The 230,686-nt window shown below is 43.1% G+C and carries 239 protein-coding genes and 8 tRNA genes (2 of these 247 only partly in view); 165 read left to right on the plus strand and 82 right to left on the minus strand.

Features of this window, described 5'->3' with window-relative positions; genetic code table 11:
* The 8 genes from RMO68_RS00910 to RMO68_RS00945 form a co-directional block, all read left to right on the plus strand.
* On the plus strand, positions 1–468 hold the 3' portion of the coding sequence (locus RMO68_RS00910) for a hypothetical protein (protein ID WP_310438838.1). It extends 402 nt beyond the left edge of the window; the window shows 468 of its 870 coding nt (coding positions 403–870); its start codon lies off the left edge, out of view; it ends in the stop codon at positions 466–468.
* A gap of 60 nt (positions 469–528) precedes the next feature.
* Positions 529–1,038, plus strand: coding sequence for a Rieske 2Fe-2S domain-containing protein (locus tag RMO68_RS00915; RefSeq protein WP_310438839.1), 510 nt, complete (start codon positions 529–531; stop codon positions 1,036–1,038).
* A 1-nt stretch (position 1,039) separates the two neighbouring features.
* Positions 1,040–2,290, plus strand: a complete 1,251-nt coding sequence (locus RMO68_RS00920; protein WP_310438840.1) for a cytochrome bc complex cytochrome b subunit — start codon at positions 1,040–1,042, stop codon at positions 2,288–2,290.
* Positions 2,290–3,168 (plus strand): c-type cytochrome, encoded by an 879-nt coding sequence (locus RMO68_RS00925; protein WP_310438841.1) that lies wholly within the window; start codon positions 2,290–2,292, stop codon positions 3,166–3,168. The genes RMO68_RS00920 and RMO68_RS00925 overlap by 1 nt, the downstream gene beginning before the upstream one ends.
* 10 nt (positions 3,169–3,178) lie before the next feature.
* A complete protein-coding gene (locus RMO68_RS00930) occupies positions 3,179–3,574 on the plus strand; it encodes a hypothetical protein (RefSeq protein ID WP_310438842.1) in 396 nt (131 codons plus the stop codon).
* Positions 3,575–3,677: 103 nt separating this feature from the next.
* Entirely contained in the window at positions 3,678–4,643 is a 966-nt protein-coding gene (gene moaA / locus RMO68_RS00935; RefSeq protein WP_310438843.1) for a GTP 3',8-cyclase MoaA, read from the plus strand.
* A 2-nt stretch (positions 4,644–4,645) separates the two neighbouring features.
* Positions 4,646–5,404, plus strand: coding sequence for a 7-carboxy-7-deazaguanine synthase QueE (locus RMO68_RS00940; protein WP_310438844.1), 759 nt, complete (start codon positions 4,646–4,648; stop codon positions 5,402–5,404).
* Between the two features lie 53 nt (positions 5,405–5,457).
* Positions 5,458–6,039, plus strand: coding sequence for a 6-pyruvoyl tetrahydropterin synthase family protein (locus RMO68_RS00945; protein ID WP_310438845.1), 582 nt, complete (start codon positions 5,458–5,460; stop codon positions 6,037–6,039).
* Here the strand turns inward: RMO68_RS00945 and glp are convergent.
* Positions 6,036–7,253 (minus strand): gephyrin-like molybdotransferase Glp, encoded by a 1,218-nt coding sequence (glp, locus tag RMO68_RS00950; RefSeq protein ID WP_310438846.1) that lies wholly within the window; start codon positions 7,251–7,253, stop codon positions 6,036–6,038. The genes RMO68_RS00945 and glp overlap by 4 nt on opposite strands.
* 103 nt (positions 7,254–7,356) lie before the next feature.
* Between glp and RMO68_RS00955 the strand changes: the two genes are divergently transcribed.
* From RMO68_RS00955 to RMO68_RS01065, 23 genes are all read left to right on the plus strand, one after another.
* Positions 7,357–7,770: a hypothetical protein gene (locus RMO68_RS00955; protein ID WP_310438847.1), complete on the plus strand. Its 414-nt coding sequence runs from the start codon at positions 7,357–7,359 to the stop codon at positions 7,768–7,770.
* A complete protein-coding gene (locus RMO68_RS00960) occupies positions 7,767–8,435 on the plus strand; it encodes a 16S rRNA (uracil(1498)-N(3))-methyltransferase (protein WP_310438848.1) in 669 nt (222 codons plus the stop codon). Before RMO68_RS00955 ends, RMO68_RS00960 begins: the two co-directional genes overlap by 4 nt.
* Positions 8,436–8,538: 103 nt before the next feature.
* A complete protein-coding gene (rpmE, locus tag RMO68_RS00965) occupies positions 8,539–8,742 on the plus strand; it encodes a 50S ribosomal protein L31 (protein ID WP_299935407.1) in 204 nt (67 codons plus the stop codon).
* A 42-nt stretch (positions 8,743–8,784) separates the two neighbouring features.
* The gene (rsmI, locus tag RMO68_RS00970) at positions 8,785–9,594 is read left to right on the plus strand and encodes a 16S rRNA (cytidine(1402)-2'-O)-methyltransferase (RefSeq protein WP_310438849.1); all 810 of its coding nucleotides are present in this window, start codon (positions 8,785–8,787) and stop codon (positions 9,592–9,594) included.
* 13 nt (positions 9,595–9,607) lie between these two features.
* The gene (gene rlmB / locus RMO68_RS00975) at positions 9,608–10,285 is read left to right on the plus strand and encodes a 23S rRNA (guanosine(2251)-2'-O)-methyltransferase RlmB (RefSeq protein WP_310438850.1); all 678 of its coding nucleotides are present in this window, start codon (positions 9,608–9,610) and stop codon (positions 10,283–10,285) included.
* Positions 10,282–11,112, plus strand: a complete 831-nt coding sequence (locus tag RMO68_RS00980) for a hypothetical protein (protein WP_310438851.1) — start codon at positions 10,282–10,284, stop codon at positions 11,110–11,112. Before rlmB ends, RMO68_RS00980 begins: the two co-directional genes overlap by 4 nt.
* A gap of 10 nt (positions 11,113–11,122) precedes the next feature.
* The gene (locus tag RMO68_RS00985) at positions 11,123–11,755 is read left to right on the plus strand and encodes a hypothetical protein (protein ID WP_310438852.1); all 633 of its coding nucleotides are present in this window, start codon (positions 11,123–11,125) and stop codon (positions 11,753–11,755) included.
* 72 nt (positions 11,756–11,827) lie between these two features.
* Positions 11,828–13,051: an LL-diaminopimelate aminotransferase gene (locus tag RMO68_RS00990; protein WP_310438853.1), complete on the plus strand. Its 1,224-nt coding sequence runs from the start codon at positions 11,828–11,830 to the stop codon at positions 13,049–13,051.
* A complete protein-coding gene (locus tag RMO68_RS00995; protein WP_310438854.1) occupies positions 13,048–14,307 on the plus strand; it encodes a homoserine dehydrogenase in 1,260 nt (419 codons plus the stop codon). Before RMO68_RS00990 ends, RMO68_RS00995 begins: the two co-directional genes overlap by 4 nt.
* A 195-nt stretch (positions 14,308–14,502) precedes the next feature.
* Positions 14,503–14,616 carry a 50S ribosomal protein L36 gene (gene rpmJ / locus RMO68_RS01000; RefSeq protein ID WP_015654591.1) on the plus strand — a complete coding sequence of 38 codons (114 nt, stop codon included), beginning with the start codon at positions 14,503–14,505 and terminating at the stop codon, positions 14,614–14,616.
* A 2-nt stretch (positions 14,617–14,618) separates the two neighbouring features.
* A complete protein-coding gene (gene rpsM / locus RMO68_RS01005; RefSeq protein ID WP_299804420.1) occupies positions 14,619–14,990 on the plus strand; it encodes a 30S ribosomal protein S13 in 372 nt (123 codons plus the stop codon).
* 11 nt (positions 14,991–15,001) lie between these two features.
* On the plus strand, positions 15,002–15,394 hold the full coding sequence (rpsK, locus tag RMO68_RS01010) for a 30S ribosomal protein S11 (RefSeq protein WP_013461152.1): 393 nt from the start codon (positions 15,002–15,004) through the stop codon (positions 15,392–15,394).
* Between the two features lie 11 nt (positions 15,395–15,405).
* The gene (gene rpsD / locus RMO68_RS01015; RefSeq protein WP_013461151.1) at positions 15,406–16,032 is read left to right on the plus strand and encodes a 30S ribosomal protein S4; all 627 of its coding nucleotides are present in this window, start codon (positions 15,406–15,408) and stop codon (positions 16,030–16,032) included.
* A 23-nt stretch (positions 16,033–16,055) separates the two neighbouring features.
* Positions 16,056–17,048: a DNA-directed RNA polymerase subunit alpha gene (locus tag RMO68_RS01020; RefSeq protein ID WP_310438855.1), complete on the plus strand. Its 993-nt coding sequence runs from the start codon at positions 16,056–16,058 to the stop codon at positions 17,046–17,048.
* Positions 17,049–17,151: 103 nt separating this feature from the next.
* Positions 17,152–17,502, plus strand: a complete 351-nt coding sequence (gene rplQ / locus RMO68_RS01025) for a 50S ribosomal protein L17 (protein WP_294894092.1) — start codon at positions 17,152–17,154, stop codon at positions 17,500–17,502.
* Positions 17,503–17,630: 128 nt separating this feature from the next.
* Positions 17,631–17,906 carry a NifU family protein gene (locus tag RMO68_RS01030; protein ID WP_310438856.1) on the plus strand — a complete coding sequence of 92 codons (276 nt, stop codon included), beginning with the start codon at positions 17,631–17,633 and terminating at the stop codon, positions 17,904–17,906.
* A gap of 46 nt (positions 17,907–17,952) precedes the next feature.
* Positions 17,953–18,546 (plus strand): hypothetical protein, encoded by a 594-nt coding sequence (locus RMO68_RS01035; RefSeq protein ID WP_310438857.1) that lies wholly within the window; start codon positions 17,953–17,955, stop codon positions 18,544–18,546.
* A complete protein-coding gene (locus tag RMO68_RS01040) occupies positions 18,536–19,831 on the plus strand; it encodes a UDP-N-acetylmuramoyl-L-alanyl-D-glutamate--2,6-diaminopimelate ligase (RefSeq protein ID WP_310438858.1) in 1,296 nt (431 codons plus the stop codon). Before RMO68_RS01035 ends, RMO68_RS01040 begins: the two co-directional genes overlap by 11 nt.
* A 106-nt stretch (positions 19,832–19,937) precedes the next feature.
* Positions 19,938–20,312, plus strand: a complete 375-nt coding sequence (locus RMO68_RS01045; protein ID WP_310438859.1) for a (2Fe-2S) ferredoxin domain-containing protein — start codon at positions 19,938–19,940, stop codon at positions 20,310–20,312.
* Positions 20,313–20,315: 3 nt separating this feature from the next.
* On the plus strand, positions 20,316–20,681 hold the full coding sequence (gene panD, locus RMO68_RS01050; RefSeq protein ID WP_310438860.1) for an aspartate 1-decarboxylase: 366 nt from the start codon (positions 20,316–20,318) through the stop codon (positions 20,679–20,681).
* Positions 20,682–20,724: 43 nt separating this feature from the next.
* Positions 20,725–21,573 (plus strand): polyprenyl synthetase family protein, encoded by an 849-nt coding sequence (locus RMO68_RS01055; RefSeq protein ID WP_310438861.1) that lies wholly within the window; start codon positions 20,725–20,727, stop codon positions 21,571–21,573.
* Positions 21,574–21,576: 3 nt separating this feature from the next.
* On the plus strand, positions 21,577–23,493 hold the full coding sequence (gene tkt, locus RMO68_RS01060; RefSeq protein WP_310438862.1) for a transketolase: 1,917 nt from the start codon (positions 21,577–21,579) through the stop codon (positions 23,491–23,493).
* Positions 23,493–24,245 carry an RNA methyltransferase gene (locus RMO68_RS01065; RefSeq protein ID WP_310438863.1) on the plus strand — a complete coding sequence of 251 codons (753 nt, stop codon included), beginning with the start codon at positions 23,493–23,495 and terminating at the stop codon, positions 24,243–24,245. Before tkt ends, RMO68_RS01065 begins: the two co-directional genes overlap by 1 nt.
* On the opposite strand, the gene RMO68_RS01070 is transcribed toward RMO68_RS01065, so the two are convergent.
* Positions 24,229–24,552 carry a thioredoxin family protein gene (locus RMO68_RS01070; RefSeq protein WP_310438864.1) on the minus strand — a complete coding sequence of 108 codons (324 nt, stop codon included), beginning with the start codon at positions 24,550–24,552 and terminating at the stop codon, positions 24,229–24,231. The genes RMO68_RS01065 and RMO68_RS01070 overlap by 17 nt on opposite strands.
* A gap of 12 nt (positions 24,553–24,564) precedes the next feature.
* On the opposite strand from RMO68_RS01070, the gene RMO68_RS01075 reads away from it, so the two are divergent.
* The 22 genes from RMO68_RS01075 (at position 24,565) to fusA (ending at position 46,013) form a co-directional block, all read left to right on the plus strand.
* Positions 24,565–25,446, plus strand: coding sequence for a radical SAM/SPASM domain-containing protein (locus tag RMO68_RS01075; RefSeq protein WP_310438865.1), 882 nt, complete (start codon positions 24,565–24,567; stop codon positions 25,444–25,446).
* Complete coding sequence (mgtE, locus tag RMO68_RS01080; RefSeq protein ID WP_310438866.1) at positions 25,446–26,798, plus strand: magnesium transporter; 1,353 nt, start codon at positions 25,446–25,448, stop codon at positions 26,796–26,798. The genes RMO68_RS01075 and mgtE overlap by 1 nt, the downstream gene beginning before the upstream one ends.
* A 12-nt stretch (positions 26,799–26,810) precedes the next feature.
* Positions 26,811–27,962 carry a sodium:proton exchanger gene (locus RMO68_RS01085; protein WP_310438867.1) on the plus strand — a complete coding sequence of 384 codons (1,152 nt, stop codon included), beginning with the start codon at positions 26,811–26,813 and terminating at the stop codon, positions 27,960–27,962.
* 3 nt (positions 27,963–27,965) lie between these two features.
* The gene (locus RMO68_RS01090) at positions 27,966–28,703 is read left to right on the plus strand and encodes a YaaA family protein (RefSeq protein WP_310438868.1); all 738 of its coding nucleotides are present in this window, start codon (positions 27,966–27,968) and stop codon (positions 28,701–28,703) included.
* Between the two features lie 66 nt (positions 28,704–28,769).
* Positions 28,770–28,846, plus strand: a tRNA-Thr gene (locus RMO68_RS01095).
* Between the two features lie 56 nt (positions 28,847–28,902).
* Positions 28,903–28,988, plus strand: a tRNA-Tyr gene (locus tag RMO68_RS01100).
* 3 nt (positions 28,989–28,991) lie between these two features.
* A tRNA-Gly gene (locus tag RMO68_RS01105) sits at positions 28,992–29,068 on the plus strand.
* Between the two features lie 101 nt (positions 29,069–29,169).
* A tRNA-Thr gene (locus RMO68_RS01110) sits at positions 29,170–29,244 on the plus strand.
* Positions 29,245–29,340: 96 nt separating this feature from the next.
* Positions 29,341–30,540 carry an elongation factor Tu gene (tuf, locus tag RMO68_RS01115; protein WP_310438869.1) on the plus strand — a complete coding sequence of 400 codons (1,200 nt, stop codon included), beginning with the start codon at positions 29,341–29,343 and terminating at the stop codon, positions 30,538–30,540.
* A 38-nt stretch (positions 30,541–30,578) separates the two neighbouring features.
* A complete protein-coding gene (gene rpmG, locus RMO68_RS01120) occupies positions 30,579–30,731 on the plus strand; it encodes a 50S ribosomal protein L33 (RefSeq protein ID WP_015654572.1) in 153 nt (50 codons plus the stop codon).
* A gap of 29 nt (positions 30,732–30,760) precedes the next feature.
* Positions 30,761–30,836, plus strand: a tRNA-Trp gene (locus RMO68_RS01125).
* Positions 30,837–30,900: 64 nt separating this feature from the next.
* Positions 30,901–31,086, plus strand: coding sequence for a preprotein translocase subunit SecE (gene secE, locus RMO68_RS01130; RefSeq protein WP_310438870.1), 186 nt, complete (start codon positions 30,901–30,903; stop codon positions 31,084–31,086).
* 9 nt (positions 31,087–31,095) lie between these two features.
* Positions 31,096–31,626: a transcription termination/antitermination protein NusG gene (nusG, locus tag RMO68_RS01135; RefSeq protein ID WP_299930882.1), complete on the plus strand. Its 531-nt coding sequence runs from the start codon at positions 31,096–31,098 to the stop codon at positions 31,624–31,626.
* A 21-nt stretch (positions 31,627–31,647) separates the two neighbouring features.
* Positions 31,648–32,073, plus strand: a complete 426-nt coding sequence (gene rplK / locus RMO68_RS01140) for a 50S ribosomal protein L11 (RefSeq protein ID WP_310438871.1) — start codon at positions 31,648–31,650, stop codon at positions 32,071–32,073.
* Positions 32,074–32,141: 68 nt separating this feature from the next.
* Positions 32,142–32,837, plus strand: coding sequence for a 50S ribosomal protein L1 (rplA, locus tag RMO68_RS01145; RefSeq protein WP_310438872.1), 696 nt, complete (start codon positions 32,142–32,144; stop codon positions 32,835–32,837).
* Between the two features lie 122 nt (positions 32,838–32,959).
* Positions 32,960–33,442 (plus strand): 50S ribosomal protein L10, encoded by a 483-nt coding sequence (rplJ, locus tag RMO68_RS01150; protein WP_310438873.1) that lies wholly within the window; start codon positions 32,960–32,962, stop codon positions 33,440–33,442.
* A 72-nt stretch (positions 33,443–33,514) separates the two neighbouring features.
* Complete coding sequence (gene rplL / locus RMO68_RS01155; protein WP_295052846.1) at positions 33,515–33,886, plus strand: 50S ribosomal protein L7/L12; 372 nt, start codon at positions 33,515–33,517, stop codon at positions 33,884–33,886.
* A gap of 164 nt (positions 33,887–34,050) precedes the next feature.
* Positions 34,051–38,196 (plus strand): DNA-directed RNA polymerase subunit beta, encoded by a 4,146-nt coding sequence (gene rpoB / locus RMO68_RS01160; RefSeq protein ID WP_310438874.1) that lies wholly within the window; start codon positions 34,051–34,053, stop codon positions 38,194–38,196.
* Positions 38,189–42,697 (plus strand): DNA-directed RNA polymerase subunit beta', encoded by a 4,509-nt coding sequence (gene rpoC, locus RMO68_RS01165; RefSeq protein ID WP_310438875.1) that lies wholly within the window; start codon positions 38,189–38,191, stop codon positions 42,695–42,697. The genes rpoB and rpoC overlap by 8 nt, the downstream gene beginning before the upstream one ends.
* Before the next feature lie 231 nt (positions 42,698–42,928).
* The gene (rpsL, locus tag RMO68_RS01170) at positions 42,929–43,309 is read left to right on the plus strand and encodes a 30S ribosomal protein S12 (protein WP_013461125.1); all 381 of its coding nucleotides are present in this window, start codon (positions 42,929–42,931) and stop codon (positions 43,307–43,309) included.
* Between the two features lie 74 nt (positions 43,310–43,383).
* On the plus strand, positions 43,384–43,851 hold the full coding sequence (rpsG, locus tag RMO68_RS01175; protein ID WP_294894170.1) for a 30S ribosomal protein S7: 468 nt from the start codon (positions 43,384–43,386) through the stop codon (positions 43,849–43,851).
* Between the two features lie 77 nt (positions 43,852–43,928).
* Positions 43,929–46,013 (plus strand): elongation factor G, encoded by a 2,085-nt coding sequence (fusA, locus tag RMO68_RS01180; RefSeq protein ID WP_310438876.1) that lies wholly within the window; start codon positions 43,929–43,931, stop codon positions 46,011–46,013.
* Between the two features lie 39 nt (positions 46,014–46,052).
* Here fusA and RMO68_RS01185 read toward each other — a convergent pair whose 3' ends face one another.
* Positions 46,053–46,649 (minus strand): superoxide dismutase, encoded by a 597-nt coding sequence (locus RMO68_RS01185; RefSeq protein ID WP_310438877.1) that lies wholly within the window; start codon positions 46,647–46,649, stop codon positions 46,053–46,055.
* Positions 46,650–46,767: 118 nt separating this feature from the next.
* On the opposite strand from RMO68_RS01185, the gene RMO68_RS01190 reads away from it, so the two are divergent.
* Entirely contained in the window at positions 46,768–49,413 is a 2,646-nt protein-coding gene (locus RMO68_RS01190; RefSeq protein ID WP_310438878.1) for a PhnD/SsuA/transferrin family substrate-binding protein, read from the plus strand.
* Here the strand turns inward: RMO68_RS01190 and RMO68_RS01195 are convergent.
* The 3 genes from RMO68_RS01195 to prfB are packed head-to-tail and all read right to left on the minus strand — an operon-like array spanning position 49,410 to position 51,853.
* Entirely contained in the window at positions 49,410–50,021 is a 612-nt protein-coding gene (locus RMO68_RS01195; protein ID WP_310438879.1) for a fumarylacetoacetate hydrolase family protein, read from the minus strand. The two genes, RMO68_RS01190 and RMO68_RS01195, sit on opposite strands and share 4 nt — an antisense overlap.
* A complete protein-coding gene (locus RMO68_RS01200; protein WP_310438880.1) occupies positions 50,002–50,784 on the minus strand; it encodes an arginyltransferase in 783 nt (260 codons plus the stop codon). The genes RMO68_RS01195 and RMO68_RS01200 overlap by 20 nt, the downstream gene beginning before the upstream one ends.
* Positions 50,744–51,853 carry a peptide chain release factor 2 gene (gene prfB, locus RMO68_RS01205; RefSeq protein WP_310438881.1) on the minus strand — a complete coding sequence of 370 codons (1,110 nt, stop codon included), beginning with the start codon at positions 51,851–51,853 and terminating at the stop codon, positions 50,744–50,746. Before prfB ends, RMO68_RS01200 begins: the two co-directional genes overlap by 41 nt.
* A 56-nt stretch (positions 51,854–51,909) precedes the next feature.
* Between prfB and panC the strand changes: the two genes are divergently transcribed.
* Both panC and RMO68_RS01215 read left to right on the plus strand, forming a co-directional pair.
* Entirely contained in the window at positions 51,910–52,731 is an 822-nt protein-coding gene (panC, locus tag RMO68_RS01210; protein WP_310438882.1) for a pantoate--beta-alanine ligase, read from the plus strand.
* Position 52,732: 1 nt separating this feature from the next.
* On the plus strand, positions 52,733–53,257 hold the full coding sequence (locus tag RMO68_RS01215) for a hypothetical protein (RefSeq protein ID WP_310438883.1): 525 nt from the start codon (positions 52,733–52,735) through the stop codon (positions 53,255–53,257).
* On the opposite strand, the gene RMO68_RS01220 is transcribed toward RMO68_RS01215, so the two are convergent.
* Genes RMO68_RS01220 through flgB form a run of 4 tightly spaced genes read right to left on the minus strand, consistent with a single transcriptional unit; the run spans position 53,244 to position 56,302 of the window.
* A complete protein-coding gene (locus RMO68_RS01220; RefSeq protein ID WP_310438884.1) occupies positions 53,244–55,043 on the minus strand; it encodes a penicillin-binding protein 2 in 1,800 nt (599 codons plus the stop codon). The two genes, RMO68_RS01215 and RMO68_RS01220, sit on opposite strands and share 14 nt — an antisense overlap.
* Before the next feature lie 14 nt (positions 55,044–55,057).
* Entirely contained in the window at positions 55,058–55,360 is a 303-nt protein-coding gene (gene fliE, locus RMO68_RS01225; protein WP_310438885.1) for a flagellar hook-basal body complex protein FliE, read from the minus strand.
* 8 nt (positions 55,361–55,368) lie between these two features.
* Positions 55,369–55,863 (minus strand): flagellar basal body rod protein FlgC, encoded by a 495-nt coding sequence (gene flgC, locus RMO68_RS01230; RefSeq protein WP_304741810.1) that lies wholly within the window; start codon positions 55,861–55,863, stop codon positions 55,369–55,371.
* 10 nt (positions 55,864–55,873) lie between these two features.
* Entirely contained in the window at positions 55,874–56,302 is a 429-nt protein-coding gene (flgB, locus tag RMO68_RS01235) for a flagellar basal body rod protein FlgB (protein ID WP_310438886.1), read from the minus strand.
* Between the two features lie 126 nt (positions 56,303–56,428).
* On the opposite strand from flgB, the gene RMO68_RS01240 reads away from it, so the two are divergent.
* The 9 genes from RMO68_RS01240 to RMO68_RS01280 all read left to right on the plus strand — a co-directional run bounded on the left by RMO68_RS01240 (position 56,429) and on the right by RMO68_RS01280 (position 68,056).
* Positions 56,429–57,607, plus strand: a complete 1,179-nt coding sequence (locus tag RMO68_RS01240) for an FtsW/RodA/SpoVE family cell cycle protein (RefSeq protein WP_310438887.1) — start codon at positions 56,429–56,431, stop codon at positions 57,605–57,607.
* Positions 57,604–58,617, plus strand: coding sequence for an undecaprenyldiphospho-muramoylpentapeptide beta-N-acetylglucosaminyltransferase (gene murG / locus RMO68_RS01245; protein WP_310438888.1), 1,014 nt, complete (start codon positions 57,604–57,606; stop codon positions 58,615–58,617). Before RMO68_RS01240 ends, murG begins: the two co-directional genes overlap by 4 nt.
* A gap of 103 nt (positions 58,618–58,720) precedes the next feature.
* Complete coding sequence (gene leuA / locus RMO68_RS01250) at positions 58,721–60,388, plus strand: 2-isopropylmalate synthase (protein WP_310438889.1); 1,668 nt, start codon at positions 58,721–58,723, stop codon at positions 60,386–60,388.
* A gap of 192 nt (positions 60,389–60,580) precedes the next feature.
* Positions 60,581–63,130, plus strand: a complete 2,550-nt coding sequence (gene alaS, locus RMO68_RS01255) for an alanine--tRNA ligase (RefSeq protein ID WP_310439105.1) — start codon at positions 60,581–60,583, stop codon at positions 63,128–63,130.
* The gene (locus RMO68_RS01260; RefSeq protein ID WP_310438890.1) at positions 63,130–63,669 is read left to right on the plus strand and encodes a hypothetical protein; all 540 of its coding nucleotides are present in this window, start codon (positions 63,130–63,132) and stop codon (positions 63,667–63,669) included. Before alaS ends, RMO68_RS01260 begins: the two co-directional genes overlap by 1 nt.
* Positions 63,670–63,701: 32 nt before the next feature.
* On the plus strand, positions 63,702–64,247 hold the full coding sequence (gene maf / locus RMO68_RS01265; RefSeq protein ID WP_310438891.1) for a septum formation inhibitor Maf: 546 nt from the start codon (positions 63,702–63,704) through the stop codon (positions 64,245–64,247).
* Positions 64,247–65,353 (plus strand): aminotransferase class I/II-fold pyridoxal phosphate-dependent enzyme, encoded by a 1,107-nt coding sequence (locus tag RMO68_RS01270; protein ID WP_409574817.1) that lies wholly within the window; start codon positions 64,247–64,249, stop codon positions 65,351–65,353. Before maf ends, RMO68_RS01270 begins: the two co-directional genes overlap by 1 nt.
* Before the next feature lie 4 nt (positions 65,354–65,357).
* Positions 65,358–66,056 (plus strand): ATP-binding cassette domain-containing protein, encoded by a 699-nt coding sequence (locus RMO68_RS01275; protein WP_310438893.1) that lies wholly within the window; start codon positions 65,358–65,360, stop codon positions 66,054–66,056.
* A 35-nt stretch (positions 66,057–66,091) separates the two neighbouring features.
* The gene (locus RMO68_RS01280) at positions 66,092–68,056 is read left to right on the plus strand and encodes a PBP1A family penicillin-binding protein (protein WP_310438894.1); all 1,965 of its coding nucleotides are present in this window, start codon (positions 66,092–66,094) and stop codon (positions 68,054–68,056) included.
* On the opposite strand, the gene RMO68_RS01285 is transcribed toward RMO68_RS01280, so the two are convergent.
* The 3 genes from RMO68_RS01285 to RMO68_RS01295 form a co-directional block, all read right to left on the minus strand.
* Positions 68,053–68,616, minus strand: a complete 564-nt coding sequence (locus RMO68_RS01285; protein WP_310438895.1) for a DedA family protein — start codon at positions 68,614–68,616, stop codon at positions 68,053–68,055. The two genes, RMO68_RS01280 and RMO68_RS01285, sit on opposite strands and share 4 nt — an antisense overlap.
* 3 nt (positions 68,617–68,619) lie before the next feature.
* Entirely contained in the window at positions 68,620–70,593 is a 1,974-nt protein-coding gene (uvrB, locus tag RMO68_RS01290; RefSeq protein WP_310438896.1) for an excinuclease ABC subunit UvrB, read from the minus strand.
* Between the two features lie 70 nt (positions 70,594–70,663).
* Complete coding sequence (locus tag RMO68_RS01295) at positions 70,664–71,119, minus strand: DUF2721 domain-containing protein (RefSeq protein WP_310438897.1); 456 nt, start codon at positions 71,117–71,119, stop codon at positions 70,664–70,666.
* A 132-nt stretch (positions 71,120–71,251) separates the two neighbouring features.
* Here RMO68_RS01295 and RMO68_RS01300 point away from each other — a divergent pair, with 132 nt between their 5' ends.
* From RMO68_RS01300 to RMO68_RS01320, 5 genes are all read left to right on the plus strand, one after another.
* On the plus strand, positions 71,252–71,524 hold the full coding sequence (locus RMO68_RS01300; protein ID WP_310438898.1) for a hypothetical protein: 273 nt from the start codon (positions 71,252–71,254) through the stop codon (positions 71,522–71,524).
* Positions 71,521–71,742, plus strand: coding sequence for a hypothetical protein (locus RMO68_RS01305; RefSeq protein ID WP_310438899.1), 222 nt, complete (start codon positions 71,521–71,523; stop codon positions 71,740–71,742). Before RMO68_RS01300 ends, RMO68_RS01305 begins: the two co-directional genes overlap by 4 nt.
* A 92-nt stretch (positions 71,743–71,834) precedes the next feature.
* The gene (locus tag RMO68_RS01310) at positions 71,835–72,164 is read left to right on the plus strand and encodes a hypothetical protein (protein WP_310438900.1); all 330 of its coding nucleotides are present in this window, start codon (positions 71,835–71,837) and stop codon (positions 72,162–72,164) included.
* A gap of 28 nt (positions 72,165–72,192) precedes the next feature.
* Complete coding sequence (locus RMO68_RS01315) at positions 72,193–72,486, plus strand: c-type cytochrome (RefSeq protein WP_310438901.1); 294 nt, start codon at positions 72,193–72,195, stop codon at positions 72,484–72,486.
* Between the two features lie 154 nt (positions 72,487–72,640).
* Positions 72,641–73,465, plus strand: coding sequence for a serine hydrolase (locus tag RMO68_RS01320; protein ID WP_310438902.1), 825 nt, complete (start codon positions 72,641–72,643; stop codon positions 73,463–73,465).
* Here RMO68_RS01320 and RMO68_RS01325 read toward each other — a convergent pair.
* From RMO68_RS01325 to RMO68_RS01340, 4 genes are all read right to left on the minus strand, one after another.
* Positions 73,460–74,656 (minus strand): HAMP domain-containing sensor histidine kinase, encoded by a 1,197-nt coding sequence (locus RMO68_RS01325; RefSeq protein ID WP_310438903.1) that lies wholly within the window; start codon positions 74,654–74,656, stop codon positions 73,460–73,462. The two genes, RMO68_RS01320 and RMO68_RS01325, sit on opposite strands and share 6 nt — an antisense overlap.
* Entirely contained in the window at positions 74,619–75,287 is a 669-nt protein-coding gene (locus RMO68_RS01330; protein WP_310438904.1) for a response regulator transcription factor, read from the minus strand. Before RMO68_RS01330 ends, RMO68_RS01325 begins: the two co-directional genes overlap by 38 nt.
* Entirely contained in the window at positions 75,284–76,570 is a 1,287-nt protein-coding gene (locus tag RMO68_RS01335; protein ID WP_310438905.1) for a Na+/H+ antiporter NhaC family protein, read from the minus strand. Before RMO68_RS01335 ends, RMO68_RS01330 begins: the two co-directional genes overlap by 4 nt.
* Positions 76,571–76,666: 96 nt before the next feature.
* Positions 76,667–77,305 (minus strand): acyl-CoA acyltransferase, encoded by a 639-nt coding sequence (locus RMO68_RS01340; RefSeq protein ID WP_310438906.1) that lies wholly within the window; start codon positions 77,303–77,305, stop codon positions 76,667–76,669.
* Between the two features lie 55 nt (positions 77,306–77,360).
* On the opposite strand from RMO68_RS01340, the gene RMO68_RS01345 reads away from it, so the two are divergent.
* Entirely contained in the window at positions 77,361–78,041 is a 681-nt protein-coding gene (locus RMO68_RS01345; RefSeq protein WP_310438907.1) for a L,D-transpeptidase, read from the plus strand.
* 5 nt (positions 78,042–78,046) lie between these two features.
* Here the strand turns inward: RMO68_RS01345 and RMO68_RS01350 are convergent, their stop codons facing one another.
* The 3 genes from RMO68_RS01350 to glyQ all read right to left on the minus strand — a co-directional run bounded on the left by RMO68_RS01350 (position 78,047) and on the right by glyQ (position 82,262).
* Positions 78,047–79,066: a cytochrome-c peroxidase gene (locus tag RMO68_RS01350; protein WP_310438908.1), complete on the minus strand. Its 1,020-nt coding sequence runs from the start codon at positions 79,064–79,066 to the stop codon at positions 78,047–78,049.
* A gap of 74 nt (positions 79,067–79,140) precedes the next feature.
* On the minus strand, positions 79,141–81,381 hold the full coding sequence (locus tag RMO68_RS01355; RefSeq protein ID WP_310438909.1) for an AAA family ATPase: 2,241 nt from the start codon (positions 81,379–81,381) through the stop codon (positions 79,141–79,143).
* Positions 81,381–82,262, minus strand: coding sequence for a glycine--tRNA ligase subunit alpha (gene glyQ, locus RMO68_RS01360; RefSeq protein WP_310438910.1), 882 nt, complete (start codon positions 82,260–82,262; stop codon positions 81,381–81,383). The genes RMO68_RS01355 and glyQ overlap by 1 nt, the downstream gene beginning before the upstream one ends.
* Positions 82,263–82,368: 106 nt before the next feature.
* On the opposite strand from glyQ, the gene RMO68_RS01365 reads away from it, so the two are divergent.
* The gene (locus tag RMO68_RS01365; RefSeq protein WP_310438911.1) at positions 82,369–84,633 is read left to right on the plus strand and encodes an ABC transporter substrate-binding protein; all 2,265 of its coding nucleotides are present in this window, start codon (positions 82,369–82,371) and stop codon (positions 84,631–84,633) included.
* On the opposite strand, the gene RMO68_RS01370 is transcribed toward RMO68_RS01365, so the two are convergent.
* The 5 genes from RMO68_RS01370 to RMO68_RS01390 are packed head-to-tail and all read right to left on the minus strand — an operon-like array spanning position 84,630 to position 88,588.
* Entirely contained in the window at positions 84,630–85,487 is an 858-nt protein-coding gene (locus RMO68_RS01370; RefSeq protein WP_310438912.1) for a damage-control phosphatase ARMT1 family protein, read from the minus strand. The genes RMO68_RS01365 and RMO68_RS01370 overlap by 4 nt on opposite strands.
* Positions 85,484–85,957 carry a DUF3972 domain-containing protein gene (locus tag RMO68_RS01375; RefSeq protein WP_310438913.1) on the minus strand — a complete coding sequence of 158 codons (474 nt, stop codon included), beginning with the start codon at positions 85,955–85,957 and terminating at the stop codon, positions 85,484–85,486. Before RMO68_RS01375 ends, RMO68_RS01370 begins: the two co-directional genes overlap by 4 nt.
* A gap of 43 nt (positions 85,958–86,000) precedes the next feature.
* Entirely contained in the window at positions 86,001–86,495 is a 495-nt protein-coding gene (purE, locus tag RMO68_RS01380; protein ID WP_310438914.1) for a 5-(carboxyamino)imidazole ribonucleotide mutase, read from the minus strand.
* Between the two features lie 31 nt (positions 86,496–86,526).
* Positions 86,527–87,819, minus strand: a complete 1,293-nt coding sequence (locus RMO68_RS01385; protein ID WP_310438915.1) for a peptidase U32 family protein — start codon at positions 87,817–87,819, stop codon at positions 86,527–86,529.
* 52 nt (positions 87,820–87,871) lie between these two features.
* Complete coding sequence (locus RMO68_RS01390) at positions 87,872–88,588, minus strand: chemotaxis protein (protein WP_310438916.1); 717 nt, start codon at positions 88,586–88,588, stop codon at positions 87,872–87,874.
* Positions 88,589–88,663: 75 nt separating this feature from the next.
* On the opposite strand from RMO68_RS01390, the gene RMO68_RS01395 reads away from it, so the two are divergent.
* Both RMO68_RS01395 and glnA read left to right on the plus strand, forming a co-directional pair.
* Positions 88,664–89,443: a histidinol-phosphatase gene (locus RMO68_RS01395; RefSeq protein ID WP_310438917.1), complete on the plus strand. Its 780-nt coding sequence runs from the start codon at positions 88,664–88,666 to the stop codon at positions 89,441–89,443.
* Positions 89,444–89,515: 72 nt separating this feature from the next.
* Positions 89,516–90,946 carry a type I glutamate--ammonia ligase gene (gene glnA, locus RMO68_RS01400; RefSeq protein ID WP_310438918.1) on the plus strand — a complete coding sequence of 477 codons (1,431 nt, stop codon included), beginning with the start codon at positions 89,516–89,518 and terminating at the stop codon, positions 90,944–90,946.
* Positions 90,947–91,144: 198 nt separating this feature from the next.
* On the opposite strand, the gene pckA is transcribed toward glnA, so the two are convergent.
* On the minus strand, positions 91,145–92,728 hold the full coding sequence (gene pckA / locus RMO68_RS01405) for a phosphoenolpyruvate carboxykinase (ATP) (protein WP_310438919.1): 1,584 nt from the start codon (positions 92,726–92,728) through the stop codon (positions 91,145–91,147).
* 123 nt (positions 92,729–92,851) lie between these two features.
* Complete coding sequence (locus tag RMO68_RS01410; RefSeq protein WP_310438920.1) at positions 92,852–93,244, minus strand: hypothetical protein; 393 nt, start codon at positions 93,242–93,244, stop codon at positions 92,852–92,854.
* A gap of 169 nt (positions 93,245–93,413) precedes the next feature.
* Here RMO68_RS01410 and RMO68_RS01415 point away from each other — a divergent pair, with 169 nt between their 5' ends.
* The 6 genes from RMO68_RS01415 to RMO68_RS01440 all read left to right on the plus strand — a co-directional run bounded on the left by RMO68_RS01415 (position 93,414) and on the right by RMO68_RS01440 (position 100,157).
* Positions 93,414–93,866 (plus strand): prepilin-type N-terminal cleavage/methylation domain-containing protein, encoded by a 453-nt coding sequence (locus RMO68_RS01415; protein ID WP_310438921.1) that lies wholly within the window; start codon positions 93,414–93,416, stop codon positions 93,864–93,866.
* Between the two features lie 115 nt (positions 93,867–93,981).
* On the plus strand, positions 93,982–94,458 hold the full coding sequence (locus RMO68_RS01420; RefSeq protein WP_310438922.1) for a type II secretion system protein: 477 nt from the start codon (positions 93,982–93,984) through the stop codon (positions 94,456–94,458).
* Positions 94,459–94,503: 45 nt separating this feature from the next.
* A complete protein-coding gene (locus RMO68_RS01425; RefSeq protein ID WP_310438923.1) occupies positions 94,504–96,348 on the plus strand; it encodes a primosomal protein N' in 1,845 nt (614 codons plus the stop codon).
* 30 nt (positions 96,349–96,378) lie between these two features.
* Entirely contained in the window at positions 96,379–97,440 is a 1,062-nt protein-coding gene (ispG, locus tag RMO68_RS01430; RefSeq protein WP_310438924.1) for a flavodoxin-dependent (E)-4-hydroxy-3-methylbut-2-enyl-diphosphate synthase, read from the plus strand.
* Entirely contained in the window at positions 97,441–98,895 is a 1,455-nt protein-coding gene (locus RMO68_RS01435) for a replicative DNA helicase (RefSeq protein WP_310438925.1), read from the plus strand.
* A complete protein-coding gene (locus RMO68_RS01440; protein WP_310438926.1) occupies positions 98,895–100,157 on the plus strand; it encodes a ComEC/Rec2 family competence protein in 1,263 nt (420 codons plus the stop codon). The genes RMO68_RS01435 and RMO68_RS01440 overlap by 1 nt, the downstream gene beginning before the upstream one ends.
* Here RMO68_RS01440 and RMO68_RS01445 read toward each other — a convergent pair.
* The 3 genes from RMO68_RS01445 to RMO68_RS01455 are packed head-to-tail and all read right to left on the minus strand — an operon-like array spanning position 100,113 to position 103,096.
* Entirely contained in the window at positions 100,113–100,913 is an 801-nt protein-coding gene (locus tag RMO68_RS01445; protein ID WP_310438927.1) for a YihY/virulence factor BrkB family protein, read from the minus strand. The two genes, RMO68_RS01440 and RMO68_RS01445, sit on opposite strands and share 45 nt — an antisense overlap.
* Positions 100,914–102,299, minus strand: coding sequence for an FAD-linked oxidase C-terminal domain-containing protein (locus tag RMO68_RS01450; protein ID WP_310438928.1), 1,386 nt, complete (start codon positions 102,297–102,299; stop codon positions 100,914–100,916). It abuts the gene before it with no gap.
* 2 nt (positions 102,300–102,301) lie between these two features.
* A complete protein-coding gene (locus tag RMO68_RS01455) occupies positions 102,302–103,096 on the minus strand; it encodes a plasminogen-binding N-terminal domain-containing protein (RefSeq protein ID WP_310438929.1) in 795 nt (264 codons plus the stop codon).
* Positions 103,097–103,220: 124 nt separating this feature from the next.
* Here RMO68_RS01455 and RMO68_RS01460 point away from each other — a divergent pair, with 124 nt between their 5' ends.
* The 6 genes from RMO68_RS01460 (at position 103,221) to RMO68_RS01485 (ending at position 109,634) form a co-directional block, all read left to right on the plus strand.
* Complete coding sequence (locus RMO68_RS01460; RefSeq protein WP_310438930.1) at positions 103,221–104,414, plus strand: peptidoglycan DD-metalloendopeptidase family protein; 1,194 nt, start codon at positions 103,221–103,223, stop codon at positions 104,412–104,414.
* A gap of 9 nt (positions 104,415–104,423) precedes the next feature.
* The gene (locus tag RMO68_RS01465) at positions 104,424–104,978 is read left to right on the plus strand and encodes an NUDIX hydrolase (protein ID WP_310438931.1); all 555 of its coding nucleotides are present in this window, start codon (positions 104,424–104,426) and stop codon (positions 104,976–104,978) included.
* Positions 104,979–105,227: 249 nt separating this feature from the next.
* Positions 105,228–105,674 (plus strand): cytochrome c, encoded by a 447-nt coding sequence (locus RMO68_RS01470; protein WP_310438932.1) that lies wholly within the window; start codon positions 105,228–105,230, stop codon positions 105,672–105,674.
* Between the two features lie 8 nt (positions 105,675–105,682).
* Positions 105,683–107,065, plus strand: coding sequence for a cbb3-type cytochrome c oxidase subunit I (locus RMO68_RS01475; RefSeq protein ID WP_310438933.1), 1,383 nt, complete (start codon positions 105,683–105,685; stop codon positions 107,063–107,065).
* Complete coding sequence (locus RMO68_RS01480) at positions 107,065–108,831, plus strand: VWA domain-containing protein (protein WP_310438934.1); 1,767 nt, start codon at positions 107,065–107,067, stop codon at positions 108,829–108,831. Before RMO68_RS01475 ends, RMO68_RS01480 begins: the two co-directional genes overlap by 1 nt.
* Before the next feature lie 11 nt (positions 108,832–108,842).
* The gene (locus tag RMO68_RS01485; RefSeq protein ID WP_310438935.1) at positions 108,843–109,634 is read left to right on the plus strand and encodes a CbbQ/NirQ/NorQ/GpvN family protein; all 792 of its coding nucleotides are present in this window, start codon (positions 108,843–108,845) and stop codon (positions 109,632–109,634) included.
* Positions 109,635–109,636: 2 nt separating this feature from the next.
* Here RMO68_RS01485 and RMO68_RS01490 read toward each other — a convergent pair whose 3' ends face one another.
* The gene (locus tag RMO68_RS01490) at positions 109,637–110,050 is read right to left on the minus strand and encodes an Rrf2 family transcriptional regulator (protein WP_310438936.1); all 414 of its coding nucleotides are present in this window, start codon (positions 110,048–110,050) and stop codon (positions 109,637–109,639) included.
* A 103-nt stretch (positions 110,051–110,153) separates the two neighbouring features.
* Between RMO68_RS01490 and RMO68_RS01495 the strand changes: the two genes are divergently transcribed.
* Positions 110,154–110,624 (plus strand): HPP family protein, encoded by a 471-nt coding sequence (locus RMO68_RS01495; RefSeq protein WP_310438937.1) that lies wholly within the window; start codon positions 110,154–110,156, stop codon positions 110,622–110,624.
* A 12-nt stretch (positions 110,625–110,636) separates the two neighbouring features.
* Here RMO68_RS01495 and RMO68_RS01500 read toward each other — a convergent pair whose 3' ends face one another.
* Positions 110,637–111,836: an NnrS family protein gene (locus RMO68_RS01500; protein ID WP_310438938.1), complete on the minus strand. Its 1,200-nt coding sequence runs from the start codon at positions 111,834–111,836 to the stop codon at positions 110,637–110,639.
* 181 nt (positions 111,837–112,017) lie between these two features.
* Here RMO68_RS01500 and RMO68_RS01505 point away from each other — a divergent pair, with 181 nt between their 5' ends.
* From RMO68_RS01505 to RMO68_RS01580, 16 genes are all read left to right on the plus strand, one after another.
* Positions 112,018–114,132: a ribonucleoside triphosphate reductase gene (locus RMO68_RS01505; protein ID WP_310438939.1), complete on the plus strand. Its 2,115-nt coding sequence runs from the start codon at positions 112,018–112,020 to the stop codon at positions 114,130–114,132.
* Complete coding sequence (nrdD, locus tag RMO68_RS01510; protein ID WP_310438940.1) at positions 114,129–114,305, plus strand: anaerobic ribonucleoside-triphosphate reductase; 177 nt, start codon at positions 114,129–114,131, stop codon at positions 114,303–114,305. Before RMO68_RS01505 ends, nrdD begins: the two co-directional genes overlap by 4 nt.
* Positions 114,271–114,954, plus strand: coding sequence for an anaerobic ribonucleoside-triphosphate reductase activating protein (locus RMO68_RS01515; protein WP_310438941.1), 684 nt, complete (start codon positions 114,271–114,273; stop codon positions 114,952–114,954). The genes nrdD and RMO68_RS01515 overlap by 35 nt, the downstream gene beginning before the upstream one ends.
* A 70-nt stretch (positions 114,955–115,024) precedes the next feature.
* Entirely contained in the window at positions 115,025–115,327 is a 303-nt protein-coding gene (locus tag RMO68_RS01520) for a c-type cytochrome (RefSeq protein WP_310438942.1), read from the plus strand.
* A 264-nt stretch (positions 115,328–115,591) separates the two neighbouring features.
* Positions 115,592–118,378 (plus strand): nitrate reductase catalytic subunit NapA, encoded by a 2,787-nt coding sequence (gene napA / locus RMO68_RS01525; protein ID WP_310438943.1) that lies wholly within the window; start codon positions 115,592–115,594, stop codon positions 118,376–118,378.
* 2 nt (positions 118,379–118,380) lie between these two features.
* Positions 118,381–119,193: a ferredoxin-type protein NapG gene (napG, locus tag RMO68_RS01530; protein WP_310438944.1), complete on the plus strand. Its 813-nt coding sequence runs from the start codon at positions 118,381–118,383 to the stop codon at positions 119,191–119,193.
* Entirely contained in the window at positions 119,194–120,012 is an 819-nt protein-coding gene (gene napH, locus RMO68_RS01535; protein ID WP_310438945.1) for a quinol dehydrogenase ferredoxin subunit NapH, read from the plus strand.
* A 3-nt stretch (positions 120,013–120,015) separates the two neighbouring features.
* Positions 120,016–120,600 (plus strand): nitrate reductase cytochrome c-type subunit, encoded by a 585-nt coding sequence (locus tag RMO68_RS01540; RefSeq protein WP_310438946.1) that lies wholly within the window; start codon positions 120,016–120,018, stop codon positions 120,598–120,600.
* Position 120,601: 1 nt separating this feature from the next.
* A complete protein-coding gene (locus tag RMO68_RS01545) occupies positions 120,602–121,105 on the plus strand; it encodes a 4Fe-4S binding protein (protein ID WP_310438947.1) in 504 nt (167 codons plus the stop codon).
* Positions 121,102–122,037: a hypothetical protein gene (locus tag RMO68_RS01550; protein ID WP_310438948.1), complete on the plus strand. Its 936-nt coding sequence runs from the start codon at positions 121,102–121,104 to the stop codon at positions 122,035–122,037. The genes RMO68_RS01545 and RMO68_RS01550 overlap by 4 nt, the downstream gene beginning before the upstream one ends.
* Positions 122,034–122,381, plus strand: a complete 348-nt coding sequence (locus RMO68_RS01555) for a chaperone NapD (RefSeq protein ID WP_310438949.1) — start codon at positions 122,034–122,036, stop codon at positions 122,379–122,381. The genes RMO68_RS01550 and RMO68_RS01555 overlap by 4 nt, the downstream gene beginning before the upstream one ends.
* Positions 122,381–122,902, plus strand: a complete 522-nt coding sequence (locus tag RMO68_RS01560) for a PAS domain-containing protein (protein ID WP_310438950.1) — start codon at positions 122,381–122,383, stop codon at positions 122,900–122,902. Before RMO68_RS01555 ends, RMO68_RS01560 begins: the two co-directional genes overlap by 1 nt.
* Before the next feature lie 4 nt (positions 122,903–122,906).
* On the plus strand, positions 122,907–123,560 hold the full coding sequence (locus RMO68_RS01565; protein WP_310438951.1) for a Crp/Fnr family transcriptional regulator: 654 nt from the start codon (positions 122,907–122,909) through the stop codon (positions 123,558–123,560).
* Positions 123,561–123,572: 12 nt separating this feature from the next.
* Positions 123,573–124,583 carry a type IV pili methyl-accepting chemotaxis transducer N-terminal domain-containing protein gene (locus RMO68_RS01570; protein ID WP_310438952.1) on the plus strand — a complete coding sequence of 337 codons (1,011 nt, stop codon included), beginning with the start codon at positions 123,573–123,575 and terminating at the stop codon, positions 124,581–124,583.
* Between the two features lie 64 nt (positions 124,584–124,647).
* A complete protein-coding gene (gene moaA, locus RMO68_RS01575; RefSeq protein ID WP_310438953.1) occupies positions 124,648–125,613 on the plus strand; it encodes a GTP 3',8-cyclase MoaA in 966 nt (321 codons plus the stop codon).
* Between the two features lie 92 nt (positions 125,614–125,705).
* Positions 125,706–126,146 (plus strand): hypothetical protein, encoded by a 441-nt coding sequence (locus RMO68_RS01580; protein WP_310438954.1) that lies wholly within the window; start codon positions 125,706–125,708, stop codon positions 126,144–126,146.
* Positions 126,147–126,314: 168 nt separating this feature from the next.
* Here the strand turns inward: RMO68_RS01580 and RMO68_RS01585 are convergent, their stop codons facing one another.
* The gene (locus tag RMO68_RS01585; RefSeq protein WP_310438955.1) at positions 126,315–126,698 is read right to left on the minus strand and encodes a hypothetical protein; all 384 of its coding nucleotides are present in this window, start codon (positions 126,696–126,698) and stop codon (positions 126,315–126,317) included.
* Between the two features lie 158 nt (positions 126,699–126,856).
* Between RMO68_RS01585 and RMO68_RS01590 the strand changes: the two genes are divergently transcribed.
* The gene (locus RMO68_RS01590) at positions 126,857–127,456 is read left to right on the plus strand and encodes a hypothetical protein (protein ID WP_310438956.1); all 600 of its coding nucleotides are present in this window, start codon (positions 126,857–126,859) and stop codon (positions 127,454–127,456) included.
* A gap of 191 nt (positions 127,457–127,647) precedes the next feature.
* Here RMO68_RS01590 and RMO68_RS01595 read toward each other — a convergent pair whose 3' ends face one another.
* A complete protein-coding gene (locus RMO68_RS01595) occupies positions 127,648–129,702 on the minus strand; it encodes a TonB-dependent receptor (RefSeq protein WP_310438957.1) in 2,055 nt (684 codons plus the stop codon).
* Between the two features lie 162 nt (positions 129,703–129,864).
* On the minus strand, positions 129,865–130,878 hold the full coding sequence (locus RMO68_RS01600) for an agmatine deiminase family protein (protein WP_310438958.1): 1,014 nt from the start codon (positions 130,876–130,878) through the stop codon (positions 129,865–129,867).
* Between the two features lie 27 nt (positions 130,879–130,905).
* On the opposite strand from RMO68_RS01600, the gene RMO68_RS01605 reads away from it, so the two are divergent.
* Positions 130,906–131,922 (plus strand): alanine racemase, encoded by a 1,017-nt coding sequence (locus tag RMO68_RS01605; protein WP_310438959.1) that lies wholly within the window; start codon positions 130,906–130,908, stop codon positions 131,920–131,922.
* Here the strand turns inward: RMO68_RS01605 and RMO68_RS01610 are convergent.
* The 4 genes from RMO68_RS01610 to ribA are packed head-to-tail and all read right to left on the minus strand — an operon-like array spanning position 131,919 to position 133,699.
* Complete coding sequence (locus RMO68_RS01610; protein WP_310438960.1) at positions 131,919–132,311, minus strand: hypothetical protein; 393 nt, start codon at positions 132,309–132,311, stop codon at positions 131,919–131,921. The two genes, RMO68_RS01605 and RMO68_RS01610, sit on opposite strands and share 4 nt — an antisense overlap.
* A gap of 1 nt (position 132,312) precedes the next feature.
* Positions 132,313–132,522, minus strand: coding sequence for a PP0621 family protein (locus tag RMO68_RS01615; RefSeq protein ID WP_310438961.1), 210 nt, complete (start codon positions 132,520–132,522; stop codon positions 132,313–132,315).
* Between the two features lie 2 nt (positions 132,523–132,524).
* Positions 132,525–133,103 carry a 16S rRNA (guanine(527)-N(7))-methyltransferase RsmG gene (rsmG, locus tag RMO68_RS01620; RefSeq protein ID WP_310438962.1) on the minus strand — a complete coding sequence of 193 codons (579 nt, stop codon included), beginning with the start codon at positions 133,101–133,103 and terminating at the stop codon, positions 132,525–132,527.
* The gene (gene ribA, locus RMO68_RS01625; RefSeq protein WP_310438963.1) at positions 133,100–133,699 is read right to left on the minus strand and encodes a GTP cyclohydrolase II; all 600 of its coding nucleotides are present in this window, start codon (positions 133,697–133,699) and stop codon (positions 133,100–133,102) included. The genes rsmG and ribA overlap by 4 nt, the downstream gene beginning before the upstream one ends.
* An 82-nt stretch (positions 133,700–133,781) precedes the next feature.
* Between ribA and hemB the strand changes: the two genes are divergently transcribed.
* Positions 133,782–134,747: a porphobilinogen synthase gene (gene hemB / locus RMO68_RS01630; protein ID WP_310438964.1), complete on the plus strand. Its 966-nt coding sequence runs from the start codon at positions 133,782–133,784 to the stop codon at positions 134,745–134,747.
* A gap of 46 nt (positions 134,748–134,793) precedes the next feature.
* On the plus strand, positions 134,794–135,714 hold the full coding sequence (argF, locus tag RMO68_RS01635) for an ornithine carbamoyltransferase (RefSeq protein ID WP_310438965.1): 921 nt from the start codon (positions 134,794–134,796) through the stop codon (positions 135,712–135,714).
* A gap of 43 nt (positions 135,715–135,757) precedes the next feature.
* On the opposite strand, the gene RMO68_RS01640 is transcribed toward argF, so the two are convergent.
* Positions 135,758–135,961 (minus strand): hypothetical protein, encoded by a 204-nt coding sequence (locus tag RMO68_RS01640; RefSeq protein ID WP_310438966.1) that lies wholly within the window; start codon positions 135,959–135,961, stop codon positions 135,758–135,760.
* 326 nt (positions 135,962–136,287) lie between these two features.
* On the opposite strand from RMO68_RS01640, the gene RMO68_RS01645 reads away from it, so the two are divergent.
* Positions 136,288–137,874, plus strand: coding sequence for a DEAD/DEAH box helicase (locus tag RMO68_RS01645; protein WP_310438967.1), 1,587 nt, complete (start codon positions 136,288–136,290; stop codon positions 137,872–137,874).
* Here the strand turns inward: RMO68_RS01645 and RMO68_RS01650 are convergent.
* The 9 genes from RMO68_RS01650 to RMO68_RS01690 all read right to left on the minus strand — a co-directional run bounded on the left by RMO68_RS01650 (position 137,871) and on the right by RMO68_RS01690 (position 143,477).
* The gene (locus RMO68_RS01650) at positions 137,871–138,242 is read right to left on the minus strand and encodes an HIT domain-containing protein (RefSeq protein ID WP_310438968.1); all 372 of its coding nucleotides are present in this window, start codon (positions 138,240–138,242) and stop codon (positions 137,871–137,873) included. The genes RMO68_RS01645 and RMO68_RS01650 overlap by 4 nt on opposite strands.
* A gap of 41 nt (positions 138,243–138,283) precedes the next feature.
* Positions 138,284–139,285: a beta-ketoacyl-ACP synthase III gene (locus RMO68_RS01655; protein WP_310438969.1), complete on the minus strand. Its 1,002-nt coding sequence runs from the start codon at positions 139,283–139,285 to the stop codon at positions 138,284–138,286.
* A gap of 27 nt (positions 139,286–139,312) precedes the next feature.
* Positions 139,313–140,302: a phosphate acyltransferase PlsX gene (gene plsX / locus RMO68_RS01660; RefSeq protein ID WP_310438970.1), complete on the minus strand. Its 990-nt coding sequence runs from the start codon at positions 140,300–140,302 to the stop codon at positions 139,313–139,315.
* Between the two features lie 3 nt (positions 140,303–140,305).
* On the minus strand, positions 140,306–140,455 hold the full coding sequence (gene rpmF / locus RMO68_RS01665) for a 50S ribosomal protein L32 (RefSeq protein ID WP_013461018.1): 150 nt from the start codon (positions 140,453–140,455) through the stop codon (positions 140,306–140,308).
* A 26-nt stretch (positions 140,456–140,481) separates the two neighbouring features.
* On the minus strand, positions 140,482–140,853 hold the full coding sequence (locus tag RMO68_RS01670; protein ID WP_310438971.1) for a YceD family protein: 372 nt from the start codon (positions 140,851–140,853) through the stop codon (positions 140,482–140,484).
* A 5-nt stretch (positions 140,854–140,858) separates the two neighbouring features.
* Positions 140,859–141,272 (minus strand): nucleoside-diphosphate kinase, encoded by a 414-nt coding sequence (gene ndk, locus RMO68_RS01675; protein ID WP_310438972.1) that lies wholly within the window; start codon positions 141,270–141,272, stop codon positions 140,859–140,861.
* 151 nt (positions 141,273–141,423) lie between these two features.
* On the minus strand, positions 141,424–141,708 hold the full coding sequence (locus RMO68_RS01680) for a 4Fe-4S dicluster domain-containing protein (RefSeq protein ID WP_310438973.1): 285 nt from the start codon (positions 141,706–141,708) through the stop codon (positions 141,424–141,426).
* Positions 141,709–141,820: 112 nt separating this feature from the next.
* On the minus strand, positions 141,821–142,978 hold the full coding sequence (gene metK, locus RMO68_RS01685; RefSeq protein WP_310438974.1) for a methionine adenosyltransferase: 1,158 nt from the start codon (positions 142,976–142,978) through the stop codon (positions 141,821–141,823).
* A gap of 43 nt (positions 142,979–143,021) precedes the next feature.
* Positions 143,022–143,477: a phosphoribosyltransferase domain-containing protein gene (locus RMO68_RS01690; RefSeq protein WP_310438975.1), complete on the minus strand. Its 456-nt coding sequence runs from the start codon at positions 143,475–143,477 to the stop codon at positions 143,022–143,024.
* A 127-nt stretch (positions 143,478–143,604) separates the two neighbouring features.
* On the opposite strand from RMO68_RS01690, the gene der reads away from it, so the two are divergent.
* Complete coding sequence (der, locus tag RMO68_RS01695) at positions 143,605–145,137, plus strand: ribosome biogenesis GTPase Der (RefSeq protein WP_310438976.1); 1,533 nt, start codon at positions 143,605–143,607, stop codon at positions 145,135–145,137.
* Positions 145,138–145,221: 84 nt separating this feature from the next.
* Here der and RMO68_RS01700 read toward each other — a convergent pair whose 3' ends face one another.
* The 3 genes from RMO68_RS01700 to hpf are packed head-to-tail and all read right to left on the minus strand — an operon-like array spanning position 145,222 to position 146,497.
* Positions 145,222–145,668 carry a CopD family protein gene (locus RMO68_RS01700; RefSeq protein ID WP_310438977.1) on the minus strand — a complete coding sequence of 149 codons (447 nt, stop codon included), beginning with the start codon at positions 145,666–145,668 and terminating at the stop codon, positions 145,222–145,224.
* Positions 145,669–145,721: 53 nt separating this feature from the next.
* Entirely contained in the window at positions 145,722–146,153 is a 432-nt protein-coding gene (gene trxC, locus RMO68_RS01705) for a thioredoxin TrxC (protein ID WP_310438978.1), read from the minus strand.
* A gap of 5 nt (positions 146,154–146,158) precedes the next feature.
* Positions 146,159–146,497 (minus strand): ribosome hibernation-promoting factor, HPF/YfiA family, encoded by a 339-nt coding sequence (gene hpf / locus RMO68_RS01710; RefSeq protein WP_310438979.1) that lies wholly within the window; start codon positions 146,495–146,497, stop codon positions 146,159–146,161.
* A gap of 105 nt (positions 146,498–146,602) precedes the next feature.
* On the opposite strand from hpf, the gene trpS reads away from it, so the two are divergent.
* Genes trpS through ccoS form a run of 6 tightly spaced genes read left to right on the plus strand, consistent with a single transcriptional unit; the run spans position 146,603 to position 151,761 of the window.
* Positions 146,603–147,568 (plus strand): tryptophan--tRNA ligase, encoded by a 966-nt coding sequence (gene trpS, locus RMO68_RS01715; protein ID WP_310438980.1) that lies wholly within the window; start codon positions 146,603–146,605, stop codon positions 147,566–147,568.
* A gap of 11 nt (positions 147,569–147,579) precedes the next feature.
* Positions 147,580–148,167: a D-sedoheptulose 7-phosphate isomerase gene (locus tag RMO68_RS01720; RefSeq protein WP_310438981.1), complete on the plus strand. Its 588-nt coding sequence runs from the start codon at positions 147,580–147,582 to the stop codon at positions 148,165–148,167.
* Entirely contained in the window at positions 148,160–148,663 is a 504-nt protein-coding gene (gene gmhB, locus RMO68_RS01725) for a D-glycero-beta-D-manno-heptose 1,7-bisphosphate 7-phosphatase (RefSeq protein WP_310438982.1), read from the plus strand. Before RMO68_RS01720 ends, gmhB begins: the two co-directional genes overlap by 8 nt.
* Entirely contained in the window at positions 148,663–149,142 is a 480-nt protein-coding gene (locus RMO68_RS01730) for an asparaginase domain-containing protein (RefSeq protein WP_310438983.1), read from the plus strand. The genes gmhB and RMO68_RS01730 overlap by 1 nt, the downstream gene beginning before the upstream one ends.
* Positions 149,135–151,528, plus strand: coding sequence for a heavy metal translocating P-type ATPase (locus RMO68_RS01735; protein WP_310438984.1), 2,394 nt, complete (start codon positions 149,135–149,137; stop codon positions 151,526–151,528). The genes RMO68_RS01730 and RMO68_RS01735 overlap by 8 nt, the downstream gene beginning before the upstream one ends.
* A 14-nt stretch (positions 151,529–151,542) precedes the next feature.
* Positions 151,543–151,761, plus strand: coding sequence for a cbb3-type cytochrome oxidase assembly protein CcoS (ccoS, locus tag RMO68_RS01740; protein ID WP_310438985.1), 219 nt, complete (start codon positions 151,543–151,545; stop codon positions 151,759–151,761).
* Positions 151,762–151,791: 30 nt separating this feature from the next.
* Here ccoS and RMO68_RS01745 read toward each other — a convergent pair whose 3' ends face one another.
* Together RMO68_RS01745 and RMO68_RS01750 are read right to left on the minus strand one after the other, a co-directional pair.
* Positions 151,792–152,226, minus strand: a complete 435-nt coding sequence (locus tag RMO68_RS01745) for a heme-binding domain-containing protein (protein ID WP_310438986.1) — start codon at positions 152,224–152,226, stop codon at positions 151,792–151,794.
* Between the two features lie 139 nt (positions 152,227–152,365).
* Positions 152,366–152,662, minus strand: a complete 297-nt coding sequence (locus tag RMO68_RS01750; RefSeq protein WP_299805256.1) for a c-type cytochrome — start codon at positions 152,660–152,662, stop codon at positions 152,366–152,368.
* A 122-nt stretch (positions 152,663–152,784) separates the two neighbouring features.
* On the opposite strand from RMO68_RS01750, the gene rfaD reads away from it, so the two are divergent.
* Genes rfaD through RMO68_RS01765 form a run of 3 tightly spaced genes read left to right on the plus strand, consistent with a single transcriptional unit; the run spans position 152,785 to position 155,806 of the window.
* Positions 152,785–153,795: an ADP-glyceromanno-heptose 6-epimerase gene (gene rfaD, locus RMO68_RS01755; protein ID WP_310438987.1), complete on the plus strand. Its 1,011-nt coding sequence runs from the start codon at positions 152,785–152,787 to the stop codon at positions 153,793–153,795.
* Entirely contained in the window at positions 153,792–155,225 is a 1,434-nt protein-coding gene (gene rfaE1, locus RMO68_RS01760) for a D-glycero-beta-D-manno-heptose-7-phosphate kinase (protein ID WP_310438988.1), read from the plus strand. The genes rfaD and rfaE1 overlap by 4 nt, the downstream gene beginning before the upstream one ends.
* Positions 155,219–155,806, plus strand: a complete 588-nt coding sequence (locus tag RMO68_RS01765; RefSeq protein WP_310438989.1) for a YfaZ family outer membrane protein — start codon at positions 155,219–155,221, stop codon at positions 155,804–155,806. The genes rfaE1 and RMO68_RS01765 overlap by 7 nt, the downstream gene beginning before the upstream one ends.
* A gap of 106 nt (positions 155,807–155,912) precedes the next feature.
* Here RMO68_RS01765 and waaF read toward each other — a convergent pair whose 3' ends face one another.
* Both waaF and RMO68_RS01775 read right to left on the minus strand, forming a co-directional pair.
* Entirely contained in the window at positions 155,913–156,872 is a 960-nt protein-coding gene (waaF, locus tag RMO68_RS01770; RefSeq protein WP_310438990.1) for a lipopolysaccharide heptosyltransferase II, read from the minus strand.
* Positions 156,869–158,137 (minus strand): glycosyl hydrolase, encoded by a 1,269-nt coding sequence (locus tag RMO68_RS01775; RefSeq protein ID WP_310438991.1) that lies wholly within the window; start codon positions 158,135–158,137, stop codon positions 156,869–156,871. Before RMO68_RS01775 ends, waaF begins: the two co-directional genes overlap by 4 nt.
* A 65-nt stretch (positions 158,138–158,202) precedes the next feature.
* Between RMO68_RS01775 and RMO68_RS01780 the strand changes: the two genes are divergently transcribed.
* The gene (locus RMO68_RS01780) at positions 158,203–159,174 is read left to right on the plus strand and encodes a glycosyltransferase family 9 protein (RefSeq protein ID WP_310438992.1); all 972 of its coding nucleotides are present in this window, start codon (positions 158,203–158,205) and stop codon (positions 159,172–159,174) included.
* On the opposite strand, the gene RMO68_RS01785 is transcribed toward RMO68_RS01780, so the two are convergent.
* A complete protein-coding gene (locus tag RMO68_RS01785; RefSeq protein WP_310438993.1) occupies positions 159,134–159,901 on the minus strand; it encodes a lipopolysaccharide kinase InaA family protein in 768 nt (255 codons plus the stop codon). The genes RMO68_RS01780 and RMO68_RS01785 overlap by 41 nt on opposite strands.
* A 70-nt stretch (positions 159,902–159,971) precedes the next feature.
* Between RMO68_RS01785 and RMO68_RS01790 the strand changes: the two genes are divergently transcribed.
* Genes RMO68_RS01790 through RMO68_RS01800 form a run of 3 tightly spaced genes read left to right on the plus strand, consistent with a single transcriptional unit; the run spans position 159,972 to position 162,548 of the window.
* Positions 159,972–160,715 carry a polysaccharide deacetylase family protein gene (locus RMO68_RS01790; protein WP_310438994.1) on the plus strand — a complete coding sequence of 248 codons (744 nt, stop codon included), beginning with the start codon at positions 159,972–159,974 and terminating at the stop codon, positions 160,713–160,715.
* The gene (locus tag RMO68_RS01795; RefSeq protein ID WP_310438995.1) at positions 160,712–161,473 is read left to right on the plus strand and encodes a glycosyltransferase family 2 protein; all 762 of its coding nucleotides are present in this window, start codon (positions 160,712–160,714) and stop codon (positions 161,471–161,473) included. Before RMO68_RS01790 ends, RMO68_RS01795 begins: the two co-directional genes overlap by 4 nt.
* Positions 161,463–162,548: a glycosyltransferase family 4 protein gene (locus RMO68_RS01800; protein WP_310438996.1), complete on the plus strand. Its 1,086-nt coding sequence runs from the start codon at positions 161,463–161,465 to the stop codon at positions 162,546–162,548. Before RMO68_RS01795 ends, RMO68_RS01800 begins: the two co-directional genes overlap by 11 nt.
* On the opposite strand, the gene RMO68_RS01805 is transcribed toward RMO68_RS01800, so the two are convergent.
* The gene (locus RMO68_RS01805) at positions 162,549–163,613 is read right to left on the minus strand and encodes an O-antigen ligase family protein (protein WP_310438997.1); all 1,065 of its coding nucleotides are present in this window, start codon (positions 163,611–163,613) and stop codon (positions 162,549–162,551) included.
* 349 nt (positions 163,614–163,962) lie between these two features.
* Between RMO68_RS01805 and RMO68_RS01810 the strand changes: the two genes are divergently transcribed.
* From RMO68_RS01810 to RMO68_RS01850, 9 genes are all read left to right on the plus strand, one after another.
* Entirely contained in the window at positions 163,963–165,102 is a 1,140-nt protein-coding gene (locus tag RMO68_RS01810) for a glycosyltransferase family 4 protein (RefSeq protein WP_310438998.1), read from the plus strand.
* Positions 165,103–165,190: 88 nt separating this feature from the next.
* Positions 165,191–166,042: a glycosyltransferase gene (locus RMO68_RS01815; protein WP_310438999.1), complete on the plus strand. Its 852-nt coding sequence runs from the start codon at positions 165,191–165,193 to the stop codon at positions 166,040–166,042.
* Positions 166,039–166,911, plus strand: coding sequence for a glycosyltransferase family 2 protein (locus RMO68_RS01820; RefSeq protein ID WP_310439000.1), 873 nt, complete (start codon positions 166,039–166,041; stop codon positions 166,909–166,911). The genes RMO68_RS01815 and RMO68_RS01820 overlap by 4 nt, the downstream gene beginning before the upstream one ends.
* A 47-nt stretch (positions 166,912–166,958) precedes the next feature.
* On the plus strand, positions 166,959–167,732 hold the full coding sequence (rfbF, locus tag RMO68_RS01825) for a glucose-1-phosphate cytidylyltransferase (protein WP_310439001.1): 774 nt from the start codon (positions 166,959–166,961) through the stop codon (positions 167,730–167,732).
* Positions 167,717–168,829 carry a CDP-glucose 4,6-dehydratase gene (gene rfbG, locus RMO68_RS01830; protein WP_310439002.1) on the plus strand — a complete coding sequence of 371 codons (1,113 nt, stop codon included), beginning with the start codon at positions 167,717–167,719 and terminating at the stop codon, positions 168,827–168,829. Before rfbF ends, rfbG begins: the two co-directional genes overlap by 16 nt.
* Positions 168,820–170,574 (plus strand): thiamine pyrophosphate-binding protein, encoded by a 1,755-nt coding sequence (locus tag RMO68_RS01835; protein WP_310439003.1) that lies wholly within the window; start codon positions 168,820–168,822, stop codon positions 170,572–170,574. Before rfbG ends, RMO68_RS01835 begins: the two co-directional genes overlap by 10 nt.
* The gene (locus RMO68_RS01840) at positions 170,575–171,498 is read left to right on the plus strand and encodes an NAD-dependent epimerase/dehydratase family protein (protein WP_310439004.1); all 924 of its coding nucleotides are present in this window, start codon (positions 170,575–170,577) and stop codon (positions 171,496–171,498) included.
* A 2-nt stretch (positions 171,499–171,500) separates the two neighbouring features.
* Positions 171,501–172,835, plus strand: coding sequence for a lipopolysaccharide biosynthesis protein RfbH (gene rfbH, locus RMO68_RS01845; protein ID WP_310439005.1), 1,335 nt, complete (start codon positions 171,501–171,503; stop codon positions 172,833–172,835).
* 8 nt (positions 172,836–172,843) lie between these two features.
* Positions 172,844–173,746, plus strand: a complete 903-nt coding sequence (locus RMO68_RS01850; RefSeq protein WP_310439006.1) for a hypothetical protein — start codon at positions 172,844–172,846, stop codon at positions 173,744–173,746.
* On the opposite strand, the gene RMO68_RS01855 is transcribed toward RMO68_RS01850, so the two are convergent.
* From RMO68_RS01855 to gyrA, 20 genes are all read right to left on the minus strand, one after another.
* Positions 173,736–175,211 carry an MBOAT family protein gene (locus tag RMO68_RS01855; protein ID WP_310439007.1) on the minus strand — a complete coding sequence of 492 codons (1,476 nt, stop codon included), beginning with the start codon at positions 175,209–175,211 and terminating at the stop codon, positions 173,736–173,738. The two genes, RMO68_RS01850 and RMO68_RS01855, sit on opposite strands and share 11 nt — an antisense overlap.
* The gene (locus RMO68_RS01860; RefSeq protein WP_310439008.1) at positions 175,212–176,234 is read right to left on the minus strand and encodes a hypothetical protein; all 1,023 of its coding nucleotides are present in this window, start codon (positions 176,232–176,234) and stop codon (positions 175,212–175,214) included. It lies immediately after the preceding gene.
* Positions 176,231–177,061 (minus strand): glycosyltransferase, encoded by an 831-nt coding sequence (locus tag RMO68_RS01865; protein WP_310439009.1) that lies wholly within the window; start codon positions 177,059–177,061, stop codon positions 176,231–176,233. The genes RMO68_RS01860 and RMO68_RS01865 overlap by 4 nt, the downstream gene beginning before the upstream one ends.
* Positions 177,062–177,080: 19 nt before the next feature.
* Positions 177,081–178,313, minus strand: a complete 1,233-nt coding sequence (locus tag RMO68_RS01870) for an O-antigen ligase family protein (protein ID WP_310439010.1) — start codon at positions 178,311–178,313, stop codon at positions 177,081–177,083.
* A 14-nt stretch (positions 178,314–178,327) separates the two neighbouring features.
* Entirely contained in the window at positions 178,328–179,356 is a 1,029-nt protein-coding gene (locus RMO68_RS01875) for a glycosyltransferase family 9 protein (RefSeq protein WP_310439011.1), read from the minus strand.
* Positions 179,357–180,379: a dTDP-glucose 4,6-dehydratase gene (rfbB, locus tag RMO68_RS01880; protein ID WP_310439012.1), complete on the minus strand. Its 1,023-nt coding sequence runs from the start codon at positions 180,377–180,379 to the stop codon at positions 179,357–179,359.
* Positions 180,376–181,245, minus strand: coding sequence for a dTDP-4-dehydrorhamnose reductase (gene rfbD / locus RMO68_RS01885; RefSeq protein ID WP_310439013.1), 870 nt, complete (start codon positions 181,243–181,245; stop codon positions 180,376–180,378). Before rfbD ends, rfbB begins: the two co-directional genes overlap by 4 nt.
* Positions 181,238–181,828, minus strand: a complete 591-nt coding sequence (gene rfbC / locus RMO68_RS01890; protein ID WP_310439014.1) for a dTDP-4-dehydrorhamnose 3,5-epimerase — start codon at positions 181,826–181,828, stop codon at positions 181,238–181,240. Before rfbC ends, rfbD begins: the two co-directional genes overlap by 8 nt.
* On the minus strand, positions 181,825–182,715 hold the full coding sequence (gene rfbA / locus RMO68_RS01895; RefSeq protein ID WP_310439015.1) for a glucose-1-phosphate thymidylyltransferase RfbA: 891 nt from the start codon (positions 182,713–182,715) through the stop codon (positions 181,825–181,827). Before rfbA ends, rfbC begins: the two co-directional genes overlap by 4 nt.
* Positions 182,716–182,791: 76 nt before the next feature.
* A complete protein-coding gene (locus tag RMO68_RS01900; protein WP_310439016.1) occupies positions 182,792–184,012 on the minus strand; it encodes an EAL and HDOD domain-containing protein in 1,221 nt (406 codons plus the stop codon).
* Between the two features lie 107 nt (positions 184,013–184,119).
* Positions 184,120–184,194, minus strand: a tRNA-Asn gene (locus tag RMO68_RS01905).
* A 28-nt stretch (positions 184,195–184,222) separates the two neighbouring features.
* Positions 184,223–184,297: transfer RNA gene (locus RMO68_RS01910), tRNA-Asn, on the minus strand.
* Positions 184,298–184,356: 59 nt separating this feature from the next.
* Entirely contained in the window at positions 184,357–185,295 is a 939-nt protein-coding gene (locus RMO68_RS01915; RefSeq protein ID WP_310439017.1) for a radical SAM protein, read from the minus strand.
* A 2-nt stretch (positions 185,296–185,297) separates the two neighbouring features.
* Entirely contained in the window at positions 185,298–186,341 is a 1,044-nt protein-coding gene (gene hemE / locus RMO68_RS01920) for a uroporphyrinogen decarboxylase (protein ID WP_310439018.1), read from the minus strand.
* On the minus strand, positions 186,334–186,858 hold the full coding sequence (locus tag RMO68_RS01925; RefSeq protein WP_310439019.1) for a YqhA family protein: 525 nt from the start codon (positions 186,856–186,858) through the stop codon (positions 186,334–186,336). Before RMO68_RS01925 ends, hemE begins: the two co-directional genes overlap by 8 nt.
* A 1-nt stretch (position 186,859) precedes the next feature.
* The gene (locus tag RMO68_RS01930) at positions 186,860–187,888 is read right to left on the minus strand and encodes an aspartate-semialdehyde dehydrogenase (RefSeq protein ID WP_310439020.1); all 1,029 of its coding nucleotides are present in this window, start codon (positions 187,886–187,888) and stop codon (positions 186,860–186,862) included.
* An 87-nt stretch (positions 187,889–187,975) separates the two neighbouring features.
* On the minus strand, positions 187,976–189,130 hold the full coding sequence (locus RMO68_RS01935; protein WP_310439021.1) for a sigma-54 dependent transcriptional regulator: 1,155 nt from the start codon (positions 189,128–189,130) through the stop codon (positions 187,976–187,978).
* Positions 189,131–189,144: 14 nt separating this feature from the next.
* On the minus strand, positions 189,145–189,552 hold the full coding sequence (locus RMO68_RS01940; RefSeq protein WP_310439022.1) for a hypothetical protein: 408 nt from the start codon (positions 189,550–189,552) through the stop codon (positions 189,145–189,147).
* Positions 189,501–189,959 carry an LPP20 family lipoprotein gene (locus RMO68_RS01945; RefSeq protein ID WP_310439023.1) on the minus strand — a complete coding sequence of 153 codons (459 nt, stop codon included), beginning with the start codon at positions 189,957–189,959 and terminating at the stop codon, positions 189,501–189,503. The genes RMO68_RS01940 and RMO68_RS01945 overlap by 52 nt, the downstream gene beginning before the upstream one ends.
* Before the next feature lie 49 nt (positions 189,960–190,008).
* On the minus strand, positions 190,009–192,501 hold the full coding sequence (gene gyrA, locus RMO68_RS01950) for a DNA gyrase subunit A (RefSeq protein WP_310439024.1): 2,493 nt from the start codon (positions 192,499–192,501) through the stop codon (positions 190,009–190,011).
* A gap of 129 nt (positions 192,502–192,630) precedes the next feature.
* Here gyrA and RMO68_RS01955 point away from each other — a divergent pair, with 129 nt between their 5' ends.
* From RMO68_RS01955 to RMO68_RS02010, 12 genes are all read left to right on the plus strand, one after another.
* The gene (locus RMO68_RS01955; RefSeq protein WP_310439025.1) at positions 192,631–192,969 is read left to right on the plus strand and encodes a P-II family nitrogen regulator; all 339 of its coding nucleotides are present in this window, start codon (positions 192,631–192,633) and stop codon (positions 192,967–192,969) included.
* A 197-nt stretch (positions 192,970–193,166) separates the two neighbouring features.
* Entirely contained in the window at positions 193,167–194,498 is a 1,332-nt protein-coding gene (locus tag RMO68_RS01960; protein WP_310439026.1) for an ammonium transporter, read from the plus strand.
* 13 nt (positions 194,499–194,511) lie between these two features.
* On the plus strand, positions 194,512–194,850 hold the full coding sequence (locus RMO68_RS01965) for a P-II family nitrogen regulator (RefSeq protein WP_310439027.1): 339 nt from the start codon (positions 194,512–194,514) through the stop codon (positions 194,848–194,850).
* A gap of 92 nt (positions 194,851–194,942) precedes the next feature.
* Positions 194,943–196,121 carry an ammonium transporter gene (locus RMO68_RS01970; protein WP_310439028.1) on the plus strand — a complete coding sequence of 393 codons (1,179 nt, stop codon included), beginning with the start codon at positions 194,943–194,945 and terminating at the stop codon, positions 196,119–196,121.
* A 213-nt stretch (positions 196,122–196,334) separates the two neighbouring features.
* Entirely contained in the window at positions 196,335–197,708 is a 1,374-nt protein-coding gene (locus RMO68_RS01975) for a phosphomannomutase/phosphoglucomutase (RefSeq protein ID WP_310439029.1), read from the plus strand.
* On the plus strand, positions 197,708–198,715 hold the full coding sequence (gene pyrC, locus RMO68_RS01980) for a dihydroorotase (RefSeq protein ID WP_310439030.1): 1,008 nt from the start codon (positions 197,708–197,710) through the stop codon (positions 198,713–198,715). The genes RMO68_RS01975 and pyrC overlap by 1 nt, the downstream gene beginning before the upstream one ends.
* A complete protein-coding gene (locus tag RMO68_RS01985; RefSeq protein ID WP_310439031.1) occupies positions 198,705–199,361 on the plus strand; it encodes a response regulator transcription factor in 657 nt (218 codons plus the stop codon). The genes pyrC and RMO68_RS01985 overlap by 11 nt, the downstream gene beginning before the upstream one ends.
* Complete coding sequence (locus tag RMO68_RS01990) at positions 199,351–200,187, plus strand: HAMP domain-containing sensor histidine kinase (protein WP_310439033.1); 837 nt, start codon at positions 199,351–199,353, stop codon at positions 200,185–200,187. Before RMO68_RS01985 ends, RMO68_RS01990 begins: the two co-directional genes overlap by 11 nt.
* The gene (exbB, locus tag RMO68_RS01995; protein WP_310439034.1) at positions 200,187–200,639 is read left to right on the plus strand and encodes a TonB-system energizer ExbB; all 453 of its coding nucleotides are present in this window, start codon (positions 200,187–200,189) and stop codon (positions 200,637–200,639) included. The genes RMO68_RS01990 and exbB overlap by 1 nt, the downstream gene beginning before the upstream one ends.
* A gap of 3 nt (positions 200,640–200,642) precedes the next feature.
* Positions 200,643–201,032, plus strand: a complete 390-nt coding sequence (locus RMO68_RS02000; RefSeq protein WP_310439035.1) for a biopolymer transporter ExbD — start codon at positions 200,643–200,645, stop codon at positions 201,030–201,032.
* Positions 201,033–201,034: 2 nt separating this feature from the next.
* Complete coding sequence (locus RMO68_RS02005; protein ID WP_310439036.1) at positions 201,035–201,730, plus strand: 2OG-Fe(II) oxygenase; 696 nt, start codon at positions 201,035–201,037, stop codon at positions 201,728–201,730.
* Between the two features lie 36 nt (positions 201,731–201,766).
* On the plus strand, positions 201,767–202,741 hold the full coding sequence (locus RMO68_RS02010; RefSeq protein ID WP_310439037.1) for a DUF475 domain-containing protein: 975 nt from the start codon (positions 201,767–201,769) through the stop codon (positions 202,739–202,741).
* Between the two features lie 18 nt (positions 202,742–202,759).
* Here RMO68_RS02010 and RMO68_RS02015 read toward each other — a convergent pair whose 3' ends face one another.
* The 3 genes from RMO68_RS02015 to groES form a co-directional block, all read right to left on the minus strand.
* Positions 202,760–204,133 carry a diguanylate cyclase gene (locus RMO68_RS02015; RefSeq protein WP_310439038.1) on the minus strand — a complete coding sequence of 458 codons (1,374 nt, stop codon included), beginning with the start codon at positions 204,131–204,133 and terminating at the stop codon, positions 202,760–202,762.
* A gap of 106 nt (positions 204,134–204,239) precedes the next feature.
* Positions 204,240–205,871, minus strand: a complete 1,632-nt coding sequence (gene groL, locus RMO68_RS02020; protein ID WP_310439039.1) for a chaperonin GroEL — start codon at positions 205,869–205,871, stop codon at positions 204,240–204,242.
* Positions 205,872–205,901: 30 nt separating this feature from the next.
* Entirely contained in the window at positions 205,902–206,162 is a 261-nt protein-coding gene (gene groES / locus RMO68_RS02025) for a co-chaperone GroES (RefSeq protein ID WP_182749321.1), read from the minus strand.
* 207 nt (positions 206,163–206,369) lie between these two features.
* On the opposite strand from groES, the gene RMO68_RS02030 reads away from it, so the two are divergent.
* From RMO68_RS02030 to RMO68_RS02130, 21 genes are all read left to right on the plus strand, one after another.
* Positions 206,370–206,446: transfer RNA gene (locus RMO68_RS02030), tRNA-Met, on the plus strand.
* Positions 206,447–206,539: 93 nt separating this feature from the next.
* A complete protein-coding gene (locus tag RMO68_RS02035; RefSeq protein ID WP_310439040.1) occupies positions 206,540–208,306 on the plus strand; it encodes a proton-conducting transporter membrane subunit in 1,767 nt (588 codons plus the stop codon).
* The gene (locus tag RMO68_RS02040; RefSeq protein ID WP_310439041.1) at positions 208,303–209,121 is read left to right on the plus strand and encodes a complex I subunit 1 family protein; all 819 of its coding nucleotides are present in this window, start codon (positions 208,303–208,305) and stop codon (positions 209,119–209,121) included. Before RMO68_RS02035 ends, RMO68_RS02040 begins: the two co-directional genes overlap by 4 nt.
* Entirely contained in the window at positions 209,118–209,648 is a 531-nt protein-coding gene (locus RMO68_RS02045) for an NADH-quinone oxidoreductase subunit NuoB (protein WP_310439042.1), read from the plus strand. Before RMO68_RS02040 ends, RMO68_RS02045 begins: the two co-directional genes overlap by 4 nt.
* On the plus strand, positions 209,635–209,979 hold the full coding sequence (locus RMO68_RS02050; RefSeq protein WP_310439043.1) for an NADH-quinone oxidoreductase subunit C: 345 nt from the start codon (positions 209,635–209,637) through the stop codon (positions 209,977–209,979). The genes RMO68_RS02045 and RMO68_RS02050 overlap by 14 nt, the downstream gene beginning before the upstream one ends.
* Positions 209,976–211,061, plus strand: coding sequence for a nickel-dependent hydrogenase large subunit (locus RMO68_RS02055; RefSeq protein ID WP_310439044.1), 1,086 nt, complete (start codon positions 209,976–209,978; stop codon positions 211,059–211,061). The genes RMO68_RS02050 and RMO68_RS02055 overlap by 4 nt, the downstream gene beginning before the upstream one ends.
* Positions 211,062–211,072: 11 nt before the next feature.
* Positions 211,073–211,504: a 4Fe-4S dicluster domain-containing protein gene (locus RMO68_RS02060; protein ID WP_310439045.1), complete on the plus strand. Its 432-nt coding sequence runs from the start codon at positions 211,073–211,075 to the stop codon at positions 211,502–211,504.
* A gap of 3 nt (positions 211,505–211,507) precedes the next feature.
* The gene (locus tag RMO68_RS02065) at positions 211,508–213,931 is read left to right on the plus strand and encodes a hydrogenase small subunit (protein WP_310439046.1); all 2,424 of its coding nucleotides are present in this window, start codon (positions 211,508–211,510) and stop codon (positions 213,929–213,931) included.
* Position 213,932: 1 nt separating this feature from the next.
* Positions 213,933–215,621: a nickel-dependent hydrogenase large subunit gene (locus RMO68_RS02070; RefSeq protein WP_310439047.1), complete on the plus strand. Its 1,689-nt coding sequence runs from the start codon at positions 213,933–213,935 to the stop codon at positions 215,619–215,621.
* Positions 215,622–215,653: 32 nt separating this feature from the next.
* Positions 215,654–216,247 carry a TetR/AcrR family transcriptional regulator gene (locus tag RMO68_RS02075; protein WP_310439048.1) on the plus strand — a complete coding sequence of 198 codons (594 nt, stop codon included), beginning with the start codon at positions 215,654–215,656 and terminating at the stop codon, positions 216,245–216,247.
* Positions 216,228–217,124 (plus strand): hydrogenase, encoded by an 897-nt coding sequence (locus RMO68_RS02080; RefSeq protein ID WP_310439049.1) that lies wholly within the window; start codon positions 216,228–216,230, stop codon positions 217,122–217,124. The genes RMO68_RS02075 and RMO68_RS02080 overlap by 20 nt, the downstream gene beginning before the upstream one ends.
* Positions 217,111–218,400, plus strand: a complete 1,290-nt coding sequence (locus tag RMO68_RS02085; protein WP_310439050.1) for a nickel-dependent hydrogenase large subunit — start codon at positions 217,111–217,113, stop codon at positions 218,398–218,400. The genes RMO68_RS02080 and RMO68_RS02085 overlap by 14 nt, the downstream gene beginning before the upstream one ends.
* A gap of 198 nt (positions 218,401–218,598) precedes the next feature.
* The gene (locus RMO68_RS02090; RefSeq protein WP_310439051.1) at positions 218,599–219,837 is read left to right on the plus strand and encodes a hydrogenase small subunit; all 1,239 of its coding nucleotides are present in this window, start codon (positions 218,599–218,601) and stop codon (positions 219,835–219,837) included.
* Positions 219,830–221,605: a nickel-dependent hydrogenase large subunit gene (locus RMO68_RS02095; protein WP_310439052.1), complete on the plus strand. Its 1,776-nt coding sequence runs from the start codon at positions 219,830–219,832 to the stop codon at positions 221,603–221,605. Before RMO68_RS02090 ends, RMO68_RS02095 begins: the two co-directional genes overlap by 8 nt.
* A 10-nt stretch (positions 221,606–221,615) precedes the next feature.
* Positions 221,616–222,314, plus strand: a complete 699-nt coding sequence (locus tag RMO68_RS02100; protein WP_310439053.1) for a cytochrome b/b6 domain-containing protein — start codon at positions 221,616–221,618, stop codon at positions 222,312–222,314.
* Between the two features lie 79 nt (positions 222,315–222,393).
* Positions 222,394–224,316: a hypothetical protein gene (locus RMO68_RS02105; protein WP_310439054.1), complete on the plus strand. Its 1,923-nt coding sequence runs from the start codon at positions 222,394–222,396 to the stop codon at positions 224,314–224,316.
* Positions 224,294–226,555, plus strand: a complete 2,262-nt coding sequence (gene hypF, locus RMO68_RS02110; RefSeq protein ID WP_310439055.1) for a carbamoyltransferase HypF — start codon at positions 224,294–224,296, stop codon at positions 226,553–226,555. Before RMO68_RS02105 ends, hypF begins: the two co-directional genes overlap by 23 nt.
* A 55-nt stretch (positions 226,556–226,610) precedes the next feature.
* Complete coding sequence (locus RMO68_RS02115; RefSeq protein WP_310439056.1) at positions 226,611–227,390, plus strand: DUF4238 domain-containing protein; 780 nt, start codon at positions 226,611–226,613, stop codon at positions 227,388–227,390.
* A gap of 45 nt (positions 227,391–227,435) precedes the next feature.
* Positions 227,436–228,260 carry a DUF3800 domain-containing protein gene (locus RMO68_RS02120; protein ID WP_310439057.1) on the plus strand — a complete coding sequence of 275 codons (825 nt, stop codon included), beginning with the start codon at positions 227,436–227,438 and terminating at the stop codon, positions 228,258–228,260.
* 166 nt (positions 228,261–228,426) lie between these two features.
* Positions 228,427–228,984, plus strand: a complete 558-nt coding sequence (locus RMO68_RS02125) for a hydrogenase maturation protease (protein WP_310439058.1) — start codon at positions 228,427–228,429, stop codon at positions 228,982–228,984.
* Positions 228,984–229,514, plus strand: a complete 531-nt coding sequence (locus tag RMO68_RS02130; protein ID WP_310439059.1) for a HyaD/HybD family hydrogenase maturation endopeptidase — start codon at positions 228,984–228,986, stop codon at positions 229,512–229,514. The genes RMO68_RS02125 and RMO68_RS02130 overlap by 1 nt, the downstream gene beginning before the upstream one ends.
* On the opposite strand, the gene RMO68_RS02135 is transcribed toward RMO68_RS02130, so the two are convergent.
* Positions 229,495–230,196 carry a transposase gene (locus RMO68_RS02135; RefSeq protein ID WP_310439060.1) on the minus strand — a complete coding sequence of 234 codons (702 nt, stop codon included), beginning with the start codon at positions 230,194–230,196 and terminating at the stop codon, positions 229,495–229,497. The genes RMO68_RS02130 and RMO68_RS02135 overlap by 20 nt on opposite strands.
* Before the next feature lie 92 nt (positions 230,197–230,288).
* Between RMO68_RS02135 and cbiM the strand changes: the two genes are divergently transcribed.
* Positions 230,289–230,686: the 5' portion of a cobalt transporter CbiM gene (gene cbiM / locus RMO68_RS02140; RefSeq protein WP_310439061.1), read on the plus strand. The gene runs 271 nt beyond the window's last position; the window shows 398 of its 669 coding nt (coding positions 1–398); its start codon is at positions 230,289–230,291; its stop codon lies beyond the right edge, outside the window.

The raw sequence follows: 230,686 nt of genomic DNA on the forward strand, positions 1-230,686 counted from the left end.
GAATCTCTCTCTAAAACGATTCCCCTTGCTTTATTCTTTGGTGATGACGATTATGAAAAGGATTTGGAAAAATATCAAGCACTTTTTAAACCTTTTAAGATGGAACTTGTAATGGGCTTTTACCATTTTATGGGGTATGAAAAGGCTTTAAAAGAGAGCTTTAGCGTGATCCATGAGTGTGAAGCATACGATGAGGTAATTCGACATACGGATATTTTAGTGAGTGCATCGCCTCAGGCCGTTTTACAAAGTCTTGTTGGAGGAGGAAGGCCTGTTTTTCTCCAACGCGCCGACTATGTCAGAGATTTTATCCCGCTATTTCAATCTCTGAATATTCCGATTGTTGAGCAATTTACTCAAGAACAGCTTATGCAAGCCATAAGTACAGCTTCATCAAATAACTATCACAACATCGAGAAAAGTAACAGCAAAGTAATTGAATTCATAAGAAAAAGTTTCAATTTATAGAAACTTAAACCTTTTTAACTTATGATGCAGGGTTAAATTTCTAACTTAAGTGAGATGAAAATGATGGATGAAAGCAGAAGAGGGTTTATCGGTAAAGCCTTTGGTGCCGTCGCCGCTGTGGGAGGGATTGCCTCGCTCATTGCGATGAAGAAGACATGGGATCCGCTCCCGAGTGTCATGTCAGCCGGTTTTACGATGGTAGACGTGTCAGGCTTAGAAGCCAATAAATTAGAAATCGCTGTATGGCGCGGTAAACCGGTGTTTATCCTAAAATACACCGAAGATATGAAACCGACCGATGGACGTAACGTCAAAATCGGCGATCACTATTTTTCAGTTATGATTGGTCTTTGTACCCATCTTGGCTGTATTCCGGCCTATCGTGCAGATCAGCATGATTTTAAATGTGCGTGTCACGGCGGTGAATTCACCGATGCGGGTGTTCATAAATTCGGACCTCCTCCACGACCTCTTGATATACCGCCGTTTAAATTAGACGGTGTAACGCTTGTATTAGGTGAAGAAGGACCTGAATACAAAGCTATGATGGCAAAAGCAGGGGGAGCATAAGATGGCAGAATTTAAAAAAGCAGACTCGATGCTCGAGTGGTTTGATCAGCGTTTAGGTGTTGTTAATTTTGTAAAAGTAATGATGACCGAGTATTGGATTCCGAAAAATATTAACTTTTTGTGGGCGATGGGTGTTTTGCTGACCGTATTGTTCACTTTTCTCGTAGTATCCGGAATTTTTCTTTTGATGTATTACAAACCGGACGTTAATATGGCGTTTGACAGTGTTAACTACACGATTATGCAAGAAGTTGCGTACGGTTGGTTGTTCCGACATATTCACGCAGTAGGTGCTTCGGTTGTTTTCTTGGTGATTTATGTCCATATGTTTACCGGTATCTATTACGGCTCTTATAAAAAAGGGCGTGAGATGATTTGGGTATCAGGTATGCTCTTATTCGTCCTTTTCTCTGCAGAAGGATTCAGCGGATATATGCTTCCATGGGGACAAATGTCATACTGGGCGGCGTACGTTATTACCGAAATTTTCGGCGGTATCCCGTTTATCGGGGATGAATTGGTTGTTTGGATTCGCGGTAACTTCTATGTTTCCGATTCTACTTTAACCCGTTTCTTTATGCTTCACGTGTTGTTATTGCCGTTAGCTATTATCGGTGCGATTGTATTTCACTTTTACGCACTTCGATTTCCACACGTTAATAATGAAGAGGGTGAGTTTTTCGATTTTGACGAAGAAGCGGAAAAATACCTTGCAGGAAACAAAAAAGAGTCTAAAGTTGTCCCTTTTTGGCCTGTATTCTTGTCAAAAGATTTCTTTGTTCTCGGTTTCTTTATGTTGTTCTTTTTCTATTTGGTTTTCTTCCATTACAACTTTGCGATGGATCCGGTAAACTTTGATAAAGCAGACGGTCTTAAAACTCCGGCACACATCTACCCTGAATGGTATTTCTTGTGGAGCTATGAAGTATTACGCGGATTCTTCTTTGAAATTGCCGGTATTTCAGGTAAATCGTTAGGTTTGATCGCGTTTGCAATTGCAAATGCTATTTTCTTTGTCATGCCATGGTTGGATCGCTCACCGATGGTAAAACCGGCAAATCAACGTCCGTATTTTAAATACTGGTTCTGGTTTTTGATGGTGGATTTGATCGTCCTTACCGTGTACGGTAAATTACCTCCGACCGGTGCAAATGCATGGGTAGGTTTTGCTTCATCAATGACATTCTTGGTATTGTTTGCTGCATTGCCGTTTATTACCAAAGCAGAAGCCAAAAAAGTGGGAGGCAAATAATGAAAGAGTTTAAGATTTTAGCAGTTATTGCCGCACTTGTCGGCATTACCTATTACGGTATTGAGCCATACGCTCACCATATTATGCACCCTGAAGTTTCTCCGGCAGACTTCAGTTTTAAGACACTGAAAAATGTTGATACTTCTTTGGCGGGTAATGTTGAGAACGGTAAAGTACTTGTCGAAGCAAACTGTATTGCATGTCATGCTATTGATGCGGCAGGATATCCACAAATGATGCCTAATGCGGACGCAGCGGCATCGTACGGTGTTGTTCCGCCGGATTTAAGCAGTGCGGGCCGAATTTATGATAAAAATTATTTGGCTAACTTTATATTTGATCCGGTCACGGCGATGCATTTAGAAGGAAAATATACTCCTGAAAGCGGCAAAGCGTTCCCGATGCCTTCGTATAACTGGATGTCACCTCAAGAGATTATGGATATCGTGGCCTATTTGCAATCGGTTACTCCAAAAGTAGCAGAGGGTAAAGAAGCGAACAAAGCGACATTTGAAGCGGCGTGCGGACGTTGTCATGATATGAAATATGCCGGAATCCAAGCAACAACCCCTAAAGATAATTTAAAAGCGTATATGGGTGCGACTCCTCCGGATTTATCTCAATACATTAAAAGTCGCGGGGAGCACTATCTGCACAGCTTTATCAATGATCCGCAAGTATTGCTACACGGTACTTCTATGCCACGTGTCGGTTTGACTGAAAAATCGCAGGAAGAAGTTATCGCGTACATGGAAGAGATCGGCGATTCTAAAAAAGCGGAACGTGAGACTACCGGTCTATGGGTAATGCTTTATACGTTGATTTTTGCTATCTTGGCATGGTTGTGGAAACGCAAAATCTGGTCAGAAGTTCACTAAGGAGTAATGGATGAAAATGGTTAAAATTTTAGCATTATCGGCACTCCTTAGTGTCGGTGCAATGGCAGATGAGACATTGGCACTTAATATGAGCCAAATGGAAAACGGTTTGAGCAATGTTCAAAAAGGGTTCCTTTACAATGCACCCGCATTGATCAAGGGGGGCGTCAGTGAAATTCAAAAAGCTAATGCCCTTTTTCATAATGTCGATGCAAGCAAAAAATATCTCCCAAAAGATAAACAGCATATGAGTAATATTGCTTTTAATGCGGCAAAACGTATCGATTCAGCTTCGGCTGATTTGCTCAAAGCGCTTAACAAAAAAGAGTATTCAAAAGCAAGTCAATCGTATTCTGAAATCGTGAATGCCTGTACGGCATGTCACGCAGTCGTTCGCGGCTGGTAAAAGTTTCCCCTTTCGGGGATTCTTCCTCTTAACTCTCACAATAAATAAAACTCAAAACAACTTTTAGATACCATCCGAACACTTTCCTCTTGCAAGGACAATTGTGTTAATAGATAGCTATGGCAGAACAGTCGATTATTTACGTGTTTCGGTAACGGAACGGTGTAATTTTAGATGTCAGTATTGTATGCCCGAAAAACCCTTTTCATGGGTACCGAAAGAAAATTTACTCAGTTTTGAAGAATTATTTGAATTTATTAAAGTAGCCATAGACGAAGGGGTGAAAAAAATTCGGATAACCGGCGGGGAGCCGCTGCTTCGTGAGGACCTCGATAAGTTTATTAAAATGATTTATGACTATAAAAACGATATTGATCTTGCGATGACGACCAATGCTTTTTTACTCAAAGGTCACGCTCAAAAGCTCTATAATGCAGGTCTTCGCCGTCTTAATGTCTCCATTGATTCGCTCAAACCGGAGGTTGCAGAAAAGATTGCTAAAAAAGATGTTTTGCGTCAAGTGCTTGAGGGGATAGAAGAAGCTCTAAAAGTGGGGCTAAAGGTCAAAGTCAATATGGTTCCGATGAAGGGGCTAAATGATATCGAAGTCTTGGATGTTTTGGAATACTGTAAAGAGCGTGGAATGACGGTTCGGTTTATCGAATACATGGAAAACGTCCATGCCGAAGTGGATATCAAAGGGATGCAAAGCCCTGAACTGCTTAGTATCATCGGAAATCGCTATCACTTCAGTGACGAGGGCTTTGACGGTCATTCGCCGTCTCATTATTATAAGCTTGAGGATGGATATGAGTTTGGGATTATCGAACCGCACAAAGACGACTTTTGTACCAAATGCAATCGTATCCGTCTTACCGCAGAGGGGAATCTGATTCCGTGTTTGTATTTTGATGAAGCGATGTCTATCCGCGATGCGATTCGCCGAGGTGACATTAAAGAGGCAGCTTTAGTCCTCAAAGAGGTGATCCGAACCAAGCCGGAAAAAAACCGCTGGAGCGATGGGGATACTGAGCTCTCAAGCCGTGCATTTTATGAGACGGGGGGATAAAGATGCTATATCTGGTTGAGCATTTTTATTCGGTACAAGGTGAGGGGAAATACGTCGGAACCCCGTCGCTCTTTTTCCGTTTCGGAGGGTGCAATCTCAAATGTGAGGGATTCGGGTGCACTGAAATCACCCCTGATGGGCGCGAAGTGCTCGGATGCGATACGGTCTATGCAGTCGATCGCAAAGGATTCGGCGATTTGTGGATGGAGATCGAAGAGCTGCAAAGCCTCATTTGGATCATGAACGGCTATCGCTTACCGCCTCATGTGGATGTCGTATTGACGGGCGGTGAGCCTCTTATCTATGCCAATGAGCCGATTTTTGTCGAATTTATCGAGCATCTGATCTCTCAGGGGCATCGTGTGACGTTTGAGACCAATGCGACGATTGCTCCCGATTTTGTTCGATATCCGTTTTATCGTGAGGCGACCTATGCCCTCTCGGTGAAACTCTCCAACAGCGGCGAGCCCTGTGAGCGTCGGGTCAAACCGGAGGTGTACGGTGCTATTATCGCTAACACCAAAGAGAGTTTTTTTAAATTCAGTGTGGATGAGCCTTCGCTGGGATCACACATGGAAGAGGAGATTGATGCGATCATTGCTTCCCACCCTTTTACCCCTGTTTATTGTATGCCGTTAGGGGGTGATAAAGCCCATATCGAAGCGAACTGCGAAGCGGTGATCGAGCTATGTAAACGACGCGGGTTTATCTATTCCGATCGTCTTCATATCCGTATCTGGGATCAAAACCACGGTGTATAATACGTATAACACTTGAGGTCGCATTGTTTGACCTCAAAATGGTAAGGTAGATTATGATAATTCGTAAATTATTTAAATTTGAAAATGCTCATGTTGTGCGAGGGTGTTCCACTCAGCGGTGCCGTGCCTCCATTCACGGACATTCGTATAAAGTCGAAGTGCTGTTTGAATCAGCATATCTGGACAATGGACAGATGATTTATGATTTTGGATTAATGAAGCAGGGGATCAAAGAACTGATAGACAGTTTCGATCATGCCGTAGCCATTTGGGATGGGGATGAGACAGAGTACATTGAAGCGATGAAGTCTCACTCGAATCGTTGGGCGATGCTTCCTGTTTCCCCCTCTTGCGAGCAATTTAGCCGTATCATGTTTGTTATGATCGACAAACTCATATGGTTTACTAAAATGGTTAACGGCGAAAAGATGGTACGCCTTAGCAGTATCATCGTTCATGAAACCGAGACAGGATACGCGCAGTGCTTTCGTGAAGACGCCTATTCCGAACTGATGGGATTAATTAAACTGGAAGATATCCATTTTAGTGATGAAGTACGTCAAGGGTGGAGTGACCCGCAGCTGTGGGAGAAAGTTTTAGCGGGAGAGACGTTCGTTAACCCCATGAGTGTTTAAAGTGTTATCAGAGAAGTTTGTTTCTCTGAACTCATGCACCAGCGAGTCGGAATAATTTTCACAACAGCATCTTTTTCAAATCCCTCCACCGAAGCATCCACCATCATGTATGCATTGGCACGTGAAAGCGGCAACACCATTCCCGGACCGAATTTTTCACTCGGGGTAAAGGAAGAGCCATCAAACCATCCCGGGATCAGAGAACGTCTCCCCTTTTTCATTTTAAACGGTTCAGCCATTTTTGTTGTAATGGTGGAGAGATATTTATCCGAACGGCCGCTCAGTGCTAAAATACCACTTTGACCGAACACCTCGAAACATAGAGCTGCTGCGAGGGGATTTCCCGGAAGATTAAGGATGAGCGTCGTGCCGATTCGCCCGAATGTCGTCGGTTTACCGGGTTTAATGTCTACCGATTCAAAAGCACTCTCGAAGCCAAGGGTTTGAAAAGCTTCTTTGGTAAAATCGGCATCCCCGACACTGACTCCTCCTGAAGTGATGATCAAGTCAGCATTGAGTGCACGTTGAATATGCTCTTGGATAGAGGCAAGGGTATCTTCTGCGGTTCCGGTAAAGATCACATCACACCCCAGCTCTTCGGCACGTGCGGCAAACGTAGGGGTATTAGTATTGTAAAGCTGATTGGCTCCCAGAGGTTCATAATGCATTTTGAGCTCATTTCCGGAAGAGAAAAGGGCGACACGCGGACGTCGATAGAGCTTAACGTGGGTAATCCCCTGTGATGCCAAAAGAGAAATATGGTGGGCATGAAGCATTGTTCCGCTCTCAAGCAAGCTCATTCCCGCCTGAATATCTTCCCCTTTAAGACGAATATGTTGAGAAGGTTTAATAGCGGCAGGCAAAGTGATTTGATCTTCTGTGATATGTACCTCTTCAATAGGGACAATGGCTGCACACCCTTGCGGTATTTTAGCTCCGGTCATAATCCGAATACATTGATCTTCTATCATCCGTATTTCATTTCCGTCTCCGGCAAAAATAACACAGGATTGTTTCAGCGTTTTACCCGCATCTTCGGTGCGTACGGCATAGCCGTCCATTGCCGAATTATCAAAAGAGGGGAGAGAGTGTTGCGCAATAATCGGTTCTGATAAGATTCGATGAACAGCGTTTTCAATCGGTACGATTTCAGTTTGTGTCGGCGACACAAACGAGTAAACCAAATTGAGTGCCTCTTCTACACTGATCGCCATTTCATCTCCTTGGAGTATCTCTCTTCCTCAATGCATAAAATATTCAATGATCGGGGAGTGATTTTGTGAGTCATTATAGGCAATTTAAGGTAAAATCCACTTTATGGAAGCTATGTATACAACCGGACTTAATATCCACTATTTCGGGGTGATTGTGTTGATGGGGGTCGTAGTGTTTAACATCGTTATGTTGACACTCTCTCATCATCTTATCCGCTATGCCAAACGGATGCGGATTGTAATGCCGATTTCAGGCTCATTGATCGCGTTGATCCTTTTTACCGGTGCCGTGATGATGGCCGCAAAACATCTTGAATTTACCTTTGCCAATCTTGCCATGATTGCCATCGCCATTATTATGATCATCCTTGAAGCTAAACGGTATAAAACGCTCAAACGTAAAACCGATATTAGCCAAGAGGGCGCATTTGAGCTTTATAAGAAAAAAGCATTTCGTTTTTTAGGTATTGAGATGGGATTGTTGGGGACAATGACTATTTGGATGATGCTGCAATGAAATTTCTTCTTCATAATGAGGTCGGGGCAGAGGAACTGAGTGTTTCAGGGGATGATTATAAATATCTCATCAAAGTACGACGCCATAAAACGGGAGACTTAATCGCGTTTCGTTCCGGCGAGCGTTTACGTGAAGAGTATCGCTATCGTATGGAACGAACCGATGGACGCAATGCTTATTTCTCGTTACAAAGTCATCATAATGCACCGTGTGAGAGTGAGAAATCTCTTCATATCGGATGGTGTCTGATTGATCCAAAAACCGTTGAAAAAACATTACCGATGCTCACTGAACTCGGAGTTGCTAAAATCACCTTTATCCATTGCCGCCGCTCACAACAAAATTTTCGTCTCGATTTTGAACGATATAAACGGATTATGGAGAGTTCGATTATGCAGTGCGGACGAACGTCATTGATTGAGATGAGCGAATCTCCGAATTTGAGCACTTTTCTAAAAAGTAATCCTCAGGCGGTTATTTTTGATTTCGGAGGAGAGCCTCTTTCGGGCAATGAAGCGATCGATACGGTTGTGATCGGGTGTGAGGGGGGATTTGATGAGAGTGAACGGAAATTGTTTAGTGATCATCGTATTCGCCTCTTTCCTTTGCCGATGATTCTCCGTTCTGAAACGGCTGCGGTAGCGGTAGCATCACGTTTATTGTAAAAAAAGAAATTTTTCGTTATAATTCGCCTCCAATTATCCGCCCCCGTACGGATATAAAACTATACAGACCGACGTACAACGCCGTCGATCACAAGGCAAACCTATGAAAAAAGATCTTCACCCGAACGTTGTTGAATGTACAGCAAGCTGCGCATGCGGTAACTCATTCACAACAACCAGCACAAAAGATACCATCCGTGTCGATATCTGCAGCGCATGTCATCCGTTTTATACCGGTTCTGAACGTCAAGTAGATACTGCAGGTCGTATCGATAAATTCAAAAAACGTTACGCATTAAATTCGTAATTTAAACCTTTGCCTCTTTGGGGGCAGAAACTGAGCACTCTTATGCTAAGCCTCGTCCCCACTCCTATCGGAAATATTTCTGATATCTCACTTCGTTCTCTTGATGTTTTATCTACTGCCAATACTATTCTTTGTGAAGATACCCGTGTCACCAAAAAACTGATTCATTTGCTCAAAGAGCGTCATAATCTTACGACGAGCGAACCCCATTTTCTAAGTCTTCATTCCCATAATGAAGCGGAGTTTATTTCCAAACTCACCCCCGATTTTTTTGATCAAAATGTAGTCTATGTGAGTGATGCTGGGATGCCGGGAATAAGTGATCCGGGACAGATGTTGGTTCGTTATTGTCTGGATAAGGGAATTGCGTATGATATTTTACCGGGGGCGAATGCGGCATTGACCGCTTTTGTCGCGAGCGGATTTGTGGAAACAAAAATGCTTTTCTTCGGCTTTTTGCCCCATAAAGGGAATGATCGTAGCACAGCACTTCAAGAAGCACTCTTTAACGGATACACTACGATACTTTATGAATCACCGAAACGCCTTGATAAATTGCTTATCGAGCTCTCCGTAGCCGTTCCTGATCGTAAGATCTTTTTGGCCAAAGAGTTGACAAAACGGTATCAGCGGTTTTATCGAGGAGTGGCCTCGGAATTGATTCCTCAGATGGAAAAAGAGATCAGAGGAGAGTGGGTTGTGGTGATCGAAGCCTCAGAGACTCAAGGTTCGTCGTTGAATGAACAGGATATCCTCGCCCTTGATATCCCTAAAAAAGCGGCTTCAAAACTGATCGCAAAAATTACGGGTGAAAATCCCAAAGAGTGCTATACACGCCTCATGAAATCTTAGGATATAATACTTCATGCTTATTTATGGAAAACAACCGGTTTATTATGCAATCGAACGTCACAAAGACCGTATTAAGGTTCTTTACCTGGCAAAAGAGGTCGACAAAAAAGAGTACTCTGCCCTAATGAAAATGGGGTTTGAGATTAAGCGAATCCCTGAAAAAGCGGCACAATCGATGGTAAAAGGGGGAAATCATCAAGGTTTTATCGCCGAGATTTCACAGGTAGTCCCGTACGCTTCTCCCTTTCTCAAAAAATGTGATTTTGTTGTGGTACTGAGTTCTATTACCGATATGGGTAATATCGGCTCTCTGATTCGAAGTGCGTACGCACTAGGGGTTCAAGCATTAGTCATTAGCGGGATTAAAGAGCCGAATTTAGAGGCAATGATCCGTACCAGCAGCGGTGCCGCACTCGATATGCCGTTAGTGGTGGTTCACAATATCCATGATGTGCTGCATGAGATGAAACAATCAGGGTTTCAGATATATGGAGCGGTTATGGATGGTGTGGATGTACGTGAAGCTACTTTTGCAACGAAGCGGGTTTTGGTATTGGGTAATGAGGGTGAGGGCTTAAGCGGCAGAGTCCAAAAAAGCCTTGACGTCGGTATTTCTATTCCGATGGCACATGATTTTGATTCTTTAAATGTCGGTGTTGCCGGCGCAATTTTGATGGAGAGAATGAGATGAAACAATGTAACACGTTCGAAGATTTACAGGCTCTGGGAACAGAGAAAATTCATGAGAGAACTCATATTTCTCGTGATAAGGTAGATTTGGTTCTTACTAAATCGTACGGTGAAATTGGGCGAGTTCAGTTCATGGGATACATATCAATCTTCGAACGTGAGTACGGTATTGATCTAAGCGAAATCAAAGAAGAATATACTGCATTTTGCCAGAATAACGCAAACATTCTTACTCCAAAACAATCGGTTATTTTACAATCTACCTCTAACTCAAAGCCCAAATGGGTCGCGGCAGGAATAGCGTTAATTATCATTTTGATGGTAGGAGGATATTTTTTACAGGGAAATATGTCTACTGAACCGCGTGAAGAGGTAATGAAGCTTACAACTTTAGCGGTAGAAGTGATGGAAGATGCTAACAGTGCCGAAGATATCAATATCAGTGAAAACAATGAGACAAACATTACAACCGTGCCGATTGTAAGCCCAGCCGTCAATAATGAGCTCAATAAAAGTGTACCGACGGTGTCAAAATCGCTGATTTCGGGGAAAGAAATTGCTATCTACCCGACCTTCAAAGTGTGGTATGGGATGATCAATATAGCGAGCGGAGAAAAAACGCAAAGTATTACAAGCGACCCCATTGCTATCGATTCAACGAAAGATTGGCTAATCGTTCTCGGACACGGAAGAGTTGAAATCGGATCTCCCGAAGATAAAAAGGTATTCAATGAAAAAAATTCTGTTCACTTTATATGTGAAAAAGGTATTTTAAAACAAATTAATGAAAAAGAATTTATCCAACGTAACGGCGGAAAAAACTGGTAAATAACCGGTGATGAAACGCTTACTCATACTTTTCTCCGCCCCGCTTCTCCTTTTTGGAGACTCCATCAACACAAATATTACTTTTACAGGTGATCTTAGAGTGAGTATACGTACGATCACCCAAGCATTTTCTACCCTCGGGTACAGGGTTGATATCGATTCCTTACGTATGCAAGAGGATAAAGGGATATTGAACGCTACGGTAATTTCGAATAAAGTTTTAACTCCCTCACTTTTAGCAGAAAATTTACAAGAACAGAATATACGTATCGAAAAGGCCCATTTTGACCCTAAAAAAGGCCTTTCATTGGTACTTGATACACGAAATGCTATCTGGAATACTGTTTTACTGGGACGTGATGAGGGGACTGAACTCAAAAGGGCGAGCACTGCGCAATGGTTTCGTGTAGAAGAGGCTCAGCATATTAGAATAGAACCCCCTTATGTCGGCAAATGGTATCCGGAAATTGCGGTTTTCGATGGAGCAATGAATCTATTATCCTCCTTTCGTTCTTTGGATACGAAGGAGGAGTTTAGGTTTGAACTCCCCAAAGGGGCTTATTATCTTAAAATCTCAAACGCGCAGGGGATGAAAGTACTGAAAGAGGGGATGTGGATAGAGTCAATTACTTCGGGACGATAAGTCACTCGTATTATATAAAAACTAAGCCTCTTATGTTAAAATGGCGCAATTTTTTAATCACAGGTTGTAGCCATGTTTGATGAAATCCAATTTGACCGGATTAAACGCCTTCCAAAATATGTATTCGCTGAAGTAAACGAGCTTAAAATGGCACGTAGACGCTCAGGTGCCGACGTTATCGATTTCAGTATGGGAAATCCTGATGGAGATACTCCTGAGCATATCCGTAAAAAATTGGTTGAATCGGCAGAAAAGACTAAAACACACGGCTATTCGGTCTCCAAAGGGATTCCGAAACTCCGTCAAGCAATTTGTGACTGGTACAAACGCCGTTATGATGTCGATCTCGATCCTGATACCGAAGCGGTTGCAACTATGGGTTCCAAAGAGGGATATGCCCATTTGGCGTACGCTATCACGAATCCGGGTGATGTTGTCGTCGTTCCTGACCCGACCTATCCGATTCACTCATACGGGTTTATTTTGGCAGGGGGAAATGTTCAAAAAATGGAATTGCCGTTTGATGAAGATTATAAAGTTGATGAAGACCTCTTTTTCGAGCGACTTGAACACGCATTTCATGTCTCATTCCCAAAGCCGAAATACCTTGTCGTCAACTTTCCGCATAATCCGACGACCGCTACGGTAACACCGGAGTTCTATACTCGTGTCGTTGCGATGGCAAAACGGGAACGTTTTTATGTTATCAGCGACATTGCGTACGGTGATTTGACGTTTGATGGCTATAAAACCCCCTCTATTCTCTCTGTACCGGGGGCAAAAGATGTTGCGGTTGAAGCATTCACCCTCTCAAAAAGCTACAATATGGCGGGATGGCGTGTCGGTTTCTTCGTCGGAAACGCAAAACTCATCGGAGCGCTCCAAAAGATCAAAAGCTGGCTCGATTATGGGATGTTTACTCCGATTCAGGTTGCCGCAACGGTAGCTCTTACCGGTGATCAAGCGTGTGTTCAAGAGATTACGGACAAATATGATCACCGCCAAAATGTTTTGATCGAAGCGTTTAACCGTGCCGGATGGCCGGTACGCCGTAATCAGGCATCGATGTTCGTCTGGGCAAAAATCCCTGAGTGCGCACTTCACATGGGAAGTTTGGAATTTTCAAAACGTCTTTTGGTGGAAGCAAACGTTGCGGTAGCTCCGGGGATCGGATTCGGTGACTACGGTGACCAATATGTCCGCATCGCCTTGATCGAAAATGATCAGCGTATTCGACAAGCGGCTAAAAATATCAAACAGTTTTTGAGTACCTTGAATTGTAAGGCTCCTGAGTGACCCGTATCGGTGTTATCGGTGTCGGTACGGTAGGACGTGCCGTCGTTCAAATATTAGAAGAGAACAAAACCATTATTACGGCACGTTCGGGTGATGAAATCGTGGTTAAAAGCGGTGTCGTACGTGATCTCTCAAAAGTGAGTGATCTTTCTATCGCTGTTTCCCAAAACCCCTATGATGTTGTGGATGATCCGGAAATCGACATTGTTGTAGAGTTAATGGGGGGAATAGAACTTCCGCTGGAGATCGTTAAAAAAGCGCTCCAAAACGGTAAAGCGGTAGTAACGGCAAATAAAGCCCTTTTAGCCTATCATCGCTATGAGCTTCAAGAGATTGCGGGAGATATCCCATTTGAGTTTGAAGCGAGCGTTGCAGGGGGAATTCCGATTATCAATGCGTTGCGTGACGGACTCTCTGCGAACCATATTCTCTCCATTATGGGGATTATGAACGGTACCTGTAACTTCATGCTGACCAAAATGATGAATGAGGGTGCTTCGTTTGAGAGTGTTTTAGCCGAAGCGCAGGCATTAGGGTATGCAGAAGCCGATCCAACCTTCGACATCGGCGGTTTTGATGCGGCACATAAACTTCTTATCTTAGCTTCGATTGCCTACGGTATCGATGCGAAACCCGAAGAGATTTTGATTGAGGGGATTGAAGGGATCAGTGCGGCAGATATTGCTTTTGCCAAAGAGTTCGGCTATACAATCAAGCTTTTGGGAATCGCAGCGCGTGATAATGCCGAAGTGGAGCTTCGCGTCCATGCGGCATTGGTTAAAGAAGATGCGATGATTGCTAAAATCGACGGTGTTATGAACGGTATCAGTGTCGTCGGTGATCGTGTCGGCGAAACCCTCTACTACGGGCCGGGTGCGGGCGGGAATGCGACCGCGAGCGCTGTAGTTGCTAATATTATCGACATCGTTCGCTCGGGAAAACGCTCTCCGATGCTCGGGTTTAACCATCCGCTCGAAGAGGGACTTCGACTAAAAGATCAAAACGATATCCGATCAAAATATTATCTTCGTTTGAGAGTTTTGGATAAACCGGGGATTTTGGCACAGATTACGAGTCTTTTTGCTGAACATGCGATTTCGATCGAAGCGGTGATTCAGCGTCCCTCCGAAACCGAATGTGCCCATCTGCTCTTTGCTACTCATGAAGCGACGGAACGATCCATCCATGCACTTATGCGTGAGCTTAAGTCATTAGATGCTGTTTTGGAATCCCCTTTTATGATTCGAATTGTGTAAGCGCACTCCGAATCATCCTCCTGTTTTATACCTTAATAAAAATTTAACATTATTTACTGTAATATACGCGTCCACTTTGCCCTTTCGGACAAATAGAATTGAATGTTTCTAACTGCGTTCAATCGTAGTTACAAGTATTGGTGTGATCAATCGCACCTACGAAAAGCAAGTGATTTAAATCAACGGAGCCTACCGATGAAAGTACGTTCTTCAGTGAAGAAAATGTGCGATGATTGCAAAATCATTAAGCGCAAAGGGGTCGTTCGCGTAATCTGCAAAACCCCAAAACATAAACAGAGACAAGGATAAGCATGGCACGTATTGCTGGTGTGGACTTACCTAAGAAAAAACGTTTGGAGTATGCATTAACTTATATCTACGGTATCGGTTTACATACTTCACGCAAAATTTTGGATGCTACAGGGCTCGATTACAATAAACGTGTATTCGAACTCAGCGAAGATGAAGCGGCAACGCTTGCTAAAGAGATCCGAAGCAGCGGTATCGCTGTAGAGGGTGACCTTCGTAAACAAGTTGCTATGGATATTAAAGCGTTGATGGATCTTGGTTCTTACCGTGGTCTTCGTCATCGTAAAGGTCTCCCATGCCGTGGTCAAAAAACCAAAACCAATGCTCGTACACGCAAAGGTAAAAAGAAAACCGTCGGCTCAGCCACAAAGTAAGGGATTAGAGTATGGCAAAAAGAAAAGCAACCCGTAAAAAAATCGTAAAGAAGAATATTGCTCGAGGTATCGTACATATCTTGGCTTCATTCAACAATACCCTTGTAACGGTAACAGATGAAATGGGTAATATGATCGCATGGAGTTCGGCTGGTGCCCTTGGTTTCAAAGGTTCTAAAAAGTCAACTCCGTTTGCTGCGCAACAAGCAGTAGAATCTGCGATGGAAAAAGCAATGGTCCACGGAATTAAAGAAGTGGGAATTAAAGTTCAAGGTCCAGGTTCTGGCCGTGAAACAGCAGTTAAAAGTGTTGGTGCGATCGAAGGTCTCCGTGTTTCTTTCATGAAAGACGTTACTCCACTACCACACAATGGATGTCGTGCGCCTAAGCGCCGACGAGTCTAAGGAGTTTAGCAATGGCAAGATATAGAGGACCCGTAGAAAAAATCGAAAGAAGATTCGGTGTAAGCCTTGGACTAAAAGGTGAACGTCGTCTTGCAGGTAAAAGTGCCCTTGACAAACGTCCTTACGGACCAGGACAACACGGTCAACGCCGTACAAAAATTTCTGAATACGGTACACAACTTCGTGAAAAACAAAAAGCGAAATTTATGTACGGTTTGAGCGAAAAACAAATGCGTTCATTGTTCGGTGAAGCAAAACGTCGTACAGGTAACACCGGTACGAACTTAGTAATGCTTCTTGAGCAACGTCTTGACAATGTTGTTTACCGTATGGGATTTGCAACGACTCGTCGTTTTGCACGCCAATTGGTAAACCACGGTCACGTATTGGTTGACGGGAAACGTGTTGATATTCCATCTTACCGTGTAAAACCGGGTCAAAAAGTGGAAATTCACGAGAAAAGTAAAAAAAACAACCAAATCGTTCGTGCGATTGAGTTGACCAACCAAACCGGTCTTGCGGCATGGGTTGACATCGATCAAGATAAAGCGTTCGGTATTTTCACACGTCTTCCAGAGCGTGAAGAGGTTGTTATCCCTGTTGAAGAACGTCTAATCGTCGAGCTTTACTCGAAATAATCATTAAAGAAAGGGCGTTCAGCATGAAAAAAATTAAGACATCACCGCTTCTTCCGAAAGAGTTTGTCGTCGAGCAAATCAGCGCGAACGAAGCGAATATCATTGCTTATCCGTTTGAAACCGGATTTGCGGTTTCACTCGCCCATCCGATCCGCCGCTTTTTGCTAAGCAGCTCGGTCGGATTCGCACCGATCGGTATTAAAATTGAGGGTGCTAAGCATGAGTTCGACTCTGTGCGCGGTATGCTCGAAGACATTTCGGATTTCATTATTAACCTTAAAGGTGTCCGCTTCAAATTGAAAAACGGCCTTAAAGAGAAAGAGATCACTTACAGTTTTGCAGGCCCTTGTGAAATTAATGGAAGTGATTTGGATAATGATGATGTTGAAGTGGTAACCCCAAATGCATTTTTGGCAACTTTGAATGAAGATGCGACGTTGACATTCAGCGTTAAAATTCATCAGGGTATCGGATACGCTCCGAGTGAAGATGTACGGGACAGTTTGGGTGATGGATACATCGCGTTGGATGCTTATTTTACACCGGTTCGCCGTGCAACATACGCTATTGAAAACGTTCTTGTTGAAGATAACCCGAATTTTGAAAAAGTCGTTATAAATATCGTTACCGACGGACAAATTTCTCCGGTTGACGCATTTAAAAACGCGCTTGAAGTAATGTACGCACAAATGGCTGTATTTAACAGCGAAGTGAGTATCAAAGCTCCTGCTGCAACTGAGCGCGGTGACGAACATCCTGAACTTAAACGTTTGGGTGCCCGTATTGAAGATCTTGGGCTAAGTGCTCGCAGTTTCAACTGTTTGGATCGCTCAAACATCAAATACATCGGTGAAATCGTAATGATGAGCCAAAATGATTTGAAAGAGGTTAAAAACCTCGGCAAAAAATCGTTTGAAGAGATTTTAGAAAAAATCACGGAATACGGTTATGCTGTCGGACAAGATCTCGCGGATGATCTCATCAGCGCTATCAAAAAGAAAATCGAAGCTGAATAATCCAATTATTTAGCTTTTGGGCTTACTGCCGAAGTAAACCCAGTGTTAACGTAGATAAAGGGATATGTTCCTTTATCGTCTAAAATAATAAAGAGGAAGTATCATGAGACATCGTCACGGATACCGCAAGCTAGGTCGAACGAGCGCACATCGTGAAGCTTTGTTGACCAACCTTAGCATTGCGTTGATTGAACACGGTAAAATTGAAACTACGTTGATCAAAGCAAAAGAACTTCGTTCATTTGCAGAAAAATTGATTACAACTGCACGTGCAGGTGATGCAAATGCTCACCGTGCTGTGTTCGCTGTTTTGCAAAACAAAGAGGCGACTAAATTGCTTCTTAATGAAGTTGCTCCAAAATATACAGAGCGTAACGGTGGGTATACCCGTATCGTTAAAACGCGTATTCGCCGTGGTGATGCTACACCAATGGCATACATTGAACTCGTCTAACGAGTTCAATAAACCATCACCCCCTTAAATCGAGCTTCACTCGAAAACTATCCTTTTCATATTAGTACATGTTTAGCCCACTTCTTATAATATAGCGTCATACTTGAGCTTTTAAAGGTACAATAGCCATGATTCCATTTAGTGATGAAGAATTGATGCAACCCGTTCGCAACGTCATAGATAAAATACGACCAAGTTTGGCATTAGACGGCGGTGATATAGCATTTTTACGAGTAAAAAACGGTACGATATACGTACAGCTTCAAGGCGCGTGTATTGGATGTTCAAGTAGCGGAAATACATTGAAATACGGAGTTGAGCGTCAATTGCGGATGGATATTCACCCTGAATTGGTCGTTATTAACGTACCGCACGGTATGGAACATCAAATCGACGCGCTATAATTTAATAAAATTGAGCCGATATTAGAATAACATAGGAGGGATTACTATGAAAACTATCAATTTAACCAAAACCCTCAAACAAGCAAATGAACTTTTTTTGGCGGGACAGTACAGTGAAGCTTTGCGTGATTATTCATTAGCACTCAAAGATTTCCCTGATTCAAAAGAGGCTTATAACGGAGCGATACTCTCTGATATGGCAATGAGCGGTGAGAGCGCCGGCGAGGCGTTATTTGATTATTATACGATTTTGCGAAGTGAAGATATTGAGACGGCAGATACGGTAATTTCAGAGATTTTACAGACAATGGACGGCACTCTCGATCAATTATCCGGTTTGTTTGATGAGACGATTAAGCAGCGTTTGGCTTATGAAGACGGCATCATGTATACCGAATTTAAAGAGCTTGTCCAAAATGATAATGATTTTAACCGTATTTTTGAGAACATCATGTTCTCGACACGCGTTATTATTACCGAAAAAGAGGACTTTGTCGACTTTCTGGATAATTTGATTGATCACGGATATCAAGAGATGGCACTCAGCTATTTAGAGAGTGCACTTGGCGTCTACCCAAATGATAGACAGCTTCGCAATTTATTACGACGTTTAGCCAAAGGGAAAAGCCTTGAAAGTTGAGATTGTAGGTCAGCCGTATCGCTATATCAGTGAGAATTCCGGTGATTGTGGTCAAGATTGTGCCTTTTTACTCACTAAACAAAATGAAAAGTACAAAGAGGATGCGATAGCGCGCGGGGCACATTCCATTATAACACCCGATGAGTGTTGGAGTCTTTTTGGATTAAATCGAATATGTGTTATCGGTATAACCGGAACCAACGGAAAAACGACAACGGCGAGCGCTATTTATTCATTACTTCTCGATTTGGATCATAAAGTGGCGATGCAGGGTACGCGCGGATTTTTTATGAACGATGCGCCGGTAGAGGGAAAAACACTAACGACACCTACCGTACTCAATACCTATCGCCATATGGCACAAGCGATAGAAGCGGGATGCGAGTATTTCGTGATGGAAGTGAGTTCTCACGCCATTGAGCAAGAACGGATCGCTGGGATTACGTTTGGTCTTAAAATTCTGACCAATATCACCCAAGATCACCTTGATTATCATACAAGTATCGAAGAGTATATTCGGATCAAAAATCTTTTTTTCCAAGATGAGACGAAAAAACTGATCAATAAAGATGAGCTGCGTGCAGAGTTTAATTTCAAAAACGCTTTCACTTACGGAGTTGAAAATCCTGCAACGTATAAAATCATTGCTTATTCTCTCAATAACGGGGTGAGCGGCGTCATGAAACATTTCGAGGATCATGTTCCGTTTGTCACCTCATTGCACGGCTTTTTTAACTTATACAATATTACCGCCGCTATGGCTGCGGTCCATTTGGTGAGTACGGAAACTCTTGAGAAAATCGCTGATGCCGTTGAAAATTTCGGCGGAGTCAGCGGTCGTATGGAAGTGGTGAGTGAAGATCCGCTTGTTATTGTTGATTTTGCCCATACGCCGGATGGAATGGAGCAAGTCCTTAATGCTCTCAAAGAAAAAGAAGTGCTTGTTGTTTTCGGGGCGGGTGGGGATCGAGATCGTACCAAACGTCCGATAATGGGAAGAGTCGCATCGGCTTATGCTAAACGACTTTATGTGACGAGTGATAATCCTCGCTTTGAAGATCCTGATGCGATTATAGAAGATATTTTGGCCGGCATTGAAGATAAAAGCAATGTGTATGTCGATGTTAATCGTCGAAATGCGATTGCACAAGCACTTCGCGAACGTAGCGGAGATGAAGTAATTTTGATTTTGGGCAAAGGGGATGAGACATCACAGATTATTTATGATCAGCACTTGCCGTTCGATGATCGTGTTGTGGCTCGTGAGTTGTTAAAAGAGATTTAAAGAGATAAATTGCTTACTGGAGCTTAATATGCACTGGTAGTATTTGGCTATAATGCCGTAATTATTTTCCGGTGAACAAACTCACCGAAGCCATAAGGAGTAGTTGATGGGTCTTCCACAACCGGCGTTTTATATTTTCAAGTGTGAGCAAAGCTCTCCTCCGGGGATGCCAAAACCAAGCTGTGTTAACCCACAGACTCAGGATTTGTTTCAACACTTAGCGCAGACATTGATGCAAAAAGGGTTAATCGCGACGGTACAGCCGATCCGTACGTCATGTATGAATCGTTGTAATGTAGGACCGATTATGTTAGTAGAACCGGGTCACGTAATGTATGCGGGTCTTACAAAAGAGCGTATCAATGAAATTATTGATCGCCATATTATTGGCGGTGAAGTGGTTCAAGAGTATGTTATCCCCTCAGAACTTTGGGATGCACCGATCAGCCCTGCCGACATGATGAAGCAGATGGGACGCTAATCGATGTTGATCGAAATGCTCTACAGTAAAATACACCGCGCTACGGTCACCGACGCTAATCTTAATTACGTCGGCTCGATCACGATAGATGAGGAACTTTTAGAAGCTTCCAAAATGCGTGTAGGTCAAAAAGTGGAAATCCTCAATATCAATAACGGGGAGCGTTTTTCGACCTACATTATCCTCGGAGAGCGCGGGAAACGCGATATTTGTCTCAACGGTGCGGCAGCACGTAAAGTACACAAAGGCGATAAGATTATTATTGTCGCCTATGCAACCTACAATGATCAAGAACTTGAAAAGTACAAACCTACGGTTGTATTGCTCGATGATGAGAATAGTATCACCGATATAATCGAGAAGATATAAGCTCCCTCATGGTACTATTTCGCTAAAAAATAGTGGGATAATTATGGAGCAGTTTGAAGCCTTTTTAGCAGCACACCTTCCTTCTGTCCCATCTTTTCATCCTCATTATGAAAATTCTATGCATCAGATGCTAATCGGCGGCGGAAAACGGTTCCGTCCTGCACTTCTTTTAGGAGTAGTTCGGGCCTACAACCCCCTCTTAACTCAAAGTGCATTTCATGCCGCATTGGCGATTGAATTACTTCATACCTATTCATTGATCCATGATGATCTCCCCGCAATGGATAATGCCGATTTGCGTCGCGGAATTCCGACTCTCCATAAAACATATGATGAAGTGAGTGCGATTTTAGCGGGAGATGCACTTAATACGTACGCGTTTGAAGTACTCTCCAATGCACCGCTATCGGATCGGGTAATTGTGAAACTGGTTCGCGCTTTAGCACATAACGGCGGAATGAAAGGGATGGTTTTGGGGCAAGCAATTGATTGCCATTTTGAAAATCAACGTTTAGAACTCGATCAGGTGAAAATGCTTCACATCCATAAAACAGGAAAACTTATAGCCGCATCGCTCCAAATGGGAGCATTTATTGTTGGACGTGATGAAATCGCGAATGCGCTATATGATTTCGGTATTGACTTAGGATTGCTCTTTCAAATACAAGATGATATTTTAGATGTGACCCAAAATGATGAACAAGCGGGTAAAACAACCAATAATGACCAATCAAAAAATAGCTTTGTTACCTTACTCGGATTTGATCAAGCTATGGAAGAAGCAAATGTTTTAGCCGATAAAATTATTCAACAAATGATGAGTTTTGATGAGAATTTGCAACGTGAATTGTCACCAACACTTAACCACTACATTAACCGACATAAGGACTAAACGATGAGTAATGCAATGCGCCAAAAGATGGCAGATACAATCCGCTTTTTAGCGGCAGATATGGTTCAACAAGCAAATTCGGGGCATCCGGGTGCACCGATGGGATTGGCGGACATTGCAGTAGTCCTTTCAGAGCATCTCAATCATAATCCGAAAAATCCTAAATGGCTGAACCGTGACCGTTTAGTCTTTTCCGGCGGACACGGAACGGGGCTCATCTATTCTCTCTATTATCTTTGGGGATACGGATTGGAGATCAATGATCTTAAAAATTTTCGTCAGCTCGATTCTAAAACTCCGGGACATCCTGAGTACGGACACACGGCGGGTGTAGAGATTACAACGGGACCTTTAGGGCAGGGGATCGCGAATGCCGTCGGTTTTGCTATGGCCTCCGCGTATGTCGGAAACAAAGTCAACTCGGAAACTGCACGGATGATTGACCATAACGTCTACTGCTTATGCGGTGACGGTGACTTAGAAGAGGGGATCAGTTACGAAGCGTGTTCGATTGCCGGACATATGGGATTGGATAACTTGGTATTGATTTACGATTCAAACCGTATTACGATTGAGGGTTCTACGGAGCTTAGTCTCAGTGAAAATATACGGGATCGTTTCGAGTCTCAGAATTGGGCGGTATTAGAGATTGACGGGCATAATTTCGATGAAATTGATAGCGCATTGACGCAAGCCAAAACGATTAGCCGTCCGGTACTTATCATCGCCAACACCGTTATCGCCAAAGGGGGCGGTAAAATGGAAGGGTCTCACCATGCTCACGGTGCGCCGTTGGGTCACGATGTCATCAAAACCGCTAAAGCTGCCGCAGGGTTTGATCCTGAAGCGACATTTGCCGTTGATGCGGACGTAATGGAGCGTTTCCGATGCGCAATCGAAAAAGGAGATTTAGCCGAGCGTGAATGGAATCACCGTCAGAAAGAGCTCCCTCTTTCTGAACAAAATGAAGCATATGAACAACTTTTGAATCCGGATTTCGGACGTATTGAATGGCCGACATTTGAAAAAGCCGATGCAACGCGTAATACGAACGGTAAAATTTTGAATGCGATTGCGAAAGCGATTCCGGGCTTTTTGGGTGGATCGGCTGACCTCGGCCCTTCTAATAAAACGGAACTCACCAATATGGGCGATTTCCCTAAGGGCAAAAATATCCATTTCGGTATCCGTGAACATGCGATGGCCTCGATTACCAATGCGATGGCCTTGTATGGACCGATTATCCCCTTTAGTGCTACCTTTTTTGTCTTCAGTGATTACCTTAAACCATCGGCTCGTATTGCGGCGTTAAGCGGTATCCAACACTTCTTTATTTGGACGCACGATAGTATCGGTGTCGGTGAGGATGGTCCTACCCATCAACCGATTGAGCATTTGAGTCAATTTAGAGCATTGCCGAACTTCTATGTCTATCGTCCGGCAGACGGTGCGGAAAATGTCAAATGCTGGCAAAAAGCTCTATCCATGAAACATTCACCCTCAGCGTTTGTCTGTTCACGTCAAAATCTTCCGATTCTCCCCGATGCGCTCAAAGGGGATGTTGAAAACGGCGGATATTTATTGGTAGAGCGTCCTAATGCAACCGTGACCCTTATGGCTTCGGGCTCTGAGGTTGGTTTAGCCATCGAGAGTGCCGAACTTCTTCAAACACGCGGGATTGCAGTGAACGTGGTGAGTGTCCCATGTTTCGATTTATTATTAGAACAGCCTCTAAGTTATATTGACGCTATTATTAAACCCCACACGAAAAAAATTGCGATTGAAGCAGCGCGCGGACTGGAATGGTACCGTTTTGCCGATACGGTAGTCGCAATGGAGGGATTTGGCGCAAGTGCTCCGGCGGAGAAATTGTTTGAAAAATTCGGCTTTAGTGCCGATGCCATTGCATCAATACTTTGATGAACGATTCGCCTGAATACCTAGAAAAAAAGCGTTTCTTTGATTCGCTGATTACCCTTTACGGTCGTAATGTAGCGGTTGAAGTGTTGCGCGATGATGCCGTGCAGATTCATAAACTGCATCTCTCCAAAAGCAACCGTACCGACGAGACGATCGAAGAGATTATGATGTTAGCCGAAATGCGGGGAGTGGAGATCAAATACCATACCAAAGAGTCATTGTCCCGTATCTCGAAAAATAGCGCTCAGGACCAAGGGGTTGCGATTGATGTCGTAAGTCAAAATTACCGAGGTGCCTCCAATATTGCAACCGATTTACCGGATTCATTTCGTCTTTTAGCTCTCGATGGGATCAATAACCCTCAAAATTTGGGGATGATTGTCCGATCCGCCGCAGCGAGTAAAATCGACGGGATAATATTACCGCGTCGTAATAGCACGAAGCTCTCTCCGTTAGTGATGAAAGCGTCCGCCGGGACACTGTTTAAAATCCCGATTTATTATTGTGAAGATTTGTCTGAAATATTGGGATTGAGAGATGCGGCAATTATTACCCTCTCTTCCCATGCCGCACAAGATATTCATACATTGAAAATTCCACATCGGGCTATTTTTGTATTGGGGAATGAAACCGAAGGGGTTAGTGATGCGGTGATGAGAGCTTCTACCCACAGCGTGAGTATCCCAATGTATCGCGGAGTGGAATCGCTCAATGTTGCCGTAACGGCAGGGATCGTCAGCTTTCTACCATAAGGTTATAAGGACGCGCTATGGCGTCAGTCACTTCACTAACGCTCATGTGGCGGCTTTTCCGTAAAAATTCCCGCCCCTGAAAAAAGATAAGTACCGTCGGAATGGCAAAGACGCTAAAATGGGATGCGATTTCAGGGGTTTCAGAGATGTCGATACTTTCAATAACAAAAGTCGGAAATTCTGTCCTAATCGCCTCAACCAATTTTGGTTTTAGGGCATGGCAGACGTTACAGGTGGGTGCGCTGAAATAGAGCATAACCGCATCATTGGTGTGGAGTGTTTGGGTGAGTGAATCTAATGTTTGCATAAAGGAATTATAATGAAATTCAGCCGTACCTACGTTGAAATAACTAATATTTGCGGACTTTCGTGCAGTTTCTGTCCCCCTAAAACAGATTCAAACATTACGATGGAACTCCCATTTTTCAAAAAAATAGTTGAAGAGTTAACCCCTTATACGGATGAGATTGCGTTGCATGTTATGGGAGATCCTATGGTATTGAGCAATCTGAAAGAATATCTCGATATTGCGTATGCGTCCGGATTAAAAGTAATGATTACCACCAGCGGATTTTATCTTGACCCTATACGGCGTGAAGCCGTATTTCATCCGGCGCTTCGTCAGCTCAATATTTCACTGAACAGCTTTAATAAAAATAGTGTGGCTCGCTCTTTTGAAACCTATATGGAACCTATATTGCAGCTATGCAATGAGAAATTATTGCGGGAGAAAGATTTTTTTATTAACTTGCGATTGTGGAATTTGGATGATGAGAGAAGTGAGAGCGCTTTTAATGAGCGATTATTTGAACTTTTGGAGAGCCATTTTGATTTGGCAGAGGGGATGATTGCCTCACAGATCAGCGGGGAGCGCCAATCGATACGGTTGGCCTCCAAAATACTGCTCCATTTTGATCACTATTTTGAATGGCCGAATCTGGAGAATGCGTTTGTTGGAGATGGCTATTGCCAAGGGTTGAGCAAGCAAATCGGGATTTTATCGGATGGACGTGTAGTACCGTGTTGCTTGGACTCAGAGGGGATTATGGAACTGGGTAACCTTAGAGAGACAAATTTGGGTAAAATTCTGACATCAAAACGCTCTTCCGCGATAACCGACGGTTTTTCCAAGGGAATCTGCAGTGAAGAGTTGTGCCAAAAGTGCTCCTACAAAGAGCGATTTACTACAAAGGAGCAATGATGTCAGAAAACATACTGGAATCGATTAATAATCGTGTTGCCCTTTTTAATGAAGGTATTGACGAAAGCGTTCACATTTATGAGATTGCAAGTTTGCTCAAAACCCTCCATGATGACGATGAAGAGCTGTATGCTCAAACCTTAGAGACTCTTCCCCATGAAATTTTGGCAGAGGTTCTACTTGAGATGCCTCAGCAGCATATGGAAGAGGCGTATGAGCAGCTAGGGGCGGAACACCTTGCGAGTTTGGCTTCGGAACTTGATACCGATGATGCTGCCGACTTTATTCAAAACATTGAAGAGGTGAATGAAGAGCTTGCGGAAGAGGTTCTCTCCAAACTCTCAGATGATGACCGTGCTACCATCGAAACCCTGATCTCGTATGAAGATAACGAAGCGGGTGCATATATGCAGACCGAGCTTTTTGAAGCACGTGCCGAAGAGAGTGTCGGAGAGTCGATCAAACGTCTACGGGCAATGAAAGCGGATGAATTGATCGATAACGTTCATCAGGCATTTGTCGTGGATAAGCATCGTCGTTTAATCGGCGCAATTTTGTTGGAGGATTTGATTCTCCATGAATCGCATGAACTCTACGGAGATATTTTACATGACGGGCATAATACGATCCATGTCCATGCCCATGATGATATTTATGATGTTGTCGAAGTATTTGCGAATTATAATCTCAATACCCTTGCGGTTGTTGACGAAAATCAAATTCTTTTGGGTCGTATTACCGCCGATGATATTCATGACGTTATGGAAGAGCGGGCTACGGAGCAGATCTACCACATGGCAGGGGTTAATGACGAAGCGGAACAAGACGAAGAGTTTTGGAGCATCGGGAAAACCCGTGCAATCTGGCTGGGGATTAATCTCTTAACGGCTATCGCCGCATCTGTGGTTATCGGAATGTTTGATGCAACACTCGAAGCAATTGTGGCATTGGCCATTTTAATGCCGATTGTCGCTTCGATGGGGGGAAATGCGGGGACGCAGACCCTTACTGTTACCGTACGTAAAATTGCTCTGGGGGAAATTGAGGGAAAAGAGGCGTACGCCACAGTGAAAAGAGAGGTTCTTTTGGCTCTTTTTAACGGATTTGTTTTTGCTATTTTGATTGGAGCCGTAGCTTATTTATGGTTTAAAATCCCATTGTTGGGCTTAGTAATCGCATTATCGATGATTATTAATCTTTTCTTTGCGGGATTTTTTGGTACTATTATTCCACTGGGACTTCGCCGTGCCGGAATTGATCCGGCAATCGGTTCAACCGTTATATTGACAACCGTAACGGATGTCGTCGGATTTTTGAGCTTTTTAGGGCTCGCTACGATCATATTACTTTAAAAGGATACTCTCTTGGACAGGCGGATACGCTATTTTATTGAAGACTACTGGGATATCTTTATCGGTATCACGTCTATTACTCTCGCTTTTATTTTCCATGCTCAGCATGATTCTTTGATGGCGACCCTCTTTGCCGCTATTGGGATCGCAGCCCTCTCTCTTACCGTTGCCGAAGTGGCCGATATCCTCTCAGAACGCCTCCAAGAACCGTATGGCAGTTTTGTCCTTACTTTTAGTGCCGTAGCGGTTGAAATCATCCTTCTTTATGTTATTTTACTCGAGGTGAAACATTCTCCCGAAGTACTAGAAACGGTCAAAGGGGGAATTATTTCCGCAGTCATCGTTGATTTGAATGTTCTCCTTGGACTAGCGGTATTTTTAGGGGGGCTTGCTTATACGCAACAGCAACACAACAAAGAGACCTCCAGTGCCTATAGTACCGTCTTGTTTGTTGCTTCAAGTGCGTTATTGGTACCGGGGCTATTGAGCCATACCGAACATGGAAGTGCAGCACTTACCCATGTGAGCCATTTGATCGCAGGGGTATTGCTCCTTTTTTACATCATTATTTTTATTTTTCAGACACGTACCCATACCCACTTTTTTAAAGCAACGGCCCGCAGCCGTTTTTTTCGTCTCAAACGAAAGCTTCAAGAAGAGGAAGACGCGGAGATCGATGAAAATGAATCAAGTGATTATATTTTTGAGCATCTCAGTACCCCTATCAACTTTATGGCAATATTCGGCTTCATTGCCATTATCGCTTTTGGGGCGGAGATTTTTGCAGGCGAAGGTGTAGGACTTGCAAAGGAGTATGGTATTTCTGCCGGATTAGCCGGATTGGTTATCGCGATTATCAGCGTCTCTCCTGAAATATTTACTGCAGTCCGTGCTGCTCGTAATGATCAGATTCAGCGGGTTGTCAATATCGCGATGGGTGCTTCTACGGTATCGATCATCTTGACGGTTCCTATTTTGATGATGTTAGCCTACTTCTCAGGGATCAATCTTACCCTTGATTTTAATCCGCTTCAAATCGGTGCCTTATTGTTGACGATCCTCTTGGTATGGAAAACGACCGATGAGGGAGAGACCAACTACTTTGAAGGTGCTTCACATATGATGTTTTTTCTCAGTTATGCCATTATCGCTGCGTATTATTAAACGATGATTATTCTTTTTGCTCCAAGTGAAGGGAAACGGGAGGGGGGAACTCTGGCTCCACTGAACCCCGAGAGTCTTCTTTTCCCCCATCTGTATTCCAAACGCTTCGAAGTGATTGAGCAATACGAAAAGTTGGCCCAAAGCGGTAGTGACGAGCAACTGTACGAACTTTTCGGAATCAAAGATACCAAAGCGTACGAACGTTACCGAAACACTTTTGCATATGCTCCGACCATGAAAGCGATTGAACGTTATGACGGAGTAGCGTACGATTATCTAGATTATCAGAATCTTTCATTTGAAGCGCAACACTATATTGATCATAGCGTTATACTTTTTTCTAACCTATTCGGTCCGATTTGTGCGGGTGATTCTATTCCCGATTACAAACTTAAGCAAGGCTCACAAATCGGCAGCTTTGCACCTGAAAAATATTATAAAGAACATTTCTCAGCCCATTTGGATGAAATGATTGGTGAAGAAGAAATTTTAGATATTCGTGCCGGATTTTACGATAAGTTTTATATTCCGTCCAAACAAACGACAACCTTGAAGTTTTTAAAAGAGGGAAAAGTGGTTAGCCACTGGGCAAAAGCGTATCGCGGAACCCTTTTGCGTGAAGCTGCTATCCATCAAGTTCGATCAATTCAAGAACTCTTGGCCTTGAATATCGAAGGGCTGTTTTTAAGTGAAATTGTTGAGACGAAAAAGAAAAAAGAGGTTATTTATACAATCGTATGAGTTTCTTTAAAATACGCTTGACATTTTAGGAAAGAGTGTATATAATTTCGGCTCCATTTCACCAATGCCGGCATAGCTCAGTTGGCTAGAGCAATTGATTTGTAATCAATAGGCCCGGGGTTCAAATCCTCGTGCCGGCACCATTGAATGAAATCGGAAACGCATTACATTTATCAGTGTTAGACCAGATTATGGCCGTGGTGAGATACTCAAGTGGCCAACGAGGGCAGACTGTAAATCTGCTGATTTTTATCTTCGAAGGTTCGAATCCTTCTCTCACCACCATCTGCGGGAATAGCTCAGTTGGCTAGAGCGTCAGCCTTCCAAGCTGAATGTCGCGAGTTCGAGTCTCGTTTCCCGCTCCACTGGGAGCTGAAGTATACATTTCATAATTACTACTTCATCATTACCTTAAAACGTAAAATAGTTTTTAAGCTTCCAAAATACACATTTATCATTGTTTTATGCTCACGTGGCTCAGGGGTAGAGCACTTCCTTGGTAAGGAAGAGGTCGGCGGTTCAAATCCGCTCGTGAGCTCCAGTAATAATATTGTAATATTTTTGAAAGCTTGAAAGCTATTTCAGCTGTTTTTTGGTATAATTCCAAATTCATTTACACATTCAGTCGGAGGACACTATGGCAAAAGAGAAATTTGAACGTACAAAACCACATTGTAACATCGGTACAATCGGTCACGTCGACCACGGTAAAACTACGTTGACTGCAGCAATTACAGCTGTACTTGCGGTAACAAACGGCGCAAAAATGATGGATTACGATGCAATCGATAATGCACCAGAAGAGCGTGAGCGCGGTATTACGATCGCAACTTCACACGTTGAGTACGAAACAAACAATCGTCACTATGCACACGTTGACTGTCCTGGACATGCCGACTATGTTAAAAACATGATTACCGGTGCTGCTCAAATGGACGGTGCTATTCTTGTTGTTTCTGCAGCGGACGGCCCAATGCCACAAACACGTGAGCACATCCTTCTTTCTAAACAAGTCGGTGTTCCGTACATCGTTGTTTTCATGAACAAAGAAGATATGGTTGATGATGAAGAACTTCTTGAGCTTGTAGAGATGGAAATTCGTGAACTTCTTGATACCTATGATTTCCCGGGTGACGATACTCCAATCGTAGCAGGTTCTGCTCTTCGTGCACTTGAAGAAGCAAAAACTGGTACTCTTGGTGAGTGGTCAGCAAAAATTCAAAAATTGATGGCGGAAGTGGATCGTTATATCCCTCAACCAGTTCGTGAAACAGATAAAGATTTCTTGATGCCGGTAGAGGACGTTTTCTCTATCTCTGGTCGTGGAACCGTTGTTACTGGTCGTATCGAGCGTGGTACAATCAAAATTGGTGAAACTATCGAAATCGTTGGTATTCGTGATACACAAACAACTACCGTAACCGGTGTTGAAATGTTCCGTAAAGAGATGGAAATGGGTGAAGCGGGTGACAACTGTGGTCTTCTTCTCCGTGGTACGAAAAAAGAAGATGTTGAGCGTGGACAAGTTCTTTGTAAACCTAAATCAATCACTCCTCACACAAAATTTGAGGCTGAGATTTACGTATTGAGCAAAGAAGAGGGTGGACGTCATACTCCATTCTTCAACGGTTACCGCCCACAATTCTACGTTCGTACAACAGACGTAACTGGTGCGATCACTTTGCAAGAAGGTACTGAAATGGTTATGCCAGGCGACAACGTTAAAATTGTTGCTGAATTGATCCATCCGATCGCGATGGAAGAAGGTACTCGTTTCGCTATCCGCGAAGGTGGACGTACTGTAGGTGCTGGGGTTGTTTCTAAAATCCTTGCATAATTTTCCCCAACCTTAGGGTTGGACTATTAAGGTAAAACATGCGCGAAAATATCCATTTAGCTTGTGAGAAATGTACTCGACGTAACTATCACACAAGTAAAAATAAAAAAACTCATACTGAGAAATTCTCAGTTCGTAAGTTTTGTAAATTTTGCCGTGAACACACGGTTCATAAAGAAGCAAAACTTTAATTTTGGTTCCCCCTTGGGGGTTTTATAATAGGTCAGTAGTTCCAATGGTAGAGCGCCGGATTCCAAATCCGATTGTTGGGGGTTCGAATCCCTCCTGGCCTGCCACCCATTTTTGACTAATGATGCTTTAGAGCTTTATTCGTTGGAAATGTCCTGAGGATACAATAATATGAAAAACAAATTCAGTCAAACCATTCATAATGCGAAAATGGAACTTGCAAAAGTTATTTTTCCGACAAAGCCACAAGTAAAGCAAGCGTTTATTGCGGTTCTCGCAGTGGTTACGTTTGTGGTATTGTTTTTGGCGTTGGTCGATTTTATTATGTCTTCAACCGTTTCGGCAATTTTAAGTTAAGGAAAAAACATGGCACATCGTTGGTATTCGATTCAAACGTATGCAGGTAGCGAGCGCAGTGTTAAAGCCGCTATTGAAAATATTATTGCTGAAAATCATCTTGAAGATGTTATTACGGAAGTAATTGTTCCGACCGAAGATGTTATTGAAGTCAAAAACGGTAAAAAGAAAATCACGGAACGTTCATTGTACTCAGGGTATGTGTTCGCGAATATGGATCTATCGATCGATCTTCAACACCGTATCCAATCTCTACCTCGTGTGGCAGGATTTATCGGTGAATCTAATAAACCGACACCATTAAGTGATAACGATATCGCAGTTATCTTGGATCGTGTAACGAACCGTTCGGCTCCGAAACCGAAAGTATTCTTCGATAACGGGGAGATGGTTCGTATTGTGGACGGTCCGTTCGCGAATTTCACCGGTACGGTTGACGAATACGATCTTGAACACGGTACATTGAAACTTAATGTTTCTATCTTCGGACGTAGTACTCCGGTAGATATCTCGTACACTCAAGTCGAAAAAATAATTTAATCTCAAAAAAAGGAAGCACAAATGGCAAAGAAAATTACGGGCTACATCAAGTTGCAAGTACAAGCCGGCGCTGCTAATCCAGCCCCTCCGGTTGGACCAGCACTCGGTCAACGTGGTGTTAACATCATGGAATTTTGTAAGGCGTTCAACGAGCGTACAAAAGATAAGGCAGGTTTTAAACTCCCTGTTGTTATTACGGTATATGCGGATAAAACGTTCTCATTCATCACAAAACAACCCCCTGCATCTGCTCTCATTATGAAAGCGGCTGGTCTTAAAAAAGGGACAGATAATCCGATGAAAAACAAAGTGGGTAAAATCACTAAAGCTCAATTGATGGAAATCGTTAAGCAAAAAATTCAAGATATGAATACCGATGACGTTGATGCTGCGGCAGCTACAATTGCTGGTTCTGCACGTTCAATGGGTGTTGATATCGTAGACTAAGTTCTACACTACTCTTCGACCGCAAAGAGGCTAAATCTTGCGGCAGATTCTAATATTGGAGAATTCAAATGGCTGGAAAACGCTATAAACAACTGAGTGAAAAAATTGATATGACAAAAAGCTACTCTGTAGCAGATGCTGCTGCATTTGTTAAAGAGCTTAAATCTGCAAAATTTGACGAAACCGTTGAGATTGCATTAAACCTTGGTGTTGACCCACGTCACGCTGACCAAATGATCCGTGGCGCGGTTGTGCTTCCACACGGTACGGGGAAAGTGGTTCGTGTTGCGGTTTTCGCAAAAGGTGCAAAAGCGGATGAAGCTAAAGCTGCCGGTGCTGATATCGTCGGAAGCGATGATTTGGTTGAGCAAATCAAAGCAGGTAACATCAACTTCGATATCGTTGTTGCTGCACCGGATTGTATGGGTCTTGTTGGTCAAGTAGGGCGTATTCTCGGGCCAAAAGGGATGATGCCGAATCCTAAAACAGGAACCGTAACAGCAGATATCGCAAAAGCGGTTAGCAATGTTAAAGGCGGACAAGTAAACTTCCGTGTTGATAAAAAAGGGAACATCCATGCCGGTATCGGTAAAGTGAGTTTCGATACCGATAAAATCGCTGAAAATATCAAAGCGTTTGTCGGTGCTATTAACCGTGCGAAACCTTCTACTGCAAAAGGTCGTTACATCAAAAATGCAGCATTGTCTCTTACAATGAGCCCTGCAATTAAATTCGAAACTCAAGAGTTGTTGGATATCCGTTAATCACTCTTGAATGATGAAGCATTGCTTCGTCTTTATCTTATGGACTGAAGACAGTAGGGGGCTTAGGCCTTAATCAGAAAACTCTGCCCCGCTTGAAGTTGTATGTCTGGAAAGGAGAAACTATGAATAAATCACAGAAATCTGAGATTGTTAGTACTCTAACAAACGAGTTCAAATCTTCTGCTGCAGTTATTATGTGTGACTATCGCGGTTTGGCAGTGTCTGAACTCGAGGCACTTCGTAAAATCGCACGTGAAAAAGAGACGAAAGTTCAAGTTGTAAAAAATACACTAGCAACGATCGCTCTTAATAACGCTGAAATGTCAGGTATTGATATCGTTGATACCAACATTTTCGTATGGGGCGCTGATGCAATCGCTGCTTCAAAAACCGTTGTTGATTTCGCTAAAGCAAATGATAAATTTGTCATTCGTCAAGCTTACATTGACGGGCAAGCTGCAGATGAGAAAAAAGTACGTGCATTCGCTACCCTACCGGGACGCGAAGAGTTGCTTGGAATGCTCGCATCTGTTTGGATGGGGCCAGTTCGCAACTTCACAATCGGACTCGATGCGCTTAAACGTAAAAAAGAAGAAGCGGCGTAATTGCTGCTTTGGAAAACCGCTGATAGTAATGTCGGCATAAAATTAAAAACAAAATTCTAATAGGAGAATATTATGGCTGTTACAAAACAAGACGTTCTTGAGTTTATCTCAAACCTTTCTGTCCTCGAGCTTTCAGAGCTTGTAAAAGAATTCGAAGAAAAATTCGGAGTATCTGCTCAACCGGTAGCGGTTGCAGGTGGTGCAGTTGCTGCAGTTGCTGCTGAAGAAGAAAAAACTGAATTCGACGTTATCTTGAAAGACGGTGGTGATAAAAAAATCAACGTTATTAAAGTAGTACGTGCGATGACAGGTCTTGGTCTTAAAGAGGCTAAAGATGCAGTTGAAGGCGCTCCTACAACTATCAAAGAAGGTATCTCTAAACAAGATGCTGAAGCAGCGAAAAAAGAGCTTGAAGAAGCTGGCGCTGCCGTCGAAATCAAATAAATTTGATCGGAGGCACCCGTGCCTCCACCTCCCACAGGGCACTTTACGAAGCGGATTTTACCTTCTTCGTAAAGTGCCCATACGTCGTTATGGACTCAAGGACGCTTGAGTCATAGACTTTGCACTTATCCCTATGGGATCAAAAACTTCGATTGAGGTAGCCTATGTTAAACACTCTTCACTCCGGAAACCGCTTACGCGTTGATTTCGCGAAAACTCCCCAGCAAATTGAAGTACCGAATTTGTTACAACTTCAACAAAGTTCGTATGAATCATTTTTGATGTTAGATCAAAAAGATCGTACAAAAAGCGGTATTGAACGCGTATTTCAGTCGGTATTCCCGATTCATGATTCACAAAACCGTCTCTCTCTTGAATATCTCGGTTCTGAGGTAGGACGTCCTAAATATACTGTACGTGAATGTATGGAACGCGGATTGACCTACTCGGTATCGCTTCGTATGAAAACACGTCTTATGATTTGGGATCGTGACGAAAACACCAAAGAGAAAACCGGTGTTAAAGATATTAAAGAACAAACGATTTTTATCCGTGACATTCCTTTGATGACCGAACGCACATCGTTCGTCATTAATGGGGTTGAACGTGTTGTTGTTAATCAACTTCACCGCTCTCCTGGGGTTATCTTCAAAGAAGAAGAATCGACCACTGCCGGAAGCAAAATGATTTTTACCGGTCAAATTATCCCTGACCGCGGTTCATGGCTCTATTTTGAGTATGATCCGAAAGATATCCTTTACATGCGTATCAATAAACGTCGTAAAGTACCGGTAACTATCATGTTCCGTGCCCTTGGATACAGTAAACAAGACATTTTAAAAATGTTCTATCCATTGCAAAAAATCCGTGTTGAAGAGAACAAATATCTTATGGATTTTGATCCGGAACAATTTGCCGGACGTCTTGGGTATGATCTTATTGACAGCGAGGGGAAACTCCTTGTTGCTGCCGGTAAACGTCTTTCAGCGAAAAAAGCGGAAAAATTGATTTCTGAGGGTGTCACTGCAATCCAGTATCCGATCGAAACCTTGATCGAGCGTCATTTGGCTGAGCCGATTATCGATGCGGTAACCGGTGAAGTCATGTTCGACACTATGGCACAGCTTGATGAGACTAAACTCAAAAAGATGATCGAAGCGGGCGTTAAAGAGTTCGTAATCGCAAATGACCTTGCAGAAGGGTATGACAGTGCTATTATTAATGCATTTATCGCCGATGCCGATTCACTAAAATTGCTTCGTCAAACGGAAATTATCGAAGATGAAAATGATCTTGCGGCGATCCGTATTTATAAAGTAATGCGCCCCGGTGAACCGGTAACCAAAGAGGCAGCGAAAATTTTCGTGAATCAGCTTTTCTTTGATCCGGAGCGTTATGATTTGACCCGTGTCGGCCGTATGAAAATGAATCATAAACTTGGGTTGAATATCCCTGAGTACGTGACCGTTTTAACCAACGAAGATATTATCAATACCGTTAAATACGTTGTTAAAGTTAAAAATGGACAAGGTCATATTGATGACCGTGACCACCTCGGTAATCGACGTATCCGTTCAATCGGTGAGTTGCTCGGTAACGAGTTACATAACGGTTTGATCAAAATGCAAAAAGCGATCAAAGACAAACTCTCAACGATGAGCGGACCGACCACCGAGTTGATGCCGCACGATTTGATCAACTCAAAAATGATCACCTCTACCATCATGGAGTTTTTCAGCGGCGGACAATTGTCACAATTCATGGACCAAACGAATCCGTTGTCAGAAGTTACCCATAAACGTCGTTTATCTGCACTCGGAGAAGGCGGTCTTGTTAAAGAGCGTGCCGGATTTGAAGTGCGTGACGTTCACCCGACTCATTACGGTCGTATTTGTCCGATTGAAACCCCTGAGGGTCAAAACATCGGTTTGATCAATACGTTGGCAACCTACTCAAAAGTAAATGAGCACGGATTTATCGAAGCTCCGTATAATGTGGTCAAAGACGGTGTGGTAACGAATGAAGTCGTTTATTTGACCGCAACTCAAGAAGAGGGGAAAGTTATTGCTGCGGCGTCAAGCCGTGTGGATGAGAAAGGTAACTTCCTGGATGATTTGGTTGAGACACGCCAAGACGGTGAATACCCTCTTGTTTCTCCAAAAGAGTGTGAACTCCGCGACTTGACTCCGCATATGGTTGTCGGTGTTGCGGCAAGCTTGATTCCGTTCTTGGAACACGATGACGCGAACCGCGCATTGATGGGATCGAACATGCAACGTCAAGCCGTGCCGTTGTTGCGTCCTGAAGCACCTATGGTCGGAACAGGGGTTGAAAAACTCGTTGCTCGCGATTCATGGGAGTGTGTGAAAGCTGAACGCAGCGGGATCGTTGAAAAAGTCGATTCTAAACACATTTACGTGATGGGTGAAGACGAAGACGGAACGTTTATTGATTATTATCCGTTGCAAAAAAATCTTCGTACCAACCAAAATACGACGTTCTTGCAAAAACCGATCGTTAAACAAGGGCAAATGGTAACGAAAGGTCAAATCATCGCAGATGGTCCGAATATGGATCAAGGTGAATTGGCACTTGGTATCAATGCACTTGTTGCCTTTATGCCGTGGAACGGATATAACTTCGAGGATGCGATCGTTATGTCTGAGCGCATGATTCGCGAAGATGCATTTACCTCTGTTCATATCTATGAAAAAGAGGCGGAAGCACGCGAACTCAAACACGGTGTCGAAGAGATCACTCGTGATATTCCGAACGTTCGTGATGACGAACTTTCACATCTTGATGACAGCGGTATCGTAAAAATCGGTACCTATGTTAAAGGGGGGATGATCCTCGTCGGTAAAGTTTCTCCGAAAGGTGAAGTAAAACCGACTCCTGAAGAGCGTTTACTCCGCGCTATCTTCGGTGAAAAAGCGGGTCACGTGGTCAACAAATCACTCTACTGTACACCGAGTATGGAAGGGGTTGTTGTTGACGTTAAAGTGTTCACGAAAAAAGGGTACGACAAAGATCCACGCACGCTTGAACTTGAAAAACAAGAGCGTGATGAACTCGAGCGCGAACACTACGATCGTTTGTTGATGATCGACAAAGAAGAGATGCTCCGCATCGTTTCTTTGCTTACGAAACACCCATTGCTAAGCGATGTAAGCATCAACGGCAACGAGTATAAAGCGGGTGAAAATGTCAAAGCGGACGATCTTAAAGAGGTTAACCGTTTTGCGATGAATAACGTTGTTAAGGCATTCAGCGACGATATTCAAGAGAAATACAACCAAACGAAAAACCATTTCCAAAAAGAGAAGAAAAAATTCCGTGATGAACACGAAGAAAAACTCTCTATCTTGGAAAAAGACGACATCCTTCCAAACGGTGTTGTTAAATTCGTAAAAGTCTATATCGCGACAAAACGTAAACTCAAAGTCGGGGATAAAATGGCGGGACGTCACGGGAATAAAGGTATCGTCTCTACGATCGTTCCTCAAGTTGACATGCCGTACATGGCAAACGGACGCTCAGTCGACGTTTGTTTGAATCCGCTCGGGGTTCCGTCTCGTATGAATATCGGGCAAATCCTTGAGATGCACCTCGGTATGGTCGGGAAAGAACTCGGGTTCCAAATTCAAGATATCTTCGAAGCAAAACAAAAAGAGTTCATCGGCGACTTACGTGCAAAAATGATCTCTTTCGCCGATGTTGCAGGTCTTATGAACGCGGCTAAAGTACTTGGCGATATGGATGATGCTACCCTTCTTGGTTATGCACAAGACTGGTCTCGCGGTGTTAAATTCGCAACTCCGATTTTCGAAGGGGTTACCGAAGCGGAGTTTGCGAAACTCTTTGAATTGGCAAAACTTGATAATGATGGAAAAATGGAGCTTTACGACGGTAAAACCGGCGATAAAATGAAAGAACGCGTTAACGTCGGTTACATGTATATGCTTAAACTCCATCACTTAGTTGATGAGAAAGTGCATGCCCGTTCAACCGGACCATACTCTCTCGTTACCCAACAACCGGTCGGTGGTAAAGCCCTCTTCGGCGGACAGCGTTTCGGGGAGATGGAAGTATGGGCTCTAGAAGCCTATGGTGCTTCTGCCGTACTTAAAGAGATGTTGACGATTAAATCGGATGACGTTGACGGACGTGTACGTGCGTACAAAGCAATTACGAAAGGTGAAAGTGTACCGGCATCCGGTATCCCTGAGACTCTTTTCGTATTAACCAAAGAGCTCCAATCATTGGCGCTTGATATTGAGATTTTTGACGAGGTGGATGACAATGAGTAAATTAGTACCGGTTGCCGTAACGGAAGAGAATCGCCCAGTCGATATTAAACAAATCCAATTTCGCCTTGCGTCTCCTGAGAGAGTTCTCTCATGGAGTCACGGTGAAGTAAAAAAACCTGAAACTATCAACTATCGTACCCTTAAACCGGAACGTGACGGATTGTTTTGTGCCAAAATTTTCGGACCGGTTCGTGATTACGAATGTTTGTGCGGAAAATACAAAAAAATGCGTTACAAAGGTGTTATTTGTGAAAAATGTGGCGTTGAAGTCACTTCGGCAAAAGTTCGCCGTACCCGTATGGGACACATTGACCTTGTTACTCCGGTAGCGCACATTTGGTATGTCAGCTCACTTCCAAGCCGTATCGGAACACTCCTCGGCGTGAAGATGAAAGACCTTGAGCGCGTATTGTATTATGAAGCGTACATCGTTAAAAGCGGTGGGGAAGCGTATTACGACGGCGAGCAAACCTCTGCAGTCCTTAAATATGATGTATTGAATGAAGAGCAATATCGCACATTGGTACAACGTTACGGAGACAGCGGTTTTTCTGCAGAGATGGGTGGATCAGCGGTTCGTGAATTGCTTGATGAACTCGATCTCGTTGATCTTTTCTCGTCATTAAAAGAAGAAGTAGCAGGAACCAACTCAGAGGCAAAACGTAAAACCATCGTTAAACGTTTGAAAGTTATCGAGTCGTTCTTGAATTCAGGTAATAATCCGGCGTGGATGATGCTCACCGCATTACCGGTTTTACCTCCTGAACTTCGTCCTTTGGTAAGTTTGGACGGTGGAAAATTCGCGGTATCGGATGTCAATGACCTCTATCGCCGTGTTATCAACCGTAACCAACGTCTTAAACGTCTTATCGAGCTTGAAGCACCGGAAATTATCGTACGTAACGAAAAACGTATGCTTCAAGAAGCAGTCGATGCGTTGTTCGACAACGGTCGTCGTGCAAATGCCGTTAAAGGTGCAAACAAACGTCCGTTGAAATCTCTCTCTGAGATCATCAAAGGGAAACAAGGACGTTTCCGTCAGAATCTACTCGGTAAACGTGTTGACTTCTCGGGCCGTTCCGTTATCGTTGTCGGGCCAAACCTTCAAATGGATCAATGCGGATTGCCAAAACAAATGGCATTGGAGCTTTTCAAGCCTCATTTGATCGCAAAACTCGAAGATAAAGGGTATGCGACCACCGTTAAAGCGGCGAAAAAAATGATCGAAGAGAAAACCAATGAAGTTTGGGAGTGTCTTGCGGAAATCGTTGAGGGTTATCCGATTATGCTTAACCGTGCACCGACGTTGCACAAACTCTCGATCCAAGCGTTTCACCCGAAACTGATTGACGGTAAAGCGATCCAATTGCATCCTCTCGTTTGTGCCGCCTTCAATGCGGACTTCGACGGTGACCAAATGGCGGTTCACGTTCCACTTTCAGCTGAAGCGATTGCGGAGTGTAAAGTATTGATGCTCTCAAGTATGAATATCTTGCTTCCTGCATCGGGTAAAGCGATTGCAACCCCTTCACAAGATATGGTCTTGGGTCTTTATTATCTGACTCTTGGCAAAAATGATGTGAAAGGATCGAATAAACTTTTCAGCAATGTTGATGAGATTATGATCGCACTTGAGCATAATGCACTCGATTTACATGCAAAAGTTCGTACCCGTGTTGACGGTCGTGTTATCCATACGACTGCAGGACGTATGATTCTTCAAGATATTCTTCCTGAATTCGTACCAGCTGAGCTTTGGAACGTTGTGATGAAAAAGAAAAACATTTCAATCCTTGTTGACTATGTCAATAAACACGGAGGAATCGCGGTAACTGCCGGTTTCTTGGATGATTTGAAAAACCTTGGTTTCAAATATGCGACTAAATCGGGTGTTTCTATCTCTATCACGGATATCATTATCCCTGAAATGAAAGCGGGATTGATTGTTTCGTCTAAAAATCGTGTTAAAGAGATCCAAAAACAGTTTGAAGCGGGTCTTTTGACCGAGCAAGAGCGTTATAATAAAATCATTGACGTCTGGACCGATACGAACAATACCGTTGCGGGCGGAATGATGGAATTGATCCAAAACGATAAAGAGGGATTCAACTCGATCTTTATGATGGCGGACTCTGGAGCGCGTGGTTCTGCGGCTCAAATTCGTCAGCTTGCCGGTATGCGTGGTTTGATGGCGAAACCGGACGGTTCGATTATTGAAACTCCGATTATTTCGAACTTTAAAGAGGGTCTAAACGTTCTTGAGTACTTTATTTCTACCCACGGTGCTCGTAAAGGTCTTGCGGATACTGCACTCAAAACAGCGAATGCGGGTTATTTGACTCGTAAACTCGTTGACGTTGCGCAAAACGTGAAAATCGTTGAGCACGATTGTGGAACTCACGAAGGGATTGAACTTACCGATATCTCTGTCGGTAATGAATTGATCGAGCCGTTAGAAGATCGTATTTACGGTCGTGTATTGGCAGAAGATGCAATCGATCCGATCACGAATGAGATCCTTTACTCTGAGGGAACGCTGATCGATGAGATCAAAGCCTCAAAAGTGATCGAAGCGGGTATCCGTTCAGTTCAAATCCGTACTCCGACAACGTGTAAATCAGAGGGTGGCGTATGTGCCCTTTGTTACGGACTCAACCTCGGAAGCGGCGGTATCGTTAAACGCGGAGAAGCGGTCGGTATTATTGCGGCACAATCCATCGGGGAACCGGGTACACAGTTGACACTTCGTACCTTCCACGTTGGGGGAACGGCGTCAAGTACCCGTGAAGAGCGTCAAGTTGTTGCGACTAAAGAAGGTTTCATCCGTTATTACAACATGAAAACCTACCTTTCAAAAGAGGGAAAACAAATCGTTGCGAATCGTCGTAATGCCGCAATCCTTTTGGTTGAGCCGAAAATCAAAGCTCCGTTTAACGGAACCGTTGAGATTCAAACGATTCACGATGAAATTATCGTTAGTGTTAAAGGTGAGAGCCAAACCGTTCGCTACACCCTTCGTAAAAATGAAGTGGCTAAACCGAATGAGCTTGCAGGTGTTAGCGGTAAAATCGAAGGTAAATTCTATCTTCCGTATGAAAACGGTACAGCGGTAAAAGCGGACGAATCGATCGTTGAAACGATTAAAGACGGATGGAATGTACCTAACCGTATCCCTTACGCCTCTGAGATCCAAGTTAAAGACGGTGCACCGATCACTCAAAAAATCCTTGCTAAAGAGAAAGGAGTTATTAAATACTACCTCCTCAAAGGCGATTATCTTGAGCGTCATCATGAGATTACAAAAGGGTACAGCGTTGAAGAGAAAGGTCTTTTTGCCGTTGTTGCCGATAATGAAGATCGTGAAGCAATCCGTCACTATATTGCACGCGGTTCTGTAATTGAAATTAACGATAATGAAGCGGTTAAAGCGGATACGATTATCGCAAAACCTGTAAAAGAAGAGTCAATTATTATCGCAGAGTGGGATCCGTATTCGAATCCGATTATCTCTGAAACCGATGGTGTTATCACATTTGAAGATATTATTCCAGGGGTTACAGCATCTGAGCAATTTGATGAATTGACCGGTAAAACCCGTTTGATGATTAATGAGTATGTTGCACCTGAATTTAAACCGGCGATCGTCCTTGCGGCGAATGACGGTTCGGTTATCCGCTATGCGGTTGAGCCGAAAACAGCGATTTTCGCACAAGACAGAGCCGATGTAAAAGTGGCCGATATCTTGGCAAGAACGCCGAAAGCGTTACAAAAATCACGCGATATCACCGGGGGTCTTCCACGGGTTTCTGAACTTTTCGAAGCACGTAAACCTAAAGAGATCGCTCTTATCGCAGAACTTGACGGGGTTGTCAGTTTCGGTAAACCGCTTCGTGGTAAAGAACGTATCTTGATTACGTCTGAGAACGGAATGGTTAAAGAGTATTTTGTTGATAAAAACCTTGTTGCATTGGTTCATCCGGGTGAGTTTGTTCACGCCGGTGAGCGTTTGACTGACGGTATTATCAGCTCACACGAGATTTTGAGAATCTTGGGTGTTAAAGCGTTGTATAACTATTTGGTAAGTGAAGTACAACAAGTTTACCGTCGTCAAGGGGTTAACATCGCCGACAAACACATCGAAGTTATCTTTACTCAGATGTTGCGTCAGATCAAAATCCTCCGCTCGGGTGACACTAAGTTCATCGAGGGCGATGTGGTTTCTAAAGCACAATTCAAAGTTGAGAACGAAAAAATTCTTCGTCTCGGCGGAGAGCCTGCGATTGCTGAGCCGTACCTTGTCGGTATTACCCGTGCAGCGGTTAGTGCTGACTCGATCATCTCAGCGGCATCGTTCCAAGACACTACAAAAGTCTTGACCGAAGCAGCAGTTTCTGCGAAAATCGATGACTTGACCGATCTTAAAGAGAACGTCATCATCGGTCGTACCATCCCGGTCGGTACCGGTATCTATAAAGACCAAAAAATGGTTTTCGGAGACTAAGCTATAGTTTCTGGAAACGCAATCGGAACAAAGTCCCGATTGGCTGCGCTAACGCTGAGTTTACTTCAGCAGTAAGCTCATGCGCACTTGTGCGCTTTATGCTTCTCCTCTCTTACAAATTCCTTAAAATAAGCTCAAATTAATCAAAAATTAGCTATTATTGCGCGTTTATTAGTCCCCTTTAAGTAGCGGATTAAAATTCTACTGGAACATTTCAACAAAGGAGATTGTGTGCCAACAATCAACCAACTTATTCGTAAAGAGCGACAAGCGGTAGTGAAAAAATCAAAATCACCCGCTTTGGTGTCATGCCCACAACGTCGTGGTGTATGTACTCGTGTATATACTACAACCCCTAAAAAACCGAACTCGGCGCTTCGTAAAGTTGCTAAAGTTCGTTTGACTTCTGGGTTTGAAGTTATTAGTTATATCGGTGGTGAGGGTCACAACTTGCAAGAGCATTCTATCGTTCTTGTTCGTGGCGGTCGTGTAAAAGACTTACCGGGGGTTAAATACCATATCGTACGTGGTGCTCTCGATACTGCGGGTGTTAAAGACCGTAAAGTATCTCGTTCTAAATACGGAACGAAAAAAGCTAAGGCTAAAAAATAATCAATTAGTCTGACAAGATTCGGTTTTTGATGACCCTATTTTGAGTAAATGAAAAAAACATTGAAGGAAACATTATGAGAAGAAGAAAAGCGCCCGTTCGCGAAATTATGCCTGACCCGGTTCATGGTTCAAAAATTTTGACAAAGTTCATCAACAAAATTATGTGGGACGGTAAAAAAAGTACCGCTGAAAAAATTATGTACGGTGCTTTGGATATCATGGGTTCACGTGGTGAAAAAACAGGTATCGAAGTGTTTAACGCTGCGATTGATAACATCAAACCGGTTATCGAAGTAAAAAGCCGCCGTGTGGGTGGAGCGACCTACCAAGTTCCAGTAGAAGTTCGTCCTGTACGTCAACTATCTCTTGCAATCCGCTGGTTAACCGATGCGGCACGCAAACGTAACGAGCGCACTATGGCAGAGCGTTTGGCAAATGAATTATCAGATGCTGCAAACGATAAAGGTACAGCATTCAAACGTAAAGAAGATACTTACAAAATGGCTGAAGCGAATAAAGCGTTCGCTCACTATCGCTGGTAAGATATACGTAACCTTTTGATGACCCTCTCGGGTTATCATTCCCCTATCCACTATAAACTCTATTAAGGGCTATTATCATGGCAAGATCCCATAAACTTGAAGACGTAAGAAACATCGGTATCGCCGCTCACATCGACGCGGGAAAAACGACAACAACTGAGCGTATCTTGTTCTACACCGGTGTATCACACAAAATCGGTGAAGTTCACGAAGGTGCTGCAACTATGGACTGGATGGAGCAAGAGCAAGAGCGTGGTATTACCATTACCTCTGCGGCGACAACATGTGAATGGAACGGCAAACAAATTAACATTATTGACACTCCGGGCCACGTTGACTTCACTATTGAAGTTGAGCGTTCTATGCGTGTACTTGACGGTGCCGTAGCGGTATTTTGTGCCGTTGGTGGGGTTCAACCACAATCGGAAACAGTATGGCGTCAAGCAAACCGTTACGGGGTTCCTCGTATGGTTTTCGTCAACAAAATGGACCGTACAGGGGCGGATTTCTACAACGTAGAAGAGCAAATTCGTGCACGTCTTAAAGCGAATCCAATCGCGATTCAACTTCCAATCGGTGCGGAAGATCAATTTAAAGGGATCATCGATCTCGTTAAAATGAAAGCAATCCTTTGGGATGAAGATGCGGCGATGGGTTCAAACTATCATGAAGCGGAAATTCCTGCGGATATGGTAGAAAAAGCGAATCAATACCGTGCACAACTCATGGAAGCGGCGGCTGAGGGCGACGATACTTTGATGGAGAAATTCTTCGAAGAGGGTGAACTCACTAACGAAGAGATTATGCGCGGGATTAAAGCCGGATGTCTTAAAATGGATATTATTCCTATGACATGCGGAACAGCGTTCAAAAACAAAGGGGTTCAAACTCTTCTTGACGCAGTTGTTGATTACCTACCGTCACCTTTGGAAGTTGCGGCGATCAAAGGGACTATGGAAGACGATGAAGAGGTTGAAGTTGATGTTGAATCAACTGATGATGCTCCATTCGCCGGTCTTGCGTTTAAAATCATGACCGACCCATTCGTAGGACAGCTCACTTTCGTACGTGTTTACCGTGGTGTTCTTGAATCAGGTACTTACGCATATAACACCATCAAAGGTAAAAAAGAGCGTATCGGACGTATCGTTAAAATGCATGCAAACAAACGTGAAGAGATCAAATCTCTCTACGCAGGTGAAATCGGTGCGGTTGTCGGTCTCAAAGACACAACAACCGGTGATACACTATGTGATGAGCGCGAACGTCTAGTACTAGAGCGTATGCACTTCCCTGAGCCGGTTATCTCGGTTGCGGTTGAGCCTAAAACCAAAGCGGACCAAGAAAAAATGGGTATCGCTTTGGCAAAATTGGCTGCGGAAGATCCATCTTTCCGTGTTCATACAGATGAGGAGACAGGACAAACGATCATTAGCGGTATGGGTGAACTTCATCTTGAAATCCTTGTTGACCGTATGTTCCGTGAGTTCAAAGTTGAAGCGGAAGTCGGTGCACCGCAAGTTGCGTACCGTGAGTCAATTCGTAACGAAGTTAACCAAGAGTACAAATACGCAAAACAATCGGGTGGACGTGGACAATTCGGTCATGTATATCTCCGTATCAAGCCGGGTGTACCGGGTACCGGTTATATCTTCCACAACGAAATCAAAGGTGGGGTTATTCCAAAAGAGTATGTTCCTGCCGTTGAAAAAGGGTGTAAAGAAGCGATGCAAAAAGGTGTTCTTGCGGGTTATCCGATTGAGGACGTTGAAGTTGCATTGTATGATGGTTCATACCATGAGGTTGACTCCAATGAGATGGCGTTTAAACTCGCTGCATCTATGGGATTCAAAGAGGGTGCACGTAAAGCAAACCCAGCTATCCTTGAGCCTATGATGAAAGTTGAAGTTGAAGTTCCTGAGAACTTCATGGGTGACGTTATCGGTGACCTTAACCGCCGTCGCGGACAAGTTAACAACATGGGTGACCGTTCTGGTAACAAAATTGTTGATGCGTTCGTGCCGTTGTCTGAAATGTTCGGTTATTCAACTGACCTTCGTTCAGCAACTCAAGGGCGTGCAAGTTACTCTATGGAATTCGATCACTACGAAGAAGTTCCACGTAACGTTGCCGAAGAGATTATCAAAAAGCGTAACAGCTAAGCTTTTCTCTTTCTCCTTTTGCCCCTTTCGGGGCACACTCTATTCTGCTAAATTTTCATTCGCGAAATCCCAATTTAATAAATTTTTGATTACGGCATCGGTGTAGTCAGCACGGGCGTTTTTATAGTCTAGATAATAGGCATGCTCCCATACATCGATACATAAAATCGGCTTTATACCGTGTGCAATCGGAGTATCGGCATTCGTGGTTTTAATTATGGTCAATTTCCCATTTTCGATTACGAGCCATGCCCATCCACTTCCAAACTGACCTAATGCGGCTTCTTTGAAGAGTTTGACGAAATTTTCATAGCTTCCAAAATCGGCAGAGATTTTTTGACCAACCGCTCCGTTTGGGAGACCTCCTCCATTGGGCTTTAAACTATTCCAGTAAAAAGTATGATTCCATACTTGTGCCGCATTATTAAAAAGGGCGACTTTCGTGGAATCATTGACACTTTGAATAATGATATCTTCTAGGGAGATATTTTCGAGTTCACTCTCTTTTGTCAGATTATTGGTATTGACGACATACGTATTATGATGTTTACCGTAATGGTATTCGAGTGTTTGAGAACTAATGTAGGGTTCTAACGCATTTTTTTCAAACGGTAGCGGGGGTAATATAACAGCCATAATAAACTCCTTATATGAATCTTTGTTTATTATAAATCATATAAGACTTATATTCGAATAAAAAAAAATAGTAATAAAAAAAAGAAGAATTATTTTTACGATGCGCTATAATGAACCTATGAGAAATCGAATATATATCCTTTTAGTAACAATGTTTTTTTCCCTTTTTTGTACTCTCTTAGAGGCAAAAGAGTCTGTAAAAATCGGTGTTTTGGCACATAAAAATTATGACTCTACCCACAAGATGTGGGATCAGACTGCTGAATATTTAAATACGCAAATACCTGAATACGAGTTTCATATTATTCCGCTTCGGTTTGAAGAGTTTTATCCATATCTACGTGACAAGAAAATTGATTTTGTCATCACGAATTCAGCTTATTATGTTGATTTAGAGAATAAATACGGGATTTCTCGAATTGCGACACTTAAAAACAGAGATTTAAACGGGAAAGCGCAAACTGAATTCGGTGGAGTTATATTTACACGTTCGGACAAGAGCGATATTAAGCAACTCGGTGATATCAAGAATAAATCATTTGCGGCGGTTGATGAGAGTTCATTCGGCGGATGGCTGATGGCACTACGGGAATTAAAAGAGAATCATATTGAGCCGCATGATTTGAAAACAACATTTTACGGTACCCATGAAGCGGTTGTTTATGCGGTATTAGATGGAAAAGCTGAGTCAGGAACCGTTCGCACCGATACGTTAGAACGGATGGTTGGTGAGGGAAAAATTGATTTAAACGACTTTGCCATTATCAATCAAAAAAATTATCCTAACTTTTATTATCTCTCCAGTACCAGACTCTACCCTGAGTGGCCGATAGCTACCGCAAAACATACTTCCGGTTCATTGGCTGAAAAAGTGGCCGTTGCATTAATATCGATGAGTGAAACTTCGAGTGCGGCACGTGATTCTAATAGTTTGGGATGGACGATACCGCTCGATTATCAAAGTATTCATGAATGCCTTAGAGAGCTTGAAGTAGGACCCTATAAACATCTTAAAGAAGATGCCTTTAGCTATTTTATAGAACAATATTGGCCTTATATTCTAACGGCTCTTGTATTTTTATTGGTCTCGTTAGGGGTAAGTGTTTATATTGCTAGAATGAATACAAAATTAAATGAAGCGCATCAAAGTCTTGAGTTACTGAATACGTCGTTAGAGGAAAAAGTTCTCGAAAAAACGCAACATTTATATGAAAAAACGGGAAAACTCGAAGAAGCTTATACGAATGAGAAATATCTTCGCAGTATTCTGCGAACGGTAGCGGATGTTAATCAGATGTTGATTACAACACGTTCAATCGATGAACTGGTCGATAAATCAACGCTGTGTCTTAGTTCAAACGAATCGTTTAAAAATGCAAAAATTTTGCTTGTTCGGCAGGGAGAACTGGTCGTTGCTTCTTCCTACGGTGTAGGAGAACATAAAAATATTACAGCGATCGACCATAAAGCTTATGCTGAGGGGATCAACCTTATGATCACCGATATGCACGATGAGATATTAAGTGAAGAGTGCAAACAAAATGCACTTAAATACGGTATAAAAGGGATTTATGCTTTGCCGTTGAAAAGCAGTACTTTTGCGGATGAGGTGATCGGGGTATTGAGCATTTGTACGGGGCGTGAGAACGGTTTTAGTGTTGAAGAGCAGAAGATGATAGAAGAGCTTGCAGGAGATCTGGGATTTGCCCTTAATTCGTTTACACAACAGCAGCAGATTGATACGCTTCATGAAGATCGGTTAAAAAGTTACCAAAGTTTTATTGACGCTATGGTGAACATGATCGAACAGCGTGATACCTATACCGCGGGGCATACGGTGAGAGTAGCTTATTATGCGGAGCTGATTGCCAGAGAGATGGGTCTTCCTGAGAAGGAGATCCAAAAATTGGTAGAGTCGGCAAAACTGCACGATATCGGTAAGGTTGTTACCCCGGATTCGATATTGCTTAAACCCGGGAAATTGACCAAACTTGAATATGAACTTATTAAAGAGCATGCGAAAGCAGGATACGAGGTTCTATCAAACGTCCATTTGTATAAAGAACTGGCAGAAATCATGATTGATCACCATGAACGCTATGACGGAAGCGGATATCCGTATGGCAAAAAAGGGGGAGAAATCTCGTTACTTGGACATATTATGGCGGTTGCCGATTCGTTTGACGCGATGACCACCAACCGCATTTATAAACCTCGAAAAGAGGTAAAAGAGTCCTTGGTCGAGCTGAACGAACTCAGTGGTACGTGGTACCATCCTGCGGTCGTAAACGCCGCATCAAAAGTTCTTGCCGATATCACTATTGATACATCAATCAATCAAATGGGTTCCAGTGCATTAGAAGAAGAACGGCTGAGTTATTTTTTCAAAGATAAGTTAACCAAACTTTACAATGAAGACTATTTTATGATGACCCTCAGCGGTCGTTTGCCGTACGCTAAGCCGAAGATGTTTTGTATTATCTCGTTGGTTGATTTTCATCACTACAATAAAACGTACGGTTGGGAGAAGGGGAATGATCTTATCGCTAAATTTGCGGTATATCTGTCTGAGAAACTTCCGGAATACCTTATTTTTAGAATATGGGGGGATCGGTTTGCGATAGCGGATTTCGAGGGAGACACCGATGCTTTGCTTAAAGAATCTCCCTTAAGTCGCGAGGGTGTTAACGTGAAGATAAAAGAGATTGCCAGTATTTCAAATAATTTGGAGGAGCTTATGAGAGACAAGAGGGAGAGTTACTAAGGAAGGACACTCCATCGGCTCTCAATTAACAGAGAATCATAACTGTAAATGCGTCCCACAAATTCATCTCCGGTTTTGTAGGTTGCTACCCCTTTCGGGGTTCCGCTCATAATAATGTCACCATCTTCAAAGCGCATAAAGCTCTCAATCTCCTCTATCATTTCTAGCGGTTTATAGATCATCAGTTCATAGGTCGCTTCTTGTACTAATACTCCGTTAATGTGGAGTGTCATCCGAAGCGATTCGAGTGCCGTATTCAAAGGAACAAAGTTGCCTAATACCGCCGAACCGTCGAATCCTTTGGCACGCTCCCACGGAAGTCCTTTTGATTTGAGGTGGTTTTGAAGCTCGGCTTTGGTGAGATCAAGTCCGAAACCGATCCCTGCAATGGTACCGTCCATCATCAAAAAGCAAATTTCCCCCTCATATCGGGTGTCAGGAGTTATGAACCGTAAGGTATCGGTGATAGCAGAGTTGGGTTTGTTGAAGATCACCATGGAAGAGGGGATTTCATTATTCAGTTCTTTGATGTGTTCGACATAGTTGCGTCCGATACAAACGAGTTTAGAAGGGGCAAGGGGTACGGAATTAAAGTGGACTAGGTTCATTTTGCTCTTTCCATATCGGTACTTCATCTTCTTCGGGTCTTCCTGAAAGTTCAAGTGAAGGGGTATAGTCGCTTTTGTACGCCAAGCTTTGACACCCCTCGACGTAATATCCCAAATAGATCCATTTTAACCCTAGGCGGTGTGCAAATTCGATTTGTTGCAAGAGGGTATAGCGTCCCAGTGATTGCCCGTGATATTCGGGATCGTAATAACAATACAGAGCGCTTATCCCCTCTTCTAGTATGTCGATAAGATCGACAGCAATAAGTTTATCTCCGTCAAAATAGAGAACCTCAAAGCCAAAATCGCCGTGTCCCTGAACAAAAGAAGCATAGTAGTTTTTAGGATCGCTTTTCGGTGCATCCCAATTGCGTGTTTTGTGTTTGTAATGATGGTAACACTCAAAGAGGCTTAAGTGTTCGCGCGTCAGGGTCGGTTGGCGAATAACGGTGGTGAGATGGGCATTTTTACGTAAGATTCGGCGATCGGATTTTCTAAACTTATAACGTTGAACATCAATTTTGAGACTATTGCACTCACGGCAATCTTGGCAAATAGGGCGAAAATACATGGATCCGAATCGGCGCCATCCTCGTAGAATAAGGGCTTCACATTGTTCTTTGGTACACTCTTGGATTATTTTATAGTGAATGCTTTGCGAATTTCCGCTAATGTATGAGCATGGCTCATGGAGCGCACACTCTTTGAGAATGGTATTGGGGTTATTCGTCGTCATCTTTGCGGCTAAGAGAAATAAGGACACCTTCGATCATCTCATCAATATCCCCATCGAGAATGGCACTGATGTTGGAGTAAGGAATTCCTGAACGGGTATCTTTTACTTGCTGATAGGGAGCGAGGACGTAAGAGCGGATTTGATGTCCCCAGCCGTTTTCGCTTTTTTCGATTCCATCAACCGCCGCTTGTTTTTTCTCCATCTCTAACTCATAGAGACGGGATTTTAGCATTTTAAAGGCGGTCGCTTTATTTTTATGCTGAGAACGGTCGTTTTGGCACTGTACGACGATTCCACTCGGGATATGGGTAATACGGATCGCCGATTCGGTTTTATTGACGTGCTGACCCCCCGCACCGGAAGCACGGTAGGTGTCGATACGGATATCGCGGTCTTCAATCTCGATATCGATATCATCGTCGAGTTCGGGAGAGACCATAACGGAGGTAAAACTGGTATGTCGTTTGGCAGCGGAGTCGTACGGGCTGATACGAACGAGGCGGTGGATGCCGTTTTCATTTTTGAGATAACCGTAAACATTGACCCCTTTGATAAGGAGGGCGGCATCTTTGATCCCTGCCTCTTCACCCGATTGGTAATCGAGCATCTCAACACTAAAGTCGTGGCGTTCAGCCCAGCGAGTATACATACGAAGTAGCATTGATGCCCAATCTTGAGACTCGGTACCGCCTGCTCCCGGGTGGATAGTGACAATCGCATTATGACTATCGTGCTCTCCGGAGAGGAGTACCTCTACTTCCATCGATTTGACATTGTTTTCCAGTGCTTCCGCATCGGCAAAGAGGGATTCAATCGTCTCTTCATCCCCCTCTTCTTTTGCCATATCGTATAAATCGACGGCATCTCCGAGAGTATGGAAAGTTTTTGAATATTTGGCAAGACGGCGTTCTAACTGGGTTTTCTCTTTTTGGATTATCCCTGCCGCATTTGCATCATTCCAAAATCCGTCTGAATTTTCTAACGCTTCAATTTCACTCAAACGAGCCGTAATCTCATCAGGGCGGACAACTCCGGTGACGTTTTGCATCTTAATATTGAGTGTTTTAAGTAATTCGGTATATTCGTAATGATCCACGTATTATCCCTGTGGTTGTATTATAATTGCGATTATATTCTATAGAGGCTAAAACAATGATTATCGCACGTTCCGTATCTGAACTCCGTAGTGCACTTGAGACGTGTAAAGGGGATATCGGTTTTGTTCCGACGATGGGAGCATTACACATCGGACATCGTACTCTTATCGATGCGGCACGCAAAGAAAATGAGTGTGTAGTCGTTTCCATTTTTGTCAATCCGACCCAATTTTTGCCCGGGGAAGATTTGAGCAAGTACCCGCGCCGCGAAGAGGCCGATTTTAAAATCTGTGAGCTGAGCGGTGTCGATATCCTTTTTTACCCCGATGTGAGCGCGATGTACGGCGAAGATGAGGTGCGGATATGTGCCCCTGATGTGAGAGGATTTATTCTTGAAGGCGCTTCCCGACCCGGACATTTTGACGGGGTGTTGACGGTGGTGATGAAACTGCTGAATATGGTACGCCCCACACGGGCTTATTTCGGTAAAAAAGATGCCCAGCAGCTTGCCCTTATTACCCAAATGAGTCACAATTTTTTTATGAATATTGAGATTGTTCCGATGGAGACGGTGCGCGAAAGCGACGGTTTGGCCCTCTCCTCCCGTAATGTTTATCTGAATCCTGTCGAACGTCAAGAAGCCCTTAAACTCTCTGCCGCATTGAAACGTGCAACGAAGATGCTGATGCAGGGAAATACAGAGAGTATTGAAATCAAATCGGCTATGGAGGCTATACTTGAGCCTTTGGATGTCGAGTATGTCGCGATCGTCAATAGAGCGTTTGAATCGATTGATGAGGTGGTAGTCGGCGATACTATCGTATTGGTTGCGGCACGTGTCGGGACGACCCGTTTAATCGATAATGTGTGGATGTAAGATGAAAAAATATGCGGCGATTGTCCTAGCGGCATTGATAATGAGCGGCTGTACCCCTAAAATAGGGAAAGATATTTTTATTGAGCCGCAAGGTAATTTACGATGGGAAAATTCCAAGAGTGAAGTGATGTTGGGGGTATTATCACTTTTGGGTGTTTCTACCAAACAAGGGGAGATCCGCTTGGGTACCGATTTAAAACTTCTTAATAAATGGCACAGCGATATTAAAGTCGTGTCCCTTACCTATACCTTGGCAGATGGAAAAGAGATCATTGCACACGGGGAAGCTAAAACCGGTCTATCGAAATCGTTGGTGATCCCCTCCGACACGCAAAGGGTAATCCCTTTGGAATTTCGTATGGAACCGAAACATTTGAATGCCAATCGAATCCTCGATATTTTGCAATCAAAGCGTAAGCTCTTTGTGCGAGGGGATGCGGTGGTTGAAGTATGGGGAATACAAAAACATTATCCGTTTGAGAAAGAGGTTAGCGCATGGGTAGAAAAGAGTCTTAAGGGCGAGTAGGCTCTTGCGGCATTACTGACATTTCAGTTACTGCCGAGGGATTAGGTATCAGGTATTTTTCCTCAACCATTAAATCTACGATCGCTTTAAAAACCGGCACGGCAGTTATCGAAGCAAAATAAACCGTACGGGGTTCGATCACGGCGATTCCTATGGTATAGCTGTGCTTGGCATCATTGGCAAAACCGATAAAGGAGGTGTGATAGCTGTTGACGTAAGCACCGTTTTTAGCAATATGTGCCGTTCCGGTTTTTCCCCCAATTTCAAGTCCCGGTGTTTTCGCCGCAGTTCCTGTCCCCTCATTGACGGTTTTAATAAGGATTTGTTTCATTCGTGCCGCAGTAGCGGGTGAAATGACTTGAATAGGGGCTTGTATCTGCATCGGAATGGTACGGCCGTTATCGTCATAAAGGGCTTCGACCACCATCGGATTGATGAGTCTTCCTCCGTTATTAAAGACGTTGTAAGCTTTAATCATTTGCATCGCATTGGAGCGCATTCCGTATCCGTAGGAAGTGATCGCTTTATAGAGATAGTTATTGAGTTGGGTAGAACTTGGGATTGAACCCCGTTTTTCATACGGTAGGTCAATACCGCTGAAATGGGTAAACCCAAAACGCTTCAGCCCTTCCGTAAATTCGGCACCGTTGAGTTTCTGAGCCAACTGTGCAATCCCGATGTTGGAAGAGTGGACAATAACGTCTTCAGCACTGATCATACTAAAAGCATGTTCGTCTACAATGGTTTTGCGTCCCATCGTGAAGCGCCCGTTATGTCCGTTGACCATATCGTAGGGGTTAATCAAACCGCGATCAAGGAGAAGGGAAAAAATTATCGGTTTAACAACGGATCCCGGTTCAAAGCTGTACTCGATAGCATTGGTATTGAGAGAAGGGTAATCTGCTGTACGGATATGACTCGGATCAAAACGGTTTGAGCTTGCCAATGCGACAATCTTTCCTGTTTTGGATTCCATGACGGTAGCGATAATCTCATCGGCTTGAAGCTGTTCTTTGATTTGATCGGTAATGGTTTCAATTCTGGATTGGAGCATAATAGGGATATTAAGTTTGACGGTAAGACCGTTGATCTGTCGTTTAGCTTGGCTTTGTTTGTTTAAAATCAGATAGCCGTTGACATCGCGCAACGCTTTTTGGGTTTTGTTTTGTTGAGGATTGAGTTCTTCGTCAAAAAATTTCTCTAATCCTTTAATCCCGTAAACACGGGTATAACCGTCCTCTTCTATTTTACGGGGATAGCCTAAAAGAGGAGTGAGAAGATTTCCGTAAGGATATTGGCGTGCTTCACCGCTTTCTAGTATATTAAGCCCTTGTAAAACACGGTCACCCGAAGGGGTTTCGTATTCGATGAATACTCCTAAACGGCGTAATTCAAAAGCGAGTGTTTTGAGATACATGGCCTCTTTTGGACTGATATGATAGCTGAGTGTGACGGAACCTTTACGGGTGTGAAGACGTTCTCGAATTTCACTCGGCTCGGTTCCGCTGTAGATACTAAAGAGTTGAATAAAGAGTTCTTCTTTATCCGGATCGATATTGCGGGTATTGACGACTGCTTTATAGAGCTTTTGGGTGGTGGCGATGTGGAATCCGTCGGCACTGATGATTGATCCGCGCTGTGCTTTGGTGCTCTCTTCGGAGTATATAGAGGGGATATCCCGATTATGTAAAGCAGTGTAAAGCATGACCGCCAAAAAAATGACGAAACCGAACATGAGAACGAGAAAAAGGGCAAGGATTTTTTTTGATTTATTGGAATGGCGCATGTGAGAAGATTAAATCACATTTGCGTTCGCGTAATTTCTTTATAGGCATTGAGTGCCTTATTTCGTACTTCAAGCATCAGTTTCATACTGATTTCGGCTTTATCGATGGCAATGGCGGCTTGGTGAAGATCTTTTACGCTACCGGTTGCAATATCACTCATTGCCTTCTCGCCGTCAACTTGCATTTGGTTGACGTTTCCGAGAGCATTTTTGAGCTCTTGTGCGAAATCGGTACTGCTTCCCTCAACCGTATTACCACTTTTACTAGCCAGTAAATCGGCGGTGGAAAGAGATTTGATCGATTGAATATTAGCCATTTACTCTGTTATCCTTGTAATATACTAATGGCACTGCCGGCCATGTTTTTTGCACTTTCGAATGCGGCGACGTTCGCTTGATACGAACGTGTTGCTTCGACTAAATCGGCCATTTCGACGACAGGATTAATGTTAGGGTATGCAACATACCCTTTAGCGTCCGCATCGGGGTGAGAAGGGTCGTATTTCATTTTCGGAGCGCTGTCGTCACGGCTGATTTTATCAACAATAACGCTCATAATAGCAGGATTTGGTTTTAAACCGGCTAAACCCTCTTTCAACGGGTCACTGTACCCGAGAGCTGAAGTTTCGTTTTCCAATGCTTTATTGTAAAGTTGATTAAAATCGATCGCTTTAAAAATGACTTCTTGACGGCGGTAAGGGCCACCCTCATCGGTACGTGTCGTTTGTGCATTGGCAATGTTGGAACTGATGGTATTGACACGAACACGCTGAGCTGAAAGCCCATAACCGCTGATGTCGAAGCTATTTAGAAAAGCCATAATCTAATCCTTAAGAGGTCTTGCCCGAAGCGTCTATGACACTTTTGAACAAAGCGGAATCTTTTTTGAGTGCCGCAGTGAGGGCATTAAACATGGTGGAGTTTTTTGCCATTTCGGTTGTTTCAACGTCCAAATCAACACTATTGCCGTCGTTACGTGCCATATGACCGTCTCGAAAAAAGGTAGTCGGTTTGGATGAATCCGAGCCGATCGGTCCCAAGTGAGCACCGTTGGTTTGTGCCATTTGGAGAGTTTGAGATTTGTCTTTAAAAATTTCAGCACTTTTTTGAGCCAATGTATCTTCAAAACTGATATCTTTTGGACGATAAAAAGGGGTGTCGGCGTTGGCAATATTTCCGGCAATAATATCTTGCCGTGCCGCACGGTAGTCCATGGCACTTTTCATAAGCTCATGAGCACGTGAAATATTCAGACCCATCGCCTTCTCCCCTTTCTCTCAATTTCGTTTACAACACTAAAGCAAAAAACATTCCAATTTGCTTTTATCGAACTCTTTTACAAAGAACGATATACTTCTACAAATTATACATTATAAGCTTATAAAATGCCGGATAAAAAATTATTTATTTTAACAACTGCGCTCATTACGATAGGGGTGATATGCTCTTATACACTCTCTGCCTATACGGTTATTTTATTTGAATATAACGATTTCCATTTCGTTATTCGTGAACTCATCGTAGCGGTTATTGCTATTTTTATCATGTGGACGCTCGCACAACTTGATCCCGACATTTGGCTTCACCGACTGGGTCTCGGGTTGTTTTTCGGAGGGATCTTTTTGATGGTCGTTATGCCTTTTCTTCCGGCTTCATTGGTAAGTGAGGTGGGGGGAGCTAAACGGTGGATCAAATTGTTCGGCTTTTCAATTGCTCCGGTAGAGTATTTCAAGATAGGATTCGTTTACTTTTTAGCGTGGAGTTTTTCTCGTAAACTTGGTCATCATGATAATATGGGGATTGCCGAAGAGTTCAAACGGTTTCTCCCTTACGCCGCAATTTTTATTATTGTTATGTTTTTGATTGCTTTTATGCAAAATGATTTGGGACAAGTGGTCGTACTTGCCCTGACGTTGGCATTCATGCTCTTTTTTGCAGGGAGCAGTTTCCGATTCTTTATGACGCTGATTGCAAGTGCCGTAGGATTTTTCCTTTTCTTTATTTTGACGGCAGAACACCGAATCAATCGTATTCTCTCTTGGTGGGCTTCGGCGCAAAGTACAATTCTAGCTTTTTTCCCCGAATCGATTGCGAAACATTTGCGGATTGACAATGCTGAAGAACCCTATCAAATCGGCCACTCACTCAATGCGATCCATAACGGTGGAATTTTTGGGGCAGGGCTTGGGGGCGGAACCTTTAAACTCGGTTTTTTAAGTGAAGTGCACACCGACTTTGTTTTAGCCGGAATTGCCGAAGAGTTTGGATTTATCGGTGTTTTTGGGGTAACGATGCTTTTTGTTATGCTGTTGCATCGGCTCTTCAAAATCGCAAACCGTTCTCACAATGACACCGCCTATCTGTTTAGCTTAGGGGTAGGACTTTTGATCACCTTTGCATTTATGATTAATGCGTACGGTATTAGCGGATTAACACCGATTAAAGGGATCTCCGTGCCGTTTTTGAGTTATGGAGGTTCGGCGATGTTGGCCTCGGCAATCGGGATCGGGATGGTCATTATGGTCTCTAAAAAAATCGAATACAAATCAGGGGATAAAAAGTGAACCTTATCTTTACCGGCGGCGGTACCGGAGGGCATTTGGTTATCGCCCTCTCTTTGGCAGAAAAAGCGCGTGAACAAGGGCATAAAGTGATGTTTATCGGCTCGACTTCAGGGCAAGATCGTCAGTGGTTCGGGGAGAGCCCTATTTTTGATGAGGTTCACTTTTTAGATACGACGGGTGTCGTGAATAAAAGAGGATTTTCTAAGCTGATAGCACTTTGGAAAGTCTTTAAAGCGCTCCTAACTTCACGTGCGCTAATTCGTGCCTTTAAAGCAGATGCAGTCGTGAGTGTAGGAGGATTTTCGGCCGCACCTGCGGCGATGGCCGCGGTTACGACGGGTGTGCCGCTCTACATACATGAACAAAATGCGATTACCGGAAAACTAAACCGATTATTGCGCCCTTTTGCTAAACGCTTTTTCAGCTCGTATGAAGAGGGTGAAAACCGTTGTGACTATCCTGTCCACCCTCGCTATTTTGAAAATTCCCGTATTCGTGATTCGATTAAAACGGTTATCTTTTTGGGGGGATCGCAAGGGGCAAAATTTATTAATGATTTGGCACTTGAGATTGCTCCATGGCTCCAAAGCGGAGGTATACATATTATCCATCAGTGCGGATTAAAAGAAGAAGAACGGGTGAGAGAGGCCTACCATGCATTGGGCATTGATGCGGAAGTGTATGGATTCACGACGCAGATTGCCGAGCTATGCGAGAAGAGCGATTTTGCAATAAGCCGTTCGGGTGCCAGTACCCTTTGGGAACTTTGTGCGGCAAAAATACCCGCTTTTTTTATCCCTTTTCCTCATGCTGCAGCCGATCACCAGTTTCATAATGCACAGTATATATTAAAACATAATTGCGGTTGGTGTGAACGCCAAAATGAGGGATTGAGTCAAAAGCTTCAAGAAGCGATCTTGAGCGATATTAAACCAAAAAGTGAAGCACTTTCTCACCTTATTGCCCCTAACGGTGCGAAGCATATTATAGAAATAATTGAAAACACTTAAACCTGCTGATTACATAATTTTTTGAGCCCCTTTTTGCTATAATTCGCCCACTTATTGCCACCAGCAAGGGCAGTGAGGAGAGAATTATCAAAGGAGTTTCACTATGAAACACACATCCGCGGGCAAATATCGCCCTTATCCTCAAGTTGATTTGCCAAATCGTATTTGGCCATCCAAAACCATCACGCACGCCCCTATCTGGTGCAGTGTCGATCTTCGCGACGGTAACCAAGCGTTGATCACCCCGATGAACTTGGATCAAAAACTCTCTCTCTTCACCCTCTTGCTAAAACTCGGATTTAAAAATATTGAGGTGGGATTCCCCTCCGCGTCGAAAGTGGAGTTCGATTTTTTACGCACCCTTGTAGAGCAAAAATTGATTCCCGATGACGTGACGGTTCAAGTCCTCGTCCAAGCGCGAGAACATTTGATCGACAAAACGTTTGAAGCGTTAGCGGGAGTCAAAAAAGCGATTGTCCATTTGTATAACTCCACCTCGGTAGCCCAGCGTAAAATCGTCTTCGGAAAAGAGCAAGACGAGATTATCGCGTTGGCATTAGAGGGTGTCGATATGGTCAAAGCTCGTGCTGCAAAGCACGACGGTGAAATCATGCTCGAATACTCCCCTGAGAGCTTTACGGGGACAGAACTCGAATTTGCCGCCCGTATCTGTAACGCCGTCACCGATCGATGGGGAATTAGCGCGAGTCGAAAAGTGGTGATCAACCTCCCTGCAACGGTCGAGATGGCGACGCCGAATGTTTATGCCGATCAGATTGAGTGGATGAGCCGACACCTCACCAACCGAGAGCACGTGTTGATCTCGACCCATACCCACAATGACCGTGGAACCTCCGTTGCCGCAACGGAATTAGCATTGTTGGCGGGGGCGGATCGTGTCGAGGGGACGTTGCTCTCCAACGGTGAGCGCACCGGAAACGTCGATATTATCACGTTGGCACTCAATATGTTTACCCAAGGGGTTGATCCAGAGCTTGATTTCAGCGATTTGGAGACGGTGGTGCGCGTTGTAGAAGAGTGCACGGACATGAAAACCCATGAGCGCCACCCGTATGTGGGCGAGCTCGTTTACACGGCATTTTCAGGTTCTCACCAAGATGCGATCAACAAGGGGTTAGCGTATCAGCGTGCTAAAGATGATGCGTTTTGGGAAGTACCGTATCTCCCTATCGATCCGAGCGATGTGGGGCGTAACTACGAGGGGATTATCCGTATCAACTCCCAATCGGGCAAAGGGGGCGTAGCCTACGTCCTCGAAGATAAATTCGGCTACTCATTGCCGAAGAAAATGCACCCTGAAATCGGAACCATCGTTCAGCGTGTGACTGATGAAGCGGGACGTGAACTCACTTCCGAAGAGATTTTGGATATTTTCGAGAAAACCTATTTCGGTGAGCCGCATGACATTGAGTTCGTCGATTACTCGGTGATCTCGGAGAGTGCGAAAGAGCACTCTGCCAAATGTGTGTTGGAATACACCCATAACGGCAAAATGATCCGAAGCGAAGGGCAGGGGAATGGCCCGATCGATGCGTGTAAAAACGCGTTGATGGTGGAGTATTCGCATAATTTTAAAATCCTCTCGTACAGTGAGCATTCACGCGGAGAGCTTTCCAGTGCCGAAGCGGTAGCGTACATCGAGATTCAGACCGAGAGTTTGGATAAATATTTCGGAGTAGGGTGTGATAACGATATCACCGTAGCCTCGATCAAAGCGATGTTCAGCGCGCTTAATCGGGCGTTTTCGTAACTTCTTCTCTACTTTTCTGTTTAGTCAGAAAAGTACCAAAAGATCATACCGTGATCCAAAAACGCTACGTTCTTCTCGGCACGACTGCCTTCAGAACGGCTCTTTGTATTGGATCACGGGAATTTTATAATATTTTTTAACTCCTTCTTCGCTATAATCGCGCAATTTTATCCAAATGAGAGTATGACTATGATGGATGTCCGCGAAGCCTTTTTGGCCTTTTTTGAATCAAAACAACACGCACGGGTTCCGAGTTCTCCCCTTGTTCCTGATGATGCAACCCTCCTTTTCACCAATGCGGGGATGGTTCCGTTTAAGTCAATCTTTACGGGTGATATCCCTATCCCCTCAAATCCTCGCGCTACGAGTGCACAGACGTGTATCCGTGCGGGTGGAAAACACAATGACCTAGAGAACGTCGGTCATACGGCGCGTCACCACACGTTTTTCGAGATGCTCGGAAATTTTAGTTTTGGTGATTATTTCAAAGAAGAAGCGATTGCCCATGCGTGGGAATTTGTTACCGAAGTGATGAAACTCCCTGTTGATAAATTGTGGGTTACCGTCCATGAGAGCGATGACGAAGCTGAAGCAATTTGGAAAAAACACATTGCCGCAGATCGTATTATGCGTCTGGGGGATAAAGATAACTTCTGGCAGATGGGAGATACCGGACCGTGCGGACCGTGTTCGGAAATCTTCGTCGATCAGGGTGCGGAACATTTTAACGGACCTGAAGACTATATGGGGGGAGATGGGGATCGTTTCCTCGAAATCTGGAATCTTGTATTTATGCAGTATGAGCGCAATGCCAAAGGTGAATTGAAACCGCTTCCGAAACCATCTATCGATACGGGGATGGGGCTAGAACGTGCAACGGCAGTCTTAGAGGGGGCATTGAGCAACTACGATTCAACCCTCTTTATGCCGATTATTCGCAAAGTTGAAGCCCTTATCGGTAAACCTTATACCTATGCTAGCGGTGCATCGTATCGTGTTATCGCCGATCATATCCGTACGGCTACGTTTCTCCTTGCGCAGGGGACAAACTTCTCGAATGAGGGGCGCGGTTATGTATTGCGCCGTATTTTACGTCGTGCGGTTCGTCACGGATATTTGCTCGGATTTACCAAACCGTTTATGTTTGAGGTTGCTGATACCGTTGCGGAATTGATGGGGAAACAATACCCTTACATCGTTGAAAAATTGACAGTTTTAAAAGAGCAAATCATGCTCGAAGAAGAACGCTTTTTCAAAACCATTGCATCGGGGATCGAACTCTTTAACGAAGAGCTTAAAAATACCAAAGAGACATTCAGCGGCGAAGTGGCGTTTAAACTCTACGATACCTTTGGTTTCCCTCTCGATTTGACCGAAGATATGCTTCGTGAAAAAAACATGAGCCTTGATGTCGATACGTTTGAAGCACTGATGTCTGAACAGCGTAAACGGGCAAAAGCGGCATGGAAAGGTTCGGGTGATGCGCACGTCGAGGGGGATTTTAAAACCCTCCTTGAGACGTTCGGCCTCAACACCTTCATCGGGTATGCCTACACCAAAGCTCCCGTTAAAATCCAAGCCCTTTTGGGTGAAAATTTCGAGCGTGTTGAACAGCTTCATGCCTATCAGCGCGGTTGGGTACTTCTCGAAGAGACTCCGTTTTATGCGGAAAGCGGCGGACAATCGGGTGATACCGGAATTCTCGGGGATAAAGCGACCGTTACTGAGACGAAAAAATTTCACGGCTTGAACCTCTCTCATATCGAAACTAAAGCGACAGTAAGTGTCGGTGAGAGCATCGAAGCGGTTGTTGATCCTGAGCGTAACGAGATCGCGAAACACCACTCGGCAACCCATTTACTCCATGCGGCGTTGTATGAGATTCTCGGTGAGCATATCTCCCAAGCGGGATCACTCGTTGAGCATAACCGTCTCCGTTTCGACTTCTCCCACCCTAAAGCAATGAGCCACGAAGAGATTGCTCTCGTCGAAGAGCGGGTGAACTATCATATCTTCCATGCGTTGGAAGGGTTGACGAGAGAGATGAGCATCGACGAAGCGAAAAAAAGCGGAGCCAAAGCGCAGTTCGGCGAGAAATACGGTGATACGGTTCGCGTTGTAAACTTCGGCACCGCATCGGTCGAGTTTTGCGGCGGAATCCATGTCGATAACACGGCAACCATCGGAACGTTTGTAATCGTCAAAGAGAGCGGTGTGAGCGCTGGAGTTCGTCGTATCGAAGCGGTGTGCGGCAATGCGGCGTACAACCTGTTCAAACAACAGCGTCATCTCCTCGAAGAGGTAGAAGCATCGGTTAAAAATCGCGATGTATTGGCAGGTATTGAACGTCTCAAAGAGCAGGTTAAAACCCTCAAATCGGAAATGAGCACATTGGCTTCTTCGGCGAAAGAGGAACTCTCCGTTACGATGATGGGCTCTACGGCGGTAGTAGTCGCCGAACTCAGTGCAGGCGATATCAAAGAGCGTATCGATGAACTTAAAAACCAGCACGATTCGGTTGCGGTGATTTTGTTCCAAGTCAAAGAGGAGAAAGTACTTCTTGCGGCAGGGGCTAAAAACACTAGTGTTAAAGCGGGTGACTGGATCAAAGCAATCGCACCGATCCTCGGTGGCGGCGGCGGCGGACGTCCGGATTTTGCTCAAGCGGGCGGAAAAGATGCTTCTAAACTAGGTGAGGCCAAAGAGGCGGCATTGGCGTATGTAACGAAGGAATTGGCATAATGAAAGAATTCTTGATCGAGACGTTTGCTCAACACCGTACATTAATCGTTTTTTTACACGTACTTAGTGCCGTCATTTGGGTAGGCGGGATGATCGCTATCCGATTCGCAACGCACCAATCACTCGCACTCATTAGTGATCCAAAACTTCGTTTAGAGCGTGCGGCGCATACCCTCAAACGTTTATTTAGCATTGTATGGCCGTTTGTTATCATCCTTATTATTACGGCGGTTTTGATGGCTGTGGGATTAGGATTTCGTGCTGCGGCAGTGGACGCTTCAGGCAATGTCATTGATGAATACGCAATGAGTTTGTACAATACGGTACATATCAAAGAGGCGATTTGGCTCGTTATGGCATTGAATTTGGGTGCGATGATGTTTCGTAGACGTAAGGCGGAAGAGGCACTGAAGGCAGGAAATATTGAAGCGGCAAAAGGGTTGCTCGGGATGATTGCCAAATATATGGTTCCGGTGAATATTGTGTTAGGGTTGATTGCGATTTATATCGGTGTATTTTTACGAGGCGCATATTCATAATTTATACGCAATCAGAATAAAATGAGGTTCGCATGTTGAGATTGTGTTCATCTTCGATAACCCGTGCCGAACTTCTCAAAGCTGCGGGTATCCCCTATTTGCAAGAGTCCCTCGATTTCGATGAAGATTCGATTATCGCTCCCACCCCTAAAAACTTTGTGTATCAAGCGACACTCGGAAAATACCGTGTTAATTTTGAAAAATTCGGATGTACCGATTATCCACTCCTTGTCGCTGACACGGTTGTAACCGCGCAGGGAAAAATTTTACGCAAAGCGAAAGACGAAGCCGATGCACGGATGATTTTGGAGACCCAAAGCGGTTCAGAGGTCGCAATCATCACCTGTATGATCTACAAAACTCCACGGCTCGAACTCCTCGACATCTCTTCGACCCACTATTTTTTTGATGTTTTTGATCCAAAAGAGGTTGAGAATTACTTACGAAGCGGTGAATGGCGAGGTAAAGCGGGCGCGTGTATGGTAGAGGGATTTTGCAAACCCTATATTCGTGAAGTACGCGGGTTTGAGAGTACTGCAATGGGGCTTAGTATCGAAGTGTTAAAGCCGTTTTTATGATGAATCATCCTTACGAGAGTGAACTCAAAGCACTAAAGCGTTCAGGTCGCTATCGTGAACGCCGTATTCGTGATAGCGCACTTATTGATGCCGCATCAAACGATTATTTGGGACTTGCTGAGAACAGAGAACTCCATCTTAAAGCGTGTGAGACCCTCTCTGCGTACCCTGATCATGCTCCGAAAGCGTCCATGTTGGTCAACGGCTATCATCCGATTCATGCCGCCTTTGAGCGTGCATTATGTGAGGCGAATGGATTTGAAGCGGGGATCGTCATGGGGAGTGGGTTTAACGCGAATATCGGTCTCATCGAAGCGTTAATACGTAAAGGGGATGTCCTCTTAATGGATGAGGAGTATCACGCCAGCGGGGTTGCAGGATCGCGTATGTGTGAGGGAGAAGTTGTTTTTTTCCCTCACAACGATGTGAGTACATTGGAAAAAGAACTGATTCGCTCATCTGGGAAACGGACGATAGTGGCAGTTGAGGGGATATACTCGATGGGGGGCGATTGTGTCTCACGAGAGATCATTGAGCTTGCCGTAAAATATGAGGCGATTTTGATTTTGGATGAAGCTCATAGTAGTGGGGTGATCGGCGAGTCACTAATGGGAATACTCGATTACTATGCTATTGCACCGACACCACGCATGATCAAAATGGGGACTCTAGGCAAAGCGTACGGCAGTTTCGGAGCCTATGTCCTCTCCTCGGCGCATATTAGCGACTATCTCATCAACCGCGCAAAAAACGTGATCTATGCCACGGCCCCCTCACTCTATGATACGGCATTGGCTCACCATTCATTGATATTTATCCAAACAAACGTAAAAATTCTGCGCGAAAAAATAAAGATTCGTCAACGTATTGTCCGTGAAATACTCGGGATTGATGTACCCGGATTGATCGTCCCGATTGAAATCGGGGACAACCGTGAAGTGATAGAACTCCAAAAGCAGTTAAAAAATGAATTGGGAATAGAGGTAGGAGCCATTCGTCAACCGACGGTGAAAAAAGCGATACTTCGTCTTATTACACGGCTTGACATAGATGAGGCAGTTTTAGTGCAGGTGTGTGAGCGTTTAACACAGATTTGGGTAAAATAATAATATGAATAGTATTCATATTGATCGGCTTAAGATTACCCATAAAGATACGAAGTTAGTGGATATTTCGTTTGAGATTCGACGGTCGTTGGCATTGGTGGGAGAAAGCGGGAGCGGCAAATCGCTTACCTTAAAAGCTCTACTGGGAATTTTGGATCCGGCGTTGGAAGTTTTTTTCGAAAAACGATCTGATTTTGAGTGGAAGAGAGGAGAAACACTCTCTCTTGTTCCTCAAAATCCGTTTACGGCACTTTCACCGCTTACGCGAATTAAAGATCAGATGTTTCTCTATCAAGAGAGAAGTCGAGAGCTTTTTGCCCTATTGGGTTTGGATGAAACACTTTTGGAACGATTTCCCCCTGAATTATCGGGAGGACAGCTACAGCGTGTTGTGGTTGCAATCGCTTTAGGTTCAAATCCGAAACTTTTGTTACTCGATGAGCCGACAACCGCACTGGATCCTTCCTCAAAAGAGGCTATGATTACATTATTAAAAAAATTACAAGAATCAATGGGATTTTCGATGTTGTTTGTAACCCACGATATGAGTGTAGCATCAGCATTATGCGAAGAGATTTGTATTCTTCGAAACGGTCTTGTAATCGAGGCAGGAAAAATGGTCGATGTCATTACCTCCCCCAAAGATGGATATACCCAAGCGCTTATAAGCGCTGAATTTAAAACCAGAGGATTTAGAAATTGATCAACTCCTATGAAGAAGTACCGCTACGGACAAGAATGAGAAAATACATGCTCATTGGTCTGGGAATTATTGTGATGATTCCCGTTGTGTTTTTAGGGTACCTTATCTACACTTTTGAATACGAAACCCAAAAACTGATCAAATATCAGCCCCGTTTGACAACGGAAGTTTATGATCGTAACGGGAATAAAATCGCCAATCTTTTCAGTGATGAGCACCGTTATTATGTCTCGTATGAAAATATTCCTCCAAGATTGATTGAAGCCCTCTTGGCGATTGAAGATACGATGTTTTTTGAGCATGGAGGAGTTAACCCCGATGCGATAATGCGGGCAATCATCAAAGACGTAAGTGCCGGAAAACTCAAAGAAGGGGCAAGTACTATCACTCAACAGTTGGTTAAAAATACCCTTCTCAATCGTGAAAAGAAATTTTCACGTAAATTTAAAGAGGTTTTGTACGCGATACGAATTGAGCAAGAACTCTCTAAAGAGGAGATTTTAGAGCGCTATTTCAATGAAATTTATCTAGGGCATGGGTATTACGGGATCAAAACAGCATCTGACGGCTATTTTCGTAAACCTCTTAAAGAGTTAACCTTAAAAGAGATCGCGATGCTCGTCGGTCTTCCAAAAGCCCCTAATTTTTATTCTCCGACCCGAAATTATGAGTTGTGCCTAGGACGGGCTAACCGTGTTATCGGACGGATGTATGAACTGGGATGGATCGATCAAGCAACCTATGAAAAATCAACACAAGAGCGTCCAAAAGTCTACAATGACACCCTTAGTAAAAACTCGGGTCCCTATATTATCGATGAGGTTATGCGTCAACTCGGCGATGCCTTCCCTGATATTCGCAGCGGCGGGTATAAAGTTTACACAACTATCGATATGCGTCTTCAGGAAGCAGGATACAAAGCGCTTCAGTCAGGTCGTGACGAGATTTTAAAACGGGCGCAAGAAGCGGGTGATTTGGACGAGAACATGCAGCGTCAGCTCAATGGCGCCCTTATCAGTTTAAATCCCCACACGGGAGAAATCTTGGCAATGGTAGGAGGGTATGATTATGCCCTCAGCCCCTACAACCGTGTAACGCAAGCTAAACGTCAACCCGGTTCAGCTTTTAAACCGTTTATTTATCAAGTAGCACTCGACAGCGGTATGTCTCCCTCTTCGATGGTACCCGATATCGCTCGTACCTATACGTACGCCGGTGATGACGGTGAAGAGAAAACGTGGCAGCCGAAAAACTATAAAAATGAGTATAAAGGGATGGTTACGATTCGCGATGCACTTACCCATTCACGTAACCTTGCTACGATCAATATGGTGAGTGATATGGGATTCGGGAAAATTACCGACGGCTTAAGACGTTACGGTATTGTTGAAAATCTTCCTCCCGATCTCTCTATTGCTCTGGGGACAATCTCTATCTCTCCTATCGATTTGGCAAAATATTACACGATGTTTGCCAGCGGAGGGGCACTAACAAATCCGATGCTGGTACGACAGGTAATAACCCCAAAAGGGGAGACGATTCAGTATCAAAATAAAAGTCGTCAAGTCAATACGCCGCAGCAAATTTATTTAATGACCTCGATTCTCAAAGATGTTGTGAGTCACGGTACGGGAACAGCCGCACGTGTCGGCGGTATAGAGATAGCCGGTAAAACGGGAACGACCAATAAAAACGTCGATGCATGGTTTGTCGGTTATTCACCGACGGTAGAGACGGTAGTTTGGTTCGGACATGATAATAATACCCCGATGCGCCGTAGTGAAACGGGAGGGCGTGCCGCAGGACCTGTTTTTCGTTATTATTATGAAGATATGTTACGGATTTATCCGAATACGAAACGTTATTTTGATGTTCCTGCGGGAGTGTATCAAGCTCCTACGGATGATCAAAACGGAAGCGAAACATTTACCGACACCTCAGTAGCTCCGGATGCAACGCAGGAAGAGGCACCGAAAACCGAAGAGAAGTTACTATTTTAACCTTTTTTCTTGGTTGCCGATGAGAGATAAAACCACGTTGCCCCGCCGATGATAACAAGCATAATCGGGGCGAGATAAGGCTTATCGGAGATCAAATCATACGCCTTTATTAACGCTCCTCCGAAAAGATAACTTCCCCCCCCGACGACGACTGCCCAGATAGCTGCGCCGATGGCATTGTACGCACTGAATTTCCAAAAATCATACTTGGTTAATCCGATGGCTAAAGGGACGAGGGTTTTAAGCCCGTAGATAAACTTTTTAACGACGATGATCCATGATCCGTTTCGTTTGAGGAGGAGATGAGAAAATGCGAGTTTTCGACGGTGCTTTTTAAAGTACTCCATCATTTCACGCTTGTGGTATCGAGACATATAAAACATCAACGAATCTCCGATAAAATTGGCGATCATAGCGATGGCAATGGAGAGCGATATATCCATTTTCCCCATAAAGCTGAGAACCCCTGCACCCAAAAGGGCGACGAATCCCCCTCCAAGAGAGTAGAGAAAGAGCACAATGTAGCCGTACGTCGAGAGGTTATTGAGCATGTCATCCATAAATCATAATTTCCTTATTTTTGCTATTTCATCACGCAGTCGCGCCGCTTCTTCGAATTCGAGTTTTTTAGCGGCTTCTCTCATTTTGAGGTTCAGCTCTTCGATCAGTTTTTTCCGCTCGGCGGCGGGGAGTGTTTTCGCTTTTTTGGAGCGGTTGTATAAATCGCCGACATCTTCGAGTTTGAGATTCTCATCCAGAGAGCGTTTGGTGGTGGTTGGGGTGATACCGTACTTTACATTATAGGCCTCTTGCAGGGCACGTCGATCCGTGGTCGTTTTGATTGCTCTCTCCATCGATCCGGTAATCTTTTGCGCGTACAAAATAACCCGTCCGTGTTCATTTCGTGCCGCACGTCCGATTGTTTGGATGAGGGCGGTTTCTGAGCGGAGAAATCCCTCTTTGTCGGCATCTAAAATCGCCACGAGACTCACTTCGGGGAGGTCTAACCCCTCTCGGAGGAGATTGATCCCGATGAGGACATCGAAATCTCCGACACGCAATCCCCGTATGATCTGATTGCGCTCGATAGCGTCGATTTCGGAGTGCATATACTGCACTTTGATCCCTAAATCGGCGAGGTATTTGGCGAGGGCTTCCGCCATTTTTTTAGTGAGTACCGTCACGAGGACACGATCCCCAAGGGCTACGGTTTTTTTAATCTCATCGTGTAAATCTTCGACCTGATTTTCACTCGGTTTGATCGTGATGATCGGATCAAGGAGTCCGGTAGGTCGGATAATCTGATGAGCGATGGTGGTACTGACATCGAGTTCTTGAGCCGATGGAGTGGCGGAGACGAACATATAATGGGGCGCTTTGTTCATAAATTCATCGATCATGAGAGGACGGTTATCCAGAGCACTCGGGAGGCGGAATCCGTAATCGACGAGTACCTCTTTACGGCTTCGATCCCCCGCAAACATCCCCCGAAACTGCGGTAAACTCACATGGCTCTCATCGACGATAATCAAAAATTTATCGTGATGGAGGGTGAAATAATCAAGCAAGGTATAAGGGGCTTCTCCGGGGAGTTTATCGGTGAGGTGGCGGGAGTAGTTTTCGATCCCCTTACACATCCCCGTTGCCTGCAGCATTTCGAGGTCAAATTCACATCGTTGTTTGAGCCGCTGTGCCTCGACAATTTTTCCTTGTTTGTCGAGCTCGTTAAGCCGTTCTCCGAGTTCATCCTCGATCCGTTTGATCGCGCGCGCGAGTTTCTCCTGCCCTACGGCAAACTGGCTGGTGGCATAGATGGTGACACTCTCTTGCTTTTCGGTCATCGTGTTGCTGAGGGGTTCAAAAAAGGTTAAACGCTCCACTTCATCTCCGAAAAACTCGATCCGAACTGCTTGATCCTGCCAGTAGGGGGGATAGATATCGACGACTTCTCCGTTCACCCGAAAGTGACCGCCGTCGAAATAGGTGTCGTTACGGGCATACCCCATCTCAACGAGGCGAAGGAGGAGCTTTTTTTGGTTGATCTCATCACCGACGGCGATAACTTGCACCATCTTTTCATACTCTTCCGGATCACCGAGTCCGTAGTTGGCAGAGACGGAGGCAACCACGATAACATCATCGTAGCTAAGGAGATTCGCGGTGGCGGAGAGGCGTAGACGCTCCAACTCATCGTTGATTGAGCTGTCTTTTTCGATAAATAAATCTTGGCGGGGAATGTAGGCTTCGGGTTGATAATAATCGTAGTAACTGATGAAATACTCGACATGGTTTTCGGGAAAAAATGAGCGAAACTCACTGTAGAGCTGTGCCGCGAGAGTTTTATTGTGGGTCATAATAATCGTGGGGAGCTGAACGCTCTCGATCACCTTCGCCATCGTGTAGGTTTTACCGCTACCCGTTACCCCCTCAAGGGAGACATAGCGTTCACCGTTTTTAATGCCCGATGCAAGAGCATCGATAGCGACGGGCTGATCACCGGCAGGTTGGTAGGGTGTATGGACTTTAAAAATCGGCAATGGGTAACCCTGTCATAAAGATTTGAAATTATAGCGCAAATGCTGTTTTTCACATGATCTGCTGACGATATCAATCACTATCGGATTGGGCTAATCCTTTTGGAAGTTCAATCCAAAGGGCTTTGAGTGAGAGATCAAGATCGTAGATGAATAAAAAAAGCGAAAGGATCAAGCTGATGATACTGGAAATAAACAAAATGATGAGGATATAGGTCATATTAAAATGGTACAGAGCAGATCCGAATAGACCAATGATAATAAATGAAACCAATAAAACGCTCAGTACGGCTAAAAAGTTACTGCTTCGAATGACTTTTGCTCTTACCGTGAGTATTCTAAGCTCTTCTAAAATACGCTCTTGGTCTATCTGCGAAGTATGACGATACTCAACCGAAAGTTGACGTGTTCTATCGACTATCCGCCCGAAACGGTTGGTGAGACTTAAAATGATTAAACCGATCCCTGAAATAAGAATGACGGGGCCGATTGCTAATTGCAATGTACCGATAAGATCATTTAGTAACATCAAATACCTTCTACTCAGTGTTTAACTATGTTTGTAAATTATAGCGGAATATCTGATTTGGAGGTATTGGCGGTGAAGCTGAGCTAAACTGTGTTAAAATTATGAGACAGACTCTATCACGCAAGGTTAATCATGCTATTTAATCCTACCCCATTGGAAAAACTGACCACACTCGTTACCGATTTACTTGAAAAACAAGTTGCACTCAAAGCAGAAATCGAAACCCTTCGAAGTGAAAGCGCTTCGATACGCGGTAATGAACAAACAAAAGATGCCGAGATTCAGCGTCTTCATGGGGCCCTTGCTTCAAAAGATGAAGAGATTAAAATGTACAGTGATGAACTTGCTGCTAAAGATGCCGAGATTGAGACGATCGTTTCTAAAATCGAAAGTTTGCTTGGATGAAAACCAAAGTAACCCTCACCCTCAATGCCAAACGTTACGACATTGATATCGAGGAAGATTTTGCCCATTTTTTAACGGCTCAAATGAAACAAGATTTTCATATTGAGGGGAACAATGATATTAAACTTCTTCTCCAAGCCTATGTCCGTAAAAGTTTTGCATTGTATGAACAAGAAAAACAGATCGGCGACTTAGTTGATCGTCTTCAAAAACTCTAAATCCCCTTTCACAATCACTTCACAATAACCTTTTATACTGCTCTCATCCAAAGAGAATCTCGTAAGAGAACTCTTTTAAGAAGGAGTTGAAAATGAATAAGTTACTTTCACTGTTATTGGTTGCGGCACTTAGTGCCTCAGTAGCATCAGCAGATGCTAAAGCAGGTCAAAAAGTCTATTTGAAAACACTTAAAGCGAAGTTCAATATGAACGGGACAAAATTTGCCGCAGAGCATACGGTGGCAGAATGGGAAGAACTTTTCGCAGATAATGCAAAAGGTTTTATCAAAGAGTATGGAGAACGTTTCCCAAATGCGGTACCCGTTTTAACGAATCTTTCGATGGGCGACAAGCTTCAAGATATCGGAGATTTTGCTAAAGAGTACGGTTCGGATAGCGGCAATGTTCCGAGTTGTGGTTGAAAAATAAAATAGGATAAAAGGATATATTATGAAAATGTTACTTGCAATATTGGGTTTGAGTGTTATGTTGAGTGCTGCGGACGGCGGTGCTTTGTATCAAAAATGTGCGGCCTGTCACGGTTTGAAAGGTGAAAAAGCGGCTCTTGGAAAATCGGAAGTAATTTCAGGATGGAGCTCTGCAAAAACACTCGAGGCACTAAAAGGGTATAAAGCGGGAACGCGTAATACCAAAGGTATGGGTGCCATTATGAAAGGACAAACGGCAACGCTCAGCGATGGCGATATGAAAACCCTTGCGGATCATATTTCGGGGCTAAAATAATTTTCCTCTTTTTCCTCCGCATAAGCGGAGGATTATTCTCCATTTATACGTTTCAGTTGTTCACATCCTTTTAAAATGATCCGATTTATCGGATAATAGTGTGGTCATATTTACTGTTTTTAGCAATAATAAACCATTACAACAAAGGGTCGGGATGTTCAAATCGTTTATTTTCTTTTTTCTTCTCTCCATCCTCTCACTTCATGCCGAAATCGATTCTGAAAAACTTGATAAGTTGAATGTGGAAGCATTATTGGTCAAAAATCTTAAAAACAATGAGATACTTTATTCAAAAGAGGCGTTGCGCGAGGTGAAGCCGGCGAGTTTGACTAAAATTATGACGGCCATTTTAGCTATTGAAGAGGGGGAATTAACCCGTCTTGTCGTTATTTCAAAAGAGATGCTTCAAGTAGAACCTACCAAAGCCGGCTATAAAGAGGGGGAGATCTTTTTGTTGGGCGATCTCATTAGAGCGGCTTTGATCAAATCGGATAACGATGCCGCAATGGCGGTTGCGATAGCCATCGGAGGATCGGTCGAAAATTTCAATAAGATGATGAACGCAAAAGCTGTGAAGATAGGGATGGTGAACAGTGTGTTTACGAATCCTTGCGGATTTGATATCGGTAACCATCACTCTACACCGCAAGATCTTCTGGTTTTAGCGGAGTACGCTATCCAAAACCCTGTTTTTAACGACATAACCCGCTTAAATCAACATACCTACTATGCACTTAATAGCTCTCGAAAGTTTGTCGCCAATACCCATAATCAGCTTCTCAACAAATATGAATACGCGGTCGGAGTCAAAACGGGATATACCTCTAAAGCAGGACCGTGTTTAATCGCCCGTGCCAAAAAAGAGGACAGAGACTGTTTGATTGTGATGCTTAATTCTAAAGAGAACCGTTGGAAAGCCGCAAAAGAGATTTTTGAACAGGTATTTGTCCCCTCACAAGCTGTTTTGGCATCCTTATAAGGGTTTCAACTCCCAGTTTACGCAAATCTTCGTCCCTTTTTTCTCTTCGGACTCAATAGCGATTTTGAGATCATATTCACGGGCGATCATCGCGACAATGTTCAGTCCGATACCGAATCCTCCTACACTTTTATCGGCACGTGTATAGCGTTCAAATACCCGATCAATCATATCAGAAGGGATACCGATACCGTTGTCTTCGATACATAAACTTCCCTCAAAAAGGGAGATACGAATTTTACCTTCCATTGTGTTGTATTTGATGGCATTGGAGAGGAGATTGTCAACAAGTCGGGTTGCTTTAGTTTTATCGATTATAAAAGTAATATCAGGCTCTAGCGTAAGTTCCAGAACGATTTTTTTTTGCTCAATGCGGTGACGGAAATACTCCAGTCGCTCTTGCAAAAGGTGTGTAAGATTGATCGGGCTATTATGGACGGCTAAATCGTGATTGAGAACAAGATAGGTAAGGTCGTCATAAAGGGTGGAGATCGTACGTGAAGCAATTTCGATCCGTTTGAGCTTCTTTTCTACCAAAGGAGGTAATTCATACTCGTGCAACGTTTCGATATTGGTTAAAATCGCACTTACAGGGGTATTAAGTTCATGTGTCGTATCTTTAATGAAATCATCAAGAAGGGCAATAGCTTCATTCATAGGGCGTAAAAACATTCGTGAAAGGCTAAACCCTATGACTCCGAGGATCAAAAAGAGAAGGGATCCGAAAATTAATGAGTTGATAAGGGCTTGGTGCTGCCAGAGTTCATCATCACGCGTTTCAAATACCAGATAATATTCCCCTAATCCATAAGGAGAGAGGGCGATGATGAGGTGGATGTATCCATTATGCAGAGCAATGTTTTCACTAAAATCGTGATGTTTTTGGACTAAATTTCCGACTAATAGATCTTTATCGTATCCGTAAAGCGCGGTTTTATAGGCGAGGTCGGTAGGGAAAAGGGGTAGATCATGACCGCTCTCAAGCCATATTTTCAGACGAGGAACGTAGCTTTCAGATTGCAGCTGCATGGCAAGGCGATGAGATGAGAGCATTTGTGCTTTCATGGATTCGTAATAAAGGGTTGCCATAAGGGCTAAAATCAAGATGCTCATGACCCCATAAAGGGCTAGAAATCCCCTGAGAGTACGGTATTTAGCGAAATTGATACCCGAGGCGTTTGTGGCTGACAATGGAGTCCTTTCCGAGAAGTTTACGAAGCGTTTTTATGTAGGTACGCAATGAGCCGTCGCTAGGGATTTCGTCATAATCCCACAGATGCTCCATAATCATTTCGTGCGAGAGAAGCTCATTTTTGTGTTGTATAAAGAGCTTGAGAAGTTTATGCTCTTTGAGTTGAAGGGTTTGCATTTCACCGTTAACGATGAGCATTTGGTTTTCGGTGTCGTAGGTTATCCCCTCGCTAAGTGTCAGTACATCGGTGGGATTATGGTAAAAATTCCGTTTCAAAATCGTTTGAATTCGCAATAAAAGTTCTTTGAGTGCAAAGGGTTTGCGAATATAATCATCCCCGCCGCTCTCAAACCCCTCTTCGACATCGCTCATAGCATTGCGTGAAGTGATAAAAATGGCAGGAGTTGAGTTTCCCGCTTTACGGCTTGCTTTGAGTAAAGAGAATCCATCACCTGAGGGAACATTGACATCGAGTAGTAACACATCAAACTTTTGCTCATAGAGGAGATCTTCGGCTGAGGGTGCATCATAAGCACAGGTGACGTTATACCCTTGCTCTTCGAGGTATTCGCTGACACTCTCCGAGAGATTCGGGTCATCTTCGAGGAGGAGAAGTTTGATTTTGCTCATGTGAGGAGTATTCCAAATAGTATAAAGAGAATGAATGAAAATGCGGCAGCGATCAGGGCATAAGGAAGTTGAGTTCTCGTATGTTCTTGGACACTGCATCCACTTGCCATAGCCGAGATAATGGTAGTGTCTGAGATGGGAGAGCAGTGATCACCGAATACACCTCCCGATATTGCTGCACCAATCGCTAGCGCTATGGGAGCATCGAGACCGACGGCGAGAGGGATCGCTATCGGGAGCATAATACTAAAGGTTCCCCAACTCGTCCCCGTTGCAAACGCGATAATGGCCGCTAATATAAAAACAGCTCCTGCAAGGTATGCCGAGGGGAGATAATCTCCGATAAACGAGGCGAGATATTTGCCTACTTCCATATCGGAACTGACTCCACCGATAGCAAAAGCGAATAACAAAATTAAGGCGATTGGAGTCATCGAGCGCGCACCGCTTAGTGCTGCACCCCAAAATTCTGACAAAGAGAGGGCATTTTTATATCGATAGTACCCCAACATCAGTAGTAATGTGATAAAAAGGGTATAAAAGATCGAGGTAGAGCCGGAACCCTTAAAAATATCTCCATTTCCTGTGACAAACATGAGGAGAATGACACCACCGATCATCCAGACTATCGGCCATATAAAGAGACCGATATCTCCTTTCGCATCTTCACATTCGATTTCAGGCGCATTCAGGGTGGCATGGCGCATCGGACCGATATCGATCTCATACCATACCGCGATAAAAGTGACGAGGAGAGCCATAAAGGCATAAAAGTTAAAAGCAATCGATTGAACTAGCCATGTGGCACTTTCACCTGCGATAAAGCCTGCCGTAATTTGACCTCCGATAAGTCCGAGCAAAAGCGCCCCCCACCCGTTGAGGGGTATGAGTGAGCAGACAGGTGCCGAAGTGGAATCGCAAACAAAAGCGAGTTTGGCACGGCTGATACCGTAGCGATCACAAAAAGGGCGTCCGATTGCTCCGGCAACGAGAGAAGTGATGGAAGATTCGATAAAGACGATGATTCCTGCAATAAAGCTGGGCATCAGCGCACCCCGTTTGGTTTTAACGACGGAGCGTTTGACGCTCAGCTCATGCACCAAACCATTCACCCCGCCGCTTCGTTCGATAAGTGTCATAACGGAGCCGACCATAATAGCGAATGCTAGAGTTTTAAGCACCCATGCTTCGCTCAAGAGCCCTGCAAAACGCTCAAAAATAAGAAGAAGCGTATCAACAGGGTTAAAATCGGCAATGATAAACTCACCTATCAACACAGCCATGGCGAGAGCGATAAAAACAGAACGGCTGAAAAAAGCGAGGAGAATAGCGATGAGCGGCGGTATTAATCCTAAAAGAGCGTATTCTATAGGGAATCCTTACAATATCATTTGAAGTCGCATAATGCCGGCACGGTCAAATTGCTCTTTGTAATATTCGCTCCGTTTTTCGTCAATAACTTCAAATCCTAGTTTTTTATAGATAATTTCATTCTCTACTGAACCGATTTCAACAGAGGTTTGTACTTTTCGATACCCTTTGAGGCGTGCGGTAAGCATACTCTTTCCGATAAGCTCTTTGTAAACGTCGATACTTTTGTATTCGGATTTGACAAGCATAAAATCTAAGACAAACGTTTTATTATCGGCTTCACCTTCGCAGAGTAAGTAGGCGGCAATCCGTTCGTGGTAGGTTTCGTCAAATCCGATCTCTTCGAGTGCTTTAGAAAAGATTTCATGCGTTGCGATACGCGGCTCGTATCCGCAAATGGTTCCGATGAGAGCTCCATCAGAGACGGCAATAAAAAAGTTGGAAAAGTGGCAATAGCTTTTGGTGGATGTGAGGGCAAGACGTTTGAGATGGGAGAGTAAGGCTGTATCTTCGGAGGTATTGAATACTAGATCAAACAATCCGATTTTTTTGCCTCCACGGGAACTTTCCAGTAATGCTTGGGCTATAATGTCAATATCTGCCTCGGATGCTTTACGAACCGTAATTGCCATCAGTGCCTCACTCAACCAAATTTTCTATATGCTATACTACCTAACTTTAAAACAAACTAAGAACAATGACATGTTGAAAATAACTTTAGCCCTTTCACTCTTTTCGCTCCTCTCATCTGTGGTTGCATCGGAGCAACTTATTGTCGTACTTTCACCTGAGTTAAACGCTACCACAGCGGTAATGCAGAAATACGAAAAGCAAAAACAATGGAATGCGATCGGGGATAAAACCCCCGTTACGTTAGGTCGAAGCGGTTTGGGATACGTTGCTTTTAAAACACCTCTCAAAAATGAAGGGGATGGAAGATCTCCGAGTGGAATCTTTCCAATTACGGCAGCTTTCGGGTATGATCGGAATACTACGATCAAACTTCCTTACTGGCATGCGGATGAAAATCTTTATTGTATTGACGATATCAATGATTCGCGCTACAACAGAATCCTCCGTATTTATGATAAAACTTCTCTTCCTGATAGCTATGAGGTGATGCGACGTCCTGATGGCGTCTATCGTTACGGAGCGGTGATCGGGTACAATGAATCGGGTGTGAGCGGGCGCGGTTCATGTATCTTTATCCATCTCAATCAGAGTGATAAGCGTCCGACTTCAGGATGTACGGCGATGAATGAAGAAGCGTTGATGGAATTACTTAAATGGTTAGAACCCGTGAAAAAGCCGCAGATTCTACAGATTTTAAAAAGTGAATGTGGGAAATACCGAGAAGAATTTCCCGGTATTGTATGTGAGTAAATTTTTTAGTTATTAATAACGTCTACTTTAGGGGTTTTAGCGGTAGAAGCCGGAAGCATCGGATAAACGATTGTCGGTTTTTTACCCTCTAGCGCTTTTAGGAAGGTTTCGATTTCAGCTGTCTCTGTATCGCTCAAATTAGCACCGAGTTGGATACGTCCCATCTCTTTAATCGCTTCGTTAAGGGTTGCGATTTGACCGTTATGAAAATAGGGAGCTGTTTCGGTGACGTTACGTAAAGTCGGTACACGTACCATGCCGTTAGCATCCCCTTTGAAATCACCCACGTTCATATGTTTGTATTGACCCGTTACGTTAAATGCATTCATGGTTCCGCCTAAAGCGATATCGTTGTGACACGTTGCACACCCTTTATCGATAAAGGTTTTAAGCCCTTTTTGCTCCGCTTTGCTCAAAGCATTTTTCTTTCCGTTAAGGAAATCATCATAGCGTGATGGGGTAACGAGGGTACGCTCGAATACGGCAATGGTATCGGCTACCTTTTCAAAAGTTACTTTCACATCTTTACCGTATGCTTTTTTGAATGCATTGACATACGCTGGGATAGAGTTGACAACACCCTCTACGAAATCTTTCGGTGCCGCCATCTCCGGTCCTGCTTGGATCGGTCCTTGCGCTTGGTCTTCGAGGTGAGGAGAGCGTCCATCCCAGAACTGTTGACTATAAAATACAGCATTGTAAACTGTCGGAGAGCTCAAATGGTGCGGGTTAGCGGTCCACTTGTGCCCGATAGCCGCAGCCATTCCATCTGTTCCGCCGATGGCGAGATTGTGACAGGTATTACAACTGATTAAACCGCTTTTTGAGAGGCGCGGTTCAAAATAAAGCATTTTTCCGAGTTCTACTTTTGCCGCAGTGGTCGGATTCTTAGAATTGGAAGTGAGTTTTTCGAGTGCTTTTGCATTAGCGGGTATCGGTTTTAAACCGGCAGTTTTAGCCTCATCGATGAGTGAAGCACCCATTAGCGTTGTGGTGACAATCGCCGAAATCATTAAAGCTTTCATGGCCTATCCTTATAAGTAGAATGTATTAGAATGATAATTGTAGCACTAATTAACTAAAGGAAAATTTTTATCCTCTAGTTAGTTTGTAATTCCTGCATTACGGTTGAACGTTTTGTATGTTCCAACCGTCTGCACGCCGATTCAAACGCTCCGCTCTCTCCGATCAGAATACAATGCCCTTTTGCACGGGTGATTGCAGTATAGAGGAGTTTTGTATTTAACATAATAAGATGTGAAAAACTCATAATAACGACGACTCGCTCATACTCCATGCCTTGAACTTTATGGACACTTAAAGCATACGATAGACTTAAAAAATCACTGATTTGGTCATATTTGTATTGAACGATAACTTCTTCATTGGGGTAGTAAACATAACAGAGTTCCTCTTCTTCATCGAGCCGAAAAACAAGGCCGCACATACCGTTAAAAATACGGCGTTCACTCGGGTCATGTGCTTCTTTGAACTCATCGGGGGTGTAAGAGGGGAAGTTTTCATTTTTGGTGTGAACAACTTTGTCCATCAGGCGAAACTCCCCTTTAAACGTTTTAACTTTTTTTTTGGGATTGGGGTTGAAATACTCTTGCAAAATAAGATTGAGATTATCGACACCAAGTGCATTGGCGCGCATCGGTGAAATCACCTGAAAGGCACTTAGGTATTCACGTATCGCTTTGGCGTGAAGTTTTTCACGAGACTCGGGTAGATGTGTTAGGGTTATGGAAGCGACTGCGGCAAGCGTATTGTGCGCATGGGTTTTAAGTACCTCTTCAAATTCTGAAGCACTGAGAGAGTTTTTGAGGGCGTGTCGATTCGGGAGATCGACATTGATAAAGGTAAAGTCTTCATACGTATCACGATACGGCGGAATAATCCCTCGACGAATATCATTAGCGATCAGGGCAATGGCTTGCTCCTCTCTTTGGCGATAGATTTGGGTGAGCATGATTGTGGGGGCAAGATTAAGAGCAATCGCATCCGAGAGAGGATTCCCCGCACCGATAGGAGGGAGCTGTGCGTCATCACCGACGATGATAACGGTGGCATCACGATCAATCTTTGCTATTAGACGTGAAAAGAGCATGGAGTTGATCATCGACGCTTCATCGATCAAGATTACCTTAAAGGGCATGGTGTCGTGCGATTCAAAGCGAACCAGAAGACTTTGGATCGTGGCACTCTGATAACCGCTTCGTTCGCGAATTCTTTGAGAGGCGATACCGCTGAGAGCACAGGTCATAATAAGGCTCGGCTCATGTCGGGTGGACAAAAGGTCTAAGAGCGCTTTTGCAGTCGTGCTTTTCCCCGTCCCCGCATACCCGACGAGGAAGATTAATCCTAGCCCTTGGTTAATCAATTCTAATGCGGCATATTGTTGTTCTCCAAGGGTGAGAGAACGGGTATCTAAAAATAGTTTCAAATTATCGCTGAGAGGTTCTTGCGTACTTCTGCCACGGCGTTTAAATTCATTTAAGAGCAGGGTTTCGGCTTCATAAATACGGGTTGGGGAGAGTTTTAAGCTGGGTAAGAGGGTAATACTTCCCTCTCGCAGTCTGTCATCAAGTGCTTCATCGTATCGGCGATGATTTCCCAGTGCCAAAAGAAGATCGAGCCGAGTAAACAGTCCATGACGCTCAATACAGCTATTTCCCTCAGAATCACAATATTCACTCAGCGTATATTCCATTGCGGCTTGGATCCGTCGTTCATCATCACTTTCTAATCCCATATTAAGAGCGATTTCATCGGCTTTTTTAAACCCGATTCCGTTAATCCGCATTAGAGAGTAAGGGTTATGCTTAATAGCTTCGATAGGATTTTTAACCTCACGCAAAGCTCCTGCAATAAGACGAAGCAATGCAGGGGTAACACCGAAAGGTGCCAAGAATTCCCCTAAAAGCCGCATGGAACGAAATTGTTTCCATCCGCTTGAGAGTTTTAAGAGACGTTTTTCGTTCATCCCTTTAATTTCCATTAGGCGTTCGACATCATTATCGAGAATAGTAATAAGCCCTTCTGTCCCGTATTTTTCGATTAGCTCCGCAGTGAGTTTTTTGGTAAATCCTTTGACGACGCGGTTGAGAAAAAAGAAGAGTTCGTTTTGATTAACGATAAGGGTCTGGGCTTTAAACGTCCGCCCGTGTTGGCGATGTTCTTCCCATGAACCTTTGAGGGTAACAGCGGCATTTAGAAGATGATCCACGTCACTTTCATAGTAATGGGCGCTGATTTTATCCCCGCTTTTAAGTGCGGCAATAAAGAAACCGTTATTTTGGTAGATAATTCGATCGATTTGACCGATGAGGGTTTGCATTAGGCTCTAACGCGGAGGTTTCTTTCCTCTTCTTGTGCTTTGTAGAGCTCCGCACACCCACGGGCGAGTTCACGGATTTTGAGGATATAGTTGGCCCGCTCGGTAACGGAGATCGCTTTACGCGCATCGAGGGTATTAAACGTATGGGATGCCATCATACACAGATCATACGCGGGAAGCGGGAGTTGGGCTTCGAGACACCGTTTGCACTCGGCTGCTTTGGACTCAAAATCGTTAAAGAGCATCGCTGTATCGGCAATTTCAAAATTGTATTTTGAAAATTCGATTTCACCCTCTTTATGGATGTCCCGGTAGAGGGTTTTGCCGAATTTATTCTCACTCCATACGATGTCAAACACCGTATCGACCCCTTGCAGATACATCGCCAGACGTTCCGTTCCGTAGGTGATCTCGACCGCTACCGGATCACAGCTTACGCCGCCTACTTGCTGAAAATAGGTGAATTGGGTTACTTCCATACCGTTGAGCCACACTTCCCAACCCAATCCCCAAGCACCGAGTGTCGGAGATTCCCAGTTGTCTTCGACAAAACGGATATCGTGGTCTTTAAGATTGAGTCCTAAATATTCTAAGCTTTTAAGATAGAGTTCTTGAATATTTTCAGGGCTTGGTTTGATAAGGACTTGAAATTGGTAATAGCTTCCCAAACGGTTCGGATTTTCACCATAACGTCCGTCTGTCGGACGGCGGCTTGGGGCAACGTAGGCGACGGACCACGGCTTTGAATCGAGTGAACGCAAAAAGGTAGCAGGATGAAACGTTCCCGCACCTGCGGCTACATCATAAGGCTGAACGATAGCACACCCTTGCTCATTCCAAAATTGTTGTAATTTTAAAAGTAAATCACCAAACGTAATCATAACGGTTCCATTAAATAAGTTGCGTTATTATACCAAAAACAGCGTTGCAAAGGGTTTTTTAAAGCAATTATCCCTATTATAAGAGGAATTAATAAAGGCAGTCATAATGAAGCGATATTTGTTTTTCTTATTTTTTTGCTTCACAGCCCTTTTGGCGCAACCGCCGATAGAAAAAATATCCGTTAAATTACAGTGGGCAGATCAGTTTCAATTTGCCGGATATTATATTGCGAAAGAAAAAGGCTTTTATCGTGATGTAGGTTTGGATGTTACTATCCAAAAGTTTGATCCGAAAAAGCTTGCCATTGATGAGGTTATGAGCGGGCGGAGTACCTACGGCATCGGACGTTCTTCCCTTTTGATTGATCGGATGGCGGGGAAGGATGTGGTAGTTCTGGCCGCAATTTTCCAAACCTCACCTTTCATTCTCCTTTCGCAAAAATCTTCAGATATTCAAACCCCGCGCGATTTGATCGGAAAGCGGATCATGATGACCGAAGATTTCCAAGATACGATCTCGATTCGGGCGATGCTCAATTCTCAAGATATACGGATGGGGGAACTTAAGTTTTTAGAACATAGTTTTAATCCCATGGACATTGCTAACGGTAAAACCGATGTTATGGCTTGTTATATCTCCAATGAGCCCTTTATTTTAAAAGAAAAAGGGATAGAAACAAATGCAATTAACCCTGAAGCCTACGGATTTGATTTTTACAGCGATATCCTTTTTACCTCTGATTCAGAAGTACGTAATCATCCTAAACGGGTCCGTGCATTTGTTGATGCTACCCTCAAAGGGTGGGAATATGCATTTGCACATATTCCCGAAACGGCACATCTTATTCGTAAACACTACAATATGCAAAATAAATCGTTGGAATCTCTTATTTATGAAGGGGAAGTACTTAAATCGTTGGCATATCGAGGAAATAAGCCGTTAGGATCGATATCGGTTGATAAATTTCGTCGCATTTCAGATATCTATAGGGTCATGGGGATTCATCAAAATGAAAAGCGATTAGAGGGATTCATCTATGATGATGCTGAATATCAAACAATCCATTTAAGTGTTAATGAACGCTCATTTTTACACACGAATAAGATCCGTTATACCTCTACACTCTCCTGGCCCCCCTTTAACTTTCATTCAGAGCATAATCATATTCAACTTCAAGGGATAGCGGCAGATTTTTGGAAACTCATTGTGGACCGAACCGATATGGAAACCATTTTTGTTCCCTCTTCTACATGGGCCGGTGTTTTAGAAGCGATTAAAACGAAAACGGCAGATGTGACACTGGGAACCTCTATTTCTAAAGATAAAGAGCCGTATGCTATTTTTTCAAAACCGTATGCTTCGTTTCCGAATGTAATCGTTACCGATAAAACGATTAATTTCCTTCCAGGGCTAAAGGCACTGGAGGGAAAACGTGTTGCCATTGGGGAAGGGTATAGCGTGATTGAAAGTGTGACCTCACACTATCCGAGTATTACCGTTGTCGAAGTTGAAGACACCCGTGAAGCTCTAAAGTTACTGAGTAGGGGACGAGTAGATGCCGTTATTGATATCCTTCCGGTAGTTGCTTATTTAATAAATGCTGATCATCATGTAGATCTTAAAATTTCGGGTACAACCGAATTTGATTTTGAAGTTCGAATGATGATACGGAATGATTACCCGGAACTTAAAACGATTATTGATAAGGCGATTGACGCAATAACGCCGGCAGAACGGCAAAGAATACTAAACCATTATATTTCGATCACGTATGAAGATAGGATTAACTACACATGGATTTATGGAATTGTAGTGGGGGCATTGTTCATTATTTCCATTTTTGTTTATCGCCAATTTGAGATGGGAAAATACCATAAGCGGCTTTTACGGATGGCAACTACGGATCCTCTGACAGGGCTATGTAATCGCATACGTTTGGATGAAAAGTTGCTCGAATGTCATGAATATTACAAGCGGACACACCGTACATTTTCAGTCATGATTATGGATTTGGACCATTTTAAACGGATCAACGATACGTATGGGCATCTTATCGGAGATAAAACGTTAGTTAACCTCTCTCAATTGGTACAAGAGAATATTCGTAACATCGATATAGCAGGACGATGGGGAGGGGAAGAATTTATGATCATTTGTCCTGAAACGAATCTTGATGGGGCGAAACAGCTGGCAGAAAAAATAAAATCGATCATAGAAGAGTGTGATTTTCCCCATATTCATACTTTGACCTGCAGTTTCGGGGTTAGTGAGGGACGTGAGGGTGATCGAATAGAAAGCATCGTCGGACGGGCGGATAAGGCATTGTATCGAGCGAAAGAAGAGGGGAGAAATCGGGTCTGTACCGCTTAAGCGAGTTTGCAGACAATATCACCGATTTCTCTTTCCAAAGAGGCAGCGACAACCGAACATTTGACCTTTAAGAGAAAACAGATATTTTGACGACGCAGCGGAGTCATACACTCGTAGTTTCCCATCCCTTTGGCGATGATTAAATCAGCACTGTCAAAAAGGTTTTTGGCTTCGAAAGAAGCGAGTTCATAGACAAATCCGGGAGTAGGAACACCGCTATCTAATACGGTACATATGGTGTCTATTTCCCCTTCATAGGCTTCTTTTAGGGTGACATCATTGATGATAGGGTTACCGCGCACCATATAGGTAAAAGTGATATTCGGATAGAGTTTTTGAAGCGATTGGATTGCCAGTGCATCAAATAAATGCTCTCCCGCATTGTCTCCGATATAGAGGAGTGTTTTAGCACGTGTGAGCGCATTGCGTAATAGTTCAGTATTATCGTGGGCAAACGGTGTATGAAAAACCGACATAATCGCCTCATGCAAATCAAAACTGACTTCGGCAGCTAAATCGATAACATTTCCGACGACGGCTGTTTTGAGTGTCGCGATGAGGGGATCATTACTTTGTTTGATAGTTTCTTTCAAAAAAGGGAGATAGGTTTTGGCTTGGGCGGAGGCGTGAAGTTTTTGGTGCGCGTACAGATCATCGGTGTTCGCAAATTTTGCCATCTGCTCGTATAAAGGTGCTGCAAGTACAGGCGGAGAAAGGGTAAAATCAGCATTTTTAAGAGCATTTTCAACATAGCTGAGAATGGTATCTCTTAGCGCATTGTCCGCATGAATAGCGTCACAAACACGTTGACTTTGAGCCGTTATGCACCCAATGCATTCAGGTTGTATGGTCATTGTGAAGCGTGATCGTCGATTACTTTGCCCCACATCAGTTTGTATTTACGACGCATAAATTCAACCTCTTGCTGAGAAAGTTTGAGCTGTTCCGTGAGGGTTGCAATAGTACGACGATCTTCATCATAGAGTTCTTGAAGAGAGGAGAGGGCATCTTTGAGAAATTCGTTTTCGTTTTTAATCGATTCGATCGTCTCTTCTTTGGCTACAAGGACTTTTTCGTGCAGATTGATAATAGTTCCGATTGTTTTTTCGACAAAACTGGCGCCGAGGGTAATATCCGCTTCTGATGCACTGAGCTCTTGCATCGTTGCGGGAACCAGCCCCTCCATCCCCTGACCCGGATCGATGATCACTTCTCCGTCTTCGATAAGTGTGGTGAGCTTGCCACGGACAATTAAGGCTTCAACGGCACTTCGATCCATATTGGTCATGTGAGCGTAGTCATCAATACTCATCCATCCTTGCATTTTCCACCACCTCTAGAATTTTATTTAACGATTATAGCAAAACTTATAAGATAGTCTCAATTTCCAATGAATCCATTTCCACTTTTTTAGCTTTTGCAATTCGGTCTTCTTGGAGTTTCATACGTAACTCTTCATTTTCAAGTGCTAAAATCTGCATTGCAAGATAAGCTGAGTTGATTGCTCCCGCTTTACCGATGGCAACGGTGGCGACAGGCATACCGGCCGGCATTTGGACGGTTGAGAGAAGTGCATCGATTCCGCTAAGGGCTGACGCGCTCATAGGTACACCGATAATGGGTTTGATTGTTTTAGATGCTAATACCCCCGCCAAATGGGCTGCCATCCCGGCTGCTGCGATAAAAACCTGAGCCCCTTTGGCCTCTGCTTTGAGGACATACTCTTTGGTACGTTCCGGGCTTCGATGGGCGGAAGAGATAATGAGCTCATATTGTACACCGAACTCTTCGAGTGTTTGTGAACACGATTGCATGACGTCAAAGTCACTTTTACTTCCCATAATAATTGATACAAATTTCATTTTAGACTCCTAAGGTTTGTTTTAAATTGAGTTAGCATTTGGTGACAGTACCCATATCTTCTGTTGCGGGGATACGGAAAAAGGTGAAGTGAGGCAGGCTACACGGCAGTTTAAAACGGTTGAGGTTTCCGCTATGGACTTGATCCCAAATCTTGCCGTTTTCAGCAAGAAGCTGTTTAAATGAGATATACCACTCCCCATTCTCTTCCCATATTTTTCCCACATCGTTATCGATTGCCTCAAGGGTACTTTTCTCAGGGAAAACGAGTTCCATCGTATCGTTCGGGAAAGTTTTATATTTACATTCGAAATACTCTCCTGATTCATCCACGATACCGCTGACTTGATGGGTTCCCATCATCATCGAAAAATCAAGATTTTGTGTATCGTGTTTTTCAAAAGGGCGGTTTACGAGGTAAGCATCGGTAAAGCCGCGATTTTGCATGGTGTTGAGCTCTTTTTGATAGCTTTCGGGATCGCTTTTACCTTTATAATAATCATCGATGGCACGGCGATAAACTTTTGCGGTAATAGCGGCATAGTAGGGGGCTTTGGTGCGCCCTTCGATTTTGAGCGAGTCGATACATCCCGCATCCAGAATCTCTTGGATATGAGATGCTAGATTGAGATCTTTGGAGTTCATGATATAGGTGCCGATTCCTTCATCTTCTACCAGTTTAAAAAGGGTTCCCGTTTCAGGATTTGCCGCATACATCTCATACGGAAATCGGCAATCGTTGGCACAACTTCCTCGATTTGGGACACGTCCGCTTTGGAGTGTTGAGATCAAACAGCGACCGCTGTAGGCAAAACACATGGAGCCGTGGACGAACACTTCGATCTCCAAGTCAGGGAGTTCTTCTTTAATTTGTTTTAAATCTTTGAGGGATATTTCCCTCGCGGCGATAATGCGGCGTGCTCCCATGTCGTAATAAACTTGAGCATCAAGGACGTTCATAACGTTTGCTTGGGTTGAGAGATGCAGCGGTATATGAGGGGCGATTTGGTGAGCAAGTTTGAGGACTCCGGGGGTAGCTACGATAAAAGCATCGGGTTCTAAGGATGCCATAGTGGCAATATGCTCTTTGAGAAGTTTTAACTGGGAATTAAACGGGAAACCGTTTATGGTGACATAGACTTTACGACCTTTATCATGGGCATAGTCAATCCCCTCTTTAAAGCTTTCCAAATCGAATTCTTTACCTGAACGGATACGGAGTGAAAAATGGCTTACACCGCCGTAGACGGCATCAGCACCGTAGTCAATAGCAATTTTCAGCTTTTCTAAATTCCCTGCAGGGGAGAGGAGCTCGACTTTTTTCAATATGACTCTCTTGTGGTCAAAAATACTAAGGGGATTGTACCGTTTTGTTTATTTATTTTTGCCCAAAAGAAGCAAGTAATGCTTCGATATCATCACTGCTTACGACATCTTCAGTGGTACTGTCACCCGGTAAATGAACCGCAGAGCTGACCCGTTTGCTATCATCGATTTTTCCGGCGAAGAGATGATTCATGTAGGTGGAGAGAGCACGCATAACGTTGATTACACGTTCAATTTTTTGACGGTGTATATCTTGGTATTGCATAATATCCATGATATTCATGATGGTGTCTCCACCGTTTTGAAGCATTTCAAGGACACTTTCTAAATGTTCGAGTGCTTTCTCATTTTCTTCTAATTGAGTTTTAAAAGTATCTATGTGTGGAAATTTGCCAGTTAACGTGGTAAAAAGGTTGATATTATTTTTAATAAGAGCTTTAAGTGCTTTGACATCTTTTTCCCCTTGTCCTAGGTCATTGCTGATCCCTTCGATAAGATCAAAGATTTCAGTTGCCTTTTGTTCACTCTCTTTGGTGACATCATCGAGCTGATGAACCATTTTGTTATCATCGGTAGGTGGGGGCGGCGGCCAGCTGTGCATGGCGGAAACACGATATTTATCTGCATCTGTCTCATTGTAATAAGATTCATCGCTGTGTGTTTCTTCTGAAGATACAGGAGCCTCAACTGCTTCTGCCGGCTCTTCTTCATATCCTACATCTAAATCTATATCACCATTCATTAGCGCATCTAACTCTTCTTGCGTCATGATCTCTTATCCCCAAACGATTTAAAATTGCACTATAATAACATTAAAACCATTATTTTTACTTAGGGTGTACTCATGAAAGTCGATCTTCATAACCATACGGTGTTGTGTAACCATGCTACCGGAACCGTAGCGGAGTATGTAGAGGCTGCTATTTCGTGTAAAATTGAGTATTTTGGTTTCTCTGACCATGCCCCGATGCACTACGATCCGAAATACAGAATGAGTTTTGAACAAATGGACTTGTATGAATTATGGGTAAAAGAAGCGGGAGAGAAATACACGGATCAAATCACCGTTTTATTAGGGTATGAAGTCGATTATCTCCCCGGCTATATGGATGATGCAGTTTTGAACCGGCCTTGCGATTATTTGATCGGGAGTGTCCATTTTATCGATGATTGGGGATTTGATAATCCTGAATTTATCGGTCGGTATGAGGGCTTAGATATTGATGAGATTTATCGGCGTTATTTTTCTTTAATCGAAGCTATGGCTAAGAGCGGAAAATTTGACATTGTCGGTCATCTAGATCTCTTAAAAGTATTTAAATTCTTACCGACTAAAGACATTCGAATTTTAGCTCAAGGGGCTCTAAAAGCGATTAAAAAAGCCAATATGAGTATTGAGATCAATATGGCAGGGTATCGAAAACCTATTGCGGAAGCATATCCATCTCCTGTTTTACTAGAAACGATTGCTGAATTAGAGATACCGATTACGTTTGGTTCAGATGCGCATCGGAGTGATCAAATCGGATTGTTCAGCGATGAAATAGAAGCAATGGCCCGATCCGTCGGTTATGATAAATGTGCGCTTTACCGAGCTAGAGATCGGGAAATGATTAAATTTTAATCATGTCAAAACCCTTATTTTTTGTCAACTTTTGATATACTGTTCTAACTTTATTATTTTCAGGAGATTTGCATGGGTAAATTCGTAAATAACGTAGACGAGTTTTTCAGTTTTTGTAAAGAGAATGACGTTCAGTTCGTCGATTTCCGTTTCACCGATATGAAAGGGACATGGCACCATGTGAGCTATCGTATGAGCGCAGTTAATGCCGGTCACTTTACAGGCGGTCTACCATTTGATGGTTCTTCTATCGATGCATGGCAGCCGATTAATCGCTCAGATATGTTGCTTAAACCGGATGCTGAATCTGCATTTATGGACCCGTTTACTGCTGATCCTACCATTATCGTTTTCTGTGATGTTTATGATATTTACAAAGGTCAAGCATACGAAAAATGTCCGCGTGCAATCGCTAAAAAAGCACTTGAGCACCTTGCAAATGCAGGGGTAGGTGATGTTGCTTATTTCGGTCCTGAAAATGAATTCTTCGTATTCGACGATGTTAAAATCCGCGACGAAGTAAATTGCTCATACTACGAAGTAGATACCGAAGAGGGTGCATGGAATGATGCAAAAGATTTTAAAGACGGTTTCAATACGGGTCACCGTCCACGTACTAAAGGTGGATACTTTCCGGTAGCACCGATCGATACTATGGTTGATCTTCGTGCTGAAATGATGTTGGCATTAGAGCAAGTGGGTCTTGAAGTAGTTCTCGGTCACCACGAAGTTGCACAAGGTCAAGGTGAAATCGGTATCGTTTTCGGAACCCTTGTAGAAGCAGCGGACAATGTTCAAAAACTCAAATACGTTATCAAAATGGTTGCGCACCTTAACGGTAAAACGGTTACGTTCATGCCTAAACCGCTTTACGGAGATAACGGTAACGGTATGCACGTTCACCAATCAATTTGGAAAGACGGTAAAAATACATTCTATAAAGAGGGTGGCTACAGCAACTTGTCTGAAACAGCGCTTCACTATGTAGGCGGTATCTTTGCACATGCTCGCGCAGTTGCAGCGTTCACAAACCCATCAACAAACTCATACAAACGTCTTATCCCAGGTTTCGAAGCTCCTTCGATTTTGACTTATTCTAGCCAAAACCGTTCTGCCTCTTGCCGTGTTCCTTACGGTGCGGGCGAAAAAGCGACACGTATCGAAATGCGTTTCCCGGATTCAACTTCATGCCCATACCTTGCGTTTACCGCAATGTTGCTTGCAGGGTTAGATGGTATCAAAAACAAAATGGTACCGGTCGGACCGATGGATGAAGATTTGTTTGAACTTTCTTTGAATGAAATCCGTGAAAAAGGTATTCCACAAATGCCGCATACATTACGCGGTGCATTGGAATCATTGATCCGTGATAACGAGTTCTTGCAACCGGTTATGACTCCAGAATTCTTGGATACTTACCAAAACTACAAATTCGAAACACAAGTATGGCCTGACGAAGCTCGTCCGACTGCATTCGAATTCAAATCTACTTACTCTTGTTAATCTTCCGTACAGAGCATTCGCTCTGTACCTTTTCTTTCTAAATACTACAATCAAAAATATAAAATAAAAATATTGCCCCCATAACACACCAAGAGCGAGGTCGCTTGCCGTAGAGCAAAAGCGTACCGATAGCGTTTTGTTGTGGGGGCGATTTTCTTTTGGTACTTTTCTTATGAAAAAGAAAAGTACAAGGAAGAGTTATGGAAGTTTTGGTCCTGCAGCAGAGTAGTCAAATTCACTTTGTCCATCGGTATATTTCTGGAAGTTTTTGATGAAAAGTGCCGCTAAATTATCGCGCTGAACGAGATACGCGTCACGATCCTGCCATGCATTACGAGGATTGAGGATAACAGGATCGATAGAGCCTAGTGTTTTAGGGATATGGAAACCAAATGTGTTGGTTGTGTCGAATTCGCTTTCATTGATCGTACCGTCTAAAATAGCATTGATACACGCACGGGTATCTTTGATGCTCATCCGTTTACCGACACCGTATCCACCACCTGTCCATCCGGTATTGACGAGATAAACGTTTACACCGTGTTGATCGATTTTTTCACCAAGGAGTTTTGCATAGACAGTTGGATGAAGCGGAAGAAATGCTTCGCCGAAACATGAACTAAATGTTGCAACCGGCTCAGTGATTCCACGTTCTGTTCCCGCAACTTTAGCCGTATAGCCGCTGAGGAAGTAGTACATTGCTTGCTCTTTGGTAAGCTTACTCACAGGAGGTAATACACCGAACGCATCGGCAGAGAGGAAAATGATATTTTTCGGATGAGCCGCCATCAAGGAAGGCTGATGATTATCGATGTGTTCGATGGGGTATGATACACGTGTGTTTTCCGTTTTAGAACCGTCGGTATAATCAACGATACCGTCTTCATCGTAAACGACATTTTCAAGTAGTGCATTGCGGCGGATGGCATTGTGAATCTCCGGCTCGCTGGAAGGATCGAGGTTGATCACTTTTGCGTAACATCCCCCTTCAAAGTTAAAGACCCCTTGATCATCCCAACCATGCTCATCATCACCGATAAGTGCACGTGTAGGATCGGTAGACAAGGTGGTTTTTCCCGTACCGCTAAGTCCAAAAAACAAGCAAGTATCACCTGTAGCTCCGACATTAGCAGAGCAGTGCATAGGGAGTTTACCCTCTAGAGGAAGCCAATAGTTCATCATAGAGAAAATCCCTTTTTTCATCTCTCCGCCGTACCATGTACCGCCGATAATGCAGAGATTCTCTTCAACACTGAAGAGGACGAAAACTTCAGAGTTTAGTCCATGATTCGCCCATTTTTCATTAACCGCTTTACATGCATTGAGCACGGTAAAAGAGGGTTTGAAAGTTTCAAGTTCCGCTTCATTCGGGCGAATAAACATGTTTTTAACAAAATGGGATTGCCATGCAATTTCAGAGACGAAACGTACGGAGCGTTTGCTTGTAGGACTTGATCCACAAAATACGTCAGTAACATAGAGATCTTTGTTAGAGAGTTGTTCACGGGCGACAACGAGGAGTTCATCAAAAACTGATTTATCAATTTTTTTATTGACATCTCCCCATGCAATGTAGTTATTGGAAGGATCTTGGTTTACAAAATATTTATCTTTCGGGCTTCTACCGGTAAAAATTCCCGTATCGACCATGGTTGCACCGCTGCTTGCAAGGCGACATTCACCATTATCAAGTTCATGTTGGATCAGCTCATCGAAGCTGAGATTATGGAAGATCTTTCCACTGTTTTTTATGCCTAACGTCTCAATCTCTGCGGAAATCATGGTGTTGTTTTACCTTTTAGGGCTCATCGTTATACTGTATAACGACGAAGATTTAAAGCAAATGCTTCATTTATGGTGCGAATTATACGCCTTCAATTTATAAACGAGAATTAAAGTGGAGGATTATTTAAATTGAGCCGCCAATTCCGTTAATATTTTCGGTGCCAGTGCTTCGGTTCCATTATATTTTTGAAGCTTTACCCCGACATTGCTCATACTCTTGGCTGTATTTTTACACGCCATTTTAACCACAAGATAATCGCAGTCTTCGATTGTATCCGCCATCGTATCGTGTGCTTTAATATGCTCTATGTCTCCTTCGTCATGGTCGCAGGTGTGGTGCTCATCGTGATCGTGAGGAGTCTCTCCTTCAACTTTTGGATTGGCACGAAGCCCTTCCAATGTGAAGCTTTTAAACATGCCTCCAGTAAGGTTAAATACGGCGAAGTAAGGGGTATGTCCGGCATTTCCGGCCATTTTAAGATTTTCATCCATAACGGGTACAGCGATTTTCATTGTATCTCCTTGATTTTGTAAAAATTATGCCATATTCTCTGTTAAATACCCGTATCAACATCGTTTTGTATTTTATTGTTAAATTTAAACAAACTATAAGATAAAGCAATTCATAATGAGCATAGGGTTACAAGAGTAATCACTATTTTAAATTTCTAAGGAGTAAACCATGAAACGTTCAGGTTTTACTATGATCGAATTGATTTTCGTGATCGTTATTTTAGGTATTTTAGCAGCGGTTGCTATTCCGCGTCTTGCCGCAACACGTGATGATGCACGTATTTCTACAATGGCTACAGATGTGGCTACGGCAGTAACTGATTTTGGTGCTCGTTATACAGCACAAGGAACATGGGCCGGAGCTACATTAGGAGATGTGACAAATGTACCTTTTGCTCAGGGAGCTGGTACAGCTTTAGCAGATGGCGGTGTATATAATATTGTTGATGATAACAATAATAGTTGTATTACTTTTACATTGAACGGTACATTAGCAGATGGAAATCTTAGTGTTGCGAATGGTGCGGGTGTTACTCCAATTTGTGCAGGTGTTCAAGCAGCAGTTGTTGATGTTGTGAGTAGAAGCCCACATATTTTTGGTGGATCACAAGTCGCGCGTTAATTGTATTTTTACGTTTCCACATTAAAAGTGGAAGCGTATTAAATAAAAATTGAGCTGATTTTTGCCGATTGAATGCAATCGTAAAACTCAGTGCAATAGAATTAGGGATTTATTAATGAAACGGAACGCCTTTACAATGATAGAGTTGATATTTGTCATTGTTGTACTGGGTATTTTAGCGGCAATAGCAATTCCCCGTTTTGCGGCAACTCGAGACGATGCGCAGATTGCAAAAGGGCGCAGTGATGTATCCGCAATTCGTGCGGCGATTGCAAGTGAACGGCAGGGACGGTTATTACAAGGGAGCGGTACGTTTATCAATCAGTTAGATGACGGAGCACTAAATACCGTCGGAGAAACTCTTTTTGATGATAATGACGCAAATAGTACGAATGGCGGTACTTTATTGCAATATGGGATCATATCGGCAAACGCCAATGGGCATTGGATGAAAACGGGGGCTGCTACTTATACCTATCAAATTATGGGGCAACCTGTGACTTTTACTTACACCCAAGCAAGCGGTAGGTTTACCTGTGATAGAGCCGCCGCAGGTAATGCAGGTCTATTTTGTCAAGATTTGATTGACTGACCTAATCTGCTATAATCTCCACATTAAAAGTAGGTGGGAGATTTTGTGTATTTTTACCGCATAGCCCTTTTAAATTCTCCTCTTGAACCCCTTACTTATCATTGTGAAAATTCCGTTGTTATCGGTACAGAAGTGGAAATAACTCTCTCGAATCGCTCAATGAAGGGCGTTATCATAGAAGAGAGCGAAAAACCTGATTTTCTGACGCAGAATATCCTTAGAATTTCTGAGAGTTTTTATCCCCAGAGACAAATTCAATTTGCTCAATTTATCTCGGAATATTATGGGTGTTCACTAGGGGAAGCTCTCAACCTATTTATTCCGCATACTGTGGTAGAACAAGAAGTTTTGCATACGTACTCCTATAATCCTGTAAACATAACTCTCTCTGAATCACAGTCCAAAGCGCTTGAATTTATCCGCTCTCATAACATATCACTTTTATTCGGGGATACGGGGGCCGGGAAAAGCGAAATCTATATGCGACGAATGGATGAAGTCCTAAGTGAAGGGAAGAGGGCATTGTTGCTGCTTCCTGAAATTTCTCTCACTCCTCAAATGGAGATACGGTTTAAAAATCATTTCGGTGATATGGTTGTCTTATGGCATTCAAAAATGACACCGAAGCAAAAAAAAGTGACGTTAGAAAAGATTCATAACGGCGTGGCGCATATCATCGTCGGCCCCCGCTCGGCATTGTTTTTGCCGATTCAGAATTTGGGGCTGATTGTTGTGGATGAAGAGCACGATGAGAGTTATAAATCTTCTTCACGCCCGCGTTACAATGCACGGGATATGGCAGTTTATATCGGAAATTTGCTCAAAATTCCGGTTGTATTGGGGAGTGCAACCCCGAGTTTGAGCAGTTATGCAAAATATCCTTTTTTTCGTTTGAAGGGAGGGTATTTTGAATCTAAACGAACTTTTGTATTTGAACCTTCGCTCGAAGCGTTAACGCCAAGTATTGACCATGCAATAATGGACAATTTCAATAAAGAACATCAGGGGATTGTTTTTATTCCGACGCGTGCCAATTTTAAATACACGGTATGTGATACGTGCGGCTACCATGTGGAGTGCCCGTTTTGCAGTGTAGGGATGTCTCAGCATAAAAACTCACATGCCCTTAAATGCCATTACTGTAATTACACCGAAGTGTTGCCGAAAGTGTGTCCGAAATGTCAAAGCGGCGCGTTACGTACCGCAAGATTGGGGACAGCCGAGGCGGTAGAGCATTTCAGTAAACTAAGTGAAAATTTGAGGGTACAGCAGTTTGATCGTGATATTATCACAACTCAAAATAAACTGATTAAAGTACTTGAAGCATTTAATAGCCGTGAGATCGATTTGCTCGTCGGAACACAGATGCTCTCAAAAGGACATGATTATCATGATATTACCCTTGCTGTCGTTATGGGAATCGATAATCTTCTCTCCCAAAGCGATTATCGCGCACGTGAAAAGGCATTATCGTTATTAGTACAGATTGCAGGACGTAGCGGTCGAAAACAGAATGCGACAGTGATTGTACAAAGTTTTAACGAGTCTTTTTTCCGAGGCTATTTGGATGATTATGAGAAGTTTTTGATCGACGAGATGCGAATTCGTAACACTAGATATCCTCCGACCAAAAAGTTGGCAAGGTTGCTCTATGCACATAAAAATGCGCTAAAAGCAAAAAATGCGATGGAAGAGGCAGTGAGAGAAATAGAACAGATGCAGAGGGTTCAGATTGTCGGATTCGGTGCTTCCCCTATCGAAAAAATTGCCGATAAATATCGGTTCCAAATCTTATTGAGAAGCGATAAAAGTACCGATTTGATCCGTGCAATAAAACATGTCAAATCACCGATTTGCGAGATCGATATGGATCCGATTGAGTTTACGTAATTTTAACATCCAAAAAGCTACAATCTACCCATGATAACACGCACCCCAACTAAACAGATTTTTGTCGGTAATGTTCCTATCGGCGGTGATGCCCCGATCTCGGTACAGTCAATGACCTACTCACGAACCGCCGATGTGGGTGCTACGGTTGAGCAGATTAATCGTCTCCATTTTGCCGGATGTGATATCGTCCGTGTTGCCGTTCCCGATGAGGAAGATGCACGTGCTCTTAAGGCGATCAAAGAACAAATTTCTCTTCCTCTTGTAGCTGATATCCATTTTAATTACAAGCTCGCCCTTATTGCGGCGGAAGTAGTGGATTGTATCCGATTTAATCCCGGAAATATCGGCGAAAAATCACGGATTCGTGAGATCGTCAAAGCGTGTCAGGAACGTAATATTCCAATTCGTATCGGGGTTAATGCCGGAAGTTTGGAAAAAGAGTTTGAACAGCGTTACGGCCAAAGCGCCGAGGGAATGGTAGCTTCTGCCGAGTACAATATCAAATATCTCGAAGATTTGGGATTTACCGATATCAAAGTTTCACTCAAGGCGAGCGACGTTCAGCGTACCGTCGAAGCGTATCGCCTTCTCCGTCCAAAAAATAACTATCCGTTTCATTTGGGTGTGACTGAGGCGGGGACAATTTTTCATGCGACCATCAAAAGTGCTATCGGATTGGGTACGTTGCTGCTAGAGGGTATCGGCGATACAATGCGCGTTTCCATTACGGGGGAACTCGAAGAGGAGATCAAAGTCGGTCGGGCGATTCTAAAAGACAGCGGTGTGGCTCGTGAGGGACCTAATATCATCTCCTGTCCGACATGCGGACGGATTGAAGCCGATTTGGTCTCTGCGGTAGCGGTGATTGAAGAGCGGACAAAACATATCAAAAAACCGCTTGATCTCTCCGTTATGGGGTGTGTGGTTAATGCTATCGGAGAAGCGAAACATGCCGATGTCGCGATCGCCTACGGTAAGGGTTCGGGATTGGTGATGGTGCGTGGTGAAGTAGTAGCACGCCTTGAAGAAGATAAGTTGGTTGATCGTTTCGTCGAAGAGGTAGAAAAAATGGCAAAAGAAGAGGACTAAATGGAAGAATCACTGTATAACTTAGCTTTTGAGCGTTCCGTCCTCAGCTCTATCATTTTTGATCCGGCTCAGTTTGATGAGTTTGATGCAGTATTGACACCGGAAGATTTTTACCTTTCGGCGCATCAGGAGATTTACCGCTCTATGACAGCTCTAGGTCATCGAGACCTCCCTATCGATGAAGAATTTATCCGTAAAGAGTTAACTGCAAAACAAAAATTTGATGAGCGGGTAATGGTTGAAATTCTCACCGCCAATCCGATTGCTAATACCAAAGCATATGTTCAAGAGATCAAAGATAAAGCGATTAAACGTCATCTCTTAACTCTCACGACTGAGATTAAGCGGGTAACTTTGGAAGAAGAACTTAGCGGAAACGACGTCGTCGATTTGGTTGAACAAAAGCTCTATGAGATAACGCAGAGTTCTCAAGCGACCGATTTTAAAGATGCCCCCTCAATCGCCGATGAGACGCTGGCGTATATCGAAGAGATGAAAGCACGGGGCGATTCCGTCCTTGTCGGTGTCGATACGGGGTATGCGGAGCTGAACAAAATGACGACGGGATTCGGCAAAGGGGATTTGGTTATTATCGCCGCCCGTCCGGCAATGGGAAAAACCTCTTTTGCCCTCAACATGGTTCAAAATCTCCTCGACAAAGGGAAAGGGGTCGCTTTTTTCTCGTTAGAGATGCCGGCGGAGCAGTTGATGTTGAGACTTTTGAGTGTTCAAACCTCGATTCAACTTCAGCGTCTTCGTGTCGGGGATATGAATCCGCAAGAGTACAAACAGCTGAACGATGCGGTCGATAAGATGCGCCGCTCCAAACTTTTTGTGGATGATCACGGCTCCATCAATATCCATCAGCTCCGCTCCAAACTCCGCAAACTCAAATCCCGTCATCCTGAGATCGAAGTAGCGGTTATCGACTACCTCCAAATCATGAACGGTACGGGGGGAAAAGATCGTCACTTAGAGGTGAGTGAAATTTCACGCGGACTTAAAATGTTGGCGCGTGAACTCGGAATTCCTATCGTCGCCCTCTCTCAGCTTAATCGTGGCCTCGAATCACGTTCCGATAAGCGTCCGATGCTCAGCGATATCCGTGAATCGGGTTCGATCGAGCAGGATGCCGACATCATCCTCTTCGTCTATCGGAACGATGTTTATCTCTACAAAGAGGAAAAAGAGCGGGAGAAAGAGGCGATAAGCGCGGGAAAAGAGTTTATTTCCAAATACGTCGAGAAAGAGGAAGAGGAAGCGGAGATTATTATCGGTAAACAGCGTAACGGTCCTACGGGACATGTGAAACTGATGTTCCAGAAAAAATTCACCCGCTTTGTCGATAAACCGACATTCGGTGCGGCACAAATCGTCTATGAGAGTATCGATATGAAAAGTGCGACGATGAATATCGATGAAGGTGTTGAAAACGTTTCAATGCCGATTATTTAATGTCTAAATTAGAGCGGGTCGATCTTTTCGATCTTAAAAGCGGCTCCCTCTTTTTTCTCTTTCTCCTTTTTATTGCCTCCCTATCGCTTTCGTATGAAAACTATCAATTTACTCAGCTCAAAACCTTTGATGATCCGCTGATACGGGCGGAAGTGATTGATCAGGAAGTACGATTGATTAACGATATGCCTAAGACTTCTATGAAGCTTCGGCTCGAAAACGGCTCTCATGTTCGAGTCGCGTTGAGCCCCTATCTGCGCGATCTTAGGGGACGGGAAGTTCAAGTAGAGCTTCAGGTAGCGAAAGTCACATTTTTGGATTTTTTAAAAGGGATGCACACGCGCGGTGCTATCACCGAAGTGTATCCCTCCTTGAGTCTTAAAGAGCAGTGGTACCGTCGTATTGCATCCGTCCATGAAGATCAATGGATGAGGGAACTTTACGGTGCACTGTTTGTGGCTACTCCGATGTCGCAGGAGTTTCAATCCCTTGTAGGAGCGATGGGGCTTAGTCATATCCTCTCGATCAGCGGTTATCACTACGGAATTATTTCATTGATCGCTTATTTTCTCCTGCGACCGCCGTATCGGTGGTTACAAAACCGTTATTTCCCCTACCGCCACGGCAACCGTGATCTATTTTTTATGGTTTTGGGGATACTCTTCTTATATCTATGGGCATTGGAGTTTATCCCCCCTATGGTGCGGGCGTTCGGGATGATAGCCGTGGGGTATTGGCTTTATGATCGGGGGATCAAGATTGTCTCATTGCAAACGCTCTCTATTACGGTCGGTGTGCTGCTTGCTTTTTTCCCGACACTGTTTTTCTCTTTGGGTTTTTGGTTCTCCTCGTTTGGAGTTCTTTCGATCTTTATTTTTATCCGTTATTATGAGCATTGGAAACCTTGGCAGATATTTTTAGCCCTTCATGTTTGGTGCTATTTAGTCCTTTTACCGATATCACTCTCTATTTTTGGGACATTCGGATGGTGGCATATAGGCTCGATTCCCCTTGCACTTCTTTTTAATCTCTATTATCCTGCTGTATTAGTATTGCATCTCACATCGTGGGGAGATTGGTTTGATCCGTACCTGCTGCAAATGTTTGAATCAGGAGATAGTAACAGAGTATTGATCCCTATGTGGATGGGGATACTCAGTGTTATATTGGCGTTGGGGGCGATGTGGCGAAAAGAGGCTTTTTGGGTGTTGGGGATATTAGGAATTGCTACGCTGGGTAGCGCGGTTTATCAGATAGCATAGCTTCATCCCGTAGATGACAATAATCCAAGAGACGTAAATCCATAAAAAGAAGAAGATAAGTGCGGAGAAAGAGCCGTACATGGTGGCATACGTTTTGTTATAAAAGACGTATTGGATAAAACTATTCTTCGCTAATCCCCATACAACGGCAACGATAAATGAACTGATGGCGGCAGCTTTGGGAGAGACATCGGCGTTCACTGCAATTTTATAGATGAGGAAAAAGATTCCCCATAACAATAAGAAAGGGAAAATGTAAAGGGCTTCCAGCGCGAATCCGCTGACATTAGCCTCCAAATAGGCTTTTAAAGTCATAGAAGCGATAAGGATTATCGGGGTAAGGCTGATTAGGGTCCAATAGGTAGTGATGGCATCCCAGATTCCACGTTTAGAAGTTTTGAAGATTTTACCGACGATATGTTCAAAATTTTGAAAGAAGAGGAGAGAGGAGACGATCATTGTACTAAAACCGATTACTCCAAGCTGTACCGAATTTTGAAAAAACGATTCCAAATAACCGGCAATAGCGGCGGTTTGTACGGGCATAATATTCTCAAAAATAAAGATTTGGATTTTGGCGTATTGCTCTTCAAATACCGGAACATTTGCAATTAAACTGAGGGAAATAATGAGAAGCGGGACGACGGTAAAAATGGTATAAAAGCTCAAGCTCGAGGCATACACCGTGATTTCCCGATCAAACAGCATCAAGAAAAAAAGGCGAATGTGTCGGAATGATGCTTTTAGATTTATCACTTATTCAAGACCCATTTTAGAGGGATTGAGGATGTTGTTGGGATCAAATGCACGTTTAATAGATTGAAACAGTGCCATCTCTTCAGGGGTAAATGCCATCGACATATAAGGGGCTTTAGCAAGTCCGATACCGTGTTCACCGCTTAGGGTTCCACCTAGATCGATAGTTGCTTGGAATACTTCACGAATCGCTTCGTAACCGATTTTGACCTGTTCGGGGTCTTTGCCGTCTACCATGACATTGGTATGGACATTTCCATCGCCGGTGTGACCGAAACATGGGATATTGATGTTGTATTTTTTAGCAATTGCATCAAATTTTTTAAGCAGTTCAGGGAGAGCGGAGCGGGGAACCGTAACATCTTCATTGATCTTTTTACTACCATAAACTGAAAGTGATTGGCTCGCATTACGGCGGGCAAACCAGAGGTCACTGGCTTCTTGTTTATTTTGAGCGATTTTAAATTCGCTGCAACCGTTTTCTTGAAAGACTTTTTGGATAATTGAGAGTTGAAAATCGAGGTCTTCTTCGAGGTTCCCGTCTACATCGGTAACAAGAATTGCTCCTGCTTCGATCGGAAGCCCTTTTTTGTAGACTTGTTCAACGGAGCGGATAGTGAGGTTATCCAAAAACTCCATAGCAACGGGGGTAACACCGCTTGCCATCGTTTTATATACCGCTTCCATCGCCGCATGTACGGTAGGGAAAATACCCATTGCTGTTTTGGTCATTTTTGGTTTTGAAAGAAGTTTTAGAGTCACTTCGGTAGTGACGGCAAGTGTCCCTTCCGACGCTATCAAAATCCCTGTGATGTTATAGCCGGCAACATCTTTGATGGTACGTTTGCCCGCTTTGATAATATCACCGTTAGGGAGCACTGCCCGCATGGCCATCACATAGTCTTTTGTAATGCCGTATTTGGCCGCTCGCATACCGCCCGCATTTTCGTTAACGTTTCCGCCGATAGTCGAGTACTCTTGGCTTGCCGGATCGGGCGGGTAGAATAATCCTACCTCTTCAACCGCACGTTGGAGTTCCATATTGACTACCCCCGGTTGAACGATAGCGACCATATTTTGCATATCGATTTCGAGGATTTTATTCATATGTTTTTCGAATGCCAAAACGATACCGCCCGAGGAGGGGAGCGCTCCACCTGTAAAACCGCTTCCTGCACCGCGCGGGACAATAACGATACGGTGTTCATTGCAGTAGCGAAGAATATCGCTTACGTCTTGTTCATGGCGGGGGAAAAGGACGGCATCGGGTTCGAACCGTTCGCGTGTTGCATCATAACTGTAGGCAATGAGATGTGCCTTATCGCTGTAAACATTTTCTTGGCCGAGTAAGTTGGTAAAAAAATCGATGGCACCGGATGCGAGCATCGTTATTCCTTCAAATCAAAATTGTGTAATAGTGCGCTTTTATCGCTAAATTTTGCTTTGTAGAGCTCATATAGTTCTTTGTTTTTTGAATTGTTTAAAGCGATTTCTTCAAGGTAGTAAGGTTCATAGCTGTCCAAACTAGAACTTCCCTCACCCCACCATGCTGCGCGAATTGTCGGAATACGGGTATAAAAGGGGGTTTGTTCTTTCTCTGAAACCTTGGCAAACGGGGTATTTTGGAGCATTGTAAAACTTTTGCAATCAAGGGTAAAGAGATGGTTTGCGCTTTGGATATAGAGCAATCCGACTGAATTTGCGGTGCAGTAGCGTTTAAAATCGTCAACTAAAGGGGTTTGATGCCCTTCGTTAGAGAGAAACGTTGCATAGTTATCAGGATGAATCCATTCAACACCTGAGATGCTTTTAGCGACGGCGTCATAAGTATCATCATTCGGAGCAATTAAAAGAGCACGTTCATAATCGTAGGCTAACACGGCCAAATCAGATGCTCTTGGTGTCCAGTTACCGTTAGGAAGCGCATCTTGACGCAGACCGGTATATTCACTTATTTGTAGAATAGCACGGTTATTTGATGGATTCGTCTTTTCAACGCGTGCGTTAGCGATAATCGTACTATGGGTAGCATCGAATTTCCGAACAATAAAACCGCTCATCCCCTCACGCAAGTTCTCGGCAACGATAGTTGCACGCTCCCCTTCGACTTCGAGGAGAGGTGCGGTGATTGAAGAAGCGTTTAAGACGCTACAAGCGATAAGAGTAATAAGCCAGATGCGCATCATGGTAACCTTTTGGTAAAGTAAGTAGAGATTATTATAGCCAAACACCTCTTTGTAAATAGAATTTTTGCTATCATTTAATTCTTTTTTGCTCTGCTGATGTGTATTTTGGTCAAGGATAGGAATGGGTCGTTTTTTTGTATTGCTGTTATTGCCCCTTCTCCTTTTTGGCGGTACTGTTAAGTATTTTAAATGGAAAGACGGCGAGAGTTTCCTCACTTTTTTAGAGCGAAAAAAACTTCCTTTACACGTTTATTACAACCTCGATAAAGAGGATCAAAAACTGACCGAAGATATCCCCTACACGGCTAATTGTCAAATGGTTGTCGATAATAAAAATTTTATTCATCAAATTTTGATTCCGGTTAATGATGAATTACAGCTGCACATCTATCTCACCCCTAAAAAACGTTATGAAACGAAAGTGATTCCGATCATTAGTGAGGAGTTTACGGAAACTCTTTATGTCCCGATTCAGACCATTCCTTATGATGATATTTTAAAAACAACAGGATCAAAAAATTTAGCCTCTATTTTTGTAAAAATGTTTAAAGGAAAAGTTGATTTTCGTAAAGGGCTAAAAAAAGGTGACCCGATCATTATGGTATACACCCAAAAATACCGTTTAGGAAAGCCTTTTTCGATGCCCGAAGTTCATGGTGCGATGGTGGAAATTAATGGAAAACGTGTACGTGTTTATCGCCATACTGACGGACGTTTTTATGATGAAAAAGGGGGGCAGTATGAGAAATTTCTCTTCAAACTCCCGATCCGTAATCCCCGTATAACCTCTCGTTTTACAAAACGCCGTTATCATCCCGTGTTGCATCGTTATCGGGCCCATTTGGGTGTTGATTTCGGAGCTCGTCCGGGGACACCGATCCTCTCAACCGGGGAAGGGCGCGTGAGTTTCGTCGGCTATTCGACCGGATATGGGAAAACTATAAAGATACGTCATAGTAACGGTTTAACGAGTCTCTATGCGCACCAAAAATCGTTTAAAAAAGGGATCCGTTCCGGTATGAAAGTGAAGCAAGGTGAAATGATCGGGTACGTCGGAAATACCGGATTGTCTTCCGGGCCGCATTTACATTTTGGGATGTACCGTGGAAGCAGTGCGATTGATCCGCTGAGTGTTATGAAGAAAAAAACGGAAGGTTTTACGGGTAAAGAGCGTAGAGCCTTTATTGCTATTCGGGATAAAATGGACAGAGTATTTAAAAAAGCACTGAACAACAAACCGGTCCGAAAACCGTATTTCGATTTTCATGAAACCTATTATGTCGACAGTGAAACCTTTAAACCCAAACCGTTTTAGGAGACTTCTTTGATTTCTGATATAAAAATTGTTTCCTGCGATATTTCCGAATACATTAGACCTAAGCGGATAAATTATGTACAAGCGGGGATAAAAAAGAGTTGGGACATGGTCGAAGTACACGACAGTGTGGCTATCCTTTTGTACCATGAAGAGCATGAAACGTTGATTGTCGTTCGACAGTTTAGACCACCGGTATACCTTAAAAATAATGATGGCTATACGTATGAGTTGTGTGCCGGTATTGTGGATAAAGATATAAGTCTTGTAGAAATTGCATACGAAGAGATTCTAGAAGAGTGTGGATACGATGTTCCCTTAGAACATATAGAACGTCTCACATCATTTTATACGGCAGTTGGCTTTGCAGGATCGGTACAGACGCTTTACTACGCACGTGTGAATGAATCAATGCGGGTTAATAACGGCGGTGGTGTAGGTGTTGAGATGATAGAAGTCGTTGAGATTCCCGTGAGCGAAGCTAAAGCATTTTCGATGGATGAGACCAAAGCAAAAACACCGGGACTGATGTTTGCTTTTTATTGGTTCTTTGGACTCTCATAGGAATTTTAGAAAGTTCTCTTTATAAATCGGCACATACCCATTATGAAGATACACGATCGTGCCATCAAATTCAGGCGTTGCTTCCTTGACACAAATATATGCCTTATTGTTTCATTTTTAATTATGAATATTTAGTCTATTGGATCATAAAAAAAGAAAACTCATAAAATACTATATAAAGGTAGAATTAAAAAAATCCTGCTAATATTTTATTACTACATATAGGTAGAATTAAATACAGGAGCTGAAATGTCTGAACGTATTACAAAAAATATGGCCAGAAATATTTACTTTGGCGGGGGACTTTTCGCGATTTTGGTTTTTACCGGACTGACTATAGATACCGTTAAACAAATCCCAAAGCTGAGTAATGATGACAAAATCACTGAGTCCGTTGCTCGGGGGAAAGTGGTATGGGAAGAGAACAATTGTGTCGGTTGCCATACGATCATGGGGGAGGGGGCATATTATGCTCCGGAGCTTGGGAATGCATTTCCTCGTCTTGGTGCTAATGATGAAGCTACGTTTAAAACCTATCTAGCCGGATGGATGGCGGCACAACCGCTCGATACCCCAGATAGACGAAAAATGCCGCAGTTTCACCTGAGCCCGGAACAAGTGAACAATCTTGCAGACTTTTTGATTTGGACCTCTCGTGTCAACAATCAAGAGTGGCCTCCAAACATTAAAGGATAAGGAAGATTATGAAATATTCATCTCAAATGGTCGCAAAACCATATTTTATTTTTGCACTCATTCTTCTGGCAGGGGAGATTGTTTTTGGTCTTAGTATGGGGGTTCAGTATTTGTACGGGGATTTTTTATTCCCTGCAATCCCTTTTAATGTTCTTCGTATGGTTCATACGAACTTGTTGATTGTTCTTTTATTATTCGGGTTTATGGGAGCAACCTATTATCTGATTCCTGAAGAGAGCGAACGGGAACTTTGGAGCCCGATGTTGGCCAAAATCACCTTTTGGGTATTTGCGGCGGCGGGTGTAGCAACCATCTTGGGTTATTTATTGGTCCCTTATGCGACATTGGCGGAGTTAACCTATAACAATCTGTTGCCGACGATGGGGCGTGAGTTTTTGGAACAGCCGACGATTACAAAAATCGGGATTGTTCTGGTCGTACTATCGTATATTTTAAACGTGACAATGACGGTGATTAAAGGACGTAAAACAACCATATCGGTTATTTTGTTGACGGGTCTTTTTGGGTTAGCGTTTTTCTTTTTGTTTGCGTTTTATGTACCTGAAAATCTAGTTATGGATAAATTCTTCTGGTGGTTTGTGGTCCATTTGTGGGTTGAAGCGACATGGGAACTTATCTTGGGTGCTCTTTTGGCGTTTGTTCTTATTAAAACGACCGGAGTTGACCGTGAACATATCGATAAATGGCTCTATTTGATTATTGCGATGACATTGATTTCCGGACTTGCGGGAACAGGGCATCACTTTTTCTTTATCGGTACCCCTGGGTATTGGTTATGGATCGGATCGATTGCGTCTGCGGCAGAGCCTATCCCCTTTTTCCTAATGATTTTGTTTGCTTACAATATGGCAAAAAACCGTCGTATCCAACATGACAATAAAATTGCGCTGACATGGGCAAAAGGGACAGCGGTTGTTGGATTTTTGGGAGCGGGCGTTTGGGGCTTTTTGCACACACTCGCACCAATTAACTACTATACGCACGGGACGCAGCTGACCGCAGCACACGGACATCTCGCCTTTTTCGGTGCGTATGTGATGATTTGTTTTACATTGATTTCGTATGCGATGCCGATTCTTCGCGGTCGTCCTCATGGAAACGGGCCGAGAGCTCAGAGCATAGAACTTACCAGTTTTTGGATGATGGTGATCGGTATGATCGGTCTTACGTTGGCATTAACCGTTGCAGGTATCATACAAATCGAAATGCAACGCCTACGCGATGTTGCGGATGCATTGGATTTCATGAGTGCACAAGAAGCGATTAGCACAGTGTATGGCGTTCGTTTAGCCTTTGGGGTAATGGTTCTATTGGGGCTGTTGACCTATTTTTACAGTTTCTTTGTGAAAGAAGAGCAAGTAGTCGCGTAATGGATGAAAAAGTCGGTAAATTCTGGGACCACTATGTCACGAAAAAAGCCTCTCGTCTTTTTAAAGACGAAGAGGTTACTTTTGCGGATATTGCCAAAGGGTTAAAACTCTTTTATCACCTCTTGGGGGGTGAAAAAGCCAAAGAACTCCATATTACCGATAAACGCTCCATCCACACGTCACGAACGCTCATGGAGAGATTCTCAGGGACGGGTAAAACTTTTTTCCTTGCTTGGCAAGATGAAAAAGGGATTTATCTCCCTGCCTCTTTGGCGTATTTTCCTCTAAAAACACACAATGAGATGCACTATTACTGGTTAATCGCAATGCTCTCTAATGTCACGGTTAATACTCAAAATATCTCTTCTGAAAACACCAGAGCCAGCAATCTTCTCATCGAAAAGTATCCCGGCTTTTGTGAGTTTTATACGTATAGCCACCGTTATTTATGTGAACATTATCCTGAATTATCTACTGATGAACCTTCCCTAGAAGCCTCATCAGTAGATAACTATCCCAATCCGCTATGGATTTATCCATCCCTCTCTAGCTCCAACAAACTCCTCTCAATCGATGATGAGGAAGAGGTGCACAGACAGAGAGATGAGGAGAACAAAACCGAAATCTTGAAAATGAAGAAAAAGAGCGAACAAATCGACGATAAAAAAGAGACGGACGGACTACTCCTCTTTTTGCCTGAGTCGATTATGAGCCTGATGGAGCAGGTGAGGGTTGATCGGCAGGAAAATGACAGTTTTAATGAGGATGCACTCTACAATGCCGAAGATTTAGAGGAGATCACGCTAGGACAAAAAGATGCCAACCTCTCCGCCCGTATCAAAATGGATTTGGACATCTCTGCTAACAGCGTAGAAGAATATCCCTTGGGAAAAGGGCATTTTATCGATGAGTGGGACTATAAAAAAGAGCTCTATCTCAAAAACTATGTCTGTATAAAACCCATTATTTCGCTCCATACCGAACCCATCGAATTGCCAAAGCGACTCCAAAAAATGATGCGCCGTATCCAGAGTGAATTGGATATTATGGAACTCGATCGGATTAAAAGAGACAATCTCCCCTACGGCGATGAGATCAATATCGGTACATGGATCGATTACAAAGGACATCAGAACCGCTCAAACCATCCGCAGCGATTTTTCCAAACGTATGAGCGAAAGATGCGTGATATGTCCACCTTGATTTTAGCGGATGTTTCTCTCTCCACCGAGGCAGGGATAACCCAAGAGATACGGGTCATCGACATGATACAAGATGCTTTGATGGTATTTTCCGAATCGCTTCACCGACTCCGAGATCGGTTTGCCATCTATACCTTTTCCTCGATCAAAAACACCAAGGTCAACTTTCACATCATTAAAAATTTCAAAGAGAGCTACAGCGACACTATTCGCGGGCGGATTCATGCTATTAAGCCCGGATATTACACCCGTATGGGGGCAGGGATACGAGAGAGTGCCAAGATTTTAGCCAAACAACAAAGTGCCAATAAGCTTCTGCTGATTCTCAGTGACGGGAAACCCAATGATGTTGACCGCTACGATGGGCGTTATGGGATAGAAGATACGAAGAAAGCGATCGAGGAGGTAAAGAAAATGGGGATCACGCCGTTTTGTATTACGATTGATATCGATGCGAAAGAGTATCTCCCCTATCTTTTCGGACGGAACTCTTATGCAGTGATCCGCGATGCCAAAAAACTCCCCAAAGTGTTACCCGAAATCTATATGAACTTGACCAAATAAAAGGAATCATTATGTCTAAAACGTACTATTTACCTCAATCCAATGAGGTTGAGCTTTTCAAAGCGGCGGCTGGGATGAACCTCCCTGTGTTGATCAAAGGACCGACGGGGTGCGGAAAAACGCGATTTGTGGAAGCGATGGGGGAAGAGTTGGGGCGTGATGTGTATACGGTGGTGTGCCATGATGATCTTAGCGCTGCGGATTTAGTGGGTCGCCATTTGATCGATGAAAACGGGACCTATTGGCAAGATGGACCATTGACGAAGGCGGTGCGTAACGGCGGGATATGCTACCTCGATGAGATTATCGAAGCACGCAAAGATACGACGGTCGTTTTACACTCCCTTGCCGATTATCGCCGGGTTCTCCCGATCGATCGCACCGGTGAAGTGATCACGGCTCATCCTGATTTTATGCTCGTGGTATCGTACAATCCTGGATATCAAAATGTCTTAAAAGGGATGAAGCCCAGCACTAAACAACGCTTTATATCCCTTACATTTAACTACCCAAAAGCGGAGGTAGAGACAGAGGTGATCGTTAAAGAGAGCGGGGTGGATGAAAAGATTGCCCAAAAACTGGTCTCAATCGCGGGGGAAATCCGTCAATTAAGCGATAGTGATATCCAAGAAGCCGTATCAACACGATTGCTTATTTATGCAGGAAAATTGATTGCCCACGGGTTTGATCCCTATCAAGCGTGCATCCACTCTATTGTCGAATCGCTCAGTGATGAAGAGGATGTGTTAGCGGTGCTCGAAAAACTGATCTCGTTGCATTTTACAAAAAGCCTGAAACTCTAGTCCTATAATTTTGTCTCTTTATTATCTATGAGTGAAGCCAGAGTCGTAGTTGTGAGCATCGTCTCAATCAACTCTTTAGGCTGAACCCATTGCTCATGCAAAACACACGGGTTTGAAGCATCGCATTTCTCAAATCCCAAGATACAACGCTCATGCTCCAACGGTTCTCCAATCGCTTCGAGAATATCGCACAAACGGATTTCATCCGCATTTTTAGCCAGACTAATCCCCCCCTCACGACCGCGAGAGGCGTTTACTAGTCCCTTTTTGACCAAATCCGTCACCATTTTGGTGAGATATTTGTAGGGAAGATCGAGTTCTTGATGGAGAACATTGACGGAGTGGGAAGTTTCTGAATGGCGGTGTAGATACGATAACACCCGTATAGCATACTCGGTAGTTTTCGAAAAGTGCATTGCTTTTCCCCCATGTAAATGAAGTATTTTAACCAATTTTACTTTTGATACCCTATTTGTCTACTTTGTGGTAGTATTTTAATAAAAAGTATAGCAGGAAAAAATGTATAAAACAAATAGTAAGAATTCCCCTCATCTAATAGACGGAATATTAACGGGAATCGGAGCCTTTTTAGGTCTTTCTTTTATTGGTTTGATTGCTCAGTCTGTAGAGCAGATGCTTATTATTGCCCCATTCGGGGCGACGGCTGTTCTTCTTTTCAGCGCACCGGAGAGTGAGTTTTCGAAGCCATGGAATGTTGTAATAAGTTACATCCTTTCTACGATCATCGGTTTTTTGATTTTACGGTACAGTAACGGAGAATGGCTTGCTATCGGCGGGGGTTTTGGGATTATTATTATGTTGATGCATGTTTTCAAAGCAATCCATCCTCCAGCTGGAGCCAATTTTTTGATTGTTACACAGGGACACATTTCTCTTTATTTATTATGGCCGCTTTTTATCGGGTTGATTACGTTGATTATTATCGGTATAGGTATGCATAAAATACGAAAAAAAATAACAATCCGATAGAGGATATACGTGTTACTTTTGACCAAAAATAAGAGTTTTTCCATAACGTAAACTCCAAATCATAAATAAAAGAATCCACGCAGACGCCGCTGCATCAAAAAGCCATCCGTGCGATGCTCCGAGTGCGGTATCGATAGAGAGGGCTAAACGGGAGAGGACGATGATTTGTGTCCACCAAAAAAGGATGATGGTGAGTTTGTCCGCATGGGGAGGTTGTCCGGAGTGTCCGAGGGTGACCCGTGTTCCAAACCCGATAAGTACGGTGGTTAAAAAACCGAGCACCAGAAGGTGTACCCCTGCAAAAAGAAAATTAAGAGTATAGAGTGTTTCAATAATTTGGAGTATTCCGCCGAGCAAGAGTGCTACCGGAAGCCAAAACAAGGCGAGATGGAGAATCCAGACAATCGCCGGGGAATGAAACGGGTGGAGTTTCCAGCGTAAAAACTCACGTAAGAGATAAAGGGCGAGGAGAATACTGACCACCGCTTCGGCTACTGAAAAGGCAAAGATCGCCAATAAGGTTTTAATAATCAAAAATCCAAAAACAGTTTCAACAAAATAGTTGGATTTAGCTTCTTGTGAATGGCTGAAAAAAGGGATCATCCGTTGCGCAACGGAAAAGGTAAGAAAGACAAAAAAGAAGTTTACGATGATCGGAACGATAATCTCAAACCATCCGTGGAAGTCCCAAATCAAACTGATGCCGTAAGCGATAATCCAAACGAGGTGTGAGACAAGAGCGATAGTGTGTGCGACCAATATCCAATAAGGATCTTGCTTTAGCGGGGATTGACCGATTTTATAGACCCAATGAAGGGTAAAAATTGCCATAGCATGGGCAAATAATCCTGCACACATCGCCACTAAAACGATCCATTGTGACGCAAGCGAACCGATAAAAAAGAGAACAGATGCGATTTGATAAAGCCATACGATGCGGATATAGACCTCACGAGGGATAGTCATGCTGGTACAAAAACGGGGAAAGGTTGTAAACAAAAACCCGTGGAAGAACTGTGTAAAGACGATAAACGCGAGAGAATAAAGGTGAAACTCGTTTTCAGATACGGCGAGGGTAATGACTCCTTTGTGGGAGAGAGTGAAAAGAATCATTGATACAATTGCCCACAGAACGCCAAAAACGAAAAATGGTTGATGGGGCTGGGATAAGAAATAGTTTTGTTTTTTAGTGATAGCGGAAAAGGTACTCATAGCGGAATCCTCTGAAAATATTTGGGAGTATAACGAGATAATAAAGGGGAAGTATTGACGAAGGTCAAGATGAGTCAATTTTTCAAACTTCTAAAATTGACCCAAGTCAAAGACAATAATTTCATAATTAAATACAATGATCTCTATAAAATAATTTGTCAATTTTGGAGGAGATATACCAATGTCGAGTATTCAACGTGTGATCAAGCGAGACGGCTCTTCAGAGCTGTATCACCCTTTTAAAATTGAAGATGCAATTCGCAAAGCGTATGAGAGTGTACAACTCAGCGTCAATGAGGATGTCATAACTAAAGTACTGTTTCAGATTGTATATAAGGGTATTTTTGAAGTCGAAAAGATCCAAGATCTGATCGAAGAAGAGCTGCATAAATCGGGTGCATTTAGTGTGATGAAGTCGTTTATCACCTATCGTTTTTTGCATAAAATGCAACGAGAGCATATTTTGGGTTTGGATGAAGATACTACCTATGTCAACTCGACTCAAAGTGTCGAAGAGTATATTCAGAAATCCGACTGGCGCGTTAATGCCAATGCCAATACGGGTTATTCCAATGCGGGACTCGTCAATAACCTCGCAGGCAAGGTAATCGCTAATTTTTGGCTCGATAAAGTGTATGCTCCTCATGAGGGTGCAGCGCATCGTAACGGCGATATTCATATTCATGATCTCGATTGCCTTACGGGGTACTGCGCCGGATGGAGTCTACGTGCGCTGTTAAATGAAGGATTCAACGGGGTTCGGGGGCGTGTTGAGAGTGCTCCGCCGCGTCATCTGCGAGAAGCACTGGGACAAATGGCGAATTTTTTAGGGATTTTACAATCCGAATGGGCGGGAGCACAGGCATTTAGCTCGTTCGATACCTATTTGGCTCCGTATGTTTTTATCGATGCACTACCATTTTCAGAAGTCAAAAAAGCGATACGGGGGTTTGTTTATAATCTCAATGTCCCCGCACGCTGGGGACAATCACCCTTTACCAACGTAACGATCGATTGGGTGGTTCCCGAAGATTTAAGAGAGCAGTTTCCTACCTACCGCGATCATCATCTTTTTGAGGAGATAACCGAAACCGTACATCATCAGCGAAAATTACATGAGCGTGGAAAACGGCTGCTAAAAGAGCTGACCTATGGAGATTTTCAAAAAGAAATGAATATCATCAACCGTGCCTTTTATGAGGTAATGACCGAAGGAGATGAGGGAGGGCAGCCTTTTACTTTTCCGATTCCTACGGTTAACATCACGGAGGATTTCGACTGGTATGGAGAAAATACTGATATCTTATTCGAAAATACGGCAAAGATCGGTTCCAGTTATTTTCAGAATTTTATCGGAAGTCAGTATATCCGTAATGATGTCGGAGAGTTAATTGAAAATCCACATGCCTATAAACCCGGAGCGGTAAGGAGCATGTGCTGTCGGTTACAACTCGATTTGCGAGAACTGCTTAAACGAGGTAATGGGCTTTTCGGGAGTGCTGAGATGACCGGAAGTATCGGAGTAGTGACGATTAATATGGCACGTTTAGGATACCTCTATAAAAATGATTATGAGGGGTTGATACAAGCGTTGGATAGATTATTGGAAATAGCGTATTCAACGTTGGAAAAAAAGAGACGCTTTGTACAAGATATGTTTGATCGCGGACTTTATCCCTATACCGCTCGCTATCTCAAAGATTTTCGGAACCATTTTTCAACGATCGGTGTCAATGGAATGAATGAAATGCTCCGTAATTTTACAGAGGACAATGAAAATATTTCAGGGAGTTATGGGATCGATATGGTGAAGAATATTCTTGATCATTTACGGGATCAAATGCGCTTTTTCCAAGAAGAGAGCGGAAATCTTTATAATCTCGAAGCAACACCGGCAGAGGGGACAACGTACCGTTTTGCTAAAGAAGATAAAAAACGTTATCCAGAGATCTTACAAGCCGGCGAGGGGGAGCATATCTATTATACAAACAGTTCACAGCTCCCTGTCTCCTTTACGGATGACCCTTTCGAGGCACTGAGTCTCCAAGATGAGCTTCAATGTCGCTATACGGGAGGAACCGTACTCCATTTGTATATGAATGAGCGGCTGAGTTCAGGTGAAGCGTGCCGAGCTATGGTCAAAAACATCATCACCAATTTCCGTCTCCCCTACATCACCGTTACCCCGACATTTTCAATTTGTCCGCACCATGGCTATTTGAGCGGAGAATATGAATTTTGTCCGAAATGCGATGAGCAAATAGTGAGTCAATACCAACACAAGGAAAATGTATGAAGTCCCATGAAATTTTAGAAGTAAACAAGAGCTTGCGTACACGTTGCATGGTCTATACCCGTGTGATGGGATACCACCGTCCGGTAGAGAGTTTTAATCTCGGTAAAAAAGGGGAGCATAAAGAGCGAACCTGCTTTCATGAATCCTCTAAACGTCATGTTGCCGCTTTATGATATCACCCGCTTTACCCTTCTAGACTACCCCGATATCCCTGCCGCCATTTTTTGGTTTGCGGGATGTAACCTGCGATGCACCTACTGTTATAACCCCGATATTGTTTTCGGCCAAGGAAAACTTAGTGAAGAAGAAGCCCTAGCGTTTTTATCCTCACGGCTCGGATTGCTCGAGGGGGTAGTTCTAAGCGGCGGAGAGTGTACTCTCTATCCAAACTTGATCTCTTTTTGCCGTTCGATCAAAGCGCTCGGATTTAAAATAAAAATGGATACCAATGCCATGCGTCCCGATGTGATTCGTGCGCTAATCCGTGAGGATCTGATCGATTACGCCGCATTGGATTACAAAGCACCAGCATCCAAAATGACCGATATCTGCGGTGGCGGAAGTGAAAAACGGTTTTGGGAGTGTTTTGATACGCTTCAATACTTTAATACAGCATTTGAAGTTCGAACAACGTTTCATCCAGATCTTCTCAGCGAAGAGGAGATCATTACCATGAGTAATAAGTTAAAAGCTGTGGGCTATCAGAAACCTTTTTATGTGCAGCTTTTTCGAGAAGGTGTTCAAACGTTAGGTAGGATTGAAACATCGATTCGTCTCGCAGATGTTGAACGCTTAGCTCATTTTGTTACCCTGCGTAAATAAATTGACTCAGGTCAAAGCTTTTGATTTGGAAACGATCTATAATTTCCCATATTAACAGTAGGAGCTTTGTATGAAAAAAAGTTTGATGGTATTGGCAACATTGATCGCTCTAGGTTTCGTGAGTGCTCATGCAGCAGAAGACGGTGCGGCACTTTATAAAAAATGTGCATCCTGTCATGGACCAGCCGGTGAAAAAGCGGCACTCGGTAAAAGTAAAATTATTAAAGATATGAGCGCGGCACAAATTACGACCGCTCTCAAAGGGTATAAAGACGGCAGTTACGGCGCTGCTCAAAAAGCTCTTATGAAAGGGCAAGTAGCATCTCTCAATGATGCTCAAATTTCTGCAATCGCTGCACATATCTCTAAATAATCTCCTCACCCTTCGGGGTGATCTTTCCAGACAGTGTTTCCTTTCTTTTGCTTGACCTCCTATAGAAAAAAATCGCTGTTTGGACAGATCTTCATTTCTTTCCACTTTTTTTATCATAAATTCATTTTCCTTGACTTAGGTCAATTTTTAAAATCACTTATTACATTAGAATTATTAGTGTAATTAAAAGAAAGCACTTCTGAAAAGTTTTGAAAAGAACTTTTTAGAGGTGCTCTCTAAATAATCCATTAAAAAGGATCAACAATGCAAGAAAGTCGTAGAGATTTTTTAAAAGCCAGCGCTGCTAGCGCTGCTGCTGCGGCAGTAGGGATGGTTTTGCCGAGTGAGGTTGAAGCTGCTAGTAAAACAGGCGAATCAGGATGGCGTTGGGACAAAGCGGTATGCCGTTTCTGCGGAACAGGATGCGGTGTTATGGTCGCAACCCAAAATGACAAAATTATCGCGGTCAAAGGCGATCCGGCAGCTCCGGTGAATAAAGGGCTTAACTGTATCAAGGGGTATTTTCTCGCGAAAATCATGTACGGAGCTGACCGTTTGACTCAACCGCTATTACGTGTTGGTGCGAATGGAGAGTTTAGTAAAAAAGGGAAATTTCAACCGGTGAGTTGGGAAAGAGCTTTTGATGTTATGGCAGATAAGTTCAAAGAGACGTATGCTAAAAACGGTCCTACATCGGTTGGGGTATTTGGTTCAGGTCAATATACGATCCATGAAGGGTACGCCGCACTTAAACTGATGAAAGCAGGTTTTCGATCTAATAATATTGACCCTAATGCACGTCACTGTATGGCATCAGCGGTTACCGGATTTATGCAAACGTTCGGTATCGATGAACCGGCGGGCTGTTACGATGATATTGAGCTGACCGATACGATCGTGACATGGGGTGCCAATATGGCGGAGATGCATCCGATCCTTTGGTCACGCGTATCCGATCGTAAACTCACCAACAAAGCAAAAGTAAAAGTCGTTAATCTCTCTACCTATACACAACGTACTTCGGATTTGGCCGATATCGAGATTATTTTCCGACCGAGTACCGATTTGGCAATTTGGAACTACATTGCACGTGAGCTAGTTTACAACGCTCCTGAATCGATTGACTGGAAATATGTCAAAGAAAACTGTGTATTTGCGACAAGCTGGGTTGATACCGGATATGGAATGCGTAACAATGTTAACCATCCAAAATTCCGTGAATCGGAAAAAGATACGGTAGCCAAAGAGGTTTCGAAAAAAGTGGGCGCGTTAGAGGGACCTGCACTCAAACCATTTGGATATGAGAGCGGTGAGACCATGAAAATGACTCACAATGCAACTGCTGCGGAAAACTGGGTTATTACTTTTGAAGAGTTTAAACGTGGGTTAGCACCGTATACTCTCGATTACGTCGCGAGTGTTGCTAAAGGTAATCCGGATGAGGATATCGAAGCGTTCAAGAAAAAACTCAAAGCGCTTGCCGATCTCTACATCGAAAAAGGGCGTAAAGTTGTCAGTTTCTGGACAATGGGCTTCAATCAGCACACACGTGGTACATGGGTAAATTCTCAATCGTACATGGTCCATATGTTACTCGGAAAACAAGCAAAACCGGGTTCTGGGGCATTCTCTCTTACCGGTCAGCCATCGGCGTGTGGAACAGCGCGTGAAGTCGGAACATTTAGCCACCGTCTCCCTGCGGATATGGTCGTTATGAATCCTAAACACCGTGAACACTCTGAACACATCTGGAAAGTTCCAGCAGGAACGATCAATCCGGTAGCCGGAAGCCATTTTGTCCAGATTATGCGTGATTTAGAAGATGGTAAAGTGAAATGGGCATGGGTTCAGGTTAATAACCCATGGCAAGATACCGCCAATGCAAACCACTGGATCAAAGCGGCGCGTGAGATGGATAATTTCATCGTCTGTTCGGATGCTTATCCTGGTATTTCAGCAAAAGTAGCCGATTTGATCCTCCCATCGGCGATGATTTATGAGAAATGGGGTGGATACGGTAATGCCGAACGCCGTACACAGCAATGGAAACAGCAAGTAACTCCGGTCGGTCAAGCGATGGGAGATTTGTGGCAAACGGCAGAATTTGCTAAACGCTTCACCCTTGCCGAAGTCTGGAAAGAGTGGAAAATCAACGATAAAGTAACGATCCCAAGTGTACTAGGTGAAGCTCAAAAAATGGGATATAAACCGACCGATACATTGTTTGATGTCTTGTTCGCTAATGCGGAAGCAAAAAGTTATAAATGGCCTGATCCGATCGGCAAAGGGTTTGCTAATACTGAAGCGGGCGGTGATAAACGTAATGTCCTCGGAAGCGATGGCAAGCCGTTTAAAGGATACGGTTTCTTTATCCATAAATACATCTGGGAAGAGTATCGCAAATTCGGTCTCGGTCACGGGCATGACTTGGCCGATTTTGATACCTATCACCGTGTTCGCGGCTTAAAATGGCCGGTTGTTAACGGTAAAGAGACACAATGGCGTTTTAACGCGAAATACGATCCGTATGCGAAGAAAACAGGCCGTGAGTTTGCCTTCTACGGTGAATTTAGCAAAGTGATCCAACAAGGGACTCTTGCCGGGCCGGATGCTTCGAAACCAAAAGTGGATTTGAGCAATAAAGCGAAAATATTTATGCACCCTTATATGGAGCCGCCTGAAACTCCGAGCAAAGAGTATCCATTGTGGCTCTGTACGGGTCGTGTACTCGAACATTGGCATTCTGGAACGATGACTATGCGTGTACCTGAACTCTATCGAGCAGTTCCTGAGGCTCTTTGCTATATGCATCCTGAAACGGCTAAAGATATGGGAGCAAAAGACGGTGAACTGGTATGGGTTGAATCACGTCGCGGTAAAGTAAAAGCCCGTGTTGAAACACGAGGACGTAATCGACCGCCTAAATCATTGGTATTCGTCCCTTGGTTTGATGAAAAAGTGTATATCAACAAAGTATGTTTAGATGCAACCTGTCCGATTTCTAAACAAACCGACTTCAAAAAATGTGCGGTCAAGGTCTATAAGGCTTAACCATGGCAACGGAAAAACAGCTCCCGATGAGTGAACGTCGCCGATTTTTATTGCAAGCATTGCAAGGGATCGGGTTAGCAACACTTGGGGCATTAACATGGAGTGCGTACATCGATGAAGCGAGTGCTGCTTCTCTCGTTTTGCGTCCTCCGGGAGCACTGAGCGAAGAAGATTTCTTATCGCACTGTATTCGTTGCGGGTTGTGTGTCGAAGCATGTCCGTATGATACGCTTCGTCTTGCCCGTGCCGGAGATAATGTTCCGGTAGGAACTCCTTATTTTATCGCGCGGGAAATCCCGTGTTATATGTGTAAAGATATTCCCTGTGTCCCACCATGTCCTACGGGTGCGTTGGAGGAGTCATTGGTCATGAAAATGGCGAAAGACGGTCATAAAGTTTTCGATATCGGCATGGCGAAGATGGGGATTGCAGTGATCGATTCGGATCAGTGTGTTGCTTTTTGGGGTGTCCAATGTGATGCCTGTTATCGAGCGTGCCCGTTGATCAACGAAGCGATTGTAATCGATCATAGTCGAAATGACCGTACGGGGAAACATGCCCTGCTGGTTCCCCGTGTAATCGGAGATGTGTGTACCGGATGCGGAATGTGCGAAAAAGCGTGTGTGACTGAGAAAGCCTCTATTTTCGTCTTGCCTTTGGAAGTTGCTAAAGGGAAAGCCGGAAGCAATTACATCAAAGGGTGGGATGAAAAAGATGAAAAACGTCTGGAAACCCAAACAGGGGGCGGTGAAACGACTGTAACCCCAACCAGTTCGCAAAAACCGGTCGATTATCTAAATGATGAGGAGTTTTAAATGGAGTGGCTTAAAAAACACCGATTTTTAATTCTTCGCCGCTTGACACAAATGTCGATGATTGTCCTCTATTTCGGAGCTCATGCGTGGGGATGGAAAGTTCTCGAAGGTAATCTAGGGAGCTCATTGGTTATGGGAACGATCCCTTTAGCTGATCCGTTTGCAGTGATTCAAATGTCTGCAGCGGGTGCGTTGCTGGGACTGGATGTACTTATTGGAGCAGCTATTATCACGCTGTTCTACGCCCTCATCGGCGGAAGAGCTTTTTGCAGCTGGGTGTGTCCGATCAACATGGTTACCGATGCAGCCAATGGATTGCGCCGTGTCTTGCGGATTAACGAAGTGGAGCGTCGAGTTGTGATCAGCCGACATCTTCGCTATTGGGTATTAGCGCTCTCAATCGCCCTTTCAGCGATTTTTGGAGTTGCGGCATTTGAATTTATCAGTCCTATCGGGATGCTGAACCGTGGCCTTATTTTTGGTATCGGGTTCGGCGCTGCCGTTGTGGCAGGTGTTTTTCTCTTCGATCTATTTGGAGTAAAAAACGGGTTTTGCGGTCATCTGTGTCCGTTGGGTGGATTTCATTCGCTCATTGGACGATTCAGTGTGATCCGTGTAAAACACAATCAGGAAAAATGTACGCTGTGTATGAAATGCACCACTATTTGCCCTGAAAAACCGGTCTTACATATGATCGGTAAACGAAGTGAATTTGTCGTCATGGGTGAGTGTACTAATTGTGCTCGCTGTGTTGAAGTGTGTGATGATAATGCTTTAAATTTTGATATTCGCCTATTTAAACAACAAGGTAAGGAGTAACACATGAAGAAAAGTGTGATCAGCGTTGTTACAGCTTTAGTGCTGGGAACTACATGGCTCTCAGGAGCAGCTCAAAACAAAGATATTGCAGATGAGTCCTTAGGACTTTCAAAAGTAAGTGTTGATGCAGACACGGGATTGGTTGAAAAACCTTATACCTACAAAGGTGCTGCTCCAGGAGCAGGAAATAAACGGATCCCTCGCGCATACGATAATGCACCACCGATGATTCCGCATGATATCAGTGAGTTGCCGATCATTACCCAAGAAGAGAATGCTTGTACCTCATGCCATATGCCCGAAGTTGCCCCAAGTGTCGGAGCAGTTTCTATCCCAAAATCGCATTTGACAAATTTGCGTAAAATGGAAGATCTCAAAGGGGAATTGTATCAAGGTCGTTGGAACTGTACACAATGTCATGCACCGCAAGCGGAACTCGATCCGGCCGTAATGAACAAATTTAAAGGAGCTTACCGTAAAAAAATCGGTGGCGAGTATAAAACGAATTTGATCAAAACACTTCGTGATGGGGTAATGGAAGATAAAACCGGATCATTTGATTTAAATAAAGATTTGTTGGAAGATTAAAATGGATTCACGTCGCGGATTTTTTACCTCATTGGTTGCATTGGCTACGGGAGCTGGGAAGGAAGAGAAACCTTTTCATCCTCATCTCCCAGGCTTTATCGTTGAAAATAGCGATAATTGCCTAAGCTGTACTACTTCTGCATGTAAAAATGTTTGCGAAGAGGGGATCATAGTTCGTGAAGAATCAACCGTTCCTTATCTCGATTTTTCACGTCGTGGCTGTACCTTTTGCGGAGAGTGTATCACTGCATGTGAAAGTGATTGTTTTGTTGCAGAGCCTATAACGTCGCTAAAAGCTGAAATCAAAATCGGTATTTTAAGCTGTTTGGCGTGGAATAAAACAATTTGTCGAAGTTGTGCTGACGTTTGTAACGATAAAGCGATACAATTTATCGGATTATGGAATCCTGAGATCGATTCAAATGCATGTACCGCATGCGGATTTTGTATTGGAGTATGTCCAGCCTTTACGATCACACTCCATCCTCTCAAGGAGAGCACATGAAATCTTTTTTATTTGTACTGTATTTCTCTCTGACACTCTATGCGGGGGTGATTTCTCCGAAAGTGAGTGTGAAAACCTCTTCACCGGTTTTAGATTTTGTGGTTAGAGGAGGAGATATTTGGGCCGGAACCGCGAATGGCGAGGCTTTGCATATCACCCCAAAAGGAAAAATCATCTCCACAACCGTACTTCCGGTTATCGAAGATTCATGGGGTGAGAAAATAAAGCAGAAAATCATGAGTATTGATCTCTCATCGGATGCTAAAACGTTGATCGTAGCGGGAGAAGATGGCTGTTTATACACCATCCGTGGGGGAAAAGTGGCTAAAACCTCTTTTTCCACTAAAACCGTTGTGAAAAAAATCGCATTTATTTCAGAGTTCAAAGTTGCACTGGCACTCTTGAGCAATGAAGTGGTCTTTTTTGATCTTAAAACCAATCGGATTATGAAAACGCTCAGCGGAGGAACCTCACCGCTGAGTGATATGGCGCTATCTACGGATAAAAAAATAGCGGTTATTGCCGGAGAGGCGGGGGTTGTTTCGGTTATCGATACGGCTGTGATGAAAATCATCCGTCGTATTGAGGGGGGGAATGTCGATAATATTTATAAAATAGATATCCAAAACAATCGTGTTCTCACCGCCGGTCAAGATCGCCGTGCGATACTCTATACCCTCGATGGGAAAAGCTATTCCCGCTTTGAGGGCTCTTTTTTAATCTACACCGTAGCCCTTTCCCCGAGTGCAGGGGTGATGGCAGCCGCGATGGATGAAGAGAATTTGATCAGTGTTTTTGATACGATCAAGCGTCAAAAAATTGCTATGGCAAAAGGGCACACTGCGACGCTGAACCGTATTGCCTTTATCGATGAAAAGCGGTTCGTATCATGTGCCGATGAAAATAAAATTCTATTTTGGGAGTTACCATGAACATATCAAGTGTTGTCGTTAAATGTGCGCCGGAGTACATAGCATTCGTGCTAGAACAATTACGAGCGAATAATCAGTGTGAGGTTTATGCTCACGATGAGTTGGGTCGAATCATCATTATTTTAGAAGGTGAAACGACAGAAGAAGAGTCTGAAAAACTCCGTGTTATTCAAGAAATTCCCCATATTCTCTCCGCAGAAATGGCAATGGCTTACAGCGAAAGTGAATTTTCTGATGAAGAGGGGAAATTAGAGCGCGTTGATGAGCAGCTTATGGAACGTCTCAATGCAGATGATATCGATGCCAAAGACATCGTCTACCATGGACACCTAAAGGATAAATAATGAAAACGCTCTGTATCGAGACAGAAGTTCCGAGCGATGAGCTGATTGTATCGCATACGAATCTTTATGGGATCATTACCTATGCTAACGAAACCTTTGCCGATATTAGCGGTTACGAGATCGACGAGTTGCTCGGTAAACCGCACAATATCGTTCGTCATCCTGATATGCCTTCATCGTTGTTTGCCAATCTATGGGAAACACTGGGTGAGGGGAGAATGTGGTCCGGCTATGTGAAAAACCTTCGTAAAGATGGTGGATTTTACTGGGTATACGCACAAGTCTCAGGTTTGATAGATAAAAATGAAAATTTGATCGGATACAAATCGCTTCGTGCACCGGTAGAGAGTGCCAAGCGCCATGAACTCGAAGCTAATTATGCCAGACTCAAAGAGATGGAAGAAAATGTGATCAAACTGAGCGAATGGATTGATCGCGAAACGTTTAAAAAACTTGAGTCTCTTTCAAGTGAACAGAACCGTTCGATCCGTGATATTCTCAAAGAGATAATAGGTCAATAAAAGAATGGATTTTAACCAAACGGCTAAAAAACTTTTGTTGTTTCAGGGACTTTCTTCTCGTGATTTGGAGTTGATTGCAGCGCAATCATCTACAAAAACGTTTGAGAAGGGAGAACTCCTTTTTTACGAGGGGGACGATCTTCCGTATTGGTATTTTGTGGTCGATGGAATTTTACGTACCTATAAACTCTCCCATGATGAACATGAAATTTCCATCTGCTATAACGAATCCTCGATGGCATTAAGTGATATCCGTTTCGAGAATAATCGTTACATCACTAAAACATTCGGTACCATCGAAGCACAAAGCAAAGGGACGCTGATCGGGATAAAAACTTCGGCATTATCTCTGTTATTTACCCAAAGTCCTGAATTTGCCCTTCGCTGTTTCCACAGTGTTTTGGTGAGTGTGGAGAATTATCAGCGTACTTTTTTTAACAATATGGTTCTCGATGCGATGGGAAAAGTCGCTTTTATGCTGGTCCATGAGCTCGATAAATTTAACCGGCTCAAAAAACAGGAAATTGCGGCATTGCTAAATATACAGCCGGAAACTCTATCGCGTTTACTGGGGAAACTCGTTCGCAAAGAGATCATAGTGATTGATGGGTCGGTGAGAGTCTTAGATCTTAACGCACTGAAATCACTGTATAATTAGACGAGGTATACGATGAAAAAAATTACGTCTCGAATCAAAATTATCAGTTTTATCCTTTCCTTATTACTTGTCAGTTTGATTGCCATAACCGTTTACATGAATGAGCAAAGCAAGCATGATGGCTATGTTATCCATATCGTCGGTAAAGAGCGGATGTTAACTCAAAAAATGGCAAAAGAGCTTTTTTTAAATCTTCATCGTGCTTCATCTGATTTTTCACCTTTTAGTGAAGCCAAAAATGAGTTCATGCTCAATCTCAGATCACTCCAAAGCGGTACTTATGATGGGAAAATTGCTCCTCCTCCAAACGATGATATCGCTGAGCGGCTTGAGAAAATAGGGGGTCTGAGTGATCGATTTTTGACGATGGCCGAAACTATTAAAGTTAAAATAGAATTAAAATCTTCCCCCTCTGAAGAGGAGATTTCCGAACTCTACCAGCTCAACAATCTTCTTTTAGATCAAATCGATCAAACGGTACATGCTTATACAGCCGCTTCGGAAGATAAAATAGAGCGACTACAGTGGATTCAGTACATTGGAGCGTTTGTAACTCTTATCGCAGTAATCGGCAGTATCCTGCTGAGTAAAAAAATTGACGAAGAATTCGACCGCTTTTTGAGCAATGCCAAAGAGGTTTCTCAAATTCGTTGTGATGACCTACACATGGAACCGGTTGGTGTTTCAGAGCCTCGAAGTGAGCTGATGCAAGCCGAATCGGATATGAAAACTTTTTTGCTGCATGTCGAAAAAGTGGTTCATAAGGCACAAAGCGCTTTGATCGAATCACAAAATACATTGGTACAAATCGAAGACGCCGCGAAAACAATGGAACAGCAGTTATCACAAACCTCACTTAGCGACCCCTCCAAAGCAGAAATCGAAGATTACATCGATATGTCTGAAAATCTCACGATCAACTCTCTTGAAAAGATCGCCAATACTCAACAGATGCTCGATAAATTCCAAGGGATGTTGGATAAAATCGTGGTCAAAATGGAGCAGAACGATAGCCGTTCTTGACATAAGTCAAGAACAATCCCTCTTTTTTTAGTGATACTCTTGTTATTGAATACAAGGGTTGAAAATGCTAGTGGATCGATTCGGACGTCAAGTGACCTATTTACGTGTATCGGTTACCGAACGGTGCAATTTTCGGTGCCGTTATTGCATGGCTGAAAAACCTTTTAGCTGGGTTCCAAAAGAAAATCTACTGAGCTATGAAGAACTCTTCGCGTTTATCAAAATCGCCATCGACAGTGGTATTACTAAAATCCGTCTCACCGGCGGCGAACCGACAACTCGCGAAAACCTCGATGAACTTATTTCTATGATTTACGCCTATGCACCTCATATCGATATAGGGCTAACGACGAACGGATTTTTATTACCTGCTATTGCCGCCAAACTCAAACAAGCCGGTCTCAAACGAATTAATGTTTCACTCGATTCGCTCGATTCTGATATTGCGCGCCATATTGCCCAAAAAGAGGTGTTGGAACCGGTGTTGAGAGGAATTGATGCGGCCCTTGAAGCGGGGTTGAACGTAAAAATAAACAGTGTCATCTTGAAAAATATTAATGAGCATGAAATTGTTCAGCTCTTTGAGTTTGCCCGCAGTCATGGGGCTCAGATCCGCTACATCGAATACATGGAAAATAGCTTTGCCAACAGCAGTGTAAAAGGTCTCAAATCTCAAGAGATATTGGATGTTTTAAAAAATCATATTGATTTTACACCGATTCCCAAAGAGGAGGGGGGACCTGCCAATCTTTATAAGACACATGATGGATACCGATTCGGGACAATCGAACCCCATCGCCATGATTTTTGCTCTACATGCGATCGACTGCGCCTTAGTGCAGAGGGTGATTTGATCGGATGCCTCTATTTTGAGGGATCGAAAAGTATCAAAGAGGCAATTCGAGATGAAAATACCTTTAAAGCAAAAGAGATTTTAGAAGAGGTAGTACTCAATAAACCTGAAAAAAATCTGTGGGGTTCGGAAGAATTTAGTGTTTCCAACCGTGCTTTTTATGAAACGGGTGGCTAACAGTAATTTGATTATTATAACTTCTTGATATAAATCAATTCTCTTCTCCTGAGGAGGCTATATAATCATGAAAATTATTATAAGAGTATTCAATGCATATTATTTTGTATCTTCATATACTTGCTGCGTGTGCCTGGATTGGAGGCGGTTTGCTCCTTTTCGGATTAGGGATTTTTATCCGTGAAAAAGAGATACAAGAACGTATTTATGGTGCAATCGGTCCATTTTACGGCTATTTTGAGAGTGTTTGGCTTCTTATCTTGATCACTACCGGCTTTGTGTTGGCTGGGCAGTACAATCTGTTTCAGGTGAGTGGAGATGGGAGTGAACTTGGTTCATGGGTTCATCGCAAAATGGTGCTCGTCGGATTAATCTCTCTGGCAACGTTGGTTCATTTGTATATCGCCTTTGCAACCCACGGGAAAAAAAGAACCCGCATGGAAACCTTGTTATCCCGTGGTGGATCGCTGTCGATTTTTCTGCTGAATCTAGCGATTTTGGCGGTTGCCATACAGATCCGTACAATATTATGAAACGTAAGGTATACGGTGCGCTGTTATTACTGATCTATTTTACGAAATGGCCCTTATTTATTGGTATTCCGTTAATGTATCTGATTACACCCTATGAATCAAATCTTGTGATGAATAGCTTTTGGTTTCTTTCATTTGTTGCTATATTTTGGGATATAGTTCGTAAATTTACAAATGCATAAACTGTGACAGTATGACAATAAATATAACAAAATAAAAGGGGAGGGTATGGGATTTAAAAATCCACGGATCTATTTTCAGAATTTTTTGATTAAATCCCCGTATTCCCAACCATAATCCTAGAAATGCTTTTAAGGCTAAGATACTCTGAAAATAAGAAAGTCCCTCCGGTGCTATAGAACCAAAAAGGGTATGGATCAGATATAAGCCCGTTCCGACTGCCACAAATAAAGAATAGGGGACGACATTACGAACATAGATCATAAAAGCACTGCGAGCTTTCGTGTATTCTTCATTATCCAGAGAATTTTGCATTCGAGATAGAAAAAGATAATCGGTCATCAAAAAACCGCCATAGATGAAGGCAGACAACAGGTGTATTGTATGTATGGTGATGTAAATCAAAAAATACTCCTTATTTTTTCGACACATTATCAGAAACATCGGATTTATGAATTGATTTCGGTCAAGAAGCTAATTACTACATCAATGTATAATTTTAATATGTAAAACTTTTCAAGGCAAAATAAATGACACCTATTTTTTTCAAATCTATCCCCAAATTATCCCTCTATGATCCGTTGGCTGAGATGCTCGGAGCAGCTCATGATGGAGTGATAAAATACTCCTATGCCGAATGCGTAAAACTTGCGGGGCATTCATGTCCTACTGTTGCCGGAACTTATTTGATGCTGCTCAAGGGGCTTAAACTTCTCTATCCAGACGCTCTGCCTAGGCGGGGAGAAATACGTGTATTGATGTCTGGTACATTAGGAGATGGGGTTGTAGGCGTCATGGCAAATATTGCCTCTTTTGTTACAGGGGCTACTGATATTAGCGGCTTTCATGGATTGGGAGGTAAATTTGATCGACGTAATCTGTTAAGATTTGAAGCTGATATTGATGGAGATCTAGCATTAGAAAGAGTTGATACAGGAGAACGTGTTACTCTGTCCTATAATCCTAGAATCGTTCCTGCTGACCCGAAAATGGGGGAGTGGCTAGAACTTATACTCACTGATAAAGGAAATTTTGAAATTGAGAGATTATTTCAAACCGCATGGCAAGATAGGGTGAAATTAATCCTAACGGATTATGCCAATCATCCAGGGGTAGTAATTCCAACATAATTTATCTTATTTTGCTTGAGGAGTAGCTGGGCAGGTTTTGTTTTTACAATGAGTAGTTTTAGCTACGATTTTATATAGTTACATCGAAATCTATGAGAATTAATCATAAAAAAATAGACATGAATATATGAAGATGTCTAAAAAGATGGTTTTTAGAAAATAGAAAGTAATTTTCCCCAAAAGGGAAAAGATTAGAATTTATAGCTTACGGTAGCGTAAAAGTTACGTCCAGGTTCATTAAGAACGAGTGGATCAGTGCCGTTAAAGCCAATAAGTTGATTTCCAATATAACTATTATTTACGGCATAAGTTCGATTAAAGAAGTTATTGATTCCGGTCATAAGTGAGAATCCATTTCTGAAATCATATCCGTATTTAAGATTTAGAATTCCGTATCCTGCAATCTCTTTTTCATTATTATCTGAATCGATTGTTTGATTGTCAGCTGCGATTACTTCAGCCATTAGATAATTAACCGAATCATCCATGACTAAAGCTAAACGCCCTTTAAACGGAGGAATTTCAGCTAAATCTTTATCGGTATCTCCGATTTGCCCAGGATTCTTTTTCACACCTTTTTGATAGGCGACACCTGATTCGATACGCCATTCATTGTTTAGGAGATAATCCGCACTGATGTCACCCCCATAGATTTTTGCGTCGATGTTTGCCCAAGTACTGTCGTATGCATAAATGTAATCTTTTAAATCACTGTAAAATAGAGTTGTTTTGAGATGAAAATTACCGGTCGTATTTTCAAATCCTAGATCTATTTCCCGATTGATGGATTCATTAAGGTTTTGATTCCCGCCGCTCGTTGCTGAATTTGTAATTAACGTACCGGCAGCATTGGTGTTTACAACGTAAAGTTCTTTTGCATCGGGAACACGAATCGATTGTCCGGCACCGATGAAAAGATTAGTCATAGAAGAAATATTGTATTTCAACATTAAATTAGCACTAATATTGTTGTAATTTTTATCACTCAGGGATGAAAAATATGTTGCGGAGTTTGATGCATTGTCTTGGAGTGACTTATTTGGATTGATGGTTGTATCATCATAACGGAATCCTCCACTAATGTCGATATTTGAAATGGTTTTAGAAGCAGTTGCATAGAATGCAAGGTTTTCTGTGTCAACATCGGGAAGCATGTAGTTTCGTGTAGAATTTGTCTCAGGCCCTTTAGTGGCGATCCAGTTACGTTTGCTCGCATCGAGTCCAAACGTTGTGTGGATTCCAGCCAAAGTAAAAGAATTTTCAATTTTTGCCCCTTTAATGGTTGCTTCGGCAGGTGCCCACATAGTTGTTGCAGGAGAGGTTGCACTGGCTCTGTAGTCGGTACCCATAAGGTGGGTTACTTTCGAGTGATATCCTTCGATTTTGATCTCTTCTGAAAACGAACCGAGGTTGAAGAGCTGATATTTGGCTTTAAACATATCGGTATCATCAACTAACGCATCCATTGGATAGCGCGGGAACATAATGTCATCGGCGCGGTCACCGAAGTAGTTGAGGGTAAGTTTTTGATTATCACCGATGTTTCCAACAATTTTTGCCCAGTAGTTATTACGATCGTATGCATCCATATCTTTGTATGCGGTTGCATATCTTTGTGTACTACCTGTTGTAGTAAGTGTATCCGTTTGCTCGGCTAATGTTTGACTATCGCCGTCTTTGTATTGTCCGCTAGTTTCTCGGCTGAATCCAACGAGTGCTTGAACGGCATCATTACCTCCCTCTATCGTAGTGGAGAGTTTACGATAATCAAAACTGCCTAGAGTGGTGGAAACTTCTCCGTGTACCCCTTTTTCAGGGTCTTTAGTGACAACATTGATTTTACCGCCAAGGCTCCCGAATTGTGTTACGTCAAACGGTCCTTCCTGCACTTCAACGGTCTGAATTTGTCCCGAAGAGATGTGCATGGAAGGCGGATCCATACGATTGGGACATGCCCCGCACACTTTTGCATCGTCAATGGTTATATTTAAATTATCTTTACGGAATCCACGAAGGATGATATCATTGCCGATGGCACTATTACGTACATGAGTAATTTCGGGTAAAGTTTGAGAGAGCATTTCTCCCAGATCAGACTGCCGAGAAAATTTAACCATGTCGTCCGAAGATACGCTCTTAGCATCTGTTTTAGGAGCTTCAGCTTCAATGGTGATTTTTTGTATGGTGACAGGTTCTGTGGCAAGCGCAGCGACGGCAGCCAAAGAGAGGAGAGTTAATCGTTTCATTCTTCATATCCTTAAGAAAATATGAAGAATTGTAGGAGAGAAGTGTTACATTAGTGTTAAGCAGCTATACTTTTAACCATGAAATTGAATATGAAACAAATACTTTTAACACTGTTGTTATTGGCGGGATCAGGCTATTTTCTTTATACGGGATTTAGTATTTTATTCCACTCGTAAGGATACATCTTCAGGAAACTGCATTGTAACGCAGTGAAGCGAACCGTGCTGACGAATAAGGACGGAACAGTCGATAGGGATGATGTCGCGCCCTCTAAAGGCTTTTTTACAAATTTCGATCGCATCATTGTCGTGTGGATCATTATAGACGGGAAGTAATACGGCATCATTAATAATTAAAAAATTGGCATACGTTGCAGGAAGCCGCTCATCATCGTAGTAATGCGGCCGGCACATCGGGAGGGGAATCAGATTAAACGGTTCACCATCGATATCACGGAATGTTTTTAACTCCTCTTCCATCTTTTTGAGCGCTTCATAATGTTCATCATTTTTATCCTCGCATTTGACATACAAGATGGTGTCCGTATCGATGAAACGGGCTAACGTATCGATATGGCTATCGGTATCATCTCCCGCTAAATAACCGTGATGGAGCCAAAGAATCTGTTCTACACCAAACTCTTTTTTAAGAATATTTTCTGTTTGAGTTTTTGTTAGATGGGGATTACGGTTGGGATTGAGAAGACACTCAGCGGTAGTAAGCAATGAGCCGTTAGCATTAGTTTCAATGCCTCCTCCTTCTAAAATAAGATCAATCTTTTTCATCGGAGCTCCGTAGAGATGAGCAATGGAGGAACTCATGGCATTATCGCGTGAAGCGTCAAATTTTCCGCCCCATCCGGTGAATGTGAAATCAAGAAGCAACGCTTCCTCTTCCGTCTCATCGATAACACTTAAAGCGCTACAGTCGCGTGCCCAGGTATCGTCACTTTGGTAGGGGATAAAAATTATATTTTCATGGCTTTTAAAATAAGTTTGGACACGTTTGACATCATCACAAATGATAAGACAAGGTTGATAACGGGCAATGGCATTGGCTATGTCGACGAAGCATCCTCTTGCCTCTTCCAAATAAGGAGCCCAATCGCTTTGCGGATGCGGAAAAATGAGCTGGACAAAACTTTGGGGTTCAAATTCGGCGGGGAAATAACGCATTAACAATCCTTAGAATATAATTCCTTTATGGGAACTATTAAATTGAGCCGTAAGGCACTGGAACATAATCTTGACATTATCGCACACCAAGTCGGTGGAAAAGATAAAATAGCGGTTGTTTTAAAAGATAACGCTTATGGCCACGGTGCGGTGATGATAGCAGAAGCGGCGGCACAGTATGGTGTGAAGCAAGCGGTGGTACGATTGGAATGCGAAGCGGATGAAATCCGTGATTTTTTTGAAAATGTTCTAATTTTAGGGGATCGTCCAACAAAAATGAATTCAACGTTTAGCTATGCGATCAATTCGCTTGAAGCAATTGAGACATTTTTAGCAGGGAGCCGTGTAGAACTGAAAATTGATACGGGGATGCACCGTAACGGTATTGCCCTTGGTGATCTCGAAGAAGCCTTTAAGCGTATGAAGGAAGCAGGTTTGGTGTGTGTCGGTATTATGAGTCATTTACGCAGTGCGGATACCCTCAGTAGCGAGTGGTTTTGGCAACGTAAAACATTTGATACGGCAAAGAGTAAGGCTTCTTCTTTAGGAAAAAAATATGGATGGAAACTCCGCTTTCATCTCTCAAATTCTGCCGGAACATTTCGCTCTTCGGTATGTGTTGATGAGATGGTTCGTGTCGGTATCGCTCTGTATGGCTGTTTAGAGATGGAGAAGACGCTTATGCAACCTCCTTTCAAGCCGATCCTCTCATTGTGGGGAGACAGGGTTGCGACACGTACTCTGAAAAAAGGGGAGCGTATCGGATACAACGGTATTTATGAAGCTTCTGCGGATGAGGTTGTATCCACGTATGATTTGGGATACGCAAACGGGTTGGATCGCCTTGCTTCTAACCGTTATGTTACACCTGAGGGTATTGCATTGCGTGGACGGATTTCAATGGATAATGCGGTATTTGCGAGCGATAAAGATGAGTTACTTATTTTTGACGATGCCAATCATTACGCCCGTTCAGTAGGAACGATCGGCTATGAAATATTGGCATGTTTGGATAAGGATTTAAAACGAGAATGGATTGCCTAAGAGTTTATTTTAATAATTGTATCGGCGAAAATAGCCCCATCCAGCCGTAATTCGATCAAATTTTCCAAATCTTTTGTATTTTCAATATATCCCAATATTTTTGCGTCAAAAAGGTAGTCTTCCGCTACTTTTTGAATCGCTTCGGCGTATTTTGGCAGAACAATGAAATACGAAGCGCCAAGATTCTCACCAATCACCGCATCCGTGGATGTTTCGATATGAAGTGCGAAACGGATACTATTGAGGCGTAGATGCTCTATAATATCGAGATTCTCAGGGGTAAAAAAGAGGGTAACGACAGAATTCGACGGCGTATGATGCAATGCTTCAATAGAGTCTATGTGATAAAAAGGGAGTGAAGGAACATAAGGGTGACCGAATAGCAGCATTTTAAACCTCCATGCATTCACGTGAACAGTAGTATTTTCCATCACGCATTAAGGCCTCTTTGAGCTGTACATACGTACCGCATTCGGCACAAGGGATCATTGCCTCTTCTTGTGTGTTATCTGCAGAAGGGGGAGTAAGACTTTTTTTCTTTTTGAAAAAAAGGTAATAGGCTCCGACCAAAACGCCGATCAGTAATAATAGTTTTAGCATAGTTATCTCTTTATGAGCAGATAATGGCGATTTTCTGCTTCGATAATGGTGTAATCGAGTGTATCATCGATTTCATCATACACTTTTTCCCCTTTGTAAAAGAGTAAAAGAGTCCCTTCGGCACAAAACGGTTTTGAGAGTTTTAGAAGCATCTCGGTATCCGTTACGGCACGGGAGGTGATGAGATCATACGGTTCACTTTTCAGTTGTTCGGCCTTAAGGGCTTTTACTTCGACGTTATCCAGTTCTAAATCTGCTTTTACGAACTGCAAGAAACTGGCCCGTTTGCTTAGAGGTTCTACGAGGGTAAAATGAGTTTGCGGAAGGGCTAGGGCCAAAATCATTCCGGGGAATCCGGCACCCGTACCTATATCCATCGCTTTTTTGACAGGGGGGAGAAAGGTAATAGGCAAGATTGCATCGAGGATAAACTGATCAATTTGTTGAAGTGTTTTTGCCCCTGTCAGATTATGAATTTTATTCCATTTCTCTAAAAGTGTTTTATATTGCTCGATTTTCTCCTCGAAATTTTCAGGAACAATGATCTTATGTTGTACTAATAGTTGCTTTAGACGGCTCATAAATCGTGCCCCATCTGCTCTTTTTTAACTTTTAAATACCCTTCATTATGAGGGTTGGGTTCGATAATTACGGGTACCCGCTCCGTAATTTTTACATTGAGACCTTCTACAATAGTGACTTTTGCGGGATTGTTTGTGAGAAGGCGGATCTGCGTTAGGCTGAAATCTGAAAATATTTCGCCAATCACATCATAAGTTCGTTGATCGGGAGCAAAGCCGAGTTCCACGTTGGCTTCGATCGTATTGCGTCCCTGATCTTGAAGGCAGTACGCATTGATTTTATTCAGCAATCCGATATTACGTCCCTCTTGACGATGATAAATCACTAATCCACCCTCTTTTGCGATGAGTTTTAGCGCTTTATGTAACTGATTGTTACAGTCACATTTAATGCTCCCGAAAGTATCTCCGGTCAGGCACTCGGAATGGATACGAACCAATGGAGATTCTTGCTTTTCAAAATTCTCGGTAAAAATTGCGAGATGTTCCTGATGCCCTTCTTTGTAAGCACGGATCTTAAAATGGCCGTATTTGCTAGGCATGTTGGCAATAGATGATTTTTCAAAAGTAGGTGTTTGTGTTTTCATTACTGCCATTATAATCGGTGTTTCTAAAAAATGGATTATTAAAGCAACCCTTGATACAATCTCTTCTTAACTTTTAACTGGAGTCACATATATGGAGCGTTTTCGCCGCACTCGTCTTAATCCTCACCTTCGCTCATTGGTTCGAGAAACTCATGTAAGTATCGATGACTTTATCTATCCGTTATTTGTCAGACCCGGAGAGGGGATAAAAAAAGAAATAGCTTCAATGCCGGGTGTCTATCAGATGTCTCTGGATGAGATATTAAAAGAGTGCGAGCTTCTCCAATCCCTCGGGATCCATTCAATAATTTTATTCGGTATTCCTGAAGTGAAAGATTCGGTAGGTTCGGATGCCTTATGCGACCACGGTATTATTGCTACGGCGGTGCGTGCGATCAAACGTGCATATCCTAAAATGTTTGTGGTCACCGATCTGTGTTTTTGTGAGTATACCGATCACGGCCACTGCGGAATTTTGGATCATGTTCATGAAACGGTCGATAATGATTTGACCTTAGGAATCTCAGCCCAACAGGCATTGGTTCATGCGCATGCAGGTGTTGATATGATTGCCCCATCGGGGATGATGGACGGGATTATTACGACATTGCGTGATGCACTTGATGGGGGAGGATATACGAATCTGCCGATTATGAGTTATTCGACTAAATTTGCCAGCGGATATTACGGACCGTTTCGAGACGTTGCCGAGTCGGTACCGAGTTTCGGCGATCGCTCTACTTATCAAATGGATCCGGCCAATCGACGCGAGGCGATTCGAGAGAGTTTGGTGGATGAAGCTCAAGGTGCCGATATCTTGATGGTTAAACCGGCATTGGCCTATCTCGATATTATCCGAGATATCCGCGAAGCTTCTTCTTTACCATTGGCCGTATACAACGTCAGTGGAGAATATGCGATGCTAAAACATGCGGGAGCCGCGGGACTGATTGATTATAACCGTGTGATGATGGAGACGATGGTCGGCTTCAAACGTGCAGGTGCCGATATTATCATCAGTTACCATGCCAAAGAAGTTGCACAGCTTTTAAATTAATGAATTTTTTTTATGATATGATTGTTTTTTGTATAGAAGGAATAGAGTGAGACACTTTTTAACGTTAAAAGATTATTCTAAAGAAGAGATCTTAGAGATTTTAGATATTGGCTTAAAGATTAAAAAAGAGGTCAAAGCTAAAGAACTCAAACCACGTCTTGCAGGTCAAACACTGGCAATGATTTTCGAGAAAAGCTCTACCCGTACCCGTGTTAGTTTTGAAGTAGGGATGTATCAGCTCGGCGGACATGCTTTGTTTCTCTCAAACCGTGATATCCATCTCGGACGCGGTGAACCGGTTAAAGATACGGCGCGCGTTATCTCTTCGATGAGCGATATGGTAATGATTCGTACGTATGAACAATCGATGCTCGAAGAGTTTGCCCGTTATTCTCAAGTTCCGGTTATCAACGGTTTGAGTGATAGCTACCATCCGGTACAGCTATTGGCCGATTTTATGACAATGATGGAGTGTGGAAAAGATAAAAATCCAATCGTTGCGTATGTCGGAGATGGGAACAATATGACCCATTCATGGCTTATGCTCGCCTCAAAACTTGGGTTTGAACTCCGAATTGCCACCCCTAAGGGATATGAGTGTGATCCGGCGATCATTGCGGATGCTCTGGCTTTTGCCGAAATTAGCGGTGCTAAAATTACGATCACAAACGATCCGAAAGTGGCAGTCCTCGGTGCCAATGTGGTGACAACCGATACATGGATCTCTATGGGGCAAGAAGAGGAAAAAGCACAACGTATCCGAGCATTTGAAGGTTATATCGTAGATGAAGCGCTTATGGCGTTAGCAACCCACGATGCTATCTTCTTGCATTGTTTACCGGCATATCGCGGAGTTGAAGTGAGTGAAGCGGTTTTAGACGGAAAACAAAGCCTCATTTTTGAAGAGGCAGAAAACCGTTTGCATGCACAAAAAGGGTTAATGGTTTGGTTGGATCAACATCGTTAATCCGATGAATGAAGAGGGGATGTTCTCCTCTTCTTCTGCAAAGTTAGTTCATTTCTACTTTGATGATGAGGTCATTCCCCTCTTCAATAATTGAAAAGTTGTGTTTTTGACAGAATGTTTCATTCATCTCTTCCGCCCACTGCGCAGCTTCGATCATGGCATCATCTTTATTATCGAAAGTTTTAATACTCTCCATCCCGCTTCGTTTGAAACAGCCGCACTCTTTTTCCATTTTTACATTGAACATAATTTGACTCCTAAAAGTGTAGTGTGATTTTTCGGAAGTATAGTTTCAAAAGTTTAAAACAATCAGATAAAATAGAGACGATTTGAAACTAAAGGTTATCTTTATCTTTTGTTAAACTCTTATTATCAGCCTTTTTTACAAAAAGTTAAGCTATAATTCCATTTGAATTTTGGGTACCTTCTAAAGAGATTTTAGAGATCTTTTTCAAAGGTGCCCTCGCGGATGAGAATCCAACTTATCCTCACTAAAATTTCTCTCCCCCCTGAGTGGGCAAGCGTAACTGGCCGGAAATAGGTTTTCCGGTGGCGTATATACAAAGGTAAATTATGAACGTAATAGAAGAAACAATCACAGAAGAAAATTTGGTTACATTTGAGTCTTTCGGTCTTAGAAAAGAGATTATGCAAAGTATCAATTATGCCGGATTTAAAACACCGAGTCCTATTCAGCAAATGGTTATTCCCGTAATTATGGAAGGGCGTGACGTTGTAGGACAAGCCCATACCGGTACGGGTAAAACAGCGGCATTCGGTCTTCCTGCATTGAATAAAATGCATCTTAAAGGGGGGATTGAAACCCTTATCATCACCCCTACCCGTGAACTTGCAAACCAAGTAAGCGATGAAATTTTCAAATACGGTAAACATTTAGGTGCACGTACCGTAACCATTTACGGTGGATCATCATACAATCGTCAAATGGATCTTATCGAGCGTGGCGCGCAAGTTATCATCGCTACTCCGGGACGCTTGCTTGATATGTTGAGCCGTAACATGCTCAAAGGTTTCACCCCATCAACCGTTATTTTGGACGAAGCGGATGAAATGCTCGATATGGGCTTTTTGGACGATATCAATGAGATTTTCACCTATTTGCCGACTGAGCGTCAAACATTGCTCTTCTCAGCAACTATGCCTGCACCGATTAAACAGCTTGCTGAGCGTATTTTGGTCAATCCGTTTTTTGCCTCTATTACCAAATCAGAGACGACAAACACCGATATCACACAACAATATTACGTTATCGAAGAATCTGAGCGTGATGATGCGATCATCCGTTTGATGGATTCTGAAGATGCGAAAAAAACGGTAGTATTTTGCCGAACCAAAAAAGAGGTTGATCGTCTCTCTAACGTCCTCTCAGCTGCGGGATATATGGCTAAAGGACTTCATGGTGACATGGAGCAACGTCAACGTGAGAGCGTTATCAAAGGGCTTAAAACCGATGCGGTTGACGTATTGATCGCAACCGACGTTGCGGCGCGCGGATTGCATATTGATGATGTAACACACGTTTTCAATTATCATATTCCGTTTGACCCTGAGAGTTATGTTCACCGCATCGGACGTACAGGTCGTGCGGGTAAAAAAGGGGTTGCAATTACCCTTGTAACGCCTATGGAATTTAAAGAACTTCAACGTATCCGCGCTAAAGTCGGTACGACTATGGAGCATGCTTATATTCCAAGTAAATTGGATGTTAAAGAGGCTCAAGTAACCCGTTTGGTTCGTGAAATTGAGAAACAACACATCTATGATGAAGCGCATAAAGTGCTTGATTTGTTGAAACAAGATTACGACCAAGAACAAATCGCCTATAAATTGATCTCCGTATTGATGGAACGCAACACGGTTCAAGGACCGAACAATATCGGTATCGCAGCGGAACGTCTAGAAAAAATTCTAAGCAATTTAGCAAGCCGTGGCGATCGCGGCGGACAACGCAGCGGCGGATTCAACCGTAATCGTAGCGGTGGAAACCGCAGCGGCGGGGGCGGATATCGCGGTAACAACGATCGTAATGCCGGAGGCGGTGAGCGTAGCGGTGGTGGAGAGCGTAGCGGTAGTAATGATCGCGGAGATCGTTCACGCAGTTTCAGTGGACAAAACCGCTCGGCTAAACCAAAGTATTAATTGAGACGGGAGTCTAACTCCCGTCTTACCTTCTCCAAAAAAGGCTCCATCGGTGAGTCTAATTCAAATCCCTCTCTTTGTTTCATCCCCCACATCGGTTCAGGAAAATAGCTATCGTTCTCGAAGCGTGCCATAATATGCCAATGGACTCTCGGCATCATATTTCCAAACGAAGCAATATTGATTTTGGCAGGTTTGAAATACGTAAGCATCTCATTTTCAATAATATCTAAACACTCCCAGATAGCCTTTTTTTCAGCATGAGAACATTCAGAGAACTCTTTATGGGGAGCATGGGTAAAAATTTTTAGCCAAGGAATTTCACTCTCGTGAATTTCAAGGTAGATAAGAGGATTTGAAAAAAGCATAACAGACCTTTAAAAAGATCTGATATTGTAGCGAGAGTTTTTTAGCGGATACCTTTACCTGCAAACGGAACAAGAGCACTTCCCCACGTTAAACCGCCACCGAAAGCATCAAGAAGCATCAAATCACCTTCTTGTAATCGACCTGATTCATAAATATCGTTTATGGCCATAGGGATAGAGGCTCCAGAAGTATTACCGTATTTTTCTACCGTTAATACCACTTGTTCATCTTTAAGTTCCAGGGCATCGCCGACCGCTTTGATAATACGGTAGTTGGCTTGATGCGGAACAAAATGTTTAATGTCTGATGAGGCGATCTTATTTTGCGCTAAAATATCGATAACATCACTTGTGAGGGTACGAACCGCTACCTTAAAGGTTTCGTTCCCTTTCATACGCATAAAACATCCTGCCGCTTCACGGTCAAGCTCATCATGCGCTGAACCGCTTCCGCCGTTTGGGGTCATCAATAAATCAGCAAATGAACCGTCAGAGCCGGTGTGGATATCAATAATAGCCTCAGATTTGTTTTCGGTAGCACCGATAATCGCGGCTCCGGCACCGTCACCAAAAAGGATACAGGTTCCGCGGTCACTGTAATCAGTAATACTGCTGAGTCGTTCTGCTCCGACGATAAGAATATTTTTCTTCATTCCCGATTCAACGAATGCTTTGGCGATAGAGAGGGCATATACAAATCCGGTACAAGCAGCGGATACGTCAAAAGCGGTAATCTTTTCAAGGCCGAGTTTGGTGGCAATAATGGTAGCAGTGGAAGGCATACAAAAATAATCGGGAGAGATCGTGGCACAAATCAGCATATCAATTTGGCTTTTATCTATCCCGGCACGTTCGATTGCTTTTTCGGCAGCTTTGACACCCATATCGCTTGTCGTTTCATCTGCCGCGGCAATATGACGTTCTTTTATTCCGGTGCGTTTAGTAATCCATTCATCGCTGGTATCGACCATGACTTCGAGTTCAGCATTGGTGAGGATTTTAGAGGGAACATAAGCTCCGATGGAACGAAACGCAGCGTACATAATAAGCCTTTATACAGGGATCGACGGTTATTTTTTAAGTTCTTCGAGACGATTCTCGATATGTTCATTGACACCGTTGTCTACATAACGGATAGCTTGAAAAATCGCATTTTTGATTGCTTTTGGGTTACTTTTACCGTGGCTGACAATGGCACACCCTTTTATACCGACGAGAGGTGCCCCTCCGATTTCAGCATAATCGATCTGTTTTTTGAGCAATTTGAATACTTTACGCATCAACAGCGCTCCGGTAATCGCTACAGGTGATTTTCGAATATACTCTTTAATAAAAAAGCTGATGGTCGAAGCTACCCCTTCAGAGGCTTTGAGGACAAGGTTGCCGATAAAACCGTCACAAACGATGACGTCACAACTTCCGTCAAAGATATTGTTTCCCTCAACGTTTCCGATAAAACCTTGCTGCCCTTCGAGCAGTTTGAAGGCTTCTTTGGTAATTTCGTTCCCTTTGGAATCTTCTTCCCCGTTAGCGAGCAGCCCGACACGAGGGTTATCAAGTTTGAACATGTCATGAGCATAGTAGTATCCCATGATTCCGAATTGAAAAAGATGCTCTGCTTTGCAATCTACATTTGCCCCGGCATCCATTAAGATACTGCGTTTGCCTGTTTTTGTCGGCATAGACGTTACTAGCGCCGGACGCAGGACATTTTTAAGTCGTCCTAAGCGCAGTGTTGCAACCGTCATTGTTGCACCGCTGTGCCCGGCACTGACGACACCGTCTGCTTCACCGTTACGGACAAGTTCTACCGCTTTATAGATAGAACTCTCCTGACGTTTGAGCGCGTCGGTTGCGGCATCGGCCATATCAATGACATCGTCCGCTTCAATAATTAAAATTTTATCTTTATAGCCCTTGGGTAATAAAGATAAAATCTCATCTTTTTTACCAACTAGAATTGGTTGAAACTTCATTTCTTTTAAAGCTTCAAGTGTCCCTTTAACAATTGGTTCGGGACCAAAGTCCCCACCCATTGCATCAATTGCAATTCTAATCATCGATTATTTATACTCACCGGTTGTCGGATTGACATAGTGAGACAATTTGTACGTGCCGTCTTTATCTTTTACCGGACGCGCAAGAGAAATTTTATAGTGAGTTCTGCGTTTTGCGGCGCGAGAATGACTCACTCTTCTTTTAGGTACTGCCATAGTATTTATCCCTTTCTATTTAGATTTTAGAACTCCCGATCGAGCGAGGTTCCTTCGCAGTTTTTGCAACAAAAATAGTCGCTTTTGATCAGTTCGATTTCCGATTTGAGAAGCTCTTCCATATCAATCATTGATTGGCTGATTTCAACGACGTCTAACTCTTCGTCGTTCTCCTCATATATTCCATCGCTAAGGTAGAAGAAGATCTCTTCATTTAGAGATTTGTCTACCTCTTCAGCACAAATATCGCAAGGAATCGAAATACTCCCTGTAATTGTACCGTTTAATTGGGCAAGATTGCTTTTTTTCAGGATTATATCACCCGAAAAAACGGCATTGTCACTATTTTCCTCAAAATGAAGCGGTTGTGAGCCCAATTTTCTGAATGCTATTTTCATGGCAATTACGAAATTTCGCGCCCTGAAAAGAAAAATGCGATTTCAATAGCCGCATTTTCAGCAGAGTCACTTCCGTGAACCGCATTAGCATCGATATTTTCAGCGAAGTCTGCACGGATAGTTCCCGCTGCTGCTTCTTTAGGGTTAGTTGCACCCATTAAATCACGGTTTTTAAGGATAGCGTTTTCACCCTCAAGAACGGTGATAACAACCGGGCCGCTTACCATGAAATCAACGAGGTCGTTGAAAAAAGGGCGTGCAGCATGTACTGCGTAAAACGCTTCTGCGTCTTGACGTGAGAGTTGAACTTTTTTCATAGCCGCGATTTTAAGGCCGTTACTTTCGAAACGATCCAAAATTTTACCGATGACACCTTTTGCTACGGCGTCTGGCTTGATGATTGACAACGTTTGTTCCATCAATGCTCCTGTTTTGTGTGTAAAAAATAGAACGGGATTATAGCGAAACAATAATTTAAGAAAGATTAAAGATGTGAGGATAAAGGAAATAGGGGAAAATAGGAGGATACCCGAAGAGGTAAAACCCCTTCGGTATTTTATTTAAAGTTAATTAGTTAACGACGTTCGCTTTTGAAGAACGCATGTCAGCGGTAACATCATCACGATGAGAAGGGCTTGCACCGATTTCATCCCAAGTGATACAACCCTCAGTTGGACATGCGGTTGCACATGCAGGTTCATCATGGTGACCGACACATTCAACACATTTGTCAGCGTAAACGTAATAGATCTCTTCACCCGTTGGGTTATCATCCTCGTCTACAATCGCTTCTACCGGACACTCGTCGATGCAAGCGCCGCAGTTAATACAGGTATCATTAATGACTACTGCCATAGGGTTCTCCTTGGTTATAAATATGAGGTAACTATAACAGAAGAATTTTAAACCCACCTAAAAAATAAGGCGGGTGAATGAAGATTAGTGAGGAGTGTTACAGAAGTGTAGTTCAGAGCCCTAAATAGGCTTTGATTGCATCCACCTTATCGGTTTTTTCCCATGTAAATTCGGGAAGTTCTCGTCCAAAATGACCGTAAGCGGCAGTTTTACGATAGATCGGGCGTAGTAAATCAAGCGATTCAATAATCCCTTTCGGAGTGAGATTAAAGAGTTCTTTGACACAACTTTCCAGTTTTTCTTCGCTTACGATAGCGGTTCCGTGAGCATTAACCATGATGGAGATCGGTTTAACAACACCGATCGCGTAGGATACTTGAATCGTTGCTCGCTCGCATGCACCGGAAGCTACGAGATTTTTAGCTACATAACGGGCTGCGTAGGCGGCTGAACGGTCAACCTTGGTTGGGTCTTTTCCGCTGAATGCACCGCCGCCGTGAGGACATGCCCCGCCGTAGGTATCGACGATGATTTTACGACCCGTCAGTCCCGCATCCCCTTGCGGGCCGCCGATAACAAATTTACCCGTCGGATTGATATGATAGACGATATTCGTAGACATCAGTTCAGCGGGAATAATGTATTTAATAACCTCTTCGATCACATCGGCATGGAGTTTTTCCTGAGAAATTTCAGGGGCATGTTGAGTAGAGATAACGACCGTTTCTACCGATACCGGCTTCTCATCGACATAACGGACGCTGACTTGCGTTTTTCCATCCGGTCGCAAATAGGGGAGAATCCCTTCTTTACGAACTTGGGTTAAGCGCTCCGCAAGACGGTGTGCGAGATAAATTGGAAGAGGCATTAAAACATCGGTTTCACGGCACGCATAGCCGAACATAAGTCCTTGATCTCCGGCACCGATTTCCCCGTCCTTTTGATCAACCCCTTGATTGATATCGGGAGATTGTTCGCCGATTCCGTTCAAAACCGCGCAGGAGCGGTAATCAAATCCATACGTAGCATCGGTATAGCCGATCTCTCGAACGACTTGACGGGTAATTTCCTGCATCGGTGCGTAGGCGTTTGTTTTAAGCTCACCGGCAATCACACAAAAACCGTTGGATACAAGCGTTTCACAGGCTACTCGGGCCATTGGATCGCGTTCAATGATATAGTCTAAGATTGCATCGCTGATTTGATCGGCCATTTTATCCGGATGCCCTTCGGTAACCGATTCGGAGGTAAAAATATACTCTTTTGGCATAAAAATCCTTGGCAGAAATATTAAAAATTTGTGGTTGGACGGATTATATCGAACCCTCTTTTAAAAAGTCTCTTTCCCAAAAAAAGTCGATCCAATCGCTAGCTTCGTGTAAGGAAAAGTCAGGTTGAAGCAACGCGGTGGGTTTTGTAAAAAGGGTTGCGACTTTAAATTGGCACTCAGGATATTCGGAACGTAAAATCGGCATCAGTACGGCGAGGGTTTGTCCGCTATCAACGATATCATCCACGACGAGAACCCGCAACGAGCCGCTAAGATCACCTTTATCTAAAACACGTATCGTGTCACGCTGGGTTTGACCGTCATAGCTCTCTATGCGGATGCTTTGCAGGTTGCGAATATCTAAAGCCATCGCAAGTGCGTGGGCAAGCGTCATTCCCCCTCTCGCAATCGCGATTACGGTATCTGCTTGGAACGGTTCACACTGAAGTGCCAAATGTTGAAGATCGTTTTTGAAGTGTTCATATTTATAAGCTAACATTTTGAAATCATATCATAAGGGCATCTGCGCTATAATAAAACATCAATTAAAGTGCAGCATAAGAACGCAATGTTAGCGCAGCCATTTGGGATAATGATCTCGAAAAGGCATAAATACTAGGAAGTCTATGAAAAAATTAGCGATTATCGGTCGTCCGAATGTCGGAAAAAGTTCCCTTTTTAACCGTTTACTTAAACAACGTGATGCGATTACCTCTGAACAAGCGGGTACGACACGTGACGTCAAAAAACGGGTTGCCGTGGTGGTAGATAAAGAGGTAGAAATTCTCGATACAGGCGGATTGGACGAGGGGTGTGAACTTTTTGATCGAATTAAAGAGAAATCACTAAAAGCGGCACATGAAGCCGATATCATCCTCTTTATGGTGGACGGTAAAAGTCTCCCTGAAGAGGAGGATAAAAAGCTTTTCTATGAGCTTGAATCGATGGGTAAAGCGATTGCTTTGGTCGTTAACAAAATCGACAATGACAAAATGCAAGAGAAGCTTTGGGAATACTATGAGTTCGGGACAGAGCGTATTTTCGGTATTTCCGTATCTCATAACCGTTCGGTTTTGCCGCTTTTGAATTGGATTGCTTCGGAATTGCCGGAATCTTCTATTGTAACCCCAGAGAGTGACGTTGTCGCAGATGAGGATGAAATGGACGGCTTTGATGCTGCTATGAGAGCTTCTGCGGACGATGAAGAGTTCGATGAAGATGAGGACGATGGATTCTTTATTCCTGAAGAGGATGGTGAAGAAGAGGAGACGTCGATCGAAGCACTCGAAGAGGCGTATCGCGGAATTGTTAAAGAGTATGAGGCGGGTGACGTTAACCAAATGAAAGTAGCGATCATCGGACGTGTTAATGTCGGGAAAAGCTCATTGCTTAACGCATTGCTCGGAGAAGACCGCTCGGTTGTCAGTTCTGTTGCAGGGACAACTATCGATCCTATTGATGAGACGGTAGAGTATCAGGAGAAAAAGATTACCTTTATCGATACGGCGGGGATTCGTAAGCGGGGGAAAATTCTCGGTATCGAAAAATATGCCCTTATGCGTACGGAAGAGATGTTGGAGACGGCAGATATCGCCCTACTTGTTCTCGATGCGTCACAACCGTTTATGGATTTGGATGAGAAGATCGCGGGATTTGTTGATAAAAACCGACTTGCGTGTTTGATCGTTCTCAACAAATGGGATATGGCACCGCGAGAGGATTATGACAAAATCATCGCCGAAGTACGGGATCGTTTTAAATTTTTGAGTTATGCTCCGATCATCACGATTTCGGCACAGAGTAAACAGCGGGTTCATAAGATTTTTGAGATGCTCCTCAAAATCAATGAGAACTATTCACAGCGTATCTCGACGGGGAAACTCAATGAGGTTATCCAAGCGGCAATGCGTAAACACATCTTGCCGAGTATCAACGGCATGAATATCCGTCTTTATTTTGCAACGCAGTACGATATCCGCCCGCCGCGTATCGCCCTCATCATGAACAAACCGCAGGGGCTCCATTTCAGCTATCGTCGTTATTTGACGAATCAGTTGCGAGAGCAGTTTGATTTTGAGGGGACTCCGGTACTCTTTAAAGCGAAAGCGAAAAATACGAATCGAAAACCGAAACCGCATAAAACTCGGTCGATGTGGTAATTCCCCGTTCGCCCTGAGCTTGTCGAAGGGTGAATATTCACATAGAAGTTCATGGTTCGACAGGTTCACCACGAACGGAGAGAGTTAAAACGGTTTAACGATTACGAGCGCAACAATACCGACGAGTAAAAGAGTCGGTACTTCATTATAGATACGAAAAAACTTCCCACTTTTATAAGCGGTGTTTTCTTTGAGTTTGAGGCGGTAATGTCCGAGTGTGAAAAAGTAGCCGATCAAAATAGCGACCAGAGTCATTTTCGCGTGCATCCATCCCCCCATCTGAAATACATTAACCCCGTTATACTGCTGTGTCGACATAACGATCAAGGCTATTCCTGAGAGTAATGTTGCCCAAAATGCGGGAACTCCGATGTATTTATAAATCTTCATCTCCATCACTTCGACGACTTCGATAAATCCCTGATTAGTACCGTTTTCAACGTGATAGACAAAAAGACGGGGGAGGTAGAAGAGTACCGCAAACCACGACACCATTGAAATAATATGAAACCAAAGCATCCAGCTGTACATGGTTGTCTCCTGTTAGTAAAATAATCCGAAGATTACCTAAAAAAGATTAATAACTACAGGTGTTTTTTGACGAAAGCGATAATTTGTGGTGTGGGTAAAGCACCGCTAAACTGATCGATGATACGGTTGTTTTTAAAAGCGATGACGGTGGGGATAGATCGGATACCGAAACGTCCGCCTAAATGTTGCTGCTCTTCGGTATTGATTTTAATAAACTGGGCTTTGAGGGGAAAGTGTCGTGCTGATTCTTCGAACGAGGGTGCCATGCTTCGGCACGGTCCGCACCACGGTGCCCAAAAATCGGCAATAATGAGCCGCTCGTCATTGAGCATCAATCGGTCAAACGACTCAGTGTTAACAGAGAGCGGCTTGGTATCCAGTAGAGAGCCTTTGCAATGGCCGCAGGCGGCTTTTGTGTAAGACTCTTTTATCGGGATGGCATTTACCCCCCCGCAATGGGGACAGACGACATTGATTTTAGACATAGGGATTACTCCGCAGCTTCTTCCACTACTTCAATATCACGAATGGAAGAGGTGTGGTGATCTTTTACTTTATCGTGAAGTCGGCGAAGAGCTTTGTTCGCACGTTCGATGGCAAGATCGATGGCGGTATCGAGATCTTCATCGACATCCGAGATAACGACGGGCTGCGCGTGAGCGATATGGATGTCAAATTCAACTCCGACCCCTTTTTTTTCTTTAGAAATCATAACATTGACGGTAGTGATATCAAGGTGAAAACGTTTAAAATTTTCAATTGCAGTAGCGATGTGATCGTTTAGATGTTGAGTAAGTTTTATATCTTTAGAGCGAATTTGGGTATTCATAATGAATCCTTTTTAGTTGAACTAAGAAAAAATATAGCATATCTTTTCTTAAGAGGAAGCTTAAGAGACTCTTCGGTAAAATAGTCACTATTCAAGGAGATAATTTTGAGAGTATTAACAGGTATCCAGACATCTGGCGATTTACATATTGGAAATTATTTTGGTTCGATCAAACCGATGATCGAATCGCAGCAAGATCATGAAGTCTTTGCATTTTTGGCAAATTATCATGCGATGACGACGATTAGTGAGGGTGAGCGGTTAGCTCATTTGACGATGCAGGCGGCAACCGACTTTTTAGCCCTCGGGATGGATCCGCAGAAAAGTACTTTTTGGGTGCAGTCGGATGTAAAAGAGGTGTTGGAACTTTACTGGGTGCTCTCAGGCTTTACCCCGATGGGATTGTTGGAGCGGGCGCACAGCTATAAAGACAAAGTGGCCAAAGGGATTGCAAGCAATCACAGCCTTTTCTCCTATCCCGTCTTGATGGCGGCCGATATTTTGCTGTTCGGTTCTGAGGTGGTTCCGGTTGGAAAAGATCAAATTCAGCACGTTGAGATCGCCCGCGATATCGCGATCAAGTTTAACAACCAATACGGCGATGTTTTCACCATTCCTGAATTTCGCGTTGATGAGAACGTAGCGACCGTTCCGGGGATCGACGGGCAAAAGATGTCGAAGAGCTACGGAAATACGATTCCGATTTTTAGCGAAGAGAAAATGCAGTCTAAAATTATCAAAAAGATTGTGACCGAAGCGGTACCGATGGAAGATCCGAAAGAATTCGAGGGATGCAATGTTTATAATATCGCCAAACTCTTTTTGGATTATGAAGAGCGTTCGGCACTGCAAGAACGGTATAAAAAAGGGGGCGAGGGGCACGGTCATTTCAAACTCTATACCCACGACGTGATTTGGGAATATTTCAGACCGTATCGTGAACGACGTGAGTATTATGAAGCACATCAAGACGAAGTACGCGATATTCTCAAAGTAGGTGCGGACAAAGCGAGTACGGTTGCGCAACCTATAATCGACAAAGTTCGCTCAGTTACCGGAATTCGATATTAAAGGAAAAAACGATGAAAAATTACATTATTAAACAAATTGCCGATTCAGCGGCAACTAAACAGGCGATCTTGGAAAATGATGATCTTTTGGATACCATCGTCACCGTTGCGCAAGCATGTGTTGAGGTATATCGAAAAGGGAAAAAAACGATTCTTGCCGGTAACGGCGGTTCAGCGGCCGATGCACAGCATATTGCGGCGGAATTGGTCGGGCGTTACGGATTCGATCGCCCTTCAATCCCCTCTTTAGCCCTTACTACGGATACTTCTAATCTTACTGCTATCGGAAACGATTACGGCTATGACAAAGTATTCTCACGTCAGCTAGAGGGGATGGCTCAAGAGGGGGATCTTTTTATCGGCATCTCTACATCGGGAAATTCGCAAAATATTATTACGGCGTTTGAGTCGGCCCGTGATCGTGGTGTCACTACGGTGGCTCTCGTCGGACGTGACGGCGGTAAGATGGCGGCAATGGCGGATTTCGCGATCATCATCCCCTCAAACGCCACGCCGCGTATCCAAGAGTCTCATATTTTAGTCGGCCATATCCTCTGTGACATTATCGAAAAAGAGCTTTTTGGAGGCGGAGTTGCCTAAAGCTCTTTTTCTCGATCGTGACGGTGTTGTGAATGTTGAGAAAAATTATCTCCACAAGATCGAAGATTTTGAGCTTCTTGATGGGATCATTGAAGTATGTCATGCGTATCAGGAGCAAGGGTATCTTATTATCATTGTCACCAATCAATCGGGAATTTCACGGGGGTATTACACCGAAGAGGATTTCGCCCGTTTGAGCAAATGGATGGTGGAGCATTTTAAAACACTTGGAGTCACTATTACCCATATCTACCATTGTCCCCACCATGAGAGTATCGATGGGGTATGCGAGTGTCGAAAGCCAGAACCGGGTATGTTTTTAGAGGCTCGAAAAGAGTATGACTTGAATATGGAGCACTCGGTGATGATCGGCGATAATGAGAGGGATATTGAAGCCTCTCTTAAAGCGGGAGTGGGTCGCAATGTGCTCCTTAGCATGGAAGCCACACATTCAAAAGCTGATCGTATTATTCACTCATTACGGGAGTTACTCTGATGCTTATCATCAATACGGGCGGTACGTTTAATAAACGGTATGATCCGATAAAAGGTGAACTGTTTGTTCCACAGGATAACCGTGCGATAGAATCGATACGCACATCATTGGTGATGGATATTTCTCTGCAGGGAATACTGTATAAAGACTCTTTGGAGATGGATGATCATGACCGCTCTGTATTGGCAAAAACAATTGCGCAATCGGATGAGCAAATCATTATCGTTGTACACGGTACCGATACCATGGACCTGAGTGCGCGATACGTTGCGAATTTGGCTTTAGAGAAAGTGATTGTTTTTACGGGGGCGATGATCCCTTTTAGTATTGACCCGCTAGAAGCAACGGCAAACCTCTCTATGGCGATGGGGTACGCTCAAAATGCATCGAATGGTGTTTATATCGTGATGCAAGGTGTTATGGGTCGATACGATAGTGTGAAAAAAAATAAGTTTGCCGGGAAGTTCGAATATGTCTAAAGTAAAATGCGATCACTGTCATCTGGAGTTTAGTGACTCGGTGATGATTCATGATGGGGAGTATCGCTTTTGCTGTAATGGGTGCCGCGGAATTTTTCACCTCCTGAAAGACGAAGGGTTGGAAAGTTTTTACTCCAAAATGGGGGATACAACCCTCTCTCCACCTGTTGGACAGTTTGAATCGAGTGCTAATTTTGATACTCCTGCTTTTAGTGAGCGGTTTGTAACGACAACCGAAGATAGTTTATCCCAAGTCTCTCTCGTTATTGAAGGGATCCATTGTGCGGCGTGCGTATGGCTTAATGAAAAAGCACTTCACAAGATGGAGGGGGTGATCGAAGCCCACATTAACTACACTAACAATAAAGCTCGTATCACTTGGAACCCTGAAATTCTCAAACTCTCTGCTATTATCGATATGATTCGAGCTATCGGGTATAACGCATTTCCTTACGATGCGTCACTTCAAGAAGTGAGAGCCAACAAAGAGCGAAAAGAGTACTATTTGCGTATGGCGGTGGCGACGTTTGCGACAATGAATATGATGTGGATTGCCGTAGCACAATATGCCGGATATTTTACGGGGATTACACAAGATATTAAAACCATTTTGAATGTTGCTGAATGGTTTTTAGCAACACCGGTACTTTTCTACAGTGGATGGGTTTTTTATCGCGGAGCCTACTACGGATTGCGTAATCATGCAGTGACGATGGATTTACTGGTCGTTACGGGATCGAGTTTAGCGTATCTCTATTCTATCTATATCACTGTGTTTGAAAAAGGGGAGGCCTATTTCGATTCGGTGGCGATGATTATCACTTTTGTATTATTCGGTAAGTTTCTCGAAGTCCTCAGCCGTAAAAATGCGGCCGATACCCTCGATATCATCGGCAAACATATTCCACGTGAAGTGAGTATAATCGAAGGCTCATCCATCCGTTCAGTCGATGTTAATGAAGTAAAAATCGGCGATGTTATAGTGATTCGTAGTGGTGAACGCTCCGCGATTGACGGTGAGGTGATGAGCGGAGAAGGGAGTTTTGATGAGTCAAATCTCACAGGAGAATCCGAACCTATTTTTAAACGTGTAGGGAGTAAGATTATTAGTGGAACAACCAGTATTGATGCTCTAATCCATTACCGTGCAACAAAAGATTTTGCTCACTCGACCCTATCGAATCTTGTTAATCTGTTAGAGAATGCGATGGCGCAAAAACCCTCCATCGAACAGTTGGCAAACCGTCTTTCTCAACATTTTTCTTCCACGATTCTCTTCGCAGCGATTGCGACGTTTTGGGTATGGTTTTTTTGGCCGCACAGTTTTGATCGCTCCCTGATGGTAGGAATTTCGGTCATTATTATCGCATGTCCGTGCGCACTTGCCCTTGCGACTCCGGTGGCGACGTTGGTGGGATTGGCTCTAGGTGCGAAGAGGGGGATCCTCTTTAAATCGGCGGCGCAGATCGAGACAATGGCAAAAGCAACCATGGTGGTCCTTGATAAAACAGGGACGATAACGCAAGGACGTCCCGAAGTGGTCTATGCAACTATCCATACCCCTTTTGATGTGGGAGCTTTGCATACGCTTGTCTCTTCTTCAAAACATCCGATTAGTCGCGGGGTGATGGAGTATCTGGAGCGAACGGAAGAGGGACTTGAAGAGTGTAGTATCGAAGAAGCACGTGAAATTCCCGCTCGCGGAATGGTCGGACGTTCGAAAGGGGTGATGATCGCCGGAGGAAATGCACTGTTAATGCAAGAACTCGGGATTGAAGTGGGCTTTTCAAGCGATAAAAGTATTTTTTATTATGCTGTAGAGAATCAATTGGTTGCGACGTATGAGTTGCGCGATCTTCCGAAAGAGAGAGCGTATCCATCGATTGAGGCGCTAAAAAATGCCAATCTTCGAGTGGTAATGCTTACCGGAGATCATGAAGCGGCGGCATTAAGGGTAGCCAAGGAAGTAGGTATCGATGAAGTTTATGCGCATCTGAGCCCTGAGGGAAAAGCGGCGTTTATTGAATCGGCCCATCATGAGGGACATATCGTCGTCATGGCCGGGGATGGGGTCAATGACCTCTTAGCTCTGGCCGCCTCGGATATTGCTATCGCGATGGGGAACGGGAGCGATATTGCCATCGAGGTGAGCGACGTGGTACTGATGAACGATTCATTGACTTCTCTTGCCGAAGCATTTGCTATCAGCCGTAAAACGTATGGTTTGATTAAGCAAAATCTTGCCATTTCGTTGGTCTATAACTCCATCACGATTCCGCTGGCAATGATGGGGTATGTCATTCCATTGATAGCCGCAATTTCGATGTCGTTTAGTTCACTCCTTGTCGTCGGAAACTCGATGCGGGTTCGATGGCTGTATAAATAAAAAGGTAGGTTATTATGGACTCTTGGGTAGTGGCAATGATGTTGGGAGCATCGCTTTTTTTAGGTGCGGTTGCATTGGCGGCATTTTTATGGGGAATTAAAAACGGTCAGTTTGACGATGAGAAAAAGATGATGAATCAAGTGATGTACGATGATGAAAATGAACTTAACGATGCGGCTAATCAGCAACGTAAAAAAGAGTCATTGAATAAGGAAAAATATAAACCGGAATAAAATCCGCTATTTTCACACGTAATCTTTGAATTAATTAAGTGTGTGTATTTCCGAATCGAAAAATTGTTCTAACACCTTTTTTTCTTTTTGCGTCAATACGGCATTTTCATGCATCATGAGATATTCTTGTTTAGGCATTCGATGATTATAAATCACCTGTTTGGCACGCTCTAAACGTTCCAATTTAATCTTTGGGTCCATATTTCCCCAATTCGAGAAATCAAGTGCCTTACGCCCTAGATTGATATGATCCGCCATAACCCATGACACCGGAGCGATGTTACGATACCATGGAAAATTTGTTTCTTGTGAATGGCAGTCATAACATGATTTTTGCAGTACACTCATTACCTGCGCATCTGCTTTTAAAACAATTGTCTCGTCAACTGGAGTATTTTGAAAATCAGGCCTAATCAATTGAATCGCGATTGCAATTCCTAACACCCAAAAAGCTATTTTTTTCATGTCTGATAATGTCCGATACGTCTAGAATGAATCGGCAAATTATAGTGGGGTAAAGTAAATATAAACGAGATTTTAAGAATGATGATGAGAAAGGGAGGGAAAGGAGAATGTCAAAGGGGTTATCCCTTTGACGTTGGAATTATTTAATTCCTGCTACGTAAGAAGCAAGAGCTTTGATATCAGCATCTGACATTGCAGCAACTTGACCTTTCATCAATGCACCCATACCCGCTTTGTTCAAAGTACCAGCTTTGTAACCTTTGAGTGAAGTTTCGATAGCACCAGCTGATTGACCTTTTACGATTGCAGATTTACCAAGAGCCGCTTTTTCAAAGCTAGCACCATGACAGGCAGCACATTTAGCTGAAAGAGCTTTTCCATCAGCAGCCATCAAAGATACACCAGCGAACAACATTGCAAGAGCAATTTTTTTCATTTGTTTTCTCCATTAAAAATTTCGTCGCTATTATATTCCTATCTATCTTAAATCACTCTAACTACTTAACCTTTAATGTAGAGTTTGTTACAATATGATACTACCTTTAAGAAGGATTAATCATGCAGTACAGTGACGTTGATTTAAACCATAAAACCATTCTGATAACGGGTGGAGCCGGTTTTATAGGTTCCAACCTCGCATTTTATTTTCAAGAGCATTATCCACACGCTAAAGTGGTGATTTTGGATCTTTTTCGCTCGAATTTGACCCTCTCCAACGGTAATTTAAAAAGTTTCGGTCATTTCAAGAATCTTCTCGGTTTTTGCGGCGAAGTGATCAGCGGTGATATCAATGATAAAAATTTACTCAACCAACTGGCACAAAATTATAAATTTGATTACATTTTTCATGAAGCGGCAATTTCAGATACGACGGCGTTAGAGCAGGATCTGATGATCCAAACCAATGTCAATGCATTTAAAGATCTTCTTGATATTGCCGTAGCTCATGGTGCTAATATGATTTATGCTTCCTCCGGCGCGACGTATGGAGATGCCGCATCGCCACAGCGTGTCGGACGCGAAGCTCCTCAGAATGTATACGGTTTCTCAAAACTGATGATGGATCATTTGGCGCGTCAATATGCTCAAAAATATGATCATATCAGTATTGTGGGATTACGCTATTTCAACGTCTACGGCCCAAGAGAATTTTTCAAAAATAAAACCTCTTCGATGGTCGTGCAGTTCGGGCATCAGCTTCTAAGCGGAAAAAACCCGAAACTTTTTGAAGGGTCAGATAAAATTTTGCGTGATTTCATCTATATCGAGGACATTATTCAGGCGAATATCCTCGCGATGCACCCCAAAGAGAACGGTGTTTTTAATGTCGGTACCGGTAAAGCGCGATCATTTCAATCGATGGTTGATATTCTCCAGAGCGAATTGGGGACATCTTTCGTATGCGAATATATTCCGAATCCTTACGTGGGACGCTATCAGTTTCATACCGAAGCGGATATCGAAAGCACGCAGGCTATTTTGGATTATGAGCCAAGATTTAGTTTCGAGCAGGGGATCGCGGCGTATGTCCCCGAAATCAAACGTCTTTTTGAGCAGGAACTATCATGAAAGTACTTCATAATTCCCACCCGCATATCCTTGTAATCGGGGATTTGATGATCGACCATTATTTGTGGGGCGGGTGTGAGCGTATCTCTCCCGAAGCTCCGGTGCAGGTTGTGGATATTGCACGTGAGACGACGGTTTTAGGCGGTGCCGGAAACGTTATCAACAATTTAATCACGTTGGGTGCGCGGGTAAGCGTTGCGGGAGTTATCGGTGATGACGAAAACGGAGCAGAGCTGCGTGCTATGCTCTCTACAATCGGGGCATCCAGTGAGGGGCTAATCAAACAACCCAATCGTAAAACATCAAAAAAAAGCCGTATTATTGCTTCGAATCAGCAAATTCTACGGTACGACAAAGAGTCGAAAGAGTCGATCGAGGTAACGAGCGAAAAAGCAATCATCGCGTACGTGACGAATGTAATCGATACGTGTGATATTGTGATCCTTTCTGATTACGGAAAAGGGGTGATTACCGATGCGGTTGCCCTCGGAGTGATAACAGTGGCAAAGAGTGCAGGGAAAAAAGTTCTAGTCGATCCGAAAGGGAAAGATTACCGTAAATACAGCGGAGCGTATCTTCTTACCCCAAACAAAAAAGAGGCATCCGAAGCGACAGGGATTGTGATAAACGATGAATCAAGTTTGAAAAAAGCCCTTTTGAGTCTCAAAGAGACGTGTGATTTAGAGTGTTCTATGATTACTCTCTCGGAAGACGGTATCGCTATCTATGATGAGAGTATGCGTCGTTTCCCGACGGTGGCGAAAGAGGTCTTTGATGTGACGGGTGCCGGAGATACGGTCATCGCATCACTCTCTTTTGCTCTTAGTTGCGGATATACCATAGATGAAGCGGCACCGTTTGCCAATCATGCTGCGGCGGTAGTTGTCGGTAAAATCGGTTCCGCTACGGTAACGCTCAGTGAGATAGAAGAATATGAATCAAGTCTGCACCAAAGCACCTCAGAGATGCATATTAAGAGTAAAGAAGAGATATATACTCTCGCGAAGCGTCTTAAAAAAGAGGGGAAAAAGGTTGTTTTTACTAACGGCTGTTTTGATATTCTTCACGTCGGTCATGTGAAATATCTCCAAGAGGCAAAAAGCTACGGAGATGTTTTGATCGTAGGGCTCAATTCGGACAGTTCGGTGAGAGAGCTGAAAGGGCCTACCCGACCTGTAAATTTAGAAGAAGATCGTGCTTATATTTTAGCTGCGCTTGAATCGGTCGATTATGTCGTATTGTTTAGTGAAGAGACACCGCACGAGTTGATTAAAAATATAGAGCCTGATATATTGGTCAAAGGGGGCGATTACGAAGGTAAAAGTGTCGTTGGAGCGGAATTTGCTAAAGAGTTGCGACTGGTGCAATTTGTGGACGGAAAAAGTACGACGGCGACAATAACACGAATTAATGAAGGAACGGCATGTTAAAAAAAATATTTTTTACCCTTTTAGTGAGTACCTCTGTATTCGCGGCACATCAAGTCGGTGTGAATGTAAATGACAGAGAAGTAGGGGGAGAGATCCGGCTTGATATGGGACGGATGGGCAATGCTATGAATAATGCTTATATCGGTGCCCGTTTTCTTAATGGGGATAACAATAACAGTAAAACAATAGTGGATCCCGATCCCTTGGTGGAGGTATCTTTTATGGTAATGCGTCCGGTTCAGGGTGTTCAGGGATTGAAGCTTGGACTTGGGATCAAGGGAGAGTATACAGAGATTGACGGAGAGCGCTATGCGGCGATTCCGTTAGGGATTGAGGCTGAATTACGATTACCGATTAATACCCCTTTCCCCTTTTATTTGAACGGAGCATTTTATTATGCACCTTCGGTATTGAGCTTTAAAGAGGGGGATGGTTATATGGAAACCAGAATCGGATTGGATGTCGAACCGATCGAAAATGCTCGTTTCGGTGTCGGATACCGCATTATCGATACCGATTTGAAAACACGCGATGTGACGTATAACGATGCGTGGTATTTTGGGATGCGATTAGATTTTTAATTGATGTTATGCACTTTCTGGGCAAAGCCCAGAAAGTGGCAGGGACAAAAGTCCCTACAACCCCCTAAAGCTACCCGTATCTTTTGGATACGGGAGAAAAATAAAGTTAAATAATTTTTCGTACCGCTTCAATCACCTCATGCGAGGTGATGCTTTTCATACATTCGTGATGCCCCAATGGGCATTCACGCTTCATACACGGGGCACATTTCATATCGTGTCTGACAATAATACTTTTTTCATTCATCCATTGCGATGTTTCCATGTGACGTGTCGGGCCGAAGATGGCGACGGTCGGAACTTGATACGCCGCGGCGATGTGCATCGGACCGCTGTCGTTAGTGATGAAAATATTTAGTCCGCCGATAAAACTGCATAACTCCTGTACCGATGTTTTTCCGGCTAGATTGGTGATGTTTATTCCGTTTAATCGAGCTTCAATATCTTTCGCCATTCCAATTTCGTTGGGACCGCCGAAGAGGATGATGTCATATCGATCGGCATAAGCGCGAGCAACTTCGGCAAATTTTTCAGGATACCACCGTTTGGCACTTCCGTACGTTGCCCCCGGGTTGATACCGAGTGTTGGACGGGAATATCGATGAGACGGAATATAAAGTTTTAGATGTTCAATAAGAAGAGGGTTCGGGCTGAGACTTTGGGCAATATCCCGATACTGTTCTACCAAATGGGAGGGATGGGCGGGTTTGATGCTTCGTGTCAGTAAAAACAACGAATGCCAACTGCGACGCCCTGCCGTGATAGGAGTACCGCTCCAGAAAAGCAAAAGAGATGAATGGAGTTGATTACGGAACGTGATAGCCATATCATGTGCACCTAGCTCCTGAGCAAATCGATAGGTATTGATAAATCGATTTCCCCCTTTTTTCGTCTCATCGATGTAATGACGAATACAGTTTGGATGGTGTTTAAAAGCCTCAATGCTTACATACGAACCTACAAGCGTGAGTTTTGCATCGGGATAGACTTTACAAAGTGCTTCGAGTGCGGGTGTAGCCATGATAGCATCCCCGAGCCAGTTGGGAAGGATGATTAGAATTTTCATAGAGTCTCCAACGAAGTGGTGTAATAAAGCGGTGCGGGGCTAAGGTGGAGAATATCGGTTTGTTCGTGTACTCCATCGCGGTAGATTACTTCAACGGGTTCGGTTAGGGAAATTTCGAGAGTTCCCGATTCGAGCCATTCAATATGCAAAAGAGCTTTCGGTGTTTGCATGAGCATCGTATGGCGACCCCGTTTCATACCGTATCCCACTAATGATGCTTCTCTCAACTGTTCCACCATTGTTTTGTAAGCACTGAAAGCGTTACGCTTACGAATTACCCCCTCGCGGTTATCGATCAAGCCGTATCCCGGAGCAATGAGTTGATGCCAATAGACGCACGAAGCGTGTTGCGAGGCAAACGCAAGGAGGTGATAGCGTACGAGATAATTAGCATAATCCTCTTCGCTAACGCATTCTGTCTCACTGGTGGGAGCGTAGGGTGCGGTATTTTTGATCGGCCAGTTGGTTTCGGTGATAATAATCTCACCGTTACTCTTGGGAGACATTTGCGCGAGTGAGGCGAGAAGACGGATTTTTTCGACGAGGTTGAACCCCATTTGAAAGTTTTCGGGTGCACCGCGGCGATCGACATAGAGGAGACTCCCTATTGCATCGTAACGAATTTTTTTAAAATTAAAGAGGGTATGGGCACTAAAGTGATATTCGAAGTCGATGACATTCGAACCGATCAGTTTGAGTTTTGGAAATCGTGTTTGTTTCAGATGATACGCGATGGCATAAAAATCTAGGTACTCATTAACGCTAAAAAATCCCCATTTTGAACGATTGATCGTAGAACCGATGATGTAGGTATGACAGATTCCCTTAAGGGCTTCAAAAATCTGAATAAAATGATCCCGACTCATATCGGTACTTGTGATATGTTCACGATCTTGGAGTAGGGCGACGGTAATGTGTTTATTTTCGAAACTTCGAATAAATGTTACATACTCAGGCAGACGGTTCATCTCCCATAATGGAATACGGATAAGGATATTGTGAATACCGAGTTCCTCTAGCAGATAAGGGGCAAGATGGGGCTCTTTGTCCAAATTGACCCCCATTCCGAAAAAATGCTCTCCTGTAACGGTACGTCGTTTTAAAAAAGGGATGGCGAATACCGCTATCGGTAAAGTGACTACGGCGATTAAAAAGGTTTTGATAAGTGAGAATAAGGCTGAACGACGCATTGAGCGTTTAAGGGTTTTATCTTTGATGATAGCGGGCTGATCTGAATAGTGATCCCAGGCAAATGGTTGTTTCATAAGGAGATTGTACCTTTTTCTTACCTTCAATCGGGTAAAATAGAGCAATAATAAAAGGGGATACGATGAATATTTTGGTCGTGCGTAACGATAAATTGGGTGATTTTATTACGGCATTACCGAGTTTTTATGTACTTAAACACCATAATCCCTCTAATCGTATTATTGCTCTTGTTGCCCCCCTAAACCGAAAACTGGCAGAATCGTGTGATTTTATCGATGAGGTGATCGTTGATAGTAGTGAGGATATTTTAGGGCTTGCTTTTAAAATAAAAGAGGCCAGAATCGATGCTTCCATCACACTCTTCTCGAATACTCGCGTGGCATTAGCACAGTGGATTGCCCGCATCCCGCTCCGTATTGCTCCCGCGACTAAAATAGCCCAAATCTTCTATAATCGCCGGGTTAAGCAGCGTCGTAGTGAAGTGAAGATGGCGGAGTTTGAGTACAATCTTCAACTCACCAAAGCGTTATTTCCCGATATCAATCTCGATTTTCCAAAACCGCTGTTACAGTTTCAAGGGACGGATGAAGTCTACACTGCATTTTGTGCCGAATATGGAGTTAGTAAAACTATAATTGCCTTTCATCCCGGCTTCGGCGGTTCCTCCGATGCTAATTGGACGTTAAAGGAATACATTGAATTGGTACGACTTGCTGAAGTGAATACGCGAGTGGATGTGGTGATGACCTTTGGCCCCGATGAGGAGAACCTCTACGAAGAGGCGAAAGAGCTGTTGAATGATAGCAGAGTGATTTTGTACCGTTCACGCGGGAGTGTCGTCGATTTTGCTAAACTTTTGAGCCATTTTAAACTGTTTGTTAGTACCTCGACGGGGACGTATCATTTAGCAAGTGCGGTAGGATGTGAGACGTTCACCTTCTTTGCCGATACCCTTTTTGCATCAGCGGCGCGTTGGAAAAGCATCGGAGAGAAACAGAGCCATTTTATGATCCCCTTAGAGAGTGCAGGGAGGGCGGAGATGTTTGAGAAGGTCAAGCAAGAGTTGAGAAATCACCTTTTAAAACTCGCTTGAGCCTCTTTTTAGCGTTTTTGACCCGTTTGTTGGCATCGTTGTGACGTTTCATTTCATGAATCGTGAGTGCTTCATCTAATCCGCTGAGCCTTGCGTACTCACGTCCCATAATCTCCAACTCTTCATCGGATGCCCATAGTTTGTTGAAATTTTCACATCCATCAAGCGGACAGATATTTTTAAACTCCATGCGGTTAATATCGACAATAGAGAATTGATAGCCATTCTCGGTTCGTTTAATCAAAATATTGCCGGGGGAGTAATCCAAATGCCATACACCCGCTTGATGCAAACCATAGGTGTAGGCGGCAAAGGCATTAAAGATGGCTTCCCGATCTTCGAGAGGTTCGAGCAGAGGTGTACGGATCGTAAAATCGTAGTCGAAAAATTCGCTGATAAAATAGCTCTCCGCCAACAGTCCCGATTCAAAAAATTCGATGAGGGCAATCGGCTGAGGGGTTGAAATGCCGAATTCTTGTAAACGGAGTGAATTGTGATACGATTTGTATGCTTTGCTGCTACGAAAAAAAGTATAAATGATACGATTGAGAAAATGGGGAATTTTGAACGATTTTACGACCGTTTTTATTCCATCAAGTTCAATAATTTTTAACTCATTACGGGCTTTATGGATGCTGTGATTGTCTCTTATAAAAATGGATTGGATATGCTCAAACGTCTCTTTTAAGTAGGCATATTGGGGTTGAAAATCACATTTGAACTGCATAATGACCTTTGAGTAAGTGAGGGTATGGTATGATACTTTATTATTCCTGAAACACTTCAAGAGGATGTGAATGTTTAGTGTCATCATGTACCATCATATCAACAGTGATGATCTCCCTCTCTCTAATAGCGACACAATGATGGACGCACATTTAGCCTATATTTCCGACCATTTTACGACACTGTTTCCCGGAGATCCAATCACTCCGGGTTCAATCTGCTTAACGTTCGATGATGCCTACTACGATTTTTACCATTACGTTTTTCCGCTGCTTAAAAAATACAATCTTAAAGCCATTCTCGCGGTTCCCTCCGCCTATATTTTAGAGGATACAGAGATCGCACCTGAGCAGAGATTGTCACTTAAACATCATGAGATTTATGATGGGGATAACTATAAAACGTATGCCCCGTTTTGTACCTATACCGAACTGCGTGAGATGATTCAAAGCACACATGTCGTGATTGCTTCTCACTCGATGCACCATGTAAATCTGAGTGAAGATAGTGTAGATTTAGAGCAGGAAATTTTCGGCTCTAAAGTTGTTCTTGAGGAAAAACTCGGTTATCGGATTGAATCTTTTGTTTTACCGTATGGAAAATACAATAATGCGGCAGTGGCATTGGCACGTGAACACTACTCTTATGTATTTCGAATCGGAAATGCCCTAAATCCTTCGTGGGAAGGGATCGGCGGTTTGATTTACCGAGTTAAAGGGGATGGACTTAAAACAGCTGATGAACTCTTTAACCCCTTTAAACAGATGGGATATTGGTTTAAGACAATGATTAAAATGCTCAAAGGATCACGATGAACGTATCGGCGGTAATGATTGTCAAAAACGGAGCCCGAACGATCCGTCGTTCGCTGGAGAGCCTTAGTGAATTTGATGATGTCATTGTCTACGATAACGGTTCTAGCGATGGGACACAAGCGATAGCGGCCGAATTTCCGAATGTCCGTCTGATCGAAGGGGAATTTGACGGATTCGGCACAACAAAAAACCGTGCCGCTTCCTATGCACTCCATGATTGGGTACTTATTATCGACAGTGATGAAGTCGTCGATGCAGAGTTATTACTAGCCCTTCAATCAGAGTCTCTTGATCCAAAAGCTATTTATATCGTCAATTTTCTCGCCTATTATAAAGAGATTCCGATTCGCTACTGTGGATGGAATAACCAAAAGATTCGCCGTTTATATAACAAGAGCGTAACCCGTTTTAACGATAATTTTGTGCATGAAAATATCATCGACGATGGGATGAAAAAACTCCCTATAGCGGGGAATATGAAACACTACAGTTATATGAGCATTTCTGATTTTATTGTTAAACTTGATCGCTATTCGACCCTTTTTGCGACCGATAACGTCGGTAAGAAATCATCTTCTCCCGCGAAAGCTTTTTTTAACGGTCTCTACTCTTTTTTCCGTACGTATATTCTCAAGCGAGGATTTTTGGACGGGTATGCAGGACTCATCATCGCATTTTCCCATATGGCGACGAACTTTTACAAATATATTAAACTTTACGAGATGAATCTGGAACAAAAGAGCAAACGTGGCAACTAAAATATGTGAATTATGTCTTTCTCCCGATTTGGGAGGATTGGAACTGTATATGATGCGTGCTTCGCATTATCTTGGTGATCAATGCATTAGTGTAATTAATGAAAAAGGGAAGCTGAAAAGCTATTACGAAGGCACCTTGCATCGTTATTACACCCTAAAGCGACGTAATGTACTCCTTTCATGGCTGAGTGCCGGAGCCCTTGCTAAAATTATAGATAATGAAGCAATCGATGTACTCCACGTGCATTGGACTAAAGATTTGCCGCTTGCCGTTAGTGCAAAACTTCTCTCTCGACGAAGACCGAAAGTGGTACAGTCTCGCCATATGACGATGACCCGTTTCAAAGATGATTTTTACCATCGATTTTTATATAAGAACATCGATGGGATACTTGCCGTAACCGATCAAGTAAAAAATCAAATTGAGAAATTCATCCCTTCCGATATCCGCCCTAAAACACAAGTTCTCTACATCGGCGCGGAACAACCGACATTAATTTCTCAACAAGTGAGGAAAGAACGTCGTGAACAACTTGGACTGAATGATTCTTTTTGTGTCGGGATTGTAGGGAGAATAGAACTCCCAAAAGGGCAGCATATCGTTCTTGAAGCAGTAAAATCACTCAATGTCATGGGCATAGATGCGAAAACACTGGTTGTCGGACATGCGATGGATGAGGGGTATTTACGACATCTTCAAAATGAGTATTCCGAGAGTGCTGTTTTTACCGGATTTACTAACGAAGCGCAAACCATGATGCAGTTATGTGATGTGTTGGTGTTGGCAACCGAGAATGAGACGTTCGGATTGGTTCTAATTGAAGCGATGATGTGCGGGGTGTGTGTCGTCGCAAGTCGCAGCGGTGGGCCGCTTGAAATTATTGATGATGAACTCAACGGATTACTCTTTAAAACGTTTGATGCCCTTGATTTAGCCAAAAAATTGACATTACTCTACCAAAATAGCGATATGCGACACAGATTTGCAGAAGCGGGAAGAGTAAAAGCTCTGGAGAAATTTGAGAGTGAAAAACAATTTGAAGTATTAAAAGATAAATTGGTAGTAGAAATCTAATTAAATAGATTTGTTTTGCATTATTATTTTTCGTTCTTCAAAAGTCATTAGCGAGAGGGCTGATAAAAATAGAAATATTCTTGCGATAAAGTCACTGTTAAAAATATTAGTGGCAGTTGATAGAATAAAAATAGTTGCTACCAATACAATCTGTAAATTTTTTCGGTCTCTATCCGGTTGTTTATACGTTAGCAATTGATAAAAAATATTCAGAAAAACCAGCAAGCCAATGATCCCAAACTGCGTAATATCATCCAAAAGTTCACTGTGTAATGAAGCATTGACTCCGTTTCGGATATTAAAAAATAAATTATCGATATTGGCTGGGCTCGGATCTTGATCAAGAATGATTTGTTTGATTTCCGGGATATGATCACCGGCACCTACACCGAATAAAAAGTTGTTTTTTATTATCTCAATACTGTAATAATAATACCCTGCGCGTGTTCCTGCCGAGGTAGAAAAATCATTATTTGATAGTAAGATTGTATCATGATATAACGCGGTAGTTCTTTGCTTGAAGAGATCACTGACGCTATAAGCAAGGGTATACCCAAAGGTGATTAACAGTGTTCCGGCGATTAAAATCTTTACAAACTGTTTTTTATACATAAAAATCAAAACGGATAAAATAGCTACTGCGTATAAAAGATAGCCGATTCTTGATGCGACAATAAAAATATTGAGTGAAGCTGTAAAAAAGAAAAAGAGATAGAAACTTTTTTGGTAAATCGTGAGTGTATATTTGGACAATAAGTTATAAAAGATAACTCCTAAAGCAATCGATAGTGCCGTTGCATAATCGGTATACGATTCCATAAAAGGGACGCTCCCCATCCCCTCTGTGAGTTTTACTATAGGTATTTTGAGTTGAAAACTCATTGCATACGATAGGAGTTCACTCATAAACATTCCCAGCATAAATCCGGTTAAAATTTTTCCGATGAACTCTTTTTGAACGGTCATAGCAATAATGATTATTCCAAAAATGAATTTGTAGTCATGTAATCTAAAGAGTGCCATATCAGTATTTTCACTGCCTACCATCCATATCAGATAGAGCAAATAAAAAAGAATAAAAGATTGTATGACTTTATCTTTTATAATTGAGAGAAAGCGCTCTTTTATTTGGGATGTGAAAAGTAAGAGAAGGGAGATTATTATTAATATAGATCCGGAAGTTTTATTCGATATCGGAGCAAAAAAAGCGTATAGAATTAAAAAGTAGTTTGCTATAACTATTAAATTTTGTTTTTTATTTGGAAAGGAAAAGAGGTAAGCCATTTAGGATTCACAGTCTTTATAATTTAATTTTAGTACTATTAGTTCTTTAGTAATTATACTGTATATTATTATCTATTAAATTTGTTAAATTGGAAACTATGAGTAAATACGGTCAATATTGGAAGATTAAATGAAGCATTTTGTCACCTTATTTGAGAAAACTGAAAATTTTCATTTGATCAAAGATGTCGGTCAAATCCCCTATTTAATGCATCATTATTTCGGATACGATTCCATGATCGTGACCTATAAAAACAGTGATAGCTACTCTTATCTGGAAGATGAAGTAAAAGGGCTAAAATTAAAATTTATTCCGAAAATAAAGCTAGAACGGTATTCCCTTTCGGCATTGATATTTCTTTTTTTTAATGCAAAAAAAATTGATATTTTGCATCTTTTTCATCATCGTGAAAAAACATATCTTAATTTTTTGATGTATAAATGGCGTAATCCAAACGGCATTGCCTTTTTAAAATCCGATATGGGATTTGACAGTTTGCAAAAGCACAATGGATTAGTCCCAAAAAAACGGCCGAAATATAGAGTGAGGCAGTGGTTATTTGATAGAGTTTTCCCGAAGTTAGATATTGTCTCGATTGAAACAGAAGATGCGTATAACTATTTATGTACCCGATATCCTGAATATGCTAAAAAATTCTTTTTTATGCCCAATGGTATTAACTTTGATCGAATGTATTCGTTGGCCCCGCTACGTAAATTTGAAGAGAAAGAGAACATTATTTTAACGGTAGGGAGAATCGGTGCTCCGGAAAAGAATAATGAGATGTTTTTATCAGTTATTGAAAAATTGGATCTACATGATTGGAAGGTTATTATCGTCGGGCCTATTGAAAAACACTTTGAATCGATTATTGAAATGTTTTATCAAAAGAATCCGCACCTTAAAGAAAAAGTTGTGTTTACCGGAGCTATTTATGATCGAAAAACATTATTTGAATGGTATGCGCGAAGTAAAATATTTTGTTTTACCTCAATTGAAGAGAGTTTCGGATTTGTACTCATTGAGGCGATGACGTATGCGGATTATGTAATCACGACATCGATTTCAAGCGCGAGTGAAATTACAAATTTTCAGCAAGCCGGAATGATTGTGAAAGATGAAAAAACATTAACCCATAATCTTAACGCGTTAATGCAGGATGCGGGACAATTGCAAAAAGTAGGAGAGATTGCAGCAAAAAGGGCAACAGAATCTTATTCTTGGGCAACGATACTTCAATCATTACACAATTTGATTACAAAATTTTAGGGTCATATTTTTTTATGAATGGGGATAAAGGAATCGTTTTTATCAGCAAAAATTGTATAAGATATCACTTCGTATCTTAGGAGTCTAAATGCCTTATCGTTCATCAGCTATCATTATTTCAGTTTATAAAGATACCGAAGCACTTGGTTTGATTTTAGACTCTCTTTTGAATCAAACTTTAGCTCCTGATCAAATCATTATCTCAGAAGACGGCGATTCGGAAGAGATGAGACAATTTATTAAAACTCAGATCAGCCGTTTCCCGAATCTTCTTCATTTGACACAGCCCGATAGCGGATGGAGAAAAAATAGGGCGCTTAATCGTGCTATTGCTGCGAGTGAAGCGGAATATCTTATTTTCATAGACGGTGACTGTATCCCTTATCCTGAATTTATTGAGGAGCATTTAAAATTAGAAGAGCCTAATCATGCTTTATGCGGTCGCCGATCGGAACCGGGTCAGTATTTCAGTACGTTACTTCGAACGAAAAAAATCTCTTTAAAACGGTATGAATCGGCCTATTTACTTAACTTTTTTGCCCTTAAACGTGATCGTGTTAAACATTATGAAGAGGGAATTTACTTCGGATCCCATCATCCGCTGTTTCACTTTATTCATAGTATTTCACGAAAAAACAGTCACATTGTCGGATGCAATTTCTCTTGTCATAAAAGCGATATGGTACGTATCAACGGATTTGATGAGGATTTTACAATGCCGACGACCGGTGAGGATAGTGATATTGAACGTCGTATGCGTCTTTTGAATATTCAGATGAAATCATGCCGTAATGCTGCCAATATGGTTCATCTGGATCATCCGAAAAATTTTAACCCTGAGATTTCGGCTCAAACAACAGCACTTATGGCAAGCAAAGACGATACTCCTTATTGTTTGAACGGGTTAGATCAACATATGAAATCAGGACACGCTAAGTGAATACGCAACACCCTAAAGTCAGTATTGTGATGTCGAGCTACAATCATGCTACATATATCACGGAAGCCATCGAAAGTGCAGTGCATCAAACCTATGAGAATATCGAGTTGATCGTTATTGATGACGGTTCAACTGATCATTCGGCACATATTCTCAAAGAGCTGCAAAAAAAGTATGGGTTTTATTTGGAACTTCGTATTAATCACGGTCTTGTTGCGACTTTAAATTATGCATTGAAAAATCTCATCAAAGGTAAATACGTCTGCATCCTTGATTCAGATGATTATTGGGCATTAGATAAAGTAGAAAAACAAGTTGCGAAGATGGAGAGTAATCCGCATAGCGGTCTTTGTCATACCCCTGTCTATTTTATCGATAAAAATAGTCAAGTCACTTCTGATTACAATCAGCCTACGAAAAAAGAGGGAGATATTTTCGAAGAACTCCTGATGGGAAAAACGAACATTGCTGACGGCGGAGTGATGGTACCTGCTACTGTTTATGAAGAGGTTGGATATTACGACGAATCAATTCCATTAGAAGATTATCAGCTTTGGTTTAAAATCCTTGCCAAATACCCTGCTTGCTATATTGATGAGCATTTAGCCTATTACAGAGTGCATGACTCCAATACAAGCAATGATGAGCAAAAAATGTTGGGATGGGAAGAGATGGTAATAGCCCAATGGAAAGAGCATCCTTCATTTGAAAAGGCAAAGCCTGAAATTTATTTGCGTTGGTTTTCTAAATACGCAAAGTACGATAAAATCAAAGCTATCAAATATCTTTTTGAGATTATGGGGTATAGACAGATTTACACGCATAAGAATTTTTATAAAGGGTTAAAGCGTCTCTTTTTTTATTTCTAAGAAATTATTTTGACGTTTATTACAATATTATACTTCAAGGAGAGCACATGAAAGTCGTTCTATTGGCAGGCGGTTACGGAACCCGTATTTCAGAAGAGACGGATATTAAGCCCAAACCGATGGTAGAAATTGGGGGGAAACCGATTCTTTGGCATATTATGAAAATGTATTCATCTCACGGGTTTAATGATTTTGTTATTTTACTCGGTTATAAAAGTTACTATATTAAAGAGTATTTTGCCAACTATTTTTTGCATCAAAGTGACGTTACCATTGATCTGCAAACCAATAAAATGGAAGTACATAGTAATGCGAGTGAACCATGGAAAGTAACCCTTGTTGAAACAGGTTTGGATACGATGACCGGCGGGCGGATAAAAAGAGCGGAAAAATATATTGGAAATGAGCCGTTTTTACTTACCTACGGTGACGGAGTCGCTGATATTAATATTACTGAAACGGTGGCATTTCATAAAGCACACGGCAAAGCGTTGACCATGAGCGCTATTCAACCAGAAGCACGTTTCGGTAACTTGGATATTCAAGAAAATATGAGTGTTACAAGCTTCATCGAGAAACCAAAAACCGAAGGAGGATGGATCAATGGAGGTTTTTTTGTTTGTGAACCTGAAGTCCTCAACTATTTAAGTGCAGATGAATCATGTATTTTTGAGCAAGCTCCACTTCAAAATTTAGCGAAGGATGGTAAGTTGGTTGCTTTTAAACATCATGGTTTTTGGCAATGTATGGACACGTTACGCGATAATCAAAAATTAAATCAGATGTGGCATGATGATAAAGCTAAATGGAAAAACTGGTAATGCAAAATCTTTTCGGCGGCATTTATAAGGGAAAAACTGTCTTAATAACGGGACATACCGGGTTCAAAGGGTCATGGCTGGCATTATGGTTAAACCAAATGGGGGCTAATGTCATTGGGTATTCATTGGAAGCACCGACAGAACCGAATCACATCACTCTTTTGAATCTAGATATTATTTCGATTATAGGAGATATTCGAGATTTAGGACTTTTGAATAAGACATTTGCAGTTCATAAGCCGGATATTGTCTTTCATCTCGCCGCTCAACCGCTTGTGCGTCTCTCTTATGAAAATCCGATAGAAACCTATGAAACGAATGTTATAGGAACGCTCAAAGTATTTGAAGCATGTAGAACCAACGGTGTACAAGCGATAGTCAATATTACGAGTGATAAAGCGTATGAAAACCGTGAGTGGGTATGGGGATACCGTGAAAACGATCCAATGGGGGGGTATGATCCCTACAGCTCTTCAAAAGGATGTGCCGATATCCTTGCATCTTCTTATCGAAGCTCTTATTTTAATCCCGAAGAGTATAAAAAAACGCATAATACTCTCTTGGCATCGTGTCGTGCCGGAAACGTTATCGGTGGCGGTGATTGGGCAAAAGACCGTCTTATAACGGATATTATGCTCTCTGTTTCACAAGGAAAAAAAGTGAGTATCCGAAACCCGTATGCTACTCGTCCGTGGCAACATGTCCTTGAACCTCTTAGCGGCTATCTCGAAATTGGAAAAAAGCTTTTAGAAGAGAAAGCAGCATTTGGTGAAGCATGGAATTTTGGTCCTAGCGATGAGGGAAGTATTACTGTTGAAGAGGTTGTTAAGCATGTCAAAAAACATTGGGAGACAATTGATTATGAAATTACTCGTGATCCGAATCAACCTCATGAAGCGAATTTATTGAAATTGGATTGTTCAAAAGCCCATATTTATCTTCACTGGAAAGATGTGTGGGAGAGTGAAACAACTTTCGAAAAAACGGTGCTTTGGTACAAGCATTTTTATGAAGAGGGAGTCATTGATACCCTTAATAATTTAAATCAATATATTGCTGATGCAAAAAAGAAGAATATAGAATGGGCATGTCAATGAAAGCGTCCGATTATATCGTTCAATTTCTAGTTGAACAAAAAATTGATAAAGTTTTTGGATACATTGGGGGAGCAGTCGCTCATTTTTATGATTCACTGGATAAAAATGAGCAGATTGAAATTGTTAATACTATACATGAGCAGGGCGCAGGTTTTGCGGCAGAAGGGTATGCCAGAGTAACCGGAAAAACAGGAGTTGCAACCGCAACCAGCGGGCCGGGAGCTACGAATTTGATCACACCGATCGGAAGCTGTTTTTTTGATTCGGTTCCTACACTTTTTATTACGGGGCAAGTGAATACCTATGAATATAAGTACAATCAGCCGGTTAGACAAATAGGATTTCAGGAAACCGATATTGTCAGTATTATTAAACCTATTACCAAATATGCTGTTATGGTGGATGATATAGCAAATCTCAAATATGAATTGGAAAAAGGGTATTTTCTCTCTCAAGAGGGGAGAAAAGGGCCGGTACTGATCGATATCCCGATGAATATTCAGCGCACAGACTTTGATCCCGCGCAACAAGCTTCTTTTTTTCAAAGTGAAGAGTATAAAAACTATCATTTGGCTGCTGATTGTACTAAGAGTATAGTCGAAGCGATTGACATGATTAAGCAGGCAAAAAGGCCGATTATCCTTATCGGTGGAGGAGCGCGTATCTCCGGTGCAGGCGAAGCACTGAGTAAATTACTCGATTCTACACGCTTTCCTCTTGTTTACTCACTTATGGGGAAAGACCTAATTAAAGATAATTACCAATATAATTTTGGACTTATCGGCTCCTACGGTAACCGATACGGGAATATGGCTTTGGCAAATGCCGATCTAATTCTTGTACTAGGATCACGGTTGGATACAAGACAAACGGGAACAGACCTAAAAACGTTTGCAAGAGAAGCAAGAATTATTCAAGTTGATATTGATTTGAATGAACTGGGTTCAAAAATTAAAGCGGATATTTTAATCCACTCGGATATAAAAGAATTTTTGGAAGAGCTTAACAAAAGTAATTTTTCCAATACCATTACACCGTGGCAAGAAAAGCTTCTTTCGTATAAAGAGAAATATTCCTCAACGGTTGGGATTGATCAAAAAGAGAAAGTTCCGAATCAAATTATCCATAAAATTTCGCAGCATCTTAATGCGTATGATGCAGTCTGCGTCGATGTCGGGCAGCATCAGATGTGGGTTGCCCAATCGTTAGAGACAAAAGATTATCAACGTGTACTTTTCTCCGGTGGAATGGGAGCCATGGGATGTGCATTGCCGATGGCAATCGGCTCAGCCCTCGGAAATGGAAAGCGCTCTATCGTTATTGTCGGGGATGGCGGATTTCAGATGAATATCCAAGAACTTGAAATTATAAAAAGACGCCATCTCCCTATTAAAATATTCATTATGAACAATACAAATTTGGGGATGGTAAGACAATTCCAAGAGCTCTATTTTGATGAAAATTACATCGGTACCAAGAAAGATTACAGTGTCCCTCATTTTGAGAATATCGGTAAAGCATACGGTATAGCAAGTAATACAGTTTCAAATAAAGAAGAGATATACAAAAAGATTGAAGAGATGCTTGCCGATGATGAACCTGCCATTTTGGACATTAGATTGCTTGAATCAATGACGACCGTTGAGCCGAAGCTTATCGTCAATAAGCCGATTGAGGATATGTATCCATTTTTAGATCGGGATGAATTTACACAACAGATGATTATTAAGCCGTTGGATGAGTAAGTGAAAATTCTTATTATCGGCGCCAATGGATTTATAGGTAAACATTTGCATGAATATTGGATCAAAAACAGTTCTTATGAGCTTTTGATACCAAATAGTAAAATACTGAATATTGCGGATGAATCCTCGGTTGATAGTTACATTGATACGATGAAACCGGATGTAATTATCAATTGTGCCAATCGCGGCGGCGGACGGGACAGTGGAAATGAAAATATTGTTCATGAAAACTTACGGATGTTTTTCAACATCGTCAAACACTCCAATAAAGTGTCAAAAATTATCCATTTCGGCAGCGGTGCGGAATACAGCAAACACAAACCTATCGTTGATAGCAAAGAAGAGGATGCAGACACTGCAATGCCTCTGGATGAATACGGATTTTACAAATCGGTGTGTTCGAAATTCATCGAGAAAAGTGACAATAATCTAAATTTGAGAATTTTCGGATGTTATGGAGAATATGAGAACTATGAGTTCAAATTTATCTCAAACGCTATTGTCAAAAATCTTTTGCATCTGCCGATCACGATCAATAAAAATGTTTTTTTTGACTACCTTTATATCAATGATTTAGTGAAAATAGTCGATTATTTTTTACAGAATGATACAAAATACAAAATATACAACGTGACGAGTGGAAAAAAAATCGATCTGATTTCATTGGCGGGGTTGATCAATGAAACGGCTGATTTTATCTCTGAAATAAAAGTCATTAATGCGGGGTTAAATCATGAATATACTTCAGATAATACGCGACTGATTGATGAAATAGGCGAGTTTGCTTTCACTTCACATCGCGAAGCGATTATTCAGATGCGAAGCTATTATGCTTCCATTTTAGATACCATTGATAAAGAGAAGATTGAAGCAGACCCTTATCTGCAGCTGTGTACTACATTTTGGAACAAAAACGAGGAGTAACAATGACACAACAAGAAGCCCTAAAACAAGAAATTTTAGCCAAAACCAAAGAGTATTATGAATTGGTGCATAAACCTGTACAAAATAAAGAGTTTGTCGCGGGTAAAAGCCGTGTAAATTATGCGGGGCGCGTATTTGATGAAAAAGAGATGATAAATCTTGTAGACAGTTCACTTGATTTTTGGCTCACGTACGGTGAGTATTCAAAAACGTTTGAGAAAAAACTTGCTGATTTTTTAGGCGTTCGATGGACCTTTCTCGTCAATAGCGGGAGTTCAGCCAATCTTCTTGCTTTTTATGCCCTTACATCGCCGCTACTTGGAGAGCGTCAGGTGAAACGGGGAGATGAAGTGATTACGGTGGCCGCAGGATTTCCGACAACGGTTGCCCCTGTCGTCCAATACGGAGCGGTTCCCGTATTCGTGGATATGGAATTGACCTATTTTAACATTGATGTGACGCAGCTTGAAAAAGCGCTCAGCTCGAAAACTAAAGCGGTAATGATAGCTCATACTCTTGGCAATCCTTTTAATCTTCGTGCGGTTAAAGAGTTTTGTGATAAGAACAATCTTTGGTTAATCGAAGATAACTGTGATGCGTTAGGTTCTACTTATGAGGGGAGAGCAACGGGAACATGGGGTGATATCGGAACATCGAGCTTTTATCCGCCTCACCATATGACCATGGGAGAAGGGGGTGCAACCTATACTGATAATCCGCTTCTCAAAAAAATCATGCTTAGTATGCGTGATTGGGGACGCGATTGTTGGTGTGAAAGCGGCATTGACAATACCTGCGGCTGTCGATTTTCACAAAGTTTTGGAACGTTGCCGAAAGGGTATGATCATAAATACGTTTACAGTCATTTCGGGTTTAACCTAAAAGTTTCCGATATGCAAGCCGCAGTCGGCGTCGCACAATTGGAAAAATTTCCTGCATTTGTCGAAAAACGTAAAGAGAATTATAAAAAACTCTATAACGGACTTAAAGATGTAGAAGAACTGATCTTGGTTGAAACACAGCCTAAGGGAGACGCGAGTTGGTTCGGATTTATGATGACACTTAAAGAGGGGGTAAAATTTACCCGCAACGAACTCGTCGAACATCTCGAAAATGCAAATATCCAAACCCGTAACCTTTTTGCCGGAAATATGCTTCGCCATCCGATGTTTGACAGCATGATTGAGGGGATTGATTATCGTGTCATCAGTGATCTTCCCAATACCGATAAAATAATGAATGACAGTTTTTGGGTAGGGCTTTACCCCGGTATGGGGGATGAGCCGATTCGCTATATGATAGATACAATTAAACACTATATTGCCGATAAGCGTTGAGTAGAGTGATGAAATACATTATTCTCTCCCCTGGATATGATGATGATTCGGGTGGAATCGTTGTTCTTCACCAATTTTGCGACCGTTTGAATCAATTGGGATACCAAGGGCTCTTGTGGCCGATTTTTAAACCGGTGTTTGATAGTAAACACCCTCTTAAAAGTTTGTATCTCTTTTTTAGATATTTTCGTAAAACTCTAAAATACGGGTATGCGCTAAATCCTAAATTAAAAACCCCAGTAGCAGCCAATCAAGATTTGGAAGATTCTATTGTCATTTATCCTGAGATTATCGTTGGTAATCCTTTGAACGCAAAGCGCGTAGTCCGATGGCTTTTACATAAACCTGGATTTAACAACGGCGGAAAGATTGATTTTGGGAAGGATGATCTTTTCTTTTATTACGACAAAGCATTTGATGATAGTCGTTTTAACTCTCATCCTGACAATCTTTTACATATTATTTCTCAACGAAAAGACGTTTATAAAATAATCAATAATGAGAAACGAAAAGGGACGTGTTATTTACTCAGAAAAGGGAATAAACGACCAATTGTGCATGATACGACAGACTCAATTTTGATTGATGGCATGTCTCATGAAGAGACGGCGAAAGTATTTAATCAAACCGAATTTTGTATTTCCTACGATACGTACACAATGTATACGGTTTATGCCGCTATGTGCGGATGTATCCCTATTATCATTCCCGAAGAGGGAGTTTCCAAAGAAGAGTGGCAGCCTACGGAAGAAAACCGTTACGGTATGGCATACGGTTTCGATGATACTAATTATTCTACAAGCACAAGAGAACTGTTTCTTGAAAAGCTGGAACGTCAAGAGCAAGAATCAAATCAGTCGGTACAACACTTTGTCGAGAAATGTAATGCGTATTGGAAAATTAAAAATTAAAATATAAAAATTCAGAAACGCGCGACATCATTGAAACGGCTACCAAAAAGAGTATCAGGGTAAAAACCAAGTTGAGTCGAGTTGGTTTGAACTCATTCCATTGCTGTATCGAGTTTTTTAGTGTGAGGACGAGGAAAAATCCTAAGATCACATACACCGTGGTTTGTTCTTTACCGTTGATATGCTCATATACCGGAGTAAATTGAATTAGGTGATTATTGAACTCTCCAAAATATTTTGCGTATTTTTCCGGTAGAACGATACCGTTTAAACCTATCATACCATTGAGAATATTTTTAGCATTTTCCCAATCTTTGGCACGAAAGAATATCCAAGTGATATTGATAAAGTTAAAGGTAATGAACCAAGACCAAAAAGTATTCATCTTTTGTCCAAGTTGCTGCCATGCCCGATGGATAACGATAGCACTACCGTGCAAAGCTCCCCACGCTACAAACATCCAAGAAGCACCATGCCAAAGGCCGCCGATAAGAAAGACGGTAAAGAGATTAGAGTACGTTCGGAATTCACCCTTGCGATTTCCACCGAGAGGAATATAAATATAATCACGTAGGAAACGTGAGAGGGTAATATGCCATCGTCTCCAAAAATCTTGAATATTCAGAGCTTTATACGGGCTATTGAAATTGATTGGAAGACGGATATTAAACATCAATGCGACACCTAAAGCCATGTCGGTATACCCACTAAAATCAAAATAGAGTTGAAATGTATAACTGAGGCTGGTCGCCCAGGCTTCAAACAGATTAAGAGCGGCAGAGGTTTCAAATCCTGCATTAGCCCACCCGGCAAATGTATCGGCAATAACGACCTTTTTAAAGAGACCGATAGAAAAAAGGAAGAGTCCCACAGCAATATTGTGATAATTAATAACCTTATTCTTGATTGAATCGAACTGAGGCATCATCTCTTTATGATGAAGAATCGGACCGGCTAACAGATGGGGGAAAAAAGTGACAAAGAGAGTATAGTTAAGATAATCCATCTCTTTGATTTCATCTCGATACGTATCAACCAGATAAGCAATTTGGGTAAAGGTAAAAAAACTAATCCCCAAAGGTAAGATAATATGCATCAGATCCCAATGGGTTCCTATTATTATATTGGTATTAGAAATAAAGAAATCCATATATTTAAAGTAGGCGAGTAGAAGGATATTGGAGACTATGCCAAAAACTAAAATGCTTTTCCGGGATATTACTTTTTTGACTTTATGCGAGGAATTTCCGATTCGAGTGATCGTGGAGCCAATTGTAAAATTAAAGAGAATAGAGCCTAATATAAGAGGGAGATAGATGGTATTCCACCATGAATAGAAAAACAAGGAGGCAAATACTATCCATCCTTTAGATGCTTGCGTTAGCTTTTTTTTATTCAGCCAAAAATAGATTACAAAGGTAATCGGTAAAAAGAAAAAAATGAACTCGTAGCTGTTAAAGAGCATTTAATCTCTTTGTTCGGGTATACGGAGGAGAGTACCGTAGGGTTGTAATCGATTATCACTATGCATGGATTGAATCATTTGTTGACCGAGTATAGGGCGATAATGCAAAGGATCATAAAAGTTGCGAGGATTACGGTTGAGAGAATGGTTGTCATCAAAATCGTAAACTTCCCCAAAAATACGGAGTAGATCAGAACGAAATTGCTGAGATGCTTCTGCTAATGGGGGGGTAGATGTTATTAAAGTATGTAAATCGCTGTAGGTGGGGGTTATAAATACTTTTAATTCTATGTGATGATGATCGCTGAGCGCTTTGATTTGTTTCAGAGGTGCAAGGGCACGAGTTTCATAGATAAAAGGGCGTTTGACATAATCCTCGTTTAACGTCATATGACTAAGCTCTTGAAAGTAACGTAGGGAATGGTTAAATTGGTTGGATCGGATCAATTGTTCTTCTTGGGGATAACGAATCGAACCATCGGCTTTAAAATGGGTTTGGGGTGCATTAAATAGTTTGTAGAGCAATGAACGGATACTTATTTTAAAGGTTTGCACTGAGAGATAACTGCCTTCCGAACCATCCAAAAATTTATTTTTATTAAGATGCATCGGCTCAGATTTAGCATGCATGGTATAGAGTTCATTGCCTAAATAGAGTGTTTTTAACGGAGCATGTTTTAACCACTCTTGCAAAATAAACAATTTTTCAGGATTATTTGCAACATGAACACCGAAGTTGTAGCATTTTTGTGTTTCGTCAGAGTGTTTTGGTATAAGAGACATAACCCGTGAACTTCCGAGTATAAGACAGTCGTATTTATCAATATTATTTTGATAGAAAAGATAATTGTATTTTTCACTTCGTTCATGCACGATGGGTTTAAAATGCTTTTCCACAATCCATTCACGAGTTCCGTAGGGGTCGATTGTGTAATTGATCCCAAAAACAATTCCTATTAAGATAATTGATATAACCGTAAAAAGGATAGACCAACGTTGTGCATTGAGAGGTGCAACAATCACTCTTTATGAATTCCATTTTTACAGAAAAATGCATTTTCACTACGATGTTTTTCCATAATGGCTTTATTAACATCGCCTTCAATTGCACTAAAACGTTTTGGATGGTAAAGATGGAGTATATTGGCATTATTTCGGCACGATTTTAGCTCTATTCCCATACCGCGAAAACGCCAGCTTGGATCGACGTCTTCACCCTCGGCGGGGAGCCGATACGTTTCATCAAAGCCATTTATTTTTAGAAAATCGTCTTTATAGCATGAAAAATTACACCCAAGAATATGGCGAACGTAGCGTTTATGGATTTGACGACTGATGAAGGAATGGGACTTAAAGATAAGCCCGTCTTCTGGATGTCGGGCATCATCGGCGATCATGGCAGGAAGATACCAAAAAAACTTTTTTTCGATATCAGAAATTTTGAGTTCATTTTGTTTTACTTTATCGGTAAATTTCGGTCCAAGCTCGAACCGTTTTCCACACAATACGATACCGTGTTGCGCATTTTCAACATGAGCTTGGATAAAAGTGCTATAAGGGACACAATCACCGTCGATAAATATTAGATACTCTTTACTCGCCGTTTTTATAGCATTATTCATGGCAATATTTTTGCGCCACCCCTCGTCGGCTTGGGTAAGATGGATAAGGTTAGGAAAACGATCCTTCTGAGTGGTGATAAAATTATCCATTTCAATCGAATTACCGTCTTCGGAGATGATGATTTCATCAGGGAGACGGGTTTGCTTTTCTAAACTCTCTAAAATAAATCCAAGAGCTTCAGTATCTTTGTAGACTGAAATTATAATAGAGGTATTTGGAAAATTCATGGCTTACCTATTTATAAATTTATGATGATAATTTTACACTAGAATGACTAAAACGATTATCTTCCGTCGGTTTTAATGTCAGGCTCATGATAAAAATAAATAAAATGGTCAAATACGATGCCGGCAAATTACCTATAAACATATATTGAAGCATAAGACTTACCATAATTGCCCCTACCATATGAAGTTCAACTGAGGAATCAAGCTCTTTATAGAGGGTAAAAAAGATCATTAAGAATAAGGATAATCCGATGAGTCCTGTTGAAACAAAAATTTTAAGATAGGTATTGTGCAAATCGGTAAATCCATAAATGTGAGAATGTAAATCAGGTAACTCATGTAAAAGAGTAGAATGGTAGCTATCTCGTTCATCTCCAACCCCGACACCGATAAGCGGATTTTTTATAATGATATCGGAGGCTACTTGCCACATCATAAAGCGTAATCCGGTACTGTCGTTTAATGCCTCTTTTTCTTGAACCGTGTGTTGGAGGCTATTCAAAGTTTCTAAGGTTCGCTTATTAAAATTTGGGCTCACCATATAGGCAATTAAAAATATGGTGCTGGATATGATCATCCCTACAACAATTGTTTTGAACCAATGCAATTGGAAATGAAGGTAAATAAATACCATAAGGGCAAGTAACAGTGAAAACTGACCCGTTCGACCTGAATTTATAAAGAGATTAATGGTCATTGTAAGGATGAAAAATGAATAAATAAAAGTTTGTTTAGGGGTTCTTTCTTCCGTTGCAAGTCGAGTCAGCATTAAAAAGATGGCAAAAACGAGAAAAATACTATAAATACTGTGCATCATGAATGGAGTAGGATCGCCTGCATTCCATGAATCTTTTAGTTTGAAGGGCATTAGGTCAAAAAAGATGAGATATGAGAAAATTTCACTGATAATCATAGCAGCTAAGAAAGCAGAGAAAAATTGCGGAATTTTTGAACGGTCGATAGAGGTATAAAAGATAAGGAGGAATAGAAAAATATAATATTGTTTCAGATAGCGCAAGCCATCGGATAGATTTTCTGTCCATAGTAAACTGATAGATGCAAAAATAAAATAGAGGAACATGATTTTAAAAAGTGGTTGAGCTTTAATCATTTCCCATTTATGTTTCCAGTTTTTTTCTAAAATCCAAGTGATTAAAAGTAGCCCGAGTACTAAATTATATCCGGCTATTGAAATGGGGATGACAAATGCGAGTAGAACGCTTAAACGGTTAAAGATAAGATTATAATTCATTGCTTTTCTTAATATTAAAATAGTTGTATCGTTGATTTGATAGTATCGAACACTGTATTAGGGCTAAGATTTTTCATGCAAATGTTATCACGGCACTCTTCCATAGTTTCGGTTTTGTAACACGGAGAGCATGGTAGAGCAAGTGATAAGGGATAAACCTTATTTGTCTCACTCCTATAGGGGCTGTCCGTTATCGGATTATTCGGTCCCATGAGGACAAATGTCGGAGTATCAACGGCAGCTCCGATGTGTCCGGTAGCGGAATCGGTACAGATAAGCCCCTCAGCGTGTTGCACGATAGTGATGAGTTCCGGTATGGAGAGACGCCCTACAAGATCGATACTCTTGTTTTTCGGATAGGGTTTGATATGATCAAAGAAAGCTTCTTCCCCACGAGCTCCGACAATGATGAGATGAGTTTGTGCAGAGAGTTTTTCCATAAGGGTATGCCAATGCTCAAACGGCCAGGCTCGGTAATTAAGCCCCTTTTTTTGATTATGCGAATTACTTGGAGCGATAATAATTGCATGATCCGGTAGGGAAAATTTCTCTTTTAATGATGGATAATTTGCTCCAATAAGAGAAGGTTTTGCTGAGGTGAGTGTTTGGGGATCAATAATATCACGATAATAGAGCTTGGTTGATTCACCTCGATTGAGAGAGATCGTATCTACCGTAGTTTCTAAAATTCCCATCCCTGTTTTATGGTTGGCATGAATGGCTTTAATAAGGCTTTTAAATTGTTTCCCGAATTCCAAAGAGATCAATACATCATAGGGGTTTTCTTTTGAATAACGGATGATAGTACGTTTTTGCGGACTGAGCCAAATAGGGAGTTTTTTATGTTTGAGATGAAAAACACGGTTAACTCTCGTGTCTCGTTCAAAAAGTTTAGCGGTACCGGGGGTTGTGATAAAATCAATAATAATCTCTTCACCGTATTGCATACGCAAGGCATCGATAATAGCTGTTGCATAGACTAAATCACCTAAGGCTCCGCAACGAAGGACTAATGCTCGTTTAACGTTGTGTAAAGCAGCCATTTAAGCGTCTTGTATATATTTATTTAGGTACCATGCAATGGTTTTGACAATGCCGGTATCGAAATTTTCATCGGCACTCCAACCCAGCTCGGTTTCGATTTTTGTCGCATCGATCGCGTAACGGCGATCATGCCCCGCACGGTCTTCGACGTAGGTAATTTGTTCTTTATAGCTTTTGCCGTCATTTTTTGGTTGCATTGAATCTAGTAGGGTACAGATCCGATCAACGATTTGGTTGTTACTACGCTCATTACGTCCACCGATGTTGTAGACTTCACCCCCTCGCCCGGTATGGTAAACCAAATCGATCCCCTTGCAGTGGTCTAAGACATAAAGCCAATCTCGGATATTTTTACCGTCACCGTATACGGGGATATTTTCTCCCCTAAGTGCTTTACGGATAACGGTTGGGATCAGTTTCTCATCATGTTGTTTTGGACCGTAGTTATTGGAGCAGTTGGTGATAACCGTATTCATTCCGTAGGTATGATGGTAACTGCGTACGATCATATCGCTTCCTGCTTTAGAAGCACTGTAGGGAGAATTTGGAGCATAGGAGGTTGCTTCGGTAAATAGCCCCGTTTCCCCAAGCGTTCCGTATACCTCGTCGGTGCTAATATGGTGAAAACGGCACTCCTCATATCCTTTTTTAGTTACGAAAGGTTTTTCCATCCACGCTTTATAAGCGACATCAATAAGGGTAAATGTACCGTTCACGTTTGTTTGGACAAATACTCCCGGATTTTTGATGGAGTTATCGACATGGCTCTCTGCGGCAAAATGGATAACACCGTGAATATCGTATTCTCTAAAAAGTGATTCAACGAGGGAACGGTCACAAATATCCCCTTTTACAAAAATATGACGATCATTTTGCCCTACATCGGAGAGATTATTCATATCCCCTGCATAGGTAAGGAGATCCAGATTGACTAAACGGACATCAGGATATTTGTTGAGAAAATAGGGGACAAAATTGCTTCCGATAAATCCGGCGCATCCGGTGACGAGAATCGTTTTCATGAGGTAGCTCCTAATTCTTTTAAACATGCACGGAGAGAATCTCTCCAATAGGGAATGGTGATGGCAAAATCATTTTTTATTTTTGACTTATTTAATAGAGAATAATGAGGTCGTATGGCGGGTGTCGGATACTGATCCGTTGTGATAGGATTGAGGGCACATTCTACGTTGGATAACTCAAAAATCGCTTGAGCAAAATCGTACCAACTTGCAACTCCTTCATTGCTGTAATGGTAGATTTCGGGGGAATTATTGTGGATATTCGGGAGAATATCAAGAATCGTTTTTGCTAAATCACGAGCATAGGTTGGAGTCCCTATTTGATCATAGATAACGCCGAGGCTATCGCGTTCTTTGCTCAAACGGAGCATCGTCTTTAGAAAGTTATTTCCAAAGCTTGAATAGACCCATGAAGTACGGATAATGATAGTATTCATCGGTGCGATAGAGAGAATGGTATTTTCTCCATCTTGTTTGGTTTGGCCGTAGACTCCTTGAGGATCGGTAGGGTCACTTTCGACGTAAGGGCAGTGATTTTTCCCGTTGAACACATAATCGGTTGAGATATGGATAAGAGTCATGTTTCTTTGTTTGGCAATTTTAGAGAGCATACCGACAAAACGGTGATTGATGGTGTCCGCAAGTTCACGTTCACTTTCGGCTCTATCTACGGCAGTATAGGCGGCACAGTTAATGATCGCATCAAAAATTCTATTTTTAAAGTACTCTTCCATTTTGCATATATTGCCGAGATCAAGACTCTCTCTGTCCGAAAAGGTGAATTCGTAGTGAGGATAAAGAGAAGCGAGCTCCCTGATTTCAGAACCTAATTGACCGTTGCTTCCGGTAACGAGAACTTTAGGCACGGGTCCCCTTTTGGCTATAAAGGTTTTCATGAAAGTCGAAATGATCGGCATTGATAAAGAGCGGCTGTTTGGTATCTTTTGCAGAGAGTTGCAGTTTTGAAGGTTCAACCAACCAGTCGATATTTAAAGCTGAATCATCGAATGCGATTCCTCGATCACATTCTGGGCTGTAATAGTTGTCAACTTTGTAGGCGAAAGTACAGGTTTCACTCAAGACGACAAACCCATGGGCAAATCCACGAGGGATAAACATTTGTCGTTTGTTTTCACCGCTGAGTTCTACTGCAACATGTTGGCCGAATGTGGGTGATCCTTTTCGTATATCAACAGCTACATCAAGCACTTTACCCTCAATAACTCGTACTAACTTGGTTTGAGCATAGGGAGGAAGTTGATAGTGCAATCCGCGTAGTACTCCATAGGAAGATTTAGATTCGTTATCTTGACAAAAAAAGAGAGAAAACCCTAAAAAGGCTTCGAGCTTATCGGCACGAAAGGTTTCGACGAAATAGCCGCGTTCATCACCATGCACTTTTGGATCGATGAGAATAACATCGGGAATGGAAGTACGGGTAAATATCATTCGCCTACTTTCCCTTCACATGCTCTTCGAAGTAAATATTGACCGTATTGGTTTTTACTCAAAGGGAGAGCTAGCTCCAAAAGTTTTTCTTGAGTAATATAATCCATCTCGAAAGCGATCTCTTCGATACAGGCGACTTTAAGTCCTTGACGGTTCTCGATGGTTTGAATAAACATACTGGCTTCCAAAAGGGATTCATGGGTTCCGGTATCGAGCCATGCATAGCCGCGTCCCATGAGTTCAACTTTCAGAGCGTTTTGAGCCAAATAGACTTGATTTACGGTTGTAATCTCGAGTTCTCCACGATGGCTCGGTTTGACGTTCTTGGCAATTTCGACGACACTATTGGGGTAAAAATAGAGACCGACGACAGCATAAGAACTTTTTGGTTTTTTTGGTTTTTCTTCGATGGAAAGGACATTTCCTTCTTTATCAAACTCGGCAACTCCGTAACGTTCAGGATCTTTGACCCAGTATCCGAAAACGGTTGCTTTTCCTTCTTCGGTGACATTACGTACCGATTGTTCAAGCATTTTGGTAAGACCTTGCCCGTAAAAAATATTATCACCGAGAACAAGACAGACATCATCACTACCGATAAAGTCGGCTCCTAGAATAAAGGCTTGGGCGAGTCCATCTGGTGAGGGCTGTACACAATACGAGAAGCTCATGCCGATGTCACTCCCGTCTCCGAGGAGTTCTTCGAAACGGGGAAGATCGCTTGGTGTCGAGATGATGAGAATTTCACGAATACCGGCCAGCATAAGGACGGAGAGAGGGTAATAGATCATAGGCTTATCGTAGATAGGGACGAGCTGTTTACTAACCCCTTTGGTAATGGGATAGAGTCGCGTACCGCTTCCGCCGGCTAATATAATCCCTTTCATGCTACTCCTCTGCGAAATTTACTAAGTGTAATTATAGTCAAAAAAGATTATAGACCGATTTAATCAATCGCATCGGCTACAAAGCATCTTTATCGACATGAATATGACTAAGCTCTAACGCATAGAGGATCAAGGTCGTGTCAATTTTCTCAAAGTTATTGCAAAAAAGCCGTTTTAAATATTCTCGCTCTGAATGTTCCGCCTTGTTAAAACTGGATAAAAACTTCCCTTTTTTACTCAGGAGTAAGTCTGTGATATCTTTATCCATATTGATATCTTTCAGTACATTTTTAATGTCTGTTTCAAAAAGAGCCCCTAACATTGAGAACATTCCAGCAAGATAGGCTTTATCTTTGTCGCTGTGGTGAGCCGCTTCTTCCATACTTTCAGCCCTTCGGATAGCGACGTTCATAATCGTTTCAGATATTGGATTGTCTGAAACCTCGGCATAGAGATACAATAAAAGCCATCGCAAAAGCTTGTCTCTTCCCATGAGGGTGATAATCTGTGTAATCGATTCGACTTGAGTGTCAAATTTTCCGTGATTGTTAATGAATTTAACCAATTTATACGATAAGTCGGCACGTTGTTTAATAAAGGATTCTATTTCTGTCGTTTGACCGTCATTTCGAATTAATTTGATTAAGTGCAAAAGGATGATTTGGGTGGCATCTTTATAGCGATCCATTTCGACTATTTCAGGTTTGTGAAGATGATACCCCTGAAATAAGTCGAATCCCATATCTTTATAATATTTATATTCTGCGTCTGTTTCAATTTTTTCAGCGAGGACTCTGATTCCCAACTTCTTGATTCTGGTCATAACATTTTTTAAATTATCTTGTTCGGCGGCAAGTACATCCATTTTTACGATGTGGACGTATTTCAAAATAGGGGTGAATTTTTTAATCATTTCAGCGCTGCAATCGAAATCATCGATTGCAATTTTGAACCCCCTTTTATGATATTGCATAATTTTTGACAAAACTTTTTCATTTAAATCGGTTGTCTCTAAAATTTCCAGCACAAATCGATCTTTATCCAAAAGGTCAATAATCCCTGAGGTAAGGGCATGCTCATCAAGATTAATAAAAGCGATTCCCTCTACCCCCAGCAATTCATTGAGGTGAATATTGGTCAGTGTATTTAAAAGAACTTGAGATGTAGCTCTAATATTGGTGGGAAATGCTTTTATGCCGTGTGCGTGATCTCGAAAAAGTAGTTCGTAGGCGAAAAGCTTGCCTTGCCGATTAAAAATTTTTTGTTTGGCTAAATATACCGTATTCAAAAGAGGCACCATGTATTTTAAATTTTTATATTCTATGTATCATCGAATGTTAGAGTTACTAATGAAATTATATCGACTAAATGGAGGAAAAGTTTTTTTAATGATTTTTTGAAGGGTGGCTCCGAATGCTGGATTCGAACCAGCGACCAAGTGATTAACAGTCACCTACTCTACCGCTGAGCTAATCCGGAACAGTAAAAGGAAGAAAATATCATAAAGTGGCTCCGAATGCTGGATTCGAACCAGCGACCAAGTGATTAACAGTCACCTACTCTACCGCTGAGCTAATCCGGAATGTTTATGAGGGCGCAATTATACGCTATGTTAGGCTGAATTGTCAATAACAAAGGGGCTTATTTAGAGCGTTTTCGATCAATATTTTCGACAGGGGTAAAGAAAATTACGTTTGAACGCTCGATTTGTACGATTTTCCCTTTTTTGAGGAGATTTTGAAAACGTTGTTTGGAGTCAAAATCGAAAAGAGCTTCAATATCATCTATACTTAGAGGACGTTTATCTAGTGTGGTGAGAATTTCTTCATCAGTGTATCTGCTAGGTGTTGCATTGGCATGAGTACGTGAAACAATATGAATCGGCAACACCGGATCAAAAAGCTGAGAGAGGGTATAAAGTTCCTCAAAACTGAGTCCTTGAACGGCATAAGCAGGGGGCCGATCAATGGTGCCGATATCGATCCGATCACATTCTAGGCGCATGAGGGTACGGTTTAATGCTTCAATCTCATTCGGTGAGTCATTGACTCCTTTGACAAATAAAATTTCGATAAAAAGTTTTCCCTCAAAAGTATGTGAAAATCGGAAGATACTCTCGATGATATCCTCAATTTCGATCCCCTCGGCAGGACGATCAATTTTTTTGAATGTTTCGGCGGTAGCTGCATCGAGTGAGAGTTTGACTTGGTCAAGTTTTAAAAAGGTATTAAATACGTTAGGTTCACTCAAGCCGGCACTATTGGTGAGGATCAGGGTTTGAATAGAGCCTTTGAGTGTATCGATCTTTTCAATTAATTCGTTTAAATACGGATACATCGTCGGTTCACCGTTAGCGGTGATGGTAATAACATCGATAGAGGGGTATTTACTCAGGGCCTCTTTTAAATCAGTGAGAATGGTTTCAACGGGAATGATAGTATGTTGATGCTCTATTGCGGGTGCAGGGGCGAGTTCACAGTAGAGGCAATCAAAGTTACATTGTTTAGTAGATGGGGAGAGATCGATCCCAAGAGATACACCGAAACGGCGTGAATGGACGGGACCGAAGATTGTGGACATGATTAGGCTTTTTTACTCACACGTTGGCATTCACGGACAAAGTGGCGTGCATTTTCAACCGGAACATCAGGGAGAATCCCGTGACCGAGATTGAAAATATGACGATGTCCGCCCATGATCTCTTGGATTGCTTCAACACATGCGGTGGTTTGTTCTTGGGAATACAAACGGCACGGTTCCATGTTTCCTTGCAATACATAGCGATCCCCCAATTTCTCTTTCGCCAAGGCCATAGGGGTACTCCAGTCGACACCGAAAACATCAAAATTCCCGTAGACTTTATCTAAAAAGGCTGGGATACCTTTTGGGAACATGATAACAGGAATGTGAGGATATTTCTCTTTGAGATACTCGGCGATTTCCACCATGTAGCTCCATGAGAACTCATCGTAACGACTTGGCTCGATCGCTGCTGCCCAACTGTCGAAGATTTGGACGACATCGATCCCCGATTGGATCTGTTTTTCCATATAAAGTTTGACGACATCGGTCACTTTACGGAGGATTTTATGAAGCAGTTCAGGGTTGGAATACATCATCTTTTTACAGATATTATAGGTTTTTGTCCCTTGTCCCTCGATCATATAGGTTGCGAGCGTCCACGGTGCACCCGTAAAACCGATGAGGGCTTTGTTATCACCGCGCGCATCGAGCTGTGCACGTAAAATTTTGATCGTATCATACACGTAGGTGAGTTTAGATGCCGCTTCTTCGCCATCAATAAGCTCATCCAGATCTTCTTCGAATGCGATAGGCTTGTCAAATACTGGGCCTTCCCCTTTGATGAAGTCGAGTTTCATCCCCATTTCGTTCGGAACGACCAAAATATCGCTGAACAAAATCGCCGCATCGACACCGACGAGATCGACAGGTTGAAGGGTTACTTCTGCCGCCATATCGGGAGCATGACAAAGGTTGAGGAAATTGCCGGCACGGCGGCGCACTTCCATATACTCAGGGAGATAGCGTCCCGCTTGACGCATCATCCATACGGGAGTATACGGGGTCTCTTTTCCGAAACAGGCATCAACGAAAATCTTACTCATGGTGACCTACTTTGCTAAGAAAATAAAGACCGACGGCTACTGCCGTGATCGAAAGAGCTAAATAAAGTAACTCTAATGCTCCGGTAAATTCGGTATGTCCCACTTTTTGAAAAAATCCGACGACCAAAACCATCACAATGACTTTAGAGATTTTATCTTTGAGCTGATCGAGTGAATGGACGGCGAGAAGTTGGTTTTCTTTGCCGTGTTCATCTTTTGCCGGATCGATATCGGAGATAAAGAGCTCATAGAGTCCAAACGAGAAAATAATCATAACGACACCGATAAGGTACAAGTCAACCGCACCGATGATACCTCCGACGACTGTTTCATGGAACCCCTCAGGGTGCGCATGGGTAAGATAGGTATTGATGACATAGGATGTGGTGTAGTAAATATCAAAGCTGGCAATAGCAAAGAGGACAACTGCTCCGAGTAATCCAAAAACAACCGCCAGAATAATGATGAATCGCGAACTCCAAAGGCCGTTCTCAAATAGATTTTCTAGAAAATTCATTTTATTCTCCTTGCATCTCTACCCATTTTTGGGCAATTCGTACGGCATTGGTTGCGGCACCGACACGAAGGTTATCGGCAACAACCCACATGTGAAGAACATTGTCACGGAAAATATCATTGCGGATGCGTCCTACAAATGTCTCATTTTGATCCATACAAAGTGATGGCATCGGGTAGATACTCTCGCTTGGGGTATCCAAAACGATGATATTCGGTGCTTTGCTCAAAAGCTCACGCGCTTCGGCAGCATCCACCGCGCCGTCAAACGTGAGGGTAAGGGTTTCCGCATGACCGCGAAGCGTCGGGATACGGACACAGGTTGCACTCACTTCAATATCTTTGTGCATAATTTTTTGAGTCTCATTTACCATTTTGAGCTCTTCTTTGGTATAGCCGTTATCGGTGAATGAATCGATTTGAGGAATAGCATTGAGTGCGATGCGGTGAGCGAATTTTTTCGGTTCCATATCATCGAGTTTGAACGCGAAAAAAGCTTGCATTTGCTCCACAAGCTCTTCCATTCCCGTTTTCCCCGCACCTGATGTGGCTTGGTAGGTACTGACATCGATGCGCTGCAAATCATAAGCATCATCGAGCGGTTTAAGGGCTTGCACCATTTGAATAGTAGAACAGTTAGGGTTAGCAATGATACCTCGGTTACGCCACTGAGCGATATCCTCAGGGTTCACTTCAGGAACGACAAGAGGGACATCCTCATACATACGAAAATGGCTCGTATTATCGATTACGACGGCTCCTGCTTTGGCTGCGTAAGGTGCAAACTCTGCTGATACACTTCCTCCGGCACTAAAGAGGGCAATTTCAATCTCTTCCTCATCGAATACAGTGGGAGTTAACTCTTTGATGACGAGTTTTTTATCGTTAAAGGTAATAGTATTGCCAGCACTGCGGGCACTCGCCAACGGAACGAGTTTAGCAAGAGGGAAATCAATCTCTTCAAAAATGCGTAAAATTTCTTCTCCGACGGCACCGCTGGCACCGACAATCGCGACATTGTAAAGTTTCATAGGAAGCTTTCCTTGAGAGGGGATGAACCGCCTCTGAATATTTTTCCGCGATTATAGCGAATGCTGACTTGTAGAGGATTGAAAGATTTAGATTCTTCCTAAACCGCGTGCTTCCAAAAAGAGATCGTCGGTATCGATAATCGCTCCGTCACTTAAAATGGCCGAGCGCTCTACCACAGAGATCAGTTCACGGATATTTCCGGGCCAATTGTAGTTTTCAAGAGCGTTACGTGCCGATGTTGTAAAGGACTTCATGTCAAAGCCGTATTGTGTGCAATAACGTTCCAATGCGGCTTCTGCAATAGAGAGAATTTCTTCACGTCGTTCACGCAAAGGAGGAATATTGAGGGGAATAGTATTAAGACGATAATAGAGATCTTCGCGAAATTTGCCTTCGGTTATTTTGCAATGTAAATCAGCATTGGTGGCACAAATGATCCGAACATCGATCTTTGTGTTTTTTGAAGATCCCAAACGGCGAATTTCCCTCTCTTGGAGTACTCGTAATAATTTTGCTTGGAGAGGATAGGGCATTTCGGCAATTTCATCCAAAAATAGCGTGCCCCCTTCAGCTTGTTCAAACTGTCCGGTTTTCGCTTCGGTTGCATCGGTAAAGGCCCCCTTTTCGAAGCCGAACAGCTCACTCTCTATCAGGTTATCGGGGATGGCCGCCATATTGATGGCGATAAAGGGTTTGGCTGAGCGTGGTGAACTTTCATGAATATGACGCGCAAATACCTCTTTCCCGACTCCGCTTTCTCCTAAGAGCATCATACTCGCATCGGTAACGGCAGCTTTGGCTATACGCATGAGAAGCTGATCCAGTGCAGGGGAAGAGCCTAAAATATTGTCATTTCGAGGAGATTCTTGAGGAAAGGATTTTTGAGATTTTTTAGCAACAGCTGCCGTTCGCTCGATAGCGGTGACTAAGGTTTCAATTTCAAAGGGCTTGAGGAGAAAATCTTTAACTCCAAGCTGAATTGATTCGATAGCACGGGTAAGAGTAGCATTTCCGGTGATAATAATCACCTCATACTTTCCTCCCAAAGTTTTGACAAATTCGATGCCGTCCATCCCGGGCATATTAATATCACTAATGATCAGTTCAAAAGAGTCATCAAGTTTTTTAAGGGCATCACGAGCGTTTTTGAAAGTGTGAATTTCGTATTTTTCATAGTCGCCCATCGCTATTTCTAGCGATTTGCGCATATTTATATCATCTTCAACAATTGCAATTTTCATTCAATAACCACCCCTTATTTAGTTGCGGTTATTGTAACAGACTCATCATTAAACTCGACTGCATAGCACTTTGTCGGCAATGTGAGAGAATTGAGTGTTTGGATTTGGGCTGAGGTAAAAGAATCATTGCTCTTAACCCGAAGTTCATCGGAAGCGGCAAACTCTAAAAAAGCGGTTTGCTCACGTTTTAATATGCTTTCTAAAGACTCTAGAGGGAAGCGTTTTAAGATGATAACGGAAGAGGAGTTTTCTGAATGACAGGGGCGCATTGCTTTTGAAACCGTAAGTGTTTCATAAATAGCTTGAGTATTTTTTGCGGTAAGCCGATACCCTATATAGTAGTTATCGGCTCCGAAGGCGATAGAGCAGCTTAGTGCAAGACTCGTGAGTAGGAAAGGGAGATTTCCATTTCGACTTCGCACAGACCCTCTTTAAATGTAGTATTCATAATGTTGGCGCCGCGTACAAGTGCTTCAACCGACGTACGGGTAGATGATTGTTGTAACATCATATTTTTGATGGTATCTTGCCCTTCAACTTGAACACCTTTTACTCGTTCAGCGATCAGACGATACCCATCAACCATAGCGGCACGTTTAGCTAACGCATAGGCTTGGGCGGGTGAAGCGGTTACCGATGGGGCAACCCCTTGTCCGATAACGGTGATGACAAGTTCATTTTGTGATTTTAAAATGGGTTCGACACAATGACCGTCAGTGCCGCTATAGACACATTTTACTTTGGTTTCTGAAGATTCGTCGCTAGAGAAAAATCCCGCATGAAGTGCGGGAACAGCGAGAAGCAGTGCAAGAAGAGCAGAGATTCGCATTCGGGTTCCTTCGGGTAAGTATGGAATAATTACCCAAATACAGCAAATACTATTCCAACTCTAATGTCGTCGGTTCACTTCCTTCATTTTCTTCGTTTTCGTCTTCTTCATCCTCTTTTTTCGGACAACGGGAAATACTGGCGACATCATCCCCTTTGATGATATAAACACCGCTGGTATTACGTCCCGATTTCGCAATGGTTTGCATATCGACACGGATCATTTTGCCCGCTTTGGTGAGTGCCATCATATCCATCGTCTCATCGACCATGAGACAGCCCACCACGGTTGTTCCGGTTTTCGCGTTGAGTTTCATCGCGATAACGCCGGTTCCTGCACGGTTAGTGAGGCGGTATTCTTCTGCCGTAGTACGTTTTCCGATCCCTTTTTCACTCACCATCAAGATCTCTTCTTCATCGGACTTGATGATATTGGCATCGACGACGACATCACCCTCTATTTTGAACTTGATACCGCGTACTCCGCGAGTGCTACGCCCTTGGTCACGTGTTTTTTCGATTTCGAATTTGATACATTGCGCGTATTTGGTGACGATAAAGAGATATTTTGTCTCTTCGGTCGCAATGTGTGCGGTAATCAATGCGTCATCGTCATCGAGGACAATCGCACGGACACCGTTGCTTCGGATATTTGAGAATTCATTCAATGCGGTACGTTTGACGACACCGTTTTGGGTAAAGAACACCAGTGATTTTTTCTCATCGAAGTCAGTTGTCGGGATGATTGAGCGGATTTTTTCATCGGCTTCAAGGTTGATGAGATTAACTACCGCTTTACCTTTAGCCGTACGTGATCCCTCAGGGATTTTGTACACTTTGAGCCAGTGGAGCTGTCCGCGATCGGTCACGAACATCAACGTATCATGGGTGTTGCAGGTATAGAATTTCTCGATAAAGTCATCATCGTAAGTGGTTACGGCAATTTTCCCTTTTCCGCCTCGGATTTGTTTCTCATACGCTACCAACGGTACACGTTTGATGTATCCGCGATGAGAAATGGTGACAACCATCGGTTCATTCGGGATTAAATCTTCGATATTGATATCATCGTAGTTGTCTTCGATATCGGTAACGCGAGGAATGTTGAATTGTTCAACGAGTTCGACGAATTCACCTTTAATAATACCTTTGAGAACCTCTTCGCTTCGGAGGATACTTTCAAGGTAGTCGATGTGCGCCAAAATCTCTTTGAGCTCATTTTCGATTTTGTCACGCTCTAAACCGGTGAGGCGTTGGAGACGCATATCCAAAATCGCTTGAGCTTGGATAGGGGAGAAACCGAATGTGTCGATCAAACCGGTTTTTGCCGCTTCACCGTCGGCACTTGCACGGATCAGTTTGATAATCGCTTCGATATGGTCAAGCGCTTTTTTCAAACCTTCTAAGATGTGGGCGCGTGCTTTTGCTTTTTCAAGGTCGAAAATAGTACGGCGAATAATGACCGTTTTACGGTGGTTGATGAAATGACCCAACATTTCTAAAAGGGTGAATACCCGAGGCTCTTGATTGAATACCGAGAGCATGATGATTCCGAATGTGGTCTCCATGTTGGTCGATTTATAAAGATTGTTGAGGACAATTTCGCTCATCGCATCGCGTTTGAGTTCGATAACGACGCGGATACCCTCGCGGTCGGATTCATCGCGGATCTCACTGATACCTTCGATAAATTTGTCTTTTACCAAATCGGCGATGGTTTCGATCAGACGTGCTTTGTTGACTTGATACGGTAATTCATCGATAACGATGACATCTTTATTGGCTTTTTTCTCGATATGCGTTTTAGCGCGAACACGGATACGTCCTCGTCCTGTCTCATACGCGTCTAAAATTCCTTTTTTACCGTAAATAGTTCCTCCGGTAGGAAAATCGGGCGCTTTTATGAATTGCATAATATCAATGAGAGAGGCGTTTGGATTATCCATAAGATAAACAAGGGCACTTAAAACCTCATTCGGATTGTGAGGAGGGATATTGGTTGCCATACCGACCGCAATACCGCTTGAACCGTTGATAAGTAGGTTTGGAACACGAGTCGGAAGGACTTCGGGCTCTTGGGTTGTACCGTCATAGTTGTCGATCATGTCGACGGTATCTTTTTCAAGATCTTTTAAGAGCTCTCCGGCATAACGGGTCATACGCGCTTCGGTATAACGCATTGCAGCCGCGTTGTCACCGTCAACTGAACCGAAGTTCCCTTGACCGTCGACAAGCGGTGCGCGCATCGCAAACGGCTGTGCCATACGAACCAGTGCATCGTAAACAGAGGTATCTCCGTGCGGGTGGTACTGACCGATAACATCCCCGACGATACGGGCTGATTTTTTATATTTTGCGCCGGCGGATAGACTCAATTTATCCATTGCGTAAAGGATACGGCGGTGAACAGGTTTGAGACCGTCACGTACATCAGGAAGAGCTCGTCCGATGATGACGCTCATGGAGTAGTCAAGATAACTGCTCTTAAGAGTGTCTTCAATATTTATGTCATTAATTTCGCTGTTGTCTAGCAGATCGTTCATTTCGTCCCCAAAAGTGAAGATAAGGTTGCTGATTATATCCGAACGAGCCTTAAAGTCTAAAAACCTCTTCAATTTGATAAATTAATTAAATAAGGTTACAATTGCCTCAAATATCGTTGGAGATTATTAATGAAAAAAATTGAAGCGGTTATCAAGCCATTTAAACTTGAAGACGTAAAAGATGCCCTTGCCGAAATCGGTATTACGGGTATGACGGTAAGTGAAGTAAAAGGGTACGGGCGACAAAAAGGGCACAGTGAGTTGTATCGCGGTGCGGAATACGTCGTTGATTTTCTTCCGAAGATTAAAATGGAGATGGTCGTTGATGATGATATGGTAGATCAAGTGGTCAATACCGTTGTTGAAGCGGCACGTACCGGAAAAATCGGAGACGGTAAAATTTTTATCAGTGATATAAATAAAATCATCCGTATCCGTACGGGTGAAACCGACAGCGAAGCGATCTAAAAACTATAACTACAAAACTCTTCTGCACCTTTTCACCCGAGAGGGTGAGAGGAACACTCTTAATCTTTGAAATAACACAAAAAGCGCTTGTTTGAATTTCATCTTTATAATTGGTTAAAAATTAATCAATTATCTGCACTCTCACCTTTCGATTACTCTGTACAATGGTACCTGACATTTACGTTTAAGGAGAAAAAATGAAAAAGTGGCTTTTAGCTTTAGCGCTACTGGGCGTATCGGCATTTGCCGAAGATGCTGCAGCACCTGTGCTTAACTCAGGAGATACTGCATGGATGATGATGTCAACAGCACTCGTTATGTTGATGACACCGATCGGTTTGGCATTATTTTACAGCGGGATGACCCGTTCAAAAAATATTCTTAATACCTTTGCAATGGTATTCGGTGCATTTGCGGTTTCTTTTATCGCATGGGTAGTAGCCGGTTTTTCTATCGCGTTTGGAACAATGGACGGTTCAATGAACCAAGTTATCGGAGGTTTCGGTCATATTATGCTTAGCGGCATCAGTTGGACTGAATTCGCGAGCGTTGATTTGGGTCAGTTGTATCCGAAATTCGTATTCGTAGTATTCCAAGGAACATTTGCGGCAATCACGGTAGCGATCGTTGCGGGTTCTGTAATTGAGCGTATGAAATTTTCTACATGGATGGTTTTTGCTTTCATCTGGACAATTGTTGTTTATGCTCCGATTACCCATATGGTATGGGGTGGCGGTTACCTTTTCAACGAAGGTGCTCTTGACTTCGCGGGTGGTACGGTTGTTCATATGAACGGTGGTTTGGCTGGTTTAGTATTGGCTGTTTTGATCGGTAAACGTGCGGGCTATCCAAAAGTAGCTATGAAACCTGCAAGTGTTATCTTGACAGCTCTTGGTGCGGGTCTTCTATGGTTCGGTTGGTACGGTTTTAACGGTGGATCTGCTTTCGGTGCAAACGCTATCGCCGGTCTTGCTTATTTGACAACGACTATTGCTGCGGCGGTTGCTACGGTTACATGGATTGTGGTTGAGTATGCGGTATTCAAAAAACCGACATTGCTCGGTGCGGCAACCGGTGCGATCGCAGGGTTGGTAGCTATTACTCCGGCAGCGGGTTTCGTAGGAGTTAACGGTGCATTTATCATCGGTATTTCAGGGGCATTGATCGCATTCTTCGGAGTAACGGCTCTCAAGAAAAAATTGGGTTACGACGATTCATTGGATGCTTTCGGAGTACACTTCCTTGCAGGTCTTTGGGGTGCGATTGCAACCGGTATTTTTGCAGCGTACACACCGAATACTGACAACGCACTTCTCTGGTCAGGACCGTTGAAAGATGCAGGTGATCGTATGGGACAAATCATGGTTCAAGCAGAATCTGTTTTGGTTGTCGGACTATTCACATTGGTCGGTACGATCGTAGTGTACTATATTGCAATGGCATTGACCGGCGGTTCACGTATTAACGAAGAACAAGAGAGCCAAGGCTTGGATGAATCAGTACACGGTGAACGTGGATTTAATCTATAAGAAGGAATGAACAATGAAAAAAATTGAAGCGGTTATCAAACCATTTAAACTTGAAGATGTAAAAGATGCCCTTGCCGAAATCGGTATTACGGGTATGACGGTAAGCGAAGTAAAAGGGTACGGGCGACAAAAAGGGCACAGTGAGTTGTATCGCGGTGCTGAGTATGTCGTTGACTTTTTACCAAAAATTAAAATGGAGATGGTGGTTGATGACGCGATGGTAGATCAAGTGGTCAATACCGTTGTTGAAGCGGCACGTACCGGAAAAATCGGTGACGGTAAAATCTTTGTAAGCGATATCAGTAAAATTGTCCGTATCCGTACGGGTGAGATGGATATCGAAGCGATTTAATCCGATTGATTAAAAATTAATCAGTTATACTTCTAAATCCTATATATTTGAATATATAATGCACACCTTTATTCTTAAATTAAAGGTGTTGCATGGATACTGCCTACGTTATTGATACCCTTTTTACCCTCTTTTCAATCACCCTTATTATCTTAATGGTTCCCGGATTTGCAATGCTCGAAGCAGGGCTCGTACGCACTAAAAATGTTTCCAGTGTATTGACCGTTAATGTTATGATCTACGCGGTAGCGTCGATGGCTTTTATTTTGGTCGGATTTCATTTGGCATTCGGTGGCTTTCAAAGTCAAACGATGAGTCAATGGGCATTTTTTATGTTTCAAATGGCGTTTGTCGGTAAGGCAATTAACATTATGAGCGGTGGAGTCGGTGAGCGAGCAAAATTGCTCCCGTTAACACTTTTTACAGTAGTTATGGGTGCATTTATCTACCCTACGGTGGTTAATATCAGTTGGGGAAGCGATTGGTTGGCCGGAACGGTGCTGGATCTCAATTTTGTTGATTTGGCAGGCTCAACCGTTATCCACTCGACAGGGGGATGGGCATTGCTCGCCGCTATTTTGGTGATCGGAGCCCGTAAAGGGCGTTATGTTCAGGGGCAAATTCGGGTTATCCCTGCATCCAATATCCCTCTTGTGGTATTGGGGGCGATGCTGTTGTGGATCGGATGGTTCGGATTCAATGGCGGATCGGTGGGATCGATTTCGACTAAAGAGGCGGCAGATAGCGTCGCATTGACGATTTTTAATACCAATACCGCAGGGCTTGCCGGAGCAATTTCCACCGGTTTCTTGATTTATCTGCGCTACAAACTTTTTGATATTACGATGATTCTCAACGGTGCGCTGGGTGGATTGGTTGCTATTACGGCAGGGCCTCATTTGTATACGATGGTCGATTCCATTATCATCGGCGGTATCGGCGGCGTTCTCGTCGTTTTGGCGGTACCGTTGTTTGATCGTTTCCGCATTGATGATCCGGTGGGAGCGTTATCGGTTCATTTGGTTAACGGTATTTGGGGAACCCTTGCGGTGGGTATTTTTGCTTCAGACCCGATCAAAGGGATTAGTTTGATGAATCAGCTCAAAGGGGTTGGTGTCATTGCTATCTTTGTTTTTAGTGTTTCATTTACTATTATCTATGTGATGAATAAAATCATTGCATTTCGTGCTTCGGATGAAGATCAACTAGAAGGACTTGACGTTAGTGAATGCGGCCTTGAAGCCTATCCCGAATTTAAAAGGGCGATTTGATTTATTACGCCATCGGAACGCGTCCCGATTGGCTACGCTAACGCTGAGTTTCGCTCGGCGCGATGCCCACGCGCAGAATCCGCGCTAATTCACCTCTTCTTAACACTATTGTAACACTTCTTTATTATTCTTCCGAGGGGCTTGTAGCCCCACAAAAGACTCTTTTAACTACCTCGTTGTATAATTTGTTAATGTTGCTTAAAAAGGGAAATAATGTCTATTTATCGTGAATATGATATCCGCGGAATTTATGAGAAAGAGTTGAATGAAGAGACAATTACCCGATTAGGATATGCGTTGGCAGATGAGATGAGAGCGTTCGGAGAGTACGTAGCCGTCGGTTACGATGCCCGTTCGCACTCACCGATTTTATTTGAATATTTGGCTGCCGGACTTAATGCCGGAGGGATGAAAGTACTCGGTATGGGAATGGTTCCTACCCCTGTCAACTATTTTTGCAATTATCAAGAATTTGATGGCGTAACCGTTTGTGCCTCAGTGATGATTACCGGTTCTCATAATCCGAGTGAATACAACGGATTTAAAATCACGATCAATAAGGCCCCTTTCTTCGGCGAATCCATTTATGCACTCGGACGTAAAATAGAGACGTTGGCGTTTCCTCCCAAAGTTGAGCGTCAGGTTCGAGAGATCGATGCCCTTAGTCGGTATAAGCGCTTTATGGTCGAATCGTTCGGTCATTTGCGCGGAATGAAACAGCGGATCGTATATGATTGCGGTAACGGTGTTGCGGGACTTGCTATTGAAGATATTTTTAACACCCTTGAACTGAATGCTAAAGGGATTTACGTTGATCCCGACGGAACGTTTCCGAACCACCATCCCGATCCGAGTGAAGAGCATAATCTCGAAGATATTAAAAAACTTCTTGCTTCAGAGGGTGATATCGCATTTGCCTATGACGGTGATGCCGATCGCATCGCGGTTTTGACTCCGAAAAACAATATCAAAGGGGATATTATGGCCCTTTTGTTTGCATTGAAAATGAAAAATCCGACCGTTATCGGTGAGGTAAAATGTTCTCAGGTGATGTACGATACGTTGCGTGAACGTGGAGCAACAGCGGTGATGTATAAAACAGGCCATTCGAATCTCAAAGTAAAGATGAAAGAGCTTCATGCGGATTTGGCATGTGAAGTGAGCGGGCATGTCTTTTTTGCCGATCGTTATTTCGGATACGATGATGCGATTTACGCAACGTTGCGTATGCTTGAGCTTATTCACGAAGGGGTCGATCTGGATGCCGAAATAGCTAAACTTCCACAAGTTTTTTCGACTGAAGAGATTAAGGTGAAAACGACGGAACAGGAAAAATTTCCGTTGATGGCGAAGCTGAAAGAGTTGTTACAAACTCCTCCGGCATCGTTTCCGGCTATCAAAGAGATTATTGATGTTGACGGTGTGCGCGTTATTTTTGATAAAGGGTGGGGACTGGTGAGAGCGAGCAATACGACACCGGTACTCGTTACTCGCTTTGAATCGACCGAAGAAGCTGAAGCCGTGCGTTATGAGAATGCCCTTAATGCACTGATTCAAGTAGCCCAAAATGAATTGAAAGGCAAATAATGAAAAACCTTACTTTGACAATGCCTTTGGACATGCATCTTCATCTGCGCGACGGTGAGATGCTTGAGACGGTTGCTCCGCTTACCTCGTACAGTTTTAGCGGAGCTTTAGTGATGCCGAACCTTGTCCCTCCGGTAACGACGTTAGAAGGGGTAAAAGAGTATAAGAAACGGATCAAACATGCGATTGGACGGGATGATTTTGAACCTTTTATGACCCTCTTTTATCAAAATTACAGCAGAGCATTTTTGGAGAGCGTTCAAGATGAAATTACAGCGATAAAACTTTATCCCAGCGGGGTAACCACCAACTCTGAGGGGGGTGTGAGCTCTTTCGATATTGAATCGATGCGTGAAACACTTGAAGCGATGTCCGATTTGGGGATTATCCTCTCGGTTCACGGCGAGACCAACGGGTTTGTGATGGATCGTGAAGCCGAGTTTATGTCGGTTTATGAGATGCTCGCAGAGAATTTTCCGAAACTCAAAATCATAATGGAGCATATCACGACCGCCGAAGCGGTGGCGATGCTGGATCGTTATGAGAATCTATATGCGACAATCACGGTCCACCATCTCATCATTACCCTTGATGACGTAGCGGGGGGGATGTTGCGTCCCCATCTGTTTTGCAAACCGATTGCCAAACGCCCTGAAGATCGTGCGGCACTTTTAAAAGTGGCACTTGAGGCTCATTCGAAAGTGATGTTCGGTTCGGACAGCGCACCCCATCCGAAACATGCCAAAGAGTCGTGCGGATGCGGAGCGGGAGTGTTTACCGCCCCTATTGCGTTGCAGTTGCTGTGTGAGGTGTTTGAGGCGCATGACAAACTCGATAACCTCCAAGCCTTTGTCAGTGATAATGCGCAACGTATTTACGGCATTTGTGCCGAGTTTAAAGAGGTGGTATTGGTTAAACACGATTTTACGGTTCCGGATATGTACGGCACGGTTGTACCGATGCGAGCGGGAGAAACTCTAACATGGTCGATAGAGCGTGTTGACTAGAATTTTACTTCTCGAAGATGATTTGCTTTTTGGTGAATCGATTGTGGACGTACTCGAAGAGGAGGGGTTTGAAGTTATCCTTTGCCGTAACGGTCAAATTGCACTGGACGAAACCTATAAAAGTCATTTCGATCTTTACCTTCTTGATATTAATGTTCCCCTTATCGACGGCTTGTCACTTCTCAAAGAGTTACGCCGTGCAAACGACCGCACCCCTACTATTTATCTTTCCTCACATCAAGAGATTGAGACCCTTTCTCAGGCGTTTGAGATCGGGGCGGATGATTATCTAAAAAAACCGTTTAATACCGATGAGCTTCTTGTGCGGCTTCATGCACTATTACGTCGTAACAAAGGGAAAGAACGCCATTGTATCGGTGAACTTTGTCTTGATGAACTGCACAAGTGTATTCTAATGGGGGGAAAAGAGCTCTCTTTTTCCCTTAAAGAGTATCAATTGATGGCACTGTTTATCCGTAATGCGGGAGAAATTGTCACCAAAGAGATGATTATGGATACCCTCTGGAACCCTTCGGAAATGATTAGTGACGGGGCGATTCGGGTCTATATTAATCGTATTAAACAAGAGATAGGGGCCGATTTGATCGTTAACATTCGAGGATTGGGGTATCGTCTTGTTTCGTAATGTTGAAATTGCTTTGGCATCCCTTTATGTCACCACTACGGGGGTTTTGATCGCAGGCATTTACTATGTCCATCAAATATTAGGGGTGCAGCAGTGGGGGATTATCGCGTTTGTCTCTTTAATCATTACTTTAGGGGTGGGAGGCATTTTGGCAAAAATCGCGATTACTCCGTTACGAGAGCATTTTTACCATTTGGAACGTTTTTCCAAGGAGACGCTGCATGAGCTGAATCTCCCGATCAATACGATTACCGCCAATGTCCAAATGCTCCGTAAAACACACACCGATGAAAAAAGTCTCAAAAGGCTTGAACGGATTGAAATCGCTTCAGAGATGTTAAAAGAGCGCTATAATGAGCTTGATTATTTGATCAAGAAGCAAAGTGAACGGGAGAAAATCGAACACTTTGATTTACGCGAAGCAATTGAAGAGCGTTTTGTATTTTTACGCTCTCTCTACCCTTCGGCAACGTGGGAGATTAATCTTACTTCGTGTGAAGTGAACTGCGATCGAATCGGTTTGGGAAAAGTTATCGATAATTTAATCGAAAACGGGGTGAAATATTCACCCAAAAATCCTATAATCACGATCACACTTCGAGAGAATATCTTGAGTATTAGCGATCAGGGGATAGGGATGGATGAAATTACCCTGATGCATATTTACGACCGCTATTACCAAAGTGACTCTACTATGGCAGGATATGGGATCGGTTTGAATCTGGTGAAACGCTATTGTGATCGATACGGTATAGCATTGCACATCTCCTCTCGTATCCATGTGGGGACGAATGTTAAACTCGAATTTAAAAAAAGGGAAAAATAATGGAAAATAGTAGCTGGTTGGAATTTGCACACTCGGCGGTAGATTACGGGATTATCGGGATTTTAGTTTTGATGAGTGTTGTCTCCCTATGGCTTTTTATTGAGCGTCTGATGGCGTACGGTTCGGTGCGAATCAGTGATTACGATACCAAAGAAGAGTTAGAACTAGACCTTGGAAATAATGTCAGCACGATTGCAACTATCGGTTCCAATGCCCCTTATGTAGGACTTTTGGGAACGGTATTAGGGATCATGATTACCTTTTACTCCCTCGGCGATGTCGGTGCGGTTGATCCTAAGAAAATTATGACGGGGCTTGCTTTAGCGCTTAAAGCGACTGCAATGGGACTTGTTGTCGCAATCCCTGCAATCGTGTTTTACAATATTTTGCTCCGTAAAATGGAACGTCTTATTACGTTATGGGAAATTGACGCCCGTAAAAAACAAGGATAAGTTATGAAAATGAAACGGATCGATACGATCAACGTTATCCCTTTCATCGATATTATGTTGGTTCTTTTGGTGATGGTATTGACTACCGCAACGTTTATCAAAACGGGATTGATCCCTGTCGATCTTCCCGACGCCAAAGGGAGCGCGGCAGAGCATAAGCCGAGTGAACTCAAACTCACCATCCAAAAAGACGGAACGCTGATGCTGGGAGAGGAAAAAACACCGATAAGCTTAGCGGAGTTTGAGCAGAAAGTGACAGAGGGGGGAAAAGAGATGACGGTTGTTCTTTACAGCGATAAAGAGGCGGCGTTTCAAAACTTCGTGGGTGTAATGGATGTCCTCAAACGTCTCGGACACGAACAGCTCTATATCGTAACGGATAAGCAGAAATAATCATGCATCAGATCAGTAACTACGTCTATGCGCGTGATGAGTTACTGGGGTGGGATATTCCTACCAAGCGGCTACCCAACCCGTATCGAGATTTTCCCTACATGGTTATTGAAGGTGTTTTAACTCCTTCAGAATGTCGTGCAATAACCCAATCGGCCTTGGCGGATAAAGAAGTCGTACAAGCAGAACTTCGGGGGCGCTCTCTCGACACCACGATCCGTAAAACCGATATTCATACACTTAGTACTGAACATCGGGTCATTTATGATCACCGTTTTGAAGCGGTTCGAGCTGAAATTGAGGATTTTTTTTCTATCTCTTTGAGTAAAGCGACCGATGTACAGGTTCTCGGATACGAGAGGGAATCGTTTTACGTCAAACATTCCGATGATTCAAGTGAGCTGAGAAATCATCAAGGAGATGTGATCGGTTATAAAGCGGTTGCCCCGGAGCGTAAACTTACGACAGTCCTTTTTACCACCTCGTATACTCCCCATCCGACTGATCAGGATCATTTCAGCGGGGGTGAGCTCCTTTTTAACTATCTGTGCGATGAGTCAGGCAACACGATAACCCTTCGCCCTGAGGCGGGCGATATGGTCGTGTTTTTAAGCAACCCCTATTTCGCTCACGAAGTTCTCCCTGTAAAAGAGGGGTTCCGTCTTTCGCTGGTTCAATGGCATGATGGGATTCTATAGGGTATAATTTCGGATCTTTTTTGCAAGGGCGAAACTATGCGCTACTTTTACAGCTCGTTTGCTATTATGGCTTTAGGTCTGATCGCGGCATATTATCTCGGTGGACTTGCCGCCATCTACATTACGTTTCTTTTAATTGTCCTTGAAATCTCCCTTTCGTTTGATAACGCGGTTGTCAATGCAAAGGTGTTGGAGACCATGGAGCCGATTTGGCAGAAACGGTTTATCTTTTTCGGTATTCCGATTGCGGTATTCGGAATGCGTTTGGTATTTCCTCTTGCGATTGTCTCTATTGTGACCGGAATGGGAATGATGGAAACGCTACAGGTGGCGATGAATCAGCCTGATGAATATGAAAAAGTGCTTAAAGCGACGGAATCGACGATTTTCGCCTTCGGGGGAGCGTTTTTGTTAATGGTCTTTTTGGACTTTTTCTTCGAAGAGCGCGATGTTAAATGGGTGACGTTTGTGGAAGGTTCCAAAATGATGGAACGCTTTTCAGGGGTGGCCAATATTGAGCTTATTACCGCCATTATGGTCGGAATCGGTTTAGGGCACATTACACAGGACTTTGGCGTAGTTTTGGCATTTATGTACGGAGTATTGTTGCACTCATTGCTCGGAATGCTGGACCATTTTCTCTCTTCCGATACGGTCAAAAGCGGAATCGCAGGGTTCATCTATCTCGAAGTTCTCGATGCGAGTTTCAGTTTTGACGGTGTTATCGGAGCGTTTGCCCTTACCAGCAATATCTTTATCATTATGATCGGTCTTGGTGTGGGAGCTATGTTTGTACGGAGTATGACGATCTTTTTTGTCGAGCATAAAACATTATCGCATTTTCGTTATCTTGAACACGGTGCCCATTACGCGATCGGTATTTTGGCGATTATCATGTTGATGAAAATCACGACCCATATCAGTGAAATGGTGACGGGGACAATCGGTATCGGATTGATACTAATCGCCTTTCTTCATTCCGTATGGGAAAATAAAAAAGCGTATCAATAAAAAATCTCCCCCCCTTTTTTAGAGGGTAGAGGTAACTCTGTTTTTCCCATTCTGTTTTGATCGGTACATCAAACCATCGACTCTGCGGTAGAGGGTATCTTCCGCATCCGCTATTTTTACCTCAGAAACCCCGATACTAATCGTTATCCGCTGGTTTGTGATGGTATGCAGATCACTCTCAACGACCTTTCTCACCTTCTCCGCTACGTCTATCGCTTCATACAATGTCGTATTGGGGCAGAGAATGACAAACTCTTCTCCTCCGACTCGAAAGAGGGTATCGGTTAAGCGAATATTTTTTTGTATCAGCGAAGACATTTCAATCAAAACCGCATCGCCCGCTCTGTGCCCATAGGTGTCATTAATCACTTTGAAATTATCTATGTCAAACAGCATCATTGAAAAAGGGGTATTGTAGCGTTCGAAAAGGGATAGAAGCTCATCGATACGCTCTTTGTAGGCTTTGACATTTTTGACTTTGGTAAGATTGTCGGTATTGGTCAGATTGATGTTAGTAATCAATTCGGAATGGTGCAAAGAGGTTCCCATAATAACAAATACCAAACTCACCAAATAGGTGATAAGCATTAAAATAGACTCTATCTGCGTTCCGATATTAAAGAGCCCGTGACCTATTTCTGCAGAGAAGATAATCATCTCTATAACGATGATGAGCATAATACTCATCAGCATATGGGTCCGTATTCGAAACGCGGTAATGAGCAGCAGCGGTAAAACCAAAAAAATCAGATAGTGAAGATAAAAAGAGAGCCAAATTAGAGTAAAAGCTAATATCCCGTAAAGAAGAGAGGTTTTTATCTCTTTAGAGGTAGGGGCAGAGAGGGTATTAAACGTATCGTACAGCGGATACAGCAAAAGGAGCCCTAACCCATCAGCAAACATAAGAAGGGCTATAAACCTGCAAAGATCATCATAGGCAATATAGCCTCCGATTGCTAGATTGAGCGAGAGGATAATGCCGCTGATAAAAGTAGGGATAAGGGCTCCGTAGAAAGTGAAAGGGAGTAAAACCTTGACCGTATCGAAGCGCGTGTTGACATAGCGTCGGATGAGCAAAAAGGATAACAAAGGTGCCAGCGTATCAGCAAATGCGGCAATTGAAGTATGGAGAATATGGGGTGTCGCTTCATTTATCATTCCCGGATAGTTTGCGAAATAACTCCCTATAAAGATAAACGGCAAAGATTTTAATCCGAATTTTTCGATTAAGATAACGCCGATTCCAAAAGGGAACCATAATAAAGTGATATTTGAGGGTTCAAACGAAAAGAGGGACATACCGAAAATGGCGACAGAATAATATATGAGTGTACCGAAGAGCAGGGCAGAGAAAGATTTTAGATTAAATGAGAACACGGAATCACCATTCATAATTGTAATGGCCTATTATAACGAATCGATGTATTTATGTATACGAAAAAGGTAAGAAGAGAAAAAATCCCCCAAAAGGGGGGAATTTAAGAAAAAGGAAGAGGGATTACATCATCCCCGGCATACCGCCCATACCGCCCATATCCGGCATAGAAGCAGGTTTATCCTCTTTGATCTCGTGGATCGTTGCTTCGGTGGTGAGGAGCATACTCGATACCGACGTTGCGTTGGTCAAGGCAACACGCTCAACTTTGAGAGGATCGATGATTCCTGCTTCGTACATATCGACATATTCACCGGTTGCCGCGTTGAATCCGATGTTTTCATTGGTTGCAGAAACGATCGTGTTGACGACAACACCCGCATCGTATCCCGCATTTTCAGCGATCTGTTTTACCGGAGCGGTGATGGCGCGAAGGATGATCTCCCAACCGATTTTTTGATCGCCGCTAAGGTCGTGTTTTACTTTTGCTGCCGCACGGATCAATGCCGCACCACCGCCGATAACGATCCCCTCTTCAACAGCCGCTTTGGTCGCTGAGAGTGCATCGTCTACGCGGTCTTTTTTCTCTTTCATTTCGGTTTCGGTGGCCGCACCGACTTTGATAACCGCAACTCCGCCTGCGAGTTTCGCAAGACGCTCTTGGAGTTTCTCTTTATCGTATTCGCTCGTTGTCGCTTCGATTTGAGTACGGATCTCTTTGATACGTGAATTAACCATATCTTTGTCACCTGCACCATCAACGATAGTGGTGTTATCTTTGCTGATAACGACACGGGCCGCTTGTCCGAGGTCGGCTACGGTTGCGCTATCGAGTGTACGTCCGATCTCCTCAGAGATCACTTGAGCACGGGTAAGAACGGCGATATCTTGGAGCATCGCTTTACGGCGATCCCCGAATCCAGGAGCTTTAACCGCTGTGATGTTCAATACGCCGCGAAGTTTGTTCACAACCAAAGTTGCCAACGCTTCACCCTCTACATCTTCGGCGATGATGAGGAGCGGGCGAGAACTTTTTTGAACTTGCTCCAACACAGGGAGAAGGTCTTTGAGATTTGAAATTTTTTGATCGAACAAAAGGATAAACGGATGATCCAACTCAACGGTCATTTTTTCCGAATTGTTGATGAAGTACGGGCTGAGGTAACCGCGATCGAACTGCATCCCCTCAACAACGTCAAGCTCATCATTGATCCCTTTGGCTTCTTCAACGGTGATAACACCGTCACGGCCAACTTTATCCATCGCTTCAGCGATCATTGCACCGATACGCTCATCGGAGTTAGCCGAGATCGTAGCAACTTGCGCGATCTCTTTTTTATCGTTGATGATACGTGACGCCGCTTTAAGCTCTGCCAAAATCGCTTCGGTCGCTTTGTCCATACCCCGTTTTACTTCGATAGGATTGGCACCTGCCGTGATGTTACGCAGACCCTCTTTGAAAATTGAGTTAGCAAGGATGGTTGCCGTAGTGGTACCGTCTCCCGCCTCATCCGCCGTGTTAGAAGCAACCTCTTTTACAAGTTGTGCTCCCATGTTCTCTAACGCGTCTTTGAGTTCTACCTCTTTGGCTACCGATACACCGTCTTTCGTGATAAGCGGTGCGCCGTAGCTGCGTTGGATAAGGACGTTACGTCCGCGCGGCCCCATGGTTACTTTGACCGCATCGGTAAGTTTTTGTACCCCTGCGGCTAACTTATTGCGTGCATCGTCTGAAAAATGGATCTCTTTTGCCATAATTATGTTCCTTATCTAAAATTCTAAAAATTATTTAATGATACCTAGAAGGTCATCGGTTTCAATTACCAAATAGCTTTTGCCCTCAAGTGTGAGCTCATTTCCAGCGTATTTACCGAATACGACGTTATCTCCGGTAGAAACGTTCTCTACTTCAGTGCTAACAGCAACGACGGTTCCTGACGAAGGTTTTTCTTTTGCGTTGTCAGGGATAATGATACCTGATGCAGTTTTGGTTGCCTCTTCGAGACGTTGAACCAATACTCGTTTTCCAAGCGGTTGAAAGTTCATAAGCATTTCCTTTTATGATGAGATTTTATGTATGGGATTGTACATGAGTTTAGGTAAAATGTCAATACTCTTAGTCACTAAGGCTCAATAGTTATGAGCTTAATCGTAGCTATAATAGTGAGTTAAATTTTTTGACTTTAGAATCTTTTCTATTTATAAGCTATTAATAAGTTATTGATCACTATAATTCCGGTCTTCCCAAAAGATGGCTGGGTAGCTCAGCTGGTTAGAGCGCTGGTCTCATAAGCCGGAGGTCGGGGGTTCGAGTCCCCCCCCCGCCACCATCTTTCAATCATAATCCAAATTCATTATTTCAGTAACACTCCTTATACATTCCCTGTGTTATAATCCTTAAAAGTAGTTCCTAAAGGGATACAATGGATATGGTTTTAGTACTCGTTTTATTGCCGATCATAGCAGCATTATTGTTAGGATTATTCCCTTACCATAGGCTTCAATACATTATAAGCGGGGTTGCTTTAGCCCTACTCAGTATTGTTGCTTTCTCTCTTTATACGTCACTCAGTAATTTTACGTTCCATCTTCCCCATAATATAAATATTTTAATTATTGCCGCCGATGTGGTGCTTCTCCTCTTTTTCCTTTATCAAGGTAGAAAATTCAATAACATCAAAGTCATGGTACTTGCTGCTGTTCAACTCCTTTTGTACAGTTATATAGAGACGGTTGCACCGGCAGCAGGGTCGGCGGAAATCATTGTCGATGAACTTTCGAAATTTATGTTTTTGATTATCAACGGAGTGGGGGGTGTTATCGTCCTGTACGCCGTCAAATATATGGAGAGTGAGTCGGCATCGCCGTTTAAAAAGAGGCTGTTCGTCGGCGCGTTGCTTGTTTTTCTCTCCGTAATGAACCTGATCGTGTGTGCGAATTCGATCCTCCTTTTCTTCTTTTTGTTTGAGATGACGACGCTAGCTTCGTATCTCTTGATCGCCTTTCGTGGCGATGAGATCAGCCGTGAAAATGCACTGAAAGCGCTTTGGATGAATCAAATCGGCGGAGTGGTGATTTTAGTCGGAGCTTTGATCGCTATTATCGGGTTTGATACGGTGATGTTCGATACGTTACTGGAAAGTTCCGGCGGTGTGCTAATGCTCTCGGTCGCACTGCTCTCTATGGCGGCATTGGTGAAGGGGGCTTCCCTCCCGTTCGAGGGATGGTTGTTGGGGGCAATGGTGGCACCGACTCCGGTGAGTGCGATGCTCCATTCGGCAACGATGGTTAAAATCGCTCCGTATCTTATTTTGAAACTCTCTCCCGTATTGGTCACGACGATGGTGGGGGGAGTTATTTCGCTTATCGGAGCATTGGTATTTGTTGCCGCGTCGTATTTGGCATTGTCGCGCTCGGTATTAAAAGAGATATTGGGGTATTCGACGGTGGCGCTTTTGGGTCTTATGATGGCATTGGCGGCAATCGGTACACAAGAGAGTATCGCAATCGCAATGGTACTGATGCTCTTTCATGCCCTCTCTAAAGCACTTCTTTTTCTCTCTGCGGGCGTACTCGAAAAACAGTATCATTGTAAGAGCATCGAAGAGATGAAAGGGATGGTAAGTCGTGATCCTAAAACGGTCGGTTTTATCCTTTTCGGGTTTGTCTCTTTGACTTTGCCTCCGTTTGGTCTTTTCATGGGAAAACTCTTTGCGATCACCTCGGTGGCATCGCTTTTGAGTGAATACCCCGCATACTTAATCGTCTTGCTAGCGCTTATCATCGGTAGTACGTTGTTGGTATTGCTTTATTTTAAAGTTGCTTCCGCATTGCTATCAGCTCAGTCGGATGTCGTTCAATCTGAGAAGATGCCTATTCCGACAGGTTTTAATATTCCGTTGGTGGTGTTAAGCTTTTTTATCGTTGCGGGAGCGGTCGGATACATTATGATGCAGCAAAATATATTTGTCATTTTATTGGCATTTCCGATGCTGTTTGTATTTGCCCTACCGTCAATCATACGAGGTATGGAGCGTTATGACCGTACGATTCCTTATCAATGCGGTGAAAAAGGTTCTTTTGATTCGGCATTGGTTTATTATGCGCCCTCTATCAAAATAGAGCGAGCAATGTATTGGGGATTCGGTATCCTTTTTGTCACCGTAGCACTTGTCGGAGCGATGACATGATTCTTGTATGGATTGCTTTGGCACCGCTTCTTGGCGGTTTGCTTTACGGAGCGGAACGGATGTTGCGGGCTCGTATGCAGCGTCGTCAGGGGCCGCCGCTTCTACAACCGTTTTACGATATGTTTAAACTGCTCGATAAGCGAACGTTAATCCTTCATGCTCCCCATGCTCTCCTCGCACTCGCCCATTTTTTCGTCTTGTGGTTTACTGTCGCGGCAATCTTTTTGGGATGGAATCTCCTCTACATCATCTTTTTACATCTCTTTGCCCAAATCCTCCTGATTTTAGCCGGGTATAGTGTTCGCTCACCCTATTCACACATCGGATCAAACCGTGAACTGCTGATGGTCGTGGCGTATGAGCCGATACTTATTTTGGTGGCGGTCGGATTTTATCTCGTAAGCGGGAGTTTTGAAATTTCTGAGATACTTAAAACGGGAGGCTATTTGACTCAATTGCCGCTGTTGTTTGCCGCATTGCTGATGATCGTTCCGATCAAGGTGAAGAAATCTCCGTTTGATATCGGTGAAGCCCATCAGGAGATCGTCGGGGGGGTCGAGATCGAGTACAGCGGGGTGTTTTACGAGTTTTTGTATATGTCCCGTTTTCTCGAATATATCTTTATCTACAGTTTCGTTTATCTCTTCGGCGGGGAGTCGCATTGGCTTGGGGCGGTGTTGGTTGCGGGGGTCTTTTTACTCGTCAATCTCGTCGATAATGCGACCGCCCGTGTCCGCCCCGCACAGATGCTCAAAATTATCTATACGGTAGCCGTCTCTCTTTCGGTTATCAATCTTTTAGGGGTTCTCTTATGAAATTTTTCACCCCGTTTCGGAAAAAATCGCCGTGGGTATTGCACTACAATGCGGGAAGTTGTAACGGGTGTGACATCGAAATCCTCGCTTCCCTCGCCCCAAAATACGATCTAGAGCGTTTCGGGGTGATCAATACGGGAAATCCGAAACAGTCCGATATCTTTTTGGTGACGGGGCCTGTCACCTACCGTTCACGAGAGCGTCTCGTCGAGCTCTACTCCCAAATCCCTGAGCCCAAAGTGGTCGTGGCGGTGGGATCGTGTACGACGACGGGGGGGGTGTTTCGGGGGATGGTCAACGTTGAAGACGGGATTGATCGTTATATCCCCGTCGATGTCTATGTCCCCGGATGTGCCGCATCGCCGCAACTCATTATCGATGCGTTACTCAAGGCTCTGGAAGTGCTTGAAGCAAAAAGTAAAGAGATTGAAAAACCGTTCAAACTCTTCGGAGCAATAGAGATGATCGGAAATAAACTCAGCCGCCTCAACATGGCAACAAAGGTGGAATCTCATGCGAAAGATTGAAACGACGCTCACGACGCTGTTGAGAGATATCGGAGCGTTTTACGAAGCGAAAAAATGGCATTTTCTAAGTGTCAACGGGATCGATTTAGGGGAAGGGAAGATTGAACTTCAATGGATTTTTTCACAATACGGGGTTAAAGACGAAGTGGTGATTTATTATGCTCTCAGTGATTACGAAACTCCCGTCCCCTCAATTGTCACTCAGATCCCCTCCGCATTTATGGGGGAGAGGGAGATCGTCGATATGTTCGGGCTTAAAGTGGAAGGTGCGCAGAGCGGGCTTTATCTCGATGAGGACTCGTCTCCACATCCGCTTAGGGGGGAATCATGAAAAAAACGATCCAAATCCCTTTGGGGTCACAGCATATCTCTTTGTTGGAGCCGATACGGTTTAAGTTTGAGTGCGAGAACGAGAAGATCATCGGGGTCGATGCCGATGTGGGGTTTGTCCATCGCGGGGTGGAGTTGGCATGTACCCGCAGTTTTGAGTTTAAACAGGTGGGATATGTCGTCGCCCGTATTTGCGGGTTGTGCGCTATCACCCATTCGCTCTCGTATACGTTAGCCGTCGAGAAACTGTTGGGCTTTGTGGCCAATGATCGGATCAAATATCTGCGGATGTTGATGGTGGAGTTGGATCGTATCCACTCTCACATGCTCTGTCTGGCGCATACGGCGGAGAATGCAGGATTTGAAGCTCTCTTTATGCAGATTATGGGGGATCGGGAACTGATTATGGACGTTCAAGAAGCGATCAGCGGGAACCGTGTCCAGTTTGATTATATCTCCATCGGCGGGGTGAACCGTGATCTGACCCCAGAACTGGTGGCATTGATCCATAAAAATCTTGGAGTACTCACCAGTAAAATCGATGCTCTGATCGGATTGTTTGATAACAACTGGTCGCTCTCGCTCAAATACAAAGGGGTAGGGGTGTTGAGATTGGAGGATGCGTACATCTACAATGCTCTGGGGCCTTTGGCACGTGCGGCAGGATTGGTAACCGATGTTCGCGCTGAGACGAGTGATTTTCCCTATGAAGATATAGGGTATAAAATGATCCTTGAATCTACGGGGGATATTCATGCGCGTAATTTTGTCCGCCTTCGAGAGATCGTCAATTCGATAGAAATGTGCCAAAATATTGTGAATAACCTCCCAGTAGGAGAAATCCAAGAGAAGGCAAAAGGGAAACCAAACGGCGAAGCGGTAGTTCGTGTCGAAGCCCCGCGTGGTGAGCTTTTTTATCTGGTGCGGGGGAGCGGCCAAAATATGCTGGATCGTGTTCGGATTAAAACCCCGACCTTTTCGGCGATTCCGGCGATGATGGAGGTATTTAAAGGCGCTGAGTATGCGGATGCTCCCGCCATCCTCGCCTCGTTCGATCCGTGTATGTCGTGTACGGCAAAATAGGAGAGATAGGGATGTTGCGTTCATTGCTCGAAGCATTTTTAAACCTTTTTAGACCGATCCGCACCCACCAATATCCCGCCGAAGAGATAGTTTTGCCGAGCGGGTATCGGGGACTGATCGAATACGGGATAGATGCGTGTATTTTCTGTGATAAATGCGAAAAAGTGTGTCCTCCGGGAGCCATCCTCTTTTTTCAGAATGAAGATGGGACGAAAACGTATCGCTATAACCCGTGGCTCTGTATCTACTGTGGCGAATGTGTTCGCGCCTGCCCGAAGCCGCAGGAGGCATTGTGGCAAAGTGAAACGAAACAGCAATCTGCTCTAAAAGAAGAGGGGGCAAACGAAGGGTGGTTTGTATGGGAAGAGGCGTGCAAACAAAGCCGCGAAGCGTATGCGGCCGCCAAAAAATCGGCTAAAATTCAAAACAAGAGTGAGGAGTAACGCATGCGCATTGTTATCGTAGGAGGCGGGATTGCCGCTGTGTATATTGCCAATACCCTTATGGAGAGTGCTCCTGAGTCTGAGATCGTTATTGTTTCCGATGAGAAACATCCTCCGTATGATCGTATCCATCTGTGCAAACTGGTGGAAGATTGCAACTGTGTGGATTCAATCGAGTTGGAACTTCACCCAAAAGTCAAACTGGAATTGGATCAAAAAATCATTTCGATAGACCCCGCTCAAAAACGGGTTTTCAGTGAACATGCCGCATTTCACTATGATAAACTGATCATTGCGACGGGTTCGGTTCCTAAATCGCTGTTTGATATTTCACAAATCGAGAATGCGGCAACTTTCCGTTCTCAAAAAGATTGTGAACAAATTGCGCAGGGGATGATAGGTCGCAATGTGGTGATCGTCGGAGCGGGACCGATCGCGTTGGAGCTTCTCGATACTCTCATGCGAAGTGATGCCCCGAAAAGTATCACGTTACTCGTGCGAAAAAATTATCTCTACTCCGAGGTGATCAGCCGTGAGGGGTTGGCACTGATTCAGGGGATTTTCGAAGCGGACAGCCGTGTAAGTATCCGATTCGGCGATCAAATCGTGGATAAAGAGGTTGAGGGAGATGTTATAACCAAGGTTTTGACCAAGCAAGGGGAGATCGATAATCCGTTTATCATTTTCGGGGTCGGGATCGATCCTAATATCCCCTATGCGCGTGAGGTGCTCGAATGTGATAAAGGTATCTTGGTTAATGAAAGGATGCGTACCTCCGATGAGAATATCTACTGCGTCGGTGAAGCGGCACAGCTCCGTGAGGGTGGATTTATCGCCGGACGGGTCAAAGAATGCACGATCCAAGCCGATGTCGCTATCGCGAACTTACTGGGAACTGAGAGCAAAACATTTACCGAAGAGGTCTCCATCGATGGACTCAAAGTGGGATCATTTTTGTTCGCCGATGTCACCGCAACCGATTTTAACCCCAAAGATAGTGAGAACGAAACGATTTTGATCACTCATGGGGATCGGATCGATCAGTATATCGTCAATAATGACAGACTGAAACGGTTTATCGGGATCAACACCAATATCGATCTTTTAGCACTTAAACGGCTGATCGAAACTAATTCACCGATTGATGCGGCGTATCTCTACTCGAACCGTTTGATGTCCGAATACGGGAAACTCGTCTGTAGCTGTGAGGGGGTGCATGAACTGGAGTTGGTCGATATTATCAAAGAGAATGCGGTGACGTCATTCGCTGAGCTCAAAGAACACTCAAAAGCGGGACGAACCTGCGGACGGTGTAAACAGGATATTTGTGCGATTATCAGCGCAACCCCTGTTGATCCTGAGGAAGCGGCACGGCTGCGTGCGGAAAAAGCAGCGGCAGCTCAGGCGGCGGAGCTGGAAAAAGTACGTGCTCGGATCGAAAAATATAACCGACTTCATCCGAAAAATCAGCTGAGCAGCGAGAACTTCCATGAGGCATTGGAATCGTTCGAGATGAGCCGTGAGTTTAACCACTGGGTCTCCATGATCACCGCATCGATGCATCTGCATCCGCAGTTTGAGGGGGTCGTGGAAGAGGGGGTAGTGCAACTCAACAAAATCCCGATTATCTGGCTCGAACTCTCCGACTGTACGGGTAATTCGGAAGCGTTTATCAAAACCTCCCACCCCAAAGTGGACGATCTGATCCTCAAATATATATCTCTCGATTATCATGAATTGTTAATGGCGGCTTCGGGGGATCAATCGGAGTCCGCTCTGGAGAGCATACTCCATAACGACAGCGGAAAGTACGTCTTGATCGTCGAGGGGGCGGTTCCGTTAGGCCTCGACGGCAAGTTTTTACGGATCGGACCGAAGGGAGAGACGGGAGTCGATCTATTGCGTCGTGTCGCCAAAAATGCCGCAGCGGTGATCGCAGTGGGTTCATGTGCGTATGATGGCGGTGTTGTCGCCGCCGCACCTAATCCGACGGGGGCCGTCGGGGTTGCCGAAGCGTTAAATAGAACGGATATTATCAACCTCCCCGGTTGCCCGACCAATCCGATCAATATCGTCGGAACGCTATTGCAGTACATCATGTTCGATGAGTTCCCGAAACTCGATTCTAACAACCGCCCCGAATGGGCGTACGGCTTCCGTGTTCATGATAACTGCGAACGCAGAGGACATTACGATGCCGATGAGTTTGTTCGCGAGTGGGGCGATGAAGGGGCGAAGAAGGGGTGGTGTCTTTTCGAGATGGGGTGCAAAGGGCCGTACGCCGATCTCAACTGCTCACTCGTGAAATTCAACGAGGGGACGAGCTGGCCGGTGCAGGCGGGACATGGATGTTTTGGCTGCGGTCAGGGGAAAATCGCGTTTGATTTGTATGCTAATAATCGAAAGTTGGAAGAGAATCATGAGTAATATGAAAAAGATAGTTATCGACCCGATTACACGAATCGAAGGGCATTTACGGATCGAGGTGGAGATCGATGAGAATAATGTGGTTACCGAGGCATGGGCTTCGGGTCAGCTGTTTCGGGGGATCGAGACGATTCTGCGTGGTCGTGATCCGCGCGATTCGGGATTGATCGCTCAGCGCATCTGCGGGGTGTGTACGAATGTTCACTATCGTGCTTCGATCAGTGCGGTGGAAGCAGCGTACAAGATAGAGATACCCCATAATGCCGAGATTATCCGTAACCTCGTTACCCTCTCCTTGTTCGTTCAAGATCATATCGTCCACTATTATCATCTCCATTCACTCGATTTTGTGGACATTACGGGTGCACTCAGTGCCGATTGTACAAAAGCCGCCAAAGATGCAGCATTGTGGTGTGAGCACCCTTATCGCAACTCTGACGGTCATCTCGAAGCGATCAAAGAGAAACTGGAGGGATTTGTCAAAGCGGGGCGTTTGGGACTCTTTGCCAACGGTTACTGGGGACATACGTCGTATCGTTTCAGTCCAGAGGAAAATCTGGTGCACATGAACCATTATCTCGAAGCACTTCGGATACAACGTGAACTCTCCAAAGCGGTAGCGATTTTCGCGGGGAAAACTCCCCATCCTCAAAATCTCGTTGTGGGAGGGGTGACGAGTGTCGCCGATATGCTCAACCCTCAAAGGCTAAACGACTTTTTATTTATCATCAAAGAGACGAGGGATTTTATCGAACGTGCCTATGTCCCCGATATGGTGATGCTCGTCAATGCCTATCGTGATTCGATCAAATCAGGTGAGGGTCGAGCGGTAGGGAATTTCATGTGTTGCGGCGGATACCGTTTTGGTAAAGATCAGCAGCTCTTTTCAAGCGGCGTTATTAAAGGGCATGATTTTGAGTCTATCGAGCCGTTTGATAGTAGCAAAATCACCGAAGAGGCATCGCGCTCGTGGTATGAAAACGATGCTCCCCTCTCGCCGTATGAGGGAGAGTCGACACCGTTTTATACTGATCTCAACGATGACGGCTCTCTCAAAACCGAGGGAAAATACACATGGGTCAAGGCACCGCGCTATGATGGCGAAGTGATGGAGGTTGGACCTCTAGCACGGATGATTATGGGGTATTCCCAAAACTCTCCCGTTGTTCGTCCGTATATGGAGCGATTTATGAAACGCACAGGGCTGGAACTGATCGATTTCTCCACGACGATAGGGCGCAATGCGGCGCGCGCGGTGGAAGCGCAAATCTGCTGTGATTATCTGTTCGATACGATGAGTGATTTGATCGAAAACATCAAATACTACGATGAGACGACGTGGACAAAGTATATATTTGAAGAGCTTCCTCGTGAGGCGAAAGGCGCGGGGATTTTCGAAGTGCCGCGCGGGGTTTTAGGCCATTTCGTCCGTATCGAAGATGCTAAAATCGCCAACTATCAAGCAGTCGTCCCGACAACATGGAACGCTTCACCCAAAGGTGCTAAAGAGGGACGCGGAGCGTATGAGGAGTCATTGATAGGGATTAAACTTGCCGACCCTTCTGCGCCGTTGGAGGTGTTACGTGCGGTTCACTCATTCGATCCGTGTCTCGCGTGCGCGGTGCATGTGATCGATGCAACCGGAAAGGAATTATCACATTATAAAATAATGAATGCTTGTTCGCTATAATTACCCTAATGAATTTGTAATAGGAACTAATTTTGGCACGCTTAAGTAAAGAAGAACGTAAAATCTCGATTATGAGTAAAGCATTGGAGCTTTTCTCCAAAGAGGGGTTTTATCAAACCACGATGCCCTCTATCGCCGAGAAAATCGGGATGAGTGTCGGTAACCTTTATAACTATTTCACCTCCAAAGAGATGTTAGCCAAAGATCTCATTCTCTATATTGCCGAAATTTTGGGAGAAGAGATTCGACAAATCAACGAAAGTGATCGCACTACCCAAGAGAAAATCGAAGCGATTGTTCATATGTATTTTCGTATTGCTAAAGATCGACCGGAAACCATCGAGTATTTTTTACGGGTCTACCTCTCCAACCGCGAAGTATTTCAAAACAGCTGTGAGGGGATGATTTGCGTCTCCGCATTTGTGACGGAGATGATGATTTTCTTCGAAGAGGGTGTACGGTGCGGTGAGCTGAGAGATCAGGACTTTTTCAGTGCATTCGGTTTGTTTATGGGGTATTTGGGGGGGATGGTGTTTATTAACGGTGAGAATATCCTTCCAAAACCGTTAGAAGAATACGAACATACCATTGCCGAAAATATCTATTATGCCCTCAAAACCCGCTAAACTCCGCGTCATTTGGTTGCAAGGGATCACTTGCAACGGCAATACCCACTCGTTTTTAAATGATTCCTCGCTAGGGAATCTTTTAGAATCGATCGAATTTATCCACCATCCTATTCTCCCTTGCACAAAAACACTCAAAGAGTTGGTAAAAAAACTTCCAAAATCGGATATTTTGATTTTCGAGGGGGCATACCAAGGCTCTTTTGAGCGTGCAGGGATGGCGATGGAAACGCTTTTGAGTGTGCTTGCCTCTAAAACGAAACATATTATTGCACTCGGGAGCTGTGCCAGCTTCGGTGGGATTTTTAAAGAGGGTGACCCCGAACACATCAGCGGAATTTTGTTCGATAAAGAAGAAGAGCGCGGCCCTTTGAAAATGATGCGAGAGAAAATCATTCTTCTCAGCGGCTGTCCCGCCCATCCTAAATGGCTTAGTTTTGTTATTGAGATGATTGTAGCGGGTAAGAAAATAGTAGTCGATGAATACTGCCGTCCGAAGGAACTTTATGCTTATCTTGTACACAACGGATGTCTGCGAAACGAGTACTTTGAGTGGAAAGTCGATAGCGAGGTGTTTGGAACTAAAGAGGGGTGTCTCTTTTATGCCCAAGGGTGCCAAGGCCCCTATACTCACGGCAGTTGCAATAAAATTCTTTGGAATGAAGTAAGTTCCAAAACACGAGCAGGGACACCGTGCGTCGGCTGTACGGAACCCACTTTTCCTAAGCGGGAACTTTTCACGACTAAAACCTATATGTCTATTCCCGCAGAGATGCCGCTGGGGATCCCAAAACGGAGTTATCTAGCACTTGCCGGGGCAGCAAAGTCTTTTCATATCAAACGACTCGAAGAGAGGTTAATCGATGATAACGCATGAACTGATCGAGCGGATCGAGGGGGAAGCGGTACTCGATTTTAAAACCGATAAAAACGGACGGGTTCAGGATGCTGCTATCCGATTCTTGCATTTTCGGGGGATGGAAGCGATTTTAGAGGGGCGTAACGCTCTTGATGCTTTGGTAATAACCCCGAGAGTATGCGGAATTTGCGGTCATTCACATCTCATTACGACGGTAAGGATGATCGAAAATATTTATCAAAATGCGGGAGTCATGATCCGCATCAGCGATAAAGCTAAGGCTATTCGTACCATTACCCTATCGTGCGAACTTATTCAAAATCATATTAAATGGCTTTATTTGGTGATGCTCCATGAGAGCGGTAAAATGTTGGGTAAAGAGCCCGCTGTCGCTCTCAAAGCATTGTATGTTTCATCTGCGGTAAATCAGCTGTGCGCAGTGTTTAGCGGACAGTGGCCTCACAGTTCGTATGCACTCCCCGGAGGGGTAACGTGTGATCCCACTCATATCGAGGTGATGCAAGCATTAAAAATTCTCTCCGACGTGGAGAGTTTTATCCGTGATGAGGTATTAGGATGTGATTTTGAGACATTTATCCAAGCGATGAGGGATAACGAGGTACTGAAGCTCAAAGGGGATTTTGGAACCGTATTACGTAATTTCGAGACGCTTGGACTTCTGGAAAAAGGGAAAAGTCACGGTCGATTTTTAGTTCTGGAAGCGGGGGTAGTGATGAACGGTGTTCGCAGTGATACCGATATCGCTCTGGTTTCGGAAGATGTTTCCCAAACGTTTGAACACGGCGGAAAAACCTACGCAAAAAACGCCCTCTATCAGGGGGAATTTTATGAGACGGGGCCACTGGCACGTGCATTGGTAGAAGAACGCGCAGGAATCAGTGATCTGTACCGCGTATACGGAGACAGTGCCGTGACACGGTTAAGTGCACGGGTTGATGAGATGGTCTCTCTGTGCACTCAGGTGCGGCAGCTTTTGGCATCACTCGATCTCTCTCAACCCTCTTTTATCGCCCCTCCCGCTATCGAGAGTATCAGCGGCTCCGGCGTAGGGATACTCGAAGCACCGCGCGGGACGCTGATCCATCGTGCACGAATCGAGAAAGGGAAAATCATAGAGTATTCGATTATCACCCCGACGCAGTGGAATCTAGGCAACGGAATAGCTTCAAATCTTGGTGTGGCACAGAGGGCGATGATTGGGGCGGAGTCGATAGCCAAAGCCTCATTACTCTTTCGCACCTTTGATGTTTGCTCGGTCTGCACGACACACTAAAATAACTTTTTTCAATTTATCATTTTTAATGTAAATAATATTTAATTATCATAATAAAATCGTCCGAAAAATTGCTTTAGTCCAAAAATTAAATAACAAATTATCTTTTTAAATTAAATTTTATCCTTTAAATATTCGTTTAAGTTATCCAGACGTACAATACTGAATGATTGTTCATTAAAAATTGAGGAGGGGATTATGTCCGATAAAGTAGAAGCGGTTAAAAAACTGTTTACTTCGAAAAGTTCGCGCGTCGAAACGAACAAGGGTGATACGTATTATCAAGACTTGTTCGAAAAATGTGAGGCGCGTTTGAATGAAATGCGTGCCCAGACACCTGCTAACAAGCTTGATTTTGCCGATCTTTTAGAAGAAAACGGGATTGATCGACGCGAGTTTATGAAATGGGCGAGTGCGACAACTGCGATGTTGATGCTTCCTCCGATGTTCACACCGTTGGTTGCGGATGCTGCCGTGATGATGAACCGTGCGCCGGTTATTTGGCTTGAACTTCAAGACTGTGCCGGTAACTCGGAAGCACTATTGCGTGCAGACGGGCCAAAAATTGATGAAATCGTTTTGGACATAATTTCTCTCGAATTTCATGAAACACTTCAAGCTGCTTCCGGTCATCAGGCTGAGAAACAACTTGAAGAGGCGATGGAACATTTCAAAGGAAAATATCTCTTGTTCGTTGAGGGTGCTATTCCGATGGGAATGGAGGGTCAATACGGCACGATCGGTGCAAGCGGTGAAACATTCCATGATCATTTAGTACGCTGTGCTGAAAATGCGGCGGCGGTAGTCGCGGTCGGAAGTTGTGCTACATTCGGCGGTATTCCTGCGGCTGCTCCAAATCCTACGGGTGCTGTCGGAGTTATGGACGTTGTTAAAAACAAACCGCTTATCAATATTCCGGCATGTCCGGCAAATCCTGCCAACATGGTCGGAGTCATTTTGCATTATGTATTGACAGGGCAAGTACCGGAACTTGATTCACTTCTCCGTCCGAAATTTGCATTCGGTTACCGCATCCATGATAACTGTGAACGCCGCGCGCACTTCGATGCGGGTGAGTACGTTGAAGAGTGGGGAGATGTCGGTGCGCAAAACAACTTCTGTCTCTACAAAATGGGATGTAAAGGACCGATGACGTTTAACAACTGTTCTATCGTCCGTTATAACGAAGCGGTGAACTGGCCAATCGGAGTCGGACGCGGTTGTATCGGATGTTCGGAACCCGATTTCTGGGATAAATATGCGTATGAGCGTCCGATGGCGGATGCAAAAATCAAAGCACCTACGGGTGGAGTTGAAAAAACCGTTGATGAATTCGGTTTGGGATTGTTGACTGCAGCCGGTATCGGTATTGCGATCCATGCAGCAGCCAGCACCGTAGCCGGTAAACGAGAAAATTCAGGAGAGAACCATGAGTAAGCATATAGTAGTTGATCCTATTACCCGTATTGAAGGGCATTTACGTATTGAAGCGGTCATTGATGATAATAACACGATTGTAGACGCGTACAGCGCTTCGACCATGTTTCGTGGGATTGAAACGATTTTACAAGGGCGTGATCCACGTGACTGCGGACTTTTGGCGATGCGTATCTGCGGTGTTTGTACCGGTACCCACTATCAACGTTCTATCGAAGCGGTAGAGGATGCGTTTAAGATTACGATCCCTAAAAATGCGCGTCTTGTTCGTAACTTAATCCAAGGTGCACTTTATTTGCATGACCATGTGGTTCACTTTTATCATCTTCATGCTCTTGACTTCGTAGATGTGGTTTCGGCTCTCTCTGCCGATCCGGCTAAAACTGCGGCAGAAGCACGTAAATGGGCGAGTGTCGCCGGTGAATCTCCGTTTATCGATGGAGAAAGCCAATTTAAAGAGATTCAAGATCGTGTTGCAAAATTTGTAAAACAAGGTCGTTTGGGTATTTTCGGAAACGGTTACTGGGGTAATCCTCATTATAAATTGACACCGGAACAAAACCTTATCGGTGTTGCTCACTATTTGCAAGCGTTGGATATTCAACGTGATATGGCAAAAATGCAAGCAATTTTCGGGGGTAAAAATCCGCATCCTCAATCCATAGTTGTCGGTGGAGTAACGTGTGTTCAGGATATTCAAAATCCTGCACGTATCGCGTTGTTCAAATCTCTATTGCTAGAAGGGCGTAAATTTGTCAAACAAGCGTATTTGCCGGATGTTTACATGGCAGGTACCATGTATGCGGGTGAAGCGACTGACTCTAAAGCTACCTTTACTGAATTGATGGGGGGCAAAGGTGTCGGCGGAACCGGCGGCGGTCTTCTAAATTTCATGAGTTATGGGGATTTCCGTCTCGATGATACCGGCTTTTACAGCTCTGCACTCCTTTTCCCAAGCGGTGTAGTGATGGGGGGAGATATCTCTAAAGTACTTCCGTTGGAACAAGATAAAATTGCGGAAGACGTAACGCATGCTTGGTATAAAGGGGATAAACCTCTCCATCCGTATGACGGACAGACGATTCCTGAATATACGGGGTTAGATAAACGAGCTGATGGTATCGCGTATCTTAAAACCAAAGAGAAATACAGCTGGATTAAATCACCTATCTACAACGATACGCGTGTAGAAGTTGGGCCGTTGGCTCGTATGGTCATCGGTGTGGCGGCTAAAGACAAACGTATTACAAAATACGTTACCGAATTCTTGGAACGCGGAAATCTTCCGGTTGCGGTATTGTTCAGTACGGTCGGGCGTACTGCGGCACGTGCTATCGAGACATCGCTTATGAGTGACGTGATGATCGAATGGATTGATGAATTGGCTAAAAATGTTCTCTCCGGAGATAAAAGTACATGGACCGAATTTGATTTTGATGAAGTGAGCGTAAGTGCGAAAGGTCGCGGTATGGCGGAAGCTCCACGCGGCGCACTCGGTCACTGGGTGAGTATTGCGGATGGTAAAGTCGTAAATTATCAAGCGGTCGTACCTTCAACATGGAATGCAGCTCCACGTGATCATAAAGGACGTCTCGGTGCGTATGAAGCGAGTTTGATCGGAACCAAAGTGGCTAATCCGGAACAACCGTTGGAAATTATCCGTACGATTCATAGTTTTGACCCTTGTATCGCATGTGCCGTACACGTTGTCGATACCAAAGGTAAAGAGCTTGCTGTTTACAAAGTAGATACCTCTTGCAGTATCTAAGGAGATAATCATGAAACAGGGGTACAAACAAGTCAAACGTATGACACCCGCAATGCGCATCATCCACTGGGTGAATGCGATTTGTATGATCGGTGCCATCGTGAGCGGTCTTTACATCGGTCATCCGTACTATCAGACGTTGATAGCAGACGGTGCTGTCGATAAGTATGTTATGGCGTGGAACCGTTACGGCCACTTTATTATTGCGATTATTTTTGACGTCACGTCAGTCATTATCGCTTATTTGTATTTTTTCAGTCGCTTTGAAAAGCCTTATAAAAAGCTGATTCCAAATACGCAAAATATTACTGAATTTAAAGCGGTATTGGTTAATTTACTAACGCTTAATCGTAAAAAAGAGTTTGATTCCTCCCATGCGGACAGTTTCAATACCGTCTATTTTACGATTTTCCATCTATTATTGATTTGGATGCTTTTAACAGGGCTTCAATTATATGTGCATGGATTGGGTTCAGGTATCAGTTCTATCGGCGCTTGGTGGCCTTGGATGTTGCATTTGGCAACCGATTGGACGATTTTTGTCACCGGCGGTACGTTGATGGATGTACGTATCTCTCATCATACGACGATGTGGCTGATTATTTGTTGGGTAGTCTTTCATATTTATTACCAAGTATGGAGAACCATTTTTTGGAAAGAGGCGGATATCGCTATTGTTATCGGCGGATCGAAATTCGTCAAAGAATAAAAGTTCACGGACATTTGTCCGTGACTCTTTTTGTTCACTCTCTTTTGAAGAGGGTGAGTAAAGAGAGCAAAGGACGGCTATGGCATTTACGTTAGAGGTAATGACCTCACATTCACAACCGACGATTAAAAATTATTTGATTTCTATTATCCGATCTTTTGGGATAAAAGCGGTTGTCCACCAGCAAAAAAATAAAATCATTTGCGCGTTTGAAAGCAATCATGAAAAGCTTCAAGAATGTTTGGAAACGATAGCATCTACTTTGCCGGCATCTTGCTTTATGAGTAGCTCTCAACATTACGAAATGGAGGGAGAACCGGAGGCTATTCCCGATTTTAACCAAGAATACCCCCTCTCATTGGGATTGTGTCCGAGCTGTCAAAAAGAGATATTTGATCCCTCTTCAAAGCGCTATTATTATCCCTTCACCCAATGTACCCATTGCGGCGGGCAATATACTTTTTTTGAGCATTATCCCTATATTCGTGCCAATACGGTTTTTTCGTATCTCAAACCATGTCCGACATGTGAAGATGAATCGAAACAGTTAGGCCGTCGTGAAAAACAGGTATTGAATTCTTGCCATGAGTGCGGTATTCCCGTAAAACTAACACACAAGGAGAAAGAGCGCTATGCGAATGACGCGGGGAGTTTTCGAACCATGTTTGAAGTTGCGGCCAAAGCATTGCGCGACGGTAAAACGCTCCTTATGAAAACGACGATGGGATACCGTCTGTTTTATCGTAGTGAAACGCTCTCTCCTCACGCAGTCTTAATGTTGCTCAATGCGGTTAAAATTACCGATTATTGCTCTTTGATTCATGATGAGTTTAACGCATTGCTGAGTATTGAGCGTCCGATTTTGCATGTCGCACTCAAAGATGAAGCATTGCGCAGTACCTTTGGGACAAGCATCAATGTGAAATATCCGGATGAGGGTTTTTCTATTCTTCTTGCGAAAGTGCTGACTCTTTTGGGACTTGACTATATCACGTACGAAGCGCTGGACGTAGCGGTAGAAGCCGATTTTGTGATGGAATTTGACCTCAATATTCATGCGCAAAGCGATATGCATCTTTTTATCAATAAAGATATTAAATTTATCGCTTCGGGTGAGCGCGTCTCTTTCCCCTCACGCCTTGCTTACGGTACCGATACGCTCAGTATTGCGCACGCTCTGGTCGGTATCAAAGATGACAAAGGGGTGTTATTTGATCAAATGGAGCGGTTTGCCTCGGCATCTGCCCTCAAGGTAAATCAGCTTGAGAATGAAACCCCTGCGGTTGAATCGAGCAATTTTCATCCTATCTCTGAAGATGAAGCCTCGTTTATGTCGGTTATCGCCGAACACAATAAATTCGGAACGAAAGCAGTAGGTGCTTATTTTCAGGGGGAACCCTCATTTTTGTATTATGACGGCAAAAAAGTGATTCGGGTTGTCCCCCCGAAACACTTTAGTTCAGTGGGATTGATCGATGCTATGGCCACATTGCGTGAGGGATCGGATAGATTAATGGTTAATGTAGAAAAGAACCATACACAGCTGTACGCGCTTCTTTTAAAAATTGAACAAAGCAACGTGAACCTTTTTGAAGCAACGGCGATGATTTTAGGACTAGAAGAAGAGAGTTTTGAGGGGGTGATGAAAGAGGCCCTTAAATTTATAGGCAAGGGGGGGCTTCAAATCGATACCAAAGTAGAAGACAACCGATTCAACCATGTCGCATTTTTAGCGAGTATTATCAGTTATCGCCTTGCGGGTGTCGATTCAGTTTATCTTAGCTATTCTATCTTTGAATCTTTTGGAGACTATTTCAGTGAGCTTTTGAGTGAGATTAAAAGCAAAACAAAAGCAACTGAGATTGTATTGTGCGGCTCGTATTTTGCGAGTCAATCACTTTTTAGCCGCTTGCAGAGGAACTTAAAAAACACCCCTCCGCTTTTAAATATGAGTTATCCGATAGGGAAGGAAAATTGCGTTGTCGGCGGAGTCTTCATCTAACCAAAGCGTTACCATACGGATAAAAGGGATAGTTCAAGGGGTCGGATTTCGCCCTTTTGTCTATCGTGAAGCCCTCTCTCACGCGATTGTCGGATTTGTTGTAAATACTCCCGATGGAGTCGTCATCGAGGCTGAGGGATCAGAGTGTAATTTGTTTATCGAGAGTTTGCATGCCAATCTTCCCGAACGCGCTCGTATCGATTCGATTGAAATATTGCAGCGTGAAGCCATCGGCTATAGCGATTTTGAAATCCGCGACAGTACTTTGGGTGAGGGGAGTGTCGCCATTCCTCTTGATACGGCACTCTGTCATGCGTGTCAAGCGGAGATGGATGATCCTCTCAATCGTCGCTACCGTTATCCGTTTATCAACTGCACCGACTGCGGGCCTCGTTATACGATTATACAAATACCCCCATATGATCGTGTCCGTACCTCTATGAAACATTTCACGATGTGTCAACAATGTGAAGCAGAATACAATGATCCGATGTCACGCCGTTATCATGCCGAACCGATTTCATGCCCGCAATGCGGTCCGCAATTAAAGTTTCTCGATAATAAAGGAAACGAAATAGCGGGAGATCCTGTCGATCTGGCGGTGCAAATGCTTAAATCGGGAGAAATCATTGCACTGAAAGGGCTGGGTGGATTTCATTTGATGTGTGATGCTACTTCAAAGAGTGCCGTATCCCAATTACGCGAGCGTAAGCGTCGTAAAGCCAAACCTTTGGCGGTTATGTTTCGCTCATTAGAGCAGCTCGAAGCGTATGCCGAGATTAATGAGACGGAGAGAGCCCTGATTAGCGGAGTGATCAAGCCGATTGTGATTGTTCGTGCCAAAGGGGGGACAAACCTCTCTTCGCTTATTGCCCCTGGAATTGATCGGCTAGGGGTTTTTCTCCCTTACACACCGTTGCATCGGCTCCTTTTTGAAACGGTTGATTTTCCGTTGGTCGCTACCAGTGCCAACATTAGCGATGAGCCGATTATCGTCCGTACCGAAGAGATTTCCCGTAGATTAGGTCATGTCGTGGAGGGGATTTTATCGCATGAACGCTCTATTATTAACCCCCTTGATGACTCGGTAGTTCAGGTTGCAGAGGGACGTGTGACGCTTCTTCGGATGGGGCGTGGATTCGCTCCGCATACACTCTATGGATCACACCGTTTTGAAAAAAGTATTTTGGCGGTCGGTGCGCATCAAAAAAGTGCTATTGCCCTTGGTATCAAAGAAAATATGATCCTTAGCGGCCATATCGGAGATTTGGGGAGTGTAGAAGCGGATAATTATTTTGAAAAAACAGTACAAACTTTCAAACGCTTTTATGAGTGCGAGCCGACTTTGCTCATACACGATCTACATCCGCACTACAGTTCTACACGCTATGCATCCGTTCAAAAAAGAGAACATTACGGCATTCAGCACCATTATGCCCATATCTTGGCGTGTATGGCAGAATACGGCCTTAAGGAGAAAGTGCTCGGATTTGCATTTGACGGAACCGGATACGGGGAAGACGGGAGCCTTTGGGGCGGTGAAGTGTTGATCGCCGATACACATGGATATGAGCGGAGCGGACATCTAAAACCGTTTGCCCTTTTGGGTGGGGATAAAGCGATTAAAGAACCCCGACGGATTGGATTATCGCTGTTATTTGAATGTTTTAGCCTCGATGAGGTGCTCACTCTGAAATCTCCGACAACAGAATCGTTTTTACCCCATGAAATACGGACCCTCCATCATATGTGGGTTAAAAAACTGAATGCTCCGCTTAGCAGTTCCATGGGACGATTGTTTGATGCGGTCGCTTCGTTGGGAGGGTTTATCCAGAGTCTTGATTATGAAGGGCAGGGGGGGATGATCATGGAATCGTTTGTGGATGTCACCGTAGAGGGAGTGTTTGCATTTGAAGTTCATAATGGGGTGATTGACCTTTCTCCGATGATTAGAGAGATTATTGCTATGGGTGAGGATGCGGATACTAAAAGGGTTATTGCCAGCCGTTTTCTTGCTACGATAGAAGAGATCATTCACTATTTCGCGAGGCTGTACCCTGAATTACCGATTGTTATCGGGGGCGGAGTATTTCAAAACCGCGCGTTGATGAGTCGGCTGTACCGACGTTTCGGAAGTACTCGGTTTTATGCTCAGCAGCAAACGCCGATCAATGACGGCTCAATCGCGCTCGGACAACTTTATTATGCGATACATAATACTGAAAAATACCCCAAATGAATTCCGCTATAATTTTTGTATTTTGTGAATGAGATAGAGATTGTGAAGGAAAAATGTGAAAATTGACTTTGAAGAAACTCAACATGGCAACCCTTATGAGTTGACAAAAAAACAGCATTTTATTCCCAATGAAAGTATTAAAAGATTTTCTGACAATAACGGAAAAGTTCAGGTAAAGCATTTAAAAACAAAAAAACAGCAAATAGTATGCACATCTCCTGATGATGAAATATTTTGGGTAACGAGGCTTTGGGATCAACGGGCTGAAAATGGTTATATGAAAAAAATTGAAGATGCCTTTCAAGGACTAGTTGATAAGGTTATTCAAAATGAGGTTACCTCTTTTGATGATACTCAAAATAAAATTATTTGTGATATGTATACATTGTGGGAATGTAGAATATTGTGTATAGAAGAATTTTTAAAGAACCCAAAGCTATTTGTTCAATTAAGTGGGATTGATGGAGAAACTCTTACAAAAAACGAACAAGAAATATTAGAGAGTAAACACTTCGCATATGTGACTGAAAATGTAGAAATACCAAATAGGAGTTTGATTGGAGATCAATGTCAATTAAAAATTATTGGCTCTCCATATAAAAATATCAAATGGGGTATATTAAAATCAAGTTATAAAGAATTTGTTATGTCAAGTAATCCAATAATACGGCATAATGAAAATCCCCCAACTATTATTTTTCCAATTTCTCCATTTTATTGTATTGTTTCTACTGTTGTTTATCAAGTTGTAGATGATAAAGATATTGAAGAATTAAATAGCGTAATAATTCAAAATTCAAAATGGTTTTATTTTGGAAGAAATTTAAAAAAATGAGACAGGCTGAACCAAAATGAACAACCAAATGAGGACAACTAACTAATGCCGTGGCGACATAAACCCATAGAGATATACAAAATTCCCGATGTTGATTATTTTCTTTTTATGGATGAAAGCGGTGAACATAACCTCAATAATTTCGATAACACCAAACCCGTATTCACTCTCAATGGAGTCATGGTCGAAGTCAAACAATATACTACTTTCAAACGTCGGATCAATGCGTTCAAAGATACGTACTGGGAGAATGGATGCTTTTTAGACAAAGGGAAACATCCTAAAAAAGTGTGTTTTCATAGTCGTGAGATTCGACGGCGTAGCGGTGCGTTTTCTAAACATTATTTCGACGATGTACAATACAATCAGTTTATGGACGAATTGACCTCTATGATGCAAGAGTTGTCATTTGAACTTATTGCCGCTTGTATCGATAAACAAACGCTTGTATCACGCTATATTCATCCTAAAGAACCATATGAATTGGCTTTGGAGTTTATCATCGAACGGTTTGCCAAATTTTTAAATACCCAAAATAAGACGGGGATTATAATTTTAGAATCACGTGGGACGAAAGAGGATGCAAAATTATTGGAGTTATTTTTAGAGTTATTCAATGATGGAACGAACTTTGTAAGTCATCGTGTGTTGCAAAGAACGATCACGGCGGGATTATACTTTAATCCGAAGTGGAACAAAGCAAAAGAGAACCTTGATACGTTTGTAGGATTGGAGATTGCCGATTTATGTGCTCATCCGATAGGACATTTCGCGTTCAAAAACGAAAAATCGAAGCCATTTTTAACAATCGAATCAAAGTTTTTAGGATTTCCAAATTATCAGGGGAAGGGATTGAAGCTGTTTCCATGATAAGCTTACGGGACGGATCCCGTACGCCGACCGACTTTAGCCGATCCACTTGAAAGAATTATACATAATTATTGAAATAATTCAACTGAAAATTTAAAGTTAAAGAAAATGAGGATAGACGAAATGAGCAAACGATATGATGAGATAATTACTACAAAGGAATATCATGGACGCTAAAGTAGCCCTAATCGGTTCAGGAAACGCATTTTTTAAAGATGAAGGAGCCGGGCTCTATGCAGGCAAGTATCTCAAAGAAAATTTTACGTATGAGCCGTCATTAGACATCGTGGATGGAGGAACGCTCGGATTTCGTTTGATGCCGCTGCTTCAGGAGTACGAATATGTCATTATCGCCAATACCAGCTCCGATGATACCAAAGCAGTAGGGACTATCGAAGTGATGAGCGGTGATGAGTTGATAGCCAATCAAGGGATCAAAAAAACGGCGAATGAGGTGGAAATCACCGAGATGCTCCAAATCTGTTCGATGGCTTCGCATTGTGCGACAACGACGATGATTAGTATCGTCCCCGAAGACATAATCAGTGTATGTGTCGATATTACTCCCGCTTTGCGTACGCAATGGGATAACTATATCAAAGTGATTTTGGAAGAACTCTCAAAATACGGTATTCAGGCTACGAAAAAAAGTGAGATCATGAGTTTAGATGAGATCATAGAGCAGTTTGCTAATCCGAGTATCGAGTACGGTAAAGGGTTCTAATGTCGATTGTTGTATTGGGGGTCGGGAACGTACTCGAAGAGGATGACGGTGTCGGTATCTATGCGTGTGCCTATTTGAATACTAACTATACCTTCACCCCAGAAATCGACATTATAAATGGCGGAGTGGAAGGGATTAATCTGCTTAACCTTTTTATGGAACACGACCGTATCATTATCCTCGATACGATTAATCTCGACGACGAAGCGGGAAGTATCTACAATATCCCCTCCTATGAACTCAGTGGATTTGGTCTTAATAGTGGCGGAGCCCATGAAGTAGGGGTGATGCAATGTTTGGATATGATCGAGCTGATGGGACATCCGCTACCCGAATCAAACGTTATCGGCATCGTTCCCAAAAGTATTACCTTTCATATGGGACTGAGTGTTGAGCTTATGGAGCGATTTGAAGCGTATATAAAAACGGTTATAAACTACCTCAAAACCATTCATATTGATGCGACGCCAAAAGAACCGCACACAGATTTGATAGAGATTATAGAGACGTTTAAATATCCGAGCCGTTAGGGTGGAAATAGAGCCGTTCCAGTATTTTTGAACGTTCATGAAGCGGAGTATTGAACTTAAATTCCGCTTCTTTTAGATAATAAGGGAAGTGTTCACGGCTGACCCCTTTAAACATGGTGATGAAATTTTCAAAATAGTGCCAAAAACGGGTTATCGCATTATCATGTTCGGATATTTTGATAATTTTGCTGGTACGCATGAACTTGGAAAACTCTTTATGATAAATATCTTCGAGATTATCTTCCAAAAATTGTTGTTTAAACATACCTAATGAAGGCATGAGAAGCGTATAAACATTATTGCCGTATTGAAAAGTCAAGAAATTATGGGAGTCAAAAATAGCCGCCTTATCGTTTCTTTTTGATTTTTCAATATAGAGGTACTCTTCGTATTGAGACTCCTGTGTACGGTGAAGGTGGTAGTGTTCTTCACAATACTCGGCACTCAGGTATCGAAATTTCTGGTAGTACTTTAATACCGTAACGTAACTAAGACCCAGAGATTTGGAGGTTAAAAGGGCATTATCATCATCACAAAACGCTTTTATAACACGTTTGATTTGATTAACACGTGTCGGACTGTACTTTTTTTTGCATTGGCTGCATTTGACATTCCCCTCTTTGAGCTGATAGAGAGGTGATGAACAATAAAAACAGTATTGTTTATCTAAATTTAGTTCCATTTTTATCCAAGAAACATTTATTTTAAAGTTCATTATAGTTAAACAAACTATAATTATTTCTAAACTGAACAACAATTCACAAAGGAGTTCATATGCACATTCCGGATGGTTTTATCTCCCCCGCTACCTATCTTCCGGCAACGGTTATAGCAATACCGTTATTGATGGTGGCTTTCAAAAAAACAAAAGAAGCGATTAATGATGAATCTTTTGCATTTCTTTCGTCACTTACCGCTTTTTCATTTGTTGTCATGATGTTTAATATTCCTATTCCCGGCGGTACAAGCGGACACGCTATCGGGGCCGCGATTTTGGCGATATTATTCGGCCCTTGGGTGGCAGCTTTTTGTTTATCTCTTACTCTCTTTATTCAGGCGCTTGTTTTCGGGGACGGGGGGCTTAGTGTCTTTGCAGTCAATTCGCTAGCGATGGGATTTGTCGCTTCATTCACAGCTTTTTATGTCCACAAACTGCTCAAAAACAGAGTTAA

The organism is Sulfuricurvum sp. (assembly GCF_031427015.1).
Lineage (GTDB): Bacteria > Campylobacterota > Campylobacteria > Campylobacterales > Sulfurimonadaceae > Sulfuricurvum.

Bases quoted from the DNA above. Each gene is read 5' to 3' on its own strand.
- RMO68_RS00915 (WP_310438839.1), top strand. From the start codon at position 529: ATGATGGATGAAAGCAGAAGAGGGTTTATCGGTAAAGCCTTTGGTGCC.
- RMO68_RS00920 (WP_310438840.1), top strand. From the start codon at position 1,040: ATGGCAGAATTTAAAAAAGCAGACTCGATGCTCGAGTGGTTTGATCAG.
- RMO68_RS00925 (WP_310438841.1), top strand. From the start codon at position 2,290: ATGAAAGAGTTTAAGATTTTAGCAGTTATTGCCGCACTTGTCGGCATT.
- RMO68_RS00930 (WP_310438842.1), top strand. From the start codon at position 3,179: ATGAAAATGGTTAAAATTTTAGCATTATCGGCACTCCTTAGTGTCGGT.
- RMO68_RS00940 (WP_310438844.1), top strand. From the start codon at position 4,646: ATGCTATATCTGGTTGAGCATTTTTATTCGGTACAAGGTGAGGGGAAA.
- RMO68_RS00945 (WP_310438845.1), top strand. From the start codon at position 5,458: ATGATAATTCGTAAATTATTTAAATTTGAAAATGCTCATGTTGTGCGA.
- glp (WP_310438846.1), bottom strand. From the start codon at position 7,253: ATGGCGATCAGTGTAGAAGAGGCACTCAATTTGGTTTACTCGTTTGTG.
- RMO68_RS00955 (WP_310438847.1), top strand. From the start codon at position 7,357: ATGGAAGCTATGTATACAACCGGACTTAATATCCACTATTTCGGGGTG.
- RMO68_RS00960 (WP_310438848.1), top strand. From the start codon at position 7,767: ATGAAATTTCTTCTTCATAATGAGGTCGGGGCAGAGGAACTGAGTGTT.
- rpmE (WP_299935407.1), top strand. From the start codon at position 8,539: ATGAAAAAAGATCTTCACCCGAACGTTGTTGAATGTACAGCAAGCTGC.
- rsmI (WP_310438849.1), top strand. From the start codon at position 8,785: ATGCTAAGCCTCGTCCCCACTCCTATCGGAAATATTTCTGATATCTCA.
- rlmB (WP_310438850.1), top strand. From the start codon at position 9,608: ATGCTTATTTATGGAAAACAACCGGTTTATTATGCAATCGAACGTCAC.
- RMO68_RS00980 (WP_310438851.1), top strand. From the start codon at position 10,282: ATGAAACAATGTAACACGTTCGAAGATTTACAGGCTCTGGGAACAGAG.
- RMO68_RS00985 (WP_310438852.1), top strand. From the start codon at position 11,123: ATGAAACGCTTACTCATACTTTTCTCCGCCCCGCTTCTCCTTTTTGGA.
- RMO68_RS00990 (WP_310438853.1), top strand. From the start codon at position 11,828: ATGTTTGATGAAATCCAATTTGACCGGATTAAACGCCTTCCAAAATAT.
- rpmJ (WP_015654591.1), top strand. From the start codon at position 14,503: ATGAAAGTACGTTCTTCAGTGAAGAAAATGTGCGATGATTGCAAAATC.
- rpsM (WP_299804420.1), top strand. From the start codon at position 14,619: ATGGCACGTATTGCTGGTGTGGACTTACCTAAGAAAAAACGTTTGGAG.
- rpsK (WP_013461152.1), top strand. From the start codon at position 15,002: ATGGCAAAAAGAAAAGCAACCCGTAAAAAAATCGTAAAGAAGAATATT.
- rpsD (WP_013461151.1), top strand. From the start codon at position 15,406: ATGGCAAGATATAGAGGACCCGTAGAAAAAATCGAAAGAAGATTCGGT.
- RMO68_RS01020 (WP_310438855.1), top strand. From the start codon at position 16,056: ATGAAAAAAATTAAGACATCACCGCTTCTTCCGAAAGAGTTTGTCGTC.
- rplQ (WP_294894092.1), top strand. From the start codon at position 17,152: ATGAGACATCGTCACGGATACCGCAAGCTAGGTCGAACGAGCGCACAT.
- RMO68_RS01030 (WP_310438856.1), top strand. From the start codon at position 17,631: ATGATTCCATTTAGTGATGAAGAATTGATGCAACCCGTTCGCAACGTC.
- RMO68_RS01035 (WP_310438857.1), top strand. From the start codon at position 17,953: ATGAAAACTATCAATTTAACCAAAACCCTCAAACAAGCAAATGAACTT.
- RMO68_RS01045 (WP_310438859.1), top strand. From the start codon at position 19,938: ATGGGTCTTCCACAACCGGCGTTTTATATTTTCAAGTGTGAGCAAAGC.
- panD (WP_310438860.1), top strand. From the start codon at position 20,316: ATGTTGATCGAAATGCTCTACAGTAAAATACACCGCGCTACGGTCACC.
- RMO68_RS01055 (WP_310438861.1), top strand. From the start codon at position 20,725: ATGGAGCAGTTTGAAGCCTTTTTAGCAGCACACCTTCCTTCTGTCCCA.
- tkt (WP_310438862.1), top strand. From the start codon at position 21,577: ATGAGTAATGCAATGCGCCAAAAGATGGCAGATACAATCCGCTTTTTA.
- RMO68_RS01065 (WP_310438863.1), top strand. From the start codon at position 23,493: ATGAACGATTCGCCTGAATACCTAGAAAAAAAGCGTTTCTTTGATTCG.
- RMO68_RS01070 (WP_310438864.1), bottom strand. From the start codon at position 24,552: ATGCAAACATTAGATTCACTCACCCAAACACTCCACACCAATGATGCG.
- RMO68_RS01075 (WP_310438865.1), top strand. From the start codon at position 24,565: ATGAAATTCAGCCGTACCTACGTTGAAATAACTAATATTTGCGGACTT.
- mgtE (WP_310438866.1), top strand. From the start codon at position 25,446: ATGTCAGAAAACATACTGGAATCGATTAATAATCGTGTTGCCCTTTTT.
- RMO68_RS01090 (WP_310438868.1), top strand. From the start codon at position 27,966: ATGATTATTCTTTTTGCTCCAAGTGAAGGGAAACGGGAGGGGGGAACT.
- tuf (WP_310438869.1), top strand. From the start codon at position 29,341: ATGGCAAAAGAGAAATTTGAACGTACAAAACCACATTGTAACATCGGT.
- rpmG (WP_015654572.1), top strand. From the start codon at position 30,579: ATGCGCGAAAATATCCATTTAGCTTGTGAGAAATGTACTCGACGTAAC.
- secE (WP_310438870.1), top strand. From the start codon at position 30,901: ATGAAAAACAAATTCAGTCAAACCATTCATAATGCGAAAATGGAACTT.
- nusG (WP_299930882.1), top strand. From the start codon at position 31,096: ATGGCACATCGTTGGTATTCGATTCAAACGTATGCAGGTAGCGAGCGC.
- rplK (WP_310438871.1), top strand. From the start codon at position 31,648: ATGGCAAAGAAAATTACGGGCTACATCAAGTTGCAAGTACAAGCCGGC.
- rplA (WP_310438872.1), top strand. From the start codon at position 32,142: ATGGCTGGAAAACGCTATAAACAACTGAGTGAAAAAATTGATATGACA.
- rplJ (WP_310438873.1), top strand. From the start codon at position 32,960: ATGAATAAATCACAGAAATCTGAGATTGTTAGTACTCTAACAAACGAG.
- rplL (WP_295052846.1), top strand. From the start codon at position 33,515: ATGGCTGTTACAAAACAAGACGTTCTTGAGTTTATCTCAAACCTTTCT.
- rpoB (WP_310438874.1), top strand. From the start codon at position 34,051: ATGTTAAACACTCTTCACTCCGGAAACCGCTTACGCGTTGATTTCGCG.
- rpoC (WP_310438875.1), top strand. From the start codon at position 38,189: ATGAGTAAATTAGTACCGGTTGCCGTAACGGAAGAGAATCGCCCAGTC.
- rpsG (WP_294894170.1), top strand. From the start codon at position 43,384: ATGAGAAGAAGAAAAGCGCCCGTTCGCGAAATTATGCCTGACCCGGTT.
- fusA (WP_310438876.1), top strand. From the start codon at position 43,929: ATGGCAAGATCCCATAAACTTGAAGACGTAAGAAACATCGGTATCGCC.
- RMO68_RS01185 (WP_310438877.1), bottom strand. From the start codon at position 46,649: ATGGCTGTTATATTACCCCCGCTACCGTTTGAAAAAAATGCGTTAGAA.
- RMO68_RS01190 (WP_310438878.1), top strand. From the start codon at position 46,768: ATGAGAAATCGAATATATATCCTTTTAGTAACAATGTTTTTTTCCCTT.
- RMO68_RS01195 (WP_310438879.1), bottom strand. From the start codon at position 50,021: ATGAACCTAGTCCACTTTAATTCCGTACCCCTTGCCCCTTCTAAACTC.
- panC (WP_310438882.1), top strand. From the start codon at position 51,910: ATGATTATCGCACGTTCCGTATCTGAACTCCGTAGTGCACTTGAGACG.
- RMO68_RS01215 (WP_310438883.1), top strand. From the start codon at position 52,733: ATGAAAAAATATGCGGCGATTGTCCTAGCGGCATTGATAATGAGCGGC.
- RMO68_RS01220 (WP_310438884.1), bottom strand. From the start codon at position 55,043: ATGCGCCATTCCAATAAATCAAAAAAAATCCTTGCCCTTTTTCTCGTT.
- fliE (WP_310438885.1), bottom strand. From the start codon at position 55,360: ATGGCTAATATTCAATCGATCAAATCTCTTTCCACCGCCGATTTACTG.
- flgC (WP_304741810.1), bottom strand. From the start codon at position 55,863: ATGGCTTTTCTAAATAGCTTCGACATCAGCGGTTATGGGCTTTCAGCT.
- flgB (WP_310438886.1), bottom strand. From the start codon at position 56,302: ATGGGTCTGAATATTTCACGTGCTCATGAGCTTATGAAAAGTGCCATG.
- RMO68_RS01240 (WP_310438887.1), top strand. From the start codon at position 56,429: ATGCCGGATAAAAAATTATTTATTTTAACAACTGCGCTCATTACGATA.
- leuA (WP_310438889.1), top strand. From the start codon at position 58,721: ATGAAACACACATCCGCGGGCAAATATCGCCCTTATCCTCAAGTTGAT.
- alaS (WP_310439105.1), top strand. From the start codon at position 60,581: ATGGATGTCCGCGAAGCCTTTTTGGCCTTTTTTGAATCAAAACAACAC.
- RMO68_RS01260 (WP_310438890.1), top strand. From the start codon at position 63,130: ATGAAAGAATTCTTGATCGAGACGTTTGCTCAACACCGTACATTAATC.
- maf (WP_310438891.1), top strand. From the start codon at position 63,702: ATGTTGAGATTGTGTTCATCTTCGATAACCCGTGCCGAACTTCTCAAA.
- RMO68_RS01270 (WP_409574817.1), top strand. From the start codon at position 64,247: ATGAATCATCCTTACGAGAGTGAACTCAAAGCACTAAAGCGTTCAGGT.
- RMO68_RS01275 (WP_310438893.1), top strand. From the start codon at position 65,358: ATGAATAGTATTCATATTGATCGGCTTAAGATTACCCATAAAGATACG.
- RMO68_RS01280 (WP_310438894.1), top strand. From the start codon at position 66,092: ATGAGAAAATACATGCTCATTGGTCTGGGAATTATTGTGATGATTCCC.
- RMO68_RS01285 (WP_310438895.1), bottom strand. From the start codon at position 68,616: ATGGATGACATGCTCAATAACCTCTCGACGTACGGCTACATTGTGCTC.
- RMO68_RS01295 (WP_310438897.1), bottom strand. From the start codon at position 71,119: ATGTTACTAAATGATCTTATCGGTACATTGCAATTAGCAATCGGCCCC.
- RMO68_RS01300 (WP_310438898.1), top strand. From the start codon at position 71,252: ATGCTATTTAATCCTACCCCATTGGAAAAACTGACCACACTCGTTACC.
- RMO68_RS01305 (WP_310438899.1), top strand. From the start codon at position 71,521: ATGAAAACCAAAGTAACCCTCACCCTCAATGCCAAACGTTACGACATT.
- RMO68_RS01310 (WP_310438900.1), top strand. From the start codon at position 71,835: ATGAATAAGTTACTTTCACTGTTATTGGTTGCGGCACTTAGTGCCTCA.
- RMO68_RS01315 (WP_310438901.1), top strand. From the start codon at position 72,193: ATGAAAATGTTACTTGCAATATTGGGTTTGAGTGTTATGTTGAGTGCT.
- RMO68_RS01320 (WP_310438902.1), top strand. From the start codon at position 72,641: ATGTTCAAATCGTTTATTTTCTTTTTTCTTCTCTCCATCCTCTCACTT.
- RMO68_RS01330 (WP_310438904.1), bottom strand. From the start codon at position 75,287: ATGAGCAAAATCAAACTTCTCCTCCTCGAAGATGACCCGAATCTCTCG.
- RMO68_RS01335 (WP_310438905.1), bottom strand. From the start codon at position 76,570: ATGGCTGTGTTGATAGGTGAGTTTATCATTGCCGATTTTAACCCTGTT.
- RMO68_RS01345 (WP_310438907.1), top strand. From the start codon at position 77,361: ATGTTGAAAATAACTTTAGCCCTTTCACTCTTTTCGCTCCTCTCATCT.
- RMO68_RS01350 (WP_310438908.1), bottom strand. From the start codon at position 79,066: ATGAAAGCTTTAATGATTTCGGCGATTGTCACCACAACGCTAATGGGT.
- RMO68_RS01355 (WP_310438909.1), bottom strand. From the start codon at position 81,381: ATGCAAACCCTCATCGGTCAAATCGATCGAATTATCTACCAAAATAAC.
- glyQ (WP_310438910.1), bottom strand. From the start codon at position 82,262: ATGATTACGTTTGGTGATTTACTTTTAAAATTACAACAATTTTGGAAT.
- RMO68_RS01365 (WP_310438911.1), top strand. From the start codon at position 82,369: ATGAAGCGATATTTGTTTTTCTTATTTTTTTGCTTCACAGCCCTTTTG.
- RMO68_RS01370 (WP_310438912.1), bottom strand. From the start codon at position 85,487: ATGACCATACAACCTGAATGCATTGGGTGCATAACGGCTCAAAGTCAA.
- RMO68_RS01375 (WP_310438913.1), bottom strand. From the start codon at position 85,957: ATGCAAGGATGGATGAGTATTGATGACTACGCTCACATGACCAATATG.
- purE (WP_310438914.1), bottom strand. From the start codon at position 86,495: ATGAAATTTGTATCAATTATTATGGGAAGTAAAAGTGACTTTGACGTC.
- RMO68_RS01390 (WP_310438916.1), bottom strand. From the start codon at position 88,588: ATGACGCAAGAAGAGTTAGATGCGCTAATGAATGGTGATATAGATTTA.
- RMO68_RS01395 (WP_310438917.1), top strand. From the start codon at position 88,664: ATGAAAGTCGATCTTCATAACCATACGGTGTTGTGTAACCATGCTACC.
- glnA (WP_310438918.1), top strand. From the start codon at position 89,516: ATGGGTAAATTCGTAAATAACGTAGACGAGTTTTTCAGTTTTTGTAAA.
- pckA (WP_310438919.1), bottom strand. From the start codon at position 92,728: ATGATTTCCGCAGAGATTGAGACGTTAGGCATAAAAAACAGTGGAAAG.
- RMO68_RS01410 (WP_310438920.1), bottom strand. From the start codon at position 93,244: ATGAAAATCGCTGTACCCGTTATGGATGAAAATCTTAAAATGGCCGGA.
- RMO68_RS01415 (WP_310438921.1), top strand. From the start codon at position 93,414: ATGAAACGTTCAGGTTTTACTATGATCGAATTGATTTTCGTGATCGTT.
- RMO68_RS01420 (WP_310438922.1), top strand. From the start codon at position 93,982: ATGAAACGGAACGCCTTTACAATGATAGAGTTGATATTTGTCATTGTT.
- ispG (WP_310438924.1), top strand. From the start codon at position 96,379: ATGATAACACGCACCCCAACTAAACAGATTTTTGTCGGTAATGTTCCT.
- RMO68_RS01435 (WP_310438925.1), top strand. From the start codon at position 97,441: ATGGAAGAATCACTGTATAACTTAGCTTTTGAGCGTTCCGTCCTCAGC.
- RMO68_RS01440 (WP_310438926.1), top strand. From the start codon at position 98,895: ATGTCTAAATTAGAGCGGGTCGATCTTTTCGATCTTAAAAGCGGCTCC.
- RMO68_RS01450 (WP_310438928.1), bottom strand. From the start codon at position 102,299: ATGCTCGCATCCGGTGCCATCGATTTTTTTACCAACTTACTCGGCCAA.
- RMO68_RS01455 (WP_310438929.1), bottom strand. From the start codon at position 103,096: ATGCGCATCTGGCTTATTACTCTTATCGCTTGTAGCGTCTTAAACGCT.
- RMO68_RS01460 (WP_310438930.1), top strand. From the start codon at position 103,221: ATGGGTCGTTTTTTTGTATTGCTGTTATTGCCCCTTCTCCTTTTTGGC.
- RMO68_RS01470 (WP_310438932.1), top strand. From the start codon at position 105,228: ATGTCTGAACGTATTACAAAAAATATGGCCAGAAATATTTACTTTGGC.
- RMO68_RS01475 (WP_310438933.1), top strand. From the start codon at position 105,683: ATGAAATATTCATCTCAAATGGTCGCAAAACCATATTTTATTTTTGCA.
- RMO68_RS01480 (WP_310438934.1), top strand. From the start codon at position 107,065: ATGGATGAAAAAGTCGGTAAATTCTGGGACCACTATGTCACGAAAAAA.
- RMO68_RS01485 (WP_310438935.1), top strand. From the start codon at position 108,843: ATGTCTAAAACGTACTATTTACCTCAATCCAATGAGGTTGAGCTTTTC.
- RMO68_RS01490 (WP_310438936.1), bottom strand. From the start codon at position 110,050: ATGCACTTTTCGAAAACTACCGAGTATGCTATACGGGTGTTATCGTAT.
- RMO68_RS01495 (WP_310438937.1), top strand. From the start codon at position 110,154: ATGTATAAAACAAATAGTAAGAATTCCCCTCATCTAATAGACGGAATA.
- RMO68_RS01500 (WP_310438938.1), bottom strand. From the start codon at position 111,836: ATGAGTACCTTTTCCGCTATCACTAAAAAACAAAACTATTTCTTATCC.
- RMO68_RS01505 (WP_310438939.1), top strand. From the start codon at position 112,018: ATGTCGAGTATTCAACGTGTGATCAAGCGAGACGGCTCTTCAGAGCTG.
- nrdD (WP_310438940.1), top strand. From the start codon at position 114,129: ATGAAGTCCCATGAAATTTTAGAAGTAAACAAGAGCTTGCGTACACGT.
- RMO68_RS01515 (WP_310438941.1), top strand. From the start codon at position 114,271: ATGAATCCTCTAAACGTCATGTTGCCGCTTTATGATATCACCCGCTTT.
- RMO68_RS01520 (WP_310438942.1), top strand. From the start codon at position 115,025: ATGAAAAAAAGTTTGATGGTATTGGCAACATTGATCGCTCTAGGTTTC.
- napA (WP_310438943.1), top strand. From the start codon at position 115,592: ATGCAAGAAAGTCGTAGAGATTTTTTAAAAGCCAGCGCTGCTAGCGCT.
- napG (WP_310438944.1), top strand. From the start codon at position 118,381: ATGGCAACGGAAAAACAGCTCCCGATGAGTGAACGTCGCCGATTTTTA.
- napH (WP_310438945.1), top strand. From the start codon at position 119,194: ATGGAGTGGCTTAAAAAACACCGATTTTTAATTCTTCGCCGCTTGACA.
- RMO68_RS01540 (WP_310438946.1), top strand. From the start codon at position 120,016: ATGAAGAAAAGTGTGATCAGCGTTGTTACAGCTTTAGTGCTGGGAACT.
- RMO68_RS01545 (WP_310438947.1), top strand. From the start codon at position 120,602: ATGGATTCACGTCGCGGATTTTTTACCTCATTGGTTGCATTGGCTACG.
- RMO68_RS01550 (WP_310438948.1), top strand. From the start codon at position 121,102: ATGAAATCTTTTTTATTTGTACTGTATTTCTCTCTGACACTCTATGCG.
- RMO68_RS01555 (WP_310438949.1), top strand. From the start codon at position 122,034: ATGAACATATCAAGTGTTGTCGTTAAATGTGCGCCGGAGTACATAGCA.
- RMO68_RS01560 (WP_310438950.1), top strand. From the start codon at position 122,381: ATGAAAACGCTCTGTATCGAGACAGAAGTTCCGAGCGATGAGCTGATT.
- RMO68_RS01565 (WP_310438951.1), top strand. From the start codon at position 122,907: ATGGATTTTAACCAAACGGCTAAAAAACTTTTGTTGTTTCAGGGACTT.
- RMO68_RS01570 (WP_310438952.1), top strand. From the start codon at position 123,573: ATGAAAAAAATTACGTCTCGAATCAAAATTATCAGTTTTATCCTTTCC.
- moaA (WP_310438953.1), top strand. From the start codon at position 124,648: ATGCTAGTGGATCGATTCGGACGTCAAGTGACCTATTTACGTGTATCG.
- RMO68_RS01580 (WP_310438954.1), top strand. From the start codon at position 125,706: ATGCATATTATTTTGTATCTTCATATACTTGCTGCGTGTGCCTGGATT.
- RMO68_RS01590 (WP_310438956.1), top strand. From the start codon at position 126,857: ATGACACCTATTTTTTTCAAATCTATCCCCAAATTATCCCTCTATGAT.
- RMO68_RS01595 (WP_310438957.1), bottom strand. From the start codon at position 129,702: ATGAAACGATTAACTCTCCTCTCTTTGGCTGCCGTCGCTGCGCTTGCC.
- RMO68_RS01600 (WP_310438958.1), bottom strand. From the start codon at position 130,878: ATGCGTTATTTCCCCGCCGAATTTGAACCCCAAAGTTTTGTCCAGCTC.
- RMO68_RS01605 (WP_310438959.1), top strand. From the start codon at position 130,906: ATGGGAACTATTAAATTGAGCCGTAAGGCACTGGAACATAATCTTGAC.
- RMO68_RS01610 (WP_310438960.1), bottom strand. From the start codon at position 132,311: ATGCTGCTATTCGGTCACCCTTATGTTCCTTCACTCCCTTTTTATCAC.
- RMO68_RS01615 (WP_310438961.1), bottom strand. From the start codon at position 132,522: ATGCTAAAACTATTATTACTGATCGGCGTTTTGGTCGGAGCCTATTAC.
- rsmG (WP_310438962.1), bottom strand. From the start codon at position 133,103: ATGAGCCGTCTAAAGCAACTATTAGTACAACATAAGATCATTGTTCCT.
- ribA (WP_310438963.1), bottom strand. From the start codon at position 133,699: ATGGCAGTAATGAAAACACAAACACCTACTTTTGAAAAATCATCTATT.
- hemB (WP_310438964.1), top strand. From the start codon at position 133,782: ATGGAGCGTTTTCGCCGCACTCGTCTTAATCCTCACCTTCGCTCATTG.
- RMO68_RS01640 (WP_310438966.1), bottom strand. From the start codon at position 135,961: ATGTTCAATGTAAAAATGGAAAAAGAGTGCGGCTGTTTCAAACGAAGC.
- RMO68_RS01645 (WP_310438967.1), top strand. From the start codon at position 136,288: ATGAACGTAATAGAAGAAACAATCACAGAAGAAAATTTGGTTACATTT.
- RMO68_RS01650 (WP_310438968.1), bottom strand. From the start codon at position 138,242: ATGCTTTTTTCAAATCCTCTTATCTACCTTGAAATTCACGAGAGTGAA.
- RMO68_RS01655 (WP_310438969.1), bottom strand. From the start codon at position 139,285: ATGTACGCTGCGTTTCGTTCCATCGGAGCTTATGTTCCCTCTAAAATC.
- plsX (WP_310438970.1), bottom strand. From the start codon at position 140,302: ATGATTAGAATTGCAATTGATGCAATGGGTGGGGACTTTGGTCCCGAA.
- rpmF (WP_013461018.1), bottom strand. From the start codon at position 140,455: ATGGCAGTACCTAAAAGAAGAGTGAGTCATTCTCGCGCCGCAAAACGC.
- RMO68_RS01670 (WP_310438971.1), bottom strand. From the start codon at position 140,853: ATGAAAATAGCATTCAGAAAATTGGGCTCACAACCGCTTCATTTTGAG.
- ndk (WP_310438972.1), bottom strand. From the start codon at position 141,272: ATGGAACAAACGTTGTCAATCATCAAGCCAGACGCCGTAGCAAAAGGT.
- RMO68_RS01680 (WP_310438973.1), bottom strand. From the start codon at position 141,708: ATGGCAGTAGTCATTAATGATACCTGTATTAACTGCGGCGCTTGCATC.
- metK (WP_310438974.1), bottom strand. From the start codon at position 142,978: ATGCCAAAAGAGTATATTTTTACCTCCGAATCGGTTACCGAAGGGCAT.
- RMO68_RS01690 (WP_310438975.1), bottom strand. From the start codon at position 143,477: ATGTTAGCTTATAAATATGAACACTTCAAAAACGATCTTCAACATTTG.
- der (WP_310438976.1), top strand. From the start codon at position 143,605: ATGAAAAAATTAGCGATTATCGGTCGTCCGAATGTCGGAAAAAGTTCC.
- RMO68_RS01700 (WP_310438977.1), bottom strand. From the start codon at position 145,668: ATGTACAGCTGGATGCTTTGGTTTCATATTATTTCAATGGTGTCGTGG.
- trxC (WP_310438978.1), bottom strand. From the start codon at position 146,153: ATGTCTAAAATCAATGTCGTCTGTCCCCATTGCGGGGGGGTAAATGCC.
- hpf (WP_310438979.1), bottom strand. From the start codon at position 146,497: ATGAATACCCAAATTCGCTCTAAAGATATAAAACTTACTCAACATCTA.
- RMO68_RS01720 (WP_310438981.1), top strand. From the start codon at position 147,580: ATGAAAAATTACATTATTAAACAAATTGCCGATTCAGCGGCAACTAAA.
- RMO68_RS01730 (WP_310438983.1), top strand. From the start codon at position 148,663: ATGCTTATCATCAATACGGGCGGTACGTTTAATAAACGGTATGATCCG.
- RMO68_RS01735 (WP_310438984.1), top strand. From the start codon at position 149,135: ATGTCTAAAGTAAAATGCGATCACTGTCATCTGGAGTTTAGTGACTCG.
- ccoS (WP_310438985.1), top strand. From the start codon at position 151,543: ATGGACTCTTGGGTAGTGGCAATGATGTTGGGAGCATCGCTTTTTTTA.
- RMO68_RS01745 (WP_310438986.1), bottom strand. From the start codon at position 152,226: ATGAAAAAAATAGCTTTTTGGGTGTTAGGAATTGCAATCGCGATTCAA.
- RMO68_RS01750 (WP_299805256.1), bottom strand. From the start codon at position 152,662: ATGAAAAAAATTGCTCTTGCAATGTTGTTCGCTGGTGTATCTTTGATG.
- rfaD (WP_310438987.1), top strand. From the start codon at position 152,785: ATGCAGTACAGTGACGTTGATTTAAACCATAAAACCATTCTGATAACG.
- rfaE1 (WP_310438988.1), top strand. From the start codon at position 153,792: ATGAAAGTACTTCATAATTCCCACCCGCATATCCTTGTAATCGGGGAT.
- RMO68_RS01765 (WP_310438989.1), top strand. From the start codon at position 155,219: ATGTTAAAAAAAATATTTTTTACCCTTTTAGTGAGTACCTCTGTATTC.
- waaF (WP_310438990.1), bottom strand. From the start codon at position 156,872: ATGAAAATTCTAATCATCCTTCCCAACTGGCTCGGGGATGCTATCATG.
- RMO68_RS01775 (WP_310438991.1), bottom strand. From the start codon at position 158,137: ATGAAACAACCATTTGCCTGGGATCACTATTCAGATCAGCCCGCTATC.
- RMO68_RS01780 (WP_310438992.1), top strand. From the start codon at position 158,203: ATGAATATTTTGGTCGTGCGTAACGATAAATTGGGTGATTTTATTACG.
- RMO68_RS01785 (WP_310438993.1), bottom strand. From the start codon at position 159,901: ATGCAGTTCAAATGTGATTTTCAACCCCAATATGCCTACTTAAAAGAG.
- RMO68_RS01790 (WP_310438994.1), top strand. From the start codon at position 159,972: ATGTTTAGTGTCATCATGTACCATCATATCAACAGTGATGATCTCCCT.
- RMO68_RS01795 (WP_310438995.1), top strand. From the start codon at position 160,712: ATGAACGTATCGGCGGTAATGATTGTCAAAAACGGAGCCCGAACGATC.
- RMO68_RS01810 (WP_310438998.1), top strand. From the start codon at position 163,963: ATGAAGCATTTTGTCACCTTATTTGAGAAAACTGAAAATTTTCATTTG.
- RMO68_RS01815 (WP_310438999.1), top strand. From the start codon at position 165,191: ATGCCTTATCGTTCATCAGCTATCATTATTTCAGTTTATAAAGATACC.
- rfbF (WP_310439001.1), top strand. From the start codon at position 166,959: ATGAAAGTCGTTCTATTGGCAGGCGGTTACGGAACCCGTATTTCAGAA.
- rfbG (WP_310439002.1), top strand. From the start codon at position 167,717: ATGGAAAAACTGGTAATGCAAAATCTTTTCGGCGGCATTTATAAGGGA.
- RMO68_RS01835 (WP_310439003.1), top strand. From the start codon at position 168,820: ATGTCAATGAAAGCGTCCGATTATATCGTTCAATTTCTAGTTGAACAA.
- rfbH (WP_310439005.1), top strand. From the start codon at position 171,501: ATGACACAACAAGAAGCCCTAAAACAAGAAATTTTAGCCAAAACCAAA.
- RMO68_RS01850 (WP_310439006.1), top strand. From the start codon at position 172,844: ATGAAATACATTATTCTCTCCCCTGGATATGATGATGATTCGGGTGGA.
- RMO68_RS01855 (WP_310439007.1), bottom strand. From the start codon at position 175,211: ATGCTCTTTAACAGCTACGAGTTCATTTTTTTCTTTTTACCGATTACC.
- RMO68_RS01865 (WP_310439009.1), bottom strand. From the start codon at position 177,061: ATGAATTTTCCAAATACCTCTATTATAATTTCAGTCTACAAAGATACT.
- RMO68_RS01870 (WP_310439010.1), bottom strand. From the start codon at position 178,313: ATGAATTATAATCTTATCTTTAACCGTTTAAGCGTTCTACTCGCATTT.
- RMO68_RS01875 (WP_310439011.1), bottom strand. From the start codon at position 179,356: ATGGCTGCTTTACACAACGTTAAACGAGCATTAGTCCTTCGTTGCGGA.
- rfbB (WP_310439012.1), bottom strand. From the start codon at position 180,379: ATGAAAACGATTCTCGTCACCGGATGCGCCGGATTTATCGGAAGCAAT.
- rfbC (WP_310439014.1), bottom strand. From the start codon at position 181,828: ATGATATTTACCCGTACTTCCATTCCCGATGTTATTCTCATCGATCCA.
- rfbA (WP_310439015.1), bottom strand. From the start codon at position 182,715: ATGAAAGGGATTATATTAGCCGGCGGAAGCGGTACGCGACTCTATCCC.
- RMO68_RS01915 (WP_310439017.1), bottom strand. From the start codon at position 185,295: ATGTCCACAATCTTCGGTCCCGTCCATTCACGCCGTTTCGGTGTATCT.
- hemE (WP_310439018.1), bottom strand. From the start codon at position 186,341: ATGAGTAAGATTTTCGTTGATGCCTGTTTCGGAAAAGAGACCCCGTAT.
- RMO68_RS01925 (WP_310439019.1), bottom strand. From the start codon at position 186,858: ATGAATTTTCTAGAAAATCTATTTGAGAACGGCCTTTGGAGTTCGCGA.
- RMO68_RS01930 (WP_310439020.1), bottom strand. From the start codon at position 187,888: ATGAAACTTTACAATGTCGCGATTGTCGGTGCCAGCGGTGCCGTCGGA.
- RMO68_RS01935 (WP_310439021.1), bottom strand. From the start codon at position 189,130: ATGAAAATTGCAATTGTTGAAGATGATATAAATATGCGCAAATCGCTA.
- RMO68_RS01945 (WP_310439023.1), bottom strand. From the start codon at position 189,959: ATGCGAATCTCTGCTCTTCTTGCACTGCTTCTCGCTGTTCCCGCACTT.
- gyrA (WP_310439024.1), bottom strand. From the start codon at position 192,501: ATGAACGATCTGCTAGACAACAGCGAAATTAATGACATAAATATTGAA.
- RMO68_RS01955 (WP_310439025.1), top strand. From the start codon at position 192,631: ATGAAAAAAATTGAAGCGGTTATCAAGCCATTTAAACTTGAAGACGTA.
- RMO68_RS01960 (WP_310439026.1), top strand. From the start codon at position 193,167: ATGAAAAAGTGGCTTTTAGCTTTAGCGCTACTGGGCGTATCGGCATTT.
- RMO68_RS01965 (WP_310439027.1), top strand. From the start codon at position 194,512: ATGAAAAAAATTGAAGCGGTTATCAAACCATTTAAACTTGAAGATGTA.
- RMO68_RS01970 (WP_310439028.1), top strand. From the start codon at position 194,943: ATGGATACTGCCTACGTTATTGATACCCTTTTTACCCTCTTTTCAATC.
- RMO68_RS01975 (WP_310439029.1), top strand. From the start codon at position 196,335: ATGTCTATTTATCGTGAATATGATATCCGCGGAATTTATGAGAAAGAG.
- pyrC (WP_310439030.1), top strand. From the start codon at position 197,708: ATGAAAAACCTTACTTTGACAATGCCTTTGGACATGCATCTTCATCTG.
- exbB (WP_310439034.1), top strand. From the start codon at position 200,187: ATGGAAAATAGTAGCTGGTTGGAATTTGCACACTCGGCGGTAGATTAC.
- RMO68_RS02000 (WP_310439035.1), top strand. From the start codon at position 200,643: ATGAAAATGAAACGGATCGATACGATCAACGTTATCCCTTTCATCGAT.
- RMO68_RS02005 (WP_310439036.1), top strand. From the start codon at position 201,035: ATGCATCAGATCAGTAACTACGTCTATGCGCGTGATGAGTTACTGGGG.
- RMO68_RS02010 (WP_310439037.1), top strand. From the start codon at position 201,767: ATGCGCTACTTTTACAGCTCGTTTGCTATTATGGCTTTAGGTCTGATC.
- RMO68_RS02015 (WP_310439038.1), bottom strand. From the start codon at position 204,133: ATGAATGGTGATTCCGTGTTCTCATTTAATCTAAAATCTTTCTCTGCC.
- groL (WP_310439039.1), bottom strand. From the start codon at position 205,871: ATGGCAAAAGAGATCCATTTTTCAGACGATGCACGCAATAAGTTAGCC.
- groES (WP_182749321.1), bottom strand. From the start codon at position 206,162: ATGAACTTTCAACCGCTTGGAAAACGAGTATTGGTTCAACGTCTCGAA.
- RMO68_RS02035 (WP_310439040.1), top strand. From the start codon at position 206,540: ATGGATATGGTTTTAGTACTCGTTTTATTGCCGATCATAGCAGCATTA.
- RMO68_RS02040 (WP_310439041.1), top strand. From the start codon at position 208,303: ATGATTCTTGTATGGATTGCTTTGGCACCGCTTCTTGGCGGTTTGCTT.
- RMO68_RS02045 (WP_310439042.1), top strand. From the start codon at position 209,118: ATGAAATTTTTCACCCCGTTTCGGAAAAAATCGCCGTGGGTATTGCAC.
- RMO68_RS02050 (WP_310439043.1), top strand. From the start codon at position 209,635: ATGCGAAAGATTGAAACGACGCTCACGACGCTGTTGAGAGATATCGGA.
- RMO68_RS02055 (WP_310439044.1), top strand. From the start codon at position 209,976: ATGAAAAAAACGATCCAAATCCCTTTGGGGTCACAGCATATCTCTTTG.
- RMO68_RS02060 (WP_310439045.1), top strand. From the start codon at position 211,073: ATGTTGCGTTCATTGCTCGAAGCATTTTTAAACCTTTTTAGACCGATC.
- RMO68_RS02065 (WP_310439046.1), top strand. From the start codon at position 211,508: ATGCGCATTGTTATCGTAGGAGGCGGGATTGCCGCTGTGTATATTGCC.
- RMO68_RS02070 (WP_310439047.1), top strand. From the start codon at position 213,933: ATGAAAAAGATAGTTATCGACCCGATTACACGAATCGAAGGGCATTTA.
- RMO68_RS02080 (WP_310439049.1), top strand. From the start codon at position 216,228: ATGCCCTCAAAACCCGCTAAACTCCGCGTCATTTGGTTGCAAGGGATC.
- RMO68_RS02085 (WP_310439050.1), top strand. From the start codon at position 217,111: ATGATAACGCATGAACTGATCGAGCGGATCGAGGGGGAAGCGGTACTC.
- RMO68_RS02090 (WP_310439051.1), top strand. From the start codon at position 218,599: ATGTCCGATAAAGTAGAAGCGGTTAAAAAACTGTTTACTTCGAAAAGT.
- RMO68_RS02095 (WP_310439052.1), top strand. From the start codon at position 219,830: ATGAGTAAGCATATAGTAGTTGATCCTATTACCCGTATTGAAGGGCAT.
- RMO68_RS02100 (WP_310439053.1), top strand. From the start codon at position 221,616: ATGAAACAGGGGTACAAACAAGTCAAACGTATGACACCCGCAATGCGC.
- RMO68_RS02105 (WP_310439054.1), top strand. From the start codon at position 222,394: ATGGCATTTACGTTAGAGGTAATGACCTCACATTCACAACCGACGATT.
- RMO68_RS02120 (WP_310439057.1), top strand. From the start codon at position 227,436: ATGCCGTGGCGACATAAACCCATAGAGATATACAAAATTCCCGATGTT.
- RMO68_RS02125 (WP_310439058.1), top strand. From the start codon at position 228,427: ATGGACGCTAAAGTAGCCCTAATCGGTTCAGGAAACGCATTTTTTAAA.
- RMO68_RS02130 (WP_310439059.1), top strand. From the start codon at position 228,984: ATGTCGATTGTTGTATTGGGGGTCGGGAACGTACTCGAAGAGGATGAC.
- RMO68_RS02135 (WP_310439060.1), bottom strand. From the start codon at position 230,196: ATGGAACTAAATTTAGATAAACAATACTGTTTTTATTGTTCATCACCT.